This is a genomic window from Dietzia sp. B32 (assembly GCF_024732245.1).
In the GTDB taxonomy this organism is placed as follows: domain Bacteria; phylum Actinomycetota; class Actinomycetes; order Mycobacteriales; family Mycobacteriaceae; genus Dietzia.
On sequence record NZ_CP093845.1, the window covers coordinates 2,565,453 to 2,796,138 of the forward strand.

Below are 230,686 nucleotides of genomic sequence, written 5' to 3' on the forward strand. Positions count from 1 at the left end.
CTCCGGGGGCCCGGGCGACACGCCTGACGTTCCGGATGATTCGGAGTTCGGATGTGCTCTGGGGCAGGCTGTAGGATCGACCAAGCTTGTCGTCAGTGCACCCGGCATTTCCGTGGTCGACGACGTCGACCAACGTAAGACGGATCGGAACGGAGCAACGTGGAGTTCGAGCAGTACCACGACGCCAGCGGGGCGATCGTCATCCCTGATCGCACCACCCTCGTCGATTTCGTCGAAGCCAACGTCTCCGCCGCTCGCGAGGATCCCGCCGAGGACGGGCTGATCTACCGCTACATCGACTACTCGTCCTCCCGCGACGGCGAGGTGCACGAACTCTCGTGGTCGCAGTTCGGTGACAGGCTCTACGCCATCGCCGCCCGTCTGCAGCAGGTCGCGAAGCCGGGTGACCGGGTGGCCATCCTCGCGCCGCAGGGTCTCGACTACATCGTGTCCTTCTTCGCGGCCATCCACGCGGGGCTCATCGCGGTTCCCCTCTTCGACCCGGACGAGCCCGGTCATCACGACCGACTCCACGCCGTCCTGGCGGACTGCGCGCCCGCGGTCATCCTCACCTCGACCGAATCCGCGGCCGGTGTCCGCACGTTGTTCCGTTCCCTGCCGGCCCGCGAGCGTCCGCGCACCGTGGCCGTCGACGCCATCCCCGCCGAGCTCGGCTCGGGCTGGACCAGGCCGGAACTCGGTGCCGACGACATCGCCTACCTGCAGTACACCTCCGGATCCACCCGGGTGCCAGCCGGAGTCGAGATCACCCACCGCAACGTGGTCACGAACGTCATGCAGCTGTTCGACGGGCTCGGGCTGACCCGCGCGTCGCGCGGCGTCACCTGGTTGCCGCTGTTCCACGACATGGGCCTGCTGACGGTGATCCTCCCCGCGATGGGCGGGGCCACGATCTCGGTGATGAGTCCCCGCGCGTTCGTGCAGCGCCCGGGCCGCTGGGTCTCGCAGCTGGGCGCCATGTCGGACGGCGACGGGGTGTTCGCCGCCGCCCCCAACTTCGCGTTCGAGCACGCCGCCCGCCGGGGCCTTCCCCGGGAGGGCGAGACCCTCGACCTGTCCGGCGTGACCAGCATCATCAACGGTTCGGAGCCGGTCACCCCGGCCTCCATGCGTGCCTTCAACGAGGCCTTCGCGCCCTACGGACTCGCGCCGACCGTCATCAAGCCGTCCTACGGCATGGCCGAGGCGACCCTGTTCGTCTCCTCGCCGCGCCGCGACGACGAGGCGATCGTCATCCACGTGGACCGGACCGATCTCAACCAGGGCGTCATGACGGTCCTGGACCCGGCGCAGGTGGAGGGCAACGAGGACGCCATCCCGCAGGTCGCCTGTGGATACGTCGCCCCCAGCCAGTGGGCGACCATCGTCGACGCGAACATCGACGAGGCCACCGGTGAGCACGACGGCACCGGTCGCGAGCTCCCCGAGGGCCGGGTGGGCGAGATCTGGCTGCACGGCACCAACGTCGGGCGCGCCTACTGGGGGCGCCCCGAGGAGTCCGACGCCACGTTCGGCAACCGGTTGGTGGAGCGCCTGGACGAGGGGTCCCGGACGGTCCGCGAGTTCGGGACCGTGCCCGAGGACGCGCGGTGGCTGCGCACCGGGGACTACGGCGCCTACGTGGACGGTCAGCTGTACATCACCGGACGCGTCAAGGACCTCGTGATCGTCGCGGGCCGCAACCACTACCCGCAGGACCTGGAGAACACCGCGCAGGGTGCGTCCGACGCACTCCGCCCCGGTTTCGTCGCCGCGTTCTCGGTGCCAGCCAACCAGTTGCCGATGGAGGCGCGTAACGGCGCCGACATCGCCGCCGATGACTCCTCGGAGACGCTCGTCGTGGTCGGCGAGCGCGCACCCGGCGCCGGTAAGGCGGACCCGGGACCGATCGCGGACGCGGTCCGTTCGGCGATCTCCGCACGACACGGCGTCACCGCCCAGGATGTGCTGTTGGTCCCGGCCGGATCCATCCCCCGCACGTCCAGCGGCAAGATCGCGCGTCGCGCGTGCAAGGCGGCGTACGTGGACGGCACCCTCCGCGGGGGCCATCAGCAGTCCGCCTTCCCGGATCTGCCGACGCAGTAGCGTCCGGCGACCGGGCCGGTTCAAGGCACCACGGGTGCCCCGCCGCGACGGGACACACCGGACGACACCCGAGGGAAAGGCGAGCCACGACGATGGCACAGAGCGAGATGACGGTAGTGGAGCTCCGCGAGTGGATGCGGGGCTGGGTCTGCCGGGCCACGGGGCTCGACATCTCCAAGGTCACCGACGACCGCTCGTTGGAGGAGTACGGCCTGTCGTCCCGCGACGCGGTGTCCCTGTCCGCCGATCTCGAGGACCTCATCGGTCGCCCGCTCGACGCGACCGTCGCCTACCAGCACCCCACCATCGCCTCGCTGGCCGAGTACGTCGTCAACGGGCCGGTCGAGACCGACGAGCCCACCGACTTCCACACGTTCCGTGACCGCGGCGCGGGCATGGAGTTCGACGTGGCCGTGATCGGGCTCGCCACCCGGTTCCCCGGCGGCGCCGACACCCCGGAGGCGACCTGGGAACTGCTCGCCTCCGGCCGGGACGCCACCACCCCCCGCCCGGACTCCCGCTGGTCGGAGTGGGCGGGCGACGCCTACGTCCAGCAGGTCCTGGCCGAGGCCCCGGACCGCGGCGGCTGGCTCGACGACTCCGAGGTCAAGGACTTCGACGCCGAGTTCTTCGGCATGAGCCCCCGCGAGGCCGAGATGGTCGACCCGCAGCAGCGGCTCGCGCTCGAGCTCACGTGGGAGGCCCTGGAGAACGCCCACCTGCCGGCCAGTGACCTCAAGGGCCACGAGGTCGGCGTCTTCATGGGCTCGTCCTCCAGCGACTACCAGGTGTTCCTCACCTCGGACTCCGCTGCGGCCTCCCCCTACGCGGTCACCGGCGCCTCCAACTCGATCATCTCGAACCGGGTGTCCTACACGTTCGACTTCCGCGGCCCGTCCATGACACTGGACACCGCCTGCTCGACGTCGCTGGTGGCGATCCACGAGGCCGTCAACTCCCTGCGACTGCACGAGTCGGATCTCGTCGTGGCCGGTGGCGTCAACATGATGCTCGCGCCCGCCGCCACCATGGGCTTCGCCAAGACCGGCGCCGCGCTCAGCCCGGACGGGCGGATCAAGGCGTTCTCGTCCGACGCCAACGGCATCTGCCGTGCGGAGGGCGGGGGAGTGTTCATCCTGAAGCGCCTCTCGGAGGCCGAACGGGACGGGAACGACATCCTCGCCGTCATCAAGGGGTCCGCGGTGAACTCGGACGGCCGCTCCAACGGCATGACCGCCCCCAACCCCGACGCCCAGGTCGCGGTCCTGCGCCAGGCCTACGCCGACGCCGGTGTGGACCCGCGCGAGGTCGACTACATCGAGGCGCACGGCACCGGCACGATCCTGGGCGACCCCATCGAGGCCACCGCCCTGGGGCAGGTGCTCGGTCGCGGGCGCGAGGCCGACCGGCCCACGCTGCTCGGCTCGGCCAAGACCAACTTCGGCCACATGGAGTCCGCCGCCGGCGCCGCCGGTCTGGCCAAGATCATCCTCGGGATGAACAAGGACGCCCTGCCGCCCACGATCAACTTCGCGGGCCCCAACCCGTACATCGACTTCGACGCCGCTCGACTGAGCGTGGTCACCGAGACCACCGAGTGGCCGCGCTACAGCGGCCGCGCCCTGGCCGGCATCTCCGGGTTCGGGTTCGGCGGTACCAACGCGCACGTCGTGGTGGCCGAATACCAGCCGGCGGCCGGCGCGGCCGGCGAAGCCGAGGCGGGCAACGCAGCCGGCGCGGACGAGGCAGCCGGCGCAGCCGAGGCGGACGACGCAGCCGAGGCGGACGACGCAGCCAGCGCGTCCGACGCGGACGACGTCGCCCGCTGCGTGGCCGAGGCCGTGGAGCGCAACGCCGACGAGCTGGCCACCACCGGGACCTCCGTGGCCGGTGCGCCCGCGACCGTGCTCGTGGTCTCCGGCTCCCTGCCGTCGCGGCGCAAGTCAACCGCCGGCCAGATCGCCGACTGGCTCGAGGCCCGGGACGACTCGATCGACCTGGGTGCCGTCGCCCGTACCCTGGCCACCCGCAACCACGGGCGGTCCCGCGGGGCCGTGGTGGGCCACACCCGCGCCGAGCTGGTGGCGGGCCTGCGGGCCCTGGCCGCCGGCGATCCCGGGCCCGGCGTGTTCAGTGCCGACGCCCCCGCCGGCACCGGCGACGTGTGGGTGTTCTCCGGTTTCGGCTCGCAGCACCGGAAGATGGCCAAGGAGCTGTACCTGTCCAACCCGCTGTTCGCCTCGTGCCTGGACGCGGTGGACGAGCTCATCGACTTCGAGGCCGGGTACCGGATCTCCGAGATCATCCTCGACGACTCCCAGACCTACGAGCTCGAGAATTCCCAGGTCGGGATCTTCGCCATCCAGGTGGCGCTGATCGACACCCTGCGCGCGCTCGGGGCCAAGCCCGAGGCCGTCATCGGCCACTCGATGGGCGAGGTCGCGGCCGCCTACGCGACCGGTGGACTCGGCCTCGAGGACGCGGTGCGCGTGATCTGCGTGCGGTCGCGTCTCATGGGTGACGCCGAGGGCCAGGTGTCGGACGACGAGGCCGGCGCCATGGCGCTGGTCGAGTACTCGGCGGAGGAGATCGCCCGGATCATCGCCGACAACCCGCAGTTCGCCTCGATCGAGCCCGCGGTCTACGCGGCGCCCACCCACACCACGGTCGGCGGGCGCGCCAAGCCCGTCGCCGACTTCGTGGCCTGGGTCGAGGAGCAGGGCAAGTTCGCCCGTCAGCTACAGGTCCGCGGCGCCGGCCACACGTCGGACGTGGACATGCTCCTCGGCGAACTCGCCGCCGAGATCGCCGGTCTCGAACCGCACGAGCTCACCTCCGGCCTGTTCTCCTCGGTCGACCGCGAGACCTTCTACCGCGCCGGCCACGAGCCGGTCCACGCCGAGGAGTACTGGGTCAAGGGCATGCGTCACTCGGTGTGGTTCACCCACGCCGTGCGCAAGGCCGTGGAGGCCGGGTACGTCACGTTCCTCGAGCTGGCGCCCAACCCGGTCGCGGCGATGTCCGTGGCCGCGACCTGCTTCGACGCCGGCCTCATGGAGCCCAACCTGCTCCACACGCTCAAGCGCAAGGAGTCGGAGGCCGACACCCTCCTCCACGCGATCGCGCAGCTGTACGTCCACGGTCACACGATCGACATGCCCAGCGTGGTGGAGATGATCCACGGGTACGTCACCGGCCCGGACCGGTATGCACCGGTGCCCGGGACGGCCTGGAAGCGCCGGACCCTGTGGCCCAAGGTCACCGCCGGTGGCGGGTCGGGTGAGGGCCGCATGCCGGGCTCGCACGTCGCGCTGCCCGACGGTCGCCACGCCTGGCAGGTCCGCGCCGAGGTGGTGCCCAGCGTCGACGCGCTGATGACCGCCGCCGCGGCGTCCGTGCTCGACGGCGCGACCCTCACCGCCGTGAACCGGCCCGGTGTGTTGCCGGCCGCCGGTTCCGTGACCACCACCATGACCCCGCACCCGGGTGGCGCGTCGGTGCAGGTCCACGCCCGGACCGGTGAGGGCTCCGGGACGTTCGTGTTGGTCGCCGAGTGCGCGGTGACCGGGGGCGCCCCGATCGCCCCGGAGTCCGCGCCCGAGCAGCACTACGTGTCGAGTGAGTCCGACGCCCCAGTGGTCGACGAGGACGAGGACGACGACGAGGTCGACAACCGCTGGAATCCCGAGTCCGGCGAGTCGATCGGCGACCGACTGGCCCGGATCATCGGGTCGTCGATGGGGTACAGCCCCGACGACCTGCCGAGGGAACTCCCGCTGCTGGATCTCGGCCTGGATTCGCTCATGGCGGTGCGGATCAAGAACCGCGTCGAGCACGAGTTCTCCATCCCGCCGCTCGAATTGCAGGCGATGCGCGACGCGTCGCTCGACGATGTCGCGGACATGGTGCGGTTCGCCGTGGAGAACCCGGAGCAGGTCGGCGACCTGGCCGCCCAGCAGGCCCGCGGTGAGGGCGCCGTCGACGTGGCCGCACTGCGCGGCGACGCGTCGGTGTCCGACGCGGGCCCCGGCGCCGATGACTCCGCGGTCTCCATCGCGCCCCGCGACGACACCGAGCGCATGGCGTTCGGTGCGTGGGCCGTGGTCACCGGCGCCGCGGCGCCCGGCGTGACGGGCGCGCTGCCCGCGATCGACGAGGACACCCGGACCGCCCTCGCCGAGCGGCTCTCGGCCCGCTCGGGCGGCGACATCACCGCCGCGCAGGTCGCCGGTGCCACGACGATCGCCGAGGTCGCGGACCTGCTGCGTCCGTTCACCGAGGTCGCGGTGGAGGGCAACATCCGCGTGCTGGCCGAGGGGTCGGCCGAGGGCACCCCGCTGTTCCTGTTCCACGCCGCCGGCGGGTCGTCGTTCGTGTACGAGCCGCTGGTCGACCGACTCGGCGCGGACACCCCGGTGTACGGCGTCGAGCGAGTCGAGGGGCCGCTGGAGGAGCGGGCCGCGAGCTACCTGGACCGCATCCGCGAGATCGCGGCCGGCCGTCCGCTCGCCGTGGGGGGCTGGTCCTTCGGCGGCGCGCTGGCCGTGGAGGTGGCCCGGCAACTGCGGGCCGCGGGCGACGAGGTGGCGCTGGTCGTCCTGCTGGACACGGTGCAGCCGTCGGAGCCGATCCCCGACACCCTCGACGAGGCCGAGGCCCGGTGGCGGCGATACTCGGAGTTCGCCAAGCGCACCTACGGGCTCGACGTGGAGGTCCCGCGGGACTTCCTCGCCGAGCACGGTGAGGACGGCGTCCTGGACATGCTGCTCGGGGCACTGGGTGCCGAGGCGGGCGTCATGGGCGGTGGCGTCATCGAGCACCAGCGGGCCAGCTTCGTCGACAACCGCATCCTGCAGAGCGCGGACCTGTCCTCCTGGGCCGGTATCGGCGCGGAGGTGCCGTTCGTGCTCTACCGGGCCGAGCGCATGCACGACGGGGCGATCGAGCTCGAGCCCCGCTACGCCCACATCGACCCGGACGGCGGCTGGGCCCGGATCGTGGCCGATCTGGAGGTCGTCCAGCTCGAGGGGGACCACCTCGCGATGGTCGACGAACCGGTGGTCGGTACCGTCGGTAAGCATCTGGCGCGTCGGCTCACCGAGCTCGACGCGGGTGTACGGAAGGGATCAGACGCGTGACGGCGAAGACCACCGCGGAGAAGCTCGCGGAACTGCGGGTCAAGACCGAGCAGGCCATGGACCCGGGTAGCGAGCGGGCCAAGGCCCGCCGCGACGCCGCGGGGCACACCCCGCCCCGGGAGCGCATCGGGCTGTTGCTGGACGCCGGCAGCTTCGTGGAGATGGGGCAGCTCGCCAAGGCGCCCGGCAGTCCGGACAACCCGTTCGGTGACGGCGTGGTGACCGGCCGCGGCACCATCGACGGTCGTCCGGTGGCCGTGTACGCGCACGACAACACGGTGTTCGGCGGGTCGGTCGGCGAGGGCTTCGGCAAGAAGGTCTGCGCCATCATGGACTTCGCCATCAAGGTCGGTTGCCCCATCATCGGCATCAACGACTCCGGTGGTGCCCGCGTCCAGGACGCCGTGACCTCGCTGGCCTACTACTCCGAGATCTCGCGTCGGCAGTACCCGGCCTCGGGCTACGTCCCCCAGATCTCGATCATGCTCGGCAAGTGCGCGGGCGGCGCCGTCTACGCCCCCGCGACGACCGACTTCGTGATCGCGGTCCAGGACCAGGCGTACATGTTCGTCACCGGCCCGGACGTGATCCGTCAGGTCACCGGCGAGGACGTCACCATGGACGAACTCGGTTCGGCCCTGCAGCAGGCCAAGAACGGCAACGTCAACCACGTGGCCGTCAGTGAGCACGACGCGTTCATGTACGTGCGCAACCTGCTGAGCTACCTGCCGTCCTCGGCGGCGGAGAAGGCCCCCCGGATCAACCCGGGCCTCGAGCCGGAGCCGACGGAGTCGGACCTGCACCTCGACACGATCATCCCGGACTCGGACAACGCCGCGTACGACATGCACGACGTGCTCCTGCGGATGTTCGACGACGGCGAGTTCGTGGAGACCTCTGCGCAGTTCGCGTCCAACATCATCACGGGCTTCGCCCGGGTCGACGGCGAGTCGGTCGGCGTCATCGCCAACCAGCCACTGCACCTGTCGGGGGCGTTGGACATCGACGCCTCCGAGAAGGCGGCCCGGTTCATGTCGCTGTGCGATGCGTACTCGATCCCGCTGGTCTACGTGGTGGACACCCCCGGCTATCTCCCGGGCGTGCAGCAGGAGAAACTCGGCATCATCCACCGCGGGGCCAAGATGGGGTTCGCCGTGGTCGCGGCCTCGGTCCCCAAGGTCACGTTCGTCGTCCGCAAGGCCTACGGCGGCGCGTACGCCGTCATGGGGTCCAAGAACCTGGGCGGCGACCTGAATTTCGCCTGGCCGACCGCCCGCATCGCGGTGATGGGCGCCGAGGGCGCGGTCGACCTCTTGCAGCGTCGTCAGATCGAGGAGGCGGGCCCCGAGGAGGGGCCGAAGCTCCGCAAGCAGCTGATCGACATGTACAACGAGTTCATCGCCACCCCGTACACCGCCGCCGAGCGCGGGTACATCGACGCGGTGATCGAGCCGTCGCAGACCCGTCTGGTGCTGCGCGGTGCGCTGAACCAGCTGCGGGACAAGATCCGCAACGAGCCGCCGCGTAAGCACCCGATCGCCCCGATGTGATCGACGCGGGCGGGGCCACGCCATCCGGCCGATGGCCACCGGCCCCGCCCGCGCACCTGGCACCCGCCCACGCGGCACGCGGCACCCGCCCACGCGGCCCGCGCCCACGCGGCCCGCGCCCACGCGGCACGCGTCTGCTCGCGCTGCTCCCGCGCCAGCTCGCGCTGCCCCGTTGACCTATGCGTCCTGAATGGTCCGTTCTCCCAGCACAACCCTGCGGTAGCCGTACAGAGAGCGCGCATGACCCGACGAGGCAGCGGACCCGGCGGGGATGCCATGCCTCGGTGCCCGGGCTGACACCGAATGCGGCTCCGGCAGGGACGAGAAAGGGGCCCGCCGTCGGCTTCTGCCTCCGGCGAGCCCCTGTCAGCGCGGAACTGTCCCCGATCCGGGTCGGTCCCCGCTCCGGGCCGGTCAGCGCTCCGGGTCGGTCACCAGGATCGGCCCCTCGGGCTCCCACCAACCCCAGCGGGTCTCGGTCCCGGTGGTCACCTCCGCCGGCGCCGGCGGGGTCTCCTGGTAGGTGCCCAGCGGGGTGTACGCCTCGATGGACCCCCAGTCGCGGTTCCAGTCATGCCGCAGGTACGACGGGATCGTACGGGCACGCTGAGCGGTCTCGACCCAGCCCAGCGGGCCGCCGGACTCGTAGGCCATCCACGTGCTGGTGGCGCTCACGGCGAGCGGACGGTCGGGCATGATCCGGAACTCCGGCAGCTCGGCCACGCCCGCGTAGTGCGCGAACGGCCGCTGGCACGGGAACTGCAGGCTCACCGCCCAGTCGAGCAGGACGGGCGACTCCGACCCGACCATCTCCTGGACCGTCACGAGCTCGGGCGCTCGAGGCGGAGTGATGGCCGCCCACTGCTCGGGGGTGAGGTCGTTGTCGTCGACCCGGACCCGCATGACATCGGCGTCGGCGGGGGCGTCCTGCATGTCCACCCGCAGGTTGCGCCACGTGGGGGCGGGTCCGATGTCGAACGGCACGACCGGCTCGCCGATCATGTCGACCCCGGCGTCACCGGACCGGCCGAACTCGACCACGACCTCCTGGCCGTACTTGTAGAGACCGTCGGCGTCGTAGCGGCCGATCCGACCCGCCGCCGAGATGACGATCAGCGGGTGGGACTCGCGGTTCTCGGGAAGCCGGTACCAGCCGGTCTCGAGACTCGACTCACGCTGCGGGCCGACGAAGAACGAACCGAGCACCGGGGTGGTGGCGGGGTCGAGTCCGAACGGCAGGGCCACCGTGGACTCGTTCACGCCCTCGGCCCCGCGGCCACCGGCGGTGCCTGCGCTCTCGCCGGTACTGACGGACGGCCCGCCGCCGGGCTCGGAGGTGGTGTTGGCGGCGCCGGGATCGGCCACCACCGCGTCCGCGGACAGGTCCGGGGCGACGCCGTCCGGGGTGAACGCGGTGTTCTCCCCGGCTTCGATGGCCGCGGCCCGGTCCCGGGGGTCGATCGACCCGTCGGGCAGGGGGGTGGCGTCGAGCGGGTCCAGCATGCCGGCATTGGCGTCGGGCTCGACGAGGACCTGGTCGGCGAGCATGCAGGGGTCGCCCGCCAGCGCGGACAGGTTGCCGGCGGCGATGTTGTAGGCCGGGTACTGCTTGTGGATGCCCTTGGCGAACGAGGCGATCGAGAAGACCACCAGCAGACCCGCGACCACCGCGATGGGGGCGGCGGCGAAGGTCCGCACGCGGCGGCGGCCCTCGGAGGTCCGGGGCGCCCGGTCGCCGGTGTAGTCGCGGCGGAGGTGCTGCCAGCCGGCGAAGGCGAACGTGAGCACGGCCAGGGCGAGGAGCACGCTGGCGGCGTCGATCCCCCGGACGCTGGGCGCCTTGTCCCACCACGGGATGCCGTAGCTGGAGACGTACCACCAGCCGTTGGGTCCGGCGAACGCGAGCGCGACCACCACCAGGATCACACCGAGGAACAGCGTCCGGTTGCGGGCCGTCCGGACGGCGGACGCGGAGATGGCGAGGGCGCCGAGCGCGGCGATCGCCCCGCCGATACCGGCGTACACACCGAAGTGGTGGGTCCACTTGGTCGGCGAGAACATCATGAAGAAGGCCGTACCCACGACCACGCCGACCAGGCGCCAGACGGGACCGGAGGCGGCGCCGGGCACCTTCCCGCGGCGCAGCATCGTGCCGATGACCAGGGCCAGGCACAGCAGGACCAGCAGCACCGGCAGACGGCGGGCGAGCGAGCCGTCCACCGTGGGGATCATCAGGTAGTAGTAGCGGACGAATTCCTCGAACCAGTTCAGGTTGGGCCCGATCTCGCCGCGGACGCGGATGGCCTCGAGGACGGAGGCGAGGCTCTGGACGCCGAAGACCACGATGAGCACCATCGTGCCGGAGGCCAGCACCGGGGCGATCAGCGCGAGATACGACCCGATCCGGGCCCCGCGCACCACGACGGTGCGGACGACAGCGCGCAGACCCATGATGAGGGCGGCGACGGCCATGAGTCCGGTGGGGCCGGTGGCCAGCGAGAACGAGGCGATGATCACCGCGATCGCGAACGGCAGCATCCGGCGCGTGGCTATCGCCCGTTCGACGGAGACCCAGGTGAGCAGGGCGCCCAGCGCGATGACGGGTTCGGGCCGGAGTCCGTTGTTGAACGCCATCCAGAAGGCGAGGAAGACGGCGGCGGCGCTCCAGATGACGACCGGGGTGGTGCGCGCGGCGCGGCCGAGTCGGGGCAGGACCTCACGGCTGATCACCAGCCAGCACAGGATGGCCGCCACGAGGGCGGGCAGACGCATCCACGGGCTGGCCGTGGAGACCTGCGAGAACAGCGTGAGGAGGTCGTAGTAGGGCGAGCCGAAGGGAGACTCCGGGACCCCGTACCAGCGGTAGTAGTTGGCCATGTAGCCGGCCGGATCGGCGGCGCGGGCCATCGACAGGATGTAGCCGTCGTCGGAGGTGTTGCCGCCGATGAAGTGCCAGATGGCGAGCGTGCCGATGACGGCGATGTCGGGCGGCCGGATCCTGAACCACCCGCGCGGCAGGAAGCGGCGGGCGCGCCGACCGTCGGTCTGGTCGAGTGCGTGCAGGGCCCACAGCGCGACGGCGGTGGCCAGGAGGCCGATCACCATCGCCGCCCACTTCAGGGGGGTGGGGTCGGTGGTGAACCGGGAGTCGACCTCGACGGTGGCCTCGAGGCCGGCGGGCACGGCGGTGTCCGAGGGCAGGTCCGTGTAGACGCCCACTACCATCGGGCGCAGGTCGTCGGCGTCCACCCGGCGGGCGGCTGCGGGATCGTCGAGGCCTTCGAACGCGGCCTCCACGTAGGTGGGGGCGGCGACCACGCTGAGCCGGGTGCAGTCACCGGCCTCCACCCGGTCACGCGGGGCGGAGACGATCACGCGGTTGCGGGAGACCACGTCGACCGTGTCGGCGGAGGCGCGCACGAACAGGGCGCGTTCACCGGCCTCCTCGCCGCCGGCGGGAGCGGTCGACAGGAGGATGCCCCCGTCCTGCGGCAGGTCCGCGACCAGGGCGCAGGGCGCGGTGGCGGTGAACCGCTGCGGGGAGTGCGCCATGAGCGGGGCCGTGACCGAGTCGACCGACCCGTTCTGCGGCCACTGGACGGTCGAGGTGGTCTGCGCGACCGGCAGGAACGGCAGGGACAGGAAGCACAGGGTGCCCAGGAGGCCGCTGACGATGGCGATGAGGCGCAGGCGTCCGACGCGGGCGTCGGAGGCGACCGAGCCTGCCACCGGGCCGGTGGCCGGGGGAGTTTCCGGGGACGGGTCCGGTGAGGAATCTGACACGACCACCGATTCTAGGCGACGATCAGTTCATCGGACCCGGCGTGGTCCAGCCCCACCTCATCTCGCTCCCGCGGACCAGCTCGGCGGGACTCGCCTGCGGGTCGAGCGGCTCGAATCGCTGGAGCGAACCCCAGTCGCGGGACCAGTCGTGGTCGAGGTAGGTGGGGACGGTGATCGCCTCGACGGTCTGGGTGGTCCACAGCAGCGGTCCGCCGCCGCCGGCGCTCTGCCACCAGTTCGCCGCGGAGGAGGATTCCCGGTCGGCGAGGATGCGGTACCGGGGGATCTCCGCCACGCCACCGTTGTGCACGAACGGCCGCTGGCACGGGAAGGCCAGTGCGACCACCCAGTCGACGAGTACCGGGTCGGTGTGGCCGATGACCTCGTCGAGGGTGCGCAGTCGCGGGTTCCGCGGCGGGGTCACGGCGAGCCACCAGTCTGGGTCGAGGTTGCCGTCGTCGGCGACCACGCGGACCACCTCGGCCTCGTCGGGGATCGACTCGAGGGGGATGCGCAGGTTGCGCCAGGCGGGCGCGGGCCCGATGTCGATGGGGGCCATGGACCCCATGACCTCGAAGTCCGTGGGCCCCGTCGCGCCGACCCGACCGGGGCGCCCGTACTCGATCCGCAGGTCCCCGCCTCCGATGCGGCCGGCGGCGGCCATGACCAGGAGCGGTCGGTTGGGGCTGCGGGCGGGCAGTTGGTACCAGGCGCTGGTGAGTTCGGCGGCGACCTGGGGCCCGCGTCGGTACGAGCCGAGGACGGGGGTGGTGTCCGGGTCCAGGCCGAAGGGCAGGGCCACGGTGGAGCCGTTGACGGTGACGGCGCCGCGGCCGCCGGTGGTACCGGCGTCCACGCCGTCGCCGGGGTCGCGTTCGCCGCTCTCGGACGTCGCCAGGGAGCCGGAGGCCTCGGTGCTCTCGACGGTGATGGAGTCGGGCAGGCCGTTGGGGGCGAACCCGTTGACCACGCCGGCGCCGAGGGAGATCTCCGGGCCCGCCCCGACCGCTCGGAGCAGGCCGTCGTTGGAGTCCTCCTCCACCAGCACCGAGTCGGCCAGCGCGCACGGTTCGCCGGCCAGTGCCCTCATGTTGCCGCGGCCCACCGTGTAGGCGGGGGTCTGGGCGAACACGGCGGTGACCGCGGAGACCAGCTCGAACACGACGATGGAGAACGCGACGACGGTCAGCGGGGCGCCGTCGATGCCGGTTCCCCGGCGCGGACGCGCCGTGGCGCCGGAGCCCCCGTCGCGCCGCCGCGACGCGGGGGTGTCGGCGTGCGTACGCAGGAACGGCACCGCGCGCCGGATCCGCACGCGCAGTGCGGCGCCGGGGTCGTCGGGCAGGATCCCGGAGTGGATGAGGCCGGCGATGAGCAGGCACACGAATCCGCCGATGAACGCGACGTACTGCACCTGGACCCCGCCGACGGCGGGGAAGGTGTCGGAGAAGGGGATGCCGTAGTCGGACACGTACCACCAGGTGTTGTTGGTGGCGGTGGCGAGTCCGACGACGAGGCACAGCGACGCCCACACGAGCCAGCGACTCCGGCTCAGCGAGACCGTCGAGGAGCGCAGGGCGATGACGGCGAGCACGGCGAGCGCTCCCGCCAGCCCGGCGAAGACCCCGAAGTGGTGGGTCCACTTGGTGGGCGTGAAGACCAGGAACAGCAGCGATCCCGCGATCACGCCGAGCAACCGCCGGGACGGTCCCGCGGCCGCACCGGGGATCCGCCCGCGCCGCAGCATCACGGCGGAGACCAGCACCAGGCACATGAGCATGAGCAGGACGGGGAAGCGCCGGGCCACGCCGCCGTCGGCGGAGACCCCGAACAACGCCTCCCACCGTTCCTTCTCCCCGTACCAGGGCAGGCTCGGGCCGAGCTCGGTGCGGATCCGGGTGGCCTCGAGTACCGCGGCCAGGGTCTGGTCCGCGAACACGGTGTAGAGCAACGCCAGACCCACGGCCAGGACGGGCCCGAGGATCGGTGCCCAGCCGACCACCTGCGCCCGGCGGCGCACCATCCGGACGAACTCGCGCGCACCGGCGGCCAGCGCCGCCACGCACATCAATCCGGTGGGGCCAGCGCCGAGGGAGAACGCGGCCACACCGATCGCCGCGACGCCCGGCACGAGTCGGCGCGTGGCGATGGACCGCTCCACCAGCGACCACGTGAGCAGTGCGCCCAGCGCGATGACCGGCTCGGGCCGCAGCCCGTTGTTGAACGCCATCCAGAACGCGAGGAACAGGGCGGCACCGGTCCAGCGGGGGCCGCGCCAGGTGCGGGCGAGGCGACCCAGGCGGGGGACGACCTCGCGACTGATGATGAGCCACGACAGGATCCCGCACACCAGGGTGGGCAACCGCATCCACGGACTGGCGGTGGAGATCTCGGCGAAGATCCGCAGGATCTCGTAGTACCAGCCCACCGGGGACTCCGGGGAGCCGAGCCAGCGGTAGTAGTTGGCCATGTACCCGCTGGGTCCGGCGGAGCGCGCCATGGTCAGCAGGTAGCCGTCGTCGGAGGTGTTGGCGCCCACGAGGTGCCAGAAGGCCAGGACGCTGATCACCACGCCGTCGACCCCGGACAACCGCGACCACGACCGCGGCACGAACCGCCGGCCCGAACGCCCGTCGATACCGTCGAGACGGTGGAGGAACACCACGGAGGCGAGGGTGGCCAGGACGCCGATCACCATCAGCACCAGCTTGAGCAGCGTGGGGCTGGAGGAGTAGCGGGAGTCGACGGTCACCTCCACCGTCGACTCGCCGAGCCCGTCGGGTGCGGTCGCGGCCGTGAGGTCGGTGAACACGCCGGTGACCTGCGGACGCATGGTGCCGGGCACAGCGGCCCGCACCGCGTCCTCCGCGTCGTCGGGGTCCCGTTCGAGACCGGCGAACTCGGCCACGAGGATCCCGGTCTCGGCACGCACGTTCAGCGTCTCGCACGCGGGGTCGCGCAGGGTGGCCAGGGGCACGGACAGCAACGTGATGTTGCGGACCGCCACCTCGATCACGGGGTTGCCCGCGGCGTTCTCGGCCCGTTGGACCACCAGCCCGTCGGAGATCCGGCCGGGGGCGTCCTTCGGCAGGGTCGAGAACACGATCGTGTTCTCCGGCACCTGTGCGAGCGGCGCGCAGGGAGCGGTGATGGTCAGGTCGAGCGGTCGCCCGGAGACCAGCGGTGCGGTGACCGAGGCGTAGTCGGGCCCGGCGGTCCACTGCACGCGGGTGGTGTCCTGGTTGACCGGCAGTACCCCGGCGAGGATCGCCAGGAACGCTCCGAGGAACCCGGTGATGATCGCCCACCGGCGGTCGCGGTCCATGCCCGGGTAGGGGTGCAGACCGAGCGGACGCCCCCGATCGGCGTCGCCGACCTCGTCGTCGCGCCCGTCGTCGTCGTCGCCCCGTGACACGGCTCCCTCGACCAGGCCGTTACCGGACCCGCGACCGTCACCCGCTCCCCGCATCGTCACCGCTTGATCACCGCACCACGATCACGGCGAACGGTCCCACGTCGTGGACCTCGAAGTGGGGACCCTCCACGGCCTCGGCCGGGATGGTGACGCCGAACCGTCGCACGTTGGGGTCGTTGGGGTAGGTGTCCTCGGCCAGGCGCAGCGTGTACCCGTCGCCCGACGGGCGGGCGACGATCGCGTCGGGACCGCGCCACGGCGTCTCATCCATCATGGCGCGCAGTTCGTCGCCGCTGGTGGCGTCCTGCCACCGGACCATGGCATCGTTGCGGTCGGCGTACCGCCCCAGGGGGTTGGCGTAGTGGGAGGTGACGGCCTGGAAGGCCAGGTACGGGTGGTAGGCGAGGAAGGCGTCGGCGGTGCTGACGACGACGAGGTCGGTGCGCCTCCGGTCCGGGAACGCCTCCCGGATGGTCTCGTCGACCTCGGCGTAGTGGGACTCGGGCCCGGGTGGGTAACGGTCCGCCCGCTCTCCGTGACCGTCGGTGTCGGTGTAGGCCAGCCGGATCTCCTCGTGCAGGTGATCGGGGATGCCCTGCGCGTGGGCCAGTGCGGCCAGGGACGCCACGACGCCCACCACCGCGGTGGCCCGGCGACGACGATCGGCCGCCTCCGCCGCGGGTCGATCGGCGCCGTTCTGACGCCCGGCCGCGCGCACCGCGAGGCCGGCGACGTCGGCGATCGCGAAGACGCCCGCCACCACGAGCAGTCCGATGAGCACCGGCTCGAGCCGGAAACCCAACATGGTGGTGCCCAGGACGGTGATCGCCATGGAGGCCAGGCACCACAGGTAGACGGCCACCACGCCCAGGCCCAGCGCCTGTGCCCGGCGCGAGGTCCACGCCCGGACGACGATCCACACCAGTCCCGCCAGGCACACCCAGCCGGTGAGGCCGCCCGCGGTCATCGGCAGCGGCAGGCGGGCGCCGGCGTCGGGCAGGTAGTGCATCGCGGTCCCGGAGTCCGCGGGGGTGCCGCGCAGGGCGGCGAGCAGGTAGGGCGCCCACACCATGAGCGCGATCGCGATGGAGCCGAACCCGATCGCCGCGAGCCGGACCGCGGGCAGCCAGAGCGGGAAGGATCCGCGGGTGGGATGGGGCCCGCCGGCGCTGCGGCGGGCGACCGAGGCGGCGACGGTCGCGACCAGTGCCATGAGCACGACGGTGCCCGCCGCCAGGCCCGTGTACAGCGTGTATGTGCTGGCCGATGCGCCCAGGAACAGGGTCGTGGCCAGGGCCGCGCCGCGACCGGCGTGCCGCGCGGTGGGGTTGACCGCGTGCCAGGCGAGGATCAGCACCGGAGGGATGAACAGCGCCACGATCGCGCCGTAGGGCTCGGGGCTTCCGTAGGCCAGCACGATCGAGGTCGAGGCCAGTCCCACCGCGGCGCCGAGATCGGTCCGCAGCAGGCGGGTCCAGAGCACCGTGACCAGCGCCGCGGCGACCGCCAACGAGAGGATCGACCACGGTTTGAACGCCGCCCACCCCTCGAGTCCGGCGAGGTTCGCGAAACGCCCGCCCAGCCAGAACCAGCCCGACGGGTAGAACGAGGGCAGGTCGGCGTACGCCATGTCCGGAAGCCCGAGCGAAGTGGCCGAGCGACCGAGGAACTGGGTGCGGAACTCCTGGTCCACGCTCACGCCGTGCAGGTACAGCCGCGAGGCGGCCAGCGGGATCCCCAGCGTGGCGGCCACGAGCAACGCCGAGCCGGTGGGGGCCGCGAGCTTGCCCAGCCGGACCAGAGCGGCTCGGCCCCCCGGCCGCTCGCCGGCGCGCGCGGACAGGATCCCCAGCACCACCAGGGCGACAGCCGCGGCCTGACCGACCACCGTGAGCGCCCGCAGGACGTTGGAGTTGCCGTAGGCGGGGAACGAGACGAGGGAGAACCCGGCGAGGACGACCGCGGTGACGACGGCGGCCAGCAGCGTCGCCGCGCCGGCCAGACCGAGTCCCCGTAGCGCCACCGGCATCCCTAGAAGGGGAGCTTGCGGAAGATGGGGCGCGGCACGTGGGTGAGCACGGCCATGACCCCGCCGAACGCGGCCGGCGCGAAGACCGCACCCTTGCCCGCACCCGCCTTCTTCACCGCGATGCGGGCGACCTCTTCCTTGTTGATCGTCAGCGGCGCCTCCTTGACGTGTGCCGACATGCGCGTGCGGACCTGGCCGGGGCGGATGACCAGGACGTCGACCCCGTGTTCGGCCAGCGCGTAACCGAGGCCGGTGTAGAAGGAGTCCAGGCCGGCCTTGGTGGAGCCGTAGACGAAGTTGGAACGGCGGGCCCGGAGCCCGGCGGCCGAGCTCATGGCGATGATCCGGCCGTAACCCTGGGCCTTCATCCGCTCGGCGAGGAGCACACCGACCGAGACGGCGCCGGTGTAGTTGATCTGTGCGATCTGGACGGCCTTGCGCTGGTCGGACCAGAGTTCCTCGTTCTCTCCCAGCAGGCCGAACGCGACGATGGCCACGTCCACGTCCCCGCCGGCGAAGATCTGCTCGAACGCGGCCGGGTGGGACTCGGTGGCGGCGGCGTCGAAGTCGACGACCTCCACCGCACTCGCACCGGCGGCCGTCATCTCGGCGCGCGCGTCCTCGACCCCCGGGTCGCCGGGCAGGCAGGCCAGGATCACGCGCATCGGGCCCTGCTGCAGGTACTCGGCACAGATGGACAGGCCGATCTCTGAGGTTCCACCGAGGAGGAGCAGGGTCTGGGGGACGCCGACGGCATTGATCATGGGCAGGAGTCTACCGAGGGAGTCCGACGCCGCTGTGTTCCTCTCGGGTGGCGGGCGAATCGGGGCGCGCGGGGCGGCTCGGGTGACCGCGCAGGGGTCCGGTCCGGTCGGAACGCGCGCCCGGGGTCAGGTGGGCCGGGATGGGGGCGGCCCGGCCGGGCGCGTCCCACGGGGACGTGACGAGGCCGCGGAATGCGGAGGGGCCGACCTTCGCGGCGACCGCTCCCACACCGTCGAGGGTGGGGTGGTCACCAGCAGGGCGATCGCGGCGACGGCGGTGCGGAGGATCATGGCGGGTGCTCCATCGGATGCTCCGAGCACTCTCGAAGCGTGGGGGCCCACCAGTGTCACTCCGCGGCCGGGGTCGTGTGAAGCCCCCGACGGGACGCCCCCGGTAGGACGCCCCGACGGGGAGCCCCGTCAGATCAGCTCGAGGCGACGCCCCATGTCGGAGACGAACACGCCGTTCGGGTCGATCTCCCGGCGGGTGGCGATCCACGAGTCGATCCGGGGGTACATAGCGTGGAAGCGCTCGGCCGGGACGCGGGAGTCCTTGGCCGTGTACAGCCGCCCGCCCATGGACATGACCTTGGCGTCGAGTTCGTTGACGAACGCGTTGAGACGGCCGTTGATCGGGAAGTCCACGCAGACGTTCCAGCCCTCCATCGGGAACGACAGCGGCGCCTGGTTCCCCGGCCCGAAGAGCTTGAAGACGTTGAGGAAGGAGTAGTGACCGGAGCGCTGGATGTCGCGGATGATCTCCTTGAAACCCTCGACCTCACCGGGCGGGACGATGAACTGGTACTGCAGGAACCCCTTGGACCCGTAGGCCCTGTTCCACTCCGAGAACAGGTCGAGCATGTGGTAGAACGCCGGCAGTGTCTTGATCTGGTTCCGGGACGTGCCGCCGAGCCGGTAGTACACCTCGCCGATGGGGCCGAAGGTGTACTTGTTGGCCAGCCCGTTGGGGAAGACGTCCGGGAAGGTGATCAGCGGCTTGGCGTCCATCGCCAGCGGGTTCCTGGCCAACTTGGGCGCGTACTCCTCGAGCTGGGCGAGGGTGGCCAGCGATCCGCGGGAGACGGCGGCCCGGCCGAGCTTCGGGGGCGCGCTGATCGCGTCGAACCAGGCCGAGGAGTAGGTGTACTTCGACTCGGAACCGTCGGTGTGCAGGGCGATCGTCTCGTCGAGCGAGCCGGTCTGATCGGAATCGGCCAGGAAGAACGCGGTCTCGGTGCGGGTCATGGCGATCCACACCTTGAGAATCACGCCGGTCAGACCGTTGCCACCGACCGTGGCCCAGAACAGGGTGCCCTCCGGGTCGTCGGCCGTACCGCCCGGTTCCAGCGTCAACACCCGACCGTCGGCGACGAGCAGCTCCATGCGCGTGACGTGGTTGCCGAACGAGCCGGCGGAGTGGTGGTTCTTGCCGTGGATGTCGTGCCCGATCGCCCCGCCGACGGTGACCTGACGCGTGCCGGGCAGCACCGGAACCCACAGTCCGAACGGCAGGGCCGCGCGCATGAGCTGGTCGAGGTTCACACCCGCGTCCACCACGGCCAGGGCCTTCTCGGCGTTGAGCTCGTGGATGCGGTTGAAGTGGCTCATGTCCAGCACGAGGCCGCCGGAGTTCTGGGCGCTGTCGCCGTACGAGCGACCGAGCCCGCGGGCCACCACGCCGCGGCGCAGGTGCGCGGGACCCGAGGCGTTGGCGTCGTTGACCGCCGCCACGGCTGCCGATACCTCCTCCACCGAGCGCGGAGTGAGGACGTGGCTCATCGCGGGGGAGGTTCGTCCCCAGCCGGTGAGGCGCTTGAGTTCGGTATCCAGGGAGACGGTGTTCGTGGAGGGCTGGGCCGGGGCGGAGTTCTGGGCGGTGCTCACACGATCGAGGGTACCGCTCGCCGCCGGCCGACCCATCCCGTGACGGCCCCGACGTGACGGCCGCGACGTCACCGCGGTGCTCATCGGCGGCCGCCTCAGGCGTCGGCGACCGCCGGCGGAGCTAGCGGCAGCCGGAGGTGAACGGGACTCCGCGGGCGCGGTCGTCGACCCAGTCGAGTGCCGGACCCACGGCCGTGTACGCGGCGAGGATGTGTTCGCCCGGCACGGGCGTGTACTCGACGTCGGCGCCGGCCGCGCACCACTCGTCGGCCAGTTGCCGGGCCGTCCATTCGGGGACGAACGGGTCGCCGGGGCCCTGTGACGAGCCCGGGCCCGGCCCGATCGGCGCGGCGGCGTCCCCGTGCCACACCTGGACCGGGCCGGTCGGCACCTCGCGGGGGTCCGCGCCGCGTGTCGGGTCGGCGGTCCCCAGCCGGTTGCGGGCCAGGACCTCCGCAACGACCGGGTCGGTACGCGGGTCGACGTCGGTGAGCATCGACAGCGGGGTGTGGAAGATGCCGGCTGCGGTATTGGCGGCGGCGCACGAGTCACGGAGTGCATGGGCGGCCACGTCCCCGGCGTCGTTGAGCAGGGAGTACAGCTCGGGGTACTCGCGGGCGATCCCCAGCACCGCGGCGAGGAAGAGGCCCGAGCCGAGGGTCCCGTCCAGGGTGTCGAACAGTTCCGAGTAGTCGGCGGGGACACCACCCACCGATGACCCCACCAGGACGCCGGTCAGCTCGGGTGCGTAGACCGGCTGCAGCTGGGCGGCCCAGCCGGTCGCGATTCCGCCACCGGAGTAGCCGACCTGCACGACCCGCGAGTCGGCGAACAGCGGGCCGGGGTCGCCCGGCGGGACGAAGGCCCGGGCCGCGCGGATCCCATCGAGGACGGCCCGGCCGTTGGCCCGGCCCGCGGCGTACGCGGCCTTCGGGCCCTGGAAGTCCGTGACGACCAGGCCGTATCCGCGGTCGGCCAGGATCTGGAGGAACGGCGGCAGCTCGAGGTTGAACTCGTGCGGCAGTACGTGCGACGGCATGCACGTCAGGCCGAGGGAGTCGATCGTGACGTTGAACGACACGAGCGGCCGCGTGCCGGGCCCGGTCCACGGAGTGGCCGGCTCGATGACAGTGGAGACGATCTGCTGCGGTCGGTCGTGGGAGTCGGTGCTCTGGACCAGCACCTGCCAGCCCCGGCCGAAGTTGCGCATGTTGTGCGGGGGGATGGTCACCGGACGCGAGTCGAGGATCGTGCCGGGGGCGGTGGCGGGATCGACGACGGGCGGGGAGGAGTACCACGGGTCCGGCGACGGGCTGGGCAGATACCGCTCCGGCGTTCGCTCGTGCGGCGGGGCAGGTCGGAACGCGGCCATCGGATCGGGCACCGCGACGGCCGAGGATCCCGCCGCCGGGTCGGACATGGCCACCGCCGGAGACTGTCCGGCGACAACGCAGGCCAGAGACATTATTGCCGCGGCGACTGCGCGGCCGGGACGGAGGGGACGCCGCGACCTCATGCGCGTACGTTATCGCGCCCCTCGGACACGGCCACCGGGTGGTCGACACATCAACCCCCTCCCGGCCGGGGTGATCCGCCCCAACGGGCAGGCGGCCCCCGTCAGCCCGGGCCTGCCTGCGTGAATGGCACCCCGCCGATGTCGGGGAGAGGAAGTCCGCAGAGGCGGCGGGCCTCGCCGGAGGCCAGACCGAAGGTGCGGAGGAGGTCTTCGGTGATCCGATCGGTCGCGTCGGCATCGTCCCGACCGGGCTGGTCGTGCAGCAGCTGGGCGAGGCCGATGGTCGCACCGGCGACCAGCGCCAGCGCGAGGTCCTGATCATGGAACGTGAAGCGCCCCGCCGCGGCCGCGGCCCCGAGGTCGCGGCGGGCGCGGGGCGCCAGTCCGAACTCGGAGGAGATGAGTGACGCGCCTTCGGAGAGGATGACCCTCGAGAGTTCCGGATGAATCCGGTGGAGGCGGCCGGTGACCCGAAACGATCGGGCGAACACCTCTGCCGGGTCGTCCGAACCGGTAGTGAGCTCGTCGAGCATCTCCCCGTGCGCCTCGAGAGCCTCGTCCACGGCGGCCCGGAACAGGTGTTCCTTGCTCTCGAAGTGGTTGTAGAACGAGCCCATGCCCACGTCGGCGGCCTGGGTGATCTCGAGAACCGGCACCGCCGTGCGCCCCTGGGCGAGGAAAGACTGAGCGGCATCCACGAGCGCGGCGCGGGTACGCGCCTTGCGGCGTCGGAGGCGGTCCTCGCGGGTTCCGGTGTCGACCATGGGTCGCGTTGCCTCCTTCGTGGACGAACTCTGTGTCGAACCTAGCAATCCGGTGCATTTCTGACGATATCGTCAGAACCATTGACTGATGATTGCGTCATGAGTGACGATATCGTCAGTCGCAGATCTAGGAGGCCAGGATGGGCCAACAGTCCGACCCGCACGCGCACCTGCACTCCGAGCAGGGCGCACTGCGTGGTGAACACCCCGGTCGTGCCGTGGATCCGGTGATCAAGGTGCAGTCGCTGGCCTGGCTGGAGTTCGAGAAACCCGATCTGGACCGGGCCGAGAACTTCGCGCGGGCCTTCGGGTTATCCACGGTGAGGGTCACCTCGACCGAACTTCATCTGCGCGGGACGGACCCCGGAGCGGCCTGCGTCATCATCCGCCGAGGTCCCCGCTCTCGCTTCGTGGGTGCCGCCTTCGCGGCCGCGGAGCGCCGGGACGTCCTCCGGTTGGCCGACGCCACCGACCGCACGGTCACCGCGCTCCCCGAGAGCATCGGCGGGGTTACCGTGGACCTCACAGATCCCGGGGGAAGCCTGGTCCGGGTGGTCTCCGACGCCCACGAAGCTGCGGCGCTGACCCCGCAGCAACCGCAGGTGGTCAACGCCGGGCCGCAGATCGCCCGCATCAACTCCGCCCAGCGCCCGCCGCGCGAACCGGCGCGGATCGAGAGAGTCGGACACGTGGTGCTCCAGAGCGCCCACTATCTCGACAGCCTCAACTGGTATCTGCAGCACCTCGGCCTCATCGTCAGTGACTTCCTCTACTACGAGGGGCAGCGCGAGCGGGGCCCCGTCATGAGCTTTATGCGCTGCGACCTGGGGCCGGTCCCCTCCGACCACCACACCCTCGCCCTCACACTCGGGCCCCGGGACCGCTACGTGCACTCGGCGTTCCAGGTCTGCGACCTCGACGCGATCGCCGCGGGCGGCGAGTTCCTGCTGGACCGGGGTTATCGACGGTCGTGGGGTATCGGCCGCCACATCCAGGGCAGTCAGATCTTCGACTACTGGCGCGATCCAGACGGCTTCCTCGTCGAGCACTACGCCGACGGCGACTTGTTCGACTCCACCCTTGAGCCCGGCTGGGCTCCGATGACCGCCTCGGGACTGGCGCAGTGGGGTCCGCCGGCCACCCCGGACTTCCTCGGCATCGCACCGGGGAAGGAGTCCTTGCGTGAGCTACGCGCCATGGCCTCGTCGCTGCGAGGCGACACCGAATTCGATCTCCAACGCCTTCGCGGCCTACTGAAAGTTGCCTCCACATGAGTATCTCCGTCCTTCGCACCGCCGACGCCTGGTGGGTCCAGAATCTCGACGGTGCCGCGAGGATCGACACCGCCGCCACCACCACGGGGGAGCTCCTCGGAGACCGGGCGGCGATCGTCGCAGCCGAGGCCGCGGGGCCCGGCGAGCGCGTGCCGGTCGATGACCTCGACCTCGTCTCCCCTGTGACCGCGCCGTGCCGGGTGGTCGCGCAGATGACCAATTACGCCACCCATGTCAAGGACTCCGGGATGGACCCCCAGACCGTTCCGCTGACCTTCTTCCGCAAGTCCTCCGGGTCGATCAGCGGCCCGTTCGACGACGTGATCAGGCCGGCGCACGTCACACTCCTCGACTACGAGGTCGAGATCGGCTTGGTCGTGGGATCGCCGCTGCGGGTGGGCACCGAGGTCGACGAAACCACGCTGCCGGAGGTCGTCGCCGGGCTCGTCATCACGAACGACGTCTCCGCCCGTGACGTGCAACTGCCCAAGACCCAGTTCTACGAGGCCAAGTCGTACCCGACGTTCACCCCCGTCGGCCCCGTCCTCGTCCTCCTGGACGCCGCAGAGTTCGCCCGCTTCGACGATCTCCGCTTGACGCTGCGGGTTAACGGCGAGATCCGCCAGGACCGGAAGGTGGGCGGGGACATGATCTACGGGCCGGTCGAGGCGCTGCGGACGTTGGCGGGTTTCCAACGGCTCGACGCGGGGGACCTGGTACTGACCGGGACTCCCGGTGGGACCGCCCTCAAGGCCCCACCCAAGCTGATCGAGAAGATCGGTGCGCTGCTGCCGCCGGCGCTCAAGTGGAAGAGCTTCTTCAGGGGGCAGGCGAAGAACCCCGCCTATCTGAAGGACGGGGACATCATGGAACTCTCGATCGCCACCGACGACGGCGCCCTGGACCTGGGCATCCAGCGCACTCGGGTGAGGTATGCCCGGTGAGGGCCGGGGTCGGTCCATGACGGTGACACGCCACTCCGTGGTGGTGGTGGGCGCCGGCCCGGTGGGGATGGCCACCGCGATCCTACTGGCGGACCGCGGCGTGGATTGTCTGGTCGTGGACCGATGGTCGGATGTGTACCCGCAGCCCCGGGCAGTGCATCTCGACGACGAGGTGTGTCGAATCCTCTCGAGGCTCGGGTTGGCCGACGACTTCGCCCGCATCTCCCGTCCGGCGCACGGGCTGCGTCTGGTCGACGCCGGCCGTTCCGTCCTCGCGCAGTTCACGCGTAGCCCCGGTGCGGGGGTCCACGGCTTCCCGCAGGCCAACCTGTTCGACCAGCCGGAACTCGAGAAACTCCTGCGTGCCGGTCTCGCGCGCCGCGAACATTGCACGTTCCGCGGCGGGGTCGAGGTCATCGATGTCGCCAACACCCGGGAGGGTGCCCGGGTGACCATGGTGGACTCGGTCACCGGTACGCGGGAGACCGCCCACGCCGCGTACGTCCTCGGATGTGACGGGGCGAACAGCGTCGTCCGATCGTCGATCGGAACCGGGATGGAGGAGCTGGGCCCGGAGCAGCGTTGGCTGGTCGTGGACATCGCCACCGACAGGGATCTCGGGCACTGGGACGGCGTGCACCAGGTGTGTGACCCGCAGCGGGCCGCGACCTTCATGAGGATCGGTCCGACGAGGTACCGCTGGGAGTTCCGATTGCTGCCGGGGGAGAGCGCACGCCGGTACGGTGACTTGCCCGCCCTGTATCCGCTCCTCGCTCCCTGGATCCAGAGCGCGGACCCCGGCGAGCTGGACGTGGTGCGGGTGGCCGAATACACCTTCTGCGCCCGGGTAACGCTGCGGTGGAGGGACCGGAGGATCTTCCTGCTCGGTGACGCCGCGCACCTCACCCCGCCGTTCATCGGCCAGGGACTGGGGGCGGGATTTCGGGACGCGGACAACCTGGCCTGGAAGCTCGCCGGGGTACTGCGGGGCGGCCTTTCCGCGTCGTACCTCGATTCCTTCGAGCAGGAGCGCAGACCACATGCCCGCGCGATGGTGCGACTGGCCGTGGCGATGGGGTGGGCGATGACGAGCGGCGGGCACCTCGGGGGCGCGGTGCGGCGGCGGGTCGTCCCCCTCGCGGTGCGGATCCCGTCGATCGGATCGAAGATCATCGAGGGTGTCACCCCGCCGCTTGCGGCCTCCCGTCTCGTACACCGGGCCCCCGTGCGCGGCGGGCTCGCCGGGAGCCTGTGCCCGAACGTCACCGTCGGTGAGGACCTCCGACGCCTCGACGATGTCGCGGAGGGCGCAGTGGTGGTGGCGACAGTGGTCGAGCCCACTGCGGGCCAGAGGGCCGAGATCGAGCGTCGAGGAGCCCGTGTGATCCGCCCCGCGGCCGGTTCGGACCTACACCGGTGGCTCACGCGAGGCGGTGCCGCGGCCGCCGTCGTACGACCGGACGGGACCGTCCTGTGCGCCGCGAGGTCGCTGGCGGGCGTGTACACGCGGATCCCGGTGCTCACGTCGACCTGACCTGGCCGAAGGCCTGCCGGTAAACGCCTCGCGCGCGACGTCCCCGTGTTGGCCGGTGGGCCGACGGTGGACGCCGCGCGCGAGAGCGGTGCGGTGGGCTCGCGCTCAGGCGGAGCCGCGGGTGGCCGGCGTCGACAGGACGACGCGGCCGGTGGGCGTGTACGACGGCGAGACCGGGCGACGGTTCGGAGTCCGCAGCGGCGACGACGGCGGGATGGCCCGGCCGGTCGGCGTGTACGAGAACGCGGTCGGCGCGTTGTTCATGGCGGGGTTTCGGTACTGCGACATGGGGATTCCTCCTGGTCGGGAAGCGGGCTGTGGAACCGTCACGTCACCTGGTGACGGGATGACGGGACCTGCCCGGATGCGTTGGGTGGAGGCGACGACGGCTACCCGGGGATGGCGCGGACCTTGTGGTGTGGGCGCCGTGTGAGATGGGGTGGCCGGCAGCGAATCGCTCCAGCGGTATCGAACGCAGTCGGCGGATGTGCCGTTCTCGGTTCGACCAGAAGCGGGCTGGTGTGCCCGCGATCAGGAAAGTGTGGCACGGGCACGGACGCCGCACAAGACGCTGTGTCGATGTTCACGGGCTCGGGCCGGGGCCTACCCTGTGCTGGTGAGTTCCTCCCCCAGAGATTCCGAGGTCCCGGACGATACCGTGCTGGACTCCCTGCGCGGTGTCGTCGATCCGCTGGAGTCGCGGCACGAGTCCGATCCGACCAGTCCCACCGACCTGAAGACGCAGGTCATCCGGTTCTTCCTCACCGGTGTGCTCTCGGCGATCGTCGACTACGGGCTCCTCCAGTTGCTCATGCTCGCGGGCCTGGGCCACGGCGCGGCCAAGGCGCTGTCGTTCGTGGCGGGCACGCTCACCGCGTACGCCCTCAACCGGCGTTGGACGTTCCAGGCGGAGCCGTCTCGGGCCCGGTTCGTGGCCACGATGGGCCTGTACGCGGTGATGTTCGGCGTCCAGTGGGGCCTGTTCATGGTGCTGGTGCCCGTCTTCGAGGACCTGGGCTGGGGCACCTTCTGGGCCACGACGGTCGGCTACGTCATCGCCCAGGGCGTCGCGACGGTGACCAACTTCATCGTCCAGCGGACCGTGATCTTCCGGGTGCGCTGAGCGGAGTGGCTGTGGCGCTGCTCCCGGTCGCCGCGGTGGTGCTGCTGCTGGCGCCGGGCGCGGCGATCTGCCTGGCCGCCGGCACCCGGTGGCGGGACGCGGTGGCGGCCGGGCCGGTGGTGTCGCTGGCCGTGGTCGCGGTGGGGTGCGCGGTCACCGCCGCGGCGGACCTGCGCTGGGGCCTCATCTCCGCCGGGGTGACGGCCCTGGCCGCGCTGGCTTGCGCGTCGGCAGTGGGTATCGCCGCCCGGGTCACCGACCGGGGGACGTGGCGGCGCGGTGAGGGGGAGTACGACGACGACGCCCGCCGCGGCGGGCCGGGCCCGGGAGTGGCGGACCTCGTCGTCGTCGTCCTCGCGGTGATCCCGGTCGCCCACATCCTCGTCGCCACCCGCGGTCTCACCGCCATTCCCCAGGGCTGGGACGCCATCTTCCACGGCGGCGCCACCCGGTTCATCGCCGAGACCGGGCGGGCCGGCCTGACCGACCTCGCGCCGGTGAGCCAGCCCGCCAACCCGCACTTCTTCTACCCGGACACCTATCACGCGTTCGCGTCGCTGCTGGTCGGGCTGCCCGGAGGCGGCCTGCCGGAGGCCCTGGGCGCCGTCTCCGCGGCGACCGGGGTGGTGTTCGTGCTGGGGGTCGCGGTCCTGGCGGCCCGCCTCTGCGGGGGGTCCCGACTCGCGGCGGTGGCGGCCGCGGCGGTCGCCGCGTCGGCGTGGACGTTCCCGTACCTCGCCCTGGCGCGCGGACCCGTACTGCCGTTCGCGTTGGGCGTCGCGGTGATCCCCGGACTGCTCCTGCTGGGTGAGCACCTCGCCGCCCGTCGGTCCCGGATGCCCGCGCACGCGCTGCTCCTGGGCGCCGGGATGGCCGGGGCGTGGTCGGTGCACCCGTCGGTGGCACTGGCCGCGGCGATCCCGCTCGCCGCGCAGGCCCTCGCCGGGCTGGCCGCCGCTCCCGGCCTGCGCCCGCGGCTGGCGGTGCTGGGCGCGTTCGTCCTGGCGGCCGTGCCCGCGGGGGCGTACGTCGGGTGGTCGGTGAGCATGGTGTCGTCCGGGACCACCCAGTCGCTCGCCGGGTTCTCGTGGCCACGGGAGGTGGGTGTGGCGCGGGCGGTCGCCGCGGTGCTCGACCTCGGTCCCACGGCGGTGGCCTCGGTGGGCATGGCCGTGGCGGTGATCGTGGGACTGGCGACGGCGGTCGCCGACCCGCGGCGGCGTCGCCCGCTCGCCGCCCCCGTCGCCGCGCTGCTCGTCTACGGGACCCTGTACGTCCTGGCCGCGGCCGTGCAGGGCGACTGGGTGCGGACGTTCACCGGCTTCTGGTGGGACGACTTCTACCGGTTCGCGTCGCTGCTCGTCCTGCCCTCGGCGGTGCTGGCCGGGGCCGGCGTGCGGGCGCTGGTTCCGCGCGGGTCGCTGCGCCGGCCGGCGGCCCGGGTCGGCGTGGCCGTGGCGGCGGCGCTGGCCCTGCTCACCGCCTCCGGGCACGCGGTGATGGCGCGGGACCTCACCGCCTGGGGGTACGCCGACGGGCCCGCGGTCACCGCCGACGAGCGGCTCGTGCTGGACGCGCTGGGGGAGAGGTACGACGGCGGGGTGGCCCTGAACGACCCGTTCGACGGCACCGCCTGGGTCTACGCGCTCCACGGGGTGCCGGTGGTGTTCGGGGCGCCGCTCGCCGACGACCCGGTCGCGCAGGTCGGCGCCGACCGCATGACGCTGTACACCTCGGTCAACCGCTACGGTTTCGACCCGACCGTCACCCGCGAGATGCAACTCCGGGACGTGCGCTGGGTGATCGTCGGGACGGAGTCCGTGGGCGGGCCGGGCCGGCCGGGTGGGTTCATCGGACTGCACCTCAACCCGAACCTGCGGCTGGTGGAGGCCACTCCCGGCGCCCGCCTGTACGAGGTCCTGCCGGTGCCCGCGGACCACCAGCCGCTGCCCCCGCCACCCGGCATCCCCCCGGTGACACCGCCTGGGCAGCCCCCGAACACCGACTCACCGGTCGTCGAGGCGGCGCCCCCCGGCCCGGGGGCTAGCCTGGACGGCACCGCCTAACCGACTCCCAGGAGCGCATCGCCCCATGGACGCCACCACCGTGACAACCGCAGACGCCGACACCGGGACCGACCGGCCCGAGCGCGACCTGCTGCTCCAGCGCACCCTGTTCTCCGGCCCGCGCCGGTGGGTCAACGACGACCTGTACTCGCGGATCACGCGGGGCGTGGTGCGCCGCACACGCACCGAGCTGCACCTGGAGCCCGGCGCGATCGTCGACACCAACACCTACTTCGGCCGGTTCGAGGCGTCCTACTGGCAGCGCTGGACCATCGTCACGGAGCTGACCGTACGGGTGTCGGTGGAGACAGCCGGGCAGGTCGACGTGCTGGTGCGCGCCTCCGACATCGGCTCCCACGTGCGGACGGTGGAGGTGGTCCACCACCACGGCGACGGCATGGCGGTGCTGCACGTGCCGGTGGACACGTTCACCGACGGTGGCGCGATGTGGCTGGAGGTGCACGCCGTCGACGCGCCCGCGACGGTGTCGGAGGTGGAGTGGAATACGACGACGACGAGGCCCGCCCGCCGCGCCGCCGTCGCCATCTGCACGTTCAACCGGGCGGATGACTGTGCGGCCACGGTCGACTCGCTGGCCTCGGATCCCCTCGTCGCGGACCTGATCGACGACCTCTATGTCACGGACCAGGGCACCGATCTGGTGGAGACCCGCGATCCGTTCCGGCACGCGGCGGAGGAGTTCGGCGACCGGCTGCACTACCTCCGCCAGCCCAACCTCGGCGGTGCCGGCGGCTTCAGCCGCGGACTGTACGAGGCCACCGCACCGGACGGCCCGGGGCCGGTGGACGTGCTGCTCATGGACGACGACGTCCGGGTGGAGCCCGAGACGGTGCTGCGGCTGTTCGCCTTCGCCGCCGTCACCCGCGAGCCGATGCTCGTGGGTGCCCAGATGCTCTACCTGTTCAACCCCGACTACCTGCTGGTCTCGGCCGAACGGACGCAGCTCGACGAGCTCCGGGGCGGGTTGGACGCCGACGAGTTCGCGCTGCGTGACGAGTCGGTGGTCGCGGGCCGGCAGGAGCGGCGGATCGACGCCGAGTACAACGCGTGGTGGTCCTGCCTCGTCCCCGGCGAGGCCGTGGAGCGGGTCGGGCTCCCCATGCCGTACTTCTTCCAGTGGGACGACATCGAGTACGGCCTGCGCTGCCGCCAGGCGGGGATGCCCACGTGCACCCTGCAGGGTGCGGCGGTGTGGCACGCGGACTTCTACTGGAAGGACGGCGACGACTTCGGTCAGTTCTTCTCCCTGCGCAACTCGCTGACCACCGCCGCCCTCCGGCAGGGGATCGACGCGAAGGGCATGGCCAAGAACCTCGCCCGGAGCGTCCTGCGTGCCGTGGCGGCCATGCAGTACGGCCTGGCCGCCACGCGCCTGCGGGGCATCGAGGCGTTCCTCGACGGGCCCGACGGTTCCCACGGGGTGGACGACGGCGGTCAGGCCGCGTTGGCCGCGATCCGTGCCGAGCGCGCGCAATATCCGGAGACCGCCAAGCTCGGCGTGGAGGCCCTGCCCGCCGGGATCGGTGTCCAGCGCAAGGTCGGGATCCCGCGCGAGGACCGCGAGGACCAGGTGCTGGCCAAGCGGCTGCTCATGCAGAAGCTGGGTCGGCAGCGCCGCGGCGTGGTGGCGATCCCGTACGAGGACGCCGCGTGGTGGCACGTCTCGCTGTTCGACGAGGTGTACGTCACCGACGCCTCGCAGACCGGGGTGCACCACCGCAGGGTCGACCCGGCGCGGTCCGCAGAGCTGCAGAAGCGTCTGGTGTCGCTGCTCGCCCGGTTCGTCCGGGAGGCCCCGGCCGCCCAGGAGCGGTGGCGCGCCGCGCAGGCCGAGCTCACCACCCGCGAGAACTGGGCCCGGCTCTACGGCGTGTAGCCCCGCGGGTGGTGCCCCGGTCCATCACGGCACCAGGGCCACCGCCTTCAACTCGACGAGCTGGCCTGGGAACGTCAGCTCGCTGACACCGATCGCACTCCACGCCGTGGGGACGTCCGTCCGGGGGATGTAGCGGCTGCGGACGTCGAGGAACAGGGGTAGATGGTCCTGGAGTCCGACGTGGTAGGTGGTCATCTCAACGATGTGCTCGAAGTCCGACCCGCCGGCCCGGAGTACGGTGCCGAGGTTCTCCCAGGCCGCCACGAAGTGGTCCTCGAGACTGCTGTCGATGACGTTCATCTCCGAGTCCCTCCCGACCTGACCCGAGCAGTAGATCAGGTTGCCGACCTTCACCGCCGGCGAGTAGTTGAACCGCTCCACCAGGTGGGCCATGTCCGCGGGGACGACGATTTCCTTCTGCACTTCTTTTCCTCCGTCTGTGGTCCGGTGTGACGGATTCATCCTCTGGGGGCGATGAGTCGAGTTAGTTAGCTGCATGTAACAGCGGTGGGTCATGGGCTTCCACAGGGTGTGGCGTTCTCCACAGGGGCCGCTCGGATGGCGCTCTCGCGGCCCGGTGCCGGCGGTTCCGTGCGCCACAGTGAGGGGTATGGAGATCCCAGACAAGTACGGTGCCGGAGTGCTCGATGCCGGACCCCCCGATGTCACAGTTCTCGATGCGGGAGCGCGCGGTACGGACGCGGCCGGCGACCTGTCACCACCGGGCAGGGTCCGCAGGGACGCCCCGGGCGCACGTGGCGAACGTGGCGCACTGCCGCCCGGCCCGCTGACCACCGCAGAACTCGCCGGGGCGGTACCGGACCCCGCCGACCGCGCGCGGTACCAACGGATCTGGCACGGGATGTACCGCCGCGCCGACCAGCCGGACGACCTCCGGCTCCGCAGCGTGGCCTTGGCGCGAACCTGGCCCGACGGGGTCCTGCGCGGTCGCAGCGCCGCCCTGCTGTGGGGAGACGACTCCACGCCGCCGGATGCGTTGCCCGAGATCTGGCTGCCGTCCACCCGCAGGTCGTGCCCGGGCCGGGTGTACCGCTACGGCTCGATGCCCGCGTCAGCCGTCACGGAACTCGACGGATTGCGCGTCACCACCCCGCTGCGGACCTGCCGGGACCTCGCGGGGGACCTGGGCCTCGAGGAGGCGGTCGTCTCGGTGGAACGGCTGTGCGCGATGGTGCCCGAGCTGCCGGGCCAGTTGACAGGGGTGGCCGACCATCCGGCGGGCCGGGGCGCGAGGAGGTTCAGAGAGGTCGTCCGGGCCGCGGACCAGCTGTCCGGATCAGTCGCCTCGACGCGGGCCCGTCTCACGCTGGCGGCGGCCGGGCTCGGCGGGTTCGGACACGGGCACACCGTTCGAATGGGGCACTACACGGTGGATTTGCCCCTGGCTGATCCGATGGCCCGGTGCGTGGTGTTCACCCCGGGCGGGAGGGCGGCGACACTCGGACGATCCGCGGAGCGCTACCGGGCGCGCCTTCTGGGCGCCGGCTGGGCCGTGATCGACGTCCGCGGTGGCTCCGCGGACACCGCACCACCGGGCACCCCCGCGCCCGCGGGCGTCGCGCCGCCGACCGCTCCCGCGTCGCTCACCCCGGTCACCCCGGTCACCGATGTCGGCCACCGCGCGGCGGCGGTTCTGCGGGTGCGCTGGCCGTCGACGGAGGTCCGTTTCCCGCTCCGGGGGCACGGCGCGGCGGATCCCCACGGGATGTGGTCCGGCGGTCCCCGGTGGAATCCGGGGCCGCCGGCGTGAGCGTCAGCGGGTGTAGTCGGTCGCCTTCTCGTAGCGTCCCTGCTCGTCCCAGACCCGCCGCAGGAGCTGCTCGAGCTCCCAGACGTCACCCTCGGAGCCGAAGTACTTGCGGTCGATGGTGCTGAGCTTGTCCTCGTTCTCGATGATCTTGCTCCACAGCTTCGCGCGCTCGACCGGGTCGTCGGTGAAGTCCTTGTTGAGGTAATCGTGCGAGTGTCGCTTGAGGTTGCCGAGCACCGTCAACGCCTTGCCGGCCGGGCTGAGCAGGGAGGCGAGGACCGTCACCACGAGGACACCCACGATGATGCCCAGCGAGAGGAACGTGGGGATCTCCACCACGTCCACGTGCTCGCCACCGTTGATGAACGGCAGGTTGTTCTCGTGCAGGGCGTGGAGGATGAGCTTGACGCCGATGAAGCCGAGGATCGCGGCCAGGCCGTACTTGAGGTAGACGAGCCGGTCCAGCAGCCCGTCGAGCAGGAAGTACAGCTGGCGCAGGCCGAGCAGCGAGAACGTGGTGGCGGTGAAGACGATGAAGACGTTCTGGGTGAGCCCGAAGATCGCGGGGATCGAGTCCAGGGCGAACATGATGTCGGTGCCGCCGATCGCGACCATGACGATCATCATCGGCGTCATGACCCGCTTGCCGTTCTCGATGGTGAACAGCTTGTCGTGGTCGTAGTGGTCGGTGGCCGGGATGAACTTCTTGGCCAGGCGCACCACCACGTTGTCGGCGTCGTCGTCCTCGTCGTCCTCGGCGAGCAGCCGGCCGGCGGTGATGATGAGGAACAGGCCGAAGACGTAGAACAGGACCGCGAACTTGTTGAGCAGCGCAGCGCCGACGAAGATGAACGCGGTCCGCGCGATGATCGAGAACACGATGCCGAACAGCAGCGCCTTCTGCTGTCCCGCGCGCGGGACCTTGAAGCTGGTGAGCAGCAGGAGGAACACGAACAGGTTGTCCACCGAGAGCGCCTTCTCGGTGATGTACCCGGCGAAGTACTCCACGCCCATGTCGGTGCCGCCGAAGATCCATACCGCGAACCCGAACACCACGGCGATCCCCACGTAGAGCGCGGACCAGATGGCCGACTCCTTGAGCGTGGGGATGTGCTCCTTGCGCACGTGGAAGAAGTAGTCGAACAGCAACAGGGCGATGATGAGGCCGACTGACAACGACCATGCGAGCGGGGTGGCTCCCAACGGGGGTTCCTTTCCGGGGAGGGCCGGGGACCGGATCATCCTACCCGCGTCCGGCGATCGGAGCCCCCCGTCAGGGTCCGGCGCCGGCCTCCGTGAGGCCCTGCTCAGTCCTGTCGGCGGACCCTTTTTCCGATCGACATGGTGTGCCGGGCTTCGGCTACCGTCGTGCCGCGGGCATCGGTGACCAGTGCGGTGTGCACGATGCTCGTGCGGGATCGCTCGGTCAGCTGCCCGCGGATGGAGTCGGCCTCCGTGCGGGGCACCTCCACGACGCACCGCAGTCGGCCACGGCCGGGGGTGCGGAAGTCGATCGTCGCCGTCTTGGTCCACACCTGGTACCCGGAGCCGAGCTGCCCCGACAGCAGGGCCCCGTAGAGCACGTCGGTGGCGGCGAACAGGGCGCCACCGAACGCGGTGCCGTTGGTGTTGGCCGTCCACGGTGCCACGTGCATGTCGAGTTCCCCGCGTGTCCAGTCCGGGGCGACGTGACGGATGCGGATCCCCGAACCGAGCAGGGGTGGGTAGAGCGACGCGAGGACGGGGAACGCCCGGGGGCTCGAGGTGTAGCGGTGCAGCAGTGTCTTCGGCACGGGGCGAGCTTAACTTACCGACGGGTCAGTTCGGGGTGGGTGTCGATCTGTCGCGACATCGCGAGATTCCTGGACAAAAGCCAACACTTTGTCTAGCTTCAGGGTTCCGGCCCCGAATTCGGAGGTGGCCGTCGACGAGGAGGCACGTCATGAGGATCATCGTGGATCCGGACCGCTGCGAGGGGCAGGCGGTGTGCGTGGGCCTGGCCCCCGCGGTGTTCGAGCTGGGGGACGACGACGAGGTGGTGCGCGTCATCGTCGACGAGGTCCCCGAGGAGCACCAGAAGCGGGCGCGCAAAGCGGTCGAGAAGTGCCCGATGGCCGCACTCAGAGAGGCCTGACGGGCCACGCCCCCGGATCTCGACCGGTGAGCGCGAGCGCCGAGTCCCGGGCGGGGGCGTCCGGCTCGTCGTAACCGGGCACCGGGGGATCGAAGAGTTCCGGGGCCGGGTTGTCGGCGAGGTCCGCCCGGACGAACTCCAGCACGGCCCGGTCGAGCTCGTCGCCCCACCGCAGGTCGATCCGCTGGGAGACGGCGAGATCCCACGCGTGGACGGCGAGGTCGAACACCTGTTGCGCCAGGTAGTGCTTCGCGGGCGCCAGCCCGTAGGACAGGTGCACCTCGTCATCGTCCGGGGTTCCCCGCCATGCCGCCGCCACCGGCGGACGGATCGCGTCCCAGTCGGTGACCAGCTCCGGCCCGGTCGCCTCCCGGAGCCGACGCAGGCGGTCCTCCAGATCGTCGGCCACCTCGTCGACGGTGCCGCCGGCCAGCAGTCCCGGCACCCACAGTTGTTCGTCGACCACGTGGGCCAGCACCTCGCGCGCGGTCCAGTCGCTGCACGGGGTGGCGGCGTCCCAGTCGGTGACGGCGGGCAGCACCTCGTCATAGAGGTCTGCGGCGAGGGCCTGCAGGGCGATCCAGTCGGTCATGGACCCATCCTGCCAAAATCCGCTACCCCGCCTCGGGATCCGCTAGTCGGATTGGAATCGCCGATCCGGATTCGCAGTAGCGGATTTCGTGGGTTAGCCGCCGGGCTTGACGAACCGCTCGCCCGCGCCCATCCGCTGCAGCCGGAGCCACTCGCGGAATCCGGCGGGGTCCCGGCGCGAGACGAGGAAGTACCAACCGAACCGCAACAGTTCCTGCGGGATGAGCCGCCGGTTGCCGGGCTGGGTGAGAACGTACCCGCGGTTGCGGTAGGTGAAGTGGCGCTTGACCGGGTCGTCGGGGAACTGGGTGTGCATCCGCCCACCGAGGATCGGCTTGAACTCGTCCGAGCCCTGGGGATGCAGGTAGGCGGTGGTCAGGCAGGTGCCGAAGGGCACACCGGAACGGACGAGCCGACGGTGCATCTCCACCTCGTCGCCGCGGATGAACAGGCGCAGGTCCGGAACGCCCACCCGGTCCAGGCAGTCCGCGGTGAACAACGCGCCGTTGAACAGCGACGCGATGCCGGGCAGCAGGTCCTCGGTCGGAACCGCGCTCCCGCCCGGCTCGCCCGGCTCGCCCGGCTCGCCCGGCTCGCCCGGCTCGCCCGGCCCGTCCGACCCGCCCGCCCCGCCGGTCCCGCTGCCGTCCCCGTCCCCGGTGAACAACTCTGAGCGGTACCGCCGCCACACCAGGCCGCGCCGCAGCGGGAACGCCAGGCGATCGGGATCGTCGAGGTCGCACACCACCGGCGAGACCTCGGCCAGGCCGTGGCGGTCCATGCAACCGAGGAGTGTCGCCAGCACCTCCGGGCCCTCCGGGCGGCCGTCGTCGTCGGCGCACCACACCAGGTCGGCGCCGGCGGCCAGGGCGTGGAGCATCCCCAGGGCGAACCCGCCCGCGCCGCCGAGGTTGTGCCGGGAGCCGATGTACGTGGCCTCCACCGGCTGCGACTCGACCAGCTCGCGCACGGCCTGCTCGTCGGCGTTGTCCACCACCACGAGGTGATCGACCGGGCGGGTCTGGCCGCACACCACCCCGAGCGAGGCGCGCAACTGCTCCAGCCGTCGGTGCGTGACCACGACGGCCACCACCCGCCGTGCGTCGGCGCCCGCGCCGTCAGCCCTCATGGTGCATCCTGCCGATGTAGTCGCCGATGGACCGGCCAGCCTCGGGGCCCTCGTAGGCGGTGACGATCTCCTCGATGCTGCCGCGCTGGCGGATCCGGCCGTGGTCGATCCACATCGCCGAGTCGCACAGCTGGGCCAGGAACTCGTTGGAGTGTGAGGCGAACACGAGGATCCCGGAGCGGGAGACCAGGTCGGCGAGCTTGACGCGCGCCTTCTTCATGAACTCCGCGTCCACGGCGCCGATGCCCTCGTCGAGCAGCAGGATCTCGGGATCGATGGAGGTCACCACGCCCATCGCCAGGCGCACCCGCATGCCGGTGGAGTAGGTGCGCAGCGGCATGTCGAGGTACTCGCCGAGTTCGGTGAAGTCCGCGATCTCCTCGACCTTGGCCTTCATCTGCTTGCGCGTCTGGCCGAGGAACAGCCCGCGGATGATGATGTTCTCGTAGCCGGAGATCTCGGGATCCATGCCGACGCCCAGGTCGAACACCGGTGCCACGCGGCCGCGGATCCGGGCCGCGCCGCGGGTGGGCTCGTAGATCCCGGACAGCAGGCGCAGCAGCGTGGACTTGCCGGCGCCGTTGTGTCCGACGAGGCCGACGCGGTCGCCCTCGCGGAGGGAGAGGGTGATGTCCCGCAGGGCCTCGACGACGACGACGTTGGACGCGTTGCGGCCGATCGCGCCACCGGCGGAACCCAGGACGGCCTTCTTCAACGACCGCGACTTGGCGTCGAAGATCGGGAAGTCGACGCAGGCGTCCACGCAGTCGATGGAGACGCCACCGGGGGTGGGTGCAGCGGAGCTCATGGGATGTACCTCCTACACCCAGTACGGGACTCGGGAGCGGAACTGGCGCAGTGCCACGAACGCCAGCGCGAGACCGACGGCCGTGCAGGCCAGGACGATCCACCAGTGGTAGGCGTCGATCGGTTGGCCGATCATCGGCGCCCGGACGATCTCCAGGTAGTGGTACAGCGGGTTGAGCTCGGCGATGCGCGCGCGGTCGGCGATCTCGCCGCCCTGCTCGTAGAGCGTCTGCGTGGTCCAGACGATGGGGGTCATGTAGAAGAGCAGCTGCACCATCGAGTCCAGCAGCGGCGCGATGTCACGGAACCGGGTGGCGAGGATGCCGAACAGCATGGCCACCCACACGCCGTTGAGCATGAGCACCGCCAGTCCCAGGACGGACAGCAGCAGGTCCCAGCCGAGCGGCCGGGGGAACACCACCATGAGCACCACCCAGATCACCAGGTTGTGGCACAGGAAGAGGAACTGGCGCCACACCAGGCGGTAGACGTGCACGCTCAGGGCGCTGGGGAGCTGCTTGATCAGGCCCTCGTTGGCGATGAAGACCTCGGAGCCCTCCTTGATGCACCCGGAGATGAAGCCCCACATGATGAGTCCCACGGTGACGTGGGGGAGGAACTCGGCGAGTGGGATCTGGAAGAGGATCGAGTAGAGCAGGCCGAGTGCGACGGCCATGACTCCGGTGGCGATGGTGATCCACAGGGGTCCGAGCGTGGACCGCCGGTAGCGCTGTTTGATGTCCTGCCAGCCGAGGGACAGCCACAGCTCGCGCTGACTGAGCCCCTGCCGCAGGTCGGCGACGGCCCGGCGGAAGGTGTGGGAGTCGTTGACGATCTCGCCGCGGACGCGCTCGTCGGGGAGCGTCGCCGAGGCGGGATCGGGAAGGGACTGGTCCTGCACGATCGGGAAGCCTACTAGAGCCTCGGCCGGTGGCAGCCCCGCCGCGAGTGCGCGTAGACAGTAGAGATGACGACCAGTACACAGATCCAGCTCGCGAGCCGCCCCCGCGGATGGCCGACCCACGACAACTTCCGCACGGTCTCCGTGGACCTGCCCGAGCTCGCCGAGGGTGAGGTGCGGGTGGCGAACGAGTACGTCTCCGTGGACCCGTACATGCGTGGGCGCATGAACGAGGGGCGCTCCTACATCCCGCCGTTCGAACTCGATCAGACGATGACCGGCGCCGCTGTGGGGCGCGTGGTCGAGTCGCGGTCCGGCGCCCACCCCGTCGGTGCGGTGGTCCAGCACGATCTGGGTTGGCGGGACATCGCGCAGGCCGACGGCCGGCAGTTCCGGGTGGTGCGGGAGATCGACGGTGTGCCGGTCTCGGCGTACCTCGGGGTACTCGGGACCACCGGTCTCACGGCGTATGTGGGTCTGCTGCACATCGGACGTTTCCAGCCGGGCGAGTCGGTCTTCGTCTCCGGCGCGGCCGGGTCCGTCGGGTCGGCCGTGGGCCAGATCGCCAAGCTCATGGGGGCCTCCAAGGTGGTCGGGTCCGCCGGTAGCGCGGAGAAGGTCGAGAAGGCCACGAGCAGCTACGGCTTCGACGCCGCGATCAACTACCGCGAAGGCCCGGTCCGCACGCTCCTGCGCGAGCACTTCGGCACCCAGGACGGTGAGGGCATCGACGTCTACTTCGACAACGTGGGCGGGGACCACCTCGAGGCCGCGCTCGACCTGATGAACGACCGCGGTCGGCTCGCGCTGTGTGGCGCGATCAGCTCGTACAACGCCACCGAGCGCACGCCCGGGCCGGACAACCTCTGGTACGCCATCACCCGTGGGCTCACCCTCCAGGGCTTCACGGTGAACAACTACACGCACCTCTTCAAGGAGTTCGCGGAGAAGGTCGGTCCGTGGGTCGCGTCGGGCGAGATCGTCTTCGACGAGACCGTCGTCGAGGGCATCGACAACTCGGTCGACGCGTTCCTCGATCTGATGAAGGGTGCCAACGTCGGCAAGATGCTCGTCAAGATCTGACCGGCCCGCCCGCCGACCCGGGTGGGGGCGCGTCACGGGGGTGCGGCAGGGTTGACGTCATGACGCCGACTCGCCGAGCCGCGCCCGCAGACCGTCTACGGCGACGGATCCGTCGCCGGCTCGATGACGCGCGCGCCGCCGCGGACGCGCGGTGGGGCCGGGCGCGGGAGAGTCACCGGCCCGTGTATCTCGTCGCCCCGGCCGGTCACCCCAATCACGGCGACGAGCAGTTGTTGGCGGGGTGGTTGCGCTACCTGCGGCACGCGCTGCCCGGCACACCCGTGGTGGTGGACTGTCACACGCCCGGTCAGGCGGCGGTCCTCCACCATTCCGAGCACCCGGACGCGCTCTTCACCGACACGCTGTGGCGCCTGGCCTCCGAGCACACCGAGGCCGACGCGGCGGTCGGGTTCTGCCGCCACGCGGTGGGCGATCCCGGGGTGCGGCCCGCGCTCGCCTCGGGCGTCGATCTGCTGCGCAGCGCGTCGGTCATCCACCTGATCGGCGGCGGCTACGTCAACGACCAGTGGCCCCACCACCTGGGCGTGGTGGCGGCGGCGGGTGAGGCCGGCCGACTGTCCGGTGCGCGCGTGGTGGCCACGGGCCAGGGGTTCGTGCCGTGCGGGGACGCCGGACGGTTGGCGGGGGCGTTGCGCGACTACGACCTGGTCACCGTCCGCGACGCGGACTCGTTCGACCTCCTCGCGGGTGCGGGGGTCCCGGTCCGCCACGTGGGCGACGACGGCTGGCTGGCCCTGTGCACGGCGGGTGGCGTCGAATCCGGTGACCACCCGGTGTACTCGGCCGACCCGGACACCTGCCGTGACCTGGTGCTCTGCGCGCAGTCCGACCTGGTCGATCCCGGGCTGCTCGCCGACACCGTCGCGCGGACCCTCGCCGCATGGGCGTTCCCGGGGGAGCGGATGACGGTCGTCGAGTCGATCCCCGGTGGGGACCGGGTGGTGTGGGACATGCTGTGTGCCCGCGCGGAGGCGGCGTCCACCGTCGACGGTGGACCGGGCGGGCGGGGCGACGACGACGACGAGGTCGGCCGCGCTCTGGCCGACCTGCATCTGCCCCGCGCGCGTTTCGTGTCGTTCCGGGAATTGTGGGACTCGGGTCTTCCCGCCAGGCCCGGGCAGGTCTGGCTGACCAGCCGATTCCACCCGCACCTCTTCGCGGCGGCCCGTGGCGCCTCCGGGGTGGCGCTGCGGACGGGGTCGGAATACTACGACGTCAAGCACGGGTCGCTGCTCGCTGCGGGGTCGCCGTGGGGTTCGGTGGCGGCGGACGAGGGCCCGGGCCCCGACGATCCCGGGGTGCCCGCCGCGGGTGGCATCGATCCGGCCACCGTCACCGAGCTCGTGGCGGGCGCGGAGCGGTTGGCGCAGGAGATCTACCGGCCCGGTTCTCGGTGAGACGGCGCGACGCCGGGAGCGATCCCGCGGAGGACGTCGACCTCGATGGCCGCGTACTCGTGGGAGTGTCCAACACCGGGACGGGCGAGGTGGGGTCGCGGACCACGTTCACGTACCACGAGGAAGGCGACGTGGTGTGGGCCGAGTACCGCGGCGGTGAGGTGCTCCGCGGCTACCTGGTGGGCACCCGCAGTGGGGTTGAGCTGCAGTTCCGTTATGTCCACCTCGGCTCGGACGGCCGGACCTCGAGCGGCGTCTGTGACTCGGTGATCGAGGTCCTCGCCGACGGCCGGGTCCGGTTCCGCGAGACGTGGCAGTGGGAGTCCCGGGCGGGCTCGGGTGTCAGTGTCGTCGAGGAGACCTTCCGGTCCGACCGCTGAGCTACGCGCACCCCCGGGTACTTCGCGACCGCTTTGTGCAACTAGTTGCATGAAGGCCGGAGTGGCCGTACGTTCGGGGGAGAAGTCCGCCCGCCCCGGTTCCGAAAGGACTACCCATGGCCCTTCCCTCCGTACTCGCCGGCCCGCTCACCGTTCCGGTGGTCGCGTCGCCGATGTTCATCTACTCCGGCCCCGAGCTCGTGGCCGCGCAATGTCAGGCGGGCGTGATCGGGTCGTTCCCGGCACTCAACGCGCGGCCGCAGTCGGTGCTGGCGGAATGGATCGACCAGGTCAAGGAGAGCAACGAGGCGTTCGCGTCCGCGAACCCGGATCGGTACGTGGCGCCGTTCGCGGTCAACCAGATCGTCCACCGTTCCAACGACCGCCTCGAGCAGGACCTGGCCACCGTGGTCGAGCACGAGGTGCCGATCGTCATCACCTCGCTCGGTGCCCGCGAGGAGGTCAACGAGGCCGTCCACTCCTACGGTGGCATCGTCCTGCACGACGTGATCAACGACAGGTTCGCGCGCAAGGCCGTCGAGAAGGGCGCGGACGGACTGGTCGCCGTCGCCGCCGGTGCGGGTGGGCACGCCGGCACCCAGTCGCCCTTCGCGCTGGTCCAGGAGATCCGGGAGTGGTTCGACGGCCCGCTGTTGCTGTCCGGGGCCATCGCCCACGGCCGCTCGATCCTCGCCGCGCAGGCGGCCGGTGCCGACCTCGCCTACATCGGTTCGGCGTTTCTCGCGACCGAGGAGTCCCGCGCGACCGCCGCCTACAAGCAGATGATCGTGGACAGCGGTGCCGGCGACATCGTCTACAGCAACCTCTTCACGGGAATCCACGGGAACTATCTGCGGGGCAGTATCGAGGCCGCTGGCCTCAATCCGGATGACCTGCCGGAATCGGACCCGTCGGCGATGGACTTCGGCTCAGGTGGGACCACCGACTCCAAGGCGTGGCGGGACATCTGGGGCGCCGGCCAGGGTGTGGGCGCGGTGGACTCGATCGGATCCGTCCGCGCGCTGGTCGAGCGACTGCGGTCCGAGTACGACGACGCGCTGGCCGCCCTCACCGCGGGCCTGCCCGCGATGCGCTGAACCGGTGTCGCTGAAGTTCGCGATCCTCACCTCGCTCACCGAGCGGGAGGGCAGCGGCATCGAACTCGCCCGCAGGTTCGACAAGTCGATCGGGTACTTCTGGCCCGCGACCCACCAGCAGATCTACCGCGAGCTCGACCGGTTGGCCTCCGCCGGCCTCATCCGGGAGTTGCCGCAGGAGGGCCCGCCCCGGCGCGGACAGCCCAGACGGTTCGCCGTCACCGGTGACGGCCGGGACCTGCTGGTGGGGTGGATCGGCGAGGACGACGAGCCCGAACCGATGCGCTCGAGCATCGCGGTCCGGGCCCGCGCGGCGGCGGCCACGGGCAGGACGGGCGAGTTGCGGCGTTCCCTCGAGCACCACCGCCGACTGCGGCTGGAGAGCCTGCGCCGGTACCGCGAGATCGAGGAGCAGGACTTCGCGTCCCGCGACCCCGCCGAGGTGCGCGGCGCCCTTCAGCACCAGGTGCTCAAGCTGGGCATCCAGGCCGAGCAGGCATGGGTGGTCTGGTGCGACGAGACCCTCGAGGTGTTGGGTCGCCTGCCGTCGCCGGGGTCAGCGCCGTAGCGCCGACTCGAGCGACGCCAGCGACGCTTCGAGGAACCCGGGCCCGAACGGCGGCATCCCGCCGATCTCGGCGATCACCTCCGGGGGAGTGGCCGACCAGTCGTAGCGGAGGGCCACGTCGGTCGACTCGCCGACGGGGGTCAGGTCGTAGCGCCAGCGCCATCCGCCGGTGGAGACCTCCCCGGTGTCGTCGGGCTGGCCCGGCTCCCACTCAAGTGTCCGATCCGGGTCGAACGCGGTCACGACGTTGTGCATGACGTAGTGGCCGCCCCTGGCGTCGATGTACATGTTCATCACGAAGACGTCGCCCACGCCCGAGATGGGCTCGGTGGTGACCGCGTCGCGCACCCAGTCGCCGGGTTCGGTCTCCTTGTGGCGCGTCGGGTCGGCGAGGAGCGCGAAGATCTCCGACGCCGGCGCAGGGATCCGCCTGCGGGCGGTCATGGACGAGGCGTCGGCGGACGCGCCGGCGGAATCACCCGGGTCTGCGACAGTGGACACGGCATGCTCCTTCGATCGGCGGTGACAGCCCGGCCGGCCACGTGCTCATCGGTCTCGCCGACCTCTGTCGGTGCCGATTAGACCACCGGCGCGACCCTCAGTCGACCGTGAGCAGGATCTTGCCGTGGCTCTCGCCGGATTCCAGCAGGGCGAGCGCCTCAGAAGCCCGGCCGAGCGGGATCTCGCGGGAGACCCGGGTGGTGACGTCCCCGGCCGCGACCATCGGCCACACCTGGTCCACGACCTCCCGGCAGATGCCGGTCTTGCCGCCGGGGCCGTCGGTCGGGCGGGCCCGGAGGTTGGTCGCGAGGATGCCGGCCCTCTTGGGCAGCAACCTGCCCAGGTTGAGTTCGCCCTTCACCCCGCCCTGGAGCCCGATGACGATCACGCGACCGTCCGGCGCCAGGGAGGCGATGTTCTTCTCCAGGTACTTCGCGCCCATCACGTCCAGGACCAGGTCGACGCCACGGCCGCGCTCGTCGTCGTCGGTCCATTCCCCGACCCGGTCGACGAAGTCCTCGACCCGGTAGTCGATCACCAGGTCCGCGCCCAGTTCCCGGCACATCGCCACCTTCTCCGGCCCGCCGGCGGTGGTGGCCACGCGAGCGCCGAGGGCGCGGCAGACCTGGATCGCGTGGGATCCGATGCCGCCGGCTCCGCCGTGGATCAGCACGCGCGGGGCGCCGAGGTCGGTATCGCCCCATCGGGCCTGCGCCGCGAGGGCGCCCCGGCCGAGCCCGCCCGTCATGGCCAGATTCGACCACACCGTGCACGCCACCTCCGGCAGCGACGCGGCCTCGTGGAGCGAGACCCCGGCGGGGACGGGCATGACCTGTCCGGCCGGGACGGCCACCTTCTCCGCGTACCCGCCACCGGCGAGCAGGGCGCACACCTCGTCACCCACCGCCAGGCCCTCGACGCCCTCGCCGACCCCGGAGATCCGGCCCGAGCACTCGAGGCCCAGGATCTCCGACGCGCCGGGCGGCGGCGGGTAGTGGCCCCTGGTCTGCAGCAGGTCTGCGCGGTTCACCGCGGAGGCCGCGACGTCGACGAGCACCTCGCCGGGGCCGGCGACCGGGTCGTCGACCTCGGTCAGGCGCAGGGTGTCGGGTCCGTTGTCGTAGGAGATCGCCTTCATGCCCTCCGACGGTAGCCGGGTTGGGCCCGGAGGGCAGGCGGGCTGGGTGCGCCCGCCCGCGGTCCACTACGATGAACGGCGTCGTCAACGCGGGTTCCACGTGGAACCACGCGGTCGTGCGTGTCGCGGCGGACGGCGGGGAAGTGTGGCAGAGCGGCCGAATGCACTCGCCTTGAAAGCGAGCGTGCCTAAACAGCACCGGGGGTTCAAATCCCTCCACTTCCGCCCATGCAGTGGGCGCCCGGACGCGGGGGCTCAGTCGGCGACGCGGTCGATGTCGGCCGCAGACGCGTCCGAGATCGTGTCCAGTACCCGCGCGTAGGCGGGGGAGTCGCCCGAGACGATCGAGACGTGGTCCTCGCCGTCGATGAGGTCGAGGCGCGCCCGACCGTTGGCCCGCCGGACGGCTTCCACGTACCGGGTCGAGTTCTCCGGCGCGACCATCGTGTCGGCCGTGCCGTGCAGAGCGATGACGGGGACGTCGGGCGCGATGTTCTGCCGCGGGTCCACCATCGCGTACCGGGAGGGGACCTGGGAGGGTGTGCCGCCTATCGCCGTGACGATCCTGTCGTCACCGTGGGTCGCCGCATAGACCATGTCCAGCGGGCCGGCGATCGAGACCACGCGGGTGGGCCGGAAGGCGGGACTGGCGCCCACCTCGTCGTCCTCGAGCAGATGGCGGGTACCGCCCCAGACCGCGAGCTGTGCGCCCGCGCTGTGGCCCACCACGACTTCGTCGTCGGTGGTGAGCTGCGGGAACCGCCGGTCGACCTCGATTACATGGTCGAGCGCGTCCGCGACATCCCGGAACGTGACGGGCCAGCCGCCGCCGGACCCGACCCGTCGGTACTCGATGTTGTAGACCGCCATCCCGCGGCTCGCCAGCTCACGCGCCAGGGGATCGAAGATGTCCGCACCCAGTTGGTCCTGCCACGCCCCTCCGTGGATGAGGACCGCCAGCGGGATGGAATCGACCTCCTGGGCCCCGGCCGGCAGGTACAGGTCCGCCCAGTTCTGTTCCGGGTCCGCGGCGCCACCCCGGGTCGGGTACTCGAATCGCTGGACCGTGACCTCGTCCAACCGGACTGAGCCCGCATAGGTCGGTTCGACCACCGGTACCGCTGCCGTCGACATGCAGCCGGCGAGGCCGAGCGCGGCACCGGCCAGGACTGCGCTGACCACACCGGCACGTCTCGATCTCACGTCTTGTCCTCGCGACGACACGGCCACCACTTCCTCAGGATTCGATAAGGCGAAAAGCCTTGCTTTCTCCTCGGGTTGGCACGTAGCTCGGGGCGGGCGCGACAGATGTCTCGGAGAGTGAAACCAATCTTACTGACTGTCTGTCGCGGGACCCTGAGGGGAGCCCCCGAGCCGGTCCCTCGGGCGTGTCGGACGACCCCGGCCGACCGGCCGGGCCGTCTCGTCAACCGATGACGGTGACCCGGTCGGTCTCGGGGGCCGTCAGCGGGCCCTTCTCGGCGACGTACCGCCGCAGTGCGTCGAGGTCGGTCAACCCGGCCTCGCGGCGATCCCCGCGTTCGGCCAGGACGGAGCCGTCCCATTCGGGGGAGGAGAGGAACTCGTTCACCACGACCGTGTACTCGCGTCGGGGGTCGACGGGCTCGTCGTCGACGACTATCTCCGTCACCCGGTCTCCGGGCGGGCGTCCGAGGTCGACGGTGTAGCGCACGTTCGACGAGACGGCGGGGCCGTTGCGACCGATGTCGTCGGCGAAGTGGTCGAAGGCCGCGTGGAGTTCTTCCCCGCTCACGGTGACCAGGTACAGGCGGTCACCGTAGGGCTGCACGGTGTGCAGGGCGGCGTAGTCGAGGCGGCCGGCGGGGAGGTCGGTGAGCAGGGAGTCGGGGTTGGACAGTGCGAGCTCGGCACCCCGACCGCGGGTGGCGTGGAGCTGTCCGTCGGCGACGAGGTCGGCCAGGGGGGACTCGCCGTCGGCGTCCATGTCCCGCTCGATCGCCTCGTCGGCGGCGCCGATCACCTCGCGGGCCTCCGGCGCCGCCGCGGCCTGCGCCTGACGCACGAGTTCCTCGGTCCCGGCGTCGGGCGCGATGTCGAGGTTGACCGTCTGGTTGAACACCGATGTCTGGGGCCGGATCACATCGCCGGTCGACGGGTCGACCGCCAGGTCCACCACCGTGACGGACCGGCCGTGGGACGCGGGGGCCACGACGACGCGCTCGTCGTTCTCGGCGTCGAAGACGCGGCAGGTGGCCGGGCCTCCGGAGGCCCCCATGATCAGGGCGTCCACCGCGGGGTTGAGCTCCTTGACCAGGTCGATCTCGGTGAGCTCCTCGGGACAGGCCGCGGGGTCCAGGTTGGCGTGGACGGTATCGGACTGGACCATGGCGACGATCGCCTCCACGCCCAGGAACTGCAGCGACTCCACGGTGTCGTCGATCGCGCGGAGCGGGTCGGCCAGGCGGGTGGCCGTCTCCGGCAGGGACTCGGACGGAGCGGTCACCGCGACGACCCCCACCCGGACGTCGCCGACGCGGTGGATGGAGAACGGGAAGGTCGGGGCGGATTCGGGCGACGGGATGACGTTGGAGGCCAGGAACGGGAACGCCGCCCCACGGAACGGCGGGAGCGGTGGGTCGACGCGGCAGTCCTGCTCGGTCACGCAGCCCGGTGCGACCAGGGACCGGACATGGTCGGCACCCTTCTCGAGCTCGCGGCGACCGACGCCGGCTCCGTCCACACCGATCCGGTTGAAGAACTCGATGGTCGGTCGGTCGCCCAGCAGGGCGGCCTCGGGGGCGGTCCCGCCGATCGAGTCGCCGGTGGCGAGCAGCAGTGAGTCCTCCGCCTGCGCGCGTAGCTTCTCGACAGTGGCGGCGAGGTGCGGCCCGCCGCCGGCCGGGCGGACGTTCCCCGAGCCGTCGCGCAGCTCGCCCTGGAATCCCACGGGGCGGGACAGGGCGCCGGAGAACTCGCCGATCCCCAGGATGCGGACGGACCGTGTCTCCGCCGCCGGGCTCCACGGGCTGCTGGTCCGCCCGGTCTGGGCATCGGCGCGCGGTGGGGCGGCGAGGGTGGTGACGAGGGTCAGTGCCGAGAGGAACGCCAGCGCGACCAGGGTCACGCGCCCCGAGATGGACGTACGGACAGCTGCCGAGTTCACCACGTTCCATGAACTCTTCTGCAGCACACCGTCTCCTCAGCTGCGGGGACCGGAATTCCCCGCGATGCGGGGAACGCGACATCGTGAAGCGCTCCCCCAAACCCGGACCATGTTGCCGTTGCGAGGTCACGGGACCCCGCCGGAAGCGTCACGTTCTGGTTACGAATTGCCGGGCGGCGGTGAGGAACCGGTCGTTTTCCTCGGGATCTCCGATGGACACCCGCACTCCGTCGCCCGCGAAGCACCGGGTCACGACGAGGTGATCGCGGCAGTGGGCGTCGAAATCGGCCGAGGCGTCCCCGAGTGGGAGCCAGACGAAGTTCGCCTGGGTGTCCGGGACCGCGTGTCCCATCCCTAGCAGCGCGTCCCGCACCCGGGAGCGCTCGGCGACGACCGCGTCAGTGCGCGCCCGGAGCTCGTCCCCGGCCTCGAGGCAGGCGATCCCGGCGGCCTGGGCCAGGGAGCTCACGGAGAACGGGACGACCATCTTCGCGACCGGCACCACCAGGCTCACGGGTCCGACCAGGTAGCCGACGCGGAGACCGGCCAAGCCGTAGGCCTTGGAGAAGGTGCGCAGGGAGACCACGTTGGGGCGCGCCATCGCCTCGGCGACGCCGTCGACCGGGTCGTCCGACCGCATGTACTCGTAGTAGGCCTCGTCCAGTGCGACGGTGACCCGCTCGGGGATGCGGTCGAGGAACCGGGCGAGCTCGGCGCGGGACACCGCCGGGCCGGTCGGGTTGTTGGGGGTGCAGACGAAGATCAACCTGGTCCGGGCGGTCACGGTGGCGGCGATCGCGTCGAGGTCCAGCGAACCGTCGGCGCGGTTGGGGATCGCGATCGGCACCGCGTGGGCGATCCGGGCGATGATCGGATAGGCCTCGAAGGAGCGCCAGCCGAAGATCACCTCGTCGCCGGGTGCGCACACCGCCTGGACCAGTTGCTGGCACAGCGCCACCGAGCCGCAGCCGGCAGTGACGTTCTCGGTGGGCACGTCGAGGAAGTCCGCGAGCCGGTCGACGAGCGCGCCGGCCGTGATGTCCGGGTAGCGGTTGGAGGCCGCCGCGGCCTCGGCGATGGCCGCCGCCACGCTCGGCAGCGGGCCCGCGGTGGTCTCGTTGGACGCGAGTTTGACCGCGCCCGGTACGGAGGCGCCCGGAACATAGGCGGGGATGGCGTCGAGGTCGCTGCGCACGTCGGGGGACATGACTACAGGGTAGGACCACCCTCTGCGGGCCCGGTGTCCGGCCGTTTTGCGCACCGGCCCGGCGTGTGTGTACTGTAATTCCTCGTTGGCTCAGCAGAGCCTCCAGGAGGCGTGCCAGAGCGGCCGAATGGGACTCACTGCTAATGAGTTGTCCTCCTCAAAGGGGACCGGAGGTTCAAATCCTCTCGCCTCCGCCATGCCGGAGACCCGGGTGACCGGATATCTGGCACGACAGAAGAATAATGCGCCCGTAGCTCAATGGATAGAGCACTTGACTACGGATCAAGAGGTTAGGGGTTCGAGTCCCTTCGGGCGCACAGTGAGAACGCCCCCGTCCACGCGGACGGGGGCGTTCGTCATTTTCCGGGGTGCCGCGCTCACGCGACGATCGCGGTGTCCCGCCGATGGGCGCGCAGGGTCTCGACCTGGTCCCAGACCACGACTGCCCAGATCGTGGCGACGAGGCTCCACCGGATCGCGGTGGCCGCCGTGCCGCCGTGGTCCGTCGCGACGAGGTCGGGGTGGATCACCTGGTCATGGACCAGGACCAGGACCGTGAGAAAGGCGCCGAAGGCCACGTCGACGGCCACCTCGACCCCGAGCCGGACCCGGGTGTGGCCAGGCCGCACCAGGCGCCACACCTGAACGAGTGCGAGCGCGCCGAGCAGCAGCAGGTACCCGGCGAGCCATCCGGTGGGGATGTCGGGGTTCACCAGTGGTTCGCCGCCGTTGAGGTGGCCGATGTACAGGAACGTCGACGGGACGAACGGCACGGCGGCCAGGATGGCCAGCATCACCAGGGACACGACCGCGTCGACGCGGGTCTCTGCCCCGCCCCGGGGCCCGTCCAGGTGTGCCGGGTCCCAGGCGGGGGTGGTGAGCGGGCTCCGTCCGCCCTCGGGGGTGGTCCGTTCGACTATCACCACCACGAGCGTCCACGCCGCGAAGGCCCACAGCAGGGCGCCGGCCACGGAGCTGATGAGCTGGCCGATGAGGCCGCCGAGCTCCGGCTCCGGGGTGGTCGAGATGTAGAGGATCCCGCCGGCCAGCGCCGCGATGACGCCCACCACCGGGAGGAGCCACCGCAGCACCCGTGCCCAGACCGGATAGATCCCGGGGCCCACGAGATACCGGGGAGCGCCCGAGTAGCGGCGCGCGAGTTCGGCCGGATCGCCGAGGCGCGTCAGGACCGCGCGTTCGGCGGAGTCGCGCGCGGCCGTCTCGCCGGCGCCGTTCCCGGCGTCGGGTTCCGCGGCCACCATGTCGTCGATGGTCGCGGCGATCTCCGAGGAAATGTCGCCGCGCTGGTCCTCCGGGAGGTGGCGGACCACCTCGGAGATGTAGCGATCGGTCAGTGTGGACATCACGCGTCCGCCTTTCGCAGATCGGTGTAACCGGCGCCCAGCGCCAGCCATTCGGAGTGCAGACGCTCGGCGGTCTCGGTGCCGAGCGCGGTGGTCTCGTAGTACTTGCGGGGTCTGGGTTCCTCGGTGCGCCAGGTCGAGGTGAGCAGTCCCTGCCCCTCGAGGCGGCGCAACAACGGGTAGAGGGTGTTGGCCTCGGTGACGATGCCCGCCTCGGCCAGCGTGGTGAGCAGCGCGTACCCGTACCTGGGCGTCCGGCAGGCCAACAGGCTCGCCAGGACCACCGACCCCCGCCGGATCTCCTGTAGGTGGGTGCCCAGTGCCGTGTCCCCGTCGTCGACCATGACGGACACGTTAGTGTGTGTCACACACTATGTAAATGGGGCACAGCATAAACGCGGCCGGCCCATCGGGCCGACCGCGTTCCTGGAAAAGCGTGGGGATGGGGATCTATGCCGCGGCCCTGGTCTTCTTGACCCGCACCCGCTGATAGGGCGCCGCGACGGACTCGCCGATCGCCTGCGCGATGAGGTCCTCGGCGGTCCGGTTCTTCCGCGCCAGCGTGGCGACCAGCTTGGTGAACCGGGCGCCGCGGGCGAACTCCTTGGCGCTGCGGTCCTCCACGGCGAAGAACAGCTTGGCCTGTTCGGGCAGTAGCGACAGCACGCCGTTGAGGATCTGTCGGGTGACCCACTTGGCCACCGGCCCCTTTACGTCAGGGTGGCGCAGCGAGTGGCCGGCCATCGCCGCGAAGATGGTCAACGCCTTGGTGTTGAGGCCGTCGCTGACGTACTGGTCGACTTCGGCGAAGGTCTCGAAGTAGGGGCCCGGCACGTGCAGTTGCTTCGCGCCGCGGTGGGACTCCACCACCACGCGGTTCGCGTCGGAGGTCGACAGTCCCGGCCCGAACTCCTGGTAGCCGCGCACCGCGGACCAGATGTACGTCCACCACGTCCACCGCATCCACTCGGGCTGCTTGGCGCTGACCACCTCGCCGGTCTCGGGGTCGGTCCAACTCGCCTGCTCGTGGAGGTGGTCGACGCGCGTGGCCGCCGCATCCGCGTGGGCGGTGTCGGCGAAGACCGAATCCCGCAGGTAGGCGGCCGTGCGGTCGAACCTCGCGGCCATCTCATCGGCGCCTTCGCTGGTCAACGACACCCGCTCGAAGTGGGTCATCATGCCCGGCTCGAGCATCTGGAGGAAGAGCGCGTTCTTCGCGCCGAGCCCCGAGGCGGGGTCCGAGAACACCCGCCAGGAGACGCTGTCGGGGCCGTAGTACCCGTCATCGGCGCGGGGAGCGTCGGAGAGTCGGAGGGGGACGTGGGTGTCGGGCATGGAGTCGCTTTCGGTTCGGGGGAGCGGAGGTTCGGGGGTTCGGGAAATCGGGGGTCGGGAGCGGTGGCCGAGATCTCGACCAGCCCGGACAATAATAAGTCCTTCACACTCCGCGTCGGCGGATACCACCGGGAACGGCGCGGCACCGGGCGTCACCCGGCACCCGGCGCCGCCGACCACGGTGGTCATCGCCGGGATGGTCCCCTAGCGTTGGCGGCGTCCGGGCGTTGACGAGCGAGGGCGAAGTGGGTGCGGCGATGCGAACCTACGGTCTACGGCGACCCCGGCGGGTCGGGCATCGGTTCCTCGGGTCCCTGGTCGCCGCGGCGCTGACCCTCTCGGGATGTGCGGGGACCGATGACAGCCCTGGGGGTCCCCCGGATAACCCGGCCTCCGTTGAGCCGGAGCGCATACCCGAACCCGCGATGCTGTCCCAGCAGGGAGTGAACGCCGGGCATCCGCTCGCCGCCGGGGCCGGGATGGAGATGCTCGAGGCCGGGGGCACCGCGGTGGACGCCGCGCTCGCCGCCGCGTTCGCCGTCTCGGTCGTCGAGCCCTACGCCTCGGGGGTGGGAGGTGGTGGCTCGGCTCTGGTCGCGACCCGGGACGCGGCTCCGGAGGCGTTCGACTACCGCGAGGTCGTCGCCGCCGACGGCGTCATCCCACCGACCAACACGGGTATCCCCGGTTTCGTCGCCGGGATGGCGGAGCTCCACGCCCGGCACGGCACCCTCGAGTGGGCCGAGCTGCTGGAGCCTGCCGCGCGGATGGCCGAGGGCGGCGTTCCGGCCACCGGTGCGCTCACCTCGAGGGTCGCCGTCGGTGGAGCAGCTGCGGTCTCAGGTCTCGAGCAGTTCTCTCCGGGTGGTGTGCCGCTGCGGGTCGGCGACACCCTGGTCCAGGCCGAACTCGGCGCCACCCTCCGCACACTCCAGAACGAGGGGCCGGAGAGTTTCTACACCGGCCGGATCGCGGACCGGCTCACCGTGATCGAGGGGATCGACCCGACCTCGCTGGAGCGGTACGCGGTGCAGCGCAGCGAACCCCCGCAGGGCCCGGTGGGCGACTACGAGGTGGTCTCGGGGGCGCCGGCCCTGCCCGGAGTCGCGCTCATCCAGATGCTGCAGGTGTTGGAGAGCCAGGGGATCTCGGAGGTCGACCCGGAGTCGACGGAGTACGTCCGGCGCCTCTCCGAGGCGTGGCTCATCGGCGAGCGGACCGTGCGGACGGAGCTGGGCGACCCGGCCTTCACCGACGTGCCCGTCGACGAGCTGGTCGACCCGGTCAGGAACGCCGAGCTCGTCGGTGGCGCGGTGCCCCCCGCGCCGAGGGGTGAGAACCTGGAGAAGCCAGGGAACACGACCCACCTCACGGTCGTCGACAGCAGCGGCACGGTGGTGTCGATGACCAATACCCTCACCCAGTTCTGGGGTTCGGGGACGGAGGTCGGCGGGTTCTTCCTCAACGACCAGCTCAGCCGGTTCGACACGGTGGACTCCCCGCGGAACCAGCCCGAGCCGGGCAGGCGATCGGTGACGTGGTCCAACCCGACCCTGGTGCTGGACGACCGGGGCCGGCCGGTTCTGGGCCTCGGCACGCCGGGCGGGGCGAACATCCTGAGCGTCCTCGCCAACACCCTCACCCGGTGGGCGCTGCTCGGCCAGTCGCTGGAGGAGGCGGTGGCGGCCCCGCGGTTCCGGTTCGACGGCGCGTCGCGGACCCTCGTCGTGGAGTCGGCGTTGCTGGGTTCACCGGCGGCGCGGGGGGTCGGGGCGCTGGGCTGGGAGGTCTCGCCGTCCCCCGGGGGGCTCTTCGGATCGGTCCAGGCGCTGGAGATCGACTACGAGACCCGGACGGTCTCCGGCCCCACGGACACCCGGCTCGAGGCCGGGACGGTGATCGTCGACGCGGAGGGGTGAGCCGCGCGCCGCGGCCCGGTCGGGGGTGGGGGCCGGAGTACGACGACGACGAGGTCGCGCATTTCCTAGGCTGTGCCGATGGCTCAGCCCGCGCGAGAGGCGCTCCGCCGCAACGCCGGCCATCTGGCGTCGGTGGCATTGGTGCTCATGTGGAGCTCGGGCTACGTCGGCGCGGAACTCGGGATCCGGGCCGGTGGCACCCCGCTGCAGTTGTTGGGCTGGCGGTTCTCGATCCTCGGCGTGCTGTTGGTGACGGTCTGCCTCGCGCTGGGTGTGCGGTTGACCGATCGCGCGGCGTGGACGCGGCAGGCCGTGTTGGGTCTGTTCAGTCAGGCGTTCTTCCTGTTCATGATCTTCGAGGGGGTCTCTCGCGGCGTCGACGGCGGGACCGCGGCGCTCATCGCCGCGCTCCAGCCGCTGCTCGTGGCCACGGTGGCGGGCAGGGTCCTGGGTGAGCGCACGACGGCCGGCATGTGGGTCGGCATGGTCCTCGGGATGGCGGGCGTCGTGGTGGTGGTCTCGGGCGGTCTCGACGCGGGCGCCGCCCCGTGGTGGGCGTACCTGTTCCCGGCGGCGGGCATGCTCAGCCTGGCGACGGGCACGGTCCTCACGCAGCGTCTGCGGCCCACCGAGACGCTGCTGCAGTCGATCACCATGCAGTCCGTCGTCGCGGGGATCACCCTGATGTCGGCGGCACTGGTGACCGGCCAGGCGGCGCCCGTGGCCGACCCCGACTTCTGGGCGGCGGTGGCCTGGTTGGTGTTCCTGTCCACCCTGTGCGGGTATGTCCTCTTCGTGTTCGTCACCCGCACCCGTGGCGCCACCGTCGCCAGCGTGCTGCTCTACCTCACCCCGCCCACGACCATGGTCTGGGTGTGGCTCATGTTCGGTGTCCCGATCACCCTCCTCGCGGTGGTGGGGATGGCGATCAGTGCGGTCGGCGTGACCCTGGTGTTGCGGTCCCGGGTGGTGCGTGACAGGTCAGCGCGTACGTCGGAAGAGCGCGGCCGGGCGGCCGCGTAGGGCCGTGGACAGGGCCACCTCGCCGTCGTCGTCCAGGACGGGTTCCAGGTGCGGCCGCATCCGCCGGGCGAAGTTGTCCTTGTGCAACTCCTCGCCGATCACCGCCTCGTGCACCCGGCGCAGCTGGAGCAGCGTGAACGGTTCGGGCAAGAATCCGTCGGGGTCGGGACCCACGTCGACGTAGCGCAGTCGGATCTCGTAGCGCTCGCGGACGTCACGGATCGCGGCGTCGACGATCGCGTCGTGGTCGAACAGCAGTGAGGAGACGCCGTCGAGCCGACCGTCGGCCGTGACCCTCGTGAGCTCGCCGTCCGCTCCGGTCAGCGCGGACTCGGGCAGGGGGAGTGAGTGCGCGACCGAGACGGCCCATGTCCGCTCGTCCCGATCCGGGTCGTCGAAGAGTCGCAGCAGGCGGGGGCGGATGGTCTCGTGCGGGGTGATCTTCACCTTCTCGCGGAGGACGTGGTCGGCGGTCTCGGCGACGGTCGTCCGCTCACGGAGGAAGGCGCCGGGGAGTGCGCGGCCGTCCGGATCGGTGCGCGGCTGGGTGAGGACCCGCAGCTCGGGGTCGGTGCCGCCGGCCCCCGTCACGGTGAGGATCGCCAGGTCCACGGCCACGGCGGGCCGGGGGAATTTCTCGAGATCGGACATGGTCTTCACTTTAGCGCGATCGGCGTGCTAACATTTAGCGCGTTGAGAGTGCTAAAGAAGTGGAGGGGTCATGAGAAGGCAACGAGACGACGACATGAGCGAGGCCACCGAGTGCGCCTGGGGCATGTTCCTGGACACGCTGATCCTGCGGATCGGTGCCGTCGGGGACGGCGAGGCGTTGGCGCTGGTGGCGCCGCCGGGTCCGGAGGGTTGGAGTCAGCAGCTCGTCATCCGGGCGGACCGCGAGCGGGGGTTCATGTGGGTCACCCGCGGGATCGCCGGCAGTACCGCGGCGGAGGAGGTCGTGGTCAGCGCCGGCCCCGACGGGGCGTTCGCGCTGGCCGAGGCGATCGTCCGCGTGGCGCGCGAGGACCTGCGGCTGCCACACCCGCAGCTGTTCACGGCGCGGGCGGACGGTCGCGGTGCGGTCGAACTGGCCGGGGCCCTCGGGCTCGCGGGCCCGGCTCCCGAGGAGGTGGGCGGACCGACCGGTCGCGCCGCCGGCGGGGTCCGGGGTGGCCCGGACGTCCTGCGTCCGACGGTGGTGGACGCGGTGAGGACGTCGTTCGGGCAGGAGCCGGCCATCGACGACGACGGGGACGTGTCCTTCACCGTCGCCGGGACCAGGGTGTTCGTCATCTTCAGTCCCGACGGAGGCCTCATCCAGGCCTGGGCCCTCGTGGTCCGGGGCGTCTACAGCCGGCGCAACACCGCCGTCGAGGTGGACCTGCTCAACGGCAAGGGGATGTGGAGCACCTGGTACCTCAGTGGCCGCGACGTGTTCCAGAGGCTCACGCTTCCCACCCGCCCCCTGTCGGCGGACAACCTCGAAGGCATGCTGCGCGCCTTCGCGAGGGATCTCGAGCAGAACAGGGATGAGCTGGCGTACCGGCTCGGAGGGAAGGCGGCGTGATGACGGACAACGCAGGATCGGCATGGGGCGACCGGGTCGCCGGCGTGATGCTGGGGACCGCAGTGGGTGACGCTCTCGGCGCCGGCTACGAGTACGGCTCGGCGCCGCTCGGCCCCGACGGCCCCCGGATGATCGGCGGCGGCCTGGGCGGTTTCGCGCCGGGGGAGTGGACAGACGACACCTCCATGGCGTGGTGCGTACTCGAGGTGGCCGCCCAGGGGCGTGGCCTGCTCGATGACGAACCGCTGTCGGAGGTCGCCCGGAACTTCGGCCGCTGGTACGACTCCGGTCCGCCGGACATCGGCAACCAGACCGCCGCCGTGCTGCGGGCTGCGGGACCGGCGCCGACGGCGGCCGCGGCGCGGGAGGCGGCCGGGGAGCACTTCCGGCGGAGTCACCACTCGGCCGGCAACGGCTCCCTCATGCGCACGGCCCCCGTCGCCCTGGCGCACCTCGGCGATCCCGTCGCCGTGGCCCGGGCCGCTGCGGGCGTGAGTGACCTGACCCACTCCGATCCGCGCACCGGACAGGCCTGCGTCCTGTGGTCGTTGGCCATCGACCGGGCCGTGCGGGAGCAGGTGCTCGACCTCCGCGGCGGACTGGAGCACCTCGACGAGCCCGACCGGGAGTACTGGGCGTCCTGCATCGACGAGGCCGAACAGGGGCCGCCCGAACGGTTCCGCCGCAACGGTTGGGTGGTGACAGCACTGCAGTCCGCCTGGTCGGCGATCCACCACACGCCGATCCCCGCCGCGGATCCCGGGCGTCACCTCGCCGACTCACTGGTCACGGCCATCGGCATCGGCGGCGACACGGACACGGTCGCCGCGATCGCCGGCGGCCTGCTGGGCGCGCGGTGGGGCGCGACGGCCGTGCCCGCGCAGTGGCGGAGCATGTGCCACGGTTACCCGGGTCTGACGGGGGACGACCTCGTCGCACTGGCCCACGCTGCGGCCGGCACCGCGGCGGACCGGGGCCCGCGTCGGTGAGCCCGTGGACGCCCGGGCCCGTGCGGGAGATGATTCAGGGGTGAACCCCCAGCAGCCCGACCTGCAGCGTGCTCTCGCCGACCTCGACGCCCGGCTCGGACGCATCAGCGCGGACGTCGCGGAGGTCCGCGCCGGGCTGTCGGCGCTCGGTCGCCAGGCCGGTCCCGCGATGGCCGGGCAGTCGCCACAGGGGGAGTCGCCGTGGCGGGCGGGCGCCCCGTCGCAGGGGACGCCCGCTCCGCCACACCCGGGCGGGCCGTGGCGTCCGCCGGGGCGGAACGAGCCCCCCGGGCACTACGTGGCACCCGCGCCGCCCGGGGGCCGTGCGCACCCCGACCGGCCGTGGCAGCAGCCCGCGGAGCCGGCGTCACGACAGACGCCGCGACGGGCGCCGCGTATCACCGCCGCCACCGTCATCGCCGCGATCGGCGGAGCGGTCATGCTCGCCGGGATCGCGTTCCTGCTGGTCGTGGCCATCCAGGCCGGGCTGTTCCCGCCACTCGCCCGCGTCATCGCCGCGGCGGTCCTGGCGGCGGTGCTCATCGGGCTCGGCCTGCGGCTGCAGTCCCGCCACGAGCCCACGACCGCAACCGAACCGACGGCCGACGCGCCGGTCAACCCCGGTGCCCTCGCCCTGGTCGGGACCGGCCTGGCCGCGGCGATGCTCGACGTCATCGCCAGCACCACGCTCTACCTGTGGATCCCCGTCCCGGCCGCGTACATGTTCGTCGGGGGGCTCGCGCTCGGCGGGATGGCCCTCGCCGGGCGGTGGTCCTCCGGGCTGCTCGCCTGCCTGGTCTCCGCCGGCACGATGCTGCTGGCACCCCTCATCTCCACCGGCGTCGAACTGCCGGTCTTCGTCGCGATCGTCGGCATCGCCACCGCGGTGCTCGCGGCCGACCTCGGGGTGGCCGTCCGCGTGGTGTGGTCCGTCCTGCCCGGGTTCCTGCTCACCGGTTACCTCTCGCAGGCGGCCCTCCTCGGTCGCGGCGACCAGATCGCGCTCATCGTGAGCGCGCTCGTCTTTGCCACCGTGGGCGTGGGGGTGGCCTGGTTCGACACCGCCCGCCGCAGTCCGGCACTGGAAAACGCCGCCCTCGTCGTCGTCCCCACCGCGTTGCCCCTCGCCCTCCTGCCGGCCACCCACCTTCTCCGGCCCGGATGGCCGGTCGGGTTGGTCCTCGCCGCGGCCTACCTCGCCGTCGCCGTCCTCGCCGGCCGTGCCGGCCGCGACCGCACGCACGTGCTGCTCTCCGCGGTCACCGGGGTCGTCGGGAGCGCGCTGCTACTGCTGACGTGGGTGGAACTGGGCGGACGGGAGCTGACCGGGTTCGCTCTGACCCTGAGCGCCCTGGCCTACGTCGTGGCGGCCGGCCTGTGGGGGCGGCGGTGGGTGGACTGGGTGGCCGGGGCCGCGGCCGCGATCGCGGTGCTCGTCTACGCGGCCGTCAACCGGCCGCACCTCGCGCTGAGCGAACGGCTCGCGGTCCGGGAGTTCACCTACTGGGACGTGGTCTCCGCGTTCGCGATCACGGCGCTGGCGGTCGCCGTGACGTGGTGGGCGCGTCGCCGCCTGCCCCGCGAATCGACGCGCGTGGTGATGGTGGGTGCCGTCGTCGCGCTGGCGGGTCTCTCGGTGATGGTGGTTGCCGCCGGTGTGGTGATCGGTGGCCTGACCGGCGCGGCCCGGAACGGATACCTCGCCGCGCACCTGGTGGTGACGGTGCTGTGGATCTGCTGCGCCGCCTGGTTGGTCCTCACCTCGACGGCGCGCATCGCCGACGCCCGCAGGCTGGGCTTCGTCCTGGGCGCACTCGCGCTGGCCAAGCTGCTCCTCCTCGACCTGGCCACCCTGCCGGGGCTGTTCCGCGTCCTGTCGTTCATCGCGGTCGGCGCGGTGATGCTCGCGGTGGCGGTGCGCTACCGCAAGGAGACCGAACCGTCGGGCAGTGGGTCTCCGACGTAGACGCGGAAAGCGCGCGGCTGGGCGCCGGACATCAGCACCTCGACCTCCGGGTGGTCGACCTCGTCCGGGTCGTCGGAGGGCAGGCTCCACACCACCTCGCCGGCGTCGGTCAGCTCCCGCAGTGCCAGCCGCGTGGCGCGGACCCACGTCACGTGGCGCAGTGCGGGCTCGTCACGTAGGACATGGTCGGCCAGACCCTCGCGGTCACGCAGGTCGACCATGAGGCGTTCGCCGTCCGGGGCCTCGTAGGAGGTACAGACGTGATCGACCAGGACGGACAACGGCCACGACGGCCCGGAACCGAGCAGATCGATGATGATCATGCGCGCATCGCCGACCTGGCAGGCCGTCGGTGTGGTGAGGATCTGGAGCCGGTCGGCGACGTCCTCGGTGATCTCGATGAGCTGAACGGTCATGATGAACCCCTGTCCGACGGAGACGGTCGACAAGAGGGATCGCGGCGCGGCCCCGAACCGTCCCGACTGTGACGTGGATCATATCGCAGACCCGTGAACGTCGGGTCTCGTCCGGATGACGATCTCGGCAACCGTCTCGCCGGACCGTCGTCCCCGGGCGGGCGAACTGGTTAGTGTCGGGCGTGTGACCACCTCACTTACCGGACGAGCAGCCTCCCCGGACGACAAGGACGAGGCCTTCTCGCTGTCCTACGACGGGTTCGACCCCGGTGAGGAGGGCCTGCGCGAGACCCTCACCTCGACCGGCAACGGGTACATGTCCACCCGCGGCGCCGCCGAATGGGAGGACAGCGACGGGGTCCACTACCCGGGCACCTACGTCCACGGCCTCTACAACCGCGCGACCACCATGCTCGGCGGCGTACCGGTTCACAACGAGGACCTGGTCAACCTGCCCAACTGGCTGCCGCTCAAGCTCCGCATCGGCGGGGCCGAGGTGCTGCGCCTGTCCGAGATCGAACTGCTCGACTACCACCACGAGCTCGACCTGCGGTCGGCGCTGCTCACCCGTCGGCTCCGATTCCGAGACAGGGAGGGGCGGGAGACCGAACTGGTGAGCCGACGGTTCGCGTCGATGGCGAGCATGCACCACGCCTACCTGGAGTGGACGATCACCCCGCTGAACTGGTCCGGCCGGGCGGAGATCGTGACCGCACTCGACGGGCGCGTCATCAACGACGGCGTACCCCGCTACCGGCAGCTCGAGAGCGATCACCTGCGTCCGGGGAGCACCGTCTTCCCGCAACCCGAGATGATGGCGCTCAAGGTGCGCACCCGGCAGTCCGAGGTGAACATCGGCGTCGCGGCGCGGACCCTCGTCTCGAGCGGCGGCCGCGAGCGCGACGTGGTCCGCCGCGACTTCCGGACATCGGACTACATCCAACAGACCCTCCACGTGGAGTTGGAGCGCGACGTCCCCACCACGATCGAGAAGTCGGTCGCCCTGTTCACCTCGCGAGACCCGGCCACGGGGGACACACTCCTGCGCGCGTCGCGGTCGGCGTCGCGCTCGCGCCCGTTCGGGGCGGCGTATGCGCACCACCGTGAGTCCTGGGAGCGGTTGTGGCAGGCGTGTGACCTGCGCGTGTTCGGCGACGACGACGCCCAGCACCTGCTGCGGGTCCACATCAGCCACATCCTGCAGACGTGCTCGCACAACACCTCCGACCTCGACGCGGGTGTGCCCGCGCGGGGGATCAACGGCGAGGCCTACCGCGGTCACGTGTTCTGGGACGAGCTGTTCGTCTTCCCGTTCCTGACCTTCCGGCTCCCGGCTGTGACCCGGAGTCTGCTCATGTACCGCTACCGGCGGCAGTCCGAGGCGCGGGTCGCCGCGGTGGCGGCGGGGTACGAGGGGTTCATGTTCCCGTGGCAGAGCGGATCACTCGGCACGGAGCAGACCCAGGAACTCCACCTCAACCCGATGTCGGGGCGGTGGGACATCGACCTGTCGCACAACCAGCGCCACGTCAGCGCCGCGATCTTCTACAACCTCTGGCAGTACGTCACCGTCACCGAGGACACGATGTTCCTCGAGTTCCGGGCCGCGGAGATGATGCTCGGCATCGCGCGGTTCTGGTCGTCCATCGCGCACTTCAACGCGGAACGCGGGCGGTACGAGATCCACGGCGTGATGGGCCCGGACGAATACCACGAGAAGTACCCGGGCGCGTCCGAGGGCGGGCTGCGCAACAACGCCTACACCAACGTCTTCGTGGCGTGGATCTGCGACATCGCCGCGCACCTGCTCGACCTGCTGCCGGCACCCCAGGCCGGCGCCGTCCGCGCCCGGCTCGAACTGCGCGACGAGGAGATCGTCCGGTGGAAGGACATGAGTCACAAGATGTTCGTCCCGTTCCACGACGGGATCATCAGTCAGTTCGAGGGCTACGAGGAGCTGGAGGAGCTGGACTGGGAGGGATACCGCGCCACGTACGGCAACATCCAGCGGCTCGACCGGATCCTCAAGGCCGAGGGTGACACCCCGGACCGGTACAAGCTGGCCAAGCAGGCCGACGCGGTGATGCTGTTCTTCCTGTTCAGCGACGACGAGCTGCGCCGGGTGTTCAAGCGACTCGGGTACGAGTTCCCCGACGACTCCGCGCAGCGCACGATCAACTACTACGACCGCCGCACCTCCCACGGGTCGACCCTGTCCTACGTCACCCACGCCGGCGTCCTCGCCCGCTTCGACCCGGACAGTTCCTGGGAGCGGTTCAAGGTCGCACTGGGCAGCGACGTGCACGACATCCAGGGCGGGACGACCCGCGAGGGCATCCACATGGGGGTCATGTCCGGCACCGTCGACCTGGTGCAGCGCTTCTACGCCGGGATGCGGGTCGAGAGCGGGATGCTGCAGTTCGACCCGAACCTGCCCGGCGGCATCGACGGGGTCTCGTTCCACATGACCTACCTGCGCTCGCCGCTGACCGTGACGGTGATGCGCGACGAGGTGGTGGTCCGCCACCGCGACGGGGTGATCGACGCGACCCCGGTGCGCGTGTGCGTGCGCGGGGAGCAGCGGTTGGTCGAGGTGGGCGGCGAGGAGAAGTTCAGCCTGGGGTGAGGCCGGTGCGGGCCCGACGGCGTGCAGCCCGCGCCCGGCGACGTTCCTCGCGGCGCTGCCGGTCGTGCACGACCTCGGCCTCGTGGTCGTAGGGGTTGCCGCGGAACCGGCGGAACGCGTACACGAGCAGGGCGAACCCGACGAGGCCGGAGAAGATGAGCGTGCCGCCGGTGCCCCAGCCGCCGATCAGCCACAGGTCGACCGGGAGCGGCCACCACGTCGGCACCGCCGAGCCGATGCCCCAGAAGATCCCGAGCCCCAGCAACCACGCCACGCCGAGCAGCGATCCCGCGATCTTGGGCCACGACTGGACCCCGCGGGAGGCGCCCTCCATCGCCACGCGCTTGATCGACAGGAGGCGCCTGTCGAACCACTCGTACTGACGCGAGAGCACGACGGTCCCGGCGAACAACATGAGGAGCCCGGGGCCCGGGAGGAACAGCGCGGCGATCCCCAGAACGATGAGCGTCCACCCGAGGGTCTCGAGCGCGAGGCGCCGCACCGCCACGTAGCCGAGTCGTTTCACCGGACCATGGTTACAGAGTTCGCGGCGTCGATGCAGGCGAACCCCCCGCGTCCCGCGCTGGGAGTGGGCGGGGAGCGGAGGGGTCAGGTGACACTGGTCCCCAGGAGCAGCCCGATTCCGTAGGTCACCACCATGGCCGCGACGCCCCCCACCACAAGTCGGCGCACCGCCGGGCGGGGATCCGCGCCCCCGAGCCGGGCCGAGATGAACCCGGCGAGGATCAGGCCCACCAACGTGAGGACGCCGATCACCGGCACCCGGAGCGTGGCCGGGGCGAAGATCGCCAGCAGGGGGATGACGGCCCCGAGCGCGAAGGAGATCGCCGAGGAGACGGCGGCACTGACGGGGTTGGTCAGCGCCTCGGCGTCGATACCGAGTTCGGCCTCGAGGTGGGCCGCCAGCGGATCGACCGCGTGGAGTTCCTCGGCCACCCGACGGGCGGTCTCCTCACTCAACCCCTTGGCGGTGTACAGGCCGACGAGCTCGTCGAGCTCCGCCTCGGGCGTCTCCTCGAGTTCTCGGGCCTCCTTGACGATGAGTGCCTTCTCGGTGTCGCGTTGGGTGCTCACGGAAACGTACTCGCCGATCGCCATGGAGCCTGCGCCGGCGACCAGGCTGGCCACGCCCGCGATGAGGATCGCGGGCCGATCGGTGGTGGCCGCTGCCACACCCAGGACGAGTCCCGCGGTCGACAGGAGTCCGTCATTCGCGCCGAGGACGGCGGCGCGGAGCCAGTTGAGCTTGTCGCCGATCTCCGGGCGATGGGGTTCCACTGCTCTGTGCGGAGTCGGGCCCGGGGCGTTCATGGTCCCACGGTAGAACTCTCCCGAGCCGGCGACAAGCGTCGGAAGCCTATCCTTACCTGCAATTTCTCCGCGTCTGGCGCGACCGCGGGGGCTTAGGCGGTGACCGCGGAGCGATACTCGTGGGCGGCCCGGGCACCGGCGTCGAGGTCGACCTCGGGCCAGCCGTCGGGGGCGTGGAGCACCGCCCCCAGATCGGCCGCGGTGAGACCGGACCCGACGGTGAGCAGCGCCTCGACGGCGTCGGGATCGGGTGGGTCGAGGAGGGTGTCGTCGGCCAGCTCGTCGACGATGTCCCGCAGGGCGGCGCGGGTCACGGGGAACAGTTCGGGGTCGAAGCCGTTGTCGGCGGGCTGGTCCAGCCGCCACCACCCGGACCCGTCCCAGCCGTACAGGAAGCCCAGGTGGGCGTCGTGGGCGCGGGCGTGCTCGACTCCTCGGCGCCACCACCCGGGAGCGTCCCCCACGAGGTCTGTACCGGCCTCCCCGGTGTTGCCGCTGCCCTCGGTGAGGGAGAACTCGTGGTGCCAACCGGCCAGGAGTGCGCGGCCCTCGCCCGGGCGCAGCAGCGCCATCCACATCCCGTCGGCGCCGGTCCAGTGCAGGGCGCCGGCGGCGGGCGGATGGGGGTCGAGACCCACCGCCGCGCGCACGGCGGCGTCCACGGCGAGGAGTGAGGCGATGTCGTCGGGCGTCGAGTCCAGGTCCACGGGCAGCACGGCCATGGGGACCACGCTAGACCCGATCGACGACGACGAGGCGACGATCGCGGTGAACGTCCGGCGACCCGCGGGTGACACAGGGGTGCGGGGACGGGCGCCGATCATGGACGATCCCGCTGCGGCGGGGTCGTGCCGCTCGTACGGTGAAGGCCATGCGCAGTGAGGCGACACACGATCAGGCGGGCCCCGGCCCGGCACGCGGTCACGCGGGCCCCGGCCCGACAGACGGTCACGCGGGCCCGGGCCCGACCACGCAGGCTGGGATCGGGCGGGACGGTCTCCCACCCGGCCCCCGGCTCCCGCGGATCCTGCAGGCGGTGCTCGCCCTGTCCGCGCCCGCCGTCGTCTTCCCGGCGGCGGCCCGGCGCTACGGGGTGCCGTTCACGCTCGATCTCATGCCTGCCGGGCGCAAGGTCGTCGCGGTGTCCGAGCCCGCGCAGATCAAGGACGTGTTCGCCGGCTCGCCGTCGGTCTTCCACGCCGGCAAGGGCAACGACCTGCTCCGTCCTCTCCTCGGCGAGCACTCCCTCCTCCTCCAGGACGGCGACGAGCACGCGCGCGCCCGGCGGTTGCTCGCGCCGGCGTTCGGGCGGCGCGAGATCGACGGCTACCGCACCCTCGTCGAGGAGGTCACCCGCGAACAGTTGGACCACTGGCCGCGGTCGGGTCGCGTCCGCGCCCACGTGCTGCTCAACCAGCTCACCCTCGAGGTGATCCTGCGGGTGGTGTTCGGGGTGACCGACTCGGCGCGCCTGGACCGCATGCGGCCGATCGTCGCCCGGGCGGTCGATGCCGGCCCGGTGGTGATGATCGGCCTGGGGATCCCGGCGCTGCGCAGGTTCCGGCCGTGGAGCCGGGAGGTGCGGGACCTGGAGACCATCCACGAGTTCCTCGGGGAGGAGATCGCCGCGGCCCGCCTCGACCCGGCGCTGTCCGAGCGGCGGGACCTCCTGGCGTTGCTGGTCCGCGCCTCGGCGGCCGACGCGCAGGGGCTGTCCGACCAGGAGCTGCGCGACCAGCTCATGACCCTCGTGGCGGCCGGGCACGAGACCACGGCCACCGCGATGGCGTGGTCGATGCTGGAACTGGCCCGCCACCCGCACATCCAGGACCGGTGCGTCGCCGAGATCGCCGAGCGCGGGTCGGAGTTCCTCGACGCCGTGCTCAAGGAGGTCCTGCGGCTCCATCCGGTGGTGCCGATGGTGATGCGGGAGCTGCAAGAACCCGCCACCGTCGGCGGGCGCACCTACCCGCGCGGGGTGACCCTCTCGCCGTCGATCGTCCTGGCCCACCGCGCCGCCGCCACCTATCCGGGGCCCGGTGACTTCGACCCGGCGCGGTTCCTGGGCGAGGTGCCCACGCCCACCGAGTGGCTGCCCTTCGGCGGCGGCGCGCGACGCTGCATCGGAGCGTCGTTCGCCATGATGGAGGGCCAGGTCATCCTGCGGCAGGTGCTGGAGCGCTACCGGCTGGAGCCGGTGGGCAGCGGTCGTGAGTGGCCGAGGTCCCGCAACGTCACCCTGTACCCGTGGCGCCGTGCCCGGGTGGACCTGCGGCCGCGCTGAGCCGGGGGCCGTCCCGGGCGTGTGACGGGTGGTGATCAGGTGGTTAACGGGACTCAGATGTGCTTTTCGGTGGAGATTTTCCTACCGTGGAGGGTGTGAACGCTTCTCCGTCTCCCTCGCCGCAGTCCGAAGCGCCGCGCGCCTCGGTCGCCAGTATGTACACGTGGATCTCCGAGACCGGGAGACTGATCGAGCAGGTCCGCGTCGTTCCCAAGGGCGATTCCGCGCGCGCCCGCGGCCGGATCGTCTCCGCCTCGCACCCGGAACAGCCCGCCTTCACGGCCGAGTACGAGGCGGTCATCGGCTCGGACGCGACCCTGCGCCGGGTGTGGCTGACCCTCACCACCGAGGAGTTCGAGCGCAGCATCGACCTGGTCTGCGACGACGAGGGCGCCTGGCTGCTCGAGGACACCTCCGGAACGCGTTCGCGCGTGGGTGGCGACGGCGTGGTGGACGTGGACGTCACCTACAGCGTGTTCTTCGCCAGCGTCATGATCCGGCGTCTGGGCCTGCACGCGCAGCCGGACTCGGCCGACGTGCGGGTGCTCTCGGTGGACTCCATGACGCTCGAGGTCACCGAGGACTCCGTCACGCTTTCCAGCGATGACGAGCAGGTCCACGGCATCACCGCCACTGCGTCGACCAGCGCAACGGTCGACTCCGACGGCATGATCGTCGACGTCCCCGGGCTCAGTCGACGGGCCTGAGCGGTCTCTCCGGCCTGGACGGCCTGGACGGCCTCTCCGGCCTGAGCGGCCTCAGCCCGCGGGCGTGACCTCCCGACCCGCGGCGCCCGCCTCCCGGAGCACCTCGAGCCACCCTGCCTCACCCGGCCTGACCTCCACGGGCCGTGACTCCCGGCCGGCGCGGTCGGTCTGCGCGTCCTCGTAGGCGCGCCGTGCACGGTTCCCGTCGTCGACGAGCGGTCCCAGCGTTCCCCGCTCGGCCAGCGACGCGCGCGCCGCCCCGAGGTCGACGAGGCACTCGTCCAGCACCTCCACCAGTGCGTCCCGGTTGGGTTCGCAGATCGCCCGCACCAGGTCGGGCGCGGTCCCGGCGACGCGGGTGCCGTCACGGAACGACCCCGCCGCGAGGGCGAGCGCGAGGTCTCCACCGCGGCTGCCGGCCAGCGCCAACGCCTCCGCCAGGACGTGCCCCAGGTGCGAGATCCGGGCGACCGCCCCGTCGTGGTCGGCGGAGGTCGCCGAGGTCACCCGCGCGCCGCAGTCGAGGGCGAGTCGCGCCACCCGGCCCCAGGTGTCGGGGTCGGCGTCGTCGTCGGCCGCGACGAGCCACGTGGCACCGCGGAAGAGGTCGGGGTCGGTGGCGTCCCAGCCGGAGTGCGCGGTTCCGGCCATGGGGTGCCCGCCGACGAACCGCCCGTCCAGTCCGCGGCGTCGCACCGCGTCCAGGACGGGTCCCTTGACGCTGATCACGTCGGTGAGGGCGACCGTGGGGGCGTGCTCGGCCACCGCGCCCAGGACCGCGTCCAGGGCGGGGAGCGGGACGCCGACGACGACGAGGGCATCCGTCTCCGCGGCCCGGCGGAGTGTGGTGGGCAGATCCGTGGTGACGTCGAAACCGGCGGCGGTGGCGGACCCGGCGCCTGCGGCGGAGCGGTTCCATCCGAAGGTGCGGTCCGGGCCGAGGGCCCGCATGAGTGAACCGCCGATCAGACCGACCCCGAGTACGCACACGTCCGCCGTCACCGTCACCTGACAAGGTTCTCACAGCAGACTACGGTTGAGCCCATGCCCAGCAGCTCCGACCGACTCGCCCGCGACTCCGACGACGACACCGTCACCGGCATCGCACTCGGGGTGGTCCAGGACGGCGGATCCTGGCAGGTCACCCGACTGGACGACGCCGCCCTCACCAGCCTCGACGACGCGGCCCGGCAGGTCCGGTCGCTACGAGCGGAGGGGCCGTCGTTCGGGATGATCGACGTGGACCACGAGTTCTTCGTCATCCTGCGCCCGGGCCCGTCGGGGATGCGGCTCATGGTCTCGGACGCCACCGCGTCGCTGGACTACGACCTCGCGGCGGACGTGCTGGACGAGCTCAACGTGGACGTGCCCGACATGACCGACGAGGAGCTCGAGGAGACCGATCCGTGGGGCGAGGGCGACATGGCGATCCTCGAGGACATGGGCCTGCCCGCCGGGGTGCTGGAGATCATCGTCTCCGAGACCGACCTCTACGCCGATGAGCAGCTGCAGTCGGTGGCCGAGCGGATGGGCTTCGGCGAGGAGTTCGAGCAGCACCAGCCCGACTCGTGAGGTCGCCGAGTGCGTGAGCTCGTCGTGGTGGTGACGCCGCCGTGCCCGTGAGTTCGTCCGGGCCGGTGGATCCCGCGCACCGGGGAGTCGCACGTGCGGCCGACGAGGAGCTGGTCCGGCGCGCGCTCGACGTCGCCGCCGCCACCCCTGACGCGGACGTCCCCGTCGGCGCCATCGTCCTGGGGCCGGACGGTCGGGAGCTGTCCGCCGCCACCAATCGCCGGGAAACGGACGGCGATCCGTTCGCCCACGCCGAGATCCTCGCCCTGCGCGAGGCCGCAGGGGTGCTGGGCGACGGGTGGCGTCTCGAGGACTGCACCCTCGTGGTCACCCTGGAGCCCTGCACGATGTGCGCGGGCGCGGCGGTCGCGGCGAGGGTCGGACGGATCGTCTTCGGCGCCTGGGAGCCGCGTACCGGGGCGTGCGGGTCGTTGTGGGACGTGGTCCGCGACCGGCGCCTGGTCCACCGTCCAGAGGTGCGGGGCGGGGTGCTCGAGGACGAGTGCGCCGCGATCCTCGAGGGGTTCTTCCGCGCCCGGCGGTGACCGCGGGGGCGTTCCGCCGCGATGCGGGGCCTCCGCGGTGACCCGATCGTGACCCGCGCGCGGTGGAGGCCCTGTCCGCGTCTCCGTACGGTGGAGGTCAGGAGGCGCCGGGTCCCGGTGCCGCGATCGAGAGGAGCACCACATGGGAGTGGGAGACAAGTTCTCGAACAAGGCCGAGGAGCTGGGTGGCCGCGCCAAGGAGTCGGCCGGAGCCGCCACGGGTGACCGTGATCTGCAGGCCGAAGGCCAGGCGGACCAGGGTTCGGCCAACGTCAAGCAGGGCGCAGAGAAGCTCAAGGACAAGGCCAACGAGGCCGCGAGCAAGCTCACCGGCAACAACTGACCCGGACAGGCGGATTCCCGCCGCTGGCCTGGCGATTTTCGTCTGGGGCCACTGGTGAAGTAGCCTGATCGGCGGTGGCGTGTCCGAGCGGCCGAAGGTGCAGCACTCGAAATGCTGTGTTGGGTAACCCCCAACCGTGGGTTCAAATCCCACCGCCACCGCCACGGGGAGAGCCCCGGATCTCGAGAGAGGTCCGGGGCTCTCGCCCTTTCGTCACAGGCGGGCAGTCCCCGCCCCCTCCGGCCCTTGCCGCCCCTTGCCGCAGCCGCGCGACTGAGAGTCATCCGTGTGCGATATATACCGTCCGGATGATTCCGGAGCGCGCGGATGCGCGGACGGGACCGCCGGTCAGGAACGGTCGGCGAAGTCCGCGACGAAGTTCGGGAGCGTGACGACCGCGTTCAGCGTCGCCAGCGCGGACTCGATCACCGCGTCCTGCGGCAGCCCCGACTCCTCGCCGAGCAGGGCCAACTCCTCGACGCCGGCCAGCCATGCCCGCGTCAGCACGAGCGCCAGCGGACCCGGTTCGGCCATCCCGAGGCTGTCGAGGATCCGCAGGCTGATCGTGCGGTGCATGCCGTCCACGACCTTCTCCAACACCGGATCCACCGCCCTGCCGGAGCGCAGGACCGCCACGTAGTTGTCCCGCCGCCGCTGGATGTAGCGCACCAGCGCCGTGATGATCGCGCGAGTACTGTCCGCGGCGTGCGCCCCCTCCGGGATCTCGGTCAGGGACAGCACGTGGTCGGCAGCCGCCCGCACGACCGCCGTGAGGTAGTCCAGCTTGGTGGGGAAGTAATGGAACAGCAGGCTGCGGGACACCCCGGCCCGCTCGGCCACGTCATCCAATGACAGAGCATGGAAAGGCACGGTCTCCAGCAAACGGATCCCCAACACGATCAGCTGCGAACGGCGCTCGTGTTTGGAGAGCCTCCGGCCACCTGATGTGGTCATCGCCCCACCTCGTCGTCGTCATCCCGCTCGTCGTTCACTCAGCTGCGCTCGTCGCGCCCCCGACGCCGACGATCACGCCCCCCGTGCCGACGTACCCCTCCATCTTAGGGTCACGTCCGCAATCCGCGACCGCCATGCCACGATGGACCGATGCCGGACAACAGCTCGCCCACGCTCCGCCCCACCACCTTCGACGTGGGCGAGCGGATGGTCCTCGACGGAACCGCCGGTGGACGGACGGGTGTCATCCACACCCCGCACGGTGACATCGCCACGCCCGCGTTCATCCCGGTGGGGACCAAGGCCACCGTCAAGACGCTCACGCCCGAGCAGGTCCGCTCGACCGGTGCCCAGGCGGTGCTGGCCAACGCGTACCACCTGTACCTGCAACCCGGCCACGAGATCGTCGACGCCGCTGGCGGACTGGGCGAGTTCATGCGCTGGCCCGGACCGACCTACACCGACTCGGGCGGCTTCCAGGTGATGAGCCTGGGCGTGGGGTTCAAGAAGGTCATCGAGATGTCGGCGAGCGCCACGCCCGACGACTCGGCCACCAACAAGGGGCAGGGCCGGCTGGCCAAGGTCGATGAGGACGGCGTCACCTTCACCTCGCACCTCGACGGCTCGCGACACCGCTTCTCGCCCGAGGTGTCGATGCGGATCCAGCACTCGCTGGGCGCCGACATCCTGTTCGCCTTCGATGAGCTCACCACGCTGATGAACACGCGGACGTACCAGGAGCGTTCGGTGGAGCGGACCCGTCGCTGGGCGCTGCGCTGCCTCGACGAGCACGAGCGGCTGTCGACCGAGCGCACCCACCGGCCGGGACAGTCACTGTGGGGCGTGGTGCAGGGCGCGCAGTTCGAGGACCTGCGGCGGCAGGCCGTGCGCGGGCTCGTGGAGATGAGCGAGCGAGCCGAGGCCGAGGGGCGCCGGGGGTTCGGCGGCTACGGCATCGGCGGTGCGCTGGAGAAGGAGAACCTCGGCACGATCGTGGGTTGGTGCACCGAGGAACTGCCCGAGGACCGGCCCCGCCACCTCCTGGGGATCAGCGAGCCCGACGACATCTTCACCGCCGTGGAGAACGGCGCCGACACCTTCGACTGCGTCGCGCCGACCCGACTCGCCCGCCACGGCGGCATCTACACCCTCGACGGGCGGGTCAACATCACCCGCGCCCAGTTCCGCCACGACCACACCCCGCTCGACCCCGAGGGCCCGTCCGAGGTGTCGCGCGAGTACAGCCGCGCCTACCTGCACCACCTGTTCAAGGCCAAGGAGTTCCTCGGCTCCACGCTGCTCACGCTGCACAACCTCGCCTTTGTGGTGCGGCTGGTCGACGAGGTGCGCGCGGCGATGGCGGCCGGGCCCGACGAGTACGTGGCCTACAAGGAGCAGTTCCTGGGGCGGTACTACTCGGGGCGGTGACGGAACGCCGAGCCGCTCCGGATGACAAGCTGAGCGCATGGCACACGACCGCAGGCTGACGTCCGAGGAGAACCTGGCACGTCGAACGGCCTACGGGCTCCACCCGGATTCCAAGACCGGGGCGCTGGCGCCGGTCAGCGAGGCGGCGATGGAGGCAGCGTTCAATCTCCTGGACAAGGCGTTGGCCAGAATGGTCGACGGGGCAGAAGAGGTGGCCGGAAAGCTGATCTCTCGCGCGGCCGCTCTACCGTTCGACGAGCACCTCGGCCTCTGGCCGGGGCCCTACACGGCCGACCAGATGCTGTTCGACTTCCTCTGTTCTGTCGCCGAAGACGCCTCCCTTGACCAGCAAGACCCGGACGACCACGACTACGTCGAGGGGCTCTACGACGACATCGTCCGCGTCGTCCCGCAGCTCGACGACAGGGAGGGCTCGGTCCTGCGGGACATCGTCGAGACGATCGTGTCCGATTCGAAGATTCTCGGGGTCAGCCGCGCGGAGTCGGAGGCCCTGGCGGCAGCGGTCAGGGGTCTTCCCGACCCCGAGCCGGCGGAACGCGCGCTCAAGCTCGGCCGTGATGCGGATCTCGCCCAGCGGGAGGATCTCACCCGGCTGGTTCTCGGCGTGTTGCTCACGGTGATCAAGACCATGAATGAAGCCGACGGATTCCCGGGCGCATCGTTGTAGGGACCCGGGCCGCGGCGGGACGAAGAACCGGGGCTCGTCACTCGAAGTAGATCGAATGGTGCAGCGAGCAACCCGGATTGAACGGTGAGGCGCACGACGGGCAGGCGTCGGCGTCGAGGTAGCTGCTGATCGAGAGCGTCGAACGGCAGGCCCCGCACAGAATGGCGTGCTCGTCGAACCGGTCCGTCGGCCACGCCGAGATCGGGTGATCGACAGTCTCGGCGTGGCAGCGGAAGCAGGGATAGAACTCGCCGCAGCAGTGGAATCGGATCGCGACGATGTCGAGCGGGCCGCGGTAGTGGATGCACCTGGTCTGGTCGTCGACCGTCGCCCCGAGCACCGTCACCGCGGCGGGTCGGGCGGCGTCGCGCCCGTCGTCTGCGTCCCGGTCAGCGGAGGTCATACCGCCGAGTGTGACAGGGCGGAACCCGACAGTGCAGCCTGATAGCTGGGCTCACGCTTCTTGATCCATGCGATCACCACGTAGGTCACCGGCAGCAGGACCGCCTCGACGAGGGTCTTCCAGACGAAGCCGATGACGACGTAGTTCCAGTAGTCGCCCGAGCCGAGCACCATGCCCAGCGCCGGAGCCGCGATCGTGCAGAACACCAGCGTGTCGGCGAGCTGGCCCACCACCGTCGACCCCAGGAGCCGCGCCCACAGGCTCCGCTCACCAGTGCGGCGCTTCATCCACACCAGGACGTAGGAGTTGAGCAGCTCACCGACGACGTACCCGGCCAGGCCGGCGAGGAAGAACTGCGGGATGACCCCCGCGACGGCCTCGAACGCGTCCTGGTTCTCGTAGAAGTCGGCCGGCGGCAGCTGCACGGTCAGGCTGAAGCTCAACGCTGCCAGGGCCAGCACGGCGAAACCGGAGAGCACGACGCGGCGCATCGCCTTGAAGCCGTACACCTCACTGATCACGTCGCCGAGCACGTAGGCCAGCGGGAAGAGCAGGAAGGCGCCGTCGGTGACGAGCCCGTCCATCGAGAGGAACCCGAGTTCGAAGCTCAGGTCGGGGAAGAGGAGGACGCCCTTGGTTCCGGTGACGTTGCTGATGAGCATCACGCCGACGAACAGGGCGATGAGATAGCCGTAGTACGGGCTGGCGACGGTGGCGAACACGGCGCGGCCGGGGAGACCGGCGGAGGCGGTGGAGGAGGTTCTGGGCGCCGGCTCGGGAGTGTTCCCGTCCGGCCGCCCAGTCCCCAGCTGGTCGGAATTCTGCGAGGAAGTGGTCACGAACGACGATTATCCGCGCCGCCCACCGCGATGCCGAATCCCTGCCTGCCGAATAGGCCGCGTCGCGCCGCGTCACCGTTGATCGACAAGTCGCTTCCGCACGCGTTGTGCGAGTGGGTCTGCGCGGAACGCTCTTTTCGATGAGGCGGTCGGGCCCGGCTGGGCGCGCGTCGGCCGATCAGGCCACCACCCAGGGGCCGGACCGCAGGGACTCGGTGGTGACCACCCCATGCAGCGCCTCGATCGAGTCCGCGCCCTCCGGCCCACCGAGTGAGGCCACGATCCGGGCGACCGCGGCCCTCGTCGTCGTCCCCTCCTGCGCCAGATCGGCCAGGGTCACCGCGCCGTCCCGCTTGGCCAGGCGCTCTCCGGCGGCGTTGACCGCGAGCGGCACGTGCACGTACTCCGGATGCGGCAGGCCCAGCAGCTCAGCGAGGTGAGCCTGGCGGGGAGTGGAGGAGAGCAGGTCCTCGCCGCGCACGACCTGGTCGACGCCCTGCTCGGCATCGTCGACGACGACGGCGAGGTTGTACGCCCACACGCCGTCGCCGCGGCGCAGCACCACGTCGTCGACGACCCCCGTGTACGGCCCGTGGACCAGGTCGGTGATCGTCAACTCCGCGACCGTCGCGCGCAGCCGCAGCGCCGGCACCCGCCCCGGACCGAGCGCCGCACGACGACGCGCGCGCTCCGCCTCGGACAGGTCACGGCAGGTGCCCGGGTACGACCCGGGCGGGGAGTGCGGCGCGCGCGGGGCCTCCGCGATCTCTCGGCGCGAGCAGTAGCACTCGTAGACCAGACTCTGATCGGCGAGCCGGTCGGCCGCCGCGGCATAGGCGTGCGCGCGAGCCGACTCCCGCATGATCTCGCCGTCCCAGTCGATACCGATCGCCGCCAGGTCCGAGAGCTGACGCTCGGCCACACCGGGGCGGGCGCGGGCGGTGTCGAGGTCGTCCACGCGCATCCGGAACGCACGACCCGAATCGCGGGCCAGGACCCACGCCGCCACCGCGGTGCGCAGATTGCCCAGGTGCAGGTCACCCGACGGGCTGGGCGCGTACCGGCCGGCGCCGGGGGGGAGGGAACTGGCGGGGGTGTCCACCACACCAGGGTAGGACGCTGGCGGGAGGACTCGTCGGCCGCGCGTGTAGCGCGCGGCGTGTGCCGGCCGCGGTGGGAGGTGCCAGACTGGACGGCATGAGCGCAGATGCCGACAACGCACGCCCCGACGCCGACGACACCACCCGCCTGACCGAGGAGCAGATCGCCGAAGGTCTGGCCGACCTGCCCGGCTGGGCCCTGTCGGAGGGGTCGCTGACCTACACCGCCGTGTGCGAGACGCCGCAGGCCGCCATCGACCTGGTCGCCGCGATCGGGCAGGCCGCCAACTCGCAGAATCATCATCCCGACCTGCTGTGGAGCTACGACGAGGTCACCCTCGACCTGCGCAGCCACGACGTCGACGGAGTCACCCGGCGCGACCTCCGACTGGCACGGTCGGTCTCGGCACTGTCCGGCGAGTTCGACGCCACCCCGCTGGGGCTGGGGGAGTAGACGGCCCACGCCGGTCGGTTCGGCTCGGCTGGCCGGCTGGCCGGGTAGGCGGGCAGGCGGGCGGGCAGCGGGCGGCAGTCGTCGAGAAGACACTTCCGCACGCGCGCTCTCGCTCGATATGTGCGGAACGCTCTTTTCGATGGGGTGGCTGGCGGCCGGCTGGCGGCCGATTGGCTGCTACCCCACGAACTCGACGCCCACGAACTCGACGCCCGCGAACGCGGCCGCCGCGGCGGCGAGGTCCAGCAGTGGCTGCGGCATGATCCCCAGCAGGACGGTCACGACGGCTGCCACCGCCACCACGCCGTAGGTGACGGGCCGGTGGGCGAAGGCCACCCCGCCCGAGCTCGCGGCCCCCGAGGCGTCGACGGGGTCGGCGTCGCGGAAGAACATCACCACGATCACGCGGACGTAGAACGAGGCCGCGATCGCACTCGTGAGCACGCCGATCACCACCAGGGTCACCGCGCCGCCGGCCACCGCCGCGGAGAACACCGCGAATTTGGCGATGAACCCGCTGGTCAGCGGGATACCTGCCAGTGCGAGCAGCAGGAGCGCGAACGCGCCCGCCACGAGCGGCTGGCGACGACCGAGCCCGGTCCAGGCCTGCAGGTCGGTCACCTCGGCACCGTCCGGGGCACGGACCAGCCCCGCCACGGCGAAGACGCCGACGGTGCTCACGGCATACGCCGCGAGGTAGAACAGCACCGCGGTGGATCCTGCGCCCGGCGGGCCGAGCACCCCGGTGAGCAGGAATCCGGCGTGTGCGACGGAGGAGTAGGCCAGCAGGCGCTTGACGTCGTTCTGGGTGACCCCGACGACCGTGCCGACGATCATCGTCAGCGCCGCGACCACCCAGAGGACGGGCGACCAGTCCGCTTCGAGGCGGGGTACGGCGGTGTAGAAGAAGCGCAGGATCGCACCGAACGCGGCGAGCTTGGTCCCGGCGGCCATGAACGCGGTGATCGAGGTGGGCGCGCCCTGGTAGACGTCCGGGGTCCAGGTGTGGAACGGCACCGCCCCGATCTTGAACAGCAGGCCCACCGACATCATCGCCACGCCGATCATCGCGAGCGAGCTGCCGCCCTCGGCAGCGACGACCGCCGCGATGCCGCGGAACTCCACGGTCCCGGCGTAGCCGTAGATCAGCGCCGCCCCGTAGGCGAAGAACGCGGAGGAGAACGACCCGAGCAGGAAGTACTTCACCGCGGCCTCCTGCGAGAGGAGCCGCCGACGGCGCGCCATGCCGCACAACACGTAGAGCGGCAGGGACAGCACCTCGAGCGCGATGAACAGGGTGATGAGGTCGTTCGCCGCCGGGAACAGCATGAGCCCGCCGGTGGCGAACAGGGCCAGCGGGAACACCTCGGTCTGGGAGACCCCGGCGCGCTCGGCCTCGCGTTCGGCGTCGCCGCCCGGGGCCAGCGCGGCCTGCGGGGCGAAGCCCGCGAGGACGGGGCGACGGGCAGCGGGCGCCGCGCCCGATTCGGTCGACGCAGTCGATGCCCCGGACGCACCCGCGCGCGCACCGGCCGAGCCGGCGCCGCCCGCGCCCGCCCCGCCAGCACCCGCCCCGACCGACCCTGCCACCGTGTCCGCTCGCGAGCGCTCACTGATGAGCAGTCCGGCCCCGATCGCCACGAGGACAGTCGCCCCCTGCAGGAACAGCGTGGGACCGTCCACGGCCACGGCGCCGCCGGCGGTGATGATCCGCGTCCCGGCGAGCAGGACCACCGTCACCAGCGCCGCGACGAGCCCGCCGAGGTACAGCACCATCTGCACGACGTAGCGGTGCCGGGCGGGGGCGAATGCCTCGACCAGGACGGAGACGATCGCCGTGCCGAGCACGAGGAGCAGCGGCAGGAGCGAGGAGTAGGCGATGTCCGGGCTCATCGGGTGGCACCTTCCACGTGGGCGACGGTCGCGGCGACCGCCGGGTCGATCACGTCGAGCGCCGGCTGCGGGTAGAAGCCCAGCACGATCAGCGCCAGGATCAGAGGGGCCAGCACCACGCGTTCGCGCGTCGACAGGTCGGGCGTGGACCGCAGGCCCGGCGGGACGGGCCCGCCCATGACGCGCTGGTAGGTCCACAGGATGTAGACGGCGGCCAGGACGAACGTCGCCGTGGAGAGCACGGCCGCGACCGGGTACACCGCGAAGGTGCCGACGAACACCAGGAATTCGCTGATGAACGGCGCCAGACCGGGAAGCGAGAGCGTCGCGAGCCCGGCGATGAGGAACACCCCGGCGAGCACGGGCGCCACCTGTTGCACGCCGCCGTAGTAGCCGATCTCCCGGATCCGGTGTCGTCGGACGAGGAAACCGGCCACGAGGAACAGCGCGGCTGTGGCGATGCCGTGGTTGACCATGTACAGCGTGGATCCCGCCGCGGACTGCTCGGTCGCCGCGAAGACGCCCAGCACGATGAACCCGAAGTGGGAGATGGACGCGTACGCGATGAGCCGCAGCAGGTCGGTCTGCGCGATCGCCATGATGCCGCCGTAGACGATGCTGATCACCGCCAGCGTCATCATCACGGGTGTCGCGGTGGCCGCGGCCTCGGGGAACAGCGGCAGGCTGTAGCGCAGCATCGCGAAGGTGCCGACCTTGTCGACCACGGCCATCATGAGCACGGCGGAGGCGGGGGTCGCGGTGACGGCGGCGCCGGGCAGCCACGTGTGGAACGGCCACAGGGGGGCCTTGATCGCGAACGCGAGTGTGAACCCGGCGAACAGCAGCAGCATGGCGCCGGGCGGGATCTGCAGTCGCCCGTCGGCGACGGCGTCGGTGATGAGGCGGTAGTCGAACGTGCCGCGGCCGTCGGGCCCGAGTCCGGCCCGGTCGGTGTACATGTAGAGCCCGAGCACCGCGGCGAGCATGACCAGCCCGCCGAGCAGGTTGTAGAGGAGGAACCGGACGGCCGACCGCGCCCGGTCCGCGCCGCTGTCCCCGAACGCGCCGATGAGGAAGTACAGCGGGATGAGCATCGCCTCGAACGCGACGTAGAACAGCAGCACGTCGAGGCTGGTGAACGCCACCAGCGCCAGGCCCTGCGTCGCGAGCATGAGCGCGGGGTACGCCTGTGCGCGCCGGCCGTCCGAGGTGGCGCCGCTGGAGTCGTCGGCGTCGCGCCATCCGGCGAGCAGCAGCAGCGGCATGAGTGCGGCGGTGAGCAGCATCAGCACGAGAGCCACGCCGTCGATCCCGAGCGTGTACGTCGCGCCGAACGCGGGGATCCACTGCCGCGACTCGACGAACTGGTGGGTGTCGCCGCCCGGGTCGAACCCGACTGCCAGTGCGACCGCCACCCCCAGGACGATCAGCGAGGTGCCCAGTGCGAGGGGTCTCGCCGCGCGGCGCGCGCTGGTTGGGAGGACGACGACGAGAAGGGCCCCGACCAGGGGCACGAGCCACAGCGCGGTGAGCAGTCCGGGGCCGGTCACAGCGCGCCACCACCCAACATCGCGGCCAGCACCAGAACGGCGCCGATCAGCATGTAGAGCGCGTAGGAGCGGGTGAGTCCGGACTGCAGGAGTCTCGTCCGGGCGGACAGTTCCCCGAGGGCGGAGCCGACGCCCGTCGCCGCCCCGGCGACGACCCGTCTGTCGAGCACCTCGGTGCCTGCCACCATCGCCTGGCCGGGTCGCATGAACACCCTCTCGTTGAGGTCGTCGGCGTAGAGGTCGCGCCGGGCGGCCCTGGTGAGTGCGGAGCCGGCGGGGGCGGTGGTCGGGATCTCGCTACGGGCGTAGCGGTGCACGGCGAGGGCGATGCCGGCGGCCACCACGACGAGTGAGGCGGCGGTGACCAGCCACACCGGCAGGACGTGGTCCGGGTGGTGGTCGCCGACGACCGGGGCGAGCCAGTCCTGAAGGCGCCCGCCGAGGGCGAGCAGCAGGCCCGAGAACACCGATCCCACGGCGATCGCGATCATCGGCGCCGTCATGATCGCCGGCGACTCGTGGGGGTGGGCGTCGTCGGCCCAGCGCCCGGGCCCGAAGAAGGTCAGGATCATCACGCGGGACATGTAGAAGGCGGTCAGGCCCGCGCCGAGCAGGGCCACCGCCCCCAGGAGGTAGCCGACCGGCGACCCCGAGACCGAACCCGCACCCGCGGTGCTCCCCACGTCGAAGGCGGCGGAGATGATGCCCTCCTTGGAGTAGAAACCCGCGAAGGGCGGGACGCCGATGATGGCCAGATAGCCGAGGCCGAAGGTGGCAAAAGTGATCGGCATGACCGCGCGTAGGGCGCCGTAGCGTCGCATGTCGACCTCGCCGTTCATCCCGTGCATCACCGAGCCCGCGCCGAGGAACAGCCCGGCCTTGAAGAAGCCGTGGGTGAGCAGGTGCATGATCGCCAGCGCGTATCCGGCGGGACCGAACCCGGCGGCCATGACCATGTAGCCGACCTGACTCATGGTGGAGGCGGCGAGCACCTTCTTGATGTCGTCCTTGGCGCAGCCGATCACCGCGCCGAACAGCAGCGTCACCGCGCCGACCGCGATCACCGCCGCCCGCGCCACCGGGGCGGCGTCGAAGACGGGGTTGGAACGGGTGATGAGGTACACGCCCGCGGTGACCATGGTGGCCGCGTGGATGAGGGCCGACACCGGGGTGGGGCCCTCCATCGCGTCACCGAGCCAGGACTGCAGCGGCACCTGGGCGGACTTGGCGCACGCGCCCAGCAGCAACAGCAGGCCGAGCGCGGTGACGAGCCCGGGGCTCACGGCCGCGCCGTCGGCCCCGGCCCCCGCCGCCCCGCCTCCGATCGCGGAGAACACACCCTCGTAGGACAGTGTGCCCAGCTGGGTGACCATGACCATGAGCGCCACGCCCAGCCCGATGTCGCCGACGCGGTTGACGAGGAACGCCTTCTTGGCGGCGGTGGCGGCGGACGGTTTGTGCTGCCAGAACCCGATGAGCAGGTACGAGACCAGGCCCACGCCCTCCCAGCCCAGGTAGAGGCCCAGGAAGTTGTCCGCCAGCACCAGCACCAGCATCGCCGCGAGGAACAGATTGAGGTACGCGAAGAACTTCCGCCGTGCCGGGTCGGCCGCCATGTAGCCGATCGAGTACACGTGGATGAGCAGGCCGACGCCCGTGACGAGCAGGACGAACACCAGGGACAGCTCGTCCAGACGCAGACCGAAGTCCACGGTGAGATCGCCGACCGAGACCCACGTGAACAGGGTCTGGGCGGCGGCGCGGTCCCCGGCCTCGCGGCCGGTCATGGCGACGAATTGCCATGCCGCCACGGCGAACGAGCCCAGCGCGGTCGCGCAGCCGAGCAGGTGGCCCCACCCGTCCGCGCGGCGGCCGAGCAGCAGCAGGACCGCCGCGCCGAACAGCGGCAGAGCGGGGATGAGCCAGAGCGCGGACCCGGCGACGGCGGGGGCGAGGGCGGCCGCGGTCGTTGTCGTCGTCGTCATCACGGTCGTCGTCCCCCTAATACCTGAGCAGGCTGGCGTCGTCCACGGACGCCGATCGGCGGGAGCGGTAGATGGCCATGATGATCGCGAGACCGATCACGACCTCGGCGGCGGCCACCACCATGATGAAGAAGGCGAAGAGCTGGCCGGTGACGTCGCCGTGCATCCTCGCGAACGCCACCAGCGCGAGGTTGGTCGCGTTGAGCATGAGTTCGATGCACATGAACACGACGATCGCGTTGCGCCGCAGCAGGAACCCGGCCGCACCGATGGTGAACAGCACGGCCGAGAGGTACAGGTAGTACTCCGGGTTCATGACCGCCTCCCGTCCGCGCCGCGCCCCTCGCCGGCCTCTAGCTCGTCCCTGGCTGCGGCGTCGCGGGCTGCGGTGTCGCGGGCGTGGCGACGCAGCACCTCGCTCACGGAGTCGGGGGCGTCGGTGCCGTCGGGGAGTCGGGCGGGCATGTCGGCGGAGTTGCGGCGCGCGTACACGCCGGAGCTGGGCAGCGGGGTCACGCGGGCGGTGTCGTCGGCCTGCCAGTCGAGGAAGCGCTGTTGCGACATCTGCCGCTGGGTGAGGCGTCCGGTGAACCGCTCGCGGTGCGCCAGGACCATCGCGCCGAGGGTGGCGATGATGAGCAGCACCCCGGTGAGCTCGAACGCCCACACGTGCCGGGAGAACAGCAGCTCGGCCAGCGCCGGCACGTCGGAGTAGCCCGGCGCGAACCCGGCGAACGGCGGCAGCTGCGCCCGGGCCAGCCCGGTGGCCAGCAGGATGCCGAACCCCAGACCCGCGACGATCGCCGCCACCCGGTGCCCGCGGATGCGCTCGACCAGCGAGTCCGAGGACTCGACGCCGATGAGCATCACCACGAACAGGAACAGCATCATCACGGCGCCGGTGTAGACGACGATCTGGCCCACGCCCAGGAACACGGCGCCCTGCGCGATGTACAGCACGGCGAGCGAGACCATGGTCGCGGCCAGGCACAGCGCCGAGTAGACGGCCTTGGTCGCCGAGACCACGCCGAGAGCACCCGCCACGGCGATGATGGCCAGCACCCAGAACAGAACGGATTCCCCGGTGCTCACGAGGCCCCCGCCCCGGGCTCGTACGGCCGACCCTGCTCGGGCGCGGATCCGGTGATCTCGCCGCGGTAGTAGTCGGCGTGGTCGGCGCCCGGGTACATGTCGTGCGGGGCGGGCACCATCCCGGCGAGCATCGGACCCAGCAGATCGTGCTTCTCGTAGATGAAGTCGGCGCGGTTGTCGTCGGCCATCTCGTAGTCGTTCGTCATGGTGAGCGCGCGGGTCGGGCAGGCCTCCACGCACAGGCCGCAGCCGATGCAGCGCAGGTAGTTGATCTGGTAGATACGCCCGTAGCGTTCGCCGGGGGAGAAGCGCTCCTCGGCGGTGTTGTCGGCGCCCTCGACGTAGATCGCGTCCGCCGGGCACGCCCATGCGCACAGCTCGCAGCCGATGCACTTCTCCAGCCCGTCGGCGTAGCGGTTGAGTTGGTGTCGCCCGTGGTAGCGGGGCGCGGTGGGGACCTTCTCCTCCGGATACTGCTCGGTGTGGGCCTTGCGGAACATGGTTCCGAACGTCACGCCGAACCCGGCGAGAGGCTCGAGGAACCCGGGCACCCGGGACCGTGACTTCCTAGGCATGGCGGGCCTCCTGACTCGGGGGCGAGTCTGCAGAAGTGGAGCGGCTCAGCGCGGCGCGCTGGTGGGGGAGTGGCGGGACGGGGAACCCGCCGGCCGTGGGGTCGAAGGGCGCGGCGTCGAAGGAAGCGGAGTCGGAGGGCGCATGGTCGACGGACGTGGGGCCGACGGGCGCGCCCCGAGTGACGGACGCGGGACGGGGGCCGCCGTCGGTGGGCGTGGCCCGGCCGCCGCGCCGGGATCGGGTCCGGTGGACGACGACGATGACCGCCACCGCGGCCAGTCCCGCGATCACCATGGCGGGCGTGAGGAGCGTCGAATCGGGTCCCACGATCACCCGGATGGTGGCCACAGCCATCACCCAGGCCAGGGAGACGGGGATGAGCACCTTCCAGCCGAAGGCCATGAACTGGTCGTAGCGCAGTCGCGGGAGGGTCGCCCGTAGCCACATGAACAGGAACATGAAGGTCCACACCTTGGCGACGAACCACAGCAGCGCCCACCACCCGGAGTCCGCGCCGTCGATCAGCGAGAACGGCAGCGGAGCCTGCCAGCCGCCGAGGAACAGCGTCGCCGCCAGCGCGGAGACGGTGGTCATGTTGACGTACTCGGCCAGCATGAACATCGCGAAGCGCAGCGAGGAGTACTCGGTGTGGAACCCGCCCACCAGTTCGCCCTCGGCCTCGGGCAGGTCGAAGGGGGCGCGGTTGGTCTCGCCGACCATGGAGATGACGTAGATGACGAACGAGGGCAGCAGCAGGAACACGAACCACACCTGGGACTGGGCGGCGACGATCCCCGACGTCGACATGGTCCCGGCGAAGAGGAACACCCCGACGAACGACAGCGCCATGGCGATCTCGTAGCTGATCACCTGGGCGGTGGAACGCAGGCCACCGAGTAGTGGGTAGGTCGAGCCGGAGGACCAGCCGGCCAGCACTATCCCGTACACCCCGATCGAGGTGACGGCGAGGATGTAGAGCACGCCGACGTTCAAGTCCGTGAGCTGCAGCGGCGTGGAGTGGCCGAAGACGGAGACCACGGGGCCGAAGGGGATGACCGCGAACGCCATGAACGCCGGGATCACCGCGATGACCGGCGCGAGCAGGAAGATCGGCTTGTCGACCCCCGCCGGGATCAGTCCCTCCTTGAGCGCGATCTTCACGCCGTCGGCCAGGCTCTGCAGGATCCCTGCGGGGCCGACGCGGTTGGGTCCGATGCGCATCTGCATCCACGCGAGGACCTTGCGTTCGAGGTAGATGGCCGCGAGCACGGTCACCACGAGGAACACGAAGACGGCGAGGACCTTGGCCAACACCAGCCACCACGGGTCCGTGCCGAAGGCCGCGAGGTCGGCACCGGTGGTCGACAGGTCCGCGGCGGCGAGCACGGCGGGTCCGTTCGCCGCGACCCCGGTCACCGCGACCCCGGTCATGACGCCACCTCCCCGGCCGCGATGGACACCACGTCGCCCGCGCCGGCGGCGAGAGTCGCGTTCACGGCGGACCCGGGCGAATTCTGCGGCACCCACACCACGCGGTCGGGCATCTCGGTGACGGCCAGCGGCAGGGAGATCGCCCCGCGGTCGGTGGAGACGGTCACCGGGTCGCCGTCGACGGCTCCGAGTTCGTGGGCGGTCGCCGGCGACAGGCGGGCCACGGGGCGGCGGGCGGTGCCGGCGAGGTGCGGCTCCCCGTCCTGCATTCGGCCGTCGTCGAGCAGCATCCGCCACGTGGCCAGGACCGCCTGCCCGGCGCCGGGCTCCGGACCCGCAGCCGCACCCGTGCCCGCCCCCGCCGAGGCCCTCCCATCCGCAGCCGCCCCTGACGAGGGCGTCTCGCCTGCGCTTCGGTCGGTGCGAGACGCCATCCCGGCGTGCGGCTGCGGGCCGGCGTGCGCGGATGCGGGGCGGAGTGCGTGGCCGACGGCCTGCATCTCGCGGCGCACCGACTCCACGTCCGCCAAGCCGAACCATGCTCCGGTCTCCTCCGCCAGGGCATTGAGGATCCGGTGGTCGGGCAGCGCGTCGGTACCGGTCAGGGCCGCGGCGAAGGGGCGGGTCCGGCCCTCCCAGTTCACGAACATGCCCGCCTTCTCGGCGACTGCAGCGACCGGCAGGACGACGTCGGCGCGGTCGGTGATCTCGCTGCGCCGCAGTTCGAGGCTCACGACGAAGCCGGCGGCGTCGATCGCAGCCAGGGCGGCCCGCGGGTCGGGCAGGTCGGCGGCCTCGACCCCGGCGATGAGCAGGGCCGCGAGCTCGCCCGATCCGGCCGCGGCCAGCTGCTCGTCGGTGCTCCGGCCGGGCGTCGTGGGCAGATCGTCGCAGCGCCACAGCTCGGCGAGGGTCCGCCGGGCGTCGTCATCCGTGACGGGAGCGCCGCCGGGCAGCAGTCCCGGCAGGCACCCGGTCTCGAGCGCCCCGCGCTCTCCCGCGCGCCGGGGAATCCACGCCAGCCGTGCGCCGGTCGCGTCCGCGAGCGCACATAGGGCGGACAGGCCGCCCGGGATCGCGCCGAGCCGTTCGCCCACGAGGATGATCGCGCCGGGCTCGCGCAGCAGCGAGGGCAGGGCGCCGCGGGTGGGGTCGGTGGTCGCGGAGGACCCGGTTCCGCTGGCAGTCGCGTCGCCGCCGGGGTCTGCGCCGTCGGGATCTGCGCCGCCGGGGTCGGAAGGGACGACGGCGAGGGCGTTCAGCACCTCGGGCTCCGCCCCGGGGACGGTCGGCAGCAGGGCGGCGCGGGTCTTGCGGACGGCCGGCGTCGCGAAGGGGGCGATCGAGAAGACCTTCACCCCGTGGTCGCGGGCGGCGCGGCGCAGGCGGAGGAAGACGATCGGCGACTCCTCCTCCGGGTCGAAGCCCACGAGCAGCACCGCCGGTGCGGTCTCGAGGTCGGCGTAGGTGACGGCCTCGCCGCCCTGGCCCGGCCCGCTGTCCTGACCCGGCCCGCCGCCGGATCCCTGCTCCGACCCTCCGCCCGGGCCGCGCCTGGCGACCCGGTCGGCCAGGAAGTCCGCCTCCTCGGCCGAATGTCGGCGGGCGCGGAAGTCGACGTCGTTCGTGCCGAGCACCGTGCGGGCGAACTTGGCGTACGCGTAGGCGTCCTCGGCGGTGAGCCTGCCCCCGGTGAGGACCCCGGCCCGTCCGCGCGCCGCGGCCAGCCCCTGGGCAGCGGTCGCCAGGGCGGTGGACCACGCGACCGGGACCAGCCCGCCGCCCTCGCCGCGGACCATCGGGGTGGTGATGCGGTCGCGCTGGGTCGCGTAGGTGAACGCCCACCGGCCCTTGTCGCAGTTCCACTCCTCGTTGACCTCGGGGTCGTCGCCGGCGAGGCGGCGCAGGACCTTCCCGCGTCGGTGGTCGGTGCGCTGCCCGCAACCGCTGGCGCAGTGCTCGCAGACCGCCGGACTGGAGACCAGGTCGAAGGGACGGGCGCGGAAGCGGTACTGCGCACCGGTGAGGGCGCCGACCGGGCAGATCTGGACCGTGTTACCGGAGAAATAGGACTCGAAGGGCTCGTCGCCGTAGACCCCTACCTGCTGCTGGGCCCCGCGCTCGAAGAGGTCGATGAACGGGTCCCCGGCGATCTGCTCGGAGAAGCGGGTGCACCGGGCGCACATGACGCAGCGTTCGCGGTCGAGCAGTACCTGCGACGAGATGGCGATCGGTTTGGGGAACGTCCGCTTGACCTCGGTGAACCGCGAGTGCCCGTGGCCACTGGACAGGGCCTGGTTCTGCAGCGGGCACTCGCCGCCCTTGTCGCACACCGGGCAGTCCAGCGGGTGGTTGATGAGCAGCAGCTCCATCACCCCGCGCTGGGCCTTGTCCGCGACCGGGGAGGTGAACTGCGTCCGCACCTGCATGTCCTGGGTGACCGGGGTGGTGCACGAGGTGACGGGTTTGGGGGCGCCCTCGACCTCGACGATGCACTGGCGGCACGCCCCGGCCGGCTCGAGCAGCGGATGGTCGCAGAAGCGGGGGATCTGCACGCCCATCCGTTCGGCTGCGCGGATGATGAGCGTGCCCGGCGGCACGGAGACCTCGACGCCGTCGACGGTGAGCGTGACGAGGTCGTCGGCGCGGTTTGAATCGGCGCGGTCGTGTTCCGGGTCCTGGGCGGGGCCGCGGGCGTAGCGGGGCACGCCTGACTGGGCCGAGGTCATCGGGCCACCTCCTCGGGTCGCGATGAGGGTCCGCGGGCCGGCCGCACGGGCGGGCGCCGGGAGCCGGCCCCCGCACGGTCGGCGCGCGCGAAGATGGTGGAGCGGCTGTGGTCGAACGGGCAGCCGTCGGGGATGTGTGCCAGGTACTCGTCGCGGAAGAGTCGGATCGACGAGATGATCGGGGTCGCCGCGGCGTCGCCGAGGGCGCAGAACGACTTGCCGACGATGTTGTCGGAGATGTCGAGCAGTCGGTCCAGGTCGCCGGAGGTCGCCGTGCCGTCCTCGAGCCGCCTCATGATCTGTTCGAGCCAGAACGTGCCCTCGCGGCAGGGCGTGCACTTGCCGCACGACTCGTGCGCGTAGAACTCCGTCCACCGCAGCACCGCCCGCACGACGCAGGTGGTGTCGTCGAAGATCTGCAGCGCCTTGGTGCCGAGCATGGTGCCCTCGGCGGCGCAGCCCTCGTAGTCGAGCGGCATGTCGAGTTGAGCGTCGGTGAGCAGCGGGGTCGAGGAACCACCGGGGGTCCAGAACTTGAGGGTGTGGCCCTCCCGGATCCCGCCGGCCAGGTCGAGCAGTTCGCGCAGGGTGATGCCGAGCGGCGCCTCGTACTGGCCGGGCCGGGTGACGTGCCCGGACAGCGAGTAGAGCGTGAAGCCGGGGGACTTCTCCGAGCCCATCGACCGGAACCACTCGGGACCGTGCTGGAGGATCGACGGGACACTGGCGATGGATTCGACGTTGTTCACCACCGTCGGACAGGCGTAGAGGCCGGCGACGGCGGGGAACGGCGGCCGCAGGCGCGGCTGGCCGCGGCGGCCCTCGAGTGAGTCGAGCAGGGCCGTCTCCTCGCCGCAGATGTACGCGCCGGCGCCCGCGTGGACCACCAGTTCGAGGTCGACCCCGCTGCCGAGGATGTCGCGACCGAGGTATCCGGCTTCGTATGCCTCGGCCACCGCCGTCTGCAATCGGCGCAGGACGGGCACGACCTCGCCGCGCAGGTAGATGAACGCGTGCGAGGCGCGGATGGCGTAGGCGGCGATGATGATGCCCTCGATGAGCACGTGCGGGGTGGCCAGCATGAGCGGCATGTCCTTGCAGGTGCCGGGCTCGGACTCGTCGGCGTTGACCACCAGGTAGTGGGGTTTGGCGGCGGCGGAGGCCTCGGTGCCGGAGGCGGCCTCGCCCTCGGCGCCGGTCTCCTGCGGGATGAAGCCCCACTTGCGGCCGGTGGGGAACCCGGCGCCGCCGCGGCCGCGCAGGCCGGCGTCGAGCACGGTGGAGATGACCTCGTCCGGCCCGGTGGCCAGGGCGTTGCGCAGCCCGACGTAACCGTCGTTGTCCAGGTAGGTCTCGAGGGTCCAGCTCCCGGGGGCGTCCCAGTAGCGGCTGAGGTACGGCGCGAGCGGCATGTCAGGCCTCCTCGTCCGGTGAGGTGGTGGTCGGCTCGGTGGTGGTCGGCTCGGTGGAGTCGTCCGGCCCCGCGGGGGCGTGCATGTCGTGGTCGCGGGCGATCCGCAGCCCGACCAGCGTCGCGTCGCCGGGGGCACCGTCGTTCGCGCCGGGGCGGGTATCGGGGAAACCGGCGAGGATGCGGGAGGTCTCGCGGAACGTGCACAGCGGTGCGCCGCGGGTCGGGGTCACCGTCCGGCCGGCCCGCAGGTCGTCCACCACCTGACGGGCGGAGGCGGGGGTCTGGTCGTCGAAGAACTCCCAGTTGACCATCATCACCGGTGCGTAGTCGCAGGCCGCGTTGCACTCGATGTGCTCCAGCGTCACGCGGCCGTCGTCGGTGGTGCCGGGCCCGTCGAGTCCCAGGTGGTCGCACAGGTCGGCGTAGATCTCGTCGCCGCCCATCACCGCGCACAGCGTGTTGGTGCACACCCCGACCAGGTAGTCGCCCGTGGGCGTGCGCCGGTACATCGAGTAGAACGTGGCGACGGCCATGACCTCGGCGGAGGTGAGTCCGACGGCGAGGGCGCAGAACTCGATGCCGGCGGGCGTGAGGTGCCCGTCCTCCGCCTGGACGAGGTGGAGGAGTGGCAGCAACGCCGAGCGGGCCTGCGGGTAGCGGGCGATGATCACCTCGGCGTCGGCCCGCAGCCTCGCCAGGACGGCGTCGGGATAGTGCCGCCGGGCCCCGGGCCGGACGATCACCCCCGGCTCGTCGGGCTTCTGCCCGAACTCCAGGAACACCGGCTCGCTGCTCATCGGTCCACCCCTCCCATCACGGGGTCGATGCTCGCGACCGCGGCGATGACATCGGAGAGCATCCCGCCCTCGCACATCGCTGCCACGGCCTGCAGATTGGTGAACGACGGGTCGCGGTAGTGCACCCGGTACGGGCGGGTCCCGCCGTCGGAGACCATGTGCACCCCCAGCTCGCCGCGCGGGGATTCCACCGGCACGTACACCTGGCCCGGCGGGACCGGAAAGCCCTCGGTGACGAGCTTGAAGTGGTGGATCAGCGCCTCCATGGAGCTGTCCATGATCCTGCGGATGTGCTCGGCGGAGTTTCCCAGTCCGTCTGGTCCCACCTTGAGCTGGGCGGGCCAGGCGATCTTGGGGTCGTCGACCATCACCGGCCCGGGTTCGAGCCGGTCCAGGCACTGTTCGACGATCTTCAGCGACTCCTTCATCTCGTCGACCCGGATGACGAACCGGTCGTAGCAGTCGCTCGCCGAGCCGGTGATGACGTCGAACTCGTAGTCCTCGTACCCGCAGTACGGGTCGGACCGGCGCACGTCGTGTGGCAGGCCCGTCGCCCGTAGGACAGGGCCGGTCACGCCGAGGGCCATGCACCCGGTGAGGTCCAGGTAGCCCACATCCTGCAGCCGCATCTTCCAGATGGGGTTCTCGCGCAGCAGCAACTCCATCTCGCGGATCCGCCCGGGCATCACCTCGAGCAGTTCACGCACCTTCGGCACCGCGTCGTCCGGCAGGTCCTGGACCACGCCGCCGGGCCGGATGTAGGCGTGGTTCATCCGCAGGCCGGTGATGACCTCGAACACGTCCAGGACCAGCTCGCGCTCCCGGAACCCGAAGAGCATCGGGGTGCTCGCCCCCAGCTCCAGGGCGCCGGTCGCGAGGGCCACCATGTGCGAGGAGATCCGGTTGAGCTCCATGAGCATCACCCGGATGACCGACGCCCTCGGCGGCACCTGGTCCGAGATCCCGAGCAGCTTCTCGACGCCCAGGCAGAAGGCGACCTCGTTGTAGAACGGCGACAGGTAGTCCATGCGGGTGACGAACGTGACGCCCTGCGTCCAGTAGCGGTATTCCAGGTTCTTCTCGATCCCCGTGTGCAGGTAACCGATCCCGCACTGGGCCTTCGTCACGGTCTCGCCCTCGATCTCGAGGATCAGCCGCAGGACACCGTGCGTGGACGGGTGCTGCGGGCCCATGTTGACCACGATGCGATCGTCATCGGCGTTGCGCGCGGCCTCGCTGATCGCGTCCCAGTCCTGCCCGGAGGCGGTGAGGATCGTGCGGTCCCCGTTCGCGTGGTGGCTGCTCACGAGTACGCCCTCCGCTGGTCCGGGGGTGCGATGGTGGCGCCCTTGTACTGCACGGGGATCCCGCCCAGCGGGTAGTCCTTGCGCTGCGGGTGGCCCTCCCAGTCGTCCGGCATCTCGATCCGCGTCAGCGACGGGTGGCCGTCGAAGATCACGCCGAAGAAGTCGTAGGTCTCCCGCTCGTGCCAGTCCGTCGTGGGATACACGCGGGTCAGGGTGGGGATGTGCGGATCCGCGTCCGGGGCCCACGTCTCGAGCATCACGCGTCGGTTGTGGGTGATCGACTGCAGCGGGTAGACCACGTGCAGCTCCCGGCCCGCGGCGTCGGGGTAGTGCACCCCGCTCGCGCCCAACGACATCTCGAACCGCAGGTCGGGGGTATCCCGGAGGGTCAGGGCCACCGCCGGTAGGTGCTCCCGCCCCACGTGCAGGGTGAGTTGCCCGCAGTGGACCACGACCTTCTCCACCGCCTCCTGAAAACTCGGTCCGCCCCGCTGCTGCAGGGCCGCGGCGAGCGCGCGCAGGAGCTCGTCGTCGTCGTCCTCATAGGGCGGTGGGGTGCTGCCGGGCATCTCCGTCGGGCGCACCAGGCCGCCGAACCCGGAGGTGTCCCCGGAGCCCCGCACCCCGAACATGCCGTGGCGCACGCCGATGGTGTCCGCGTCAGGGTTGTCCGTGCGGTCGGGTGTGTTCGGCGCGTCGGGTGCGCGGCCGCGGTCGGGGGTGCGGTCCCGGTCGGGGGTCGTGTCGGTCACCGGAACATCCCCTCGACGGGGATGAGCGGACGCTGGTCGAGCGCGGCTTGCTCGGCGGCCCGGATCGCCTCGGCCCGGTTGGCGCCCAGCGGCATGTTCTGGATCTTGTCGTGCAGCGTGATGATCGCGTGCATGAGCATCTCCGGCCGCGGCGGACATCCGGGCAGGTAGATGTCGACGGGCACGATGTGGTCGACGCCCTGCACGATCGCGTAGTTGTTGAACATCCCGCCCGACGACGCGCACACGCCCATCGACAGCACCCACTTGGGTTCGGCCATCTGGTCGTACACCTGCCGCAGGACCGGTGCCATCTTCTGCGACACCCGGCCCGCCACGATCATGAGATCGGCCTGCCGGGGGGAGGCGCGGAAGACCTCCGTGCCGAAGCGGGCCAGGTCGTAGCGGCCGCCGCTGGTGGACATCATCTCGATCGCGCAGCACGCCAGCCCGAACGTCGCCGGCCACAGCGACCCCTTGCGCATGTAGCCCGCCAGCTGCTCGACCGTGGTCAGCAGGAAACCGGCCGGCACCTTCTCCTCGAGTCCCATCTCGGCGCTCCTTTCCGGCGTTCCGGGTCAGTCCCAGCTCAGTCCGCCGCGGCGCCACTCGTAGGCGTAGGCGACGGAGACGTTGAACACGAACAGGGCCATCGCGGCCAGCCCGAAGACGCCGAGCTGATCGAAGTGGACGGCCCACGGATAGAGGAAGAGGATCTCGATGCCGAAGATGATGAACAGCATCGCGGTGAGGTAGTACTTCACCGGGAAACGGCCGCCCCCCGCCGGTTGCGGCGTGGGCTGGATGCCGCACTCGTAGGCCTCGAGTTTGGCGCGGTTGAACCGGCTGGGCCCGGCGAAGGAGGACACGCCCGAGGAGAAGACGGCGAAGGCGACGGCCAGGGCCCCGAGGACCAGGATCGGCACGTATTCGTTCACGACGCGTCACTCCTCGCGCTTGTGATGAGAAGCCGCCTGTGGGCGGGCCTCTGCTGCAACCGCAGGGGGTTCGAGCGACCGGCGTTGGTGGGGTGCCGGTCGACCGCCTCCCCGGCGGGCCGTGCATTGTGCGGCCCGCGAGTGTGACTCTACTCACACCATGTTGACGTATGTCGGGGGTTCGAGCAGTCGGCGTGTCCGTCCAGCTCGTGAGGCGTCGGGTCGGCGTCAGGCGGGGGCGAGGAGTCCGGTGACGGCGTCGCGCAGGCGCAGCGGATCGATCGGATGGGGAACCGAGGCGTCCGCGCGGGACCAGTCGGCGAGCCAGCGGTCGTCCGCCCGGCCGATGAGCACCAGCACCGGTGGGCAGTGGTCGAGCTCGTCCCGCAGCTGCTTGGCCATGCCGAGTCCGCCGGTGGGCGTCGCCTCGCCGTCGAGGATCGCCAGGTCGACCCCGCCGGCGTCGAGGTGTTCGAGGGCGACCGGGGCCGTGGCGACCTCGAGGTACGTCAGCCGGGGCAGGTCCGGGTGCGGGCGGGTGCCGAGAGCGGACACCACGCGGCTACGGGTGGCGGCGTCGTGGCTGTAGACGAGCACCCGCAGGGCGACGTCGTGGCCTGTGGTCTCGGTCACGATCGCGATGCTACCGAGGGCGGGTGGCCGCAGGAGGCGGGATGGGCGAGAATCGGAGGTTGCGCGGCGGTGCCCGGCTTGCGCTGCCGGAATGGACCAAAGAGGGCGCGTACGTGGGCGTTTGGCGTACACAGGAGGCGCGTAAGCCGGGGGCGCCGAGCGGGGCTGCGTTTCCGGGCGAGGCTGGCCCGAAATGAGCGACGCGGCCCGGGCTCGAGAGCTCCGGGCCGCGTCTGCGGCGGAGGATAGGGGATTTGAACCCCTGAGGGGCTATAAACCCCAACCCGCGTTCCAGGCGAGCGCCATAGGCCACTAGGCGAATCCTCCGTGGAGGAGAATACCCAGGACGCGCAAGCGGAGGCAAACCGCGGGGCCGTGGGCGACCGCGTCGGGGGTCCGGGCGGTGGGTGGGGTGCGGCGTGAGCGGTGGCACGGCTAGACTCGTAACCGGACCCCGCGCGGCGTCCATCCTGTGAACTCCCCCAGGGCCGGAAGGCAGCAAGGGTCAGCGGGCTCTGGCGGGTGCGCGGGGTCCCCTTATGTCTTGGGACATGTCTTAGGGCACCAACACCGAAGTTGTCGATCCCGCCGGAGGCCACAGTGGCGCTGTCCGATCTCCCCGCCGACGAACTCGCCCGACTCGAGTCGCAACTGGCCGCCGAGTACGACGCGCTGGCCGACAAGGGTCTGGCCCTGGACCTGACCCGCGGAAAGCCCTCGCCCGAGCAGTTGGACCTGTCCGAGCGACTGCTGTCGCTGCCGGGGGAGGGCGACCACACGGCGGGCAAGACCGACGTCCGCAACTACGGCGGCGGCGCGGGACTGCCCGAGCTGCGGTCGATCATCGCCGAGTTGCTCGGGGTCGAGACCGACCGCGTGCTCGCCCAGGACAACGCGAGCCTGTCGATCATGTACGACCTGCTGACGTTCTCCATGCTGTTCGGTACGCCCGATTCCCAGCGACCGTGGAAGGACGAGCCCGTCCTGCGCTGGCTGTGCCCGGTGCCCGGCTACGACCGCCACTTCAACATCACCGAGACGCTGGGGATCGAGATGATCCCGGTTCCGTTGGGCCCGACCGGTCCGGACATGGACGAGGTCGAGCGTCTCGTGTCGAATGACCCGTCCATCAAGGGCATGTGGTGCGTCCCGATCTTCGCCAACCCGACCGGCGCGGTGTACGACGACCACACCGTGTCCCGGCTCGCGCGCATGGCGACCGCGGCCCCGGACTTCCGGATCGTCTGGGACAACGCCTACGTCGTCCACACGCTCACCGAGGACTTCCCCAAGGTCCCGGACGTGGACACACTGGCCGCCGAGGCGGGGCACCCCAACCGCTTCTGGCAGGTCTGCTCGACCTCCAAGATCACCTTCGCCGGGGCGGGCGTGTCGTTCTTCTCGGCCTCGCGGGCCAATCTCGACTGGTACCTCGGCCACACCTCCGTGCGCTCCATCGGACCGAACAAGGTCAACCAGCTCGCGCACGCGCGGTTCTTCGGTGATGCCGACGGGGTGCGCGAGCACATGCTCCGCCACCGCAAGGTCATCGCGCCGAAGTTCGAGGCCGCGGCCGTCGCCCTGACCCGCCGGCTGGGCGAGTACGACGTGGCCGGGTGGACCCGGCCCGAGGGCGGATACTTCATCGACCTCGAGGTGGTCGACGGCACCGCCACCGAGACCGTCCGCCTGGCCAAGAAGGCCGGGGTGGCCCTCACCCCGGCCGGGTCCGCGTACCCGTACGGCAAGGATCCCGACGACCGTCACATCCGGCTGGCGCCCACGCTGCCGCCGCTGGCGGAGGTCGAGACCGCCATGGACGTCGTGGGTCTGTGCGCCCTCCTGGCGGCCTGCCGGGCGGCGCTCGCCGGCTGACGCCCCGTCCGGCCCGCACGACGTGTAACAACTGCGCCGATCCCGTTAAGTTGAGCGCTTAACGGAGTGCGCTCCGGTCCGGGCTACGCTGGTCCGGGAATCGTCGGGTGACCTGCGGATCAGTGGCGACGTGATCTCCGCCACATTCTCATAATGTGATTCTCCGCGTCCGCAGCTTAGGTATGCCTGCCACCTGCAGAAATGTAATTCAGTCCGTGTGTTGAGCACGTGTCAACATGAGAACGGCCTTGTCCGGGGCGGGGCCATCTGGTTGTATTCCTTATGTCCGAGCCAGAGGGATGCGGACACCGGATACAGCTGAGGGGCTGTGAGGGGCCGGTGTCTGGTATCGGTTCGGGAACCGTGCTGCGGGGGTCTGAGGGGGCCCGATCCGCGTGCGAGGGACGTCGGGAGGGGCTGCGCATGCCGCGGCCCCTCCGGTCATTTCGGCACATCCCGGATCGTGCGCGATCGGGACGCGAGCGGAAGTCCTCGTCGTCGTACCCCCTGGGTACCCTCTAGGCGTGGCCCTCTATCGGAAGTATCGCCCCGCCTCCTTCGCCGAGGTCGTGGGCCAGGAGCACGTCACCGACCCGCTCTCGGTGGCGCTGTCCTCCGGTCGTATCAACCACGCCTACCTCTTCTCCGGCCCGCGCGGCTGCGGCAAGACCTCGTCCGCCCGCATCCTGGCCCGGTCGCTCAACTGCGTGCACGGCCCCACCGCCACCCCGTGCGGTGAGTGCGACTCGTGCGTGGCGCTCGCGCCCGGCGGCAACGGGACCCTCGACGTCACCGAGCTCGACGCGGCCAGCCACGGCGGCGTCGACGACACGCGTGACCTGCGCGAGCGGGCCTTCTTCGCGCCGGCGTCGTCGCGGTATCGGGTGCTCATCATCGACGAGGCCCACATGGTCACCAACGCGGGCTTCAACGCGCTGCTGAAGATCGTGGAGGAGCCGCCGGAGCACCTCATCTTCATCTTCGCGACCACCGAGCCGGAGAAGGTCCTGCCGACCATCCGCTCGCGCACGCACCACTACCCGTTCCGGCTGCTCACGCCCACGTCTATGAGGGGGCTGCTCGAGCGGATCTGTGAGCAGGAGGGTGTGCAGGTCGAGCCGACCGTGTTCCCGCTGGTCATCCGGTCCGGTGGGGGATCTCCGCGCGACACGCTCAGTGTGCTGGACCAGCTCATGGCCGGCGCCGGCGACGAGGGCATCACCTATCCGCGCGCGGTGAGCCTGCTCGGGGCCACCGAGGTCGCGCTCATCGACGACACGGTGGACGCGCTGGCCGCCGGCGACGGGGCCACGCTGTTCCGGACCGTCGACAAGGTGGTCGAGGCGGGGCACGATCCGCGCCGGTTCGCCGCCGATCTGCTGCAGCGCCTGCGGGACCTCATCATGGTGCAGTCCGTCCCGCAGGCGATCGAGCGTGGGCTCGTCGACGCGCCGGTGGAGCAGGCCGAGACCATGCGCCGCCAGGCCGAGAATATCGGGCCCGCGACGCTCGCACGATGCGCCGACATGGTGCACGAGGGCATGGGGTCGATGCGGGGGGCGACCTCGCCGCGGCTGCTGCTGGAGATCCTCTGCGCCAAACTGCTGCTGCCTTCGGCCGACGACTCCATGATCGCGCTGCTGCAGCGGGTCGAGTCGCTCGAGTCGGGCGCGGTGCGTCCGGCCGCCGTGACGGGCGCCGTCGGCGATGGTGGAGCCGCGCCGGGGGGAACACCCCAGGGTGACGACGACGAGTCCCGCCCCGGCCCCGCCGGCGGACCGGCACCGCAGGACCCGGGACAGGCCGACCGGCGTCCGAAGTTCGTACGCCGGTCCCAGCAGCAGTCCGCGCCGGCCGCAGAGCAGCCGACGCCGCAGGCTCCCGAGCCCTCTCCTGCTGTACCGAACGCGCCCGCACAGCCCGATCAGCCCGAGCGGCCCACGCAGCCCACACAGCCCGATCAATCCGCGCAGGTGGATCAGCCCGCACCGCCCGATCAGCCCACACAGCCCGATCAGCCCGCACCGAGCAGCCCCGCCATGGCGGCCGACCCCGCGGCCCCAGCCGTGCCCGCGGCGTCCGTCGCGGAGCAGATCGCGGCCAATCGGACTTCCGAGTCGGAGTCGTGGCAGACAACACAGCCTCCGCAGGAGGAACAGGCTCCGCCGGCGGGACAGGTGCCGCAGGCACGACAGGCGCCGCAGGCGGGACAGGCGCCGCCGACGGGACAGGCGCCGCAGGCTGACCGGGATCCGCAGACGGGACAGGCACCGCAGGCAGGAAAGGCACCGCGGACGGACCAGGCCCCCCGGGACCCGCAGCCAGTCCGGCCGGGTCAGCCGCCGGGGGCAGAGCAGCGGCCGACGAGCGGCGATTCAGCCACTCCTGTGTCCGCTCCCGCTGCGGGCCCCGCCGCCGCGTCCGCTCCCACCGAGCCGGGGCCGGCGGCCTCCACACCGGCTCCGTCTACACCGGCTTCGTCGACACCGGCGGCGTCGGTACCTGCGGAGACCGACGACCCCTGGCGCGACGAGCGCTCACCCACGCCGGTGGCGTCGGCTCCGGAGCAGGCGACGTCCGAGCTGGATCCGGCGCCGCAGCCCGGGTCGGCCTCCGCCCCCGCGGCGGGAGCGCCCGGCATCGAGGCCGAGGACATCCGCCGTGCCTGGCCCGCCATCCGCGACGCGGTGCGCACCCGCACCCGCACGGTGGAGGTCATGCTCGCCGGCGCGACGGTCGCGGGAGTGGACGGCCGGGTGATCCACCTGGTGCACGACTATGCGCCGCTGGCCAAGCGACTCTCGCAGCCACACAACGCCACCGCGATCACCGACTCGATCGCCGAAGTCGTGGGCGGTGACTGGACCATCCGCTGCACCTCCGGCAGCGCGCCCGCTGCGGCGGGCGGCGCTCCGGCCCCCGCCGACGGGGCACCTCCGGCACCCGGTCGGGGGTCCGCCGCGGGCCCTACTGACGCCCCCGGCGCGCCCCAGCAGGGCGAGCCGCGGGGCTGGGAGCGCCGACTCCGCGGGACAGATGTCGGGCAGGGCAGGGCCGGCGGTCGCGCGGGCGGTGGGGACGACGACATCCCGCCCCCGCCGGAGGAGCCCGGGCCGGAACCGGGCGAGCCGAACAGCCCGCCCCCGCCGCCCGTCAGCGAGGAGGAGATGGTGGACGAGGCACGCAGCGGTCCACAGAACCTCGACCACCGGACCGGTGAGGACATCGCGTTGGCCCTGCTCAAGGAGCACCTCGGGGCCCGTCCGCTCGAGCGCTGACCCACCCGGCCCGCCGCGCGCCGGGGCACGGTGTCCTACCGGACGGTTACGCTGGGATGTGACCGACCGGGGCCGCCCCGGCAGGTTCAGGCCCGTTCAACGAGTATGAACCCCGTACAACGAGGATGAACTCAGCACTGCCCCGCACACCGCCGAAAGGACCCCGCCATGCAGCCCGGACCCGACATGAACGCCCTGCTCCAGCAGGCACAGCAGATGCAGGCACAGCTCGCCGAGGCGCAGCAGCAGATCGCCGCGAGCACCGTCGACGGTCAGGCGGGCGGCGGCCTCGTCACCGTCTCCATGCGCGGCACCGGTGAGGTCACCGGCGTCACGATCGACCCGAAGGTCGTCGACCCCGAGGACATCGAGACGCTGCAGGACCTCATCGTCGGAGCGTTCGGCGACGCCCACACCAAGGTGCAGGAACTCGCCGAGTCCCGCCTCGGCCCTCTGGCCTCCGGTGGCGGCCTCGGCGACATGATGGGCGGCCTCGGCATGTGAGCCCGCGGGACCCGGCACGCCCCGGGTCCCGCCACCGGGTTCCGCTCACCTCGGAGACCCGCCACCCGTCGACGCAGCCGTCGTCGGGCCAGCAAGAGCACAGGAAAGCGCGATGTACGAGGGACCGGTTCAGAACCTGATCGACGAGTTCGGCAAGCTGCCGGGCATCGGTCCGAAGTCTGCGCAGCGCCTGGCGTTCCACCTGCTGCAGGCAGAACCCGAGTCGGTTGAACGGCTCCGCTCCGCGCTTCAGGCAGTCGTCGACGGTGTCACCTACTGCGAGGTCTGCGGCACCGTCGCCGCCGCCGAGCGCTGCCGCATCTGCTCGGACCCGCGCCGCGATCCCACGCTCATCTGCGTGGTCGAGGAACCCAAGGACATCGAGGCGATCGAGCGCACCCGCGAGTTCCGCGGGCTCTACCACGTTCTCGGAGGGGCTCTCGACCCCATCAACGGCATCGGGCCCAACGAGCTGCGCATCGCCGGCCTGATGCGACGCGTGGGCGCCGACTTCGAGGGCGAGGAGGTTGCAGAGATCATCATCGCGACCGACCCCAACACCACCGGCGAGGCCACCAGCACGTACCTGGCCCGCCTGCTGCGGCCGTTCCCCGACCTCGTGGTGAGCCGACTGGCCTCCGGTCTGCCCATGGGCGCGGACCTGGAGTTCGCCGACGAGCTCACCCTCGGCAGTGCCCTGTCAGGGCGCCGCATCCTCTCCGGCGGGACCGCTCAGGTCCCGCGCTCGGGCGGCGTGCTGCGACCCGAGCAGATCGACCCCGCCGAGCCTGCGGTGCCGACTGAGCCTCCGGTGCCAGCTGAGCCCCCGGTGACCGCCGAGCCCACGGTGGCGGCTGAGGCGGCCGAGCTGGCCGCACCCGCTCGGGATGCGGGGCCCCCGGCCCCGGAGATCGGCTACCCGGGTACCGAGTCAGAGGCCGAACAGCCTCGCGGCGTTTCCGTGCCACACCGCCCGTAGCCAGTCGTCGCCCATCCCGAGCCCGACCAGGGCCTCGAGCTGATGGGCGTACGGGTACGGGATGTTGGGGAAATCGGTCCCCAACAGGACCTTGTGTCCCAGGTCTGCCAGCCTCCCGCGCTCACCCTGAGGGAACGGCATCGTCTCCTCGACGAAGTCGGTGAACGCCATCGTCGTGTCGAGGTAGACGTTCTCGTATCGCTCGGCCAGGTCGAGGAACTCCGAGTACTCGCCCATGCCCATGTGGGCGACGATCAGCGGCAGCTCCGGGAACCTCTCGAGCACCGCGGCCACCGGCTCGGGCCCGGTGAACTCGCCCGCCACCGGGCCGGACCCACAGTGGATCACCGTCGGCACCTGCGCCTCGGTGAGCGCCCCCCACACCGGGTCGAGCAGGGGATCGCCCGGGTCGTACTCGCCCACCTGGATGTGCGACTTGAACACCTGCGCGCCGGCCTCGACAGCGTCGCGTACGTAGTCGCCCGCCGTCGGCTCGGGGTAGAACGTCGCCGTGTGCAGGCAATCCGGGTGTCGGGAGGCGAACTCCGCGGCCCACGCGTTGAGCCAGGCGCCCATCTCGGGCTTATGCGGATACAGCATCGAGGAGAACGCCAACACCCCGTACGAGCGCAGGCGCTCGACCCGCTCGTCCTCGGCCTCCCGGTACGTGATGGGCCAGGGGCGCCCGATCTTGGGGCCGGCGGCGTCGAAGTAGTTCCACACCTTGTCCAGCACTCGCGAGGGCATGAAGTGGGTGTGGACGTCGAGGATCCCCGGTAGTCCCAGGGGCTCCCAGAGGGCACGGACCTGCGCGGCCTCGACGGCGGGATCGGGAGGGGACACGGACCCGGTGAGGGTGGCGGTGCCGTGGTGTTCACACATGTGACCGAGGGTATGTCAGCGGGGTCGAGCAACCGGACGATACGGGCGCCCCCGGTCGCGTCCACCCCCGGGCTCAATGCCCTCGCGGCCACAGAACGGCCCCTCGGTATGCGATCCGCCCTCGGGCCCCGCAGCGCGAATCAATAATCGGAGGGCGGATTGAATCGGACCGAGGAAGGTCGAGGCGGTCCGTGAGCAGCTCGAGGGCAGATCGCGATCCGAGGGGCGGATCGAGGGTTGAAGGGTGGGTCGGCGAGGGCAGAGGGGCCAGCTCAGTGCCGAGCGGGCCAGCTCAGCGCCGGGCGGCCGCGATCCGCTCGCGGCGCAGCTGCTCGACCGCCGGGACCTCGACCGGCGGCAGCGAGTCCACCCCCAGCGCGCGGCACAGCAGGAGGTCGGCCAGCTCGGGATTGCGGGCCAGCGCCGGCCCGTGCATGTAGGTGGCGATGATCGACCCCTGCACCACGCCCTCGACCAGCCCGCCGGCGGGGACCTGCTGGCCGGCCGGGACGCCGTTGCCGACCCCGGAGGTCACGCGGCCCAGCGGGGTGGCGTCCGGGCCCAGGACAGTGGCGCCCATGTGGTTCTCGAAGCCCGTCAGCGGCTGCGTCAGGCCCGCGACCTGCGGCGCCACCACCAACTCGCCGATCGAGCGGGAGGCCTGCGGCGTCGTGGTGACGTCCAGCAGGCCGAGGCCGGGCGCACGGGAACCGTCGGAGACCACGAACCACTCGCCGAACACCTGCATCCCGGCACAGATCGCCAGGACCGGCGCGCCGCGCTCCACCGCCCGCTGCAGCCCCGGCGACGCGGACAGGTGCCGGGACGCCAGCTTCTGCGCCGCGTCCTCGCCGCCGCCCACGGTGTAGAGGTCGCACGAGTCGGGGACCTCGTCCTCCAGGGTGATGCGCACGATCTCGGCGTCGTATCCGCGCCACCTCAGGCGCTGGCGCAGGACCAACGAGTTGCCGTCGTCGCCGTAGGTACCCATGACGTCCGGCAGGACTAGGCCGATCCGCACGGTCGACTCGGTGGGCCGGGCCGAGTCCGCGGCGACGGTGTCCAGCGGTGAGGCCGAGGCGCCGGCGTCGCGGCCCCCGGCGTTGCGCGGGTCCTGAGTAGTCATGACTGGGTCCCTCCCGTCTGAGCCTTTCCCGTCGCGGCGATCGCCCGCCCCAGATCGCGGAACGCGGTGTAATTGGCCAGCACCTCCACGCGCCCGGGTGGGCAGCGGCGGATCGCGGTCAGCGGGTCCGGCTCCAGCTGGTGCTCGACCCCGGCGTAACTCAGCCGTACCGACAGGTCGGCGGCGCGCTCACCCGCGGCGTACACGGGCACGCCCTCGAAGCTCTCGAAGCGCACGTCCCACAACCACGACAGGTCCACGCCGTCGGCGACCTGCCCGTTGACCGCGATAACCAGGCCGTCGGCGGAGGTGTCGATCATGCCGAGCGCCTCCTGCCAGCCGGCCGGGTTCTTGGCCAACAGCAGGTGGGCGGCCCGCCCGTCCACGTCGACGGTCGAGTAGCGTCCGGCCACGTCGTCGACCTGCTCCACCGCCCGGACGGCGGCGGCGGGGTCGGCGCCCATCGCCACGGCGGCGGCGACGGCCTGCGCGGCGTTGCCCCGGTTGGCCCGCCCCGGGATGGCCAGAGTCATGGGGGCGCTGAACCCGTCGGGCCCGTGGATGGCCTCGTCGTCGACCCACCAGTCCGGTTCGGGCCGCTCGAACGTCCGGCCGTCGGGCAGCGTGCCCTCGGACCGCCACCGCACGGCCCCGGTGGAGTCCACCGTCCGCGAGATGGGTTCGCCGGTGCGCGGGCAGCTCACCGAGTCGCCCGCCCACGCGGACCCTGCGGCCACCCAGACCACGGACGGGTTGTCGTACGCCACGGAGGTGATCATCACGTCGTCGCAGTTCGCCACCACCGTCGCCTGCGGCTGCGCGGCCACCCCGGCCCGCAGCCGGCGCTCGATGGCGTTGATCTCCCCGACCCTGTCCAGCTGATCGCGGCTGAGGTTGAGCAGGACGATCGCCTCGGGCGCCGTGTTCTCCGCGACCGCGGGCGTGTGGAGCTCGTCGACCTCGATGGCGGCCAACCCGGCCACCCGGTCGGCCCCGAGAGCGGACACGATCCCGGCGTCCATGTTGTCGCCGTTCGCGTTCGAGGCGACCCGGCCCACGGTCGACAGGGCGGAGGCGGCCATCCTCGTCGTCGTCGACTTCCCGTTGGTCCCCGTGACGAGCACGGTCCGGCGGCCCGCCGCGAGTTGGCGCATGAGACCCGGGTCGAGCTTCAGCGCCACCAGACCGCCGATCATCCCGCCCGACCCGCGCCCCGACACCCGGGACGCCCAGGTCGCCAACCGGGAGACGGCCACGGCGGCCCGGCCGCGGGGGGTGAGTGCGGTGATCGCGCGGGAACTCATGTCGCAGAGTCTAGGCAGCGCGGCCTCCTCAGAACCGCGCCGCACCGCCGAGGGCGGTCACCACGTCGTGACCGAGCTCGGCCATCACCTCGTCGGGGCCGTTGAACATCCCGGCCGAGGTGCCGATCGCGGCGATCGCGTAGCGGCCGCTGGCGGTGTTCACCACGGCGATGTCGTGCGACTCGGTGTCGGTCTCGCCGGTCTTGTTGGCGACCGTCCCCGACGGCAGGCGGTCGGGCAGTTTCCACTGCCGTTCCTGCTCGAGCAGCGTGTCCAGCACGATCCGGGCGACGGCGGGCGAGGTCAGCGCCTCGCCCTCGGGTGCCCGTCCGTCGGCGGCGCGGACGAGTTCGGCCAGGTAGCGGACGCTGCCGCGGGCGCTGACGCGGCTCCAGTCGCCGGTCCACTCGTAGCGGAACGCGCCGCCGGTGTGGAATTGCTCGGCCAGGCCCACGCGCTCGGCGATGTCGTTGAGCGCGGTGATGGGGTCGGTGTCCTCGGGCGCCGCGGGGCCGTCCACCGACAGGTCGTACAGGAGGTTGGCCGCGTCGTTGTCCGAGACGGTGAGCGCCGCGTCGAGCAGGTCGTCGAGGTCGCCGTAGGGGGTCTGCGCCGACGGGTCCGCCTCCCACGCCTCGAGCGCGCCCACCGCGTAGGCGATCTTGATCACCGACGCGGCGTAGCGCGGCTCGCCGTCGCCCGCACACACCTCGCGCTCGTCGGGGGAGTCGATCGCCCGCACGCAGACCCCGAGCTCGAGGCCGGCGTCGGCGGCGTCGTCCACCGCCGTGACCAGCAGGGGACCGATCTCGACCCACCCCCGCGGGAGGGGCCGGACGAGCCGCAGTGGGTCCCCGACCCGGCCGTCCGGTGCGGAGGCGGCGGTCGGTGCCACGGTGGCGCCGCGGGGTGCCGGCGCGTCCGCGGCGGAGGGGCGGACGGTGGCGCCGGGCGCGGTGACGGCCATCCCGAGCAGCGCGGCGAGGCACAACGCCAGGTAGGACCCGACTGCCACGCGGATCCGGCGGCGGGTGCGGCGCCGCGCGCGGGCCGGGGCGTCGCGCAGCCGCGCCGCAGTCGTGTCGGACCGGTACCGCCGCACGTCGCCTCCTGGGTCGGACCGGACCTCGCGGCGCCGGACTGGTTGATCGGCGTAGACATTAACCCTCCGGGCCGGGTGGGGGGAACCGGCGGTGTGAACACCGTGACCTGCGACGGTGACGGCCGGGTTGTCGGAGGGGTCTGGGACGATGGTGGGCATGACAGGGTGGGTGGTTGTGGACGTCGAGACGTCAGGGATGACGCCGGCGGTCGACCGCGTGTTGTCGGTGGCGGCGGTGGTGATCGACGACGACGGCGAGGTGGTCGAGGAGTTCGCGACCCTGCTCAATCCGGGGGTCGACCCGGGGCCGGTCCACGTGCACGGTCTCACCCCGGCGCTGCTGGCGGGCAAACCACGCTTCCCGGACGTGGCCGCCGAGTTGGACCGGGTGCTCGACGGGCGGACAGTGGTCGCCCACAACGCCGCCTTCGACGCGTCGTTCCTCGCGGCCGAGGCCCGCCGCGCAGGACTCGCCGCGCCGCTCGAGCAGTTCCTGTGCACCCTGGACTTCGCCGGTCGGCTGCACCTGTCCACCGCCGACCTCAAGCTCTCGACGCTCGCCGCGCACTTCGGGGTGGAGCAGCGGGCCGCGCACGACGCCCACGACGACGCGCTGGTGCTGGCCGGGGTGTTCGCCGGGCTGCTCGAGGTGGCCCGGGGCAAGGACGTCCGGCCCAGGGTGCGCGAACTCGACGCGATGGTGGCCCATCCCGAGACCGGTTACCTGGTCCCCGCGGTGTGGGCCGAGGCGCTCGCCGCCCCGAGACTGTGGCGGCCGGCGGGACGTCTGAAGCGCGGTGGTGGTCTGGTGCAGGGCATGGAGGTGGTCTTCACGCAGGACGTGGACCGCGACCCGGAGGAGATCGTAGGCCTCGTCGTCGACGCCGGCCTCTACGTGGCCGATCGCATCTCGTCCCGTACGTCCCTGGCGGTGTGCGACGCGCCCGGCGCGGTGCGCGGCCGGACCGCGTTCGCCCGCAAGAAGGGTCTCGAGTTGGTGCCGTACGCGCGGTTCGAGGAGATGCTCGCCGACGTCGCCCCCGGTCGGCCCGTCGCCGGAGCCCAGGCCGTGGACAGCGCCCAGGAGGCCCTCTTCTAGGTGCGGGCCGCCGGGCGCGGTGACTCAGTCGAGTGCGCGGCGGACGACCCAGTACACGGCCCACAGCCCCACGCCCACCACCAGCAGGACGCCCGCGACCCGGTAGTCCTCGCTCGCTCGCCCGGACAGCGGTGAGACCAGGAACGCGCAGCACACCGCCCCCAGGACCGGGATCACCGTGGGCACCCGGAAGTGGCGGTGCCCGGCGGTGTCGCGGCGCAGGACCAGCACCGCCACGTTGGTCACCGTGAATACCGCGAGCAGCAGCAGTGAGGTGGTCCCGCCCAGGGTGGCGAGGTCGGCGAACGCGATGAGGCCGAACGCGATCACGGTGGTGAACAGGATCGCCACCCAGGGGGTCCGGCGTTCGCGCAGTACCCGGCCCAGGACCGGGGGCAGTACCTGCTCGTGGGCCATGCCGTACAGCAGGCGCGAGGCCATGAGCATGTTGATCAGCGCGGAGTTGGCCACGGCGAACATGGTGATGAACGCGAAGACCCACACCGGGAACGCGGGCGCGCCCGCCGCGACCACCTTGAGCAGGGGGGTCTCGCCCTCGCCGAGGTCCTCCGGGCTGACCAGGGTCACCGAGGCGATCGCCACGAGGATGTAGACCACCCCGGTCAGCGTGAGCCCGATGAGCATGACCCTGGGGAAGATCTTCACCGGGTTCCTGGTCTCCTCGGCCATGTTCACCGAGTCCTCGAAGCCGACCAGCGCGAAGAACGCCAACGCGGTGGCGGCGGTGACGGCGCGGAACGGGCTCTGGCCCTCGCCGACGGTGAGCTGACCGGCGCGGGAGAAGTCGCCCTGTCCCTGGCTGATCGCCCACGCGCCGATCGCGATGATGATGAGCAGTCCGGACAGCTCCACACAGGTCAACACCACGTTGAGGCGCACGGATTCGGCGACGCCGCGGAGGTTGACGACGGCGAGGGCGGTCATGAACAGCAGGGCGATGCCGATCAACGGCCAGGTCCCAGACGCCATGTCGAGGCCGAACGCCTCGTTGAGATTGCCCGCGAACGCGATGGCCGCCGACGACGCCGAGGTCAGACCCGAGGCCATGACCGTGAACGTGACGAGGAAGGTGAGGAAGTGCACCCTGAAGGCGCGGTGGGTGTACACGGCCGCGCCACCGGCCCGCGGGTACTTGGTGACGAGTTCGAGGTAGCTGCCCGCGGTGAGCAGCGCCACGGCGAACGCGACGAGGAACGGCAGCCACACGGCCCCGCCGACCTCTCCGGCCACCTTCCCGGTGAGGGCGTAGATGCCGGTGCCGAGGATGTCGCCGACGATGAACAACAGCAGCAGTCCGGGACCCAGCACCCGCTTCAGCGGCGGCTGACCGGTGGTCCGGTCCGGGCCGGTGACGGCCGGGACGCCCGACGGGCCTGTGGCTTCTGACGAGGTGGACATACGTGCCCCCTTCACCGGGACGCGTGAGGCGCCTCACGCAGGTGATGAGCATCCCACCGCGTGGGCGCGGAGGGAAGAGGCGTGCGTGGGATGATGGGCGCGGCCATCGCCCGTCGACCACAGGAGTATCGCCCCGTGCCCGCACCCCAGAACGCTGCAGCCCGTGAGGTCTACGAGAAGGAACGCGCCCACGTCCTGACCCCGTGGTCCGCGTGGGGTTCGACCGACCCGATGGTCGTCACCGCGGCCGAGGGCTGCTACCTCACCGACGGTGACGACAACCGACTGCTCGACTTCACCTCGCAGCTGGTCAACACCAACATCGGTCACCAGCACCCCGTGGTCGTGAAGGCCATCCAGGACCAGGCCGCCGAGCTGTGCACCATCAACCCGGCGCACGCCAACGCCGCCCGCGCCGAGGCCGCCCGCCTGGTCGCCGAGGTCGCGCCCGCCGGGATGAACCGCGTCTTCTTCACCAACGCCGGAACCGAGGCGGTGGAGCACGCCATCCGCATGGCCCGCCGCCACACGGGCCGCCACAAGACCCTCTCGGCGTTCCGCAGCTACCACGGCGCCACCACCACCTCGATGAACCTCACCGGCGACACCCGCCGCTGGGCCAACGACATGGGCAACACCGGTGCCGTGCACTTCCACGCCCCGTTCCTCTACCGCTCGCAGTTCTACGCCGAGAACGACAAGCAGGAATGCGACCGGGCGCTCGAGCACCTCGACTCGCTCATCGGGCTCGAGGGCCCGGACCACTTCGCGGCCCTGATCATCGAGTCGGTTCCCGGCACCGTCGGCATCATGGTGCCGCCCGCGGACTACCTGCGCGGCGTGCGCGAGATCTGCGACAAGTACGGGATCGTCATGATCTGCGACGAGGTCATGTCCGGCTTCGGCCGCACCGGCGAGTGGCTCGCGCTGGACAACTTCCGCTCCGGAGACGACGACTGGGCGCCCGACCTCATCACCTTCGCCAAGGGCTCCAACTCCGGCTACGTCCCGCTCGGCGGCGTCATCCTGCACGACCGGATCGCCGCGTCCTTCGAGACGACGCCCTACACCGGTGGCCTCACCTACGCCGGGCACCCGCTGGCCTGCGCCTCAGTCGTCGCGACGATCAATCTCATGCGCGACGAGAAGATCGTCGAGAACGCGCGCATGATCGGCGAGGACGTCATCGGCCCGCGCCTGCGGGAGCTGGCGGAGAAGCACCCGTCGATCGGCGAGGTCCGCGGCCTCGGCGTGTTCTGGGCCGTCGAGATGGTGGCCGACCGCGAGACACGCGAGCCCCTCGCCCCCTACGGTGGGTCCTCAGAGGCCATGGCGCGCACGTTCGCCGCGGCCAAGAAGGACGGTCTGCTGCTGTTCATGAACTACAACCGTTTCCACGTGGTGCCGCCGTGCATCATCACGCCGGACGAGGCCAACGAGGGCCTCGACATCTTCGACCGCGCGCTCGACGTGGCCGACTCGTACGTGAGGAGCTGACCTGCCGATGGCGCTGGTACTGAGGCTGATCGTCAACGCCGTCGCCCTGTGGGTGGCGACGCTGATCGTGCCGGGGATCACCCTGCACGAGATCTCCGGGGCCGCCGCCCCCGATGCCGGCGCCATCGAGAACGAGGTGAACGTTCCCACCATCACGGCGCTGCTCGTCGTCGCCGTGGTGTTCACGCTGGTCAACGCGGTGATCAAACCGATCGTGCAGCTGCTGTCGCTGCCGCTGACGATCCTCACCCTCGGCCTGTTCCTGCTGGTGGTCAACGCGCTGATGCTCATGCTCACGGGCTGGATCACCACCACGTTCCAGCCGTTCGGCGCCGAGTACGTGGTCAGCGGGTTCTGGGCGGCCTTCTTCGGCGCGATTGTGATCGGCCTGGTGAACTGGGTCCTCGGGATGCTCGTCCCGTCCCGCGCCCGCGACTGACCGGCGGCGCCCCGGCCCGCTCCTAGCCGCCCCGCCCCGCCCCGCACGTCGAAAAGACCGTTCCGCACACATCGCCCGAGTGGGGGTGTGCGGAACGGTCTTTTCGATGACGGCGGCGCGGCGACGATGATGCCGACGGCGACGGCGACGGCGACGGCGACTGCGCAGGCCTCCGAGGGGCGGCCGGGCCGCTCGGGTCAGGAGCCGAAGGCCGCCGAGGAGACGGCGGTCGGGGCCCAACCCCGCGCGGCCTGGTCGCGGATGAATTGCATCTGCGGGTAGAACGAGTTGCCCGGGCAGGCGGTCCCGCCCCAGTCGCGGTGGCCGGAGACGGCCATCATCGGCCGGGTGGCCCCACCCTGCGGGTTGCGGTAGGTGACGCCACCACGCGGGTTGATGCCGGTGGCATTGCACAGCGCGCGGACGCAGTCGATGGTCGCGCCCACGGCGCGGGCGGTCGGCGGGGCGCCGGTGAAGTCGCCGAGAAGGCTGATACCGATGTTGCCGTTGTTGAATCCGCCCACGTGGCCACCGGTGACGACCGGGGGAGCGATCCCGGCGACCGGCGGGACCTGGAAGACCGGGTTGCCGACGGGCGTGCCGCCGCGACCCTGGTAGATCCGGCCCTCGGGGTCGATGAGCAGGTGGTACCCGACATCGCCCCAGCCCAGGGTGTTGGCGTGGTAGTTGTAGATCGCCCGGACGCTGGCCGCACGGTCCGGGCCGACCGCCGAGGCCGTGTGGTGGATCGTGATGGACTGCGCCGGGAAGTAGGTGGGCGCCCAGCGGAAGCCCGCGACGTCACCGGCACCCCATGCCGCGCGCGGGATGATGGGCAGGCCGAAGTTGCCCACGCTGCCGAGGCTGTAGTTGCGCGGGGTGCCGCGGCCGTCGTCGAACACGGTCGCCTCCGCACCCGCGGGGGCATCGACCTCGTATCCGACGGCGCCCTCGGGCGCGGCCACGAGCTCGGACGCGGGCGTGCTGCCGGCATCAGGGGCGGAGTCCAGGCGCTCGAGTGGGAGCCAGTCGCCGACCGAGCCGTCGGGGAACGCGAACCGGATACGGCCCGCGATCTCCTCGGCGCTGGGGAACGTCACGCCCACGTAGCCGAGCGGGCCGTTGGGCTGGATCATGCCGCTGCCGGTGGAGATCGACTGCATGAGGTCCTGGGCTACACCGAGCGAGCCGGTCGCGAACGGGTTGGCCCCGGCGACGGGGCCCCGGACGGTGGAGGCGACGGCGGCGCCCACGCCGACCGAGGCGGCAGTGAGAAATCCACGGCGGGTCACGGACATATGGGCTCCAGACTGAGGTTGCGAAAAGGCAGACGCCATACCTATCGGCGCGGCCCGCCGCCACATTACGCGCTTGACGTAACCGAATCGAGACCATCGTTACCGGAGTGATACCTGGGGAACATGTGACAGATGAGGTGGGATTCGGGGGCCGGATCGTCCCAGAGCCCCTGTCCCGCGCCACGATTCGGGCCCGGGCACGACGAGAAGAGCGTTCCGCGCACCCGCCTCTCGGGCGATGTGTGCGGAACGCTCTTGTCGTCGTCTGTCGTGGTCGCCCACCGGGCGCCCACCGATGGCCGTCAGCCAGCCGACTCGGCCGTCAGCCAGCCGACTCGGCGGTCAGCCGGCCGGCTCGGCCGTCAGGGGGCCCAGGTGCGGGCGCCCTCCACCGAGCCGATGGCCTCGGCGCCCTCGGCCTCGTCGGCGTACGCGCGGTTCACGGCGGACACCACGGCCCGCAGGGAGGCGGTGGTGATGGAACCGGCCCGGCCGACACCCCAGAACACCCGGTTGCCGAACTGCACCTCGACGTACGCGGCTGCGGTCGCGTCATCCCCGGAAGTCATCGCGTGCTCCGAGTAGTCGAGGATGCGTACCTCGTCGTCGAACATCTCGTTCAGGGCGGTGACGAACGCGGCGAGGGGTCCGTTCCCGGACCCCGACAGTTCGCGGGTCTCGCCCTTCCACTTGATGACGGCCTCGATGGCGTCCTCGCCGTCGTCGGTCTCAGCGGGCACGAGGTGCTGCGACATGCGCTCCATGGGCGAGACGCGGTCCAGGTACTCCGTCGAGAAGATGTCCCACATCGCCTTGGGGGTGACCTCGCCGCCCTCGGAGTCGGTGACCGACTGGACCAGGGCGGAGAACTCCATCTGCAGGCGCCGGGGCAGCTGCAGGCCGTAGTCGCTCTTCATGATGTAGGCGACGCCGCCCTTGCCGGACTGCGAGTTCACCCGGATGACGGCCTCGTAGGTGCGGCCCTCGTCCTTGGGGTCGACGGGCAGGTACGGGACCTCCCACGTGATGTCGGTGATGTCCTCGCCGCGGGCGTCGGCCTCGGCCTGCAGGGCGTCGAAGCCCTTGTTGATGGCGTCCTGGTGCGACCCGGAGAACGCGGTGAAGACCAGGTCGCCGCCGTAGGGGTGCCGCTCGGGGACGCGCAGCTGGTTGGCGTACTCGACGGTGCGACGGATCTCGTCCATGTCCGAGAAGTTGATCTGCGGGTCGATGCCGCGGGTGAGCATGTTCATGCCCAGCGTCACCAGGCAGACGTTGCCGGTGCGCTCGCCGTTGCCGAACAGGCAGCCCTCGATGCGGTCGGCGCCGGCCTGGTAGCCCAGCTCGGCGGCGGCCACGCCGGTGCCGCGGTCGTTGTGCGGGTGCAGGGACAGGATGATCGAGTCGCGCCGCGCCAGGTTGCGGTGCATCCACTCGATCTGGTCGGCGTACACGTTGGGCGTGGCCATCTCGACGGTGGCCGGCAGGTTGAGGATGATCGGGTTCTCCGGGGTGGCGCCCACGACGTCGGTGACCGCGTCGCAGACCTCCTTGGAGAACGCCAGCTCGGTGCCCGTGAACGACTCGGGCGAGTACTCCCAGCGCCAGTTGGTGTCGGGGTAGTCCTTGGCGATCGTGGTGACCAGCTCGGCCGCGTCGGTGGCGATCTTCTTGATGGCGTCGCGGTCCTTACGGAAGACCACCTTGCGCTGCAGGATCGACGTGGAGTTGTAGAAGTGCACGATCACGTCGGACGCGCCCTCGCACGCCTCGAACGTGCGACGGATGAGGTCCTCGCGGCACTGGACCAGCACCTGGATGGTGACGTCCTCGGGGATCGCGTCGTCCTCGATGATCTCGCGGACGAAGTCGTAGTCCGTCTGCGAGGCGGACGGGAAGCCGACCTCGATCTCCTTGTAGCCCATGCGGACGAGCAGGTCGAACATGCGGCGCTTGCGCGCGGGGCTCATGGGGTCGATCAGCGCCTGGTTGCCGTCGCGCAGGTCCACGGCACACCACTGGGGGGCGTGGGTGATGGTCTTGTCCGGCCAGGTGCGGTCGGGCAGGGAGACGTCCTCGACCTCCTCGGCGAAGGGCCGGTACCGGTGCGCGGGCATCGAGGAGCCGCGCTGTTTGTTCCACGCCGGCTGGTCGGCACGGCCGGGCTTGGAGGGGGGAGTCAGGGTCGACGACGACGAGACGAAGGCATCAGCGGGATTCATTGCGGGGGGCTCAACTTCCTAGGGGGGCGATCGGCTGGGATCGGACCGGCGCGACGAGATCCCGCGACGGGGAGCCGGTCCGCCTCAGCGGGCCCCGCCGCGGCACCCAAGAAGGAGCACGCGCTGCATGCGGGCCATCATACACATCGCCGCGGGCCGTCACGGAATCGGAATGACGAAGGTGGAGGGCTCGGCCGTGATCCCTTCGGGCGGTGACGGCGGCGGGTCCTGCGTAAGGCCGTCGGGTACCTGAATGGATCCCCACACTTTGCTGCAGCCGGCCTCTTCGGCCACCTCGACCGCCTTCTCGACGAGTCGGTGGGCGATGCCCATGCCGCGCAGGTCCTCGCGGACCCGGATGCCGTAGACGAAGAGGTCGGGGCTGGCGCCGAGGTGTCCGGTCTCGACCGCCACGAGCATCCCCACCGGGACCTCACCGTCCAGCGCCAGCACGAGCAGGTTGGAGCCGCGGTCGAGGAAGTCCTGGGTCCACTCCGCGGTGGGCGGGTTGGCGAGCAGGTCTCCCGCGGACAGCACGAGCTTCACATCTGCGCGCGAAGCGCGGCGGATGACGAGCTCCGGCGGGGTCATCTGTCCAGTGTGGCAAAAACCCCGGGGGTTCGGCACTGCCACGTGCCCCGGGTCATCGGTTGGCGATCATCCAGTCGATCCAGCCGTTCTGTGCGGGGATCGATTCGTACCGCGCCGGGTTGGTCCCGTCGGGTCGCCGGCGGTCGTGGTCTGAGCCGGAGTGGATGCCCACCAGGCGGTCGCCCTGGAAGACGGGTCCGCCGGAGTCGCCGAGTCCGTATCCGCCCTGGGTGGTGTGGGAGCGGCCGATGCGCGAGCCGGCGCGGGGCTCCATCCGCTCGAGGCGGGTCAGGCCGGTGCGCAACTCGGGGGAGCGCAGGCCACGGGGGGTGGTCTCGCCGAATCCGTGGAAGCGCAGGACGGCGCCCGGGGCGGGGTCGACGCCGGCGCGCAGGACGGACGGCGAGGGTGCGGGGTGGCGGAGCTTGAGGAGCATGAAGTCCCCGGCGGGGGCCTTGTACACCGCCTCGGGTGTGTGGCGGCCGAAGCTGCCGGTGTCGAGTGAGCCGAACGCGCCGACGACGGGCGGGCTCGCCAGGGAGGCGGTCGCGGTGAACCCCCCGGGGACGGTGGCCCAGTTCCCGAATCCGAGGGTGTAGGAGTTGGGGTTGGTCGGGCCGCAGTGGGCGGCGGTGGCCACCCAGCGCGGGTGGACGACGACGCCCGAGCACGGTGCGCCGAGCACTCCGCCGAAGGTGGTGATCTGCACGGCCCACGGGGCGGGGCCGGAGGGGGCACCGTTCACGACCGCGCCCGCTGTGGGGGCCGCGACCGCGAGCGAGGCCGCGACCGTCCCCACGGCCGCGCCGAGCGCTGCGGCGAGCCGGCCGGGACGCCCGCGGCGCGGTCGGCGGGAGGGTCCGGCCGGAGAGGCGGGGCCGCTGGTGCCGTTGTGGCGCGTGAGACGCATGGGACTCAGCCTAGGGGATGGGGTCGAGTTGGCGGGCCGCTCGGCATGGGTCCTCATGCCGAGGACGTCGCGGCGGGGCCCGGGCGCGTTACGTCGCGTGGGCCACTCCCGGGCGCGTGACGCCCGGCGGGCTACTCCCGGGCCGTCGGGGTCGGGGGCGACGACGCCGGGTCGAAGTCCTTGTGCGCGAGCCGCACCGTGGCGAGCACCATGACCGTCAGGGCCACACCCAGGATCGTCTGTTCGGCGCCGTCGACGGAGAACCACTCGCCCAGCACCACCACGCCCAGCGCGAGCGAGACGACCGGGGTGGTGACCGTCGACGCGGGCACCGCCTGGTGGACGGCGCCGGCGGAGAACGACATCTGCTGCAGGGTCAGTGCGGCGACCGCGGCGACGCCCAGGCCGTACACCTCGCCGGTCGTGGCCACGGTGAGCAGCCCGCCGTCGTGGAACCGCTCGGCGACGCCCTTGGTGAGGAGCGCGACGTAGGCGAACGCGGTGCCGCCGGCCACTCCCAGCAGGAGGGCACGGTTGCCGTTGGAGCTGCGGTTACGGGAGAGACCGAGGAGGACGACGACGACGAGGAGTCCTCCCGCGCACGCCAGGGCCCATTGCCACCAGGGCGGATGGGCGTCTCCTCCGGTGGGCCGTCCGTAGATGACGAGCACGATCACGCATCCGGCGAGGACGTATCCCCAGAAGAGTTCGGTCTTGGTGACGCGACGCCCGGTGACCCAGGCGCCGAGGGGGAGGGCGAAGGTCAGTGAGAGAACGGTGATCGTCTGGACGAGGATGAGTGATCCGAACGCGAGGGCGAATCCCTGGAACGCGAATCCGGCGAGGCTGATGAGCATGCCGGTCCACCAGTACCGGCTGGCGAGCACGTTGAAGTTGCCCTCGTGTCGACCCTTCGCGCGCTGGGGCGAGCGGTGCCGCATGACGGTTCCGAAAGCCTGGCTGAGGGCGGATGCGAGGGCGAGGATCACTGCCGCCCAGGTTTCACTCATCACTGATGAGTAAACACCTCCCGTAAAGTAGGTCTGCGTTAAGCCGATCAACACCGGAAGGGTGTGACCGCGTGGCACTCGTAGTGCAGAAGTACGGCGGCTCCTCCGTGGAGTCCGCAGAACGTATCCGTCGGGTGGCCGAACGGATCGTGGAGACCAAGAAGGCGGGAAACGACGTCGTGGTCGTGGCCTCCGCCATGGGCGACACGACCGACGAGCTCCTCGATCTGGCCGATCAGGTCTGTCCCTCGCCTCCGCAGCGTGAGATGGACATGCTCCTGACCTCGGGTGAGCGCATCTCCAACGCGCTGCTCGCGATGGCCATCAGTTCCTTCGGGATGGAGGCCTACTCCTTCACCGGATCCCAGGCCGGCATCATCACCACGACCCGGCACGGCAACAGCCGGATCATCGACATCACCCCGGGCCGCGTCCGCGAGGCGCTGGACCAGGGCAAGATCGCGCTCGTCGCGGGCTTCCAGGGCGTGTCCCGTGAGACCCGCGACGTGACGACTCTCGGCCGCGGTGGGTCCGACACCACGGCTGTCGCGATGGCGTCCGCGCTCGGTGCGGACGTGTGCGAGATCTACTCGGACGTCGACGGCATCTACACCGCCGATCCGCGGATCGTGCCCGACGCCCGCAAGCTCGACACCATCTCGTACGAGGAGATGCTGGAGATGGCGGCCGTCGGCTCCAAGATCCTCAACCTGCGCAGTGTGGAGTTCGCACGCCGCTACCACGTGCCGCTGCGCGTCCGCTCTTCGTATTCGACCAACCCGGGCACGCTCGTGGCCGGAAAAGTGGAGGACATCCCCGTGGAAGACGCAGTCCTGACCGGAGTCGCTCACGACGCCTCGGAGGCCAAGATCACGGTCGTCGGCATCCCCGACCAGCCCGGATACGCGGCCAAGATCTTCCGCGTGGTGGCCGACGCCGAGATCAACATCGACATGGTCCTGCAGAACGTCTCCAAGGCCGAGGGCAAGACCGACATCACCTTCACCTGCCCCCGTGAGGTGGGTGCGAAGGCGGTCGAGGTGCTGTCCAAGGCGAAGGCCGAGCTGGGCATCGACCAGGTCCTCTACGACGACAACGTCGGCAAGGTCTCCCTCGTCGGCGCCGGCATGAAGTCCCACCCGGGCGTCACCGCGACGTTCTGCGAGTCGCTGTCCGAGGCCGGCATCAACATCGAGCTGATCTCCACCTCCGAGATCCGCATCTCGGCGCTGGTCCGCGAGGAGGAGCTGCCCGACAGCGTCCGCGCGCTCCACAAGGCGTTCGAGCTGGGTGGCGACGAGGAGGCGCAGGTCTACGCCGGCTCCGGCCGCTGACCTGACCCCTCGGCCGGCCTCCCCGCCCGGCGCCCATATCGATAAGACAGTTCCGCACCCATCGCCCGAGAGCGGTGGGTGCGGAACTGTCTTTTCGTCGGTGCCCGCCCGTCAGCCGCCACGCTCTCGGACCCCGGCCCGGATGTCCGCGGCGGTCGCGTGCGCGTCGCTGGTGACCATGGTCGTGGTGAGGGGGTAGACCAGCCATCCCGCGCGACGGAGTCGGTTCCAGCGGGTGAGGTCCTTGGCGTGCTGCGCCGGGTCGCGGTGGTGCTCGCCGTCGTACTCGACACCGATCTTCAGGTCACGGCGCGCCAGGTCGAGGATGTACGGCAGCCCGGGTGCGGGCACCTGCGTCTCGAATCCCGTCAGACCGTGGTCCAGCATAAACAGTCGGGTCCGGGTCTCCCACGGCGACGCGGCTCCGGTGTCGCAGAGGTCGAGCGCGGCCAGGACCTGCCGTTTGCCGGGGATCCGTCGGGGGTCCATCGCGAGTGGCCGGACATCGCGCTCCGGGTCGACGCCGATCGACGGACCCGCATCCAGTGCGCAGACGGCGTCTGTCAGGGTGCTTCGCCGCGCGATGTCGAACAACGCCCACGCGGGGCTCGCGGCCAGGCCGGCGCCCGCGGTCCCGGTCAGGTGCCACACGTGTTCCGGCGGGATCCGGTACTGGCGGCCGATCATCCCGGTCCGCCGCACCCGGGTCGATCCGGCGGCGAACTCGTCGGGGTAGTCGCGCGGCGGGAAGGGGTGGCCGTGGGCGTCTGCCGCCAGCCAGCCGGTCGCGACGGCGTCCGGGTACAGCGCGGAGATCGCGGTGATCCGGGTGAGCGGGTGGCTGCGATCGGCGGTCCGGGGCAACCACAGTCCGCGGTGGTGCCGGACGAGGCCGCTGGAGTGCAGACGCCGCCCGCGTTCCGGGACGAGGTCGCGCGTGCGGCGCGGGGTCTGGTCGGGGCGCATGGTCCAAGCGTCGACGACGACGAGGGCCACCTCGGCCGTCGATCCCGCCATCGCGACGTCGCCTGTGGAGACGGACGGCCCTGTGGAACATCGGGCCCGCCGGCCCATCGAGAAGAGTGTTTCGCACACCTCCCTTCGGCCGATGTGAGCCGAACAGACTTCTCGTTGGTCGGCGAGAGTGGGACCGGCCGCTCCCCGCACTGTGACGCGGGCCGCTGTCCATCGCCGTCGGCCTCGGTAGAGTGGGTCCCCACACCGGTCGGTCGAGCGCAGGGCGGAGAACCCGTCCGCGGCGGGCCGGGACAAGACTTTCAGGAGTTGACCTCAGAGATGACCATTGTCGCCGTAGTCGGAGCCACGGGCCAGGTGGGGCGTGTCATGCGTGCCCTGCTGGAGGAGCGGGACTTCCCGGCCGACAAGGTCCGTTTCTTCGCGTCCGCCCGGTCCGCCGGCACCACGCTGCCGTTCCGCGGTGAGGACATCGTCGTCGAGGACACCGCCAACACGCCCGACGAGGAGCTGGAGGGCATCGACATCGCCCTGTTCTCGGCCGGAGGCACGATGTCGAAGGAGCAGGCCCCCAGGTTCGCCGCGGCCGGCGCCGTCGTCGTCGACAACTCCAGCGCGTGGCGCAAGGACCCCGACGTCCCCCTCGTCGTCTCCGAGGTGAACCCGGATGCGGCGAAGAACCCGCCCAAGGGCATCATCGCCAACCCCAACTGCACCACGATGGCCGCGATGCCGGTGCTCAAGGCGCTGCACGACGCGGCCGGTCTCAAGCGTCTGGTCGTGTCGACGTACCAGGCGGTCTCCGGTTCCGGGCTCGCCGGCGTGGACACGCTGAACGATCAGATCACCGGCAACGTCGGCGCGGGCCACGAGCTGGTGCACGACGGGTCGGCGCTGAAGGTCGACGACCACGGCCCGTACGTCGCGCCGATCGCGTTCAACGTGCTGCCGCTCGCTGGTGGGCTCGTCGACGACGGGTCCGAGGAGACGGACGAGGAGCAGAAGCTGCGCAACGAGTCGCGCAAGATCCTCGACCTGCCGGAGCTGCGGGTCGCGGGCACCTGCGTGCGCGTGCCGGTGTTCACCGGTCACACGTTGAGCATCAACGCCGAGTTCGAGCGCGACATCACGCCGGAGCAGGCGCGCGAGCTGCTGTCGAAGGCGCCGGGCGTCAAGGTCGTGGACGTGCCGACCCCGCTTGATGCGGCGGGCATCGACGAGTCGCTGGTGGGCCGGATCCGCCAGGACCAGTCGATCGAGGGAAACAAGGGCCTCAACCTCATGGTGGCGGGCGACAACCTGCGCAAGGGTGCGGCGCTCAACACCATCCAGATCGCGGAGCTGCTGGTCAAGTAGCGCAACTGCTGGTCGAGTGGCCAGTCGCGGGCTGGGTCATAGAACACCCGACGACGACGAGGCCCCGCAGTCGCACACAGACGAGAGCCGCCGCCCGGTCATGCAGACCGGGCGGCGGCTCTTGTGCACAGGGCTCGCGAGGAGTTCGCTATCTCGGCGGTATGACCGTGAGTATACTTTCGGTATGTCCCACACGACGATCAAGGTGAGTCGCGACCTCCGGGATCTTCTGAAGAGGCAGGCCGCCGAGGAGCACCGCACGCTGGGCGATCATCTGGCGTATCTCGCCTCACTCGCCGAGAAGCAACGGCGGCTCGAGCGCCTGCGTGCGGAGATAGACGCGACATCGCCTGAGGATCTGGCGTCCTACCGCGAGGAGTCCGAGTGGTGGGAGCGGGCGCAGGATGCCTGACCCGACTCCCGGGGAGGTCGTATGGGTTGTCCTCGATCCCGTGGTGGGTCGTGAGCAGAGCGGTCGCCGGCCCGCGGTGGTGGTCTCGTCGCGCGCGCACATCTCCCTCGCCGATACTCTCGTGATGGTGGTGCCGGTGACGTCGGTGGATCGCGGATGGTCGAACCACGTCCTGCTCCGCGGAGACGTGTTCGACCGCGACTCCTGGGCGATGACCGAGCAGGTGCGCACCCTTTCGCGCCAGCGTGTTGTCGGCCATGCCGGCCAGGTGGATGCGGGGACCCTGGCAGACATTCGCCGGTGGATCCAGGATTTCCTAGACGAGTAGCGGTCGACCGCCGAACCCCGACCCCGACCCACCCACACCTCACAACCCCACCACCCGAGAGGACCACCCATGACCCCGACCCTGACCCGCCACGAGGACATCGCCGTCCTCACGCTCGGCGACGACGAGAACCGCTTCTCCCCGGACCGGCTCGACGCGATCAACGCCCACCTCGACGAGGTCGAGAAGTCGGCGAAGGGGCTCGTCACCGTCGGGTCGGGCAAGTTCTACTCCAACGGTCTCGACCTCGACTGGCTCATGGCCAATTCCGACCGCCTGGACTGGTACGTCGGCCGGATCCAGGAGCTGTTCTCCCGTGTCCTGACGTTCTCCCTGCCGACGGCCGCCGCGGTCAACGGGCACGCCTTTGGTGGCGGCGCGATGCTCGCGATGGCCCACGACTACCGGGTGATGCGCGACGACCGTGGCTACTTCTGCTTCCCCGAGGTGGACATCAACATCCCGTTCACTCCCGGCATGGCGGCGCTGATCCAGGCCAAGACGACCCCGCAGACGGCCATCACCGCGATGAGCACGGGCCACCGCTACCCCGGGGCCGAGGCGAAGGAGGCGGGCCTCGTCGACGCGACCGCCGCGGAGGCCGAGATCGTCACCGCGGCGCTCGGGCGTCTCCAGCCGATCCTCGGCAAGGACCGCACCACTCTCGGCGCCATCAAGACTACGATGTTCGCCTCCGTCACCGAGGCGCTGGGCCGGGGCCCCGGCGGCGTGAGCCTCTGATGCCCACCCGTCCCGGGTTGATCGCGAGCTCGGGGTAGCGCGGGGATAGTTCGACGACGACGACGACGACGACGACGAGGACCTCCGCCGCCCGGGAACCGATGCCGTCGCCCGGTCACGCCGAACCGGCGGCGGCATCGGTCGTATAGAGGTCGGACCAGTGCCATAGTGGAACTGCAAGCCCCTCGTGTCCCGGCCTGCTGCCGGAACACGTGGCCAGATCGCACGACTCCCTGCAGGTCCACGCCTGCACCGACGAGAGGAACGCAGATGGCAATCAGCGACGACGACATCACCACTTCCGGCGCTCAGGGCGAGGGCATCGCCGACGGCGGTTCCAATCCGGGCGGCCACGACGGCGGCGCCGACGGGTCCGCCCACCACATGAAGGGCGAGGGCGAGGGCCTGGCTGACGGAGGTTCGAACCCGGACGGTCACGACGGCGGCGCCGACGGTTCCGCCGACGGCTCCGCGAACACCGGCGAAGGGGTGGCCGACGGCGGTTCCAACCCGGATGGTGCCGACGGCGGCGCTGACGGCACGCAGTAATTGCGGGCGCTTCATCGGTGCGTCGCGTGCAGCTCGGATGAGTTCGCGGCTCAGGTGTGGGGGCAGCGGCCCCTGCTGACCCGGGCGGCCGAGCTGCCACGCGACTACTCCGACCTGCTCACACCCGGGATGGTCGACGAGATCGTCGCCGAGCGCGGGGTGCGCACGCCGTTCGTCCGGATGGCGCGGGAGGGCACGCTCGTCGACCGGGCGTGCTTCACCCGCTCCGCGGGTTTCGGGGCGCAGATCGCCGATCAGCTCGACCCCGACGGCGTGCTCACGCAGTACGCCGCCGGGGCGACGCTCGTCCTGCAGGGACTGCACCGGTTCTGGCCGCCCATCATCGACTTCGTCCGGGGGATGACCTCGGACATCGGGCATCCGGTGCAGACCAACGCCTACATCACCCCGCCCGCGAATCGCGGGTTCGATCCGCACTACGACGTCCATGACGTGTTCGTGCTCCAGGTGTCCGGCACCAAGCGGTGGCGGGTCCACGAGCCCGTCTACCACCACCCGCTACCCGACCAGCCCTGGACCGAGCACCGCGAGGCGATCGCCGAACGGGCGAAGGACGAGCCGGTGATCGATACCGTGCTCGCGCCGGGGGACTGCCTCTACCTGCCGCGCGGCTGGATCCACTCCGCCGAGGCGCAGGGTGACACCTCCATCCACCTCACGGTGGGTGTGGCACCCTTGACCGGGCACGACGTCGCCACGGCGATGATCGAGGCACTGGCCTCGGAGGAGGAGCTGCGGGCGTCGTTGCCGTTCGGGCTCGCCCCAGCCGATGCCGCGCGCGCCGAGCCCCACACCCGCGAGGTCCTCGACGTGCTGGCCAGGCTGGTCGCAGAGAAGCAGGAGCAGCTCAGCGGTCTCGCCGGCGACGCACTCGCCGAGAAGTACCTCGATCTCACACGACCCGCCGCGATCCGCCCGCTGGCCACCCTCGATGCCGTCGCGGCCCTCGAGCCCGACACCCGGCTGCACCTGCGCGAGGGACTCCACGCACGGGTGGACTGCACCGACTCCGACTCCGACTCCGACGCCGCCGCCGCCAATCCCGGCACGGTGGTGTTGAGGCTGCCCACCAAGTCGGTGACGTTCCCGGTGGTATGCGCTTCCGCCCTGCGCGCTGTCCTGGAGGGCGCTCCCGTGAGCGCTGGTTCGCTGCCCGGCCTCGATGCCGACGACGGACTGGTGGTCCTGCGCCGGCTGCTGCGGGAGGGCGTGGTGGTGGCGCTGTGAGCAGGCCTGCGGACTGGGAACCGTGCAGCGACTCATCGTTGCGCCGCGGCGATCCCCTGGACGGGTCGGGCTCCCGGGGGTTGCGGTGGCTGATGGTCGAACTGGCCGGCCCGTGGGGGTATTCGGCGTTGCTCGACTCGCCGGGTCTCCTTCCGCCGGAGCTGGGTCGCGAGATCGCCGGGCGTGCCCAGGAGGCTGATGTCCGGGTTGCCGCGATCCGTAGGCCGGGTCGTCGTCGTCATACAGAGGAGCAACGCTGGCGGTGGGCGCTCGCCGACGCCCGGCCCGGGCACGAGTCGCTGCGGTGGGGCGAGGTCGACGGCCCGGTCGGGTACGCCGAGATCCCCCTCGACGGTTCCGCCGGCGCCCCGTCAGCGGAGCCGCTGGTCGCCGTGTGCGCGCACGGCAAGCACGATCAGTGCTGCGCGGTGCGGGGGCGCAGCGCCGCGGCGCGGATCGCCGAGCGGTATCCGGAGGCGACCTGGGAGTGTTCTCACCTGGGCGGCGACCGCTTCGCCGCGACGATGCTCGTCCTGCCGCACGGCCTCTTCTACGGCCGCGTCGACCAGGCGGAGGATCCGGCCGACATCGTCACCCGCTACACCGAGGGGCGGGTTGACGAGCGGTACCTGCGTGGACGCAGCAGCCACTCGGCGGCCGTGCAGAGCGCCCAGCATCATGCCCGCGCGGTGGTGCCCGACGACCGCATCGACGCCTTCGCCCCGGTGCGCGAGGTCGAACACGACGAGCACGTCGAGGTGACGCTCGAGGGCCCGCACGGTCCGGTCGAGGTGTGGCTGCGAGAGACCTACTCGGAGCCGATCTTCACGATGTGCCGCGCCCACGCCCCCGGTCCGGTGAGGCAGTGGGAGCTGATCGAGGTCAGGGGCGGCGGGTAGGGCCGGACGTCGGGGCGAGGTGGAGCGAGGATGGTCGAACCACGTGTGGCTCCGCGGAGACGTCCTCGACCGCGGCTCCTCGGGGACTCCGCACGCGAAAGGACAGGCGACGTCGATGCAGCCGTTGATCCGCGCCGCGAGCCTGCGCGGGTTCGCTGAGCTCGTCACCGAATTCGGCGGGGATCCGGATCGGCTGCTCGCGCGGTTCGGCATCGAGCCAGAGACGTTGGCGGACGAGGACGGGCTGCTGTCGATCACCGACCACGACCGGATGCTCGATGTGGCGGCAGCCCACCTGCGCTGCCCGGACCTCGGTCTGCGGCTGGCCGAACGGCAGGACGTGACGATTCTCGGCCCCATCGCGCGCGCGATCGGATCGTCGCAGACCCCCGCGGAGGCACTGGAGTGCGCGGCTCGGTTCATGTTCGTGCACAGCCCCGCGCTGAGGATCGAGGTCGCCGACGACCCGTGGGGCCGGCGCGGCGTGATCGCCCTGACCTACCGCAAGGAGCTGACCGAGTCGCCCTACTCGCCGCAGGCCGCCGAGCTGGGGCTGGGGGTGTTCTACCGGGTGGCCGTGCATCTGGTCGGGCAGTCCACCGGGTTGCGGTCGGTGGAGGTGCCGCACGGACCACTCTCGCCGGTCGGCCGGTATCTGGGCTTCTTCGGCGTCGACGTGAAGTTCGACCGGCCCGCGGCCGCGCTGTGCGTCGACCGTCGGATGTTGGATGCCACGTTCGCCTCCGCGGATGAGGATCTCCGTCGCGCGGCCCTCGATCACCTGACGGGCTCGTACTCCGACCCGTCGGACTCGGTGGCTCACCAGGTGCGCCGCCTCGTGGGGGAGCGCCTTCCCGGCCGCGTCCCCACGCTCGCCGAGGTGGCCGGGGCGCTCCTGCTCCACCCACGGACGCTGCAACGTCGCCTCGCCGCCGTCGACACCACCTACGGCCGGGTCGTCGACGACCTGCGTCGGGATCGCGCGCACCGGTTCATCACGACCAGCGACCTGTCCTTCACCCAGATCGCCGACCTGGTCGGTTTCGCCGAGCAGGCCACGCTCAGCCACGCGGCGCGCCGGTGGTTCGGTATGTCCCCCGGGGAGCTGAGGCGGACCACCAACCTGTCGCCCTGACACAAGTTTCCCGCCGCCGGACACCGGATGCTGGTGTCGACCGCGGGAACGACCGGCGCCCCCCGGGCGGCCACCCCATCGGCGAGGAGGAGCGAACGATGCTGCGCGAAGATCCACCGCGTTCGGACCAGGTGTCCGGACCCATGCTCGAGCAGATCGGCGCGCGGCCGATCCCCGAATTCGACGGCGTCCACGACGTGTGGCCGCGGGGCGAGCGGCTGAGGGCGGTGCGCTCGGCGGCCGCCGAGTACAAGAAGCGGTTCGTGCAGCAGGGGCAGGTGCGGGCGGTGCGGTCAGTCGACGTGGCCGGGGCGCCGTACCCGGTCAAGTACGCCTTCGACAACGCGGTGTCGGTGCCCAGCCTGCCGTTGGTCACCATGATCAACCGCATGGTGGTGGTCCAGTACGACGACTGGAACGGTCGGCCCCGCACCCTGGTGTTCGAGCCGACCGTCCCCGCCGGTTCCGCCAAGGCGCCGTTCTACGCCAATCTGGAGAGGCTGGTCGACGCCGTCCCCGGCGGCCGCCTGGCCAGCAAGGCGATTCTGAAGTACTTCAACGAGCCCGGCGAGGCCCTGGCCAAGGTGGGGCTGCGACCGGAGGACGTGGACTTCCTCACGTTCGACCACCTGCACGTGCAGGACCCCCGGATGATTCTCGGCTCGAGCGAGGTGATCGCCGGCGAGCCGACGCCGCGCACCGCCCTGTTCGGCGACGCGCAGCTGCTCGTGCACCGCCGCGAACTGGCCACCCTGGAGGACCTGCACCCCATGCAATGGGCCTGGTACGTCGAGGACGGACTCGACGGCGTCCACCGGGACAGGTTCGCCGTGTTCGACGGCGACATCGAACTCGGCCCCGGAATCGCCCTGCTGTGGACGCCCGGCCACACGGACGGCAACCACTCGCTGGTCATCAACACCCCGGACGGCGTGTGGGTGTCCTCCGAGAACGGCATCTCCCTGGACAACTGGCAGCCGGAGCTGTCGAAGATCCCCGGCGTGCGCCGCTACCATCGCGAGTACGGCCGCGAGATCTGCCCCAACGCCAACACCCTCGAGGACGCGCTGGACCAGTACGACTCCATGATCAAGGAGAAGACGCTCGCCGACCCGTGTCCGACCGACCCGCGCTGGCTGCAGATCCTGCCCTCCACCGAACTGGCGCCGTGGAAGCGTTTCTGGCCGGTGGTGCCGACGTACTGCCACGGTGGGATCTCCTACGGCGAGATCCGCGCCGGACTGAGGGACGGGAAGTGACGACGACGACGAGGATCCGCAGCGCGCTCGTGACCGGGGCCGGTCGCGGCCTGGGCCGAGATATCGCGGGCCTGCTGGCCGACCGCGGGTATCGCGTCATGATCACCGATCTGGACGAGCAGTCGTCCCGGACGGCGGCCGCGGAGATCGGGCGGGGTGCGCTCTGGGCCGCTGTCGACGTCCGCGATCGCGGGCAGGTCGACGAGGCCCGGGACCGGCTGGTCGCGGAGACCGGGGGCGTGGACGTGTGGGTCAACAACGCCGGCGTCCTGCTCACCGGCCCGGCGTGGGAGCAGACCGACGACCAGCGGCGGCTCATGCTGGACGTCAACGCGCTGGGGACGATCAACGGCACGGTCGCCGCGATCGAGGCCATGCGCGGCCGCAGCGCTGGTATCCCGGGCACCGGCGCGACCGGCAGTGGCGGGCACATCGTCAACATCGTCTCGCTGGCGGGGATCTCCGCGGTCCCGGGCGAGGCCGTCTACGCGGCGTCCAAACACGCGGTGATGGGCTTCAGTTCCAGCACGGCCGCCGACCTGCGGCTGGCCGGGGTGGACGATATCGACATCTCGTGCATCTGCCCGGACGGCATCTGGACCCCGATGCTCTTCGACAAACTCGAGGACCCGCAGGCGGCGCTGTCGTTTTCGGGTGTCCTCCTGCAGTCGGAGGACGTGGTGCGCGCGGTGGGCAGGGTGCTGGAGTCGCGGCGCCCGGTTACGGCCGTCCCGGCTAGGCGCGGGGCGCTGGCCAGGCTGGGTGCCGCGTTCCCCCGCCTGGCGTCCGCCCTCCTGCCGCTGATGGCCGCCAAGGGTCGCCGGAAGCAGCGCACTCTCCTACGAACGCAAGGATCGTCCCGCTCTTGACCACTCGGACAGACCCCTCCGTGATCATCCATCGTGAGGTCGACCTGCAGTCCCGGTTGCTCTACTGGGCCGGGCGGGCGACGCTCCGTCAGGTGTACCGCTTCTGGCCCATGACCGGCGCCGGGATCCGGGGGCTGGCCGAAGTCGAGCGCGGGTTCTCGCGACTGGCGGGCCCCGCCGGGGTGCGTGTGGAACGGACCGAGCTCGGCGGCACCGCGGCCGAGACGTCGACCCCCGATTCCGTCGGCCCGGACGCATTGGCCGACGTGACCCTGCTCTACCTCCACGGCGGCGCGTTCGTCTTCTGCGGCCCCGGCACCCACCGTGGGCTCTGCGGCCGGCTAGCGATAGACCTCGGCGTGACCGTGCACTCGCTGGACTACCGGATGCTGCCGGAGGTCGACCTGGCGACCGTGGTCGCGGATGCCTACGCCGGGTATCGCGCTCTGTCCGAGCAACTGCCCGCGGATCACCGGATCGTGGTGGCCGGGGACTCGGCGGGCGGGTACCTGGCCGCCGCGATCTGCGAGTTGGCCGCCCGCGATGGCGTCCGCCAGCCCGCCGCGATGGTGGGCTACTCGCCCCTGCTCGACGTCGATGGCGAGGTGCGTGAGGGGCCGTGGGCCACGCGCGACTCCTACCAACCGGCCGTCACGGTGCAGCGATTCCAGAGGCTGTGGCAGCACCACGCCGACGGGCTGGAGAGCAGCCGCTCGATGCTCACCTGCGATCCGGAGGTGTTCCCGCCGACGCTGATCACCCTGGCTGCGGGCGAACTCGTGGAACCGGCCGCGCTCCAGCTGACCGAACGCCTCCACGCGGCCGGGCGGCCCGTCGAGACCCATCGGTGGTACTCGGCAGTCCACGCGTTCCCGGTGCTCGCCGGCCTGACCCCGCACAGCCGCCACGCCGGCGGGATCACGGCCGAGTTCTTGCGCCGGACGATGACGGCACCGGTCTCACAGCACCCTCTCTCAAGACATGCACGAGATGGGTCTTGACCGTGCCTTCGGACAGGTGCAGCGACTCGGCGGGCTGCCGGTTGCTCGAGCCCCCTCGGTCACGGCGCGCAGGACCTCGGACTCCCGGTCCGTGAGCACCGGCCGAGGACCACGCATCCGGCTCAGTAGCCGGGCGGCGACCGCTTCGCCGCGACGATGCTCGTCCTGCCGCACGGCCTCTTCTACGGCCGCGTCGACCAGGCGGAGGACCCGGCCGACATCGTCACGGCCTACACCGAGGAGCGGGTCGACGAGCGGTACCTGCGTGGACGCAGTAGCCACTCGGCGGCCGTGCAGAGCGCCCAGCACCATGCCCGCGCGGTGGTGGGAGCTGATCGAGGTCAGGGGCGCGTAGGAAGCGTCAGTGCGTCAGACGGTCTCCACCACGGGCTCGGACAGGGAGTCGGCCGCGGCCTCGGCGGCGGTCTCCTCGAGCGGGATGGTGCAGGCCAGGGGCTCGCTGCCGGACCAGTCGTGGCCCCAGTAGCTGTCGGCGGTGATGTTCTGCGGCAGGTAGTGGTCCTCGTCCACCATCAGGCCGTCGTAGCCGTACTCGATGTCCCAGCCGCCGGGCGCGCGCAGGTAGTAGGACACCATCTTGTCGTTGGTGTGGCGGCCGAGGGTGGAGGAGATGCCGAACCCGTGCTCGGTGGTGCGCTCCATGGCCTGGGCGACCATGTCCATCTCCGCCACCTCGAGCATGATGTGGACGATCCCCGGGCCCATGTGCGGGGCGGGCATCACGGCGAAACTGTGGTGGCGCGGGTTGACGCCCATGAACTGGATGCGCAGCGGCGGCATGCCGGGCGCCGAGGGGAACGGGAAGGCGCCGCGGGTGTGGAAGCCCAGCACGTCGCGGTAGAAGCCGATGGTGGCGTCGTAGTCGGTGGTGGGGACCACGAGGTGGCCCAGGCCCAGCTCGTCGGTGACGAACTCGGTGCGGTACTTGGTGGAGACCTTGGAGTGGTCCAGCTCGGCGCCGTGGAAGATCTCCAGGCGCTGGCCGCAGGGGTCCTGCAGGGTGATGGCGCCGTCGACCTTGATGGCCTGCGTCTCGTCGCGGGTGAGGTCGCGGTAGGCGATGCCGTGCTCGGTGAGGGTGGCACGGACGCGGTCCAGGGCGATCTCGTCGCGCACCTCCCAGCCCACGGCGGCGAGGTTGTCCTTCTCTGCGCGGCGCAGCGTGATGCGGCGGGCGCGCTCGTCGAGGCGCAGGTGGAGAGTGTCGTCGTCGCCGCCGGCGCCCACGCCCAGGTCCAACACGTCGTGGGCGAGCGTGCGCCAACGGTCGAGGTCGGTGGTGTCGATTCTGAGGTAGCCGAGGGCCCGGATGTCGCCCATGGAGTGTCCTTTCGTCGATGAGGGTCCCGGCGTGCCGGGGGTGCCGCCGTCCGCCGCGCCGCGCGCGCCGTAGGGAGGGATGAGGACACTGTGACCGCGCTGTGGCGCGCGTCACCACTCGATTCCGGTGGGTGGGAAAGGTGCAGGTCGGGCGGTGGGTGTTATGGCCACGACGACGAGGCCAGCGGACCGGAGGGTGACGACGACGAGGTGCCCGATCGCGCGGCCGATCTCGTCGACCCGGTGGTGCAGTACATCGACGGGGTGTGCGCCGAGCGCGGCGAGCCGGCCGGGGCCCTTCACTACGCCGGGTCCGGCCGGTCGGACGTGGGGCCGGCGTTGCTCGTGCGGCAGCCGGATCGGGTGGCCGCCGCCGTGCTGTGCGGTGTGCCGGCGGCGGGCGTCGACCCGGCGGGCTTCACCGCGCCGGTTGTCGCGATGGCCGGGGTCTACGACGCCGACGTGGCGATCTCCGATGTCGCCGCCCTCGCGCATGGCGCGCCCCAGGGTCGGTTGGTGGTGCTGGAGCGGGTCGTTGGGCCGTCGCCGCTCGAGGTTCCAGAGCAGGTGGCCGCGGAGCTCGCCCGGCTGGCGCCCGCGCCGGGATACGCGACGATCGCCGAGCGCACCGACGCCGGCATGGCCGTGCGCCGGGCGGTGCTGGGCGATGCCCACGTGGATCGGGCGACCGCCGCCGCGACCGACCTGACGCGCGAGTTCCAGCACTTCATCACCGACTACGCCTGGGCGGTATCTGGACGCGGCCCGGGCTGGACCGCCGGGTGCGCTCGATGATCACCCTCACGGCCCTCGTCGCCCGCGGCCATCACGAGGAGCTGGCGATGCACCTGCGCGCGGCCCGCACCAACGGGCTGAGCCTCGACGAGATCCGCGAGCTGCTGCTGCAGACCGCCATCTACTGCGGGGTGCCCGACGCGAACACCGCGTTCAGGATCGCGAAGCAGACCTTGGATGAGTATTTTGAGGCTTGGGGGCCACCGGATATTGCGTTCGGGGGCCAGCAGTATTGCCGTTGGGGGCCGGTGATCGCGACTGTCGGGGCCACCGACCCCCCAGCGGGGTCTTCGCTACTGGTGCGCGGCGGCGTGCTCGCGCATGTTGTGGGTGCCGGTGTCGATCCAGATGGCGCTGTGGACGATGCGGTCCATGATGGCGTCGGCGTGGACCCCGGAGCCCAGGCGTTGGTGCCAGTCCTTCTTCGCGTACTGCGTGCAGAAGACGGTGGATCCGGTGTCGTAGCGGCGCTCGAGCAGTTCGAGCAGCATGCTGCGCATCGCCTCATCGGGGTGGTCGAGGAGCCATTCGTCGATCACGAGTAGAGAGAACGCGGCGTACTTCTTGAGGAACTTCGTCTGACCCTGCGGTCGGTCTTTCGCCAGCGCCCAGGCCTCTTCCAGGTCGGGCATTCGGATGTAGTGCGCCCGGTACCGGTGGGTGCAGGCTTGCTTGGCCAGGGCGCAGCCGAGGTAGGAGTTTCCCGAGCCGGTGAAACCCTGAAACACGACGTTCTGTTGGCGATCGATGAACGAGCAGGTGGCCAGCTGGGCGAGCACGGCCCGGTTCAGGCCGCGCTCGTCGATCAGGTCGACCCGCCGCAGATCAGCACCCGGGTACCGCAGTCCTGCTCGCCGGATCAGCCCGTCGACTTTGGAGTGGTTGAAGCTCTCGTGGGCGTGGTCGACGACCAGCTGCAGCCGCTCATGAAAACTCATCTGAGAGAACGTGGTTCTCGTGTTGCGCCTCGATCGCCTCCAGCAGGGGCTGGGCGCCCATCTCGCGGAGCTTGCGCTTGGTCTCGATATCGATGGCGCTCATCGTGTGCCTCCGGCGTAGTAGTCGGCGCCGCGCACGTAGCCGCCGACCTCAGCGGGTGCTTCTTGTGCCGGTCGCAGGGCCGCGGCCTTGTCCTGGCCGGTGACCAGGATTGGTTGGATGTGCGCGTACCGGGGCGAGCGCACCGGACCGGTCAACGCCAGTGCGCACGCGGCTTCGACCCGCTCGGCCGAGAAACGGCGAGAAAGGCGCAGCACCGCCAGGGCGGCGTCCAGGCCCTGTTCGTCGACCGAGACGGATTCGAAGACCCGGTTGACCACAATCACCGCCGCCGGCCCCACCCGCTCGGCCCACTGGCGAACCCGCGGCGCATCCCACTGTTGGTATCGCTCGCCAGCTGGGAGGTCGGCGTCATTGGTGCGGTACTGCCCTGATGTCTGCTCGGGAAGCAGAAGGTGGCTAGAGATCCGCTCGGTACCCCGGTAGATCTCCAGCGTTCGGGCGGTGATCCGCACGTCGACCTTGGTGCCGATATGCGCCAATGGGGCCGAGTAGAAGTTGCGCTCGAACACCACGTGCCCGTTGCGGCCCACGCGGCGGCCGTAGAGCCACCGGCTGATCTCGTACGCCACCGCCGGCAGCGGCGTCAGCAGCGGCTGCTCATCCGCGGTGAACACGCCGAGTCTTGAGCCGGGACGCTTCTGGAACGGTTCGCGATTGTAGGCGTCCATCCGCTCACCGATCGCCTCCGCCAGCTCGGGCAGCGAGGCGAACTTCCGATCCCGCAGGCCGGCGATCACCCACGTCGCCACATGCAAGACGGTGTTCTCGGCCCCAAATTTGTCCTTGGGACGCCGTATCCGACCTGGTAAAACGGCTGCCGAGTAATGAGCGGCCATCTCCCGGTAGGCATCATTGAGCACGATCTCCCCGTCGCGGGGATGCTTGACCACCCCGGTCTTGAGGTTGTCACACACGATCCGAGGCACCGAACCACCGAAGAACTCGAACATCGCCACGTGCGCCCGCAGCCACGCGTCCCGCTGCATGTCGGTCGCCGGATAGACAAAGGCGTACCGGCTAAACGGCAGGCACCCAACGAACAGGTACACCTTCCGCGTCGCCCCGGTTGCCGGGTCGGTGAGCTCCATCGTGGGGCCGGACCAGTCGACCTCGACCGTTTGGGCGGCCTTGTGGCCGACGCGGGAGGCGGCGCCGGTGACCATCACGTGCCGCTGGTAGGTCTTGCACCACCGGTCATAGCCCATCGCCGGTGCCTTCGAGGCGCTGCACTGGTCGGTGTACTCGCTGTGCAGCAGCTTCAGCGTGACCCCGACCCGCGCCATCTCCCGGTGGACCTGCTCCCAGTCCGGCTGGGCGAACACGCTCTCGTGCTCCCCGCGGCCCGGGAACAGGCCTCCGACAGCAAGTACCTCGGCCGGACCGATTCCGCCCCTGACCCGTGGTGAGTACCAAGGGGAGAGAGTTATCGACAGAAGTCGTCGTAGTTGCTTAACGCCTTTGAAGGCTCGCGGTTGTCGTTATTTAGCCTCGGAACCGCCACGGCAGAGGCGATCCGGCGAACAGCGATTCGCTGACCCGCTCCGACGGCCGGCCATCTAACTGTCGGCGGCATGGTCGAGATACCCCGTACGTGCAGCCAATCGCGCTATAATAACCACCTCTGATAAGAAGATGGTTAGATTGGAATCTGAGGAGACGGTGATGCACGGGTTGTCTCAGACGGCTCCAAAGCGTTCAGCTAGGGTTTGGCCGACTTTCAGCGCGCTCGTAGCTGGCGTTACAGCGCTTATTGCGCTCGCACCCACCGTCAATGCGGAGGTGGACTCGAGTGTCGGCCCGAAGGGGGCGTGGGATCTACATTCGCTCTCCGAGTACGACGTGTCTGCTGAGATTGCCACTTTTAAAGAACGTCACGAGTGCTGGGACCAATTAGACATCTACTACGACTGGGAAATAGGGATGCTCAAGAATGAGTTCGGTTACCGAACTCATTGGGCGCGCAATCCAGAAGAGCTATGGTCCGGACATTTCTTTTGGGACGGTGCGACGGTACAGGGTGAGGCGGGTTTGACATCTAATACGAACCCGACGGAGACCGAGATCTCTAGCTTAAGCGAAGCTCAGAAGGCCCAGCTGTGGGAAGAGTACACCAAGCTGGGGGGTCCTAGTTTTCCTGATATGGATGACGACGACTTCATTTCGTTTCTAGCTGTTGGCGAAGGGGCAATCTCAAATTATTACAACGAAGACGGCTCGGTTAAGTCGTTCGAACCTGGAAACTACCCACCATCGCATTACGACGGACTGCTAGACAGTCAAGACCTTAAATTTTGCATGTACCCCGCCCGCGCTGGCGGAAGGCCATATCCATATCAATTCACGTGGTCCCGCTTCTCACGGCTTTAGGGATGATGGTAGAACGTCCGGGCCGCTTAATCTTCTGGTCGCCCTCTTTGAAGTCCCCTTGGGGACAGAATTCTATGACTCGGAGCAATTATGACGGATCTCCACCAGCTAACACTGCCACGTACGGCTCAACGCCGGACCAGGGCTGCAATTTGGTCAGCCAGCGCCGCCGCCCTCGTCCTGTCCGGATGCGGAAACGGCGGGGACGGTGGAGCCGGAGCCTGGACGCCATTCTCCAACGACGGCAAGGTCATTCACGGCGAGGAGTGCAAGACTCGCGATGACATATATTCAACCGGAAGTTTTACATTTAGTGATCGTGAAAATACTTTCCAATCCTTCATTAAGTCAGTTTCGCTAGTTGATGGGGCTCCAGGATTATATGATCCGAGAGCCGTACCTAAACCCGTCGATCTCCGGACGTTCTCTGATGAACAGCTAACGATGGTTTGGGAGAGCTTTCAAGGCGTCGTCGAGGCGGAGGGGCTGTCTGCCGGCACGTCATACAACTTTACGTTGGTTGGTTACGGAGACGACGGGCGAATTGACGAATATGTGGAGGGCGAAACCTACCCGTACACTTGGGGGGATGGCCATATAGATAGCCATAAACTGAAGTTTTGCGTTTTTGTCGGAAATCCCAGCGAGGTTGCAGACGATCAGTACCTCGGCGGCCAGGATTAAAAGCGACCATCTGTCGACAAGGGATAAGCGGTCCATCCGAAACCATTCATCGCCACCACTGATTTCGTCATTTGATTAGTTGGTGGGCGATGCTTGCGGGTCATATTATTTGGGGTTCGGGAGCTGCCACAAACTGGGGCGTTGCGAAGTCGGCTCAGGTCGCCTCGCTCGCGGTGTCGGAGCGGTGGGCACCCGATTAGTGGCGACATACGGCTCGCTCACCACCGCGCCGGCACCCGCAGCGTCTGACGACTTCGCTGAGTCCTATCTGGCCCACCGTGCCGCAGAACAAGAGCGCGGCCCAGACGTCGAGTCGACATCCGGACCGCAATGGGAGTGGGGAGCCACCACCGATTCCTCCCCCGACCCGTGGTGAGCCTGAAAAGGCAGGGGGTTGTCAGCAGTACTTGTCGTACTTGTCCAACGCCTTCCACGGCTCGGGGTTGTCGTTGTCAAGGGCCGTCATCCTCAGCGCTTCGCAATCCAATGGGCTAAGACGGGTGCCACTGCTACTCGAGCTGCCGGGGCTGCGTGATGTGCTGTCGTCCTCGGAGGACGAACACATTCCCAATCCCAGCAGGAGGGCAACACCTATGGCAACGGCACAGCCGCAGCCTGCACCAGATTCGCTAGACACCGACTAAGTATAAGTTAACGCGCGTCTTGGACCTACTTGGCTACGTCTCGATCACGGTGGGTTCAGACCTGAGTTGGACCTCTTGATGGGGTTTCGGGGCCAGCGGCATTCATCGCTGCTGGTCAGCGGACTTCGGGTAAGGGATTCGGGGCACTAGCCGGGCTGTAGTTTGTGGGTGTGAGCCCGTTCGTGCGGAAGGTGAAGACGTCGTCGGGAGCGACGGCGGTGCAGATCGTGGAGAAGATCCGCGGTCAGCGGAAGATCTTGGAACACATTGGGTCCGCGCACACCGAGGGCGAGCTGGCGGCGTTGATCGCGGTGGCAAGGGGCAAGATCACCGCCGGCCAGCAACCGCTGGAACTGGGCTTGGAGACGGAAGCGCAGGTCCGTTCCGGCGGGGATGCGGTGGTGCGCCGGCACTCCAGCGAACTGCTGTGGCAGACGTTGACCAGCACCTTCGACGCCCTTGGCTTCAATGCCGTGGCCGATGAGACGTTCAAGGCGCTGGTGTGCGCTCGACTCATCGAGCCGACCAGCAAACTCGATACACCTCGCGTCCTGGACGACATCGGCGTTGATGCTCCGCACTTGTCGAGCATCAAGAGGGCACTGGCTCGCTGCGTCGAACGCGACTACCGCACCGCGCTAGCAACCGCGTGCTGGGAGCACGTCACCTCCGCCGGCGGCCCGGGCGTCGCCCTGGTGCTGTACGACCTGACCACGCTGTACTTCGAGGCCGAGAAAGAAGACAGCCTGCGCAAGGTGGGCATGGGCAAGGAACGCCGCGTGGACCCGCAGATCACCGTCGGTCTGCTGGTGGCCAGGGACGGGTTCCCGCTGGATATTCACGTCTTCGAGGGCAATAGAGCTGAGACCAAGACGCTCATTCCGGTCATCACCGCCTTCCAGCAGCGCCACCAGATCAGCGACATGGTCGTGGTCGCCGATGCCGGGATGCTCTCAGCGGCCAACCTCAACGCGCTCGAGGACGCCGGACTGTCGTTCATCGTCGCCTCCCGCACCTCCAAGGCACCGAAGGAGCTGGAGGACCACTTCGGGCGGCGTGGCAACGCCATCGACGACGGCGAGGTCGTGGAGTTGATCCGCCCGATGGGGCAGGGACGGGATCGGCGCGACCGGCGGGTGGTGTGGCACTACAAGTGGCAGCGTGCTCAGCGGGATCGCCGCACGCTCAACGCGCAGATCGACCGTGCGCAGCGGGTCGCTGACCGGTCAGAACCGCTCAAGAAGCAGCGGTTCGTCAAGGTCACTGGCCAAACCGTCGCCCTGGACGAGGCGTCGATCGAGCGGGCGCGGCAGTCGGCCGGCTACAAGGGCTACGTCACCAACATCGACTCGTCCGTGATGGACGGCCATGCCGTCGTGGCGGCGTATCACGACCTGTGGAGGGTCGAGCAGTCCTTTCGCATGGCCAAGTCTGACCTGAAGGCGCGGCCGATCTTCAGCCGCACCCGCGACTCGATCGAAGCGCACCTGACCATCGTCTTCGCCGCCCTAGCGATCGCCCGCCACCTGCAAAATCGCACCGGGACGTCGATCAAGAAGATCGTGCGGACACTGCGCCGGATCCACACCGTCGTCATCGACGTCGACGGACACAAGCTCACCGCTCGCACCCCGCTCGACGACGACTCCCAAGCCATCCTCACAGCCATCGCCGCGGGGCACTAACGAGGTCCAACTCAGGTCGTAGGCGTTGATCAGGCCCTGGCACAGGCGGTAGGTGACCTCCACCGCGGCGTGAGCGTCGTGGGCGACGAACGCCTTCCACAGTCGGGCCTTCTGTTTGTCTGTCAGCAGTTCCTCCCTGGTGAGCAAGGCGCGGCGGATCGCGTAGAGCGGGTCGCCGGATCTGCCGCGGTGACCGGTGGTGTACTGCTGCACGCGCTGGCGGCACACGGTGAGCTTGTCCGCCGCGAGGTGCACGACGTGGAACGGGTCCATCACCGTCCGCGCCGCAGGCACAGCCTTGGCGGCGGCCGAGTCATAGCCGGCAAACCCGTCCATGGTCACGACCTTGATCCGGTCACGGAACACCTGGTCACGAGCGGCGAGCCAGTCGGTCAAGACTTTCGCCGAACGGCCCGGGACCATGTCCAGCAGGCGGGCCGGGCCGGTGCCATCGACCACCGGGGTGAGGTCGACCAGCACGGTGACGAACGAGCTGCTTGTCCGCGTACACCCTGATGTGTCGGTCCGGGGACAGGTTCATGTGTAGGTCGGTGTTCGGCGTTCCGTAGTTGTTCGCCGAGGTGGGTGGGCCACCCTTGGAGTCGTCTTCCGGCAAGTTGACGATTCCCGAAGGGTGGCCCACCTCCATGATCCTGGATGAGGAGTCCTGGATGAATATCCGACGTTTCAAGCAGCTGCGTGCGACGGGCATGTCGTACGCGGAAATCGGTCGCGAGTGCGGTTGCGACTGGCGCACGGTGCGCAAGTAATTGTCCGAGGATGCCCCGGTTTCGCCGCCGTCGGCGCCGTCACGCAAGGGCACGCAGCGAATCGCAATCACCGCGGCGATCGCGGCATTGATCGATGTGATGCTGCGAGCCTGCATCGATATCAAGGCCACGGTGATCTGCGAACGCCTGGCCGATGAGCACGATGTGCACGTGCACTACCAGCGGGTCAAGAACTACTGCCGGGCCCGCCGCCCCGAGATCCGTGCCGAGCTCGGTCTTGATGAGCCAGGGACGGCGAGTCTGCATCGACGTATCGCCACTCTTCCCGGGGCCCAGGCGCAGGTCGACTGGGGTGATGAAGGCGATCTGCTGGGCACCGGGGTGCGCATCTACTCGTTTCACATGACGCTGTCTTACTCGAGAGACCCGTTCTGTTGCTTCGTGACCTCAATGGATGCCGCAACGTTCTTCGACTGCCACAGGCGGGCGTTCGCCCACTTCGGCGGGGTGCCAGCGGCGATCGTCTACGACCGACTCAAGACCGTGGTGCGTCGCCATGTGGCCCCCGGTAAGGCCGTTCCGGTCACGGCCGCGGCCACCGCATTCGCCGGGCACTACGGCTTCGACATCGACGTGCTGGCTGCGTACCGGCCCACCGGGAAAGGGCGGGTCGAGCGGCAGGTCGACATCGTGCGCGAACACGTCGTGGCCGGCCGCAGTTTCCGCTCCACCGACGACGCTGATGCCGCGTTCGCCCGGTGGGTGACGATCCGCCGTAAGCAGGCGCACCGCACCCACGGGCAAGTCATCGGCGAGGCCGCTGCAACCGATCACGCAGCCCTGGGTCCGCTCCCGGCCATGGGGTACGAGATCTTTGACGATCACGTGCGCACTGTGGGCAAGGACTGCCTGATCTCGTTCGAGGCCAATCACTATTCGGTGCCCGCCGCCGAGGTGGCAGCCAGGATGAAAGTATTGGTTCGAGCCACCGCCGACCACGTGATGATCTGTCGTCTCGATACCCCGGCGAAGGTGTTGGCCACTCACCGCCGGGGAAGCAGAGGGCATGAGTGGATCATCGACCCCTCTCACTGGGACGGCCTGCCCGACGGAACAGGACGCGCCATCAGCCATATCCTGCCGGACGACGGCACTACGCCTGTAAAGCCCATGGGGTCGATGTCGGTACTAGAGCAGTTCCTGTCAGGAATTGAGCCGGTACCGGATATTCACCGGCCGCTGGCCTCCTACGAACTCGTGGCAGGTCAGGCATCGTGAGCGAATTCGTCGTCAGTCGCATTTCCGCCGCCGCCGAGCGGCTCAAGCTACCCCATACCGCTGCCAGTGCAGCGGATGCTGCCGCCCGAGCTGAGCAGGCCCAGCTGGGCTACCTGGACTTTCTAGACCAGCTGCTCGAGGAGGAGGTCACCCACCGGGAATCGGGGCGATTCCGCAACGCGCTCAAACTCTCCGGGCTGCCACACCACAAGACCCTGGAGGACTTCGACTTCGCGTTCCAACCCGGCATCGACGCCAGGCGCCTCAAAGACCTCGCGGCGATGGAATTCGTTGAACGCAAAGCCAACGTCGCCCTGCTCGGCCCGCCCGGAGTCGGCAAAACCCACATCGCCGTGGCACTCGCGGTCACCGCATGCCGGGCCGGCCACTCGATCTACTACACAACCCTGGATGAACTGGTTCGCAAGCTGCGCAAGGCCGACAATCTCGGCACCCTGCCCAAGCAGCTGTCGAGTCTGGCCCGGCCATCACTGCTGGTAATCGACGAGGTCGGATACCTCCCCCTCAGTCGCGCTGAGGCAAACATGTTCTTCCAGCTGATCTCACGCCGCTACGAAAAGGGCTCCACGATCATCACCAGCAACAAGACCTTCGCCGAATGGGGCACGGTCCTGGGCGACGAAGTGCTGGCCACCGCGATCCTCGACCGGTACCTGCACCACTGCGAGGTCATCGCCATCAACGGGCCGTCCTACCGCCTCAAAGATCGCGCAGACCTTGTCAGCAACGCTGAGGACCCGGCACCATAAGACCCAGCCGGACACCGACACGTGAACCTGTACCCCGAACGACCCGTCACCCTGTACACGGACACTGCTGCCGTCGCCGCGAACGTGCTTCCACTTGTGCTCATCGACTCCAAGGACGCGGACCCCGTCGAGGTGGCCGGGCTGGTCGTAGACCATGGTGCGGATCTTCGATAGCGCCAGGTCATTGACCAGGTCCCATCCCACCCCGAGAGCTTTCGCGACCGCGGACACACTGGTGCGATCGATCGCCAGACGTTGCAGGATCCAGCGGGTGCAGCGGCGGGTGGTCTTGGCCCGGGCCTCGGCGAGCAACGGCGTGCGTTGCTGGAAGATCCTAGTCGTACACTCGGTGTTCTCGCAGGTGAAGCGAGGTACCCGTACATGCAGCTTGGTCGGGCGGCCAACGATCGGCAGATCAGTGACCTTCCGTTCGACATGATCCCGAAGGCGGCCGGCCGTCCCGCACTCGGCGCAGACCGGATCCAGGCCCACCGGAGAGCAGAACAAGTGCGTGAACTCGCCGGCCACGGCGGCGTCGGTGATCGTCACGCCCAACTCGACGGTGCGGCAGATGGTGTCGGCGAGCAGGCTGGCGGTAGCGTTCAAAGCGGGTCCTGGGGTGTTCGATGCAAGGCGTAGGAACCTGCATCTTCACACGCCCCAGGACCCCCTCGACTCCCACATCACCGCGCCCTCAGCGAACCCCCGCTACGCACTCCGGATCCGGAAGGGCCGGTTAAGGGGGTCTGGCGTTGACGAACGTGATGACGAAGTGCTCGGGGCAGCCGTACCAGGAGTCGCCGTCTCGTGGTACTGCCATTATCCCGCGCGGGAAGAGGGCATGGCTCGTCGGCCGTATTGTGGCGGCAGATCGACGATTCACCAAGAAGCGGCGACCCTTCCGATGCAATTCCCGGCGGACCGCTACGTCCAGGACAGTATCTAATCCGCGACTGTATCGCATGCTTCGCCGCACTCCGGGAGACGAGGCCCAGGATTGCGCTCGATTAATTAAGTGATCGCGACGAGGTGTTAGGTTATTTACTTAGGTCCTATAACCTTTTCTGTATGCCTAGTTGCATTAAGTGGCACGTCAGTTCGTTGCTCCGATGAGGGTGTCCTTTTCCTGGCCTTTTTGGAAACTGATCCCACCGCCCCTTGAGTAGCTCCACGGGGCTCGGGTGAACGCGTCAAGCCTGTCTTCGTTGATTTCTAGCCCCAGCGCAGAAGCCAAGATATGTGCACCGAGGCGCGGCGGAATTGCATTCCCGATCTGTTGGCCAATATCTTTCCCCGACCATGGATAGTCGCGGGGGAAGGTTTGTAAGCGTCCGGCCTCGTGATAGGAGAACCTGTCCCACGTCCCACTCTCTAGCTGAACGCGGTTTCTCATGACCTTGCCAGTAACCGTTGCAGACGGCTCATCGAATCGGCGGCGCCCGCGCTTACGGGGGTCCCCGCCGCTGCCGTAGTTTGAGACGACGACGAATCCCAGCGGACGTTCAAGCGCCTTGTACATCGGAACCCACGGCTTGAGATCTTGGCCTGCCTCTGCTTTTGCGCCCCGGCGATACGAATGGTGCGTGGGGGTAGGTAGCGTGACTCGCAAATTGCCCGTGCGATTGGCGACTAACACCGCTCTTCTTCGAGTCTGAGGAACTCCAAACTCTTCGGTACGGAGAACGCCGTGGTCCACGCTGTACCCTAGCTTCTCGAGGATCTCACGGTATGCGGCCCATACTGGAAGTACCGCAGGCACCTGTTCGAGCACGATTGCGTCGAAAGGCCGGTCCGCATCGACTGCCTCCAGGATCCATCTCATAGGCTCAAGGACCAGTCCAGTTCGTTCATCATCGAGCGAATGGATGCTGTCGGAGATATCATCCCTGGCTGCCATCCGGGTTAGCAGTCCAGTGACCTCTTCCAGAGATTTACGACCGGTTCCCGGACCGGCAACAGTGAACGTCTGACACGGAGGGCCTCCTGCCAGGACAGTTGCGTTGGGGAAGTTTGCCGGGCCCAGAGTCCGCACGTCCCCCTGGATGGTGTCCAGCTTTGCAGCACTACGAGTAGCGCATGCGTTCTCGTCCAGTTCCACACCAATGGCTGGGATCCCAAGCCATGCCGCGCCCACATCTAGCCCACCCGGACCGGCGAAAAGATCGACAATAGCTGGAGCCCGATCCGGGCTCGCAAGGGGGAGTTGCATAGGGAGGATGATAGCCGGCGCACAACGAGATCGGCTGATCCGTTCAGCATCGGCCTCTGGTTGCACTCACTTCGAGTCCCCGGCCTGAGCTTTGCGGAGATCCTCCAGTACGTGGTCGAAGAGCCCGGGTACTTCGGCTCCACCGAGTACCAGCTGCCGGTCCAGGAAGCGATTCGCCGTCTCGCAAGACGTCTCACTGACCAGCGAACATCCGTGGCAGGCAGACAGGTTAAGGTTCGTTGCTCCCTGGCGGTCGCTTTCGATGCAAACTGGATCGTTGCTGCAGACGTCGGCATCGTCTAACGCGCCGAGTAGTAGTGGAAGTAGCCGATCAGGGTGCCCGAGACGTACTAGTCCCCCCAGTGTTCCCTGGGCGTCGCCAGCAGCGGTGTAAATGAGCAGGCCAGCGGTCGGGTCCTCTCGATCTGAGCTCGCATAAATTCGCTCTTGCAGAGATGCGGATGAGTAACCGCTTGCGAACGCTAGTCGCCGGATCATTAGGTGGGCGAGTGTGTGGATTGCCACAAATCGGGGTTCGGGCCGTTCTAACCGATGAGCCCATGAGGAAGCTTGCTGGCGCTGGAGTAGAATCTCCGCCCTAGCTTTCACCGCTGGAATCTGTTCCCACCCACTAATGTATCCCTCGTCGAATTGGATGAAAATCCCCTCCCCGAATAATTCCACTGCGGGGTAAGTGGGATGATGGCGGCTTTCTGTTGCCAGGTCGGCAGATATGAATGCTGCTTCAGCGCTGTGGCGCCGGAAACCTGTGAGAGCCCGGACTTCGCGAACTCGGTTGACTTGTCCGAGTGCCGCCAGTGGCTTGGTGAGGGAAGGAGGGAATATCGAATCTATTGAGACCTGCCAAGAATCTACGACGAAATCCGATGCGCTGTGATCACGGCCAACTACTTTCAGCTTCTTTAGGAATGCGGCCCATTCTCCGTCTTTCAAATCTAAGACCACCGACGACGTTGACTCAGTTTCGGTGCCGTCGAGTGCCAGCGCGAGAACTTCCTCCGCTTTACAGCCCAGATCATCCGCGATCCAGCCCGCTACCATCTCTGCCTGTGGACCGCCGTTATCTGCCACTACCTTCTCGAAATAGATATGTGCACGGATTCGATCGCGCCTAGTTGTCGATTCCGGAGCTTCTTCGGGGATGTCGAGGGCTGAGATTCGGTCGGCAATGTAGTTCCCGGTTGCACCTCGTTGGACAGCCACGAGCTGATGTTCGCACGGCTCCAGAGGGTTGCTGTCTTGCCAAGGCTGGGTTCCGTCGCAGCGAATACCGTCGCGCTTCAGCGAGCCGCTCATGACGAGATCGGTCAATGGACGTGTGCGGCCGCAGCCGTTGCATACAACCTGCAACGATCCGAGGCCCTCGCCGCGGGTGGCAGACCGGACGAATTTTAGCTCTTTGTAGGACCGGCAGAATCTAACGTGTTCGGTGACTCCTGGGTCGCCACCACGGTGGGTCCACATAAACCAGGGGATGTCCTGGATATGGCTGCCCTTGTCGCACACGGCGACGTAACGCATTGGTACGAGTGCACCGCCACAGTCACAATTATTTTTCCACTTGCCCTTGTAGCGGCCAGTCGTACTCGAGAGCCTGGTGCATCGTTCACAAAAGCGCCAGGTGGGAAAACGCCAGTACAGCAATCCTCGGGTGTCCTTACCCGGGCGACCCGAGTGGGTCGGAGCTTCTCGCAGAGTGCTGCCACCAAGCCGCGAGGTGAGGCGTTCGCAGTGGATTTCCGTCGAGATCGACTTGTCCCACCATGACGTATCAGGTGCGATCAAGGATTCGCCTCTGACGTCGACGATGGAGCCGACTCCGAACGGTGAGACGGTTTCCGAGAGTCGGAGGTCATGCCTGATTCGTTCCATACTTGCCCTCCTCGTGCGGCTCACGTATTTCTACTGACACGTTTGGCTCTACGGATCGCATCGAGTCGGCGACAAGCCAGCCTTCGCCGGATTGGCCGAATCGCTTGAGGAGCGCTTTGTCCTCGGCGCGGTTCCGGTCATAATAAAGATCCTCGCCAGCGGCGCGGGCGGCGCTAGAACGGCGGTCCCAGTCGCGCACCAGCGCCCATAATTGTGCCACGGTGTCTTCGAGTTCGGCTTCGTCGGCGCGGCATACGCGTTCAGCAAGAGCCTGCACTAACGCTGTGATTGTCGACTTCTGGCCCGGTTCCCTGAGATCAAGTCGAATGGCCGAAGAGTTGCCACTCAGAGTCGGCGCAGAAAGTCGAACCAAGGCCACGAGGGCTCCGGCAAGTGATCTTTCTCGAGACGCCAACGACCATGGGGTGACGCTAGTGGGTTCGACGTTTCGATAGAGTGTTTCGTGGTAACCGCGGAAAGTCTCGAAGTGGGATCGATCGCGCGCGCGGTTTGAGCGGAACAGAGTGGTTACCACCCCTCGAACCTCTCCACGTCCGACTCGACTTGTCGCCTGTATGTACTCGGCAGTTGTCTTGGGTTGGCCGACCATCAGCATGAGGGCTAGTCGAGGGATGTCGATGCCAACTGAGAGCATATTTGACGACAAGACGACATCGATCGCCTCTTTCGAGTGGTCTACGCTCTTCTTCAGCTCGCGGAGATCATTTGGTAGCTCTGCGGGGCCACGCCTACTCGTCAGTTCGAGAACTCGGCCGGCTCGTACGGTGCGGAGTGCGATACCCAAGCGCTCAGCGCGTGGAATGAGTCGGGCGTTGACGTCGTCCACGACAAGCGTGCCGGTCCTACCGAGTTCCCGGAGGCTGTTGTGATACATGACCGCCGTCCAGTATGCGTCGCGCGTGGATTCAACCGTCGAATCTCGAGTCAAGACTTCGGGGATCTCGAGTAGAGGTGAGGCGGCAGAGACCATCGCGGACACCTGGGAGAGTGCCTGCGGCATCAGTCCGACGTAGAGACGGCCTTCCCCTGTCTTCACGGGGCGGGAGAAGAATGTCCGGTCTTCGTCCAGTCCCGACGGGGGGTAAAGCGCTACCTTGCGGCCGTACAGCCCCTTCGTTTGATCTTCGGATGCGCGAATGGTCGCTGTTGACGCCACGATCTTGGGAGCGCTACCTCCGGCAGAGAGCAACAATTGCAAGACTGCATCGAATACGGCCACGGTCGTGCCAAGGGGGCCAGAGAGCAGGTGGAGCTCGTCTTGGATTATTAGTGACGGTTGCCGGTAGCCAGTATCCAAGCCGAGGAGCCGCCCCGCTTCTGGTTTGAACTGGAGACGGGCGAACTTGTCGACAGTAGCTAAGAGGATCGTCGGAGGGTCGGCATAAAGAGCCTCGTCCACGACCTTCAGTGGAAGCTCGCGATAGAATTCGCACCCTGAGTTCGTACAATGAATAATTAGCTCTCGACCGATGAGTTTCACACCGTAGGCGGACCTATCGTGCGAACGTGAAGCCGGCAGCAAAGGTGTGTCGCACCACGGGCAGCTCTCGACTTGAAATTGATTTGCCTCTTCGGGATTCGCGGCTTTGTATAGCCGGTCGAGAGCGGCTTTCCCCTCGGAAACAGTGCCGGGAGTGACTTCGTTGCCTACCCACAGCCCGATGGAGAATGGAGCCATTTTGCTAGCTAGTGGATCGGAGTGCGGGCCCGGCCTCCGTAGTAGTTCCATTGAGCAAATTAGAGCCGAAGCGCGCTGGAACTGTTGCGCAGTGAGGAGACGCAGCGTGTATCTAGTGATTACTGCGGTCCCTCCGCCGCCAGCGCCGTACTCCAGCCGCCGGCGAAATATTTCAATTGCAGCCAAGCCGAGGTATGCCTCGGTCTTTCCGCCGCCGGTCGGGAACCAGATGAGATCGACCAACTCGCGATCATGGTGGCGCTCGTCAGTTGTCGAAGCCAGGGATACCAGAAGGAATCCAAGTTGGAAGGGGCGCCAACGGGGCTCACCGGTGGAATTGCGGAGCATCTGAAGACGCATCGACCGCATCGCGAGGGAGAACGCCGTGCGTAGGTTGTGTTGATCCTTACCGTCCAGCATTTCTACCGCCTTGCGCATCCGCTCCAGAGAGACAACGGATCGCTCGACGATTCGGCTTGCGATGTTCGCGCGCGTTCCGAAGCCAGCCACGCGCTCTTCTTGTTCAGATACCCAGGTTGCAAAGGCGCCTACGAACGCTTCAAGCGAGTCGATCACCTCGCGGCGGGAGGTGTCGATCTGCGCCAACGCCTGGAGCTTGAGTGCTTCGGCTTGTGGGGTGGCTTGTGGAAAACCGACGGTCTCGATAGCGGGGACGACGTGCGCTGGCACTGGCTCCAACCACACCCGTGTACAGACTTGTTCGTCTGCGTCCCAGTCGGCGGCCATGCCGTGACCGACCGCGTAAACCCTCCTATTCCTGTATCGAAGCCTGAGCTCGGCTGATTCGTCGTCCAGCTCGAGCGCACGAGTTGTGTTGTACTCTTCGAACACGCCACCCGCGCTCGCCCTAACCTCAAGACTGACCTGGAAGAGCGAATTGAGGGCGTCAATCCGATCGTTGCCGGAGGCCGGAGCCAACACCCGCGTGTGAACGGTGACAAGATGCCAGTCGTCAGTATCACGCCATCGAGCTCCGAGCTCGATTGGGACATCGCCAGCTGCTAGCTGCATCGGACCACCCCCGCGAGCGATCTTGACCTCGTTAAACTCAAATGGGTGACGTTCCCATCGAGGTGGCCCCCCGTCTTCAATTGCCTTGTATGTAGCACCGGCTAAGCGCACATCGACTTCCGGACGATTGGTGATGAAGGAGATAGCCACCGATGATGGGCGCCAGTCCGCTGCAATCGGGACAGTTGCGCCGGTCTCTTCGACTTCACCCGCCGCGCCGACCTCCGCGGTGACTTCGTCGTGGACACCGGTGGGGCTCCCATCCTCGTCAGGGGTCTCCTCTTCACGGGGAAATAGTATTCCGACTGAATACTGCAGGGTTGGCCGGTTAGTGAGGATCTCCTCTGGCCCGCCGTCTGGACCGAGATAGGCGGATCGCAAGTGTGCGAGTACGGCATGCTGTGCCTGAGTCAGCGTCATTCGCCAGTCCTCCCTCTCACTGTAATTTCTTTGACCATCCGCTGCAGTCTCCGGCGATCTTCCTTGGTGATGACGATGTGAAGGGACACCCGGGCGCGTGTCACTGCTACGTAGAAGCGTGCTGTTCCGACAGAGTCAAACTCTGAGGGAAGGTTGCACACGATTACGTGCTCTGCTTCCAGTCCCTTGGCATAACGCGGGCTTACAACTTTGAAGTCGAGCGGGCTTTGAAACGGTTTAGATTCGCTAGCTACATCGATGATCCATACCGAAGCTCTTGCTACACCGCTCTCGACTAAGGTAGCGGCGACCGTTTCACCATCTGTCACTCCGGAACTCTCTGGGACGGTAACCCATTGGACCTTTTCTCCGTGGACAATGCCAGGGTCTCCGACATCGGCGCCAAGGTACTCTTGAACAATGTGAACTATTGCCTGGGTGTTCCGGACATTCAGATCCAAGTCGACCCAGATTGCTTCGGTCCCCAGCAGCTCAACGACGTCTGGGTCGTAGGAGCCGTCGACGTGGGCCTGGTTGTTCTGATCGAGGAACATGCGCCACCGACCCTGCACTCTCCCACCGGCGACCACTTGATCGATTTTGTCCATAGCGTTCGCGGTCATCATGTCCTGTGCTTCGTCGACGAGGACGACGTCATAGCGATGATCCGTGTCTAGTGCGTCGAACGGAATGACATCTATGCGGGTGCCGACGAGATAGTTTGTAAAGAACAGCGTTAGGCTGGGTGACTTGAATGTAATCAGGACCGACTTGCCTCTATCGCTCTCCTGTTTGGCTGCTTCAATCAGGACAAGAGACTTTCCCGTGCCGGCGCCTCCAGCGACCAGCAACCGGTCGTTGCGGGACAATGCAGCGAGGACTCGCGCCTGCCCACTGGTAGCGCGATTCTGCTCTTCGATCACCGCTCCCCGCTGAGCGTCAATTACCGGCATACGCGTGAACTCTCCGAACAAGCGAGTCCGAAGATCGTGTACGCGGGCGGGGCGTTGTCTCGGCGGGCAGGACTGGGCCTCCGCGACGATCGCATTAAGCGCGGCCGCAATGCCTTCGCCAGACATGTTCGGAAGCGCAAGCCAGTGAGTCCGCTTCCATCCGATGTCGTCGGGTGGCGAATCGATATCGGGCGTGACCACACACGCTTGATACGGGAACCATCCGAGATTGTCTTTTCGTAATATCTCGCGCAAAGCGTGTGCAGCCGATTGGGCCTGCTCCATCGGAGAAGACGACAACTTATGCCAGTCATTGTGACGATCGACGGAGTACCAGGTGCCATCGTGCTTCCGGACTCCGCCGCCCTTGACCTCGACGACGACGACAGTACGCTTCCACAGAATGACGAAGTCAGCTTCTGCCTGCTGTTTGTAACGATGTTCTCGCAGCCGTACTGAATGAAAGGCGACGGCGTCAGTGTCACCTTCGGTCCTTTGGAGGAGGCGGGCAAACGTTCGTTCGGCATTACTCTCAGCGCGACGCTCGATGTCGGCCAATGAAGGGACAAGGATCATTCCCGTTGTTCCTTCCAGAGTTCCTCATATTCACGATAGCCGAGGAAGTCGTTCATGGCTCCCCAGTTGTCGGCGACGTCGACAATTAGGCATTCTTCCTTTCCGCCGTTACCTTTTCCTCTCAATCCACGGCCCGCCATTTGGATATAGGCGCTTGGGCTGAATGTGGGTCGCGCTATGTAAAGTGCGCGCACTCCCGGGGCATCAAAACCTTGGGCCAAGAGATCGCAGTTTGCCAAGACCTGGATTTCCCCATCTTTAAATCGTTTAATGACGTCGCGCCTTTCCTGGCGTCCGGTTTGGCCGCTAACGGACGCAGCCTTGACGTTACGGTAGCGAAGTGAAGCGGCTAAAACCTGAGCGGAGAGCACGCTTGGCGTGAACACGAGGATGGGCCACTCGGGATCCTGGCCAAGAATGTGTTCAACCAGTATCTTCATGCGCGCTTCCGAGCGCCCGATCTTCTCGTAGAGGCTCTTGTCGATTAGAGGGCGACTTTGGGAAAGTGCGTGACTCTCCTGAATGCTATCTGGGATCTCTATACCTTGGAGAATTTCGTGTTGAACCTTGGCGAGCACCCCAATGCGGACGAGCTCTGCGTAGGCCCCGCTCTCGAAGGCTGCGAGGCGTTTCCGACCAAATCGAGCGGCTAGTGATTCGGTCGCTTTCTTCATCTCGGAGGCACTTCCCTTGAACGGGGTAGCGGACAACCCGACAAGCGGCCTTTCCCAGTTGCGGCCACCGACACCCAGCCAGTTAAGAATCCGGGTATAACGGGTGGAGTCGCCTGCGCGATGTGCCTCATCGATGAATACTGCTGTCGGCTTCGATAGCCACTCGTACTCGGGCTTTTCGATTACCTCTTCGAGCTGGGCATCGGTGGCTACTATAACGCTGAGTTCGGTATCCGGTTCGTGTACTTTATTGCTTGACCACAGACGTCCGATCGTCAATGGGCGAACGTCCCCTATGTAGCGCCACACCTCCTCGAAAGTCTGGACTGCCTGCTCGCAGAGTTCGGCCGACTGTGCGATCCAAAGAATTGTTCCGCTGAGCACCTCGTCGACGAACAGGCGCAACGCCGTCTGGGTCGCCACGCGTGTCTTTCCCGCCCCGGTCGGTAGCTCCACCATTGCCTTCTGGCTGGGCCCGGCATCCGACGGCTGAGTCAGGACAACGCGCAGCTCCTCGCTTATCCTTTTCTGATAGCTATGAAGTGGGCCAAGTTCTACAGCGCCAGGTACGACAAACTCCACTGGCCGGGGTTGGTTTCGCTGGCCCGCGAACTTGGAGTCGAAGCCCATTCTGCGGACCCAGGTAATCGCAGCCGGAAGGCCGGCCCACTCGCGAGGGACATCCTTGAAGCCCTCAGCGCGGAATCGGTCGGCGAGAATCTTCAGGGAATCGGAGCCGTAGACCGTCAGAAACAGATCTGCTACCGACGTACGCTTGTCAACTAGGTCTTGAGCAGCCAGAGCAGACCAAAGGCCACTGGGCAAGGCTTCCCGGAGGTCATCAGGGCCGATATACAGATCGAGTCGTTCTGCGTCCGTTGCGGCTGACTTAGCTCTCACACGGAGCTGCTCTAGGTGGTGGTCCAAGCCGACCTTCAAGATCGAGTCAATCTGTGCATTGTCGAAATGCAACCCGAATGCTTCACTGATGAAGCGTAGTACCTGATGCTCACTTGCTTCATTAGCTACGAAAAAATCAAACCCGTCAATGTGCCATGGGACTGGCTGGTCTTCGACGCCATCTTCTGTGGTGACGCGCTTTGCGATCATTTCGGCCCGGGAAAGCTTGACGTTCTCGAGATGCTGCGACCCCATTTGATTCCGGAGTCCGGTGAAGAGGTCGAGAACGGGTTCGCTCGATTGGGTTCCTTCGATAATCATGGAGAACGAAAAGCTCTCTTCGAAGCTGCGGCAACCCACGAGCTGCACCAGATCAGTCGCGTCTTCCGGAGTCGCCCGCAAGAACGCACGTTCTCGGGACCGGAGGAAGTCCGCTTGTTCGTCGTTAGTGGCGATGAACACGGTTTCAGGTGCCCGCGCTTCCAAAGTGCGGCGGACGCGGGCGGGAATACTCGCGGGAATGGCATTGGCGAACGCAGAGCGTGTCGCGGCGAGCACGAACTCGACAAGCACCTCGTCGTCGACCGGTGCCGGAAAAACGGGGCTTTCGAGCATCTCCCGGAAGACGTGCCTCGGTACGTCAGAGAGCTCGTCGGGGAGACTGAGGGAATCCATCGGCTTTCGCGGACCCTTATAGAGCGGGAGAAGTGGCTCGTATCGAACCAAGGACGGCGCGACCACGTCCGACGGGGGACGGTGGCCGCGGGTCGACCTCACCAGCCCCGCGGCTTTGACCGCCCACCGGGACGGGGAATGCAGGGTAAAAGTGCGGCCGGACTCGATGTCGTCAGCCGTCCACGGCTGGTCATCCAGAGTTAGCAGGCCAGTTGTCCAGGTTTCTCTCAAGCGGGAGCCAGCGGAGCTGTCTCGGAGCATGAACAATACTGAGAACGGGCCGGGGCCCTCCGAGTGGTTAAACTCGACTGCCTCGACCGGCCGTTCTCCGGGCGCTAAGTGTTGATTTATCCACTCGAGTGCCCAACTTTGGTATTGCGTGAAGAACGGTTCGTCCTCGACGGAGAAGTCGGCAATCGGTTCCTGCACAACTCCTATCCTGTGGGCGACTTCGGGCACACACCGGTGTCGATCAAGTAATCGGATCGTAAGCTCGCCCTCAATCTCGACGTCAAGATCAAGGACTTGCTGAGGCCATGCCCAGTCGCCGTCTCTCGTCGGCACCTTAACTAGGGATGCGCCTTCGCGCTGCATAAGGCGCGCTGCAGTGTCCGGGCGTAAGTCAAGGGCGGCATCCCACAGTTTAGCCAGGTCGGTCTCGGGCGATCGCGGGGTCAGCTTCGCGATACGGGCAGTGAGGATTGCCTGCGGGTCGAGATTGCGAAATCCTCTGTCCCGAAGAATTTGCTCTACGCCTTGTTGGCGCAAGAAAACCGGATCCACAAAAACAGCATTCTCAATATCGAGATCCGCCTCGCGCTGGAGAAATACCACCCGGTTGTCTGCCAGGGAGCAGAGGCCCTCCGAGGTAGGGATGATTCTTGCCGCCTGTATCCCTTCGAGGTTTCCGTTTCGGACGACGGTGTGCAGGGCATTGGCTGCAGAGACGGGATCGGATCCCTCGGCCCACTCACGCAGCCACGACAACAGGCCACGCTTGGGCAGCTGTTCGAGCGCTCGCTTGGAGTCCTTCGCCCCGGCGTCGAGATTGAAGCTTGCGCCAGCTGAGAAAAGGTCCCGTAGGCGCGTCATGCGGGTCCTAGTGGTGTAACAGCGCCAGTGAGGCACGTCGTCGCCGGTGTTCGGGGACGTAAGCCAGCCCCGATGCACCTCGGCGTCAAATACGACATCGAAGTCCAGCGGGCGTAGCTCGGAGCCGCTTCGAAGGGTGCCAGTCGCGTCCGGGATCAGTTGATCGTCCGCGGCCAAGACCGGTACATGGGTCGTGAGCAGTTCGTCGCCGAAGCCGTGCGTTTCCCGTCCACGGGCGGGCATGTAGTCCAGGTGGACCGCGGGATCCTGTTCGGTTATTACACGCGGGAGAAGTTCGACGAACATCGCGGCAAGTGTGCCCAATATCTCGCGATTGTAGTCGTTATGGAGCAGAGTGGTTCGATCGTCGTTCACGCTCCAAGGTGCGTTGAATAACGCCGAGGCGGAAGTCTTATCTTGCAGGGGGAAATAGGACCAGAACTGGCCAGTCTTTAGGCTTTTTTGTTCAGCGGGTATAGCGACCGTCACCTTGAATTCGGCGCGCGAGACGGCCTCGCCCACTTGATGTCGCGCTTCTCGCGAGGGAGAGTGCATCCGATCCAGGACCCACCAATCCTCGCCCTCTCCGTCGTGGCCTTCTATTCGGAGCCGCCCGTCTCCTAGGTCTCGCGAGATGTGGGACGTCGTAAATTCATTTTCGCCCACTATGCGAAGTCGGACTGTGCGGACAGCATGGACAAATAATAGGAACTCGGAAACGAAGTCGCGGATTTCGCGGTCGATACGTTTGATATTGGATGCTGCAGGCAGCTTGATGATTGTAGTTGCCCAGCTCGAAAGCCCGGCGAGGATTGGGTCCTCGGCGAACGCGGCTCCTGGATCGAGTTGCACGGCTGTTCTGAGTACTGGGTATCGTGGTGCCTTTATTATTTTCGCGAGCTCATGTTGAGCCTTCGCGGTATTAAACCCAAACGAGATCGAGCGGCTGAAGACCTGAGGTGCAGATGACACTGCGAGTACGGACTTGAAGCCAAGCCCGAAGCGGCCGATTTCATCACCACGCTTTGCGCTGAGATGCGCCATCGTGATCGCAATCAGACCCTCGGCAGTGAAGGGTCTGCCGCCGTTGGCACAATAGAGAACTTCGTTCTCGGTGTCGAGGACGATCTCAACTCTGCCGTGAGCCTCGTCGAAGGGTTCGGCAGGGTCATTTGAGAGGGCGTCAGCCGCATTTTGGACCAGCTCCAGCAACGTGCGCTTTGCGTAACCGCCAGTGCGGATCGATTCCTCGTGGTTGGCATGCTCGGTGATTAGTTCGGGCTGAGCTCGATAAGCGCTGAGGGTCTGCTGAAATTGGGACTGGAGAGTGCTAACTAACTTGGGATCCGCGCGCCAACTGTTAGTGTCGAGCAGGACCTTCTCGTTGTTGCGCAACAGCTTTCGTCCTTCGCAATTCGTTGGTCGAACGTTGATTCGCCGGAGTGAACTCGACCTAGACAGGCGAATCGGGCACGTCCGTAATGTTAGGGCGTGTCACTGACGGTGGTTGGAAATTGATGATTGCGTCTGGCAAGAGTTGCGCGCTGCGCGTCGAGTCAGGCGGCGGGGGCGGCTACTGCTCAAGGTGATTGCTGCTGGGAGACATGCGCTTTGGACTCTCCCAGGTCTAGCTGCGCCACGGCCCCTGTCGCGGAGACGTCCAGCAAGTGGGCCGTTCTGGGAGCGCACGACCCGGCGTCGGTGCCGAGTAGAGCGGAGAGATGGAGCACCTCAAGTTCGTGAGCTGACGACTGATCGGGGGGTCGGCAATCACGCACCTATCTCGGGTTTTGTTCGTGGGCGATATTCGTCCTCGAAGTTGGTGGCCCGTGAATCCGTCGATCAGACGAGGCCTCAATTGAAGAAACGGGGGTCGATCGCGCCTGTTACGCGAACAGTTGACAGGTTTGGTCACGCAGCTTGCCGGGTAGACGCGGGCATGATGGTCTGAAATTCGGTGCGGGCCACGAGGCGTCAAAGGGCACCGAGATGCTGGACATCCCCGAACTCTCCGGCCGGGTCACCGCCGTGACCTCGACTCCCGCCGCGGCGTCGACCTCCTCGCGCTCGGCCAAAGAGGCGGTGAGACGCTTGCGGAAGGCGTCGAGGTCGGCCTCGCCCGAGGTGACCTGTTGGTGGAGCGGCTTACTGGAGCATGTCTGCGTCATGTGATCGGACCCCTCGTTCGGACCTGCTGGCACGGGCGGGACCCACGATAAGCATAGTGCGATGTACAGCACACGGGCCGGGGATCGAAACGCCGACACCCGCAGGCGGCCACGCCATGTGGGAACGGCAGAACCTCGTCGTTGTCGCCACCTACCCCTCCCGGGTCCGTGATCCGTCACCGATCCCCGCGCGTCGGTAGCCTCGACACACGAGCCGCGGATGTTCGCGGCGGTCACGGTGAGCTACGAAAAGGTGTGTTGTGTCGGTCCCCTTGAGCATCCTCGACCTGGTCTCCATCTCGGAAGGCTCCACTGCGCGTGAGGGCATCGCCGCCTCGATGGAGTCCGCGCAGCTCGCCGACCGGCTGGGGTACTCGCGCCTGTGGTTCGCCGAGCACCACAACACCCCCAACCTCGCCTCCAGCGCCACGGCGCTGCTCATCTCCCAGGCTGCATCGGTGACCGAGCGGATCCGCGTGGGCTCCGGCGGCGTCATGCTGCCCAACCACGCGCCGCTCATGGTGGCCGAGCAGTACGGCACGCTGGCCAACATCCACGGCGACCGCATCGACCTGGGACTCGGCCGCGCGCCCGGCACCGACGGCATGACCGCCCAGGCGCTGAGCCGCTCGTCCGCCGAGCCGCAGGCCTTCGCCCGGCACATCTACGACCTGCAGGGCTGGTTCGGCGAGGAGGGCACGGCGCGCAGCACCCCGATCCTGTCGTCGGTCTCGCAGAACACGGAGGTGCCGATCTGGGTGCTCGGCTCCACCGTCAACGGTGCGTCGATCGCCGGGCAGCTGGGACTGCCGTTCTCGCTGGCCTCCCATTTCGCGCCCGACCAGATCGACGACGCCATCCGCGTCTACCGCGACTCGTTCAGCACCGAAGCGCCCACCGCGCGCATCGACAAGCCCCAGGTGATGGCCGGCATCAACGTGGTCGTGGCCGACACGGACGAGGAGGCGCAGCGGCAGTTCACCACCCTGCAGCAGATGTTCCTCGACCTGCGGGCCGGGCGCAGCCGCAAGATCCAGCCGCCCGTCGACCCGTCCGAGTTCGCAGGCAGCACGCCCGCGATGCTCGAGATCAGCGCCGTGGGCTCGCCCGCGACGGTCAAGGCGCAGCTCGAGGAGTTCGTCGAGCGCACCGACGCCGACGAGCTCATCACCGTCACCTACGCCTACGACCCGGCCGTGCGGAACCGATCGATCGAGTTGCTGGCAGACCTCTGGTTCTAGTCGCGCGTCGAACCCATGGAATTCCTCACCATACTGTTCCTCATCGGTATCACCGCCGAGGCGATGACCGGCGCGCTGGCCGCCGGTCGCGAGCGCATGGACCTGTTCGGGGTGGTGATCGTCGCGTGCGTCACCGCCATCGGCGGTGGCTCGATCCGGGACGTCCTGCTGGGCCACTATCCGCTCATCTGGGTGGAGCACCCGTCCTACCTCGCACTGGTCGCGCTGGCCGCGGTCGTCACCGTGGTCGTCGCCCCGATCATGCGGCACTTCAGGGTGCTCTTCCTGGGGCTCGACGCACTCGGCCTGACCGTCTTCGCGATCTTCGGTGCCCGGATCGCCCTCGAGATGGGCCACGGTGTCATCATCGCCGTCGCCGCCGCGGTCATCACCGGCGTGTTCGGGGGAGTCATGCGTGACCTGCTGTGCGACCGGGTACCACTCGTGTTCCGGCAGGAGCTGTACGCCAGTGTCGCGATCCTGGCCGCGCTAGTCTACGTGGGACTCACGGTCGCGGGCGTCCCGGAGAACTGGGGCGCGGCGATCACCCTGGTCGTGGGGTTCGGCCTTCGCGTTGCCGCGATCCGCTTCAAGCTCGGTCTACCAGTGTTCGACTACTACCAGGAGGCCGAGCGCCGTCCACGTGGTCGTCGTCGACATCGCTGGAGTATCCGGGGCTCGTCGGAGGACCTGGACTGACACCGCGGACACCCGGTTGACCGGAAGCGGGCCGGCCCCGCCGCTGGTAGAACGGGGCATGGCCATCGACTCGCTCGAACCGCACCCGCTCGTCCGCCTGCTCGGCACGCCCTCGGCCGACTTCACCGCTGCCGACCTCGTCCGGGCTGCCGAACAGCTGGAGCTGAGCCAGGTCAACTTGCGCTACGTCGGCGGCGACGGCCGGCTCAAGACGCTCGCCTTCCCCGTCAATTCGCGCGAGCACCTCCACGAGGTGCTCACCCGCGGCGAGCGGGTGGACGGCTCGAGCGTCTTCCCCGGCACCGACACCGAGGCCAGTGACGTCTACATCGTCCCGCGCCACCGCACCGCGTTCCTCAACCCCTTCGGGGAACGCACCTCACTCGACGTGCTCTGCTCGTTCTACGCACCCGACGGCACGCCGCTGCCCTTCGCGCGCGAGCAGGTCGTGCGCCGCGCCGCCGAGGTGTTGACGCTCCAGACCGGCATGACGCTCGAGGCCTTCGGTGAGCTGGAGTACTACCTCGCCGCCGAGCCCGAGCCGATCTACCCCGTCGAGTCCGAACGCGGCTACCAGGAGTCGGCGCCCTTCTCCAAGCACGAGCGGGTCCGCGAGCAGGTGCTGGGGCACCTGCGCGAGATGGGGGTCGCGATGAAGTACGTGCACGGCGAGGTCGGCAACATCTTGGAGGACGACCGACAGCTGGTCCAGCACGAGATCGAACTCCAGCCCGTCCCCCTGGAGCAGGCCGCGGACGCCATCGTCCTGACCAAGTGGGTGGTGCGTCAGGTCGCCTACGCCCACGGCCTCGAGGCGACCTTCGCCCCGCTGGTGAGCGGCGATGGCGCGGGCAACGGTCTGCACATCCACAGTCGCCTGGTGTGCGACGGCGCCAACGTCATCGTCGACGACGCCGGCATCACCGACACCGCGCGCAGACTGATCGCCGGCTACCTCTCGGCCGCCCGGGCACTGTCCGCGTTCGGCAACACCGTCCCCACCTCCTACCTGCGGTTCGCCGAGGGCGACGAGTCGCCCGAGGACATCTGCTGGGGGATGCAGGACCGGACCGGCCTGGTCCGGGTCCCGTTGGCCTGGGGCGGCAACGTGCTGGCCGACATGGTCGCCCACGCCAACCCCGGTAGCACCGAGCCGATCCCCGAGCCCGGCACGCACCCCCAGACCGTCGAGTTCCGGCTCGGCGACGGTTCAGCCGACGTGCACCTGCTCCTGGCGGGGATGGCCGTGGCGGCCAGGCGCGGGCTCGACGACCCGGGCAGCCTGGAGCAGGCCGAGCGCCTCAATGCCGCTGACGGCGAGGACTTCGAGTCCCTGCCCACCTCGTGCGCGGAAGCGGCCGACGTGCTGGAGGCCGAGCGGGAGATGTTCGAGGCCGATGGTGTGTTCCCCGCCGCGCTCCTCGACTCGGTGCTCGCGGGGCTACGCGGTGATGACGGCGACGACGATGACGACGACGACGAGGTGGGCGACTCCGGAAACGGCGACGCAGACCGGGTGGAGCTCATCCGCCGTCACTGGCACGTCGGCTGAACCGGGGCGGGAGCGGCACTACGCGAGAGGACGTCCGGGCTTCGGTGCGGGCCGCCCGTAGGGGGTGGTGGCTCCCGACTTGTGGTGATCACGCATGGCGCGGAAGTGTTCGGACGACTCGAGTAGCGAGCGGTTGCCCAGAGTGGTGGCCAGGCCACCATCGGCGAGTTCCGCGGCCGGGTGGACGGCGTTCCTGAGCTGGTCGGCGAGATAGTCCGGCCGGCCGTAGATCGACATGTGCCGCGCGGCGTGGGCCGCTGAGGCGTCGATCGCGGCCCAGTCGACGGCCCACCCGGCGTGACGGTACATCTGATCGAAGAAGACGCGTTGCGTGCGGCTGTTCCCGTCGCGGAACGGATGCACGAGCGTGAGCTCGGACCAGTGCGAGGCGATGGTGTCGGTGGCCGCGTCGGGGTCGGTGGTGCTGGGTGGCGGGGTGGCGATCTGGTGGAAGACCCGGTCGAGTTCATCCTGCAGGAACTGCGGTCGGGCGTGCGGGATGCCGAGGGCGCGGGTGTCGACGGTGCGCAGTTCGCCGGCCCAGTCGAAGATGTCCTGCAGGATGTAGCGGTGGATCGCGCGGAGGTGCTCGAAGTCGAATCGCCCCTCCAGCGGGCTGAGCTCCAGTTCCACGACCCGGAAGAAGGCGAGGTCACGCTCGTACTCCGTGAGCTCGGCGGGGTCGGTGATGCCCAGCCGGTTACGCAGAACCCCCGAGGGCTCCTTGTACGGATCTCGGGGGTTCATGCGAGGCGGGCAGGGTCAGGGAGCGGTGCGCTCACGCACCGCGGCGCGGATCTCGGAGAGAGCCTGATCGCGGGTGAGAAGTCCGTCGGCGAACCGGCGGGTGATCTCGACGGCCTCGGCCGACGGCTCCATCCCTGCCATGCGGTGGCCGGCGACGGCTCCTGCTAGTGCCTGGTCGGTGGTCGGGCGGATACGGGTGGACAAACAGTCCTCCTTGCGTCGACGTGCAGTCGATTCTACCTGCTCAGTGGCACTAGAGGGGCATCTGTGACTCGAACTGTGCGGCGAGACCGCCCCGGTGATGGGGGGCCGGGACTCAGCGCTCCCGACGGCGTGTTCGGGCGAGCCGGTCGGTGCCGCCCCGCCGGTGGTGCCACGCCTCGATGCGATGCAGGACCACGATGACCACCGCGACCCACAGCACGGATACGCACCAGCCAGCGATCACGTCGCTCGGGTAGTGGACTCCCAGGTACATCCGCGAGACCCCGACGGCGAGCACGTACACCGCCCCCGCGACCACGGCCCTCCACCTCCACCGCGTTTGCCAGACCAAGACCACCAGCACCGCCGCGAGCGCCATGCTGGCCATCGCATGGCCGCTCGGGAACGAGTAGGAGTTCTCCGTGACGAGGTGTTCCCAGAAATCGGGGCGGGACCGCTGGAAGACCGATTTAAGCGCGGTGTTGAGAAGTGTCGATCCGACGACCGCCGCCGCCAGCAGCGTGGCGTTCCGCCGGGAGCCGCGGAACCATAGCGCCACCGCCGCTCCGGTCGCCGCCACCGGGACAACGACGATCCCCCCGAGCTGCGTCACCGCCTCCATCACCGCCGTGAGCCGGGGGGTCGACACCGAGTGGAGCCACAGCATCACCGGTCGGTCGAAGGGGAAGATCTCCTGCTCGGCCACATCCTCCGCGAGCAGGACGAAGAACAGGAGTGGGACGAAGAAGGCGATCCCGGCCACCGCGAGAGCCGGCAGCGATCTGCGCGCCAGGCTCCGGCCGACGAGGTTCTTGTCCCGGTCGGTCCCCCGGTCGGCCACCGGCTCGACTTCTGGGCCGGAGTTGTCAGACGTCACGCCGACCAGCCTAGGGAGGTTCACTGAGAACACTCGGATCGGACGAGCCCGGGTCGGCGCGAGCGAGTGCTCCCGCCACGGCACGTTGATCGGTACTCTGCTCCCACCACCGCCCGAGCTCACCCGCACAGCGGTCCGCCGCCCTGTGTGCCCGGTGGCCGGCGAGCTGTGGGGCTCAATGGTGTGGAAGGGGTCCCTCGAATGGACGATCTCGGTCGCGGTGCGTCACTGCACGCCCTTGAACCGCCGCCCTCGCCGGAGGCGGGATTCTCCACTCGCCGTCGGGTGCGGACGGGCGACGTCGATCCCCAGCGCAGGCTCCGGCTGGACAGCGTCGCCCGCTACCTCCAGGACATCGCCGTGGACAACCTCGACGCCACCGGTCATGCCCGGACCGACCCGTTCTGGATCGTGCGCCGAACCGTGATCGACGTGATCGAACCGATCTCGTGGCCGGCCACCGTCGGACTCCAGCGGTGGTGCTCCGGCCTGTCCAGCCGGTGGGCGAACATGCGCGTGCGGCTGACCGTCGAGGACTCCGAGGACCCTGGGGACCCCGACGGCATGCCAGCACCCGGCACCGCGGCACCTGGCCCCCCGACTCCCCGAGGCGGGCTGGTGGAGACCGAGGCGTTCTGGATCGACGTCACCGCGGCCGGGTTGCCCGCCCGGATCAGCGACTCCGGCATGGCCAGCCTGGCCGGCACCACCGACATCCACCGCCTCCGGTGGGCCGGCCTGACGCAGGACTGCCCACCTGAGCGGCCCGGCGAGCCGCAGGACAGGCCGCACCTCCTGCGCAGCACCGACTTCGACCCGCTGCAGCATGTCAACAACGCCGCGTATCTGGCGGTGGTCGAAGACGAGCTCCAGCAGCACGCAGACCTGCTGCAGCGTCCTCACCGGGTCGTCATCGAGTACCTCCGCCCGGTGACACCGGGGGCGACGATGACCGTCCGGCGCCGGCGCGCGGGGGACCTGCTCGAGCTGTGGTTGATGGTCGACGGCGTCGTTGCGGCCGCCGTCCTCGTCACCCCGATCCCCGACGCCTCCGCCAGCCCCGCCTCCGCCAGTACCACCGCCTCCGTCAGGTACCGGCCGCAGGAGTGACCTCCGCGCTGGGGGCGTCCCGCCGGAGGGCGGTCACCGGCCCCGACTCGAACCACCCCGGTGCGCGCCGCCCGAACTCGTCCGGCGACAGCGCCCCGGCACCCGCGGGCACCCGGCCGAGCACCGGAACCCCGGTCAGGCGGGGTAGATCCTCGAGGTTGCACCGCTCGGCGAGGTCCGGGTCGGCCGGCCAGGACCCGATGACGATCCCCGCGCACCGCAGACCCGCCGCCTCGATCGCGCGGACCGTGAGCTCGGTGTCCGACAGCGTGCCCAGTCCGGCCCTCGCGACCACGATGACCGGGGCGTCGAGTGACCGGGCGAGGTCGAGGACGGTGAGGCCGGTACCGAGCCGGACGAGCACCCCGCCGGCGCCCTCGACCAGATCCAGGCGCCCCCGTGCAGGTCCGGAGGTCGCCGCGGAGTCGGGCGCGGAGTCGGGCGCCGACCCACCACTGGCGCGGAGCCACGCGCGGATCGGATCGATCAACTCGGGAAGAGTGGACTGCGGCAGGCCGGCGACGCGGGCGGCGGTCTCGGGCGCCAGCGGATCGGGCAGCCGACGGACCTCCATCACCCGCCGCACCCCGGACAGGCGCGCGGCCTCGTGGGCGTCGCCCGGTTCGCCCGGGCCCAGCCCCGTCTGGATCGGCTTGCAGATCCCCACGTCCAGGTCCTCCGACCGGCCGAGGGCGGCCAGCGCGGCGGTGGCGACGGTTTTGCCCACGTCGGTGCCGGTACCGGTGATGATGACCGGCGCCGGGGCGGGCGGGATCGCGGCGTCGGGCGAGGCGGGCGGGGACGCGGAGCCGGACGAGGTGGTCATGCGCGGGCCCCCTCGAGCCGCGCGGCCGCGCCAACCGGGTGCCCGTGCTCGGCCAACACCTGCGCGAGCACGTCGCAGGCGCGGGCCAGGTCGGCGTCGGAGAGGTCCGCCCGGGCGGTGAGGCGCAACCGCGCGGTGCCCTCGGGAACCGACGGCGGCCGGAAGCACCCCACGCGGACGCCCAGCTCGAGGCACCGCGAGGCCGCGGAGACCGCGCGGGCGGGATCGCCCAGAACCACCGACACCACCGCCGACCGCGGCTGCTCGGCGCCGGTCACCGCGGCGAGGTGCTCGGCGACCTCCACGACGCGCGAGGCGAGCTCGGGGTCGCGCCGCAGGACGCCGAGCGCAGCGCGGGCCGCGCCCACCGCGGAAGGGGCGAGTCCGGTGTCAAAGATGAAGGTGCGGGCACTGCTGATGAGGTGCTCGCGCACCCGCTCCGAGGTCAGCACCACCCCGCCCTGCGACCCGAGTGCCTTGGACAGGGTCGCCGTGACCACCACGTCCTCGTGCCCGCTGAGCCCCAGCTCCTGCACGAGTCCCCGGCCGCCGTAGCCGCGCACGCCGAGGCCGTGGGCCTCGTCGACCAGCAGGACGGCGCCGTGCGCGCGGCTCGCCCCGTGCAGCGCGAGCAGGGGAGCCAACTCGCCGTCGGCGCTGTACACCGAGTCGGTGACGACCAGCGCGCGCTCCTCGGTGCGCCCGGCCAAAGCCCGGGCCACGGCGGCGACGTCACCCCGGTCGACGACGACGACTCGGGCCCTCGACAGGCGGCACGCGTCCACGAGTGAGGCGTGGGAGCCGCCGTCGGAGACGATGAGCGATCCCCGCCCGGACAGCGCCACCACGGCTCCGAGGTTGGCGGTGTACCCGGACGAGAACACGAGCGCAGCGGGCGTGTGGCAGAACTCGGCGAGCTCGGCCTCCAACGCCTGATGATCCTGGGTAGTGCCCGTGACCAGCCTCGATCCCGTCGCGCCCGCACCCCAGCGGCGCGTCGCGGACACGGCCGCGTCCACGACCTCGGGGTGCCGGCCCAGGCCCAGGTAGTCGTTGGACGCGAGGTCGATCACGCCGTCATCAGCCGCGCGCGGGGACAGCACCCGCCGGACGTGGCGGGCGGTCCGGTCGGCGGCGGCGTCGTCGAGCCAGTCCAACGCGGGGGAGTTGCGCCCGGTCATCGGCCCGCCCCCGCCCCCGCCGCCGCAGCCCCGGCTGCTGCTCTCGCTCCGGACACCGCCGCCGCACAGATCCGGTCGATCTCGTCATCCGTAAAGACATAGGGCGGCATCGTGTAGATGAGATCCCGGAAGGGGCGTAGCCACACGCCGTGGGAGGTGATCGCCGTTGTCGTCGTCGTCATCTCCACCGGCTCGGCCACCTGGATCACCCCGATCGCCCCCAGCACCCGCACGTCCACCACGCCGGGTACGTCGAGCGCCGGCGCCAGCCCGTGGCGCAGGCGCGCCTCGATGCGCGGCACGTCGCGCCGCCACCCGCCGGCCTCCACCAGATCCAACGACGCGCACGCCACCGCGCACGCCAACGGATTGCCCATGAAGGTCGGCCCGTGCGCCAGGCCCCCCGCCTCACCGGCGCTGATGACCTCGGCCACCCGGTCGGTGGTGAGGGTCGCGGCGAGGGTGAGATACCCGCCGGTCAGGGCCTTGCCCACACACATCACGTCCGGGGCGACGCCCGCGTGGTCGGCCGCCCACAGCTCGCCGGTGCGGCCGAAGCCGGTGGCGATCTCGTCAAAGATGAGCAGCATGCTCGTCTCGTCGGCCAACCGGCGCAGGTCACGCAGGTAGTCGGGATGGTGGAAGCGCATCCCGCCCGCGCCCTGGACCACCGGCTCCACGATGATCCCCGCCAGCTCGCCCGAGTGCCCGCGGATCACCCGCTCGAGCTCGGCGACGTAGTCGGCGCAGTAGTCGGCGGGCGGCTGCGGCGCGAACACCTGCTCGGCCACCACGCCGCGCCACATCGAGTGCATGCCGCCGTGAGGATCACACACACTCATCGGGGAGAGCGTGTCGCCGTGGTAGCCGCCGCGCCACGTCGCCAACCGCGTGCGATCGGGACGACCGAGCGAGCGCTGGTACTGGATGGCCATCTTCGCCGCGACTTCTACGGACACAGAGCCCGAGTCGGCGAGGAACACCTTGTTCAGCTCGCCCGGCGCCATCCGCGCGAGCCGGCTCGCCAGCTCGACGGCCGGGGCGTGCGTGAGCCCGCCGAACATCACGTGGCTCATCGTGTCGACCTGACGGTGCGCGGCGGCGTCGAGGTGCGGGTGCCGGTAGCCGTGGATCGCCGCCCACCACGAGCTCATGCCGTCGATGAGCTCGCGCCCGTCCGCCAGCCGCAGCCGGACGCCATCGGCGGAGACGACCGGCAGCGGCGGCGTGCTCGCCGGGAACCCGCCGTAGGGGTGCCAGACGTGCTCGGCGTCGGCGGCCAACAGCGCGGCGGTGGCGGCCTGCCCGGCCTCGGCGGCGAGCATCGCGGCGGCGTCAGGCGGGGTCGGGGTGGCGGCGAGGCCGTCGGGGGCGTCGACGACGAGGTCCTCGACACCGGGGGAGTGGACCGAGGCGGACATGTCAGGCGTTCGCGGGCTCGCTGGTGCCGGCCCCGCGGGTGCGGATGGCCACCTTCTTCTCCCGCCCGGCGACGGTGGCAGGCGCGGCCGGGCCGGCGGCGGGGGAGGCCTCGGCGGCCTCGTCCCCGTCGACCCCGGCCGGATGGTCCATCTGGAGGACCTCGAGCCCGGCGTCGGCGATCATCTGCAGGTCCTCGCCGCCGGGCTGGCCCTCGCTGGTGAGGTAGTCGCCCAGGAACAGCGAGTTGGCGACGTACAGGGCGATCCCCTGCAGGTGGCCGAGGTGGCGCTCCCGGCCGGCGGCCACGCGGATCTCCGTGTCGGGGGCGACGAAGCGGACCATCGCGAGGATGCGCAGGCAGTCGCGCGGGTTGAGGGTGTCCACGCCCTCGAGCGGGGTGCCGTCGAACGGCAGCAGGAAGTTGACCGGGATCGAGTCGACGCCCTTGGCCCGCAGATCGAAGGCGAGCTCGACGAGCTGGTCGTGCGTCTCGCCCATGCCGGCGATGAAGCCCGAGCACGCCGAGAGCCCGGCGCCGTGCGCCTGGGCGACCGTGTGCTCACGGTCGGCGTAGGTGTGGGTGGTGCAGATGTCCTCGTAGTGACTCTCGGCCGTGTTGAGGTTGTGGTTGTAGGCGTCGGCGCCGCTCGCGCACAGCTTCTCGGCCTGGCCGTCCTTCAGTGCGCCCAGGCAGGCGCACACCTCGACGCCCGGGGTGTCGGACTTGATGGCCTCGATGATGTCGGAGACCTTGCCGACCTCGCGGTTGCTGGGGCCGGTGCCGCTGGCGACCAGGCACACGCGCGAGGCGCCGGCCGCGATGCCCGCTTTGGCCGCGGTGACGGCCTCGTCGGTGTTCAGCCAGGTGTAGCGCAGGATGCCGGCGGTGGAATTGAGCCGCTGCGAGCAGTAGAAGCAGTCCTCCGGGCACAGGCCGCTCTTGAGGTTGACCAGGTAGTTGACCTTGACCTTGTTGCCGAAGTGCTCGAACCGCAGCCGGGACGCGGCCGCGACCACCTCCATGAGCTCGGCGTCCGGCGAGTCGAGTACGGCGAGGGCGTCCGCCGCGGTGACGACTCCGCCGTCGAGTACGTGATCCGCGAGCTCGTGCCAGCGGGGGGTCGTGATGGCCATGGTTCCTCCTGAACGCCGTTCACTGAACGCCGTTCAAGCTAGCCCAGCGCGCCGGACTTGTACAGCGTTCAGGAGGATGTGGCCGCAAAGGTAGGATCAGCGCTCGTGGCCCTGACTAAGACGGCGGTCGTCGACACCGCCCTGGAACTGCTCCGCGAGTCGGGGCTTCCCGGCATGTCGATGCGCACGCTGGCGACCCGACTGGGGGTCCAGCCGAGTGCGTTGTACTGGCACGTCCCGTCCAAGCAGGCCCTGCTCACGGTTGTCGCCGAGCGCATCCTCGCGACCATGGGTCCGGTCGGTGCCGGGCGGTCGGCCGCCGATGGGCTCCGCGCGGTCGGCGAGGCCCTGCGTGCGGCCGTCACGGGTGTGCCGGACGGCGCCGAGATCGTGGCACTGGGTCTGGCCGCGGGTGCGGTGAACCCGGTTGCCGAGGTGGTGGAGGCGACGTGCGCCCGCCACGGACTTCAGGGCCGGGCGCCGGGGTTGACCACGGCCCTGACCGGGTACGTGGTGGGCCTGAGCCTGGAGGAACAGACCCACCACAACCTCACGGTCGCCGACCCCGACACTCCGGCGGTCGAGTTCGACCCGCGCTTCCGGGAGGGGCTCGACGCGCTGCTCGCCGGCGTCCAGGCCTGACGACTCCCATCGAGAAGAGCGTCCGGCCCACGTCTGGCGAGTAGACGTGTGCCGAACGCTCTTGTCGATGGCGCTGTCCGCCCCGGGGTGGGGGCGGCGGTGTCAGTACCGGGCGAAGACCTGGGTGGCGTAGAGCTTGCCGTCCGCGGCCACCGCGGCACCGACGCCCATCGACGTGTGGCCCGGGTTGAGCAGGTTCACCCGGTGGCCGGGCGATGCCATCCACTGGCCCACCAGCTGCTGCGGGGTGGCGTGGGCGTAGTTCTGCAGGACGTTCTCGCCGTGGTGGCCCCATCCGCCGGGGATCTGCGCGCCGACGTCCGGGTTGTGGAACATCCGGTTCTGCGCGGCCTGGGTGCCGCTCCAGTTGGTGGCCACCTGGGTGAGACCGCCGTCGACGGCGAGCGGGGCGAGGCCGTGCGCGGCGCGGGCCGCGTTGGTCGCGCCCTCGAGCTGCGCGCGGTACTCGGCGGAGGCGGGATCGATCGCGGGCACCGCACCGGCGGGGGCGGGGTTGGCGAAGCCGATCGTCAGGCCCGGCAGGTGGATCTGGGGAAGCTGGATCTGCGGCGCCTGTGCCGACGCCTGCGGGGCCGCGCCCAGCGCGAGGGTGGTGGAGGCCGCAGCGACCAGGAGCAGGCCGCGCCGCAGGTGATGGAGGGCTCGGGTCACGAGAGTCGTTACCTTTCGCATGCCGCGACCCGACGTTCGGGTCGCCGGGCGCAACGGTAGGAACCGATCACCGCGTTAAGCCAGCCGTAACCACCCCGTGACCCTGGTGACCAGCCACGGAGTCGGCGTCGGCCACCCCCGCTGGACGAGCGTCCGCGAGTCAGTCGCGGGCGAAATCCTGCACCACGTGCACGGTGCCGTCCTCGGCGGTGGCCACCCCCACGCCGACTCGGACGAACTCGCCGTCCAGCATCCGCTCACGCATGCCGGTGTCGCCGAGGAGTGCCGCGAGTGCCTGCTGCGGGCTGGCGCCGGCGGGCAGTGCCAACACGGTCCGGTCGCCCGCACGGTCGGCACGGTCGGCGTCCGCGTCCGCGTCGGGGGCGTCGGGGTCGGCACCCACCCGGGCGTCCGCGGGGACGGTCACCTCCCCGGTCGTGGGGTCGCCGGCGGCGAGCTCCGCCGCGCGCTCGCGGGCCGAGGCCTCGAGCTCGTGGTCGGTGACGAGCCGGTCGGCGCCCACCACGAGGCGGGCCTCGTTGACCGCCGCCACCACGCTGCCCTCGAACGCCATCAGCCTGACCTCCTCCGGCAGCAGCTCGGAGGCGCCGGCAGCCGCCGGGTCGGTCACCGGGGCGGGTGCTGCTCCCGGGGTCCCCGCGGCGAGCGAGGACAGACCGGGGATCGCGGCGAAGAACGGCAGGGCGAGCTCCAGGGAACCCTGCGCCGACGCCGTACCCGTACCGGAGGCGAGTAGGAGGGCGGCCGCCCCGGTGGCGACGGCGGAACGAAGGGGATGACGCACGCGATGGTCCTTTCCTCGGGCCGCGGCTCGCGCCGGGGCCTGTGTGTGGAGCAGGGTCCGCCGGGACAGCGTCCAAGCGGGTTCACTCCTACCTCTGTCGTCACTCTAGTCACACGCGTTACATCGGTGCGATTCGTGCGGCGGGGTACGCCTGACGACGACGACGCCCCCGCCGCCGGTGTGAACCGGGGACGGGGGCGTCGAGATGGGTGCGGCGACCGAGGAGGCCGGGGCGGGTCAGCTCAGTCGGACGAAGTTCTGGGTGGAGTACAGCTTCCGGCTGTCCGCGACCTCCAGGCCCACGCCGAGGTGGGTGTGTGCCGGGTTGAGCAGGTTGAGGCGATGCGGCAGGGAGTTCATCCACTGCTGGACGAGCGCCTCGCCGGAGGCGCCGCACCAGTTCTGCAGCACGTTCTCGCCGTAGCTGCGCCACTGGCCTGTGTAGGTCGCGGTGACCTGGGCCTTGATGTCCGGGTTGTGGTACATCCGGTCCTCGGCCGCCATCCGCTCGCTCCAGTTCTGGGCGATCCGGTCCAGGCTGTCGAGTCGCGCGACGGGAGCCACCTTGGCGGCGGCGCGCTCGCGGTTGGTGTGCTCGTGGATGTCCGAGATCACCTGGTCGACCTCGGCCGGGGTCGCCTGCTCGCAGGGGGCGGGCGCGCCCACGGTGAAGCTGAGGGACTGGGCGGCGGTGACGGGGGCGGTCAGGGCGAGGAAGGTGGCCGCAGCGGCGGCGACGGCGCCGATGCGCCGCCTGACGATGGTTCGCATTGAGGGGATTCCTGAGGGGTCGGGGGACGTCGGGAGAACATGTGGCCGAGGGAAGCCACGAACTTGAGGATAAGGTCGGTTCTTCGAGATCGCCGCATTATCAACCCCGGTCGCCGGGCGTCGCCGGTCCCGAAATCAGCAGGTCACACGACTTCTTTGCTGACTCGTCACAGAGACAACCGTCCATTAAGCGTCACGATGCCGCCCGGTCGGCGGATGGTCGTGCCCCTGATCGGCCCGCACGCCCTGATCGTCCGAGGTCGACCGGTGAGCGAAAATTCCTCTACCGGCGAGCCCGCACATTCCCACCAGGCAGAATCAGCCCCATGGGCCACAGTCATGCTCACCTCCTCAGCCCGATCACCGTCGGAAACCTCACCCTGCGCAACCGCATCGTCATGGGGTCCATGCACACCGGGATGGAAGACCGGTCCAGGCACCTGCCCGAGCTCACCGCCTACTTCACCGAGCGGGCGCGCGGCGGCGCCGCCCTCATGGTCACGGGCGGGTACGCGCCCAATGTGGAGGGATGGCTGCTGCCGGCGGGCTCGCTGATGGCCTCCCGCCGGATGGCCGACAAGCACCGCGGGCTCACCGACGCCGTCCACGCCGAGGGCGCGCACATCCTCCTGCAGGTCCTTCACGCCGGTCGCTACGGGTACCACCCGTTCGTCCGCTCGGCCGCGTCGACCACGTCACCGATCAGCATGTTCAGGGCGCTCGCCCTGAGCTCCCGGGGCATCGAGCGGACCATCGACGACTGGGTCCGCGCCGCCCGCCTGGCGGCGCGCGCGGGGTACGACGGCATCGAGGTCATGGGCTCCGAGGGCTACCTCATCAACCAGTTCCTCGCCGCCCGGACCAACGACCGCACCGACGCCTGGGGCGGCACCGCGAGCAGGCGGATGCGGTTCCCCGAGGAGATCGTGCGCCGCATCCGCGCCGAGGTGGGCCCCGACTTCCTGCTGCAGTACCGGATCAGCCTGCTCGACCTGGTCGACGGCGGCCAGTCGTGGGAGGAGACCGCCGAGCTCGCGCAGCGCCTGGAGTCCGCCGGCGTCGACGTGTTCAACACCGGCATCGGCTGGCACGAGTCACGCATCCCCACCATCGTCACCTCCGTGCCGCGGGCCGCGTTCGTCGACCTCACCGCCCGGCTCAAGCAGACCGTCGGCGTCCCGGTGATCGCCTCCAACCGCATCAACACCCCGGACACCGCCGAGCAGATCCTCGCCGGCGGGCAGGCGGACCTGGTGTCCATGGCGCGGCCGCTACTGGCCGACCCGGCGTTCGCGGCCAAGGTCGCCGAGGGGCGGTCCGACGAGGTCAACCTCTGCATCGCCTGCAACCAGGCCTGCCTCGACCACTCCTTCGCGAACAAGCGCGCCTCCTGCCTGGTCAACCCGCGCGCGGGCCGCGAGACGGAGCTGCTGCTCACCGTGGCGCCCACGCGGCGCCGGGTGGCGGTGGTCGGCGCGGGACCCGCGGGGCTGGCGTGCGCGGAGGCCGCCGCGTCCCGCGGGCTCGCGGTGGAGGTGTTCGAGGCCTCCGACGAGATCGGCGGGCAGTTCCGCTACGCGATGCGCGTCCCGGGCAAGGAGGAGTTCGCGGCGTCGATCGCCTACTTCAGCCGTCGCCTGGACGTCCTCGGCGTGCCCGTCCACACCGGTCGCCGCGCCCGCCCGGACGATCTCACCGGGTTCGACCACGTGGTGATCGCCACCGGGGTCCGGCCGCGCGAGATCACGATCCCCGGCGCCGATCACCCCATGGTGATGACCTACCCCGAGCTGCTCACCGGCGCACGCACCCCCGGTCGCCGGGTCGCGGTGATCGGCGCCGGCGGGATCGGTGTGGACGTCTCCCAGTTCCTGTTGGCCGGCGGGCCCGGGATCGCCGTCGACGGCCGCGAACCGAGCGGCCACTCCACGGATGTGGAGGCGTGGCGGCGCCACTGGGGCGTGGCGAACCCGGCGTTCGAGCGGGCAGGCCTGGGGAAGGCCGTGCACGCCGATCCCGCCCACGAGGTGCACCTGCTCCAGCGCAAGACCTCGCGCATCGGGCGGGGACTGGGCAAGACCACCGGCTGGGTGCATCGCGCCGAGCTCGAGGCCGGCGGCGTCCGGCAGTACACCGGGGTGACCTACCAGAAGATCGACGACGACGGGCTGCACATCCTCGACCCGGAAGGCCGTCCGCAGGTCGTGCGGGTGGACTCGGTGGTGGTGTGCGCGGGCCAGGAGTCGGTGCGCGATCTGGTCGGCCGGGCCGATCGTCCGGGGGCCGGTGTTGGCGGCCGGGTCCACGTGATCGGTGGCGCGGATGTGGCCGCCGAGCTGGACGCCAAGCGGGCGATCAAGCAGGGCGTGGAGCTCGCGGCAGCGCTCTAGGGTGCGGCGATCCCGGCCGCGCGGCCCGCGCGGGCGGGGTCAGCCACAGCGCACCTCGCGGCGGCGGTCGACGATGCTGAACGCCAACGCTCCCGCGGCGAGGGTCGCGATGAGTCCCAGCGCCACCCGGAACGCCAGCAGCCAGTCGTCCTGCGTCTCGACGATCCAGAACAGCACGCCCGGCACCATCGCCGTACCCACCGCGGTGCCCATGCGCTGGCCCAGCGAGATGATGCTGCCGGCGACCCCGCCGTAGGCCGGGTCCACCGCGCGCAGGGTGAGCGTCTGGTTGGGGGAGATGGTCATGCCCTGCGCGGTGCCCATCAGCGTGGCGGGGACCATGAAGATCAGGTAGCTCACCGCCCCGGACTCCACGACGCCCGCGAGCAGGATGAACGTCAGCAGGGCGGTGATGGTGAGGCAGAACCCGCCGATGACCATCCGCCGCCCGAGCTGGAGGACGAATCGCCCGGCGACCTGCGCCGAGATGGCCGCGCAGATCGAGGCGGGCAGGCTGACGAACGCCGAGTCGATGGGCGCGTAGCCCAGGTGGAACTGCAGGTACATCGGCATGACGATCCACAGGCTGGTGCCGCCGACGAAGTAGATCGACACGATGATCATGCCGTTGCGGAACGCCGGGTCGCGGAAGATGTCCGGGTTGACCAGCGGCGGTCGCCCGATGCGCTCGTACCGCCGCTCCCACCAGGCGAACGCGGCCAGGACACCCAGCCCGACCGGCACCAGCGCCCAGTAGGCGGGGTTCCCGCCGCGGGTGAGGAAGGGGAGCATCAGGGACAGCACGGCCACGCCGAGCAGGACGATGCCGACCGGGTCGAGGTCCAACCGTGCCCGCCGGGGCCGCGGATGCGGCTTCGGCAGGGCTGCGTTCACCGCAGCAGTGATCCTCGAGGCGCGGGAGGCCTCGTCGTCGTACTCACCGCCGTCGTACTGGCCACCATCCCGCTCGGCGGCCAGGCGCGCCATGTCGCCGGCACGTGCGGCGGACCCGCCCACGTCGGGTCCCGCCTCACCGGGCGGCAGGCGGCGGTCGTCGGGCAACCACCGCTGCCCCAGCACCATCGCGAGCACACCGAGCGGCACGTTGACCAGGAACATCGCGCGCCAGCCCAGGTCGTCGCCGAGGACCTCGATGAGCACCCCGCCCACCAGGGGCCCGGACGCGGTGGCGATGGAGACCGTGGTGGCCAGGGTGGCGAACGCCCGCGCCCGGGCCGCCCCGCGGAAGTACTTCTGGATGAGCCCGAACGTCTGCGGGTTGAGCATCCCCGAGCCGACGCCCTGGATGAGGCGCGCCAGGTTGAGCATCTCGATCGACTGCGCGAACCCGGCCACGACGGCGCCGCCGACGAACACCGCCACGCCCGCCAGGAACAGCCGCTTGCGCCCGGTCGCGTCACCCAGTCGGCCCGACGGGACGAGCAGCAACCCGAACGCCAGCGCGTACCCGGACACCACCCACTGCAGGCCCCGGGAATCCGAGTCCAGCGCCGTGCCGATCACCGGCAGCGCCACGTTGATCACCGACAGCGCGAGCAGCGCCATGAACATCGGCACCATCAGGGTGGTGAGGACCCGGGCGGTGCTCACCGGCCGGGGCGTCGCGGGGGTCAGGGGCTCGTCGGTCACTTCCGCGATGGTATCCACGGTCCGCCGCAGCCGCGCCGAGGTCACGGCCCGGCAACAACCCCGTCACGGCCTATACGGGGACGGCCCCGATCAGTAGCGTCAGGCTATGGCTGACGTCACACGAACCGCAGAAGTCGATCCGATCCCCATGACCGACCTCGCCGAGTTGGGAACCGCCACCGGCCGGGCCGTGTCGATCTTCCTGCCCACGGCCCGCGCCGGCGCAGAGGTCCGCGAGAACCCCATCCGCGTCAAGTCCCTCATCAAGGAGGCCGAGGCCCAGCTCAGGGCACACGGCGTGGGGCAGGGGGAGTCCGACGAGATCCTCGGCCCGCTGGTCGCGCTGCTCGAGGACGACGCGTACTGGCAGCGTCTCTCCGACGGTCTCGCGCTGTTCGCCTCGGCCGGGTTCTGGCGCGCGTACCGGGTGGCCACGGCCTTCCCCGAGGCCGTCCACGTGAGCGACCGGTTCGCCGTCCGGCCGCTCGTCCCGGCCGCGGTCGGCGACGGCGAGTTCGTGGTGCTCGCCGGCAGTCAGAACAAGGTCCGCCTGTTCGAGGGCACCGCCGCCACGATCCGCGAACTCGACCTCGGGTCGATCCCGTCCTCGATCGAGGACATGGCCGGCGACACGCAGCCGCCGCCGCACCAGCAGCAGCGGTTCAGTGCGGGCCCGGGAACCGGTGGTGGCGGGGGCGTGGTGCACGGTCACGGCACGGGCGCCGAGGTCGGCGACGTGCAGCTGGAGAAGTTCCTGCGGCAGGTCGCCCAGGGGTTGCAGGAGGCGCTCCGGCCCAACGACCGGCGCCCCCTCGTCCTCGCGGCGGTGGGCGAGCACCTCCCACAGTTCCGCGGCTACCTGAACTACGAGCACCTGGTGGACGAGGTCGCCGCCGGCAACCCGGACGCGCTGTCCCCCGCAGAAGTGCACGAGCGGGCGTGGGCGGTGGTCTGGCCGGCGATGCAGCGGCGGGCCGCCGCGGTCGCGGAGCGCTTCGGTGACGCGATCGGTGCCGGTCGCGGGCTGGCCGGCGGCGGGTCGGACATCCTGCGCGCCGCGCGAGAGGGGCGCGTCGCCACCCTGCTGGTCTCCCGCCGCCGCTGCACGGCCGATCACGGGCCCGACGATCTCGACGCCGCGGTCGGACACGTGCTGGCCACATCCGGCTCGGTGATCGTGGCGGAATCGCTGCCGAAGGACGTCGCGGAGGGCGCGATCCTGCGGTTCTGACCTGCCGGGAGCGGGCGGGTGCGACGCGCGTCGGCGCCGCACCCGCGCCCCCGCGCGCGTCGTGCACAGCTCACGCCTAACTCACGTGTGTACCGTCGGCGTCTTCACGCACACGAACAACGTGAGGAGATCGAGTGCGCACAGGGACAGGGAGATCGGCGACGAGGAGGTCGACGGCATGGCGGTCGGCGGTCGCCGCCGCGGGAGCGGTGCTGGTGCTCGCGGGGTGCGGTGCCGGGGGCGACGACGACGAGGGCGGCGCCGCGGAGACGCAGGCGGCGGCCGAACAGTCAGGCCAGTCGGCTGAGCCCGGACCGGACGGTGAACAGTCCGCGGACGGGCCCGACACGTCCGACATCCCCGACCCGGTGGCCGAGGTGAACGGTACCGAGATCTCGCGCGACGAATTCCTGTCGGTGTTCGAGAACCAGTACCAACAGATGAGCATGCAGGCCCAGATGACGGGCCAGCCCGTCGACGAGGCCCAGCTGAGGAAGTTGACCACCGACGGGCTGATCGGGACCGAACTGCTCACGCAGGAGGCCACCAAGCGCGGGATCGAGGTCTCGGACGACGAGATCCAGGCCGAGCTCGCCGGGTTCGCCGAGCGCAACCAGGTCAGCACCGACGAGTTCATCGAGTCGATGGGCGGACAGGGCCTGGACCGCGAGGCCGTGCTGGACCAGATCGACAAGCAGTTGCGCGTACAGAAGCTCATCGCTGAGGAGTACGGGGAGTTCGAGGCGTCCGACGCCGAGGTCGAGGCCGCCTACGAGCAGGTCGCCCAGCAGCAGGCCATGTCCGGGGGCGGCGCGGCCGGTGGTGGCGGGGTGCCGCCGTTGGAGCAGGTCCGTGACCAGGTCGCCGAGCAGGTACGGGCCGAGAAGGAGGCCGGCGCGATGGAGGAACTGTCGCAGAAGCTGCGTTCCGGCGCGGACGTGACCGTCCACATCTAGGCGGTCGCATCCGGAGGGCGGGGCCGGCGGTCCGCGCTGCCCGGGGTGACGCCGCCTACACGGTGACGTCGGTGTGCGGCAGCTGCTCGGCCACCCACGGGAACACGACCTCCATGAGCAGCAGGAACACCGCCGCCAGCAGGATGAGGACGAGCACGATCTTCACCGGCCGGGGGCCGGGCAGGGATCGCCACACATAGGCGTACATCTGGTCAATCCTCCAGTGCGGCCGGCGGGCCGTCGGTCTTGGAGACGGTCTCCACGAGGGCGGCGTGCACGATGAGGCGCTCGGCGTTGGAGTACATCGGGTGGCAGGTCGTCAGGGTGAGCAGCCGCTCGGGGGCCGCGCCTGCGCCCGCGCCGCCGGTCGCGGCCCCGGCCGCGCCGGTGTTCGCCGCGCCGGTGTCCGCAGCCCCGGGCACCGGGGCGATCACCTCGACCGCGTCCGGCGTCGTGATGTGCAGCCCGACCACGTGGGCGTAGTCGCCGCCGGTGACACGCTCGACCTGCCGCGGGGTGAGGCACTCGCGAGCCGCGGCGAGCCGCTCGGCGCCGCCCGGCTCCACCGGCAGGAGTCGGTAGGTCTGCCACTGCGTCGCGGTCTCCACGACGATCGCCTCGCACGAGTCCAGCCGGTCGAGGTGCTCGAAGACGGCGCCCGAGCCGTTGCGGTGTCCCGCGAGCGCGGTGTTCCCCGGTTGGCCGGGCATCTGGGTTCCGGGGTAGTGGCCGGGGCCGGTGCGCAGGTCCTCGGCTCGGACGCCCTCCACCACGGTGTAGACCGCGTCCTCACCGAGCGTCGGCAGGTGGATGCGGGCGAAGGGTTGGCCGAGCGTCGGCACGGGCGATGGTATCGGCGCGCCGGCCACGTCGGCCGCGTCAGGCGCCGGGGCGCCGTTCCAGAGTTCCTCGAGTCCCGCGGTGGCCTCGGCCTGGAGCCGACCCGAGGCGAGATTGGTCCAGATCGCCTCGTAGAACACGTACAGCAGCAGGATCGCACCCGCGGTGAGCAGGAGTTCGCCGATGACCTGGCCGACGCTCGGCGCTCGGCGGGACGGGGTGCGCGGCGGGGCCGTGGGTCGGTTCATCTGCCCGACCACCCCGATCCCTGCCCGTGCGACGGCGTCACGGGGTGAATCGTCTCACGACGATCCCGGCCCGCGGCACCGCCCGGCCGGCTCGCCGGGCTCGTGGATCCGGGGACACGGCGGGGTCGGCGGTGATGGAATCAGCCCCATGCGCTCGACAAACCGACCCACCACGGCGGTCATGGCCTCGGCGGCGGCGGTGCTCCTCGCCGCGAGCACGGTTCTGGCGTCCGCCCCCGCGGCAGCTCGATCGGCGTCCCCGCCCGGCCTCGGGCCCGCCGGTACCGCCACGGTCCACGGCGACGTGGCCTCGACCGACACGCTGCCCGGCCGCGGGCCGGGGACGAACCCCGCTGTCATCGGCGCACTCACCGGCGCCACGTGCTCGACGGTGTTCATCGGCACCGACGGCATGCCCGTCGCGCTGTGCACCTCGTACGTCGGGTTCACTCCGCCGACCCCGCTCGCGCCGACCGTCAAGCTCTTCCACCCCGACACCGCCGCGGTGCTCGCCGAGGTGCAGTTGGCCAAGGGCGCGTTGCTAGGCGGCGTCTACGGGTACCTCGACGACCGCGATCGGGTGGTGGTCGCGGACGGCGCCCGCAGGCTGCTGGCCGTGGGCCACGAGCGCACCGCCGACGGCCCCTGGCGTATGACAGTGGAGGTCCTGGCAGACCTGTCGCCGGCCGTGCCCGAGGGTGACGCCGTCACCGGTCTCATGCCCGGATTCGACGGGCGGGTGTGGTTCGCGACGTCGAACGGCGTGGTGGGGACCGTGCGGCCCGGGGTCGACGACGACGAGCTCCGCTCCCTCACCCTGCCGGCGGGGGAGAGGATCACCAACGGGCTGACGGTCCGGCCCGGCGGGGCGTCGGTGATCACCACCCGGGCCCTCTACGAGATCGACAGCTCTGTTGACGGGACCCCGAGCGTGCGCTGGAGACACGGCTACGACGTGGGACAGGCGCGGAAACCGGGCCTGCTCGCGCACGGTTCCGGCACGACGCCCACCTACTTCGGGCCCGGTGACTCGCTCGTGGCGATCACCGACGACGCCGACCACCCCGAGCTCATCGTCCTGCGCCGTGAGGACGGGGCGCACGTATGCAGGATGCCCGCGTTCGCCACGACCCTGCGGCCCGACTCCGCCGCCCCGGACGGCGTCCTCATCGACGGGCCCGCTGCGACCGAGAACTCGATCATCGCGTCCGGGGAGGCCCTGGTGCTGGTCAACACCTATGGCTTTGAATACCCGCCCTTCGCCGTGGACGGTCCCGCGGTCCCGGCGGGAGTGCCGTACACGGGCGGGATGACCCGCATCGACGTGCGGACCGACGGGGCCCAGGGACCGGACGGCGTCGGGGACGATGCGTGCTCGCGTGCGTGGACTTCGCTGTCGCGGACGGCGTCGCTGCCCAAGCTCACCACCGGCGACGGGCAGATCCACGCGCTGGCCTACGGCCCGCCCCGCGTGCTGTCCGCGCCCGGCTCGGCGGCCGGTCCGACGCCCGGTCCGGCATTCGGGTCGGCGCTCGATCAGGGGCTCGCGCAGAAGATCGGCCCCGTCGACCTGACCTCGACGGACGTGGAGACGGGCCACGAACTCTCCCGCACCTTCATCGGTCACGCCCCGCTGGACGAACCGATGGAGCTCACCGGCACGATCGCATCCCGGGGAGACGGCCCGGGGATCATGTGGCAGCCGACCCTCACCCGCATGCTCCGGATCGGCCCCGCCTGAGTAGCCGGGTGGGTCAGTCGGTGGGGCGGATGACCGCGACCGCGCACGGGGCCGTCTGCAGCAACCGTCGGCTGACCGACCCCAGCAGCATTCCGGCGAACCCACCGTGGCCGCGCGACCCGGTGACCAGCAGGGATGCCCCGGCGGCCTCGTCGGCGACCGTGAGGGCGGGCTCGCCGACGACGAGGATGAGCTCGACGGCGACGTCCGGGTGACGGGCCTCGTGCGGGGCGAGAGCGTCGAGGACCTCCTTCTCGTCCTCGGCGAGCACGCTCTCGGCCAGCTGGTCGAGATCGAACAGCGAGGCGCCCGGCAGTCGGGGCACCTCGACCGAGTGCACGGCGCGCAGGGGGACGCCCCGGCGCTCGGCCTCGATGAACGCGAACGCCACGGCGGGGTCGTTCGCCGCCGAGCCGTCGGCCGCCAGCACGACAGGGCCCGCGGTGGGGCTCAGGGGCGTACGCGGCGTGATGACGAGAACCGGGCAGGGCGCGTGCTCGACGACGCCGGCGGAGGTCGATCCCATGGCGAAGTCCTCGCGCGCGGTGAGGCCGCGGCTGCCCACGACGATCGCCGACGCGGCGCCGCCGGCCTCGACGAGTGCGCCGACGGGGCTGTCCGCGACCACCCGATAGGTGGTCGGGACGTCGTGGGTGAGCTCGGCGAGCTGGTCGCGCATCGCGCCCTCGACATTCGCGCGGGCGGTCTCATCGAAGGCCACCACGCGCCCGACGGCCCGATCGGCGGAGATCACCTCGAGCGACGCCGCGTGGTCGCGGGCCCAGGCGGCCGCCCACTCCACGGCCCGGCGGGAGTCAGGCGACCCGTCATAACCACACACGACAGGTCCGATGACGATCTCCGACATTGGTTCCTCCAGCTGGTTCGGGGTCGCGAGGTCCGAGGGCGTCCGGTTCCGCGATTCCCAGGGTTCGGGTCGCCGGTCAGCCTAGTCGGCAGCAGCAGAACCGGCCCGGAAGCCGATCGCATCGATGCAGGAACCTTTCTCGTAACGGAATGGATACTATTCTGGACTCATTCCAGAAAGTGGGCTACTGTGGGGCCCATGACGACAGCAATCGAGGATCCGGGAGCCGTACTCCGCGACGCCGGGCTGAGGGTCACCTCGCCGCGGCTGGCGGTCCTCGCCGTCGTCGCCGGTCGTCCCCACATCGCGGCGGAGGACGTCGCGACCCTCGTCCGGGAACGGCTGGGCGCGGTGTCCACACAGACCGTCTACGACGCCCTGCGCGTGTGCACCGACGTCGGCCTCATGCGCCGCATCGAACCCGCCGGCTCGCCGGCACGGTACGAGCGGCGCACGGGGGACAACCACCACCACCTCGTGTGCCGGACGTGCGGGCGCATCGAGGACGTCGAATGCACGGTCGGACACGCGCCCTGCCTCACCGCCGACCGCGACCACGGCTTCGAGATCGATGAAGCAGAGGTCAACTACTGGGGCACTTGCCCCGAATGCCGGGCAGAGCAGGCCTCGCTTGTCTGATACTGAGACCTGGACCACACCACCATTCCGCACCTTCTACTCCACACCCCATCTCGAGGAGCACCTGACGTGACCATTCATCCCGCAGACCGCGGCGTGCGCGACTTCCAGCCCAACTCGCACACCACCACCGACAGTGGCCAGCCCGTCCCGCATGACGAGTTCAGCGCGCAGGTCGGCCCCCAGGGCCCGCAGCCAATCCACGACTTCTACCTCATCGAGAAGCTCGCCCACTTCAACCGGGAGAACATTCCCGAGCGGCTGCCCCACGCCAAGGGCTCCGGCGCCTTCGGCGAGTTCGAGACCACGGAGGACATCTCGGAAATCACCTGCGCCGGCCTGTTCCAGAAGGGCGTCAAGACCCCGATGCTCGCCCGCTTCTCCACCGTCGCCGGTGAGAAGGGCTCACCCGACACCTGGCGTGACCCGCGCGGCTTCGCCCTGAAGTTCTACACCGAGGAGGGCAACTACGACCTCGTCGGCAACAACACGCCCATCTTCTTCATCCGCGACGCGATCAAGTTCCCGGACTTCATCCACTCGCAGCGCCGCAAGAACGCCTCCGGCCTGCGCAACCACGCCATGCAGTGGGACTTCTGGACCCTGAGCCCCGAGTCGACCCACCAGGTCACCTGGCTCATGGGCGATCGCGGCATCCCCAAGACCTGGCGTCACATGGACGGCTTCGGCTCGCACACCTACCAGTTCATCAACGCCGCCGGCGTCCGCCACTGGGTGAAGTTCCACTTCAAGACCAACCAGGGCATCGACTTCCTCACGCAGGCCGAGGCCGACAAGCTGGCCGGCGAGAACGCCGACTACCACCGGCAGGACCTGTTCGAGTCCATCAAGAACGGCGACTTCCCGTCCTGGGATCTGCACGTCCAGGTGATGCCGGTCGACGAGGCGGACGGCTACAAGTACAACCCGTTCGACCTCACCAAGACGTGGTTTCAGAAGGACTACCCGCTGCGCAAGGTCGGCACCATGACGCTGAACCGCAACCCGCAGAACCACCACGCGCAGATCGAGCAGGCCGCGTTCGCGCCGACCAACATCGTCAAGGGCATCGGCTTCTCGCCCGACAAGATGCTGCTCGGCCGCGTCTTCGCCTACCCGGACATCCAGCGCTACCGCATCGGACCCAACTACCAGCAGGTGCCGGTCAACCGTCCGCTCTCGCCGGTGAACTCCTACTCCAAGGAGGGCGCCATGCAGTACGAGTTCCCGCACCCCGCGCAGGCCGAGTACCACCCCAACACCCTGGGTGGTCCGACCGCCGACGCGTCCAAGGCGTTCGACATCGGCGCCTGGGACACCAAGGGCTCGGACATCCACCGCGGCGACGTGACCCCGCACGCCGAGGACACCGACTCGGTCCAGGCCTCCATCCTGTACCGCGAGGTCCTCGACGACGCCGCCCGCGAGCGACTGGCGGCCAACATCGCCGGCCACGTCTCGGCCATCGACCCGTCGGAGACCGAGCTGCTCGACCGCGTCTACGCCTACTGGGCCGCTGTCGACCAGGGCCTCTGCGAGGCCGTCAAGGCCGGCGTCGAGGCGAGCCCCCGCGGCAACCACACGCTGCAGGAGTGATCCGCCGGTAGGCGACTGAAATCCGCTACTCGCCCTACGGATCCGCTACTCCGATTGGACTAGCGAATCCGGGGGCGGGGTAGCGGATTTCGGTGTTTCGTGGTCGGTCAGCCGGCCCGGGCCACAGCCAGGGCGTCGTGATCGGCGATGGCCCGGCAGGACCGCCGCATGAGCTGGGCGAACATCTCGTCGCCGCGGTCGGTTCGCGTGCCGTACATCCAGCCGAAGATCCCCAGAACAGGTGTCTGGAGCAGGCCGTAGACGTAGTCGTCCCAGCAGGTCTCGGGGGAGTAGTCGGTGACGCCGTGGCCCAGCAGGGCACGGTGGTAGTCCGCCACGATGTCGCGCTCGGCGGCCCGCCGGTCGTCCACGGTGAGGCTCGAGGCGAGGAAGCCGCCCAGGTCACGACCGGGCAACCCGACCGCCAGCGTCTGCCAGTCGCAGGCCAGTGAGGGACGGTCCCCAGCCGGGTCCACCAGCATGTTGTCGGCCCGGTAGTCGGCGTGCAGGAGTGCGAACCGCTCGGCCCGCCCGTTGGACCACTGGGCGATCAGCGGGGCGATCCCCGCCATGGTGCGGCGCTCGTCGTCGTCGAGTCTCTCGCCGAGCTCGGAGAGGAACGACTCCAGGGCCGGCCCGCCGAGCTCCTGCAGGGTGACGTTGTCCTCGACGGTCGGCACCGACAGGCCCTCGATCTGCAGCAGGGAGGGGTCGCACCAGCGCGGGCCGTGGAGCCCGGCGAGGTTGGCGGCGCAGTCGCGGGCCTGATCGATCGTCAGCCCGGCGAGCTGGTCGCCTTGCACGAGCGGGGTGACGTCGTCGAGGACGAGCGTGAACTCGCCCTCCCGCTCGCCGAGCGCCGCGAACCGGGCCCGCGGGACACGCACGGCGACCGTCGGCGCGAGGTCGCGATAGAAGAGCACCTCGGTGCGATACACGCCGTGCAGCAGCGGCCGCATGCCCTCGTCCGGGTTCGGCAACTTGACGAAGAGCGTCGGCGGGAGCCCGTCGCCGTCGACGTGCGCGAGCACGCAGCACCCGATCTGACCGGTGCCGACGGGCTCCGTGCGCACCGACCGGACCTCGGTACCGAGCACCTCGGACAGCCACCGGGCGGTGACCTCCTCCGGCGCGCAGACCACCTGCGGATTCGACGCGAGACTGGTCATGACGGGGTGTCCTTCCGGAGACGTGCGCTGGCGTGAGGTCGTGTGCCGGTGTCGGTGTCGGGGCGGTCACCGGTGTCGGGGTGTGCGGAGGCGGGATGTGCGGGCGCGGAGCGCGGGCGGATCCGGCCGGGATTGGGGTCGAGGTGGGCGAAGCGGCCCGGATCCCGGCGGCCCCGCCACTCGGCGAGCACCGGCGCGAGCTCGTCGGGAGTGGCGCCGTGCAGCACCACCGAGTCGACGCCGAGGGCGAGCTGGCCCTCGATGCGATCGGCGCAGTGGGCGGCGCTGCCGACCGCAGCAGTGGCGAGCCACTCGTCGGGCAGGACCTCCCGGGCGTGCCGCAGCAGGTCGAGGTCGTCGGTGGCATCGAGCGCGCCCGCATGCGAGGACAGCCGCTCGTCGGCGCGGAACGCCTCGAGTCCCGCAGGGTCCCACCCGTTGACCCGGACCAGGACGTCTCCGTAGCCGGTGAGGTAGGTCGCCAACCGCCCGGCCAGCTTGCGCAGCCGCGAGGTCTCGTCGAGCGAGTCCTCGATGGTCGCCATCACCGACCAGATCCGCACCTCCGCCGGGTCGCGGCCGGCCTGCTCGGCGGACTCACGGACCAGGCGCACGCAGCGTCGCACCGCGGCGTCCGACATGAAGGTGTGGAGGACCACCCCGTCGGCGATCCGCCCGGCCAGCCGCAGCTGGTTGTCGCCCATCGCCATGAGCAGCACGGGGATGTCCTCGTCGAACGACGCATCCTGCATCAGGTACGGGTACGTGCCCGCTGAGCCGTCGTGGCCGATCACGGCTTCGCCGCTCCACAGCGTCCGGAAGAGGCCGATCGCGTCCTCGAGCTGCGCGGACGTCACGTGCGGCAGGCCCATGATGTCGAAGAGCAGGGGGATGCCGCGCCCCAGGCCGAACGCGTAGCGTCCGCCGGACATCCGGTGCAGAGTCGTGGCCATCGTCGCGGTGACCAGCGGGTGCCGGGTGTTGTGATTGGTCGCGGCGGTTCCCACGCCGATGCGGCGCGTCGCCGCCACCGCCGCGCCCGCCATCACCGCGGCGTCCTTGAGGGCGAACCGCTCGGACAGCAGGATCGATCCCAGTCCGAGTTCCTCGGCGCGTGCGGCCTCGGCGATGAGATCGGCCGGTGACGCACTGTGTCCGGCCAATCCGTAGCAGGCGAGCTCGGACATGGGCGGAGGGGCGGCAAGAGTCGGAGCAGGGGCAAAGTCGTGGGCCATGGACACCTTCGGCGAGGGCGGGACTAAGGCGGGGCCGGATGTGACACGTGTCACTCTAGCGTCCGCGGGTCGCCGTCGACCGTGGTTTCGGAGCGCTTCCGGCCTACAGGCCCAGGACCGCCCGGGCGATGAGGAAGTAGACGATCAGACCGGTCGCGTCGACGAACGTCGTGATGAACGGATTGGAGAACACGGCCGGGTCGGCGCGCAGGGCCTGCGCGAGGAGGGGCATGAGCCCGCCCACGGTCGCCGCCACGGTGCACAGCACGAGCAGGGTCAGACCGATCACGACGCCCAGATCCGTCCCGTAGATCACCCCCGCGGCCAGCGCCCCGACCCCGCCCAGCACCAACCCCAGCGTGAACCCGGTCCGCACCTCCTGGGCCAGGACGCGCAGTCCGTCGCGGGGACGGACGTCACCCAGTGCGAGCGCGCGGGTCACGGTGGTGGCCGCCTGGTTACCGGTGTTGCCGCCGGTGCCGATGATGAGGGGCACGAACAGCGACAGTGCCACCACCTGCTCGATGGTCCCCTCGAACACCTCCAGCACCTGCACTGTGAGCGCGGCACCCAGGGCGAGGACCAGCAGCCACACCACACGTGAGCGCACCAGTGATCGCACCGGCGTCGCGAGGTAGGGCGCGCGCAGCGGCTCCGAACCGCCGGCCCGGGCGGTGTCCTCGGTCTCGGCGTCCTCGAGGACCCGCAGGGCGTCGTCGAAGGTGAGGATCCCGACCAGCCGGCCCTCGTCGTCGACGACCGGCATCGCGATGAGGCGCTCGTCCGCGGACCGACGCGCAGCGGTCTCGGCGGACTCGCGTGCGCGCGCGGTGATCGCGTCGTTCATCAGCTCGCGGACGGGCGTGGCCGGGTCGGCACGCATGATCGACCGTAAGCCCACGATCCCCACCAGCCGCCGCTGCTCGTCGGTGACGGGGATGGCGTAGATCGTCTCCGCCTCGTCGATCCGCTTCCGGACCCGCTCGAGGGTCTCACCGGCGGTGACGTCGGGGTGGGTGGAGACGAACTCAGGGCTCATCCGCCGCCCGACCGAACCGCTCGGATAGTCGAGGACCGCGGAGGTGAGGGCCTGTTCGTCGGCGTCCAGTTCCCGCATGAGCCGGGTGGCCACGTGTGCCGGGAGCTCGTCGATCAGCCCGGCGCGGTCGTCGGGGTCGAGGTCGGTGAAGATCTGGCTGACGCGGTCCGTGTGGAGGGCCCGGATCAGCTCGGACTGCAGTGGCGGGTCGAGCGCCTCGAAGACCACGAGCGCGGTGCCCTTGGACAACAACCGGAACAGGACGGCCCGGTCCTTGGCACCGCTGCGTTCGAGAACGTCGACGATGAGCCAGGGCGGCATCCCCTCGACCATGTCGGAGGCGGTCCGCAGATCCCCGCTGTCGATCAGGGTGTCGATACGGCGGGCGGCATCGGCCGGATCGCGCAGGCTCGGGTCGTGCGTGTCGAGTGCGTCCCCGGGCCCGACCATGTCAGTACTCCTCGGCGATGTCGTCGTAGGCGGTCAGCGGGTCGAGCCTGCCATCGGCGCGGTAGGCGGCGCGGGCCAGCGTCATGGAGGCCACGGTCGTCACCACCACCGTCGCACCGAGGGCCACCAACGCCATGATCAGCGGCACCCACCCGAACCCGGCCTTCACCTCGTGCACGTACGCCGCGAGGATGAACAGCATCATTCCCAGGCCGGTCGCCACGGACAGGATGTTGATCCGGGTCAGGGCGTCACCGGCACGGGACATGGTCACCGCGGCCACCAGGAAGCACAGCGACCCGAGCAGGGCGGGTACCCCGACCAGCAGGTCCACGATCATCGAACCGTCCATCGCCGTCACCGTTGTCCCCGCGAGAGCAACCGCGCCAGGGCGACGGTCGAGAGCACCCCGATGAGCGACCCGAGCATCACCACGTCCAGCGCCACCGCCGACCCCTGACGGATGACGAAGAGCACGAACAATGCGACCGCACAGAAGAAGCTCAGATCGGCCATGACGGCGCGGTTGGCGTCGCCGGGCCCGCGCACCGCGCGGACCGCCGCCACGACCATGCTCATGAGGATGATCAGGGTCGACACGGCCAGCAGCACCGTGAGCAGCGGGCTCATTCGTCATCACCTCGCAGAACGGACAGCACCCGGTTCTCCGTCTGACCGAGCAACTCGATCATCTCCTCCCGGGGCCCGCCGAGCACCACGTGGACCCACATCTCGTCGTCGCCGATGACGGTCACCAGCGTTCCGGGCGTGACGGTGATCGCCCAGGCCAGCGCGGTGACCTCGAGGTCGGTGCGGGAGCGCATGGGGTAGCGCACCAGAACCGGCGTGCCGATCGGCCCGGGGGTGACGGCCTCTATCGCCAGGGCCCACGAGGACAATACGACGTTCCACAGGAGCCAACCCAGGACGAGCGGGGCCCGGAGCACGCGACGGATCACGGGCGACCCCCGATCGTCGAGTCGGTCATCGCATCCGGGCCGTCGAGCACGGCCGAGACGTACGCGTCGGTGTCGACGAGCCCGGCGACCGCCCGGTCCACCTCGGGGGCGATCGCCCCGTATCCCAGGAACATCGCCACCGACACGGCCGTGAGTGCGCCACCGGGCACGAGCAGGCGCGCCGGCACGCGCGGGGACGGGCGCGCCTCGTCGTCGTCGTTCTCGTCGTCGCGGCGCTGTCTCTCGTCGCTGTCGCCGCCGGCGCTGTCGCCGCCCGCGTCGGCGGCGCCGCGCGCAGGACCGCCCCACATGGTGCCGCGCCACAACCGGAGCATGGCGACCAACCCGATGAGGGAGGAGACGAGGACAACGACGACGGTGACGATCCCCCACGCGCCGCCCGCGCCGAGGGCCGCGGTCACGACCTCGAGCTTGCCGATCAGACCCGAGGTGGGGGGCAGTCCGACCAGGGCCGCGATCGCGAGCACCAGCAGCACCCCCAGTGGGCGTTCGCGGTACCAGAGCCCGGTCAGGCCGCCGAACTGCCCGCTGCGGTAGACATGCTCGGCGGCGCCGAACAGCATCACCAGCGCACCGATGGTGACCATGTGGTGGATCATGTAGACGATGGCACCGCCGGGGGCCTGTGCGACGGCGAGGGCGGCCAGGATGACGCCGACCCCGGAGACCATCTGCCACGCGAGGATCTCCCGGGTGCCGACGGGCGAGGCCGAGGCGACGGCACCCCACAGGGCGGTCACCAGGGCCACCACCAGCAGGACGCGGCCCCAGGCCGGGTCGAGGTCGAACGCGGTGGCCCAGATGCGGATCACCGCGTACAGGGCGACCTTGGTGTGCAGCGCGGAGAACAGTGCCATGACCCCGGCGGAGGTGCCGGGGTAGGCGCGGGGCAGCCATCCGTGGACCGGTACGGCACCGGCCTTGATGCACAGGGCCATCAGCACCACACCCAGCGCGGCGGCCACCCGGCCGTCCTCGCGCGCCGCACCCGCGAGGACGGCGAGGTTGACGCTCCCGGCGGAGGCGTACACGAAGCCGACACCCGCGAGCAGGAGCGTGGAGGTCAGCAGGTTGATCACGACGAACAGTCGCCCCACGCCGAGGCGGCGCCATGTGCCCGTCATGGCGATGAGCGCGTACGAGGGCAGCAGCATGACCTCGACAAAGACGAAGAGGTTGAACAGGTCGCCGGTGAGCAGCGCGCCGTTCGCCCCGGCGAGCAGCAGCAGGGCCAGCGGGGCGAAGTAGCGGCTCCGGCCGAACTCGCCGGTCTGATCGCAGAACACCAGGGACATCAGGGCCACCACGCCGGTGGTCACCAGCATGATCGCGGTGAAGGAATCGGAGACGAAGGGGATCGCCACGCCCGGGACGAACCCGCCCACGGCGGCGGCGATCACGGGCTCGGAGCGGTGCAGCGCGAGGAGCAGTATCCCCGCGACCGCGGTCGCCACCGGGACCGCCATCGCCACGAACCTGCCGGCGGTGCGTGACGGCAGGATGGCCGTGACGGCGGCGGCCATCACCGGGATCGCTGCCAACAGGGGCAGCAGCAGGGCGGTCACGGCGCGTCCTCCTCGCCGGTGGGCGGCACGTTGTGGGTGTCGTCGTCGCTGCTCACCACGGCGAGGGAGAGCATGAACACGGTGACCGCGAGCGTGATGACGATGGCGGTGAGGACGAACGCCTGGGGGAGCGGGTCCGCGGACACGTCGATCCCGTTGACCCCGGCGAGCGGTTCGGCCCGCCAGGCCGAGACCCCCGAGCTGAGCAGCATGAGGTTGACCGCGTGACTGATGAGCGCGAGCCCGAACACGACGCGGACCATCCCCCGCTGCATCATCAGGTAGACACCGCCCGCGGTGAGGACGCCGATCATGATCGCGATGGTCACCGGGCGACCTCCTCGCCGGCTCGGCGACCACCCGCGGGGCCACTGTCGGTCCTGCGACCCCGGCGGCGTCCGGTGTCCGGCGCGTCCGGGCCGGGGACGACCTCGGCGGGGGCGCGGCCGGCGCCGAGCGTGTTGAACGCGGTCATGACCAGACCCAGGACGCCGGCGTAGACGCCGAGGTCGAAGATGAGGGCGCTGGAGAGGTGCTGGCCCGCGACGTACCAGTGGGCGGGCTCGAGGAACTGCCCGAGCGCGTAGCCACCGATCCCGGTGAGCCCCGCGAGGACCAGCCCGCCACCGATGAGCGCGACCGGGGTGGAGGGCCGGCTCACGGGACGGTCCGACTCGCGGGCCAGGTAGACGAGCGCGAACGCGCACGCGGCCACCAGCGCGGCGATGAACCCGCCACCGGGCTCGTTGTGTCCACGCCAGAGCAACATCACCGAGACCACCGCCAGGATCGGGGTGACCCCCTTCGCGAGCAGCCTGAGCGGCAGGGTGTTGCGGGCGGCGTCCTCCAACGCCTCCGCGGCGGTCCCGGTGCTCTGCACGCTGCCGGGCAGCGGCTCGCGGTAGGGCTCGGCGTCGACGGCACGGGCGGTGGCCCGAACCGAACCCAGGACGCCGAGGATCGCGATACCGGCCACGCCCAGAACGGCGACCTCGCCGAAGGTGTCGAGCGCACGGAACTCCACGAGGATGGTGTTGACGACGTTGCTCCCGCCGGTGATCTCGGGCCCGTTCTCCAGCAGGTACATGCCGATGGGGGAACGGTCCCGACGACCCGTGAAGACCAGGGCGCCGATGGTCGCCGTGACGCCGGTGAGCAGGGCCAGGACGATGGCCGCGGTGTTCCTGGGACGTGAGGCGGGGATGAAGTCGCGGGGCAGGCGCCGCAGGACCAGCATGAACATGATGATCGTGAGCGCCTCGACCAGCAACTGGGTCAGGCCGACGTCGGGCGCCCCGAGGCCGAAGATCTGGATGGTCACGGCGATCCCGACCGCGCCCAGGAGGACGGCCGCGGACAGTCGGGACCGTGCGGTACACAACCCGCCCACGCCGACCACGACGACGATCAGCAGCAGCACGTCGATCGACCGGTCGAGCCCGCCGACGCGCGGGGGGATCGAGGCGCCGGTCGCCAGCGCCCAGCCGCCGATCCCGACCGCGTAGACGGTCAGCACCGCGAGCAGCGCGCCGGCGTGACGGGCGGGCGAGTCCGACGCGGTGGGGCGGACCAGTGCACGGCCGGCGCGGGTGACCGCCGACATCAGACCCTCGAGGACGGAGGCACCGGTGAACGGCAGCAGTTCGCGGCTCAGTGCGCGGTCGAGCAGGGTGCGCTTCCAGACCAACAGCACGCCGACGAACAGGATCAGGGCGGTGAGCCCGACCTCGAGGGTCAACCCGTGCCACAGGACGAAGTGGGCCTCGAAATCGAGGTCAGCCTCGTCGGCGCCGGCGGGAAGGCTCCGGTACTCGGCGAACCCGCGCTCGGCCGGGGGCCAGCCGAACGGCCCGGCCGCGGCCTCGGCGACCGCCGACATCGGCACGTCGAAGACCCACACCACCAGCGCCAGCGGCAACCCGATCGCGGCGGGCAGGGCCGCGGGCAGCCAGAGCCGCACCGGGGCCTCGTGGACCCCGCCGGGGTCGGTCGCCGGCCGGGACGGGTCGCGGTAGACACCGAGGAACCCGCCGAGCACGATGCGGGCGCAGTAGAGGAAGGTGAGGATCGCCCCCACCACGGCGGCGGTCAACAGGGCCGCCACGGCCAGCGTGTCGCCGCCGGCGACGTCGCCGAACGCGATGAGCATGGACTCCTTGGACACGAAGCCCAGGGTGGGCGGGACGGCCGCCATGGCGCCCGCGCCGAGCACGGTGGCCCCGAACGTCCACGGCATGCGACGCCAGAGCGGGCCGAGGTCGCGGATATCGCGGGCCCCCGCCTCGTGATCGACCACGCCGACCAGCATGAACAGTCCGGACTTGAACAGGGCGTGGGCGACGGTGTGCAACGCGGCGGCGGCGAGCGCCTCCTGCGTCCCGACGCCGATCGCCGCGGTGATCCAGCCCAGCTGGCTCACGGTGGAGTACGCCATGAGCTGTTTGAGGTCGGTCTTCTGCAGCGCGAACACGGCCGCCATCACGGCGGTGCCCATGCCCACGGAGACCAGCAGCGCGTTCCACACCGGCACGTCGTGGAAGGCCGGGGAGAATCGCATGAACAGGAAGATCCCGGCCTTGACCACGGCCGCGGCGTGGAGATACGCGCTCACCGGGGTCGCCGCCGCCATCGCGTCGGGCAGCCAGAAGTGGAACGGGAACTGGGCGGACTTGGTGAACGCGGCCACCGCCACGGCGACCGCCACCGCCGCGGTGAAACCGGGGTCGGTGAACCACACGTCGTGGGCGAGGGCCCCCGAGATGGACGTGGTGCCGGTGCGCAGCCACATGGCCACGAGCGCGCCCAGGAGCACCAGGCCGCCGACGACGGTCACCGTGAGGGTGCGCAGCGCGGCGGCGTAGGCGGGGCGGCCCGAATTGGCGATGAGCGCGAACGAGGCCAGCGACGTGAGCTCCCAGCACACGTACAGCAGCACCATCGAGTCCGTGAGCACGAGGCCCAGCATGGAGACCGTGAACAGGGTCATGAGCTGGTAGAAGCCGTAGTGCTGGGGGCGCCGGGCGTGACTGTGCGCGCGCCCGTGCCCGTGGTCGCCGCCGGAGAGGTACGACGACGAGTAGATCAACACGATCGCGCCGATCACCAGCGCGAGCATCGCGAAGAGCAGACCCGTGGGGTCCGCGAACAGATCCAGCGTCCAGTCGCGGGCGGGCACCCAGGGAATGCGGACGACGGCGGTGGGCATCCCGGACAGGGCCAGCGAGAGGGGCGACAGCAGCGCGAACGCACCCAACAGATAGAGCGCCGCGAGCGGCCAGCCGGCACCTCGCCCGAGCCACCTGGTGAGCGGCCACGCGAGCAGTGCGGCCAGACCTGCAGCAGCGATCGCGAGGACGGGGCTCATGGCTCCTTCCTGCGCGGGACGTGGTGGCGAGGGTGCGTAGGTTTCGGGAAGCAGTCTATCAATCGCCTCGGACACGGAATCGGGGGCATGCCGGGTGACCTGCGGGAACGGGGCAGATCAGCGGTTACGCTCCCGATATGAGCCCCTCTGCGACCCCCTCGGAGACCTCGGAGAACAGCCCTGCCACGGACGTCCTGCCGGTGACGGAACCCGGTCCGGACGCCGCGCTCCGGGCGGACGACGACTCCGCGCCCCCGTCCGGCGGGCCCGGTCTCGGATCCGGGACCGGGCCCGCCCGGCGGCTACTGGGGCTGGTGCTGATCGTCCTGCCGCTCGTCCTCGCCGCCCTGTGGGCGGTGGTCGGCCCCGCCCCGGAGCGGGAGGAGGCCGCCGCCGGCGCCGGCGGACCGTTGCGATCGGCGCTCGCCGAGGCGTCGGCCAACTCGTCGTTCACCGTCGCCGGGACGGAGCAACTTCGCTCCGGGACCGCCGAACTCGCCGACGGGTCCGGGCAGCTGCGCGACGGCTCCGCCGAACTGGCCGCGGGGATGGAGCAGCTGCAGGCGGGGATGGGGCAGGCCGGATCCGGCGCCGGGGAGGTCGCGGGCGGCGTGCGTCAGGTCGTGGGCGCGGTCCGCGGGGTCGCCGTGATCCAGGGGCAGGTCTCCACCGCGATCGAGGACGCCCTGTCGCGCCTCCAAGGCGACGCCCCCGAGGTCGTGCAGGCACGCAACGCCCTCACCGGGCTGCGCGACCAGCTCGCCACCCAGGGGCTCGACCAGAACACACTGAGCAACCTCGACCAGCTCGATTCCGGCGCGGCCGAACTCGCCCGCCAGCTCTCCGCCCCGGGCGCCGAACTGCGTGACGGCATCTACTCCGCGACCCGCGGTGCCCGCGAACTCGCCGGCGGCGCGGGAGAGCTCACGACCGGAGCCGAGGCCCTCCGCGACGGGGCGGCCGGCGTCGCCGACTCCGCCGGCCGTACGCAGGAGTCCATCGGTAAGACCGGGCGCGCCCTGGCCGCCGAACAGGGCGACGCGGGTCTGGAGGCCGCCGCGGCCGCCGACGACTCCGAGCGGCGCACCTCCGCCGGGATCCTCGGCGTGGCCGCGGCCGCCGTCCTCGGGGCGCTGCTCGTCCAGCTCGTCCGCCGGCCCGGCTCGTCGTTCGCCGAGTCGGCACTCGCGCTCGCCCTGCTCACCGCCGGCCTGTCCGCGTGGGCGCTGGCCACCGTGGACGGTCCTTCCGCGGGCGGGGCGGCTGCGGCCGTGGCGATCGTCGCCCTCGTCGTCGTCGCCTCCTCCGCCCTGTGGCGCGCACTCGTCGCGGTGCTCGGCCCCTGGCCCGGGCGGATCACGGCGGCGGTCTTCGCCGCTGCGTCGGCCGGCGTGGCGTGGTGGGTGTGGGTGGCCGGTGGTGCGCCGTCCGCCGTCGTCACCGTCACCTCCGCTACGACGACCGGGCAGGCCACCGCGGCGCTCGACGCGGTCCTGCTCGCCGGGCCCGCCTCCGTCGCGTGGACCGGCGCGGCGGTCCTCGCCGCGGTCGCGGTGTTCTCGCTGCTGGCGGTCCGCATCGCCGAACGGCCCCGGCTCCGACCCTAGGGACGACGGCCGCGGCCGACCCCGCGCGCCCTGAGGGGCGGCGCGGGGTCGGCGACGCGGAATCCGCGGAGCTCCGGCGGCTCAGTCGGCCAGGCCCACGACCTCGTGCTCCTCGGCGGGCTCATCGGTGATCGTGTCCACGCCACCGTCGGTGAGCATGGGCACGGTGAAGACGAACTCGGGAATCGCGAAGGCGTCGACCAGGGTGCGCGCCCGGCCCGCCAGCTTGGTGCACAGGCGGTTACGGGCCGCGGTGGCCGCCTTGGTGCGCTCGGTGGTCAGGCGGTTGTGCTCGAGGAACCAGCCCTTGTCGGCGTCCACGATGTCGAGGACGTAGAGGTCGCACAGCATCCCGAGGACCTCCTTGGCCTCCGGGTCCTCGCAGGCGTCCACGGCCTCCGCGAACCGGGCGAACACCCAGCTGTCCATGTGGGCGCGGCCCGCCTGCAGCAAGTGGTCCTGGGCGGAGTTGAACACCTTGAACGCCGCCGAACCGTCCTGACCCTGCGCCTTGCGCAGGCGCCGCGCGACCGTCTCCAACAGGTGCTCCTCGCGGTCGACGAGGAGCTGGAGCTGGTTGCCGCGGTCGAGCAGGTCGGTGTGCTCGCGGTCGGTCACGGCGTCGACGAGCTTCTGCCACAGCGTGGAGGCCCGGGCCTTCTCCTGCACCACGTCCACGGCGGTGCTCAGGGCGAACGCGACGGTCTCGCGCTGGTCCATGTCACCGAACTCCGCCGCATAGGAGGTGAGCAGCTCCTTGCCCACCAGCTGCGTGAGGACGATGTTGTCGCCCTCGAACGTCGAGAAGACGTCGCAGTCCTTGCGCATCTCCGTGATCAGGTTCTCGGCCATGTACCCGGCGCCACCGCAGGCGAGACGCGCCTCGACGATCGCGTCGTTGGCGAACGCGGTGACCGAGGCCTTGATGCCCGCGGCGTGGGTCTCCATCTCGCGGCGACGGACCTCGTCGAAGGCGTCCGGGTTCTTCTCGAACTCGTCCAGTTCGAGGATGATCGCGTTCTGCGCACACGCGTAGGCGTACGCACGGGCGACCCGCGGCATGAGCCGGCGCTGGTGCTCGCGGTACTCCAGCAGCGGGATGCCCTTACCGGTTTCCGGGTGGTCGAACTGCCGGCGGACCAGCGAGTACCGCACGGCCAACGCCAGCGCGGTGCGCGCGGACGCGCCGGCCGCCGCTCCCACCGACACCCGACCGCGGATGAGCGTGCCGAGCATGGTGAAGAATCGGGCGCCGACCGAATCGATGGGGGAGGAGTACCCCCCGTCGGAGTCGACGGCGCCGAAGCGGTCGAGCAGTGCCTCACGCGGAACCCGCACGTCGTCGAACCAGATGCGGCCGTTGTCCACGCCCGCCAGCCCACCCTTGGGGCCGTGGTCGGTGGTGCGGACGCCCGGCAGGTCGTCTCCGGCCTCGTCCCGGATCGGCACCAGCAGGCAGTGGACACCGTGGCGGAGCTCCGAACCGTCGTCGGCCGTGGTGATCAGCTGGGCGAACACGGCCGCCATCCGGCCGTCGCGGGCGGCGTTGCCGATGTAGGCCTTCTCCGCGCTGGGCGTCGGGGTGTTGACGACGAACTCGCCGGTCTCCCGGTCGAACGTCGCCGTGGTCTCGAGGTTCTGCACGTCCGAACCCCCGCCGACCTCGGTCATCGCGAAGCAACCGAGCAGGTTGAGCGACATGACGTCCGGAAGGTACTTCTTACGGGTCTCGGCGTTGCCCAGGTTGGCGATCGCGCCGCCGAACAGGCCCCACTGGACGCCGGCCTTGACCATCAGGGACAGGTCGAGGTGGCCGAGCATCTCGAAGGACGTCAGAGCGCCACCGGTGTCACCGGTCCCGCCGTCCTCCTCCCGGAAACCCAGCTTGGGGGTTCCGGAGTCGGCGAGGCGCTGGAGTTGCGTGAGTACGTGGTCGCGGTGCTCCTCCATGGTCAACCCGATCGGGTTGAGCATGTCCGGGGTCATGGATTCACGCGTCAACTCGCGGGCGTCGGCCCAGGTCCCGTCGAGGACCTTCTGCAGCGACGCCGCGAGGTCCGCGTCCCCCGCCCCGGTGGTGGTGATGCGGCCGTAGTTCGGGTGCACGGCGGGGCCGGCACCGGGTGCACTGTCCCCTGCGGCGGCGGCGTTCTGGACGTCGGTCTCGGAGGTCATGCCGACAACTCTACGGAGAGACCGCGCCGCTGTGCACCGGTAGAGCGGGCCCACGTGAGAGGCGCCACGCGCGGCGCGGGTGCACCGCACCCCGCACATGACCGAGGGCCCGGATCACTGATGTGATCCGGGCCCTCGCATTGTCGGGGTGGCGGGATTCGAACCCACGACCTCTTCGTCCCGAACGAAGCACGCTACCAAGCTGCGCCACACCCCGGTGACAACGAGGGATACTCTAGCGCCCCGCCCACGGAATCGCGAAACCGGGTCAGACCGGCAGGGGCACCTTCACACGATGCGGGGTCACCGGGACCTCCGAACCCTCCCCGCCGCCACCGGGAACGGCGACCAGTTCCAGCAGCGTGGCCTCGGGGCGACAGAACGTGCGTACCGGTACGTACGGGGAGGTGCCCAGACCCGCGGAGACGTGCAGCACCAGGTTCCGGCCCCACGCGGACAGGCCCTGCACCCGCGAGCGGTCGATCCCGCAGTTGGTGATGATCGCCCCGGTCGGCAGGCAGAGCTGACCCCCGTGGGTGTGCCCCGCGAGCGCGAGGTCATACCCGTCGGCGTCGAACCGGTCCAACACGCGGGGCTCCGGCGAGTGCACCAGGCCGATCCGCAGGTCGAAGGCCGCCCCGGCGGGGCCGGCGATCTCGTTGTAGCGGTCCCGTCCGATGTGGGGGTCGTCGACCCCGGCGACCAGCACGCTCCGGCCGTCCACCGCGATCTCCGAACGCTGGTGGGTGGCGTCGACCCAGCCCCGCTCGGTGAAGGCGGCCTTGAGGTCGCGCCACGGCAGCGGGACCGCCGAGTGCTTCTGACGACCGATCCCGATGTACGGGAGCGGGCTCTTGGGCACGGGCGCGTAGTAGTCGTTGGAGCCGAAGACGAACGCGCCCGGGCGGTCGAGGAGCGGGCCGAGGGCCTGGACGACGGAGGGCACCGCCCGGACGTCCGAGAGGTTGTCGCCGGTGTTGACCACCAGGTCGGGAGTCAACTCCGCCAGAGAGGCGACGAACTGCTGCTTGCGCTTCTGTCCCGGCATCATGTGCAGGTCGGAGATGTGGAGGATCGTCAGGGGCTGCGACCCGGGCGCGAGCAAGGGCAGGGAGTGGCGGCGCAGCGTGAAGGCGTTCCGTTCCCAGCCGGTGGCGTAGACGGTCCCCGCCACGACCGCCCCGGCGAGGACGGCCGCCGCGCGGGCGGGGGAGGTCATCGAACCCTGGGGCTTGCGTGGCTGGCGTGGCATCAGTCCAGACTACCGACGCCACGCGGGGTCATCGCGGCGGCGAGATGGTGATGGGGGCCAGCCCCGGCACGTTGAGCACGACGGGCTCGTCGCCCACCGCCGCCCCCGGTCCGGAGGTGCCCTGGCCCTGCGCCGCTGCGCCGCCCCCGCCGCCGCCCGAACCGTCGGACACGCGGAGGGTGAGCTGGGATCCGGGGATGCCGGTGCCGCCGTCGACGCCGACGACCGTGCCGTACGGGCGGCCGGTACCGGAGACGAACTGGGTGTTGACGACGAACCCGGCATTGGTAAGGAGGGAGGTCGCGGCCGACTGGCTCATGCCCTCGACGTCAGGGGCGGCGGTCCCGCTGGTCCCGGCCTGGTAGGCGGGGTCCGGGGCGGGCAGCTGGAGCGGGCCGTAGACGTCGGAGATAGGGGAGAAGGCCGAGAACCAGGTCTGGGCCGGCTCGAGACCGCCGAAGAGGTTGCCGTACGAACACTGGCGCAGCGGGCTGGTGCACAGTTCGGTGGTGGTGGTGCCGTCGTTGAACGCATAGACGGCCGCCGAGTAGGTGTTGGTGAAGCCCAGGAACGCGGACGACCGGTTGGCCTCGGAGGTACCCGTCTTGCCGGACATCGGCTGACCCCACCCGGCCCCGGCGGCGGCGCCGGCCGCCGTGCCCCCGCTCACGTGGTCCTTGGACATGGCGACGGCGAGGGTGTTCGCCAGACCCTCCTCGACCACCTGCTCGCACTTTGGCTCGTTCAACTCGACGGGCGCTCCCGTGCGGTCGGTGATCGACTCGATGGGGCTGGGCGGACACCACACGCCTCCGGACGCGATGGTGGCGCCGACGTTGGACAACTCCAGCGCGTTGACGGCGGTGGGCCCGAGGGTGAACGACCCGAGGTTGTTCTTCTTGACGAATCCGCTGATCGAGTCGCCACCGGCGGCGGTGCCCTTGCGGTCGTACGAACGCATCCCGAGTCGGACCGCCATGTCGACGGTGGGGGCCACGCCGACGTCCTTGATGAGGTTCACGAAGGTCGTGTTGGGGGACTGGGCCAGGGCATCCGTCACGGGCAGCGAACTCGCATACGACCCGGCGTTCTCCACGCAGTACTGGGCGGGCGGACACCCGGCGGCGCCACCCGCGCCGAGGCCGGAGACCTGGACACGACGCGGCACCGGGAGGCTGGTGTTGGTGCCCATGCCCTTCTCCATGGCCGCGGCCACGGTGAAGATCTTGAACACCGACCCCCCGCCGTCGCCGACCAGGGAGAACGGCTGCGGCTGCACGGTCTGGCTGTCGCCGAGTTCGAGCCCGTATTGACGGCTGGAGGCCATCGCGACGACCTTGTGGGCGTCCTTGCCGGGCCGGACGACGCTCATCACCTCGGCCACGCCCTGGGCGGTCGGGTTGCCGTAGGTGTCGACGGCACGCTGGACGTTGGCCTGGACGGTCTCGTCGAGCGTGGTGCGGATCGTGTAGCCGCCCTGCTCGACCATGTCGCGGCTCAGGCCGTTCTCCTCGAGGTACTGCAGGACGTAGTCGCAGAAGAATCCACTGTCACCGGCCGTGATGCAGCCGCGGGGCAGCGGGTTGGGGCGCTCGAGCACCCCGAGGGGTTCGGCCGCGTACGCCTGCCCCTCGGCCGGGGTGATGGCTCCGGTCTGCACCATCGTGTCGATGACGGTGTCGCGGCGCTGCTGGGTGTCCCCGGGGTTCGTGTACGGGTTGAACCGGCTCGTGGACTGCACCATGCCGGCGAGCATCGCCGCCTGCGGGACGCTCAGATCCCGGGCGTCGACGCCGAAGTAGGTTTGCGCGGCGGTCTGGACGCCGAACGTGCCGTTGCCGAACGAGACCAGGTTGAGGTACTTGGTGAGGATCTCGTCCTTGCTCAGTTCCCCGTCGAGGGTCAGGGCCATCCGGATCTCTTTGATCTTCCGGGCGGGAGTGGTCTCGACGGCGGCCCGCCGCTCCGCGTCGTTCTCGGCGGAGACGAGGAACTGATAGTTCTTGACCAGCTGCTGGTCGATGGTCGACGCGCCCTGCTCGACCTCTCCCGAGGTGGCGTTGGTCAGGGCCGCCCGGACGGTGCCGCGCCAGTCCACGCCGGCGTGGTCGGCGAACCGGCGGTCCTCGATCGCGATGATCGCCAGCTTCATCTGCGGCGAGATCTGCTCGCTGGGGACCGGAACGCGCTGCTGGTCGTACAGCCATGCGATGGGTGTGCCCGCGGCGTCGGTCACCGTCGAGATCGACGGGAGGTCGCCCTTGATGAGGTCCGCGGACGTCCCGGCCAACGAGTCGGCCATCTTGTTGGACGCGAGCCCCACGGCTCCGGCTATCGGGAACAACGACCCCGCCGTGACCACCCCGGCGGCGACACAGGTCGCGACCAGCTTTCCCAGCGAACTCATAGCCGACACAGGCACAGGGTACGTGACCACCCCTGGTGGGCCACCCTTCGCGCGGCGATCATGTGTCGACTCTTTACTTCTGTTGTGTGACTGCGGTAACAATATGGGGGAACGCGGGACGAATCGGACCGGAATGGGATCGCGGTACACCGATCCCAGGTACGACCGCCCGCGGACGCAGTGGACCCGCCGCGCCGGGCGGGCTCAGAAGGCCGGAGACGTGCGCGGTGAACTCGTCCACGACTCCACTCACGCTAGGGGTATTTCGATGACGGCCACCCTCCCCGGGACCACCCGCTCCTCCGACAACGGGGTCCGCCCTGGTGCCGGCAACCCCCTCGGCTCCGAGGAGATCATCATCGGGGAGGGTCGCCAGGAATGGGTGGCCCAGGCCCGGTGCAAGGACATCGACCCGGACGAGTTGTTCGTCCGCGGGGCCGCGCAGCGTAAGGCCGCGTCCATCTGCCGCCACTGCCCGGTCCTCCTGCAGTGCCGCGCCGATGCACTGGACAACCGCGTTGAATTCGGTGTCTGGGGCGGGATGACCGAGCGTCAGCGGCGCGCACTGCTCAAGCAGCACCCCGAGGTCCGCTCCTGGGCCGACTTCTTCGCGCAGCAAATCGAGCGGCACACCGCCGTCTACTGAATCCGCAGGTCCACTGAGTCCGGAGGTCCACCGGGTCAGGACACGTCGGAGTCCGGTTATCGCGAGCGCGGCCCGCGGCAGACGCCGTGGGCCGCGTTCGTCATTCGGGCGGTAGCGCGGGCTCGAGGGCACCGAGCCGCGAGGCTCCTGCGGGGCGAGCACACCGGCATCACAACCCCGCTCGGATGCGCTGCCCCTTCGGCTTGCGCTGCCTGTGTGGTCAATTACGGCAGCACAACCCCGGTATCTGCGTACATTCCGCCAGCGCGGGTCAGAGAGGCAGCGCAACCGAGCGCGGATGCGCTGGCCTTCTGCCCGGGACGAGACCGCGTAGAGCCCTGTCCCGCGGCGTCGGCCTGCCCGCGACGAGCGCTGTCCCGCGGCGTCGCCCTGCCCCTGCTCTCCGATCAGCCGCAGAGTTGGTCCCCCACCGAGCGCAACGCCTCCAGGTTGGAGATCTCGAACGGCAATGACGGCACGCCGACGATCCGCACGTCCGGATGGGTGTCGGTGAACGACTCGAGCAGCCGCACCTCCTGCTTGGCGGTTCCCGCCCGGTCGGCGTGGATGCGCAGCACCGCCTCGGCCTCGGAGTTCTCGCCGGCCAGACGATCGGCGGCCGCGCAGGCTTGCTCGGCGCTCAGGTCCGTGAGACGTGGGTGCGTGCGGTTGACCACGAGCCCCGCCAGCGGCATCCTCTCCTCGGCCAGCCGCTCGGCGAAGAACGCGGCCTCACGCAGGGCGGGCCGCTCGGCGGAGGAGACCACGAGGAACTCCGTGCCCTTGCGGCGCAGGATCGCCTGGGTCCGGGCCGCGCGGGTGGTGAACCCGCCGAACGTGGAGTCCAGCGCCACCACCATCTCGGAGGCGTCCTTGAGCATGGAGGACCCCACGACCGTGGACACGCCCCGCATCGCGGTGCTCATCGCGCCGGTGACGAGGCGTCCGACGCCCCGGCCGGGTGTCGAGAGCAGTCTCATGAGCCGGCTGTCGAGGAACGCGCCGAGGCGGCGCGGTGCGTCGAGGAAGTCCAGGGCGTTGCGGGACGGAGGGGTGTCGACGACGACGAGGTCCCATGCCGAATCGTCGAGGAGCTGCCCCAACTTCTCCATGGCCATGTACTCCTGCGTGCCCGCGAAGGAGGTGACCATCGTCTTGTAGAAGCGGTTGTCCAGGATGTCCCGGGCCTTGGCCTCCGTCGTGTTGGCCACCACGAGTTCGTCGAACGTGCGGCGCATGTCCAGCATCATCGCGTGCAGTGACCCGCCCCCGGCGGACGACTCCTCGCCGAGGTCGACGGGGGAGGGTTCGTTGGACAGCTCGTCGATGCCGAGGGCCTGGGCGAGTCGCCGGGCCGGGTCGATGGTCAGCACGACCGTGTCCCGGCCGAGTTCGGCGGCCCGCAGACCGACCGCCGCGGCGGTGGTCGTCTTGCCGACGCCGCCGGCGCCCGTGCACACCACGACCCGGGTCGCGGGGTCGGTGAGCATGGCGGTGATGTCGAGGCGACGTGTCATGTCAGTGGACTCCCTGGTCGACGAGGGCGGAGGCGAGGTCGTAGAGGTCCGCGACCTCCACTCCGTTGGGCAGGGCCGGCAACACGAGGGTGGGGCAGGCGGCGGAGGTGAGCGTCTCGCCGGCGCGGAGCTGACCCCGGGCAACGCGGGCGTGCTCGATGGCCTGCACGAGAAGCCCCTGCAGCCCCTCGTCGTCGACCTCCACGCCGGTCGCGTCGAGGCCGTCCACGACCGCCTCCGCGTCGATGTCCTCCTCGGCGATGCGCCGCAGCGCCTCGTCGTCGAGGTGACGGGTCTCGGCACGGTTGATGATGACCTGGCCCATCCGGAGCCCGTGGCTCTTGAGTTCGTCGATCGCCTCGATGGTCTCCTGCACGGGAAGCGACTCCAGCAGCGTCACCAGGTGCACGACCGTGCGGGTGGAGTGGACGAGCTCGGACACGGCCTCCGCCTGGCGACGGATGGGGCCGCCCCCGCCGGCGAGGTCGGCCATCGCGGTGGTGACGTCGAGGAACTTGCCGATCCGGCCCGTGGGCGGGGCGTCGACCACCACGGCGTCGTAGACGACCTCACGCTTGGCGTGCTCGCGCGCGACGACCTCGTAGATCTTGCCGGTGAGCAGGACGTCCTTGAGCCCGGGCGCGATGGTGGTCGCGAACTCGATCGCACCGACCGACTTCATCACCTTGCCCACCACGCCCAGGCGGTAGAAGGTGTCGAGGTAGTCGAGCATGGCGGCCTCGATGTCGATCGCGAGCGCGAAGACCTTGCCACCGCCGTCGACGCGGGCCACGAGCTCCTCGCGGTAGGGCAACGGGGCGCGGTCGAAGATCCGGGCGATGCCCTGACGTTCCTCCACCTCCACCAGCAGGACCCGCTTGCCGGTCGAGGCCAGCGCGAGCGCCAGGGACGTGGCGACGGTCGTCTTGCCGGTCCCGCCCTTCCCCGAGACGTAGTGCAACTCAGCACGCTCGGGCCGGTCGGACCACCCGGTGGACAGCTGGTCGGCGATGGTGGCCCGTGTCGACCGCGTACCTGGACTCATCGTGGACGGCATGCGGTCCACACTAAGCGCTCACACCACTGCGCGCGGGACGCTCGTGACTTACCTAGAGTGGGGCACATGAGTGAATCCACTGGAGCAGCCCGGTTCGAGTACGTGACGGTCCCGCTGCTGACCCACGCCACCAAGCAGATCCTCGACCAGTGGGGAGGCGACGGCTGGGAGCTGGTCTCCGTTCTGCCCGGCCCCACGGGTGAGCAGCACGTCGCCTACATGAAGCGACAGCTCTGATGCCCGAGACCGAGACCGCCGGTTACTGGACCCGCAAGCTCGACCAGCTGGGTCTGGAGCTGCCGACGGTCGTCCCGCCGGTCGCCAACTACGTCCCGGCAGTACGTACCGGCGCGTTCGTCTACACCTCCGGGCAGCTGCCCATGGTCGACGGCGCCCTGGCGGCCACGGGCAAGGTGGGGGCCGAGGTCACCGCCGAGCAGGCCGCCGAGCTGGCCCGCACCTGCGCCCTCAACGCGCTGGCGGCCGTCGACGGGCTCGTCGGCATCGATTCGGTGGTGAAGGTCGTCAAGGTGGTCGGGTTCGTCGCCTCCGCGCCCGGCTTCAGCGGGCAGCCGGGTGTCCTCAACGGCGCCTCCGACGTGCTCGGTGAGATCTTCGGCGACGCCGGCGTCCACGCCCGGTCGGCGGTCGGTGTGTCCGAGCTGCCGCTGAACGCACCCGTCGAGGTCGAGCTCGTGGTCGAGGTCGAGGGATAGCCGCGATGTCCGCAGGCCTGGCCCCGATCACCTTCCCGGCGTACGAGACCCTCCGGCCCGTCACGGAGCTGTCCGGGGTCATCCTCTGCGACAACCCCTCCGAGATGACCTTCGAGGGGACCAACACCGTCGTCCTGCGGGCGCCGGGGTCGCCTACCTGCGTGGTGGTGGACCCCGGGCCCGACGACCTCGCGCACGCCGAGCGGATCGCGGCCATCGTGGGGGAGATCGAGCTCGTCGTCGTCACCCATCGTCACGGCGACCACACCGACGGCATCGATCACCTGCGCGGATTCACCTCCGCCCCCGTCAGGGCCGTGGAGAAGCGGTTCTGCCGCGACGCCGCGCCGTTGGTGACGGGCGGTGACGACGACGAGGTGATCCACGCCGCCGGACTGGACATCATCGTGCTGGCCACCCCGGGGCACACGGCCGATTCGATCAGTCTCGAGGTGCGGGCCGCGGGCACCGGGTTCACTGCTCCGCCGGACTGCGTGGTCCTCGGGGACACGATCCTCGGCCGGGATTCGACGGTGCTGGACTCGACCGACGGTGATCTCGGTGACTACCTGGGCAGCATGGATCTCCTCGCGGCGCGGGCCGACGGGGTGATCGGCATCCCGGGGCACGGGCCCGACGTGGAGAACACCGGCCGCGCGGCCCAGGTACTCGGTCGGCACCGGCGCGATCGACTCGACCAGATCATCGCCGCCCGGGCCGAGTTGGGGCGCGACGCCTCGGCCGAGGCGATCACGCAGCACATCTACCGCGACGTGACGCCGTTCCTGCTCAAGGTGGCCGAGCAGTCCACCAAGGTCGCGCTGCGCTACCTCGACCGCCTCGACGCCTGACCCGCCCCCTCTCCGAAATCGGCTAGTCGGAATGGGGATCCGCTAGTCGGATCGGAGTCGCAGATCCGGATTCCGGCTAGCGGATTCAGGTGGGGACGCGGGGACAGCAGGGAGGTTGTCCACAGGGGAGGATTACTCCACAGGCTGCCTGCATATCGCAGGTTACGGCGGGAGTGCGCGTATCGGCTTGGGCGAGACTGCCGACATGGGTGCATCCACAGCAGACGACCACGACAGTCCCTCTCTCGCGACGTTCGCGCAGCTCGCCCGCAGCGGCCTGGACCACGATGAGATCAACAGACGGATCGGCGCCGGAACGCTACGGCGGGTGCGGGCCGGCGTCTACGCCCACGAGCCGGAGGATGCGCCCGCCGGGAGCGGGCCCGAATACCTCCGCAGGGAGCGGGAGTTCCTCGAACGAACTCGGGCGGCCGCGCTCGCGGTGGAACCCGGGACGGTGATGTCGCATGGTTCCGCCCTCGCGCTCTACGGGTTGCAACTTCACGGGATCCCCTTGGACAAACCCACCGCCACCCGGCCGCGTGTGGGCGGCGGGACGCGGCGCAGTTCGGCGCTCGTGTGTTTCACTCTGCCCGTGGAGGGGGCGACCAGACTCGTCGACGGCATTCAGATGACCTCTCCCGCCAGGACGATCATCGACGTCGCACGAACGGTGAGCCTGGAGAGCGGCGTGGCTGCTGCCGATCAGGCCATCCGCCGGGGCATGCTGTCACGCTCCGAGCTCCGGGTCGAGGCGGGTCTGGCGAAAGGGCGCACGGGTGTCGGGAGCGCGCGGGCGCTGCCGGAACTGACATGCGGGCTGGCGGAATCGGTTCTGGAATCACTGATTCGGCTGATCCTGGTGTTCGCGGGTCTCCCGCAGCCCGAGATGCAGGTGTGGCTGGCGGGCCGGAGCGGTAAGCGGTTCCGCGTGGACTTCTACTGGCGGGAGTGGCGGCTCGTCGGCGAGGCGGACGGCTTCGGCAAGTACGGGAGCAGCCCGCAGGGGATACGGGAGGCACTGAGCCGCGAACGCCACAGACAGCGCGATCTGGAGGATGCCGGTTACGTGGTGATCCGCTGGGTATGGGATGACCTGCGGCGTCCGGACGTGATCGTTCGGCGGGTGAAGGCCGAGATGCGTCGGCAGGAGCGACTCGGGCTCGGCCGCGCGGCGTGAGAGACCACAAATCCGCTACTCCGATTCGGGATCGGCTGGTCGCATTGGACTAGCAGATCCCGAATCGGAGTAGCGGATTTCGGGGCCGGGCCGGGGCTGCGGCCGGGGCCGGGGTGTCAGCGGGCGCGGCGGGCCAGGCGCTCGGTGTCGGAGATGATGACGCTCTTGCCCTCGAGCCGCAGCCAGCCGCGGTGCGCGAACTCGGCCAGGGCCTTGTTCACGGTCTCGCGGGAGGCGCCGACGAGCTGGGCGATCTCCTCCTGCGTGAGGTCGTGCGTCACGCGGATGTTGCCGCCCTCCTGCGTACCGAAGCGCTGCGCCAGCTGCAGCAGGGCCTTGGCGACGCGGCCGGGGACGTCGGTGAAGATGAGATCGGCGAGGTTGTTGTTGGTGCGGCGCAGGCGGCGGGCCAGCACGCGCAGCAGCTGGTCGGAGATCTCCGGGCGCTCGGCGATCCAGCGCTTGAGGGCGGAGCGGTCCATGGCCTGCACGGAGACGTCGGTGACACACACGGCCGAGGACGTACGCGGGCCCGGGTCGAAGATGGAGAGCTCGCCGAACATGTCGGACGGGCCGAGGATCGACAGTAGGTTCTCGCGGCCGTCGGGGGCCTTGCGGGAGAGCTTCACCTTGCCGGAGGTGACGATGTACAGGCTGTCGCCCTGCTCGCCCTCGCGGATGATCACGTCACCCTTCGAGTACTCCTCGCTGGTGAGATCTGCACGCAGAGCGGAGACGGCGGCCGGCTCCACACCCTGGAAGATTCCGGCTCGGGTGAGGACGTCGTCGGCAGACTGGTCCGTGCGGCGATCAATCGTCACAGTCTGTGACCCTCCGTTCGGGCGCGGACATGCATGTCCGCGCCATGGCGTGCGTGTGGCGAAAACCACTGTAGTCGTTACCGCGTCGCAGGTGGTGCCGACGCGCGATCGGGCGGCGTGGTTCAGGTGTCGATCCGTTCGGGCTCGTCGAGGATCGCGTTCTCGAACCGGTCCATGAGTAGTGCGAATCCGGCGAGGAGGACCGGCACCAGGACGACGAGGATTCCCTGCATGCGTCTGATTATCCACCCCCGTTCCGGAGGATGCACACGCGCCCGGGGCGGCGTGTCGGCGCCCCGGCGGCGTCGGGCCGTAATGTGGACTCATGCCCGACCCCGCTCCCGCCGTGAAGCGCCGCAGACGAGGGGTGGCCGCGAGGGGGGTGGAGACCGACCTCGGGCGCACCCGACGCGCGAGACGCATGCTCCGCACCCTCGAGGAGGCGTTCCCGCACGTCTACTGCGAGCTCGACTTCACCGATCCGCTCGAGCTGAGCGTCGCCACCATCCTGTCCGCGCAGTGCACGGACAAGCGGGTCAACGAGGTCACCCCGGCGCTGTTCGCGCGTTACCGGACGGCCGCCGACTACGCCGGGGCGGATCGCGAGGAGCTGGAGGAGTTCATCCGGCCGACGGGTTTCTACCGCAACAAGGCGCGGAGCATCCAGGGCCTGGGCGCGGCGCTCGTGGAGAGGTACGACGGCGAGGTGCCGCAGCGGCTCGAGGACCTGGTCACCCTCCCGGGATTCGGGAGGAAGACGGCCAACGTGGTCCTGGGCAACGCGTTCGGGATCCCGGGGCTGCCGGTCGACACCCACTTCATCCGGTTGGTGAACCGCTGGAAGTGGACCGAGGCCACGGACGCCGTCCGCATCGAGCGCGAGGTGTCGCGCATGCTGCCGCGGGCCTCCTGGACCGACGCGAGCCACCGGATCATCTTCCACGGTCGCCGGGTGTGCCACGCGCGGACCGCGGCCTGCGGGGCGTGTGTGCTGGCCGACGACTGCCCGTCCGCGGGGGAGGCCGGCCCGCTCGACCCGGTCGCCGCCGCCCGCCTCGTGGCGGGACCCGAGCGTGATCACCTGCTGGAACTGGTCGGACTGGGGGAACACGCGTGAGCTCCTCCACCCGGTGGTCGCTGGTCGCCCTCGTGGCGCTGATCGGCGTCGTCGTCGCCCTTCTCTCCACCTTCGGTGACACCGGCGCCGGGTCCGGCGACCCGACCGCCGCCCCGACCGCCGCCCCGACCGCCGCTCCGACCGCACCTGCCGTGGGCGCCCCGCCCGCGGACGAGCCGCGCACCGTCGTGGACCCCGCGGTCCGCGCCGGGGCCGGGCTCCCCGCCTGCCGCGACAGTGCCGTGCCCGCCACCACCTCCGGGCCCGTCGCCGGACTCATGGTGCGCTGCATGGACGACGGCTCCACCACCACGCTCGGCAAGATCCAGGCCGGCACGCCGATGGTGGTCAACATGTGGGCCTACTGGTGCGAACCGTGCCGCCGCGAACTTCCCGCCATCCGCGACGCGCAGGCCACCCTCGGGGACAAGGTGAAGGTGGTGCTCTCGCACACCGACCCGTCCGAGACCAAGGGGTTCGACACCCTCGCCGCGCTGGGCATCGAGGACCTGATCTCGGTCTCGGACCAGGACGAGGAGCTGCCGACCGTGCTCGGCGCGCCGCCCGTCCTGCCCCTGACGCTGTTCGTCCGCGCCGACGGGACGGTCGCGCACGTGCTGGTCCAGCCCATGGACAGTGAGCAGGACGTGCTCGACGCCGTCGCCGAGCACCTGGGGGTGACCGCGTGAGGGATCCCGTGAACCCCCGCCCCGGCGACGTCACCGGCGTCCAGCACCCCGGCTGGATGGACCCGCTCATGGCGGCGTGCACCGACGGCAGCTTCGATGGGCTGCTGCCCAGGCGGCGCCCGCCGGAGGACCGCGGCCCCAACGAGGTCGGACGTCCGCACCGCGACGCCGCCGTGCTGGTGCTGTTCTCCGGATCGCCGGACGCGCCGGGCCCACAGCCGCCCGCCGACGCCCGCGTCCTGCTCACCCACCGGGCCCCCACCCTGCGCAACCACTCCGGCCAGGTCTCGTTCCCCGGCGGCGGGGTCGACGACACCGACAGCGGGCCGGTGGAGGCCGCGCTTCGGGAGGCGTGGGAGGAGACGGGCCTCGACCGCGACGGCGTGGATGTGCTCGCGGTGTTGCCCGAGCTGTACATCCCGGTGTCCAACTACTCGGTCGCGCCGGTTCTCGGCTACTGGCGGGAGCCCATGGAGGTGGACGTGGTGGATCCGGGCGAGACCGCGCGGGTCATGACCGTGCCCGTCGACGAGCTGCTCGACCCCGCCAACCGCTTCCTGCTCCGCCACACCACCGGCTGGACCGGACCGGCGTTCCAGCACGACGACCTCGTGGTGTGGGGCTTCACCGCCGGCATCCTCGCCGCGATGTTCCATTCCGCCGGCTGGGACCTGGACTGGGACACCACGGACATCCGGGACCTCGAGAAGACCCTGGCCGCGTCCGCGAACGGGGAACAGCACCGCATGTCGGCCGAAGAGGCCCGCCGCGAGACCGCGGACCCGCTGGCCGATCGCACGGTCGCCGGTGTGCCCGGGGTGAGCGCCGGCACCGCTGGTGTGCCCGGGGTGAGCACCGGCGCCGCCGGTGACACGGTCGGCGCAGGGCAGCCTGCCGTCCGTTCCGCGGAACAGGCCACCGGTGGCGAGGATTCGCTCGACCTGCCCGCGGACGATCCCCGGAGGGGGTACCGGTGACGGGCTCGCAATGGCTCGACCTGGCATTGTTCGCGCTCGCCGCCGCCGCGGCGATCTCCGGCTGGATCAACGGCGCCGCAGCCTCGGGTTTCGCGCTTCTCGGCGTGGGCATCGGCGCGACCTCAGGGCTGCTGGTCGCCCCACACCTCGTGCGGGAGATCGACTCACCACTGGGCCGGTTGTCGGCGGGATTGGCGATCATCGCCGTGATGGTGGTCATCGGGCAGGTGGCCGGCGTGACCATCGGCCGCGCCGCCCGGCGCTACATCTCTGGTTCCGGCGCCCGACTCCTCGACAGCACCGTGGGGGCCGTCTTCCAGTCCGCCGCGATGCTGCTGGTGGCGTGGCTGGTCGCCGTCCCGATCGCGGCGCAGGAGGGCCCCGGGCTCGGCAAGGCGGTGCGGGGGTCGTCCGTACTGGCCAAGATCGACGACGTGGCTCCCGAGCAGCTGCAACGGATCCCCGCCACGTTCACCTCGGTGCTCGGCACCACCGGATTCCCGGACATCCTCGGGCCCTTCGGCACGACCCCGATGCAGGAGGTGCCGCCGCCCGATCCGGTCCTGTCCGGTGCCGAGGTGGTGGCCCGCGTGCAACCGTCCGTGCTGAAGATCCGCGGCCGGGCCGAGTCCTGCAGTCGCGCGCTGGAGGGGTCGGGATTCGTCGCCGCGCCGGGGCTCGTGATGACCAACGCCCACGTCGTGGCGGGCACCGGATCGGTGACCGTCGAGTCCGGTGACGAGGAATTGGACGCCGAGGTGGTGGTCTACGACCCCCGCGTGGACATCGCCGTGTTGCGGGTGGACGGTCTCGACGCGCCGGTCCTGCCGTTCGCCGAGAACCGTGCGCGCACCGGTGACGACGCGATCGTCGTGGGGTATCCGGGTAACGGGCCCTACCGGCCGGACGCGGCCCGGATCCGCGAGCGCGTGACCCTGCGCGGCCCGGACATCTACCGCGAGCAGACCGTCGAGCGCGAGGTGTACATCCTGCGCGGCTCGGTCCGCGAGGGCAACTCCGGCGGGCCGCTGCTCACGCCTCAGGGGCAGATCGTCGGCGTGGTGTTCGGCGCCGCGATGGACGCGGCCGACACCGGGTACGCCTTGACCGTGGAGCAGGTCCTGCCGCAGCTCCAGCTCGCCGTCGACGCGCAGGAGCCGGTCCCGACGGGACGCTGCGTCGGGGTCGGCTGACCGGACCGCACGTCCGCCCGCTACGGACCGGCGGGGGGCCTACCCGGAGTCCGGCCAGCCCTCGGTGGGCAGGTGTTCGCCCGGGTGCGGTCCGGCTGGGTCGGGTTGGGTCGGGCTGGGCACACCAGCAGCGCACCTGACGCCGGATACGCTGCCTCGTCGGCTTACGCTGCGGAAATTGTCCATTCCGCGCGCGCTAGTCAAGCGAGAGCGTGCAAAGAGGACGCGTAAGTCAGTGGACCAGCGTAAGCCGAGGCGGATGCGCTGCGGCCCTGTTCGCTGCGGGGCGTCACGGGCAGGGGCGAAGCGAGAGTCGAGGCAAGCAAAACCGGGTCTCCGGCCGTGACCCGCGGAGGCAGTGCGCCGGACGAACGGTGGCCGGGAGCGGCAGAGAGCCGGCCGGGAGCTCAGAGCGGGGTGACGCGCCTAGCGAAGTCCACGATGAGCCGGGACGTGACGTCCGGGGCCTCCATCGCCGGATAGTGGCCGGCGCCCGGGACCAGTTCGGTGGTGAAGTCGCGTGCCCACGCCGAGGACGAGCGGAGGGTCGCCGGCAGGATGAACCTGTCCTCGGCGCCGCTGATCCCCAGTACCGGCTGGGACAGGACACCCGAGACCGCGCGGCGGAAGTCGCGACCGTCCGGCCGGAACTGGCTGCGCACCATCCAGCGGCGGCTCTCCAACGAGAGGTGGGCGACCTTCGGGATGAGCATGGCCCGCCTGAGCAGGGCGGCGGACTCGCGGAAATCCTCGGTCCCGGGCCACGCGGGCCCGGAGCGACTGCGGAGCATCTCCTCGACCGCTGCCGCGCCGTCGCGGGTGAGGCGCCGTTCGGGCAGTCGCGGCGCCTGGTCCGAGAGCAGGCGGGGTACGAGCGCGCGGCCCTGGGTGCGGTCGAGCAGGGCAGCGCGGCGCGTGGCGACCGGGTGCGGGGAGCCGACGACGACGAGGCCCCGCACCGCGCGGGGCCGGCGGTAGGCGGCGGTCCACGCGACGAATCCGCCCTCGCCCTGGCCGACGATCACCGCGGACGAATGACCGAGCGACCTGATCAGGTTGGTGATGTCCGCGGCCAGGGTCCACGCGTCGTAACCCCGAGGTGGCTTGTCGGAGTCGCCGTGTCCCCGGAGGTCGACGGCCACGGCGTGGAACCCGGCCTCGGCCAGCGCGACCATGGGCGCGCGCATCGTCCACCAGATGCCACTGAGCCCGTGGACCAGGAGGACCAGCGGGGGGAGCCGACCCGGCGGGGTGTCTGCAGGCAACGCCTCGGCGACGTGCAGCCGGATGCCGTTGGCCGAAATGTCACGATGCCGCCACGACCCGTCGATCCTGACGATCGACGGGTCGGGCGGCCTGTGAGCGGGAGTTCTCAGGACTTCGCGGCGGGCAAGGGCGTCTCGGTGACACGCACCGTGCCGGGCCGGGGCTCGTTGCCCTTGGGCATGGCGAGCTTCAGATCCGACACCGAGTCGATGGTGCGCTGCGGCTTCCGGATCTTCTTGACCTTGCGGTAGCCGAGCAACCCGAACACCGCGGCCAGCAGGACCAGGACCACGAACACGATGAGGAAACCCATCCAGTCCCAGGTCTTTGTGCCGAACCACATCGAGATGAGCTTGGCCCACATGAACACGAACGGGAAGAACGACATCAGCAGCAGGACGAGCGCCACCACGAAGAAGCCGGACCCGGTGGCGGCCTTCTTCACCTGCTCGGTGACCTCGGTCTTCGCCAGCTCGATCTCGGCGCGGACCAGCGTGGACACCTGCGTGGTGGCGTTCTTGACCAGAGTGCCGATACTGGCGTCGCCACGGCCGATCGAGTCAGCGTCATGCAGGGGGATCGAGGCCTCGGACGGCTTGTGCGTTCCCTGGGCGTGGCTCACGGTTGTTCCTCCATAGTCCGGCGACGGATGCACCGTCGTCCATCGTGCCACGACACGTGGCGGTGTTCACCCGCTACCCGGTCAGCCGCGCGTGCCCTTCTCGCGGATCTGGTCCATGATCGTCGGATCCGACAGCGTCGAGGTGTCGCCGCCGTCCTTGCCCTCGGCCAGGTTCTTGAGCAGACGCCGCATGATCTTGCCGGAGCGGGTCTTGGGCAGTTCGGGCACGATCGTGATGTCGCGGGGCTTGGCGATCGGGGAGATCTCCCGCGACACCTCGGCCCGCAGTTCGTCGATGAGCTTCTGGCGATCCTCCTCCGCGTCCACGTTCCCGCGCAGGATCACGTAGGCGACGATCGCCTGGCCGGTGGTCTCGTCATCGGCGCCGACGACGGCCGCCTCTGCGACCGCCCGGTGCCCGACGAGCGCCGACTCGACCTCCGAGGTGGAGATGCGGTGACCGGAGATGTTCATGACGTCGTCGACGCGGCCGAGGACCCACAGCGCGCCGTCCGCGTCCCACTTGGCGCCGTCACCGGCGAAGTAGTACCCCTCCTCGGCGAACCGCGACCAGTAGGTGTCGCGGTAGCGCTCCATGTCGCCCCAGATCCCGCGGAGCATGGCGGGCCACGGCTCGGTGATGACGAGGAAACCCTGCTCCTCGGCCGCGACCTCCTTGGCGTCACCGTCGACGATGGCGACATCGATTCCGGGCAGCGGGCGCATGGCGGAACCGGGCTTGGTGTCGGTCACGCCGGGGAGCGGGGAGATCATGATCGCGCCGGTCTCGGTCTGCCACCAGGTGTCCACGATCGGGACCTTCCCGCCACCGATGTTCTCGCGGTACCAGCGCCACGCCTCCGGGTTGATCGGCTCGCCCACCGAACCGAGCAGGCGGATCGAGGACAGGTCATGGGCGGCGGGGATCTCCTTGCCCCACTTCATGAAGGTGCGGATCAGCGTCGGTGCAGAGTAGTAGATGGTGACGCCGTACTTCTCGATGATCTGGAAGTGGCGGTGCTCGTCCGGCGAGTTGGGGGTGCCCTCGTAGACGATGCACTCGGCGCCGTTCGCCAGCGGGGCGTACACCCCGTAGGTGTGGCCCGTGACCCAGCCGACGTCCGCGGTGCACCAGTAGACGTCCTCACCGGGCTTGTGATCGAACACGTTGTGGTGGGTGTACGCGGCCTGGGTGAGGTACCCGCCCGTGGTGTGGACGATGCCCTTGGGCTTGCCCGTGGTCCCGGAGGTGTAGAGCAGGAACAGCGGGTGCTCCGAGTCGAAGGCCTCGGGCTGGTGCTCGGTGGACTGCTCGGCCATGACCTCGTCCCACCAGACGTCGCGACCCTCGATCCAGTCGACGTCCATGCCGGTGCGGCGGACCACGAGGACGTTCTGGACGGATTCGGCGGTCCCCTCGGCGTCGACACCGTTCCCGGAGAGCGCGTCGTCGACCCCGGCCTTCAGCGGCGCGGGCTTCCCCCGCCGGAACTGGCCGTCGGCGGTGATGACGAGCTTGGCCTCCGCGTCATCGACGCGGGACCGCAGCGCGTTGGGGGAGAAGCCGGCGAAGACCACGGAGTGGGTCAGGCCGAGGCGGGCACACGCGAGCATCGCGACGTAGACCTCGGGCAGCAGCGGCATGTAGATGGCCACCCGGTCGCCGGCGACGAGCCCGAGCGAGCTGAGGTAGTTGGCCGCACGGCTGACCTCGTCCTTGAGTTCGGCGTAGGTGATGTCGCGGGCGTCATCGGTGGGCTCGCCGATCCAGTGGATGGCCACTCGGTCGCCGTTGCCGGCGTCGACGTGGCGGTCGACGCAGTTGTGGGCCACGTTGAGTTTGCCGCCGACGAACCACTTGGCGACCGGGGCGTCGGACCAGTCCAGGACCTCGGACCACTCGGTGTCCCAGTCGAGTCGGCGGGCCTGCTCCTCCCAGAACGCGAGACGATCGCTCGACGCGGTGTCGTACAGGTCGGGCTGCGCATTGGCCTGGGCGGCGAAGTCGGGATCGGGAGCGAAGGACGGGGCGTTCTCGGGAGCGGTCATGAGCGGCTCTCTCTCGGGATCAGGTTTCTCGAACGGCCGGGATCGTCACGGCGGAAGCGACCGGACCGATGTGTGTGAGCGTAGTCACATGACCTGCGTCGTGTTCGGGATCGCACCCGTCGGGGGTAGGTATGCCGGGAACGGGGGATACGGCCGATGTGACGCGTGTGCAGACGGGAGAGCCGGGGGGCGTCACAACCGATCGATCACGAGCGGTTGGCGGTGTCGTCCTTTCGCCCGGACGTGTCGCTCTTCTTCTGCGGCGCCGCGGTGGGCGTCGACTGGCCGGTGGCCGGCGGGGTCGTGGTCTGCGGGGTCGTGGTCTGCGGGGTCGGCTTCTTTGACTCGGCGGCCCCCCGGTCGTCCGTCGAGGGGCGCGACGATGGCGGGGTCCCGGGCTTCTCGGCGGTGCCGCCGGGGGCGGGCTTCGCCGAGGCCGCTGCCTTCGAACCCTGCGAGCTCGTCACCTCCCTCTTCGGTGCCTGTGTGCTCGGCGCGGTCCGCTGCGGGTCGGTCGTGCTCGCCGCCTTCGCCTCCGCCTTCGCCTCCGCCTTCGGCTGCGGCTTCGAACCCGGCGAACCCGGCTGAGGGCCGGGCGTGGTCGCGGCGGGCCCGGAGTCGGGTCCGGCCGACTTCTTCCCAGCAGACGGAGAAGCAGACGATGCCGTGCGGCGGTCGGCCCCAGGTTCCGTCCCGCCGACCCCGCCCCGGCGGGGAATCTCGATGCCGTAGTACTCGAGCAGCTTGATCTCCTGCTCGGGGGTGAGGGCGTCGTCGGTGTCGTCGGGCCGGGGGGAGTCGCGGATGACGGCGCGGGTGTGGTCGACGTGCAGTTCGTCGTCGAGGAGTCGGGCGCCGTGGAGGGGGACGATCGCGTCGGCGGAGAAGATCCCGGTGGCGACGGTGGCGAAGGTGGCCTTGCCGCTGGCGTCGTCTACGTAGATCTGGCGTACGGCGCCGATCTTGGCCCCCGTCGAGTCGAAGGCGGTCGCGTCGAGCAGAGCGTCGAGCTGGTCCTTGAGGTTCACGGGGTCTCCGAGGTTAGAGGGGATGGGGCGAGCCGGGCGCCGAACCCGGCGGATTGGCTGATTACACCAGCTCGACAGCGGTTGAGGCAGCTGAATTTTGCCTGTGTCGGACGATTGGCGTGGGTCGGTGCAGTGGCGGGGCGGGGCGATCCTGCCGGGTGGGTACCCTCGACCCGTGAACTCCACAGCTCCCGACCCGCTCGCCCCGCTCCTGGTGCTGCCCGGGGTGGCCGAGGCGGCGGACGCGGCCAGGGCCGCGCTGGCGGCGGTGCACCGGCACCCGGCCAACCGTCGCGGATGGCCCACCACCGCCGCCGAATCGGTGCTGCGCGGGGCGCGCGCGTCCGCCGGCGTGGAGGGTGCGTCCGTGCGCCTGAACTCCGACGGTGAGACCGATGAGGTGCTCTCCGCTGCGTTGCGGGTGGCCGGCGAGCTGACCGGCGAGTCTCTCGACCGCGCTGTGGCGGTGTGGACCCGGTCCCCTCTGCAGGAACTCGCGCATCTCCATCTCCTCGCCGCCTCCGGGCCGGGTGCGGATCCCGGGAGCCTGGGGCGCCCGCGCCCCGAACCGGGCGTCGCCGAGCGTCTCCAGGGACTGGCGGAACTGGTCACCGGAGGCACCCGCGCGCCGGCGCCCGTCCTGGCAGCGGTCGTCCTCGGTGAAATCTCGGGTCTGCGCCCGTTCGGGTCCGCGGACGGGCTCGTCGCGCGGGCCGCGTTCCGGCTGGTCGGGGTGTCCACGGGGCTAGACCCCCATTGCCTGGGCGTGCCGGAGGTGACCTTCTACCGGGACCCGGAGGCGCACCGTGCCGCGCTGAAGGGATACATGGCGGGGACCGGCGAGGGTGTGGCCGACTGGATCCTTCATTGCTGTAGAGCCCTCGAGGCCGGCGCGCGCGAGGCCACCTCGATTGCCGACGCCGCCGGGGGCTAGCGAGGTCGGGCGTACCGCGGGCCCGGTTCGGCTCGGGCAAGTGCGAATGGCGGGTCGGCCGTAGCCGACCCGCCAACTCACTGCGGTCCATCGAGAGATCCGGGTACCAAGCGTCCTGTGGTCCGCCGTGTCGCCGGTCCGGGACAACCGTCGGTGACGGCTGGCGCGGACCCACGGCTGGCTTGCCTCTCGGGCGTCATCCGTCGCGTGGGTTTCCGAATGTCGATGACGGTGAATCGGGCGGGGGGCCGTGACTTCTCTTCCGTCTCGGTCCTGGCGTCTTCAACACCGTGCCCTGAGCATGCCGCCTGTCACGGACCCCGGGCGATGGCGAAATCCCACAAGGAATCGGAGGACTCATGAGGCGGTTCGGCTATCGCCCCGGATCGTCTGGCGGGCCGATGCTGAGGTGTTGGCGGCGCACCCGGTGTGCCCGCCCTACTGCGGCGCGCGCCCGGTGGCCCTGCTACCGCCCCGCACGGCGGGCGGCACGGGCGAACGAGACAGCCGCGGACCCCACGGCCACCACGATGGCCGCGACCCCGACGATCGGCCCGGTGGCGCGCTCGAGGGTGGGCAGTAGCGGCGTGGGATTGGTGAAGGTGAGGATCGGCCACCCCCGCTCCAGTGCTTCGCGCCGCAGCGGGCGGTCGGGATTGATCACCGTCGGGTGACCCACCATCTCGAGCATGGGCAGGTCGGTGGAGGAATCGGAATAGGCGTAGCTCGCCTCGAGGTCGTAGCCGTAGCGCTCGGCGAACGCGCTGATCGCCTCCGCCTTGCCCGGACCCTGGCAGTAGAACTCGATCTCACCGCCGTAGCGCCCGTCGACGTCCCGGTTCATGCGCGTGCCGGCGTAGTGGTCCACGCCGAGCATCCGGGCGATCGGCGCCACCAGCTCCTCGCCCGAGGCGGATACGATCACCAGGTCGTGCCCCAGTGCGCGGTGCTCGGCGAGCAGATCCTGCGCCTCGGAGTACACGGTGGGGGAGACGGTCTCCGTGAGCCCCGCGGTGACGATCCGCTCGACCTGCTCGGGCTCCCACCCCTTGGTGGCGGTCGCCATGGCCTGGCGGACCTTCCGCATCTGTTCGTCGTCGGCGTCCGACAGGCTGAACGCGAGCTGCGTGTAGGCGAGGTCGAGCACCGATCGTCGCGACAACAGACCCTCGTCGAGAAAGGACTTGTTGAACGCGAACACCGATGAGGTCGCGATGATCGTCTTGTCGAGGTCGAAGAACGCAGCCACCCGGCGAGGGCGGTGCGACATCCTGGGGCCCGGTGGGCGTGGGGCGGACACGCCCTCGAGGATACGGTTCTTGTGCTGCAACCGCAGATGGGCGATACTTGCGGTGCCCGTGATGGGCATCCCCCTAGGTGTCAGTTCATCCCCCCTAGAACTGGCACTTCTAAGAGACCGCGGCGCCCCCCTGCCGCGGTCTCTTGCATTTCCGAACGTGTCTCGCACGCGGCCGCCACTCATGCTGCGTGCGACGGCGGTGACGAGTCAGCCGGGTTCTCCACAGCCCCGTCCCCCTCCACAGCCCGACCGCCGCGGGCCCCCTCGGCGGCGGTGTCGGCCGGGTCGGTGGGTGAGGCTGGGCCCCGTGAACACGACTACGAGAACGCGATCCGTCGCGGTGGACGTCACCGACCCCGACCTGGACGCCGACGTGCGCGCCGTGCTGGCCGCCCTGGCCCTGGACACGGACCCCGCGGGCGGGGCGCACGGCGAGGTGGTGGTCACCGATCGCGCCGACCCGATGGCGGGGGTCGGTGGGTCACGCGTCGTGCGGATCGGATCGGACCGCGAACCGGGCGACGACGACGACGAGGTGGTCCGTCTGCCGTCCGGTACGGGCGATCTCGTGGGGATGCTGCTCGCGCCGGCACCGACGAGGTCGGGGCCGCTGGTGGAGGTGGCCGGCGCCGTGGGCGGGTGCGGGGCCAGCACCCTGGCGGCAGCCCTCGCGGTGCGGGCCGCCCCGTCCATCCGGACCCTGCTGGTCGAGGCGGACCCGCACGGCACCGGCGTCGATCTCCTACTGGGCGCCGAGGACCGGCCCGGACTGCGGGTCGAGGACGTGCGTGCCGACCTGGGGGGACCGGACCCGGAGGCTCTGTGGGGTGCGGTTCCCGAGGCCCTGCCCGGGCTCGGCGTCCTGGCGCGGTCCAGGCGCCGACCCGCCCCGGCCGACCCGGCCCCCGTCCGTGATGGCGCCCCGGGTGCGATGCAGGCCCACCGGGAAGCCGGGGGACTGGTGGTCAGCGATCGTGGTGGCCTCGCCGACGGCGGGCCCGCGCCGGCCGGCGCCGACCTCGTCGTCGTCGTCACCAGGGCCGACCTGTCGGGCGCGGTCGCCGCCGGACACGCGGTGCACGAGGCGCCCGGGGCGGTCCTGGTGATCAGGACCGGACGCGCCGATCCCCTGCACGCCGCAGACGTCGCCGACGCGGCCGGGGCGAGGCGCTGGTTCGTCCTGCCCGAGATCGCAGCGGTGCGCCGCGCGGCGGGCGCCGGTGACCTGGGGACCGCGCTCCACCGCGGGCGGGCGGGCCGGGTGCGACGACTGGCCGCGGTTGCCGACGTGTTGCTGGAGCAGGTGGGTCTCGATGGACGGTGACGATCCGGGCCCGGCCACGCCGTCGGTCGACCTGGTGGACAGGGTGCGTGCGCGACTGGCCGGGCTGGGCGTCGAACCCGAGCCCGACGAGGTGGTCCGCGCGGTGCGGGCAGAGTCGGGGGTCCTCCACGGGCACCTCGACCTGCTGCGGACCGCCCGGCTGGTCCGCGAACACCTGGCCGGGGCCGGGCCGCTCGAGAAGCTCCTGGCGAGCCCCGGGGTCACCGACGTGGTGGTCGACGGGCCGGGGCCGGCGCTGGTGGACCGCGGACGTGGACTGGAGGAGACGGAGGTCTCGGTCCCGACCGAGGCCGAGCTGCGATCCCTGGCGGTGCGGTTGGCGGGGCGGGCCGGTCAGCGGCTCGATGACGCCCGCCCCTGGGCCGACGGGGTGGTGCGCTCCCGTGACGGGATGGCGTGGCGGTTGCACGCGGTACTGCCGCCGGTTGCCGTGGACGGTACCTGCCTGTCGCTACGGGTGTCGCGGCCGGCTCAGGTGACCTTCGACCGGCTGGTTGAGGCGGGAACGGTTCCACCCTCGGCGGAGGCGCTGCTGCGCGGACTCGTCGACGCCAGGGTGGGGTACCTCGTGGTGGGCGGGACCGGCTCCGGCAAGACCACCATGCTCGCGGCCCTGTTGGGGCTGGTCCCGGCGGCCGAGAGGCTGCTGTGCGTGGAGGATTCCCCTGAGCTCCGGCCCGCGCACCCGCACGTCGTGCGTCTCGTGGTGCGGCACGGCAACGTGGAGGGCGCCGGCGAGGTGACCATGGCCGACCTGGTCCGGCAGGCGCTGCGGATGCGTCCGGACCGGATCGCGGTGGGGGAGGTGCGCGGCGGCGAGGTCGCCGACCTGCTGGCCGCCCTGAACACCGGACACGACGGCAGTGCCGGCACCGTCCACGCCAATTCGCCCACGGAGCTGCCCGCCCGACTCGAGGCGCTCGGCGCGCTGGGCGGGCTCGACCGGGCGGCGCTGTCGGCGCAGGTGGCGGCGTCGTTGCGTGTGGTGGTGGGCATGCGCCGCCAACCCGACGGGCAGCGGGTCGTCGACTCGATCGGGGTGGTGCGACGCGAGGCGCACGGGATCGTCGTGGACCCGGCCTGGCGCGCCGACGGCGGAGAGGTCCCCGGTCGCGCGGGGTTGGATGCCCTGCTCGGGGAGCGGGTCCCGTGACGGCCGCGCTGTTCCTGGCGGCCGCGCTGCTGGCGTGGCCGGGCGGGATGGCGGCGCGCCGGTTGAGCGCTCTGGTGGACGAGGGCGGTCCGGCCCGTGACGGTACGGGGGCGGGCCGCCACGCCGTCGGGCCCGGGGATCCGGGCGTTCGGGCCCGGGCCGCCGGACTTCGCGCGGCCCTCGCCCGGGTGCCGGCCGGGGTGCTGTGGCCCCTGGCCGCGGGCACCGTCGCGCTGGTGGGGGCGGGTCCGTTCCATGCATGCGCGGCCGCGGTGCTGGGCGGTACCGCCGCCGACCTGCACGGGCGCGCGGCCGAGCGCCGGCAGCGTCTCGCGCGGCTGGGGGCTTGGGAACGCGCGCTCGACGACACCTCCTCCGCCCTGCGGGCCGGAGCCGGGCCGGGTCACGCCCTCGGGCAGGCTGCCGACGCGGCGGGGGCACACGACCCGGAGGTGGCCGGGATCCTCACCGCGGCCGGGTCCCACGCCCGCCTGGGCGGTGACGTCGCCGTAGCCCTCCGTCCCGTCGGAGGGGACTCGCCGGCAGGGGACCGGGTCGCCGGCGAACTCGCCGGTGCCTGGCTCCTCGCCACGCGACACGGGGTGGTGTTGGCCGACGTCGTCGACGGACTGCGAACAGACGTCGCCTCGCGGCGGCAGCGGGCCCTCCGCGTCGACGCCACCCTCGCCGGACCCCGCGCCACCGCCGTCATCCTCACCGCGCTCCCCGGGCTGGGCGTCCTCCTGGGATCCGGCTTCGGAGCCGACCCTCTCGGGGTGCTCCGCAACGGCGCACTCGGCGGGGTGTTGTGCCTGGCCGGGGCCGTCCTGTTGGCCGCGGGGCTCCTGTGGACCGACCGCATCGCCGGCGGTGCCGCCCGATGACCGCGACCGTCCTGCTGCTCGCCGTCGCCGTGTGCGTGGCGCCGTGGCGTCCCCGCGCCGCCGGCAGGTTGGACGCCCTCCGCCACCTCTCCCACGTCTCGAGGCCCCGGGTCCGAGGCCGCGATCGGCCCGGGGTGCCATTCCTCCCGCTGCCGATGGCCTCGATGGCACGGATCACCCGCCGACGTGCCGTCCCCGCCGACACCGGATCCCTCGCCCAGCTGCTGGACCTGCTCGCGGTCGCGCTCCTGGCAGGTCTGCCCGCACCCGACGCCCTGGCCGCGGTCGCCGACGCGGTCGACCGCACAGATCCCGGCTCGGCGCTCCCGCTGCGGGCGGCGGCGGCACGGATGCGGCTCGGCGCCACCCCGGCCGAGGCCTGGCGTGAGGTTCCGGGCGCCGCACGGCTCGCCCCGATCTCCTCGGTACTGACCCGGGCGACGGACGGCGGCGGGTCGGTACGGGCCGCCCTCGAGCACGCCGCCGATCGAATGCGATCCGAGGCCGACGCCGCGGCCACCGCCCGCGCCGAGCGGGCCGCGGTCATGGTCGCCGGCCCGCTCGGCCTGTGCTTCCTCCCGGCGTTCGTCTGCCTGGGAGTGCTCCCCGTCGTGGTGGGACTCGCCGACGGGATGCTGCCGGGGGTCCTCCCGTGAGCGGACCCCGCGGCCACACCGATTCCGGGGCGGAGACACCGCCCCGGTCACCGAAGAAGGAGAACCCAGATGAACACCAACCCCACGACCCCGCTCGTCGCTCGTGCCCTCGTCTCGACCGGCGCACTGGTCGCTCGGACACGTACAGCGCTGAGACGACATTTCAGCACGGTGAACAGCGCGGATGCCGGGATGTCGACTGTCGAGTACGCGGTGGGGACGATCGCGGCGGCCGCGTTCGGCGCCGTCCTGTACACCGTCGTCAGCGGCGACTCGATCCCCGACGCCCTCGGCGGGATCATCGAACAGGCTCTCAACACGTCGGTGTGACGGTGCGGCGGTGGCTCCGTGCGGAGACGGCCCGTGACGACGGTTCGGTGACTGTGGAGGCGGCCCTCGGCATCGCCTCCCTGGTCATGGTGGTCGGTGTCGCCGCCGCGGGGGCCGGCGCGGCACTCACGCAGATCCGGGTGGTCGATGCCGCGCGGGAGGCCGCGCGGGTGGCCGCGATGACCGGCCCGGGCGACGGGGTGGCGGCCGGACAGGCCGTGTCACCCGGCGCCGAGGTGTCGGTGGACGGCGGCGGATCGTTCGTCACGGCCGTGGTCGTGGCGCCGGCGCGTGGTCTGCCGGGCGTCGAGCTCCGCGGCCGGGCGGTCGCGCGGACCGAGCCGGGGGCGGTGGGATGACGTGCGCCTGGCCCGGCCGCGCCGGCCACGAGAGGACCGGGATCACTGGGTCGTCGCCACCCCGCCGCGCCGGGGCGGTGTCCCGCCGCGGTGGGTGGCGGCCGGTCGACCTCGACGACGACGAGGGCGTCATGACCGTCACGACCGCCTTCGCCGTGGCCGCCGTGCTGGCTCTGGCGGTTGCGGTGCTGCTGGTGGGCAGGGCGACCGTGGCCGGGCACGCCGCCCGGGCGGCCGCGGACCTGGCCGCGCTGGCGGGCGCGCACGCGCTGCGCGCGGGCGAGGACCCGTGCGCGGCGGCGTCCGGGATCGCCGACGCGAACCGGGCGGAGCTGTCGGTGTGTCGGGTCGACGGGCACGACGTGGTGGCCAGAGCGGAGGTCCGTGTGGATCTCGGGGTGTTCGGGGCGCGGTCGGCGTCGGCCGTGGCCCGGGCGGGGCCGGTCTGACGGGTCATCCCGCCGCCCCGCCGCGACGGCCGCCCCCGCCGCCCCGCCTACGCGGCCGACCCGGGTGCCGGCGTGGACAGCTGCCCCACCACCTCCGTGAGCAGCGCGATCGCCCCCGGCTTGGACAGCGGGTCGTTGCCGTTGCCGCACTTGGGTGACTGGATGCAGGACGGGCACCCTGACTCGCACTCGCAGGAGCGGATCGCGGCCAGCGTCGCCCCCAGCCACGAGGTGGCGCGCCGGAAGCCGCGCTCGGCGAATCCCGCGCCGCCGGCATAGCCGTCGTAGACGAACACCGTGGGCAGCCCGGTGTCCGGGTGCAGGGCGGTCGATACACCTCCGATGTCCCAGCGGTCGCACGTCGCCACCAGCGGAAGCAGTCCGATCGCCGCGTGCTCGGCGGCGTGCAGCGCCCCCGGCCAGTCCGCCTCCTCCAGACCGGCGACACGCAGCAGCTGCGGGGTGAGTGTGTAGACCACGGCCCGCGTGGCCAGTGTGGTCGCGGGCAGATCCAGCGGGGTCACATCGAGGATCTCGCCGCCGCGCAGTCGTCGTTGGTACCCGGTGACGCGGGTGGTCACCTCGACGTCGGCCAGCGAGAGGGTGACGGGGCCGGCGGGCACCGACTCGAGTGTCTGCACCAGATCGATCGACACCTGCTCACGTGCGCTGGTCGTCCACTCGGGGACCTCCGGGTGGCACAGTGCCAGTCCGTCCTCGAGGTTCAACTCGTCCACGATGAACGACTCGCCCTGGTGCAGGTAGAGCGCCCCCGGGTGGACCTGGGAGCGCGCCCGGACGGAGTCGATCGTGCCGAGCATGCGGCCGTCCACGGCGTCCACGATCACCACCTCGGCCCCGCCCGTGCCACGGATGTCGACCTCGGAGTGCGGGGTGTGGTCGTCGGCGGCCGGGTACCACCCGGCGGGCCGGCGCCTCACCAGGCCGTCGTCGGAGAGACGTTCCAGAACCTCGGTCGCGCCCCAGGCGCGGGCCTCGTCGTGGGTCATGGGCCGCTCGCTCACCGCGCACCGCAACTGCCCGGCCAGCAGGACGGGGTTGCGAGGGTCGGTGACGGTGGCCTCGACCGGGCGGCCGAGCAGTGCCTCGGGGTGGTGGACGAGGTAGGTGTCCAGCGGGTCGTCGCGCGCGACCAGCATCACCAGGGCGCCCTGCCCCCGGCGGCCGGCGCGCCCGGCCTGCTGCCAGAACGAGGCGATGGTGCCCGGGAACCCGGCGCTGACCACGGCGTCGAGCCCGGAGATGTCCACCCCTAGCTCGAGTGCCGAGGTGGACGCGACCCCCACGAGTTCGCCGTCGGCGAGGCCGCGTTCGAGGGCGCGGCGGTCGTCGGCGAGGTACCCGGCCCGATAGGCGGCGATTCGTCCGGCCAGCTCGCGGCCGCGTTCACCGTGCTCGGACACCAACCGCTCGCGGGCGCGCAGCGCGGTGGACTCCGCGCCGGCCCGTGAGCGGACGAAGGTCAGGGTCCGCGCGCCCTCCGCGACGAGGGACGCCATGAGTGCGGACGCCTCGACCGGGGCGGGCCGCCGGACCGGCGCGCCGTGTTCGCCGGACAGGCCCTCCATGAGCGGCGGCTCCCACAGGGCGACGGTCCGGCCGCCCTGCGGGGAGGCGTCGTCGGTGACCTCGACGCAGTCGCGGCCGACGAGGGTCGTCGCGGCGGCACCGGCATCGGAGGTGGTGGCGGAGGCGAGGATGAAGGTCGGTGCGGCGCCCAGCGCCCGCGCGAGGCGGTCGAGCCGGCGCAGGACGAGGGCGACGTTGGAGCCGAACACCCCCCGGTAGGAGTGACACTCGTCGACGACGACGAAGCGCAGCCCCCGCAGGATCCGTGTCCACTGCCGGGCCCGGCCGAGAAGTGACAGGTGGAGCATGTCCGGATTGGTGACGATCCACCGGGAGTTCTCCCGTATCCAGGGTCGGGCGTCCGTCGGGGTGTCGCCGTCGTAGGAGGCAGGAGCCACGTGGGAGAGCTCGGGCACGGCGTCCACCAGCGAGATGACGGACGACAGCTGGTCCTGCCCGAGTGCCTTGGTCGGAGCCAGGTAGAGCACGCAGGCGTTGCGATCGGCCGCCAGCGCGCTGAGCGCGGGCAGTTGGTAGCCGAGGGACTTGCCCGACGCGGTCCCCGTCGCGACCACCACGTTCCGGCCGGCGTGGGCGTGCTCGGCGGTGGCCACTTGGTGGGCCCACGGTCGGTCGACCCCGCGGCCGCGCAGCTCGCGCACCAGACCGGGGTGCGCCCAGGAGGGCCAGTCGGCGTACCGGGCCTCGCGCGCGGGCAGGTCGACGGCGTGCGTGAGTGGCGACGCCCCGGCGGGAATCTGCTCGAGCAGATGGCCCAGGAGTTCGCGTCCGTAAGTCGTCACCCCTCGACCGTAGAGGGCGGATCGACCACCGCGCCGGAACGGCCTGCCCCGGATCTGTTCTCCTCGGGCTGTCGTCGTGATCTACTGGACCCGGTCGTCATCATCGCCCGCGGACACCCCGTGGTCGGGGGCGCCGGCCCGACACGCGTGGCCATCCCGCGAGTCGCACCTGGCAGTACGGAAAAGGAACACATCAAAAATGGCACAGGGCACCGTCAAGTGGTTCAACGCGGAGAAGGGCTACGGGTTCATCGCCCCTGAGGACGGTTCCGCCGACCTCTTCGTCCACTACTCCTCCATCGAGGGCTCGGGCTTCAAGTCGCTCGAGGAGAACCAGCGCGTCGAGTTCGAGGTCGGCGAGGGACAGAAGGGCCCGCAGGCCCAGGACGTCCGCGCGATCTGAGAAGTTCCGGTCGATCTCGGCGAGGCCCCCACCGTGTGCGGTGGGGGCCTCGCGACGTGTCGGGGGTCGACCGTAGTCTCTGATGCGTGACGCAGCTGTCGTTCTTCGCCGCGGACGACCACGTCCCGGAGCCCTCGGACCTGGAGGGCGCGCTGGCCGCCCGGGGCCAGTCCACCCTGGCGGGCGACCTGGCGCAGGTGTCGGTGGCCCTCGACGCGGCGTGGCGGGCGGACGCTCTGGAGGCGCTCCTGATGGAGGCGGGACTCGACCCGATCCGCTCGGATGCGGGTCCGGACGGTCGCTGCACGGTGTCCACCGCGCGTAGTCCGTCCCTGGCCCCGGTGGTGCGCCGCTGGCGTCGGGGTGCGGTCACCGCGGTTCCCGACGGATGGACGCCCTCCGCCGGCGCGCTGCGCGTCTGGGTGCTCACCGCCGGCCACGTCACGGACGGGGGAGCTGTCGAGCTGGGCATCGACGCCGCGATGGAGCACCACGCACCCCGACGCGACGCCCTCCGGGCGGCCCTGGACCGCGTCGGGATCCGTACCACCTACGTCGGCAGCAAGGGCGGTGGTCCGCTGCTGCGGCTCGGTACCGCGCGGGCCCGCGCGCGACTGGCGCAGAGCATCGGGGCGGCGCCCGCCGGGGTGCCGCCGGAGCACTGGCCCGGCTGACGCCACCGCGCCCCTGCCGCCGCCCGAAGTACCGTGGGGGTATGTGCATGTTGGTCGTCGCCCGTCGGGTCCACCCTCACTATCCCCTCATCGTGGTGGCCAACAGGGACGAGGTACTGGGTCGGCCCACCGAGCCGTTGCACGAGTGGACCCCCGACCGCGGCGGAGCCGGGGGGATCGTCGCCGGCCGGGACGTGACCGCGGGCGGAACCTGGCTGGCCGTGGGGTCGGGCGGGCGGTTCTCGGCGGTGACCAACGTCCGCGAGCCCGGACCTGTGCTCCCCGCAGCCGCCTCGCGGGGCGGGCTGCCCATCGACGCTCTCACCGGGCCGGTGCCCGTCACGGAGTTCGCCCACCACGTCGTCGACGATCTCGATCGCTACGGAGGCGTCAACCTCCTGGCCGGGGACCTCGACCGGATGTGGTGGGCGTCCAACCGGTCCACCCGCGGCCCGGTTGCCCTCGGCACCGGTGTCCACGGGTTGTCGAACGCCTCGCTGGACACTCCCTGGCCCAAGGTGGTGGGTGCGGTCCGCGACGTGAGGACGCTCGTGGGCACCGACGTCATGGAGGACCCGGACTGGTCCGGGGCACTGTTGGACGTGTTGGCCGACCGCCGCCCCGCGGCACCGTGGAAGATGCCGCGCACGGGTGTACCGCTGGCGCACGAATGGCGCCTGTCGGCGCGGTTCGTCCGCATCGGTCGGCGGTACGGCACCCGGTCGACCACCGCCGTGCGCGTCGACCAGCACGGCACCGCCGACGTGGTCGAGCGCACGTGGGACGCCCGCGGACGCATCACGGGGACGCTCACCAGGCGCATCTGAGCCGGTGACCGCCCCCGTGGGACGGGTGTGCGGGTGCGGATCTAGCCGACGGTCCAGGTGTTTCCGCCGTCGAGCAGCGCCTGCAGGTCGGAGGGCGCGGTCTCCTTGGCGGCGGCGACCTGCTCGCGGGCGAGGTCGTCGTAGGTCTCACGTCGGACCTGCCGGATGATGCCGGTGACCGTGTACTCGAGGTCCTGGCTGGACAGGTTGGCCAGCGCGTGGGCGTAGGTCGGGTCGTCGGTGTGGGCGTCGTGGACCACGATGTCGGCCTCGTCGACCTCGGCGGTGGCGGCGACCCTGAGCGAGAACCCGGAGCGGATCACGCAGTGCTGGCCGTCGTCACCGAAGATGATCTTCTCGCCGTGGCGCACGGGGATGAGGTGGTCCCCGGCGTCCTCCTTGCGGAGCAGGTCGAAGGAGCCGTCGTTGAAGATCGGGCAGTCCTGCAGGATCTCCACGAAGCTCGTGCCGCGGTGGCGTGCGGCCGCGTCGAGGACCTCGGTCAGGCCCTTGCGGTCGGAGTCCAGGGCGCGGGCGATGAAGGTGCCCTGGGCGCCGATCGCCAGCGACAGGGTGTTGAACGGGTGGTCCAACGAGCCCATGGGGCTGGACTTGGTCACCTTGCCCGGCTCGGAGGTGGGCGAGTACTGGCCCTTGGTCAGCCCGTAGATCCGGTTGTTGAACATCAGGATGTTCAGGTTCACGTTGCGGCGCAGCGTGTGGATCAGGTGGTTGCCGCCGATGGACATCGCGTCGCCGTCACCGGTGACGACCCAGACCGACTGGTCGGGGCGCGCGGTGGCCAGCCCGGTCGCGATGGCCGGGGCGCGGCCGTGGATCGAGTGCATCCCGTACGTCTCGAGGTAGTACGGGAAGCGGCTCGAGCAGCCGATGCCGGAGATGAAGGTGATGTTCTCGCGCTTGAGACCGAGCTTGGGCAGCAGGGCGCGGATGGTGGCCAGGATGACGTAGTCGCCACAGCCGGGGCACCAACGCACCTCCTGGTCGGAGGTGTAGTCCTTGGGCTTCTGCGGTGCATCCGTCTTGGGCACGGACGCCAACGCGTCCAGCGGCAGTGGGCTGCCGACGAGGCCGGGTTCGGTGGTGGTCATGGGGTTCCTCTCCTCGCTCGCAGGTCAGCGGGTTCGGTTGGCGGTGGTGGTGCCGGTGGCGGTGTGGCCGATCCGCCGGTTGCGGGCCGCGGGCTCGCCGGTGGTGGTGATGACCCCGTCGAGCGCCAGGCGGTACTTGTCGTGCTCGGTGTGGGTGAGACGGCCGGCGAACTCGGACTCGATGGCGGTCTGCAGCTCCTCCGCCGAGAACGCCATGCCGTGCACCTTGGTGACGGGCTGGATATCGGCGGGGAAGCGGGCCTTGAGCAGCATGGCGAGCTGTCCCAGGTTCATCTCCGGCACGAGGATCCGGCGGTACCGCGCGAGCACCTCGCCGATGTTGTGCGGCAGCGGGTTGAGGTGACGGACGTGGGCGCGGGCCACGCGGTGGCCGTTGGCACGGGCGCGGCGGACGGCCTCGCCGATGGGCCCGTAGGACGAGCCCCAGCCCACCACGAGCACCTCGGCGTCGCCGGACGGGTCGTCGACCTCGAGGTCGGGCACGTCGATGAGCGCGATCTTCAGGGCCCTGGTCCGGGTCATGAGGTCGTGGTTGTCGGCGGTGTAGGAGATGTTGCCGGTGCCGTTGGCCTTCTCCAGCCCGCCGATGCGGTGCTCGAGCCCCGGCTCACCCGGTACGGCCCAGTCGCGCGCCAGCGTCTCCGGGTCGCGGGCGTACGGCAGGTACTCGGAGGCGGTCGCCCCGTCGTCACCCTCGCCGTCGGCGGCGGGGGCCTTGGCGAGGTTCTTGTCGATCCTCGGCAGGTCGGCGACGTCGGGCAGCAGCCACGGCTCGGAGCCGTTGGCGATCGCGCCGTCGGAGAGCACGATGACCGGGGTCCGGTAGGTGACCGCGATCCGGGCCGCCTCGCGGGCGATCTCGAAGCAGTCAGCCGGCGACTGTGGGGCGATCACCGCGACGGGGGACTCGCCGTTACGGCCGAACAGGGCCTGGAGCAGATCGGACTGCTCGGTCTTGGTCGGCAGGCCCGTCGAGGGTCCGCCACGCTGGACGTCGATGACCACCAGCGGCAGCTCGGTCATCACGGCCAGGCCGATGGCCTCGGACTTGAGCGCCAGACCGGGACCGGAGGTCGAGGTGACCCCCAGGGTCCCGCCGTAGGAGGCGCCCAGTGCGGCGGCGACGCCGGCGATCTCGTCCTCGGCCTGGAAGGTCGTCACGTCGAACTGCTTGAGCTTGCTCAGCTCGTGCAGGATGTCCGAGGCCGGGGTGATGGGGTAGGTGCCCAGGAAGACGGGCATGTCGGCGGATTTGCCCGCGGTGACCAGGCCGTAGGCCATCGCCGTGTTGCCGGTGATCTGGCGGTAGCGGCCCTCGGGCAGCGTGGCGGGGGCGATCTCGTACTCGGACGCGAACGCTTCGGTCGTCTCGCCGTAGTTCCAGCCGGACCGGAGCGCGAGGATGTTGGCCTCGAGGATGGCCGGCTTCTTGCCGAACTTGTCCTTGAGGAAGTTCTCGATCGAGTCGACCGTGCGTCCGTACATCCACGTCAGCAGCCCGAGGGCGAACATGTTCTTGCAGCGCTCGGCGTCCTTCTTGCCGATGTCGACTGATTCGACGGCGCCGATCGTCAGCGTGCTCATCGCGACCTCGTGCACCTGGAACGCCTCGAACGCCGGGGAGCCGAGCGGGTTGGACTCGTAGCCGACCTTGGTGAGGTTGCGCTTGGTGAACTCGTCGGAGTTCACGATGAGGATCCCGCCCGAGGGCAGGTCCCCGATGTTGGCCTTGAGGGCCGCCGGGTTCATCGCCACCAGTACGTCGGGGCGGTCACCGGCGGTGAGGATGTCGTAGTCCGCGATCTGGATCTGGAAGCTCGAGACACCGTGGATCGTGCCCTGGGGGGCCCGGATCTCGGCCGGGTAGTTGGGCTGGGTCGCGAGGTCGTTTCCGAAGGCGGCCGCCTCGGAGGTGAACTGGTCACCGGCGAGCTGCATGCCGTCACCCGAGTCACCCGCAATGCGGATGACCACCTTGTCCAGCTTGGTCTTGGACGCATTGCCCACCGGTGCTGACCTCCAGAGAATCGTGATGAGTCGGGGCGAGTCGCGGCTCCCGTTCAGCCATCGACGGTACGCCGATTTCGGCGTGGCCCACGGCCGCGATCGTGTTCTCGGACTGTAACAGGTTCCAGTTCCACGTCGTGGCGTCTACACTAAGCCTAGACCGATCTGTCTATCCCTGCCAGTCGGCCCCCTCTGCCAGGGGAAGCTGAACCGGCGAGCACTACAGATGAGAAACTCGTCATCATGAATACGCTCATCCGGGGTGCGGTCGTGTCCGCGGCCGCGGCCCTCGTCGTCGTCCTCCCGCCCGAGGCCTCGACCGCGCCCTCGGTCGCTCCCACCCTGACCGGGGTTGACACCGTGGTGTGGACCCCGTGCCCCGCGGACTCGCCCGACGACACCGCCCACGGCCTCCCCCGCGCCGATGTCCTGTGCGCCTCGGTCGACGTCCCCGTCGACCACGCCGACCCCGGCGGACGCACGGTGGGGGTCGAGGTCCGCAAGATCATCGCCACGGGCGGGCGCGAGGGCGCCCTGTTCGCCAATCCGGGTGGCCCGGGCGGCGACGCACGAACCCTCTGGTACACCGCGCTCGACAGGGACGACGACTCGGCGATCGACGAGATCCGCCGCACCCACGACCTGGTGACCGTCCAACCCCGCGGACTGGAGGGGTCGGGCGCGCTCGAATGCCTGCCGGAGCAGTCCCCGGAGGGGAACCCCCCGGCTGTCGTCGACCTGAACACCGCGGCCGAGGCGTGCATGGACACGGACCCGGAGTTGGTGCGCTCCATCACCACCGAGAACGTGGTCCGGGACCACGAGATCGTGCGTGAACGCATGGGGCTGGAGACCATCTCCTTCCTCGGTTACTCCTACGGCACCGCCATCGGGATGATGTACCAGACGCTGTTTCCGCAGAGCATCGAGCGGATGGTCCTCGACTCCTCGGTCGGCCCCACCGACACCTGGTGGTACGAGTTCCACCGACTCCAGGCGGCGAACCGGCACCAGGCCCGCGATCACGTCCTGGCGTGGATCGCCGAGTACGACGAGGTGTACGGGCTCGGCGACACGCCGCTGAAGGTGTACCGCCGCATCCACGAGCTGGACCTGTCCGAGGGGGCGGCCGCGACCCGCTTCCTGCCGCCTCCCGCGCAGCCGGGCGACGCCATCCCGGGGTCGGTGTCGACCGGGTCGTCGGCGACGGGTTCGCTGGATGTCCTGAGCACAGGCTCGGTGCGGGCGGAGAACGCGGCCCTCGCCTCGACCGGGGCGTTCGACGCCATGCCGGACGACGCCGTCGGCTACTTCCGGTTGCTCGACAACTACAGCAGGGACCCCGATGCGTGGCCGGACATCGCCTCGGCCATCGCGGAGAAGCTGCACGGCGCGGCGGCCGTCGCCGCGACACCGGAGGAGTTGGAGGCGCAGCTCGAGGAGGAGAACGCCAGGCCCACCCTGACCTCCGACCAGCAGACGTATCTCACGATCCTCAACTGCAACGAGACCGCCGCTCCCCGCACGAACCTGGTGGCCGCGGCGCAGATCGGCAGCAGCGACTCCGCGGGCAGCACCACCGAGGACGTCTGGGCGCTCACCGAGCAGACGCCCTACTGCCCGTACCCGCCCTCGGCCGTCCCGCCGCGCATCGAGGCCAACGAGATGGGCGCGGCGCCGCTGATCCTGCAGTCCGACCACGACCCCAACACGCCCGGCCTGCTGGGCCCGCGGACGGCGACGGCCACCGGCGGCACGCTCGTCCGGATCCGGGGGACCGTGCACTGCCACTTCGACAGCGGCAACCAGGCCGTCGACGACGTGGTGCTGCACTACCTGCGCACCGGTGAGGTGGCGCCGGGGCAGTATCTCGACACCCCGCGTCCCGTACCGGGCCCGGTTCCGGTGGGCGAGCCCCGGTGACGGGCCCGGCGCCGCCGTCTACGACGACGGTGACGACGAGTATGACGACGACGACGACGAGGTGACCACCGCGGACCGGGACACATATATAGGCATACTCCGGTGCGCCGAGAACACGACCCCGCCGGAGCCGGGGGTCGAGTCGGCACTCGACCTCGCGGTACGGCTCGGTAGCTCGGGGGACACCGTCGACCACCTCCGGCACCGGGCGCTGGCGTGTCCGTTCCCCGCGGCGTCGGCCCCACCCGCGACCCGGGCCCCCGCCGGGGCGGTCCGCCCACTGGTCCTGCAGTCCGACGGGGACCCCTTCACGCCCCCGGGGCCGGCCCGTCTGACCGCGGAGGCGACCGGGGGAGTCCTGGTCCGCGTCCGGGGCGTCCAGCACGCGTTGTTCGGGTACGGGAACCCCGAGGTGGACGGGGTGGTCCTGCGGTACCTCCGCACGGGGGAGACCGTGGGTGGGCTGCACCTGCCGGCCGCGCCGGAGCCTGTTCCCTGGTAGCGCGCGGTTCTCGTCGGGGGCATCCCGCCTGGTATGAATTCCTATAGAAGGGCCCCGGCACGCGTACCGTAGCCGGGACCGGTGGTCGGTGACAGGCGTCGTCGACGGATCAGCGCAGGTTGGGAGCACTCCAGTGGCGAGCAAGAAGACAACATCGGGCGGTAAGCGGAGCCTGGTGATCGTCGAGTCCGCCACCAAGGCGCGCAAGATCCAGCCCTACCTGGGGTCGGACTACGTGGTCGAGGCCTCGGTCGGGCACATCCGCGACCTCCCCAAGGGCGCCGCCGACATCCCGGCCAAGTACAAGAAGGAACCCTGGGCGCGTCTCGGCGTGAACCCGGACGACGACTTCGAACCGATCTACGTCGTCAGTGCCGACAAGAAGAAGAAGGTCGCCGAGCTCAAGAAGGAACTCGCCGGCGTGGACCAGCTCCTCCTGGCCACAGACCCCGACCGCGAGGGTGAGGCGATCGCCTGGCACCTGCTCGAAGTGCTCAAGCCCAAGGTCCCGGTCAAGCGGATGGTGTTCCACGAGATCACCAAGCCCGCGATCCTCGCCGCGGCCGAGAACACCCGCGAGCTGGACACCGACCTGGTCGATGCCCAGGAGACCCGCCGGATCCTCGACCGCCTCTACGGCTACGAGGTCTCGCCGGTGCTGTGGAAGAAGGTCATGCCGCGGCTGTCGGCGGGCCGCGTGCAGTCGGTGGCCACCCGCGTGATCGTCGAGCGTGAGCGCGAACGGATGGCGTTCGTCGCCGCGGACTACTGGGACATCACCGCGACCCTGGCCACCCGGGGATCCGCGGGCGGGGACGCCGGCGAGCCTCGCAGCTTCACCGCGCGACTGTCCGCCGTCGACGGCGCGCGGGTCGCGCAGGGCCGCGACTTCGGCCAGGACGGGCGTCTGAAGTCCACCGGCGCGGCCAAGGACTCCGTCGTCCTCGCCGAACCGGCGGCCCGGGCGCTGGCCGACGCGTTGACCGGCGCCGAGTTCGTCGTCGACTCCGTCGAGTCCAAGCCGTACACACGGCGCCCCTACGCGCCGTTCATGACCTCCACCCTCCAGCAGGAGGCCGGCCGCAAGCTGCGGTACACGTCCGAGCGCACCATGCGGATCGCGCAGCGGCTGTACGAGAACGGCTACATCACCTACATGCGTACCGACTCCACCACCCTGTCCGAGGGCGGCATCGCCGCGGCCCGCGCGCAGGCCACGGAGCTGTACGGCAGCGACTACGTCTCACCCACCCCGCGGCAGTACACCCGCAAGGTCAAGAACTCGCAGGAGGCCCACGAGGCCATCCGGCCCGCCGGCGAGACCTTCGCTACCCCCGGTCAGCTCCACAGTGCGCTCGACGCCGAGGAGTACCGGCTCTACGAGCTCATCTGGCAGCGCACGGTCGCCTCCCAGATGGCCGACGCGCGCGGCACGACCGTCAGCATCCGCATCAGCGGTGACGCCGGTGACAACGCCTCCGGGTACGAGCGCGCCACCTTCGCCGCCTCCGGCCGCACCATCACGTTCCCCGGCTTCCTCAAGGCCTATGTCGAGGCCGCCGACGAGTCCTCCGAATCCTCGGACAAGCCGATGGCGGACGACGCCGAGCGGCGCCTTCCCCGCCTCGACGAGGGGCAGCAGCTCACCGGCACCGACCTGGTCGCCGACGGCCACACCACCAGCCCGCCGGCCCGCTACACCGAAGCGAGCCTGGTCAAGGCGATGGAGGAGATGGGCATCGGTCGCCCGTCGACCTACGCCAGCATCATCCGCACCATCCAGGACCGCGGGTACGTCTACGTCCGCGGCAACGCGCTGGTCCCCAGCTGGGTCGCGTTCGCCGTGGTCGGTCTGCTCGAGCAGAACTTCGGCAGGCTGGTCGACTACGACTTCACCTCCCTCATGGAGGACGAGCTCGACGCGATCGCCGAGGGCCGCGAGAACCGCGACGACTGGCTGCGGCGCTTCTACTTCGGCGCCGACAAGGGCTCGGCCGATGAGGACAACGCCAACTACGCCGTGGGGCTGAAGAACCTCGTCGACGTCAACCTCGAGGCCATCGACGCCCGCAGCATCAACTCGATCCGCGTGTTCGACGACTCCGAGGGGCGCCCGGTCCACGTCCGGGTCGGCCGCTACGGTCCGTATCTCGAGCGCATGGTCGCCGGGGAGGACGGCACCGAGGTATCCCAGCGTGCCAATCTGCCCGAAGGCATGAGCCCGGACGAGCTCACGCTCGAGGTGGCCGAGAAGCTCTTCTCGACCCCGCAGGACGGCCGTCCGCTCGGCGTGGACCCCGAGACCGGACACGAGATCGTCGTCAAGGACGGGCGCTACGGTCCCTACGTCACCGAGAAGCTCCCCGAGGCCACCGACGCCGAGAAGGCCGCCTGGGCCAAGAAGGTCCTCGCCGACGCCGAGGCGGAGAAGAAGCAGATCGACGCCGACCGCGACGCCGCGATCGCCGCCGCCAAGGACGACGACGCCAAGGCCGAGGCCAAGAAG

General features: G+C 70.3%; 191 protein-coding genes, 6 tRNA genes, 1 other RNA gene and 9 pseudogenes (1 of these 207 running past the window's edge). 97 read left to right on the top strand and 110 right to left on the bottom strand.

The window, feature by feature from the left end; all coding sequences use genetic code 11:
• Nucleotides 1-159 precede the first annotated feature (159 nt).
• The 3 genes from fadD32 to L8M95_RS12205 all read left to right on the top strand — a co-directional run bounded on the left by fadD32 (nucleotide 160) and on the right by L8M95_RS12205 (nucleotide 8,794).
• Nucleotides 160-2,106 (top strand): long-chain-fatty-acid--AMP ligase FadD32, encoded by a 1,947-nt coding sequence (gene fadD32 / locus L8M95_RS12195; protein WP_260486406.1) that lies wholly within the window; start codon nucleotides 160-162, stop codon nucleotides 2,104-2,106.
• A gap of 92 nt (nucleotides 2,107-2,198) precedes the next feature.
• Nucleotides 2,199-7,244, top strand: a complete 5,046-nt coding sequence (gene pks13 / locus L8M95_RS12200) for a polyketide synthase Pks13 (RefSeq protein WP_260486407.1) — start codon at nucleotides 2,199-2,201, stop codon at nucleotides 7,242-7,244.
• Nucleotides 7,245-7,300: 56 nt separating this feature from the next.
• Entirely contained in the window at nucleotides 7,301-8,794 is a 1,494-nt protein-coding gene (locus tag L8M95_RS12205; protein WP_260489243.1) for an acyl-CoA carboxylase subunit beta, read from the top strand.
• Nucleotides 8,795-9,208: 414 nt separating this feature from the next.
• On the opposite strand, the gene L8M95_RS12210 is transcribed toward L8M95_RS12205, so the two are convergent.
• The 7 genes from L8M95_RS12210 to L8M95_RS12240 all read right to left on the bottom strand — a co-directional run bounded on the left by L8M95_RS12210 (nucleotide 9,209) and on the right by L8M95_RS12240 (nucleotide 22,949).
• Nucleotides 9,209-12,577 (bottom strand): arabinosyltransferase domain-containing protein, encoded by a 3,369-nt coding sequence (locus L8M95_RS12210; RefSeq protein WP_260486408.1) that lies wholly within the window; start codon nucleotides 12,575-12,577, stop codon nucleotides 9,209-9,211.
• A gap of 22 nt (nucleotides 12,578-12,599) precedes the next feature.
• Entirely contained in the window at nucleotides 12,600-16,046 is a 3,447-nt protein-coding gene (locus tag L8M95_RS12215; RefSeq protein ID WP_260489244.1) for an arabinosyltransferase domain-containing protein, read from the bottom strand.
• A 13-nt stretch (nucleotides 16,047-16,059) separates the two neighbouring features.
• On the bottom strand, nucleotides 16,060-18,021 hold the full coding sequence (locus L8M95_RS12220; protein ID WP_260486410.1) for a galactan 5-O-arabinofuranosyltransferase: 1,962 nt from the start codon (nucleotides 18,019-18,021) through the stop codon (nucleotides 16,060-16,062).
• 2 nt (nucleotides 18,022-18,023) lie between these two features.
• Nucleotides 18,024-18,785: a decaprenylphospho-beta-D-erythro-pentofuranosid-2-ulose 2-reductase gene (locus L8M95_RS12225; RefSeq protein ID WP_260486411.1), complete on the bottom strand. Its 762-nt coding sequence runs from the start codon at nucleotides 18,783-18,785 to the stop codon at nucleotides 18,024-18,026.
• Nucleotides 18,786-19,205: 420 nt separating this feature from the next.
• Nucleotides 19,206-20,669 (bottom strand): FAD-binding protein, encoded by a 1,464-nt coding sequence (locus L8M95_RS12230; protein WP_396118796.1) that lies wholly within the window; start codon nucleotides 20,667-20,669, stop codon nucleotides 19,206-19,208.
• A gap of 121 nt (nucleotides 20,670-20,790) precedes the next feature.
• Nucleotides 20,791-22,089 carry a lipase family protein gene (locus L8M95_RS12235; protein ID WP_260489246.1) on the bottom strand — a complete coding sequence of 433 codons (1,299 nt, stop codon included), beginning with the start codon at nucleotides 22,087-22,089 and terminating at the stop codon, nucleotides 20,791-20,793.
• 197 nt (nucleotides 22,090-22,286) lie between these two features.
• The gene (locus L8M95_RS12240) at nucleotides 22,287-22,949 is read right to left on the bottom strand and encodes a TetR/AcrR family transcriptional regulator (protein ID WP_260486412.1); all 663 of its coding nucleotides are present in this window, start codon (nucleotides 22,947-22,949) and stop codon (nucleotides 22,287-22,289) included.
• Nucleotides 22,950-23,089: 140 nt separating this feature from the next.
• On the opposite strand from L8M95_RS12240, the gene L8M95_RS12245 reads away from it, so the two are divergent.
• From L8M95_RS12245 to L8M95_RS12255, 3 genes are read left to right on the top strand one after another with little or no spacing between them, the layout of a single operon-like run.
• On the top strand, nucleotides 23,090-24,223 hold the full coding sequence (locus L8M95_RS12245) for a VOC family protein (protein ID WP_260486413.1): 1,134 nt from the start codon (nucleotides 23,090-23,092) through the stop codon (nucleotides 24,221-24,223).
• Nucleotides 24,220-25,167: a fumarylacetoacetate hydrolase family protein gene (locus L8M95_RS12250; protein WP_260486414.1), complete on the top strand. Its 948-nt coding sequence runs from the start codon at nucleotides 24,220-24,222 to the stop codon at nucleotides 25,165-25,167. Before L8M95_RS12245 ends, L8M95_RS12250 begins: the two co-directional genes overlap by 4 nt.
• Nucleotides 25,168-25,183: 16 nt before the next feature.
• Nucleotides 25,184-26,701 (top strand): bifunctional 3-(3-hydroxy-phenyl)propionate/3-hydroxycinnamic acid hydroxylase, encoded by a 1,518-nt coding sequence (locus tag L8M95_RS12255; protein WP_260486415.1) that lies wholly within the window; start codon nucleotides 25,184-25,186, stop codon nucleotides 26,699-26,701.
• Nucleotides 26,702-26,806: 105 nt separating this feature from the next.
• Here the strand turns inward: L8M95_RS12255 and L8M95_RS12260 are convergent, their stop codons facing one another.
• Nucleotides 26,807-26,989, bottom strand: a complete 183-nt coding sequence (locus L8M95_RS12260) for a hypothetical protein (protein ID WP_067714780.1) — start codon at nucleotides 26,987-26,989, stop codon at nucleotides 26,807-26,809.
• Between the two features lie 322 nt (nucleotides 26,990-27,311).
• On the opposite strand from L8M95_RS12260, the gene L8M95_RS12265 reads away from it, so the two are divergent.
• Genes L8M95_RS12265 through L8M95_RS12275 form a run of 3 tightly spaced genes read left to right on the top strand, consistent with a single transcriptional unit; the run spans nucleotide 27,312 to nucleotide 31,787 of the window.
• Complete coding sequence (locus L8M95_RS12265) at nucleotides 27,312-27,824, top strand: GtrA family protein (protein WP_396118800.1); 513 nt, start codon at nucleotides 27,312-27,314, stop codon at nucleotides 27,822-27,824.
• Between the two features lie 11 nt (nucleotides 27,825-27,835).
• On the top strand, nucleotides 27,836-29,890 hold the full coding sequence (locus L8M95_RS12270) for a DUF6541 family protein (RefSeq protein WP_260486417.1): 2,055 nt from the start codon (nucleotides 27,836-27,838) through the stop codon (nucleotides 29,888-29,890).
• Between the two features lie 25 nt (nucleotides 29,891-29,915).
• A complete protein-coding gene (locus L8M95_RS12275; protein ID WP_260486418.1) occupies nucleotides 29,916-31,787 on the top strand; it encodes a glycosyltransferase in 1,872 nt (623 codons plus the stop codon).
• 24 nt (nucleotides 31,788-31,811) lie between these two features.
• Here the strand turns inward: L8M95_RS12275 and L8M95_RS12280 are convergent, their stop codons facing one another.
• Nucleotides 31,812-32,210 carry a RidA family protein gene (locus tag L8M95_RS12280; RefSeq protein WP_260486419.1) on the bottom strand — a complete coding sequence of 133 codons (399 nt, stop codon included), beginning with the start codon at nucleotides 32,208-32,210 and terminating at the stop codon, nucleotides 31,812-31,814.
• 187 nt (nucleotides 32,211-32,397) lie between these two features.
• On the opposite strand from L8M95_RS12280, the gene L8M95_RS12285 reads away from it, so the two are divergent.
• Entirely contained in the window at nucleotides 32,398-33,558 is a 1,161-nt protein-coding gene (locus tag L8M95_RS12285; RefSeq protein ID WP_260486420.1) for a hypothetical protein, read from the top strand.
• 3 nt (nucleotides 33,559-33,561) lie between these two features.
• Here the strand turns inward: L8M95_RS12285 and L8M95_RS12290 are convergent, their stop codons facing one another.
• Both L8M95_RS12290 and L8M95_RS12295 read right to left on the bottom strand, forming a co-directional pair.
• On the bottom strand, nucleotides 33,562-34,761 hold the full coding sequence (locus L8M95_RS12290) for a TerC family protein (protein ID WP_260486421.1): 1,200 nt from the start codon (nucleotides 34,759-34,761) through the stop codon (nucleotides 33,562-33,564).
• 104 nt (nucleotides 34,762-34,865) lie between these two features.
• A complete protein-coding gene (locus tag L8M95_RS12295; protein WP_260486422.1) occupies nucleotides 34,866-35,351 on the bottom strand; it encodes a PaaI family thioesterase in 486 nt (161 codons plus the stop codon).
• Between the two features lie 149 nt (nucleotides 35,352-35,500).
• Here L8M95_RS12295 and L8M95_RS12300 point away from each other — a divergent pair, with 149 nt between their 5' ends.
• Nucleotides 35,501-35,692: a ferredoxin gene (locus tag L8M95_RS12300; protein ID WP_260486423.1), complete on the top strand. Its 192-nt coding sequence runs from the start codon at nucleotides 35,501-35,503 to the stop codon at nucleotides 35,690-35,692.
• Here the strand turns inward: L8M95_RS12300 and L8M95_RS12305 are convergent.
• The 4 genes from L8M95_RS12305 to L8M95_RS12320 all read right to left on the bottom strand — a co-directional run bounded on the left by L8M95_RS12305 (nucleotide 35,679) and on the right by L8M95_RS12320 (nucleotide 39,120).
• Nucleotides 35,679-36,284, bottom strand: coding sequence for a TIGR03086 family metal-binding protein (locus L8M95_RS12305; RefSeq protein WP_260486424.1), 606 nt, complete (start codon nucleotides 36,282-36,284; stop codon nucleotides 35,679-35,681). The genes L8M95_RS12300 and L8M95_RS12305 overlap by 14 nt on opposite strands.
• A gap of 93 nt (nucleotides 36,285-36,377) precedes the next feature.
• A complete protein-coding gene (locus tag L8M95_RS12310; RefSeq protein WP_260486425.1) occupies nucleotides 36,378-37,412 on the bottom strand; it encodes a glycosyltransferase in 1,035 nt (344 codons plus the stop codon).
• Nucleotides 37,402-38,220, bottom strand: a complete 819-nt coding sequence (locus L8M95_RS12315; RefSeq protein WP_260486426.1) for an ABC transporter ATP-binding protein — start codon at nucleotides 38,218-38,220, stop codon at nucleotides 37,402-37,404. Before L8M95_RS12315 ends, L8M95_RS12310 begins: the two co-directional genes overlap by 11 nt.
• Before the next feature lie 12 nt (nucleotides 38,221-38,232).
• Nucleotides 38,233-39,120: an ABC transporter permease gene (locus tag L8M95_RS12320; RefSeq protein WP_396118805.1), complete on the bottom strand. Its 888-nt coding sequence runs from the start codon at nucleotides 39,118-39,120 to the stop codon at nucleotides 38,233-38,235.
• Between the two features lie 66 nt (nucleotides 39,121-39,186).
• Here L8M95_RS12320 and L8M95_RS12325 point away from each other — a divergent pair, with 66 nt between their 5' ends.
• From L8M95_RS12325 to L8M95_RS12345, 5 genes are all read left to right on the top strand, one after another.
• The gene (locus L8M95_RS12325; protein WP_260486427.1) at nucleotides 39,187-40,203 is read left to right on the top strand and encodes an NADP-dependent oxidoreductase; all 1,017 of its coding nucleotides are present in this window, start codon (nucleotides 39,187-39,189) and stop codon (nucleotides 40,201-40,203) included.
• A 59-nt stretch (nucleotides 40,204-40,262) separates the two neighbouring features.
• Nucleotides 40,263-41,621: a polysaccharide pyruvyl transferase family protein gene (locus L8M95_RS12330; RefSeq protein ID WP_260486428.1), complete on the top strand. Its 1,359-nt coding sequence runs from the start codon at nucleotides 40,263-40,265 to the stop codon at nucleotides 41,619-41,621.
• The gene (locus L8M95_RS12335; protein ID WP_260486429.1) at nucleotides 41,618-42,001 is read left to right on the top strand and encodes a hypothetical protein; all 384 of its coding nucleotides are present in this window, start codon (nucleotides 41,618-41,620) and stop codon (nucleotides 41,999-42,001) included. The genes L8M95_RS12330 and L8M95_RS12335 overlap by 4 nt, the downstream gene beginning before the upstream one ends.
• Nucleotides 42,002-42,117: 116 nt before the next feature.
• The gene (locus L8M95_RS12340; protein WP_260486430.1) at nucleotides 42,118-43,098 is read left to right on the top strand and encodes a nitronate monooxygenase family protein; all 981 of its coding nucleotides are present in this window, start codon (nucleotides 42,118-42,120) and stop codon (nucleotides 43,096-43,098) included.
• A gap of 4 nt (nucleotides 43,099-43,102) precedes the next feature.
• Entirely contained in the window at nucleotides 43,103-43,666 is a 564-nt protein-coding gene (locus tag L8M95_RS12345) for a PadR family transcriptional regulator (protein WP_260486431.1), read from the top strand.
• Here L8M95_RS12345 and L8M95_RS12350 read toward each other — a convergent pair.
• Both L8M95_RS12350 and L8M95_RS12355 read right to left on the bottom strand, forming a co-directional pair.
• Entirely contained in the window at nucleotides 43,655-44,167 is a 513-nt protein-coding gene (locus L8M95_RS12350) for an SRPBCC family protein (RefSeq protein WP_396118809.1), read from the bottom strand. The two genes, L8M95_RS12345 and L8M95_RS12350, sit on opposite strands and share 12 nt — an antisense overlap.
• A gap of 97 nt (nucleotides 44,168-44,264) precedes the next feature.
• The gene (locus L8M95_RS12355) at nucleotides 44,265-45,305 is read right to left on the bottom strand and encodes an NAD(P)H-quinone oxidoreductase (RefSeq protein ID WP_260486432.1); all 1,041 of its coding nucleotides are present in this window, start codon (nucleotides 45,303-45,305) and stop codon (nucleotides 44,265-44,267) included.
• A gap of 139 nt (nucleotides 45,306-45,444) precedes the next feature.
• Here L8M95_RS12355 and L8M95_RS12360 point away from each other — a divergent pair.
• A tRNA-Ser gene (locus L8M95_RS12360) sits at nucleotides 45,445-45,530 on the top strand.
• A gap of 30 nt (nucleotides 45,531-45,560) precedes the next feature.
• On the opposite strand, the gene L8M95_RS12365 is transcribed toward L8M95_RS12360, so the two are convergent.
• The 3 genes from L8M95_RS12365 to L8M95_RS12375 all read right to left on the bottom strand — a co-directional run bounded on the left by L8M95_RS12365 (nucleotide 45,561) and on the right by L8M95_RS12375 (nucleotide 49,657).
• On the bottom strand, nucleotides 45,561-46,439 hold the full coding sequence (locus L8M95_RS12365; RefSeq protein ID WP_260489249.1) for a S9 family peptidase: 879 nt from the start codon (nucleotides 46,437-46,439) through the stop codon (nucleotides 45,561-45,563).
• Between the two features lie 292 nt (nucleotides 46,440-46,731).
• The gene (locus L8M95_RS12370; protein ID WP_260486433.1) at nucleotides 46,732-48,477 is read right to left on the bottom strand and encodes a bifunctional UDP-sugar hydrolase/5'-nucleotidase; all 1,746 of its coding nucleotides are present in this window, start codon (nucleotides 48,475-48,477) and stop codon (nucleotides 46,732-46,734) included.
• Between the two features lie 121 nt (nucleotides 48,478-48,598).
• Entirely contained in the window at nucleotides 48,599-49,657 is a 1,059-nt protein-coding gene (locus L8M95_RS12375) for a pyridoxal phosphate-dependent aminotransferase (protein ID WP_260486434.1), read from the bottom strand.
• A gap of 105 nt (nucleotides 49,658-49,762) precedes the next feature.
• Between L8M95_RS12375 and L8M95_RS12380 the strand changes: the two genes are divergently transcribed.
• A tRNA-Ser gene (locus L8M95_RS12380) sits at nucleotides 49,763-49,854 on the top strand.
• A gap of 47 nt (nucleotides 49,855-49,901) precedes the next feature.
• A tRNA-Arg gene (locus L8M95_RS12385) sits at nucleotides 49,902-49,974 on the top strand.
• A 60-nt stretch (nucleotides 49,975-50,034) separates the two neighbouring features.
• On the opposite strand, the gene L8M95_RS12390 is transcribed toward L8M95_RS12385, so the two are convergent.
• The 3 genes from L8M95_RS12390 to L8M95_RS12400 form a co-directional block, all read right to left on the bottom strand.
• Complete coding sequence (locus L8M95_RS12390) at nucleotides 50,035-51,021, bottom strand: HAAS signaling domain-containing protein (RefSeq protein ID WP_260486435.1); 987 nt, start codon at nucleotides 51,019-51,021, stop codon at nucleotides 50,035-50,037.
• A complete protein-coding gene (locus tag L8M95_RS12395; RefSeq protein ID WP_260486436.1) occupies nucleotides 51,021-51,365 on the bottom strand; it encodes a PadR family transcriptional regulator in 345 nt (114 codons plus the stop codon). The genes L8M95_RS12390 and L8M95_RS12395 overlap by 1 nt, the downstream gene beginning before the upstream one ends.
• A gap of 106 nt (nucleotides 51,366-51,471) precedes the next feature.
• Nucleotides 51,472-52,356, bottom strand: coding sequence for an oxygenase MpaB family protein (locus L8M95_RS12400; protein ID WP_260486437.1), 885 nt, complete (start codon nucleotides 52,354-52,356; stop codon nucleotides 51,472-51,474).
• A 425-nt stretch (nucleotides 52,357-52,781) separates the two neighbouring features.
• Here L8M95_RS12400 and L8M95_RS12405 point away from each other — a divergent pair, with 425 nt between their 5' ends.
• Nucleotides 52,782-54,275: a gamma-glutamyltransferase gene (locus tag L8M95_RS12405; RefSeq protein WP_260486438.1), complete on the top strand. Its 1,494-nt coding sequence runs from the start codon at nucleotides 52,782-52,784 to the stop codon at nucleotides 54,273-54,275.
• Nucleotides 54,276-54,353: 78 nt separating this feature from the next.
• On the top strand, nucleotides 54,354-55,298 hold the full coding sequence (locus L8M95_RS12410; protein WP_260486439.1) for a DMT family transporter: 945 nt from the start codon (nucleotides 54,354-54,356) through the stop codon (nucleotides 55,296-55,298).
• Here L8M95_RS12410 and L8M95_RS12415 read toward each other — a convergent pair.
• Nucleotides 55,257-55,949 (bottom strand): NrtR DNA-binding winged helix domain-containing protein, encoded by a 693-nt coding sequence (locus L8M95_RS12415; RefSeq protein ID WP_260486440.1) that lies wholly within the window; start codon nucleotides 55,947-55,949, stop codon nucleotides 55,257-55,259. The genes L8M95_RS12410 and L8M95_RS12415 overlap by 42 nt on opposite strands.
• Before the next feature lie 70 nt (nucleotides 55,950-56,019).
• Between L8M95_RS12415 and L8M95_RS12420 the strand changes: the two genes are divergently transcribed.
• From L8M95_RS12420 to L8M95_RS12430, 3 genes are read left to right on the top strand one after another with little or no spacing between them, the layout of a single operon-like run.
• Nucleotides 56,020-56,862, top strand: coding sequence for a T3SS (YopN, CesT) and YbjN peptide-binding chaperone 1 (locus L8M95_RS12420; protein WP_260486441.1), 843 nt, complete (start codon nucleotides 56,020-56,022; stop codon nucleotides 56,860-56,862).
• The gene (locus L8M95_RS12425) at nucleotides 56,862-57,851 is read left to right on the top strand and encodes an ADP-ribosylglycohydrolase family protein (protein ID WP_260486442.1); all 990 of its coding nucleotides are present in this window, start codon (nucleotides 56,862-56,864) and stop codon (nucleotides 57,849-57,851) included. Before L8M95_RS12420 ends, L8M95_RS12425 begins: the two co-directional genes overlap by 1 nt.
• 40 nt (nucleotides 57,852-57,891) lie before the next feature.
• The gene (locus L8M95_RS12430) at nucleotides 57,892-59,817 is read left to right on the top strand and encodes a DUF2339 domain-containing protein (protein ID WP_260486443.1); all 1,926 of its coding nucleotides are present in this window, start codon (nucleotides 57,892-57,894) and stop codon (nucleotides 59,815-59,817) included.
• On the opposite strand, the gene L8M95_RS12435 is transcribed toward L8M95_RS12430, so the two are convergent.
• Nucleotides 59,772-60,233: a hypothetical protein gene (locus L8M95_RS12435; protein ID WP_260486444.1), complete on the bottom strand. Its 462-nt coding sequence runs from the start codon at nucleotides 60,231-60,233 to the stop codon at nucleotides 59,772-59,774. The two genes, L8M95_RS12430 and L8M95_RS12435, sit on opposite strands and share 46 nt — an antisense overlap.
• A gap of 184 nt (nucleotides 60,234-60,417) precedes the next feature.
• On the opposite strand from L8M95_RS12435, the gene L8M95_RS12440 reads away from it, so the two are divergent.
• A complete protein-coding gene (locus L8M95_RS12440) occupies nucleotides 60,418-62,859 on the top strand; it encodes a glycoside hydrolase family 65 protein (protein ID WP_260486445.1) in 2,442 nt (813 codons plus the stop codon).
• Here the strand turns inward: L8M95_RS12440 and L8M95_RS12445 are convergent.
• The 3 genes from L8M95_RS12445 to L8M95_RS12455 form a co-directional block, all read right to left on the bottom strand.
• A complete protein-coding gene (locus tag L8M95_RS12445) occupies nucleotides 62,846-63,385 on the bottom strand; it encodes a PGPGW domain-containing protein (protein WP_260486446.1) in 540 nt (179 codons plus the stop codon). The genes L8M95_RS12440 and L8M95_RS12445 overlap by 14 nt on opposite strands.
• Nucleotides 63,386-63,468: 83 nt before the next feature.
• Nucleotides 63,469-64,191 (bottom strand): VIT family protein, encoded by a 723-nt coding sequence (locus tag L8M95_RS12450; RefSeq protein ID WP_260486447.1) that lies wholly within the window; start codon nucleotides 64,189-64,191, stop codon nucleotides 63,469-63,471.
• Nucleotides 64,192-64,283: 92 nt separating this feature from the next.
• Nucleotides 64,284-64,913, bottom strand: a complete 630-nt coding sequence (locus L8M95_RS12455) for a hypothetical protein (RefSeq protein ID WP_260486448.1) — start codon at nucleotides 64,911-64,913, stop codon at nucleotides 64,284-64,286.
• A gap of 149 nt (nucleotides 64,914-65,062) precedes the next feature.
• On the opposite strand from L8M95_RS12455, the gene L8M95_RS12460 reads away from it, so the two are divergent.
• Entirely contained in the window at nucleotides 65,063-66,475 is a 1,413-nt protein-coding gene (locus L8M95_RS12460) for a cytochrome P450 (protein ID WP_260486449.1), read from the top strand.
• A gap of 95 nt (nucleotides 66,476-66,570) precedes the next feature.
• Complete coding sequence (locus tag L8M95_RS12465) at nucleotides 66,571-67,182, top strand: putative glycolipid-binding domain-containing protein (RefSeq protein ID WP_260486450.1); 612 nt, start codon at nucleotides 66,571-66,573, stop codon at nucleotides 67,180-67,182.
• A 51-nt stretch (nucleotides 67,183-67,233) separates the two neighbouring features.
• On the opposite strand, the gene L8M95_RS12470 is transcribed toward L8M95_RS12465, so the two are convergent.
• A complete protein-coding gene (locus L8M95_RS12470; protein WP_260486451.1) occupies nucleotides 67,234-68,190 on the bottom strand; it encodes a prephenate dehydrogenase in 957 nt (318 codons plus the stop codon).
• A gap of 36 nt (nucleotides 68,191-68,226) precedes the next feature.
• On the opposite strand from L8M95_RS12470, the gene L8M95_RS12475 reads away from it, so the two are divergent.
• The 4 genes from L8M95_RS12475 to L8M95_RS12490 all read left to right on the top strand — a co-directional run bounded on the left by L8M95_RS12475 (nucleotide 68,227) and on the right by L8M95_RS12490 (nucleotide 69,806).
• The gene (locus L8M95_RS12475) at nucleotides 68,227-68,754 is read left to right on the top strand and encodes a tRNA adenosine deaminase-associated protein (protein WP_260486452.1); all 528 of its coding nucleotides are present in this window, start codon (nucleotides 68,227-68,229) and stop codon (nucleotides 68,752-68,754) included.
• Nucleotides 68,755-68,819: 65 nt separating this feature from the next.
• Nucleotides 68,820-69,299, top strand: a complete 480-nt coding sequence (locus L8M95_RS12480) for a nucleoside deaminase (RefSeq protein WP_312027458.1) — start codon at nucleotides 68,820-68,822, stop codon at nucleotides 69,297-69,299.
• Between the two features lie 142 nt (nucleotides 69,300-69,441).
• Nucleotides 69,442-69,642, top strand: coding sequence for a CsbD family protein (locus tag L8M95_RS12485; RefSeq protein ID WP_260486453.1), 201 nt, complete (start codon nucleotides 69,442-69,444; stop codon nucleotides 69,640-69,642).
• 73 nt (nucleotides 69,643-69,715) lie between these two features.
• A tRNA-Ser gene (locus tag L8M95_RS12490) sits at nucleotides 69,716-69,806 on the top strand.
• 184 nt (nucleotides 69,807-69,990) lie between these two features.
• Here L8M95_RS12490 and L8M95_RS12495 read toward each other — a convergent pair.
• Nucleotides 69,991-70,596, bottom strand: coding sequence for a TetR/AcrR family transcriptional regulator (locus L8M95_RS12495; protein ID WP_260486454.1), 606 nt, complete (start codon nucleotides 70,594-70,596; stop codon nucleotides 69,991-69,993).
• 150 nt (nucleotides 70,597-70,746) lie between these two features.
• Here L8M95_RS12495 and tgt point away from each other — a divergent pair, with 150 nt between their 5' ends.
• Together tgt and L8M95_RS12505 are read left to right on the top strand one after the other, a co-directional pair.
• Entirely contained in the window at nucleotides 70,747-72,024 is a 1,278-nt protein-coding gene (tgt, locus tag L8M95_RS12500) for a tRNA guanosine(34) transglycosylase Tgt (RefSeq protein WP_260486455.1), read from the top strand.
• A 37-nt stretch (nucleotides 72,025-72,061) separates the two neighbouring features.
• Nucleotides 72,062-72,712, top strand: a complete 651-nt coding sequence (locus tag L8M95_RS12505; RefSeq protein WP_260486456.1) for a hypothetical protein — start codon at nucleotides 72,062-72,064, stop codon at nucleotides 72,710-72,712.
• Nucleotides 72,713-72,749: 37 nt separating this feature from the next.
• Here the strand turns inward: L8M95_RS12505 and L8M95_RS12510 are convergent, their stop codons facing one another.
• From L8M95_RS12510 to gluQRS, 3 genes are all read right to left on the bottom strand, one after another.
• Nucleotides 72,750-73,115 (bottom strand): CHY zinc finger protein, encoded by a 366-nt coding sequence (locus tag L8M95_RS12510; protein ID WP_260486457.1) that lies wholly within the window; start codon nucleotides 73,113-73,115, stop codon nucleotides 72,750-72,752.
• Nucleotides 73,112-73,954, bottom strand: a complete 843-nt coding sequence (locus L8M95_RS12515; RefSeq protein WP_396118819.1) for a queuosine precursor transporter — start codon at nucleotides 73,952-73,954, stop codon at nucleotides 73,112-73,114. Before L8M95_RS12515 ends, L8M95_RS12510 begins: the two co-directional genes overlap by 4 nt.
• A gap of 178 nt (nucleotides 73,955-74,132) precedes the next feature.
• Nucleotides 74,133-75,056 (bottom strand): tRNA glutamyl-Q(34) synthetase GluQRS, encoded by a 924-nt coding sequence (gene gluQRS / locus L8M95_RS12520; protein ID WP_260486458.1) that lies wholly within the window; start codon nucleotides 75,054-75,056, stop codon nucleotides 74,133-74,135.
• Between the two features lie 95 nt (nucleotides 75,057-75,151).
• Between gluQRS and L8M95_RS12525 the strand changes: the two genes are divergently transcribed.
• On the top strand, nucleotides 75,152-75,508 hold the full coding sequence (locus L8M95_RS12525; protein WP_260486459.1) for a 4a-hydroxytetrahydrobiopterin dehydratase: 357 nt from the start codon (nucleotides 75,152-75,154) through the stop codon (nucleotides 75,506-75,508).
• A gap of 177 nt (nucleotides 75,509-75,685) precedes the next feature.
• On the opposite strand, the gene nuoN is transcribed toward L8M95_RS12525, so the two are convergent.
• The 16 genes from nuoN to L8M95_RS12605 all read right to left on the bottom strand — a co-directional run bounded on the left by nuoN (nucleotide 75,686) and on the right by L8M95_RS12605 (nucleotide 92,932).
• Complete coding sequence (nuoN, locus tag L8M95_RS12530; protein WP_260486460.1) at nucleotides 75,686-77,401, bottom strand: NADH-quinone oxidoreductase subunit NuoN; 1,716 nt, start codon at nucleotides 77,399-77,401, stop codon at nucleotides 75,686-75,688.
• On the bottom strand, nucleotides 77,398-78,951 hold the full coding sequence (locus L8M95_RS12535) for an NADH-quinone oxidoreductase subunit M (protein ID WP_260486461.1): 1,554 nt from the start codon (nucleotides 78,949-78,951) through the stop codon (nucleotides 77,398-77,400). Before L8M95_RS12535 ends, nuoN begins: the two co-directional genes overlap by 4 nt.
• Nucleotides 78,948-80,936: an NADH-quinone oxidoreductase subunit L gene (gene nuoL / locus L8M95_RS12540; protein WP_260486462.1), complete on the bottom strand. Its 1,989-nt coding sequence runs from the start codon at nucleotides 80,934-80,936 to the stop codon at nucleotides 78,948-78,950. Before nuoL ends, L8M95_RS12535 begins: the two co-directional genes overlap by 4 nt.
• Before the next feature lie 16 nt (nucleotides 80,937-80,952).
• Complete coding sequence (nuoK, locus tag L8M95_RS12545) at nucleotides 80,953-81,252, bottom strand: NADH-quinone oxidoreductase subunit NuoK (RefSeq protein ID WP_260486464.1); 300 nt, start codon at nucleotides 81,250-81,252, stop codon at nucleotides 80,953-80,955.
• On the bottom strand, nucleotides 81,249-82,028 hold the full coding sequence (locus tag L8M95_RS12550; RefSeq protein ID WP_260486465.1) for an NADH-quinone oxidoreductase subunit J: 780 nt from the start codon (nucleotides 82,026-82,028) through the stop codon (nucleotides 81,249-81,251). Before L8M95_RS12550 ends, nuoK begins: the two co-directional genes overlap by 4 nt.
• Nucleotides 82,025-82,579, bottom strand: a complete 555-nt coding sequence (nuoI, locus tag L8M95_RS12555) for an NADH-quinone oxidoreductase subunit NuoI (RefSeq protein WP_260489251.1) — start codon at nucleotides 82,577-82,579, stop codon at nucleotides 82,025-82,027. Before nuoI ends, L8M95_RS12550 begins: the two co-directional genes overlap by 4 nt.
• Before the next feature lie 16 nt (nucleotides 82,580-82,595).
• Nucleotides 82,596-84,035: an NADH-quinone oxidoreductase subunit NuoH gene (nuoH, locus tag L8M95_RS12560; protein ID WP_260486466.1), complete on the bottom strand. Its 1,440-nt coding sequence runs from the start codon at nucleotides 84,033-84,035 to the stop codon at nucleotides 82,596-82,598.
• Nucleotides 84,032-86,764, bottom strand: a complete 2,733-nt coding sequence (locus L8M95_RS12565; RefSeq protein WP_260486468.1) for an NADH-quinone oxidoreductase subunit G — start codon at nucleotides 86,762-86,764, stop codon at nucleotides 84,032-84,034. The genes nuoH and L8M95_RS12565 overlap by 4 nt, the downstream gene beginning before the upstream one ends.
• Nucleotides 86,761-88,176 carry an NADH-quinone oxidoreductase subunit NuoF gene (nuoF, locus tag L8M95_RS12570; RefSeq protein WP_260486469.1) on the bottom strand — a complete coding sequence of 472 codons (1,416 nt, stop codon included), beginning with the start codon at nucleotides 88,174-88,176 and terminating at the stop codon, nucleotides 86,761-86,763. The genes L8M95_RS12565 and nuoF overlap by 4 nt, the downstream gene beginning before the upstream one ends.
• A gap of 1 nt (nucleotide 88,177) precedes the next feature.
• Entirely contained in the window at nucleotides 88,178-88,975 is a 798-nt protein-coding gene (gene nuoE / locus L8M95_RS12575) for an NADH-quinone oxidoreductase subunit NuoE (RefSeq protein ID WP_260486470.1), read from the bottom strand.
• The gene (gene nuoD, locus L8M95_RS12580; RefSeq protein ID WP_260486471.1) at nucleotides 88,972-90,282 is read right to left on the bottom strand and encodes an NADH dehydrogenase (quinone) subunit D; all 1,311 of its coding nucleotides are present in this window, start codon (nucleotides 90,280-90,282) and stop codon (nucleotides 88,972-88,974) included. The genes nuoE and nuoD overlap by 4 nt, the downstream gene beginning before the upstream one ends.
• Entirely contained in the window at nucleotides 90,279-91,034 is a 756-nt protein-coding gene (locus L8M95_RS12585; protein ID WP_396118825.1) for an NADH-quinone oxidoreductase subunit C, read from the bottom strand. The genes nuoD and L8M95_RS12585 overlap by 4 nt, the downstream gene beginning before the upstream one ends.
• Complete coding sequence (locus L8M95_RS12590; protein ID WP_067714633.1) at nucleotides 91,031-91,585, bottom strand: NADH-quinone oxidoreductase subunit B family protein; 555 nt, start codon at nucleotides 91,583-91,585, stop codon at nucleotides 91,031-91,033. The genes L8M95_RS12585 and L8M95_RS12590 overlap by 4 nt, the downstream gene beginning before the upstream one ends.
• A 27-nt stretch (nucleotides 91,586-91,612) precedes the next feature.
• Nucleotides 91,613-91,972 (bottom strand): NADH-quinone oxidoreductase subunit A, encoded by a 360-nt coding sequence (locus L8M95_RS12595; protein ID WP_067714630.1) that lies wholly within the window; start codon nucleotides 91,970-91,972, stop codon nucleotides 91,613-91,615.
• Nucleotides 91,973-92,200: 228 nt separating this feature from the next.
• On the bottom strand, nucleotides 92,201-92,605 hold the full coding sequence (locus L8M95_RS12600; protein WP_260486473.1) for a hypothetical protein: 405 nt from the start codon (nucleotides 92,603-92,605) through the stop codon (nucleotides 92,201-92,203).
• Nucleotides 92,606-92,844: 239 nt separating this feature from the next.
• Nucleotides 92,845-92,932 (bottom strand) — tRNA-Ser (locus L8M95_RS12605).
• 119 nt (nucleotides 92,933-93,051) lie between these two features.
• Here L8M95_RS12605 and ffs point away from each other — a divergent pair.
• From ffs to recR, 5 genes and pseudogenes are all read left to right on the top strand, one after another.
• An RNA gene (gene ffs, locus L8M95_RS12610) (signal recognition particle sRNA small type) lies at nucleotides 93,052-93,146 on the top strand.
• A gap of 59 nt (nucleotides 93,147-93,205) precedes the next feature.
• Entirely contained in the window at nucleotides 93,206-94,480 is a 1,275-nt protein-coding gene (locus tag L8M95_RS12615; protein WP_260486474.1) for an aminotransferase class I/II-fold pyridoxal phosphate-dependent enzyme, read from the top strand.
• A gap of 524 nt (nucleotides 94,481-95,004) precedes the next feature.
• A complete protein-coding gene (locus tag L8M95_RS12620; RefSeq protein ID WP_260486475.1) occupies nucleotides 95,005-97,758 on the top strand; it encodes a DNA polymerase III subunit gamma and tau in 2,754 nt (917 codons plus the stop codon).
• Nucleotides 97,759-97,926: 168 nt separating this feature from the next.
• Complete coding sequence (locus L8M95_RS12625) at nucleotides 97,927-98,262, top strand: YbaB/EbfC family nucleoid-associated protein (RefSeq protein WP_260486477.1); 336 nt, start codon at nucleotides 97,927-97,929, stop codon at nucleotides 98,260-98,262.
• A gap of 112 nt (nucleotides 98,263-98,374) precedes the next feature.
• Nucleotides 98,375-98,980: pseudogene (recR, locus tag L8M95_RS12630) on the top strand (recombination mediator RecR); the annotation flags it as partial.
• 213 nt (nucleotides 98,981-99,193) lie between these two features.
• Here recR and L8M95_RS12635 read toward each other — a convergent pair.
• From L8M95_RS12635 to L8M95_RS12650, 4 genes are all read right to left on the bottom strand, one after another.
• Nucleotides 99,194-100,123 (bottom strand): amidohydrolase family protein, encoded by a 930-nt coding sequence (locus L8M95_RS12635; protein ID WP_260486478.1) that lies wholly within the window; start codon nucleotides 100,121-100,123, stop codon nucleotides 99,194-99,196.
• Nucleotides 100,124-100,415: 292 nt separating this feature from the next.
• Nucleotides 100,416-101,249, bottom strand: coding sequence for a type 1 glutamine amidotransferase (locus L8M95_RS12640; protein WP_260486479.1), 834 nt, complete (start codon nucleotides 101,247-101,249; stop codon nucleotides 100,416-100,418).
• Nucleotides 101,246-102,553, bottom strand: a complete 1,308-nt coding sequence (locus L8M95_RS12645; protein ID WP_260486480.1) for a MurT ligase domain-containing protein — start codon at nucleotides 102,551-102,553, stop codon at nucleotides 101,246-101,248. The genes L8M95_RS12640 and L8M95_RS12645 overlap by 4 nt, the downstream gene beginning before the upstream one ends.
• A 28-nt stretch (nucleotides 102,554-102,581) precedes the next feature.
• Nucleotides 102,582-103,814: a class A beta-lactamase-related serine hydrolase gene (locus tag L8M95_RS12650; protein WP_260486481.1), complete on the bottom strand. Its 1,233-nt coding sequence runs from the start codon at nucleotides 103,812-103,814 to the stop codon at nucleotides 102,582-102,584.
• Here L8M95_RS12650 and L8M95_RS12655 point away from each other — a divergent pair.
• Nucleotides 103,813-104,754 carry an exonuclease domain-containing protein gene (locus tag L8M95_RS12655; protein WP_260486482.1) on the top strand — a complete coding sequence of 314 codons (942 nt, stop codon included), beginning with the start codon at nucleotides 103,813-103,815 and terminating at the stop codon, nucleotides 104,752-104,754. The two genes, L8M95_RS12650 and L8M95_RS12655, sit on opposite strands and share 2 nt — an antisense overlap.
• Before the next feature lie 24 nt (nucleotides 104,755-104,778).
• Here the strand turns inward: L8M95_RS12655 and L8M95_RS12660 are convergent, their stop codons facing one another.
• Entirely contained in the window at nucleotides 104,779-106,173 is a 1,395-nt protein-coding gene (locus L8M95_RS12660) for an APC family permease (RefSeq protein ID WP_260486483.1), read from the bottom strand.
• Between the two features lie 135 nt (nucleotides 106,174-106,308).
• Here L8M95_RS12660 and L8M95_RS12665 point away from each other — a divergent pair, with 135 nt between their 5' ends.
• Both L8M95_RS12665 and L8M95_RS12670 read left to right on the top strand, forming a co-directional pair.
• Entirely contained in the window at nucleotides 106,309-107,670 is a 1,362-nt protein-coding gene (locus L8M95_RS12665; RefSeq protein ID WP_260486484.1) for an aspartate aminotransferase family protein, read from the top strand.
• 7 nt (nucleotides 107,671-107,677) lie between these two features.
• On the top strand, nucleotides 107,678-108,109 hold the full coding sequence (locus L8M95_RS12670; RefSeq protein WP_260486485.1) for a phage holin family protein: 432 nt from the start codon (nucleotides 107,678-107,680) through the stop codon (nucleotides 108,107-108,109).
• Nucleotides 108,110-108,306: 197 nt separating this feature from the next.
• Here the strand turns inward: L8M95_RS12670 and L8M95_RS12675 are convergent, their stop codons facing one another.
• The 5 genes from L8M95_RS12675 to L8M95_RS12695 all read right to left on the bottom strand — a co-directional run bounded on the left by L8M95_RS12675 (nucleotide 108,307) and on the right by L8M95_RS12695 (nucleotide 114,140).
• Entirely contained in the window at nucleotides 108,307-109,407 is a 1,101-nt protein-coding gene (locus L8M95_RS12675) for a peptidoglycan recognition family protein (RefSeq protein ID WP_260486486.1), read from the bottom strand.
• A 362-nt stretch (nucleotides 109,408-109,769) separates the two neighbouring features.
• On the bottom strand, nucleotides 109,770-111,629 hold the full coding sequence (leuA, locus tag L8M95_RS12680; protein WP_260486487.1) for a 2-isopropylmalate synthase: 1,860 nt from the start codon (nucleotides 111,627-111,629) through the stop codon (nucleotides 109,770-109,772).
• 159 nt (nucleotides 111,630-111,788) lie between these two features.
• Entirely contained in the window at nucleotides 111,789-112,220 is a 432-nt protein-coding gene (locus L8M95_RS12685; protein WP_260486488.1) for a GNAT family N-acetyltransferase, read from the bottom strand.
• Between the two features lie 52 nt (nucleotides 112,221-112,272).
• On the bottom strand, nucleotides 112,273-113,130 hold the full coding sequence (locus L8M95_RS12690) for a trypsin-like serine protease (RefSeq protein WP_260486489.1): 858 nt from the start codon (nucleotides 113,128-113,130) through the stop codon (nucleotides 112,273-112,275).
• A gap of 131 nt (nucleotides 113,131-113,261) precedes the next feature.
• Nucleotides 113,262-114,140 carry a DMT family transporter gene (locus L8M95_RS12695; protein ID WP_260486490.1) on the bottom strand — a complete coding sequence of 293 codons (879 nt, stop codon included), beginning with the start codon at nucleotides 114,138-114,140 and terminating at the stop codon, nucleotides 113,262-113,264.
• A gap of 71 nt (nucleotides 114,141-114,211) precedes the next feature.
• Here L8M95_RS12695 and L8M95_RS12700 point away from each other — a divergent pair, with 71 nt between their 5' ends.
• Nucleotides 114,212-115,474: an aspartate kinase gene (locus L8M95_RS12700; RefSeq protein ID WP_260486491.1), complete on the top strand. Its 1,263-nt coding sequence runs from the start codon at nucleotides 114,212-114,214 to the stop codon at nucleotides 115,472-115,474.
• A 111-nt stretch (nucleotides 115,475-115,585) separates the two neighbouring features.
• Here L8M95_RS12700 and L8M95_RS12705 read toward each other — a convergent pair whose 3' ends face one another.
• Nucleotides 115,586-116,491, bottom strand: coding sequence for an endonuclease domain-containing protein (locus tag L8M95_RS12705; protein ID WP_260486492.1), 906 nt, complete (start codon nucleotides 116,489-116,491; stop codon nucleotides 115,586-115,588).
• A gap of 279 nt (nucleotides 116,492-116,770) precedes the next feature.
• On the opposite strand from L8M95_RS12705, the gene L8M95_RS12710 reads away from it, so the two are divergent.
• The 12 genes and pseudogenes from L8M95_RS12710 to L8M95_RS12765 all read left to right on the top strand — a co-directional run.
• Nucleotides 116,771-117,805 (top strand): aspartate-semialdehyde dehydrogenase, encoded by a 1,035-nt coding sequence (locus L8M95_RS12710; RefSeq protein WP_260486493.1) that lies wholly within the window; start codon nucleotides 116,771-116,773, stop codon nucleotides 117,803-117,805.
• A 184-nt stretch (nucleotides 117,806-117,989) separates the two neighbouring features.
• Nucleotides 117,990-118,217, top strand: coding sequence for a hypothetical protein (locus L8M95_RS12715; RefSeq protein ID WP_067714579.1), 228 nt, complete (start codon nucleotides 117,990-117,992; stop codon nucleotides 118,215-118,217).
• Nucleotides 118,210-118,545: a type II toxin-antitoxin system PemK/MazF family toxin gene (locus L8M95_RS12720; RefSeq protein ID WP_069389890.1), complete on the top strand. Its 336-nt coding sequence runs from the start codon at nucleotides 118,210-118,212 to the stop codon at nucleotides 118,543-118,545. The genes L8M95_RS12715 and L8M95_RS12720 overlap by 8 nt, the downstream gene beginning before the upstream one ends.
• A gap of 69 nt (nucleotides 118,546-118,614) precedes the next feature.
• Nucleotides 118,615-119,286, top strand: a complete 672-nt coding sequence (locus L8M95_RS12725) for an enoyl-CoA hydratase/isomerase family protein (protein WP_260486494.1) — start codon at nucleotides 118,615-118,617, stop codon at nucleotides 119,284-119,286.
• Nucleotides 119,287-119,556: 270 nt separating this feature from the next.
• The gene (locus tag L8M95_RS12730; protein ID WP_260486495.1) at nucleotides 119,557-119,835 is read left to right on the top strand and encodes a BatC protein; all 279 of its coding nucleotides are present in this window, start codon (nucleotides 119,557-119,559) and stop codon (nucleotides 119,833-119,835) included.
• Entirely contained in the window at nucleotides 119,836-121,083 is a 1,248-nt protein-coding gene (locus L8M95_RS12735) for a cupin domain-containing protein (RefSeq protein ID WP_260486496.1), read from the top strand.
• A gap of 92 nt (nucleotides 121,084-121,175) precedes the next feature.
• Nucleotides 121,176-121,982: a sucrase ferredoxin gene (locus L8M95_RS12740; protein WP_260489253.1), complete on the top strand. Its 807-nt coding sequence runs from the start codon at nucleotides 121,176-121,178 to the stop codon at nucleotides 121,980-121,982.
• A 115-nt stretch (nucleotides 121,983-122,097) separates the two neighbouring features.
• Nucleotides 122,098-123,117 carry an AraC family transcriptional regulator gene (locus L8M95_RS12745; protein WP_260486497.1) on the top strand — a complete coding sequence of 340 codons (1,020 nt, stop codon included), beginning with the start codon at nucleotides 122,098-122,100 and terminating at the stop codon, nucleotides 123,115-123,117.
• Nucleotides 123,118-123,215: 98 nt separating this feature from the next.
• Nucleotides 123,216-124,376 (top strand): hypothetical protein, encoded by a 1,161-nt coding sequence (locus tag L8M95_RS12750; protein WP_154829233.1) that lies wholly within the window; start codon nucleotides 123,216-123,218, stop codon nucleotides 124,374-124,376.
• On the top strand, nucleotides 124,373-125,245 hold the full coding sequence (locus L8M95_RS12755) for an SDR family oxidoreductase (RefSeq protein ID WP_260486499.1): 873 nt from the start codon (nucleotides 124,373-124,375) through the stop codon (nucleotides 125,243-125,245). The genes L8M95_RS12750 and L8M95_RS12755 overlap by 4 nt, the downstream gene beginning before the upstream one ends.
• Entirely contained in the window at nucleotides 125,242-126,246 is a 1,005-nt protein-coding gene (locus L8M95_RS12760; RefSeq protein ID WP_260486500.1) for an alpha/beta hydrolase, read from the top strand. Before L8M95_RS12755 ends, L8M95_RS12760 begins: the two co-directional genes overlap by 4 nt.
• 132 nt (nucleotides 126,247-126,378) lie before the next feature.
• Nucleotides 126,379-126,585, top strand: a pseudogene (locus tag L8M95_RS12765) (sucrase ferredoxin); the annotation flags it as partial.
• A gap of 30 nt (nucleotides 126,586-126,615) precedes the next feature.
• Here the strand turns inward: L8M95_RS12765 and L8M95_RS12770 are convergent.
• Entirely contained in the window at nucleotides 126,616-127,587 is a 972-nt protein-coding gene (locus L8M95_RS12770) for a VOC family protein (RefSeq protein WP_260486501.1), read from the bottom strand.
• Nucleotides 127,588-128,226: 639 nt separating this feature from the next.
• Here L8M95_RS12770 and pcaC point away from each other — a divergent pair.
• Nucleotides 128,227-128,564: pseudogene (pcaC, locus tag L8M95_RS12775) on the top strand (4-carboxymuconolactone decarboxylase); the annotation flags it as partial.
• A gap of 111 nt (nucleotides 128,565-128,675) precedes the next feature.
• On the opposite strand, the pseudogene L8M95_RS12780 reads toward pcaC, so the two are convergent.
• Together L8M95_RS12780 and istA (L8M95_RS12785) are read right to left on the bottom strand one after the other, a co-directional pair.
• Nucleotides 128,676-129,423, bottom strand: a pseudogene (locus tag L8M95_RS12780) (ATP-binding protein).
• A pseudogene (gene istA, locus L8M95_RS12785) lies at nucleotides 129,420-130,796 on the bottom strand (IS21 family transposase); the annotation flags it as partial. The pseudogenes istA (L8M95_RS12785) and L8M95_RS12780, both read right to left, overlap by 4 nt.
• 289 nt (nucleotides 130,797-131,085) lie before the next feature.
• Between istA (L8M95_RS12785) and L8M95_RS12790 the strand changes: the two are divergent.
• The 3 genes from L8M95_RS12790 (at nucleotide 131,086) to L8M95_RS12800 (ending at nucleotide 134,824) form a co-directional block, all read left to right on the top strand.
• The gene (locus L8M95_RS12790; protein WP_260486503.1) at nucleotides 131,086-131,811 is read left to right on the top strand and encodes a hypothetical protein; all 726 of its coding nucleotides are present in this window, start codon (nucleotides 131,086-131,088) and stop codon (nucleotides 131,809-131,811) included.
• Between the two features lie 90 nt (nucleotides 131,812-131,901).
• On the top strand, nucleotides 131,902-132,495 hold the full coding sequence (locus tag L8M95_RS12795; protein ID WP_260486504.1) for a hypothetical protein: 594 nt from the start codon (nucleotides 131,902-131,904) through the stop codon (nucleotides 132,493-132,495).
• Between the two features lie 814 nt (nucleotides 132,496-133,309).
• Entirely contained in the window at nucleotides 133,310-134,824 is a 1,515-nt protein-coding gene (locus L8M95_RS12800) for an IS1634 family transposase (protein WP_260486505.1), read from the top strand.
• An 18-nt stretch (nucleotides 134,825-134,842) separates the two neighbouring features.
• On the opposite strand, the pseudogene L8M95_RS12805 reads toward L8M95_RS12800, so the two are convergent.
• Nucleotides 134,843-135,331 (bottom strand): annotated as a pseudogene (locus tag L8M95_RS12805) (transposase); the annotation flags it as partial.
• A gap of 263 nt (nucleotides 135,332-135,594) precedes the next feature.
• Between L8M95_RS12805 and istA (L8M95_RS12810) the strand changes: the two are divergent.
• Genes istA (L8M95_RS12810) through L8M95_RS12820 form a run of 3 tightly spaced genes read left to right on the top strand, consistent with a single transcriptional unit; the run spans nucleotide 135,595 to nucleotide 137,777 of the window.
• A complete protein-coding gene (istA, locus tag L8M95_RS12810) occupies nucleotides 135,595-136,833 on the top strand; it encodes an IS21 family transposase (RefSeq protein WP_260486506.1) in 1,239 nt (412 codons plus the stop codon).
• Entirely contained in the window at nucleotides 136,830-137,603 is a 774-nt protein-coding gene (gene istB, locus L8M95_RS12815) for an IS21-like element helper ATPase IstB (protein ID WP_107749414.1), read from the top strand. The genes istA (L8M95_RS12810) and istB overlap by 4 nt, the downstream gene beginning before the upstream one ends.
• 21 nt (nucleotides 137,604-137,624) lie before the next feature.
• A complete protein-coding gene (locus L8M95_RS12820; RefSeq protein ID WP_260489306.1) occupies nucleotides 137,625-137,777 on the top strand; it encodes a hypothetical protein in 153 nt (50 codons plus the stop codon).
• 189 nt (nucleotides 137,778-137,966) lie between these two features.
• Here the strand turns inward: L8M95_RS12820 and L8M95_RS12825 are convergent.
• The 8 genes and pseudogenes from L8M95_RS12825 to L8M95_RS12855 form a co-directional block, all read right to left on the bottom strand.
• Nucleotides 137,967-138,152 (bottom strand): annotated as a pseudogene (locus L8M95_RS12825) (transposase family protein); the annotation flags it as partial.
• A gap of 544 nt (nucleotides 138,153-138,696) precedes the next feature.
• Nucleotides 138,697-139,500, bottom strand: coding sequence for a DNA cytosine methyltransferase (locus tag L8M95_RS12830; protein WP_396119797.1), 804 nt, complete (start codon nucleotides 139,498-139,500; stop codon nucleotides 138,697-138,699).
• Between the two features lie 51 nt (nucleotides 139,501-139,551).
• Nucleotides 139,552-139,812: pseudogene (locus tag L8M95_RS17610) on the bottom strand (DNA cytosine methyltransferase); the annotation flags it as partial.
• Nucleotides 139,813-139,878: 66 nt separating this feature from the next.
• Nucleotides 139,879-141,705 carry a DUF1998 domain-containing protein gene (gene drmB, locus L8M95_RS12835; RefSeq protein WP_260486508.1) on the bottom strand — a complete coding sequence of 609 codons (1,827 nt, stop codon included), beginning with the start codon at nucleotides 141,703-141,705 and terminating at the stop codon, nucleotides 139,879-139,881.
• On the bottom strand, nucleotides 141,686-144,856 hold the full coding sequence (locus tag L8M95_RS12840; RefSeq protein WP_260486509.1) for a helicase-related protein: 3,171 nt from the start codon (nucleotides 144,854-144,856) through the stop codon (nucleotides 141,686-141,688). The genes drmB and L8M95_RS12840 overlap by 20 nt, the downstream gene beginning before the upstream one ends.
• On the bottom strand, nucleotides 144,853-146,385 hold the full coding sequence (locus L8M95_RS12845; protein WP_260486510.1) for an NERD domain-containing protein: 1,533 nt from the start codon (nucleotides 146,383-146,385) through the stop codon (nucleotides 144,853-144,855). The genes L8M95_RS12840 and L8M95_RS12845 overlap by 4 nt, the downstream gene beginning before the upstream one ends.
• On the bottom strand, nucleotides 146,382-151,121 hold the full coding sequence (locus L8M95_RS12850) for a sacsin N-terminal ATP-binding-like domain-containing protein (protein WP_260486511.1): 4,740 nt from the start codon (nucleotides 151,119-151,121) through the stop codon (nucleotides 146,382-146,384). The genes L8M95_RS12845 and L8M95_RS12850 overlap by 4 nt, the downstream gene beginning before the upstream one ends.
• Before the next feature lie 491 nt (nucleotides 151,122-151,612).
• Nucleotides 151,613-151,894: a hypothetical protein gene (locus L8M95_RS12855; RefSeq protein WP_260486512.1), complete on the bottom strand. Its 282-nt coding sequence runs from the start codon at nucleotides 151,892-151,894 to the stop codon at nucleotides 151,613-151,615.
• 260 nt (nucleotides 151,895-152,154) lie between these two features.
• Here L8M95_RS12855 and L8M95_RS12860 point away from each other — a divergent pair, with 260 nt between their 5' ends.
• Genes L8M95_RS12860 through L8M95_RS12870 form a run of 3 tightly spaced genes read left to right on the top strand, consistent with a single transcriptional unit; the run spans nucleotide 152,155 to nucleotide 155,386 of the window.
• Nucleotides 152,155-153,135, top strand: coding sequence for an LLM class flavin-dependent oxidoreductase (locus tag L8M95_RS12860; RefSeq protein ID WP_260486513.1), 981 nt, complete (start codon nucleotides 152,155-152,157; stop codon nucleotides 153,133-153,135).
• Nucleotides 153,136-153,150: 15 nt separating this feature from the next.
• Entirely contained in the window at nucleotides 153,151-153,834 is a 684-nt protein-coding gene (locus L8M95_RS12865; protein WP_260486514.1) for a trimeric intracellular cation channel family protein, read from the top strand.
• A 58-nt stretch (nucleotides 153,835-153,892) separates the two neighbouring features.
• Nucleotides 153,893-155,386, top strand: coding sequence for a glutamine synthetase beta-grasp domain-containing protein (locus L8M95_RS12870; RefSeq protein ID WP_260486515.1), 1,494 nt, complete (start codon nucleotides 153,893-153,895; stop codon nucleotides 155,384-155,386).
• Nucleotides 155,387-155,404: 18 nt separating this feature from the next.
• Here L8M95_RS12870 and L8M95_RS12875 read toward each other — a convergent pair whose 3' ends face one another.
• The 3 genes from L8M95_RS12875 to L8M95_RS12885 all read right to left on the bottom strand — a co-directional run bounded on the left by L8M95_RS12875 (nucleotide 155,405) and on the right by L8M95_RS12885 (nucleotide 157,214).
• Nucleotides 155,405-156,133, bottom strand: a complete 729-nt coding sequence (locus L8M95_RS12875; protein WP_260486516.1) for a Fic family protein — start codon at nucleotides 156,131-156,133, stop codon at nucleotides 155,405-155,407.
• Between the two features lie 15 nt (nucleotides 156,134-156,148).
• Nucleotides 156,149-156,337, bottom strand: a complete 189-nt coding sequence (locus L8M95_RS12880; protein WP_260486517.1) for an antitoxin VbhA family protein — start codon at nucleotides 156,335-156,337, stop codon at nucleotides 156,149-156,151.
• A gap of 112 nt (nucleotides 156,338-156,449) precedes the next feature.
• Nucleotides 156,450-157,214: a phosphatase PAP2 family protein gene (locus tag L8M95_RS12885; RefSeq protein WP_260486518.1), complete on the bottom strand. Its 765-nt coding sequence runs from the start codon at nucleotides 157,212-157,214 to the stop codon at nucleotides 156,450-156,452.
• A gap of 201 nt (nucleotides 157,215-157,415) precedes the next feature.
• On the opposite strand from L8M95_RS12885, the gene L8M95_RS12890 reads away from it, so the two are divergent.
• Nucleotides 157,416-158,324: an acyl-[acyl-carrier-protein] thioesterase gene (locus tag L8M95_RS12890; RefSeq protein WP_260486519.1), complete on the top strand. Its 909-nt coding sequence runs from the start codon at nucleotides 157,416-157,418 to the stop codon at nucleotides 158,322-158,324.
• On the opposite strand, the gene bioD is transcribed toward L8M95_RS12890, so the two are convergent.
• The 4 genes from bioD to bioB all read right to left on the bottom strand — a co-directional run bounded on the left by bioD (nucleotide 158,302) and on the right by bioB (nucleotide 162,887).
• A complete protein-coding gene (gene bioD, locus L8M95_RS12895; RefSeq protein ID WP_260486520.1) occupies nucleotides 158,302-159,150 on the bottom strand; it encodes an ATP-dependent dethiobiotin synthetase BioD in 849 nt (282 codons plus the stop codon). The genes L8M95_RS12890 and bioD overlap by 23 nt on opposite strands.
• Nucleotides 159,147-160,331, bottom strand: coding sequence for an 8-amino-7-oxononanoate synthase (locus L8M95_RS12900; protein WP_260486521.1), 1,185 nt, complete (start codon nucleotides 160,329-160,331; stop codon nucleotides 159,147-159,149). Before L8M95_RS12900 ends, bioD begins: the two co-directional genes overlap by 4 nt.
• Nucleotides 160,328-161,656 (bottom strand): adenosylmethionine--8-amino-7-oxononanoate transaminase, encoded by a 1,329-nt coding sequence (locus L8M95_RS12905; RefSeq protein WP_260489254.1) that lies wholly within the window; start codon nucleotides 161,654-161,656, stop codon nucleotides 160,328-160,330. Before L8M95_RS12905 ends, L8M95_RS12900 begins: the two co-directional genes overlap by 4 nt.
• A gap of 97 nt (nucleotides 161,657-161,753) precedes the next feature.
• Nucleotides 161,754-162,887: a biotin synthase BioB gene (bioB, locus tag L8M95_RS12910; protein WP_260486522.1), complete on the bottom strand. Its 1,134-nt coding sequence runs from the start codon at nucleotides 162,885-162,887 to the stop codon at nucleotides 161,754-161,756.
• 105 nt (nucleotides 162,888-162,992) lie between these two features.
• Here bioB and L8M95_RS12915 point away from each other — a divergent pair, with 105 nt between their 5' ends.
• On the top strand, nucleotides 162,993-163,529 hold the full coding sequence (locus tag L8M95_RS12915; protein WP_260486523.1) for a TetR family transcriptional regulator: 537 nt from the start codon (nucleotides 162,993-162,995) through the stop codon (nucleotides 163,527-163,529).
• Between the two features lie 102 nt (nucleotides 163,530-163,631).
• On the opposite strand, the gene L8M95_RS12920 is transcribed toward L8M95_RS12915, so the two are convergent.
• From L8M95_RS12920 to L8M95_RS12930, 3 genes are all read right to left on the bottom strand, one after another.
• Nucleotides 163,632-164,201 carry a CAP domain-containing protein gene (locus L8M95_RS12920; protein ID WP_260486524.1) on the bottom strand — a complete coding sequence of 190 codons (570 nt, stop codon included), beginning with the start codon at nucleotides 164,199-164,201 and terminating at the stop codon, nucleotides 163,632-163,634.
• 160 nt (nucleotides 164,202-164,361) lie between these two features.
• On the bottom strand, nucleotides 164,362-165,006 hold the full coding sequence (locus L8M95_RS12925; RefSeq protein WP_260486525.1) for a CAP domain-containing protein: 645 nt from the start codon (nucleotides 165,004-165,006) through the stop codon (nucleotides 164,362-164,364).
• A 237-nt stretch (nucleotides 165,007-165,243) separates the two neighbouring features.
• Nucleotides 165,244-165,777, bottom strand: a complete 534-nt coding sequence (locus L8M95_RS12930; RefSeq protein WP_260486526.1) for a CAP domain-containing protein — start codon at nucleotides 165,775-165,777, stop codon at nucleotides 165,244-165,246.
• Between the two features lie 326 nt (nucleotides 165,778-166,103).
• On the opposite strand from L8M95_RS12930, the gene L8M95_RS12935 reads away from it, so the two are divergent.
• Nucleotides 166,104-168,167, top strand: coding sequence for an NADPH-dependent 2,4-dienoyl-CoA reductase (locus tag L8M95_RS12935; RefSeq protein ID WP_260486527.1), 2,064 nt, complete (start codon nucleotides 166,104-166,106; stop codon nucleotides 168,165-168,167).
• A 39-nt stretch (nucleotides 168,168-168,206) separates the two neighbouring features.
• On the opposite strand, the gene L8M95_RS12940 is transcribed toward L8M95_RS12935, so the two are convergent.
• On the bottom strand, nucleotides 168,207-169,817 hold the full coding sequence (locus tag L8M95_RS12940) for an MFS transporter (RefSeq protein WP_260486528.1): 1,611 nt from the start codon (nucleotides 169,815-169,817) through the stop codon (nucleotides 168,207-168,209).
• 106 nt (nucleotides 169,818-169,923) lie between these two features.
• On the opposite strand from L8M95_RS12940, the gene L8M95_RS12945 reads away from it, so the two are divergent.
• Both L8M95_RS12945 and L8M95_RS12950 read left to right on the top strand, forming a co-directional pair.
• A complete protein-coding gene (locus L8M95_RS12945) occupies nucleotides 169,924-171,048 on the top strand; it encodes a hypothetical protein (protein ID WP_260486529.1) in 1,125 nt (374 codons plus the stop codon).
• A 134-nt stretch (nucleotides 171,049-171,182) separates the two neighbouring features.
• Complete coding sequence (locus L8M95_RS12950) at nucleotides 171,183-172,004, top strand: SurA N-terminal domain-containing protein (RefSeq protein WP_260486530.1); 822 nt, start codon at nucleotides 171,183-171,185, stop codon at nucleotides 172,002-172,004.
• A gap of 55 nt (nucleotides 172,005-172,059) precedes the next feature.
• On the opposite strand, the gene L8M95_RS12955 is transcribed toward L8M95_RS12950, so the two are convergent.
• Nucleotides 172,060-172,212, bottom strand: coding sequence for a hypothetical protein (locus L8M95_RS12955; RefSeq protein ID WP_260486531.1), 153 nt, complete (start codon nucleotides 172,210-172,212; stop codon nucleotides 172,060-172,062).
• A gap of 4 nt (nucleotides 172,213-172,216) precedes the next feature.
• Nucleotides 172,217-173,092 (bottom strand): class E sortase, encoded by an 876-nt coding sequence (locus L8M95_RS12960; protein ID WP_260486532.1) that lies wholly within the window; start codon nucleotides 173,090-173,092, stop codon nucleotides 172,217-172,219.
• 148 nt (nucleotides 173,093-173,240) lie between these two features.
• Here L8M95_RS12960 and L8M95_RS12965 point away from each other — a divergent pair, with 148 nt between their 5' ends.
• Nucleotides 173,241-174,833, top strand: coding sequence for a hypothetical protein (locus L8M95_RS12965; protein ID WP_396118846.1), 1,593 nt, complete (start codon nucleotides 173,241-173,243; stop codon nucleotides 174,831-174,833).
• A gap of 13 nt (nucleotides 174,834-174,846) precedes the next feature.
• Here the strand turns inward: L8M95_RS12965 and L8M95_RS12970 are convergent, their stop codons facing one another.
• Nucleotides 174,847-175,701: a universal stress protein gene (locus tag L8M95_RS12970; protein ID WP_260486533.1), complete on the bottom strand. Its 855-nt coding sequence runs from the start codon at nucleotides 175,699-175,701 to the stop codon at nucleotides 174,847-174,849.
• 198 nt (nucleotides 175,702-175,899) lie between these two features.
• On the opposite strand from L8M95_RS12970, the gene L8M95_RS12975 reads away from it, so the two are divergent.
• The gene (locus L8M95_RS12975) at nucleotides 175,900-176,340 is read left to right on the top strand and encodes a Fur family transcriptional regulator (protein WP_260486534.1); all 441 of its coding nucleotides are present in this window, start codon (nucleotides 175,900-175,902) and stop codon (nucleotides 176,338-176,340) included.
• Between the two features lie 69 nt (nucleotides 176,341-176,409).
• Nucleotides 176,410-177,936, top strand: coding sequence for a catalase (locus L8M95_RS12980; RefSeq protein WP_260486535.1), 1,527 nt, complete (start codon nucleotides 176,410-176,412; stop codon nucleotides 177,934-177,936).
• 107 nt (nucleotides 177,937-178,043) lie between these two features.
• Here L8M95_RS12980 and L8M95_RS12985 read toward each other — a convergent pair whose 3' ends face one another.
• From L8M95_RS12985 to mbhE, 9 genes are all read right to left on the bottom strand, one after another.
• A complete protein-coding gene (locus L8M95_RS12985; protein ID WP_260486536.1) occupies nucleotides 178,044-179,105 on the bottom strand; it encodes a phosphotransferase family protein in 1,062 nt (353 codons plus the stop codon).
• The gene (locus L8M95_RS12990) at nucleotides 179,102-180,292 is read right to left on the bottom strand and encodes a TIGR03857 family LLM class F420-dependent oxidoreductase (RefSeq protein ID WP_260486537.1); all 1,191 of its coding nucleotides are present in this window, start codon (nucleotides 180,290-180,292) and stop codon (nucleotides 179,102-179,104) included. Before L8M95_RS12990 ends, L8M95_RS12985 begins: the two co-directional genes overlap by 4 nt.
• Nucleotides 180,293-180,443: 151 nt before the next feature.
• Nucleotides 180,444-181,829: a magnesium transporter gene (gene mgtE, locus L8M95_RS12995; protein ID WP_260486538.1), complete on the bottom strand. Its 1,386-nt coding sequence runs from the start codon at nucleotides 181,827-181,829 to the stop codon at nucleotides 180,444-180,446.
• Between the two features lies 1 nt (nucleotide 181,830).
• Entirely contained in the window at nucleotides 181,831-182,181 is a 351-nt protein-coding gene (locus tag L8M95_RS13000; RefSeq protein ID WP_260486539.1) for a monovalent cation/H(+) antiporter subunit G, read from the bottom strand.
• A gap of 5 nt (nucleotides 182,182-182,186) precedes the next feature.
• Nucleotides 182,187-182,459 carry a monovalent cation/H+ antiporter complex subunit F gene (locus tag L8M95_RS13005; RefSeq protein ID WP_260486540.1) on the bottom strand — a complete coding sequence of 91 codons (273 nt, stop codon included), beginning with the start codon at nucleotides 182,457-182,459 and terminating at the stop codon, nucleotides 182,187-182,189.
• Nucleotides 182,456-182,788 (bottom strand): Na+/H+ antiporter subunit E, encoded by a 333-nt coding sequence (locus L8M95_RS13010; protein ID WP_260486541.1) that lies wholly within the window; start codon nucleotides 182,786-182,788, stop codon nucleotides 182,456-182,458. The genes L8M95_RS13005 and L8M95_RS13010 overlap by 4 nt, the downstream gene beginning before the upstream one ends.
• Nucleotides 182,785-184,374, bottom strand: coding sequence for a proton-conducting transporter membrane subunit (locus L8M95_RS13015; RefSeq protein ID WP_260486542.1), 1,590 nt, complete (start codon nucleotides 184,372-184,374; stop codon nucleotides 182,785-182,787). The genes L8M95_RS13010 and L8M95_RS13015 overlap by 4 nt, the downstream gene beginning before the upstream one ends.
• On the bottom strand, nucleotides 184,371-184,703 hold the full coding sequence (locus L8M95_RS13020) for a sodium:proton antiporter (RefSeq protein ID WP_260486543.1): 333 nt from the start codon (nucleotides 184,701-184,703) through the stop codon (nucleotides 184,371-184,373). The genes L8M95_RS13015 and L8M95_RS13020 overlap by 4 nt, the downstream gene beginning before the upstream one ends.
• Nucleotides 184,700-187,738 (bottom strand): hydrogen gas-evolving membrane-bound hydrogenase subunit E, encoded by a 3,039-nt coding sequence (gene mbhE, locus L8M95_RS13025; protein ID WP_260486544.1) that lies wholly within the window; start codon nucleotides 187,736-187,738, stop codon nucleotides 184,700-184,702. Before mbhE ends, L8M95_RS13020 begins: the two co-directional genes overlap by 4 nt.
• Nucleotides 187,739-187,875: 137 nt before the next feature.
• On the opposite strand from mbhE, the gene L8M95_RS13030 reads away from it, so the two are divergent.
• Nucleotides 187,876-189,345 carry a hypothetical protein gene (locus L8M95_RS13030; protein ID WP_260486545.1) on the top strand — a complete coding sequence of 490 codons (1,470 nt, stop codon included), beginning with the start codon at nucleotides 187,876-187,878 and terminating at the stop codon, nucleotides 189,343-189,345.
• Between the two features lie 81 nt (nucleotides 189,346-189,426).
• Here L8M95_RS13030 and L8M95_RS13035 read toward each other — a convergent pair whose 3' ends face one another.
• From L8M95_RS13035 to L8M95_RS13050, 4 genes are all read right to left on the bottom strand, one after another.
• Nucleotides 189,427-191,520, bottom strand: a complete 2,094-nt coding sequence (locus tag L8M95_RS13035) for an acyl-CoA dehydrogenase (protein ID WP_260486546.1) — start codon at nucleotides 191,518-191,520, stop codon at nucleotides 189,427-189,429.
• Nucleotides 191,521-191,663: 143 nt separating this feature from the next.
• A tRNA-Pro gene (locus L8M95_RS13040) sits at nucleotides 191,664-191,737 on the bottom strand.
• Nucleotides 191,738-191,788: 51 nt separating this feature from the next.
• The gene (locus L8M95_RS13045; RefSeq protein WP_260486547.1) at nucleotides 191,789-192,772 is read right to left on the bottom strand and encodes a metallophosphoesterase; all 984 of its coding nucleotides are present in this window, start codon (nucleotides 192,770-192,772) and stop codon (nucleotides 191,789-191,791) included.
• A gap of 28 nt (nucleotides 192,773-192,800) precedes the next feature.
• A complete protein-coding gene (locus L8M95_RS13050) occupies nucleotides 192,801-195,179 on the bottom strand; it encodes a transglycosylase domain-containing protein (RefSeq protein ID WP_260489256.1) in 2,379 nt (792 codons plus the stop codon).
• Between the two features lie 268 nt (nucleotides 195,180-195,447).
• On the opposite strand from L8M95_RS13050, the gene L8M95_RS13055 reads away from it, so the two are divergent.
• Complete coding sequence (locus L8M95_RS13055; protein WP_260486548.1) at nucleotides 195,448-195,825, top strand: WhiB family transcriptional regulator; 378 nt, start codon at nucleotides 195,448-195,450, stop codon at nucleotides 195,823-195,825.
• A gap of 407 nt (nucleotides 195,826-196,232) precedes the next feature.
• Here L8M95_RS13055 and L8M95_RS13060 read toward each other — a convergent pair whose 3' ends face one another.
• A complete protein-coding gene (locus L8M95_RS13060) occupies nucleotides 196,233-197,342 on the bottom strand; it encodes an ArsA family ATPase (RefSeq protein ID WP_260486549.1) in 1,110 nt (369 codons plus the stop codon).
• A gap of 1 nt (nucleotide 197,343) precedes the next feature.
• Nucleotides 197,344-198,399, bottom strand: coding sequence for an ArsA-related P-loop ATPase (locus tag L8M95_RS13065; RefSeq protein ID WP_260486550.1), 1,056 nt, complete (start codon nucleotides 198,397-198,399; stop codon nucleotides 197,344-197,346).
• A gap of 66 nt (nucleotides 198,400-198,465) precedes the next feature.
• Between L8M95_RS13065 and L8M95_RS13070 the strand changes: the two genes are divergently transcribed.
• The 4 genes from L8M95_RS13070 (at nucleotide 198,466) to L8M95_RS13085 (ending at nucleotide 201,146) form a co-directional block, all read left to right on the top strand.
• Nucleotides 198,466-198,636 carry a DUF4177 domain-containing protein gene (locus L8M95_RS13070; protein ID WP_096906156.1) on the top strand — a complete coding sequence of 57 codons (171 nt, stop codon included), beginning with the start codon at nucleotides 198,466-198,468 and terminating at the stop codon, nucleotides 198,634-198,636.
• Entirely contained in the window at nucleotides 198,636-199,115 is a 480-nt protein-coding gene (locus L8M95_RS13075; protein ID WP_096906155.1) for a RidA family protein, read from the top strand. Before L8M95_RS13070 ends, L8M95_RS13075 begins: the two co-directional genes overlap by 1 nt.
• Nucleotides 199,116-199,120: 5 nt before the next feature.
• Nucleotides 199,121-199,966 (top strand): MBL fold metallo-hydrolase, encoded by an 846-nt coding sequence (locus tag L8M95_RS13080; protein ID WP_260486551.1) that lies wholly within the window; start codon nucleotides 199,121-199,123, stop codon nucleotides 199,964-199,966.
• A gap of 205 nt (nucleotides 199,967-200,171) precedes the next feature.
• A complete protein-coding gene (locus tag L8M95_RS13085) occupies nucleotides 200,172-201,146 on the top strand; it encodes a hypothetical protein (protein WP_260486552.1) in 975 nt (324 codons plus the stop codon).
• Nucleotides 201,147-201,262: 116 nt separating this feature from the next.
• On the opposite strand, the gene L8M95_RS13090 is transcribed toward L8M95_RS13085, so the two are convergent.
• Nucleotides 201,263-201,967, bottom strand: coding sequence for a Crp/Fnr family transcriptional regulator (locus tag L8M95_RS13090; protein WP_312027414.1), 705 nt, complete (start codon nucleotides 201,965-201,967; stop codon nucleotides 201,263-201,265).
• A gap of 325 nt (nucleotides 201,968-202,292) precedes the next feature.
• Between L8M95_RS13090 and nth the strand changes: the two genes are divergently transcribed.
• From nth to L8M95_RS13110, 4 genes and pseudogenes are all read left to right on the top strand, one after another.
• Complete coding sequence (gene nth / locus L8M95_RS13095; protein ID WP_260486553.1) at nucleotides 202,293-203,084, top strand: endonuclease III; 792 nt, start codon at nucleotides 202,293-202,295, stop codon at nucleotides 203,082-203,084.
• Nucleotides 203,081-203,773: a thioredoxin family protein gene (locus tag L8M95_RS13100; protein WP_260486554.1), complete on the top strand. Its 693-nt coding sequence runs from the start codon at nucleotides 203,081-203,083 to the stop codon at nucleotides 203,771-203,773. Before nth ends, L8M95_RS13100 begins: the two co-directional genes overlap by 4 nt.
• A gap of 56 nt (nucleotides 203,774-203,829) precedes the next feature.
• Nucleotides 203,830-204,507: pseudogene (locus tag L8M95_RS17525) on the top strand (NUDIX hydrolase); the annotation flags it as partial.
• 239 nt (nucleotides 204,508-204,746) lie between these two features.
• Entirely contained in the window at nucleotides 204,747-205,943 is a 1,197-nt protein-coding gene (locus tag L8M95_RS13110) for a MarP family serine protease (RefSeq protein ID WP_260486555.1), read from the top strand.
• Nucleotides 205,944-206,350: 407 nt separating this feature from the next.
• Here L8M95_RS13110 and L8M95_RS13115 read toward each other — a convergent pair whose 3' ends face one another.
• The 4 genes from L8M95_RS13115 to L8M95_RS13130 all read right to left on the bottom strand — a co-directional run bounded on the left by L8M95_RS13115 (nucleotide 206,351) and on the right by L8M95_RS13130 (nucleotide 210,908).
• Entirely contained in the window at nucleotides 206,351-207,208 is an 858-nt protein-coding gene (locus tag L8M95_RS13115; RefSeq protein WP_260486556.1) for an alpha/beta hydrolase, read from the bottom strand.
• Between the two features lie 107 nt (nucleotides 207,209-207,315).
• Nucleotides 207,316-207,831 (bottom strand): phage holin family protein, encoded by a 516-nt coding sequence (locus tag L8M95_RS13120; RefSeq protein WP_260486557.1) that lies wholly within the window; start codon nucleotides 207,829-207,831, stop codon nucleotides 207,316-207,318.
• 81 nt (nucleotides 207,832-207,912) lie between these two features.
• Nucleotides 207,913-209,880, bottom strand: a complete 1,968-nt coding sequence (gene acs, locus L8M95_RS13125; protein WP_260486558.1) for an acetate--CoA ligase — start codon at nucleotides 209,878-209,880, stop codon at nucleotides 207,913-207,915.
• Nucleotides 209,881-210,086: 206 nt separating this feature from the next.
• Nucleotides 210,087-210,908 (bottom strand): PRC-barrel domain-containing protein, encoded by an 822-nt coding sequence (locus L8M95_RS13130; RefSeq protein ID WP_260486559.1) that lies wholly within the window; start codon nucleotides 210,906-210,908, stop codon nucleotides 210,087-210,089.
• 175 nt (nucleotides 210,909-211,083) lie between these two features.
• Here L8M95_RS13130 and L8M95_RS13135 point away from each other — a divergent pair, with 175 nt between their 5' ends.
• Nucleotides 211,084-211,842, top strand: a complete 759-nt coding sequence (locus tag L8M95_RS13135; protein WP_260486561.1) for an oxidoreductase — start codon at nucleotides 211,084-211,086, stop codon at nucleotides 211,840-211,842.
• 466 nt (nucleotides 211,843-212,308) lie between these two features.
• Here L8M95_RS13135 and L8M95_RS13140 read toward each other — a convergent pair whose 3' ends face one another.
• A complete protein-coding gene (locus L8M95_RS13140) occupies nucleotides 212,309-213,142 on the bottom strand; it encodes an HAD family phosphatase (protein ID WP_260486562.1) in 834 nt (277 codons plus the stop codon).
• Between the two features lie 307 nt (nucleotides 213,143-213,449).
• Between L8M95_RS13140 and L8M95_RS13145 the strand changes: the two genes are divergently transcribed.
• From L8M95_RS13145 to L8M95_RS13175, 7 genes are all read left to right on the top strand, one after another.
• Nucleotides 213,450-214,466 carry a chromosome partitioning protein gene (locus L8M95_RS13145; RefSeq protein WP_260486563.1) on the top strand — a complete coding sequence of 339 codons (1,017 nt, stop codon included), beginning with the start codon at nucleotides 213,450-213,452 and terminating at the stop codon, nucleotides 214,464-214,466.
• Nucleotides 214,456-215,640, top strand: a complete 1,185-nt coding sequence (locus L8M95_RS13150; RefSeq protein WP_260486564.1) for a TadA family conjugal transfer-associated ATPase — start codon at nucleotides 214,456-214,458, stop codon at nucleotides 215,638-215,640. The genes L8M95_RS13145 and L8M95_RS13150 overlap by 11 nt, the downstream gene beginning before the upstream one ends.
• Complete coding sequence (locus L8M95_RS13155; protein WP_260486565.1) at nucleotides 215,637-216,524, top strand: type II secretion system F family protein; 888 nt, start codon at nucleotides 215,637-215,639, stop codon at nucleotides 216,522-216,524. The genes L8M95_RS13150 and L8M95_RS13155 overlap by 4 nt, the downstream gene beginning before the upstream one ends.
• Complete coding sequence (locus L8M95_RS13160; protein WP_260486566.1) at nucleotides 216,521-217,180, top strand: type II secretion system F family protein; 660 nt, start codon at nucleotides 216,521-216,523, stop codon at nucleotides 217,178-217,180. Before L8M95_RS13155 ends, L8M95_RS13160 begins: the two co-directional genes overlap by 4 nt.
• A 150-nt stretch (nucleotides 217,181-217,330) precedes the next feature.
• On the top strand, nucleotides 217,331-217,510 hold the full coding sequence (locus L8M95_RS13165) for a DUF4244 domain-containing protein (protein WP_396119799.1): 180 nt from the start codon (nucleotides 217,331-217,333) through the stop codon (nucleotides 217,508-217,510).
• Nucleotides 217,507-217,869, top strand: coding sequence for a TadE family type IV pilus minor pilin (locus tag L8M95_RS13170; RefSeq protein WP_260486568.1), 363 nt, complete (start codon nucleotides 217,507-217,509; stop codon nucleotides 217,867-217,869). Before L8M95_RS13165 ends, L8M95_RS13170 begins: the two co-directional genes overlap by 4 nt.
• Nucleotides 217,870-218,000: 131 nt before the next feature.
• The gene (locus tag L8M95_RS13175; protein ID WP_260486569.1) at nucleotides 218,001-218,318 is read left to right on the top strand and encodes an Rv3654c family TadE-like protein; all 318 of its coding nucleotides are present in this window, start codon (nucleotides 218,001-218,003) and stop codon (nucleotides 218,316-218,318) included.
• Nucleotides 218,319-218,365: 47 nt separating this feature from the next.
• Here the strand turns inward: L8M95_RS13175 and L8M95_RS13180 are convergent, their stop codons facing one another.
• Entirely contained in the window at nucleotides 218,366-220,711 is a 2,346-nt protein-coding gene (locus tag L8M95_RS13180; protein WP_260486570.1) for a DEAD/DEAH box helicase, read from the bottom strand.
• 199 nt (nucleotides 220,712-220,910) lie between these two features.
• On the opposite strand from L8M95_RS13180, the gene L8M95_RS13185 reads away from it, so the two are divergent.
• The 3 genes from L8M95_RS13185 to L8M95_RS13195 all read left to right on the top strand — a co-directional run bounded on the left by L8M95_RS13185 (nucleotide 220,911) and on the right by L8M95_RS13195 (nucleotide 222,615).
• Nucleotides 220,911-221,114 (top strand): cold-shock protein, encoded by a 204-nt coding sequence (locus tag L8M95_RS13185; RefSeq protein WP_260486571.1) that lies wholly within the window; start codon nucleotides 220,911-220,913, stop codon nucleotides 221,112-221,114.
• A gap of 86 nt (nucleotides 221,115-221,200) precedes the next feature.
• Nucleotides 221,201-221,788 (top strand): hypothetical protein, encoded by a 588-nt coding sequence (locus L8M95_RS13190; protein WP_260486572.1) that lies wholly within the window; start codon nucleotides 221,201-221,203, stop codon nucleotides 221,786-221,788.
• Between the two features lie 41 nt (nucleotides 221,789-221,829).
• Nucleotides 221,830-222,615, top strand: a complete 786-nt coding sequence (locus tag L8M95_RS13195) for an NRDE family protein (protein WP_260486573.1) — start codon at nucleotides 221,830-221,832, stop codon at nucleotides 222,613-222,615.
• A gap of 41 nt (nucleotides 222,616-222,656) precedes the next feature.
• Here the strand turns inward: L8M95_RS13195 and L8M95_RS13200 are convergent, their stop codons facing one another.
• Both L8M95_RS13200 and L8M95_RS13205 read right to left on the bottom strand, forming a co-directional pair.
• Nucleotides 222,657-223,727: a 2-oxoacid:ferredoxin oxidoreductase subunit beta gene (locus L8M95_RS13200; RefSeq protein ID WP_260486574.1), complete on the bottom strand. Its 1,071-nt coding sequence runs from the start codon at nucleotides 223,725-223,727 to the stop codon at nucleotides 222,657-222,659.
• Nucleotides 223,728-223,751: 24 nt separating this feature from the next.
• Nucleotides 223,752-225,755, bottom strand: a complete 2,004-nt coding sequence (locus L8M95_RS13205) for a 2-oxoacid:acceptor oxidoreductase subunit alpha (protein ID WP_260486575.1) — start codon at nucleotides 225,753-225,755, stop codon at nucleotides 223,752-223,754.
• Nucleotides 225,756-225,998: 243 nt separating this feature from the next.
• Between L8M95_RS13205 and L8M95_RS13210 the strand changes: the two genes are divergently transcribed.
• The 3 genes from L8M95_RS13210 to topA all read left to right on the top strand — a co-directional run.
• Nucleotides 225,999-227,678, top strand: a complete 1,680-nt coding sequence (locus L8M95_RS13210; protein WP_260486576.1) for an alpha/beta hydrolase — start codon at nucleotides 225,999-226,001, stop codon at nucleotides 227,676-227,678.
• Nucleotides 227,602-228,180, top strand: a complete 579-nt coding sequence (locus tag L8M95_RS13215) for an alpha/beta hydrolase (RefSeq protein ID WP_260486577.1) — start codon at nucleotides 227,602-227,604, stop codon at nucleotides 228,178-228,180. The genes L8M95_RS13210 and L8M95_RS13215 overlap by 77 nt, the downstream gene beginning before the upstream one ends.
• Before the next feature lie 133 nt (nucleotides 228,181-228,313).
• A protein-coding gene (gene topA, locus L8M95_RS13220) for a type I DNA topoisomerase (protein WP_260486578.1) crosses the window boundary here: on the top strand, nucleotides 228,314-230,686 show its 5' portion. It continues 606 nt past the right edge of the window; 2,373 of the gene's 2,979 nt are visible here — the first part of the coding sequence; its start codon is at nucleotides 228,314-228,316; the stop codon falls past the right edge of the window.

Bases quoted from the DNA above. Each gene is read 5' to 3' on its own strand.
- pks13 (WP_260486407.1), top strand. From the start codon at position 2,199: ATGGCACAGAGCGAGATGACGGTAGTGGAGCTCCGCGAGTGGATGCGG.
- L8M95_RS12205 (WP_260489243.1), top strand. From the start codon at position 7,301: ATGGACCCGGGTAGCGAGCGGGCCAAGGCCCGCCGCGACGCCGCGGGG.
- L8M95_RS12215 (WP_260489244.1), bottom strand. From the start codon at position 16,046: ATGCGGGGAGCGGGTGACGGTCGCGGGTCCGGTAACGGCCTGGTCGAG.
- L8M95_RS12220 (WP_260486410.1), bottom strand. From the start codon at position 18,021: ATGCCGGTGGCGCTACGGGGACTCGGTCTGGCCGGCGCGGCGACGCTG.
- L8M95_RS12225 (WP_260486411.1), bottom strand. From the start codon at position 18,785: ATGATCAATGCCGTCGGCGTCCCCCAGACCCTGCTCCTCCTCGGTGGA.
- L8M95_RS12235 (WP_260489246.1), bottom strand. From the start codon at position 22,089: ATGTCCGACCCGGCGGCGGGATCCTCGGCCGTCGCGGTGCCCGATCCG.
- L8M95_RS12240 (WP_260486412.1), bottom strand. From the start codon at position 22,949: ATGGTCGACACCGGAACCCGCGAGGACCGCCTCCGACGCCGCAAGGCG.
- L8M95_RS12245 (WP_260486413.1), top strand. From the start codon at position 23,090: ATGGGCCAACAGTCCGACCCGCACGCGCACCTGCACTCCGAGCAGGGC.
- L8M95_RS12250 (WP_260486414.1), top strand. From the start codon at position 24,220: ATGAGTATCTCCGTCCTTCGCACCGCCGACGCCTGGTGGGTCCAGAAT.
- L8M95_RS12255 (WP_260486415.1), top strand. From the start codon at position 25,184: ATGACGGTGACACGCCACTCCGTGGTGGTGGTGGGCGCCGGCCCGGTG.
- L8M95_RS12260 (WP_067714780.1), bottom strand. From the start codon at position 26,989: ATGTCGCAGTACCGAAACCCCGCCATGAACAACGCGCCGACCGCGTTC.
- L8M95_RS12275 (WP_260486418.1), top strand. From the start codon at position 29,916: ATGGACGCCACCACCGTGACAACCGCAGACGCCGACACCGGGACCGAC.
- L8M95_RS12285 (WP_260486420.1), top strand. From the start codon at position 32,398: ATGGAGATCCCAGACAAGTACGGTGCCGGAGTGCTCGATGCCGGACCC.
- L8M95_RS12300 (WP_260486423.1), top strand. From the start codon at position 35,501: ATGAGGATCATCGTGGATCCGGACCGCTGCGAGGGGCAGGCGGTGTGC.
- L8M95_RS12305 (WP_260486424.1), bottom strand. From the start codon at position 36,284: ATGACCGACTGGATCGCCCTGCAGGCCCTCGCCGCAGACCTCTATGAC.
- L8M95_RS12310 (WP_260486425.1), bottom strand. From the start codon at position 37,412: ATGAGGGCTGACGGCGCGGGCGCCGACGCACGGCGGGTGGTGGCCGTC.
- L8M95_RS12315 (WP_260486426.1), bottom strand. From the start codon at position 38,220: ATGAGCTCCGCTGCACCCACCCCCGGTGGCGTCTCCATCGACTGCGTG.
- L8M95_RS12325 (WP_260486427.1), top strand. From the start codon at position 39,187: ATGACGACCAGTACACAGATCCAGCTCGCGAGCCGCCCCCGCGGATGG.
- L8M95_RS12330 (WP_260486428.1), top strand. From the start codon at position 40,263: ATGACGCCGACTCGCCGAGCCGCGCCCGCAGACCGTCTACGGCGACGG.
- L8M95_RS12340 (WP_260486430.1), top strand. From the start codon at position 42,118: ATGGCCCTTCCCTCCGTACTCGCCGGCCCGCTCACCGTTCCGGTGGTC.
- L8M95_RS12355 (WP_260486432.1), bottom strand. From the start codon at position 45,305: ATGAAGGCGATCTCCTACGACAACGGACCCGACACCCTGCGCCTGACC.
- L8M95_RS12365 (WP_260489249.1), bottom strand. From the start codon at position 46,439: ATGTCGACGGCAGCGGTACCGGTGGTCGAACCGACCTATGCGGGCTCA.
- L8M95_RS12375 (WP_260486434.1), bottom strand. From the start codon at position 49,657: ATGTCCCCCGACGTGCGCAGCGACCTCGACGCCATCCCCGCCTATGTT.
- L8M95_RS12390 (WP_260486435.1), bottom strand. From the start codon at position 51,021: ATGTCCACACTGACCGATCGCTACATCTCCGAGGTGGTCCGCCACCTC.
- L8M95_RS12395 (WP_260486436.1), bottom strand. From the start codon at position 51,365: ATGGTCGACGACGGGGACACGGCACTGGGCACCCACCTACAGGAGATC.
- L8M95_RS12400 (WP_260486437.1), bottom strand. From the start codon at position 52,356: ATGCCCGACACCCACGTCCCCCTCCGACTCTCCGACGCTCCCCGCGCC.
- L8M95_RS12405 (WP_260486438.1), top strand. From the start codon at position 52,782: ATGCTGTCCCAGCAGGGAGTGAACGCCGGGCATCCGCTCGCCGCCGGG.
- L8M95_RS12410 (WP_260486439.1), top strand. From the start codon at position 54,354: ATGGCTCAGCCCGCGCGAGAGGCGCTCCGCCGCAACGCCGGCCATCTG.
- L8M95_RS12415 (WP_260486440.1), bottom strand. From the start codon at position 55,949: ATGTCCGATCTCGAGAAATTCCCCCGGCCCGCCGTGGCCGTGGACCTG.
- L8M95_RS12420 (WP_260486441.1), top strand. From the start codon at position 56,020: ATGAGAAGGCAACGAGACGACGACATGAGCGAGGCCACCGAGTGCGCC.
- L8M95_RS12425 (WP_260486442.1), top strand. From the start codon at position 56,862: ATGACGGACAACGCAGGATCGGCATGGGGCGACCGGGTCGCCGGCGTG.
- L8M95_RS12435 (WP_260486444.1), bottom strand. From the start codon at position 60,233: ATGACCGTTCAGCTCATCGAGATCACCGAGGACGTCGCCGACCGGCTC.
- L8M95_RS12450 (WP_260486447.1), bottom strand. From the start codon at position 64,191: ATGAACGCCCCGGGCCCGACTCCGCACAGAGCAGTGGAACCCCATCGC.
- L8M95_RS12455 (WP_260486448.1), bottom strand. From the start codon at position 64,913: ATGGCCGTGCTGCCCGTGGACCTGGACTCGACGCCCGACGACATCGCC.
- L8M95_RS12460 (WP_260486449.1), top strand. From the start codon at position 65,063: ATGCGCAGTGAGGCGACACACGATCAGGCGGGCCCCGGCCCGGCACGC.
- L8M95_RS12475 (WP_260486452.1), top strand. From the start codon at position 68,227: ATGCCCAGCAGCTCCGACCGACTCGCCCGCGACTCCGACGACGACACC.
- L8M95_RS12485 (WP_260486453.1), top strand. From the start codon at position 69,442: ATGGGAGTGGGAGACAAGTTCTCGAACAAGGCCGAGGAGCTGGGTGGC.
- L8M95_RS12495 (WP_260486454.1), bottom strand. From the start codon at position 70,596: ATGACCACATCAGGTGGCCGGAGGCTCTCCAAACACGAGCGCCGTTCG.
- tgt (WP_260486455.1), top strand. From the start codon at position 70,747: ATGCCGGACAACAGCTCGCCCACGCTCCGCCCCACCACCTTCGACGTG.
- L8M95_RS12505 (WP_260486456.1), top strand. From the start codon at position 72,062: ATGGCACACGACCGCAGGCTGACGTCCGAGGAGAACCTGGCACGTCGA.
- L8M95_RS12510 (WP_260486457.1), bottom strand. From the start codon at position 73,115: ATGACCTCCGCTGACCGGGACGCAGACGACGGGCGCGACGCCGCCCGA.
- L8M95_RS12525 (WP_260486459.1), top strand. From the start codon at position 75,152: ATGAGCGCAGATGCCGACAACGCACGCCCCGACGCCGACGACACCACC.
- nuoN (WP_260486460.1), bottom strand. From the start codon at position 77,401: ATGAGCCCGGACATCGCCTACTCCTCGCTCCTGCCGCTGCTCCTCGTG.
- nuoL (WP_260486462.1), bottom strand. From the start codon at position 80,936: ATGACGACGACGACAACGACCGCGGCCGCCCTCGCCCCCGCCGTCGCC.
- nuoK (WP_260486464.1), bottom strand. From the start codon at position 81,252: ATGAACCCGGAGTACTACCTGTACCTCTCGGCCGTGCTGTTCACCATC.
- nuoH (WP_260486466.1), bottom strand. From the start codon at position 84,035: ATGACCGGGGTCGCGGTGACCGGGGTCGCGGCGAACGGACCCGCCGTG.
- L8M95_RS12565 (WP_260486468.1), bottom strand. From the start codon at position 86,764: ATGACCTCGGCCCAGTCAGGCGTGCCCCGCTACGCCCGCGGCCCCGCC.
- nuoF (WP_260486469.1), bottom strand. From the start codon at position 88,176: ATGCCGCTCGCGCCGTACCTCAGCCGCTACTGGGACGCCCCCGGGAGC.
- nuoE (WP_260486470.1), bottom strand. From the start codon at position 88,975: ATGAGCAGCGAGCCGGTGTTCCTGGAGTTCGGGCAGAAGCCCGACGAG.
- L8M95_RS12590 (WP_067714633.1), bottom strand. From the start codon at position 91,585: ATGGGACTCGAGGAGAAGGTGCCGGCCGGTTTCCTGCTGACCACGGTC.
- L8M95_RS12625 (WP_260486477.1), top strand. From the start codon at position 97,927: ATGCAGCCCGGACCCGACATGAACGCCCTGCTCCAGCAGGCACAGCAG.
- L8M95_RS12635 (WP_260486478.1), bottom strand. From the start codon at position 100,123: ATGTGTGAACACCACGGCACCGCCACCCTCACCGGGTCCGTGTCCCCT.
- L8M95_RS12640 (WP_260486479.1), bottom strand. From the start codon at position 101,249: ATGACTACTCAGGACCCGCGCAACGCCGGGGGCCGCGACGCCGGCGCC.
- L8M95_RS12645 (WP_260486480.1), bottom strand. From the start codon at position 102,553: ATGAGTTCCCGCGCGATCACCGCACTCACCCCCCGCGGCCGGGCCGCC.
- L8M95_RS12655 (WP_260486482.1), top strand. From the start codon at position 103,813: ATGACAGGGTGGGTGGTTGTGGACGTCGAGACGTCAGGGATGACGCCG.
- L8M95_RS12650 (WP_260486481.1), bottom strand. From the start codon at position 103,814: ATGCCCACCATCGTCCCAGACCCCTCCGACAACCCGGCCGTCACCGTC.
- L8M95_RS12660 (WP_260486483.1), bottom strand. From the start codon at position 106,173: ATGTCCACCTCGTCAGAAGCCACAGGCCCGTCGGGCGTCCCGGCCGTC.
- L8M95_RS12670 (WP_260486485.1), top strand. From the start codon at position 107,678: ATGGCGCTGGTACTGAGGCTGATCGTCAACGCCGTCGCCCTGTGGGTG.
- L8M95_RS12675 (WP_260486486.1), bottom strand. From the start codon at position 109,407: ATGTCCGTGACCCGCCGTGGATTTCTCACTGCCGCCTCGGTCGGCGTG.
- leuA (WP_260486487.1), bottom strand. From the start codon at position 111,629: ATGAATCCCGCTGATGCCTTCGTCTCGTCGTCGTCGACCCTGACTCCC.
- L8M95_RS12685 (WP_260486488.1), bottom strand. From the start codon at position 112,220: ATGACCCCGCCGGAGCTCGTCATCCGCCGCGCTTCGCGCGCAGATGTG.
- L8M95_RS12690 (WP_260486489.1), bottom strand. From the start codon at position 113,130: ATGCGTCTCACGCGCCACAACGGCACCAGCGGCCCCGCCTCTCCGGCC.
- L8M95_RS12695 (WP_260486490.1), bottom strand. From the start codon at position 114,140: ATGAGTGAAACCTGGGCGGCAGTGATCCTCGCCCTCGCATCCGCCCTC.
- L8M95_RS12705 (WP_260486492.1), bottom strand. From the start codon at position 116,491: ATGGCGGGATCGACGGCCGAGGTGGCCCTCGTCGTCGTCGACGCTTGG.
- L8M95_RS12710 (WP_260486493.1), top strand. From the start codon at position 116,771: ATGACCATTGTCGCCGTAGTCGGAGCCACGGGCCAGGTGGGGCGTGTC.
- L8M95_RS12715 (WP_067714579.1), top strand. From the start codon at position 117,990: ATGTCCCACACGACGATCAAGGTGAGTCGCGACCTCCGGGATCTTCTG.
- L8M95_RS12720 (WP_069389890.1), top strand. From the start codon at position 118,210: ATGCCTGACCCGACTCCCGGGGAGGTCGTATGGGTTGTCCTCGATCCC.
- L8M95_RS12725 (WP_260486494.1), top strand. From the start codon at position 118,615: ATGACCCCGACCCTGACCCGCCACGAGGACATCGCCGTCCTCACGCTC.
- L8M95_RS12730 (WP_260486495.1), top strand. From the start codon at position 119,557: ATGGCAATCAGCGACGACGACATCACCACTTCCGGCGCTCAGGGCGAG.
- L8M95_RS12740 (WP_260489253.1), top strand. From the start codon at position 121,176: ATGGTCGAACTGGCCGGCCCGTGGGGGTATTCGGCGTTGCTCGACTCG.
- L8M95_RS12745 (WP_260486497.1), top strand. From the start codon at position 122,098: ATGCAGCCGTTGATCCGCGCCGCGAGCCTGCGCGGGTTCGCTGAGCTC.
- L8M95_RS12750 (WP_154829233.1), top strand. From the start codon at position 123,216: ATGCTGCGCGAAGATCCACCGCGTTCGGACCAGGTGTCCGGACCCATG.
- L8M95_RS12770 (WP_260486501.1), bottom strand. From the start codon at position 127,587: ATGGGCGACATCCGGGCCCTCGGCTACCTCAGAATCGACACCACCGAC.
- L8M95_RS12795 (WP_260486504.1), top strand. From the start codon at position 131,902: ATGACGGATCTCCACCAGCTAACACTGCCACGTACGGCTCAACGCCGG.
- L8M95_RS12830 (WP_396119797.1), bottom strand. From the start codon at position 139,500: ATGGCAGCCAGGGATGATATCTCCGACAGCATCCATTCGCTCGATGAT.
- drmB (WP_260486508.1), bottom strand. From the start codon at position 141,705: ATGGAACGAATCAGGCATGACCTCCGACTCTCGGAAACCGTCTCACCG.
- L8M95_RS12840 (WP_260486509.1), bottom strand. From the start codon at position 144,856: ATGACGCTGACTCAGGCACAGCATGCCGTACTCGCACACTTGCGATCC.
- L8M95_RS12845 (WP_260486510.1), bottom strand. From the start codon at position 146,385: ATGATCCTTGTCCCTTCATTGGCCGACATCGAGCGTCGCGCTGAGAGT.
- L8M95_RS12855 (WP_260486512.1), bottom strand. From the start codon at position 151,894: ATGACGCAGACATGCTCCAGTAAGCCGCTCCACCAACAGGTCACCTCG.
- L8M95_RS12865 (WP_260486514.1), top strand. From the start codon at position 153,151: ATGGAATTCCTCACCATACTGTTCCTCATCGGTATCACCGCCGAGGCG.
- L8M95_RS12870 (WP_260486515.1), top strand. From the start codon at position 153,893: ATGGCCATCGACTCGCTCGAACCGCACCCGCTCGTCCGCCTGCTCGGC.
- L8M95_RS12875 (WP_260486516.1), bottom strand. From the start codon at position 156,133: ATGAACCCCCGAGATCCGTACAAGGAGCCCTCGGGGGTTCTGCGTAAC.
- L8M95_RS12890 (WP_260486519.1), top strand. From the start codon at position 157,416: ATGGACGATCTCGGTCGCGGTGCGTCACTGCACGCCCTTGAACCGCCG.
- bioD (WP_260486520.1), bottom strand. From the start codon at position 159,150: ATGACCACCTCGTCCGGCTCCGCGTCCCCGCCCGCCTCGCCCGACGCC.
- L8M95_RS12900 (WP_260486521.1), bottom strand. From the start codon at position 160,331: ATGACCGGGCGCAACTCCCCCGCGTTGGACTGGCTCGACGACGCCGCC.
- L8M95_RS12905 (WP_260489254.1), bottom strand. From the start codon at position 161,656: ATGCTCGCCGCCGAGGCCGGGCAGGCCGCCACCGCCGCGCTGTTGGCC.
- bioB (WP_260486522.1), bottom strand. From the start codon at position 162,887: ATGGCCATCACGACCCCCCGCTGGCACGAGCTCGCGGATCACGTACTC.
- L8M95_RS12930 (WP_260486526.1), bottom strand. From the start codon at position 165,777: ATGCGAACCATCGTCAGGCGGCGCATCGGCGCCGTCGCCGCCGCTGCG.
- L8M95_RS12935 (WP_260486527.1), top strand. From the start codon at position 166,104: ATGGGCCACAGTCATGCTCACCTCCTCAGCCCGATCACCGTCGGAAAC.
- L8M95_RS12945 (WP_260486529.1), top strand. From the start codon at position 169,924: ATGGCTGACGTCACACGAACCGCAGAAGTCGATCCGATCCCCATGACC.
- L8M95_RS12955 (WP_260486531.1), bottom strand. From the start codon at position 172,212: ATGTACGCCTATGTGTGGCGATCCCTGCCCGGCCCCCGGCCGGTGAAG.
- L8M95_RS12960 (WP_260486532.1), bottom strand. From the start codon at position 173,092: ATGAACCGACCCACGGCCCCGCCGCGCACCCCGTCCCGCCGAGCGCCG.
- L8M95_RS12965 (WP_396118846.1), top strand. From the start codon at position 173,241: ATGCGCTCGACAAACCGACCCACCACGGCGGTCATGGCCTCGGCGGCG.
- L8M95_RS12970 (WP_260486533.1), bottom strand. From the start codon at position 175,701: ATGTCGGAGATCGTCATCGGACCTGTCGTGTGTGGTTATGACGGGTCG.
- L8M95_RS12975 (WP_260486534.1), top strand. From the start codon at position 175,900: ATGACGACAGCAATCGAGGATCCGGGAGCCGTACTCCGCGACGCCGGG.
- L8M95_RS12985 (WP_260486536.1), bottom strand. From the start codon at position 179,105: ATGACCAGTCTCGCGTCGAATCCGCAGGTGGTCTGCGCGCCGGAGGAG.
- L8M95_RS12990 (WP_260486537.1), bottom strand. From the start codon at position 180,292: ATGTCCGAGCTCGCCTGCTACGGATTGGCCGGACACAGTGCGTCACCG.
- mgtE (WP_260486538.1), bottom strand. From the start codon at position 181,829: ATGGTCGGGCCCGGGGACGCACTCGACACGCACGACCCGAGCCTGCGC.
- L8M95_RS13000 (WP_260486539.1), bottom strand. From the start codon at position 182,181: ATGGACGGTTCGATGATCGTGGACCTGCTGGTCGGGGTACCCGCCCTG.
- L8M95_RS13005 (WP_260486540.1), bottom strand. From the start codon at position 182,459: ATGAGCCCGCTGCTCACGGTGCTGCTGGCCGTGTCGACCCTGATCATC.
- mbhE (WP_260486544.1), bottom strand. From the start codon at position 187,738: ATGAGCCCCGTCCTCGCGATCGCTGCTGCAGGTCTGGCCGCACTGCTC.
- L8M95_RS13030 (WP_260486545.1), top strand. From the start codon at position 187,876: ATGAGCCCCTCTGCGACCCCCTCGGAGACCTCGGAGAACAGCCCTGCC.
- L8M95_RS13035 (WP_260486546.1), bottom strand. From the start codon at position 191,520: ATGACCTCCGAGACCGACGTCCAGAACGCCGCCGCCGCAGGGGACAGT.
- L8M95_RS13045 (WP_260486547.1), bottom strand. From the start codon at position 192,772: ATGCCACGCCAGCCACGCAAGCCCCAGGGTTCGATGACCTCCCCCGCC.
- L8M95_RS13050 (WP_260489256.1), bottom strand. From the start codon at position 195,179: ATGAGTTCGCTGGGAAAGCTGGTCGCGACCTGTGTCGCCGCCGGGGTG.
- L8M95_RS13055 (WP_260486548.1), top strand. From the start codon at position 195,448: ATGACGGCCACCCTCCCCGGGACCACCCGCTCCTCCGACAACGGGGTC.
- L8M95_RS13060 (WP_260486549.1), bottom strand. From the start codon at position 197,342: ATGACACGTCGCCTCGACATCACCGCCATGCTCACCGACCCCGCGACC.
- L8M95_RS13065 (WP_260486550.1), bottom strand. From the start codon at position 198,399: ATGCCGTCCACGATGAGTCCAGGTACGCGGTCGACACGGGCCACCATC.
- L8M95_RS13070 (WP_096906156.1), top strand. From the start codon at position 198,466: ATGAGTGAATCCACTGGAGCAGCCCGGTTCGAGTACGTGACGGTCCCG.
- L8M95_RS13075 (WP_096906155.1), top strand. From the start codon at position 198,636: ATGCCCGAGACCGAGACCGCCGGTTACTGGACCCGCAAGCTCGACCAG.
- L8M95_RS13080 (WP_260486551.1), top strand. From the start codon at position 199,121: ATGTCCGCAGGCCTGGCCCCGATCACCTTCCCGGCGTACGAGACCCTC.
- L8M95_RS13085 (WP_260486552.1), top strand. From the start codon at position 200,172: ATGGGTGCATCCACAGCAGACGACCACGACAGTCCCTCTCTCGCGACG.
- nth (WP_260486553.1), top strand. From the start codon at position 202,293: ATGCCCGACCCCGCTCCCGCCGTGAAGCGCCGCAGACGAGGGGTGGCC.
- acs (WP_260486558.1), bottom strand. From the start codon at position 209,880: ATGACCGCTCCCGAGAACGCCCCGTCCTTCGCTCCCGATCCCGACTTC.
- L8M95_RS13150 (WP_260486564.1), top strand. From the start codon at position 214,456: ATGGACGGTGACGATCCGGGCCCGGCCACGCCGTCGGTCGACCTGGTG.
- L8M95_RS13160 (WP_260486566.1), top strand. From the start codon at position 216,521: ATGACCGCGACCGTCCTGCTGCTCGCCGTCGCCGTGTGCGTGGCGCCG.
- L8M95_RS13175 (WP_260486569.1), top strand. From the start codon at position 218,001: ATGACCGTCACGACCGCCTTCGCCGTGGCCGCCGTGCTGGCTCTGGCG.
- L8M95_RS13185 (WP_260486571.1), top strand. From the start codon at position 220,911: ATGGCACAGGGCACCGTCAAGTGGTTCAACGCGGAGAAGGGCTACGGG.
- L8M95_RS13195 (WP_260486573.1), top strand. From the start codon at position 221,830: ATGTGCATGTTGGTCGTCGCCCGTCGGGTCCACCCTCACTATCCCCTC.
- L8M95_RS13200 (WP_260486574.1), bottom strand. From the start codon at position 223,727: ATGACCACCACCGAACCCGGCCTCGTCGGCAGCCCACTGCCGCTGGAC.
- L8M95_RS13210 (WP_260486576.1), top strand. From the start codon at position 225,999: ATGAATACGCTCATCCGGGGTGCGGTCGTGTCCGCGGCCGCGGCCCTC.